This window comes from Thermogymnomonas acidicola JCM 13583 (genome assembly GCF_001316105.1).
GTDB classification, from domain to species: Archaea; Thermoplasmatota; Thermoplasmata; order Thermoplasmatales; family Thermoplasmataceae; genus Thermogymnomonas; species Thermogymnomonas acidicola.
The window spans coordinates 1-214470 of record NZ_BBCP01000001.1; the positions used below are offsets into that span (position 1 = coordinate 1).

Annotated in this window: 254 protein-coding genes, 9 tRNA genes, 1 rRNA gene, 85 pseudogenes and 1 riboswitch (1 of these 350 only partly in view); of the genes and pseudogenes, 229 read left to right on the top strand and 120 right to left on the bottom strand. The window is 56.7% G+C overall.

The annotated features are described in order from the left end of the window. Positions 1 to 191 (top strand): NUDIX domain-containing protein (locus JCM13583_RS00005; RefSeq protein ID WP_162509074.1); only part of this gene is annotated, 191 nt, incomplete at its 5' end. Between the two features lies 1 nt (position 192). Beyond that, positions 193 to 363, top strand: coding sequence for a hypothetical protein (locus tag JCM13583_RS13425; protein WP_171823295.1), 171 nt, complete (start codon positions 193 to 195; stop codon positions 361 to 363). A 31-nt stretch (positions 364 to 394) separates the two neighbouring features. Here the strand turns inward: JCM13583_RS13425 and JCM13583_RS00010 are convergent. Then, a pseudogene (locus JCM13583_RS00010) lies at positions 395 to 1402 on the bottom strand (kinase). Positions 1403 to 1511: 109 nt separating this feature from the next. Between JCM13583_RS00010 and JCM13583_RS00015 the strand changes: the two are divergent. The 5 genes and pseudogenes from JCM13583_RS00015 to JCM13583_RS00035 all read left to right on the top strand — a co-directional run bounded on the left by JCM13583_RS00015 (position 1512) and on the right by JCM13583_RS00035 (position 3779). Beyond that, positions 1512 to 1679: pseudogene (locus tag JCM13583_RS00015) on the top strand (preprotein translocase subunit Sec61beta). Positions 1680 to 1727: 48 nt separating this feature from the next. Then, positions 1728 to 1802 (top strand) — tRNA-Glu (locus JCM13583_RS00020). 843 nt (positions 1803 to 2645) lie between these two features. Continuing rightward, on the top strand, positions 2646 to 3353 hold the full coding sequence (locus JCM13583_RS00025) for a DEAD/DEAH box helicase (RefSeq protein WP_075056239.1): 708 nt from the start codon (positions 2646 to 2648) through the stop codon (positions 3351 to 3353). 86 nt (positions 3354 to 3439) lie between these two features. Next, entirely contained in the window at positions 3440 to 3610 is a 171-nt protein-coding gene (locus tag JCM13583_RS13430) for a hypothetical protein (protein ID WP_171823293.1), read from the top strand. Beyond that, positions 3597 to 3779, top strand: a complete 183-nt coding sequence (locus JCM13583_RS00035; protein ID WP_075056241.1) for a DEAD/DEAH box helicase — start codon at positions 3597 to 3599, stop codon at positions 3777 to 3779. The genes JCM13583_RS13430 and JCM13583_RS00035 overlap by 14 nt, the downstream gene beginning before the upstream one ends. Before the next feature lie 3 nt (positions 3780 to 3782). Here the strand turns inward: JCM13583_RS00035 and JCM13583_RS00040 are convergent, their stop codons facing one another. From JCM13583_RS00040 to JCM13583_RS00050, 3 genes and pseudogenes are all read right to left on the bottom strand, one after another. Then, positions 3783 to 4052 (bottom strand): hypothetical protein, encoded by a 270-nt coding sequence (locus tag JCM13583_RS00040; RefSeq protein ID WP_162509075.1) that lies wholly within the window; start codon positions 4050 to 4052, stop codon positions 3783 to 3785. Beyond that, positions 4036 to 5522, bottom strand: a pseudogene (locus tag JCM13583_RS00045) (APC family permease). Before JCM13583_RS00045 ends, JCM13583_RS00040 begins: the two are co-directional and overlap by 17 nt. A 259-nt stretch (positions 5523 to 5781) precedes the next feature. Next, a tRNA-Ser gene (locus JCM13583_RS00050) sits at positions 5782 to 5864 on the bottom strand. Positions 5865 to 5998: 134 nt separating this feature from the next. Between JCM13583_RS00050 and JCM13583_RS00055 the strand changes: the two genes are divergently transcribed. Further along, positions 5999 to 6214 (top strand): 4Fe-4S binding protein, encoded by a 216-nt coding sequence (locus JCM13583_RS00055; protein ID WP_075056457.1) that lies wholly within the window; start codon positions 5999 to 6001, stop codon positions 6212 to 6214. A gap of 75 nt (positions 6215 to 6289) precedes the next feature. Next, positions 6290 to 7415: pseudogene (locus JCM13583_RS00060) on the top strand (NAD(P)/FAD-dependent oxidoreductase). Here JCM13583_RS00060 and ffh read toward each other — a convergent pair. Both ffh and JCM13583_RS00070 read right to left on the bottom strand, forming a co-directional pair. After that, positions 7410 to 8809, bottom strand: a pseudogene (gene ffh / locus JCM13583_RS00065) (signal recognition particle protein). The pseudogenes JCM13583_RS00060 and ffh sit on opposite strands and share 6 nt — an antisense overlap. 186 nt (positions 8810 to 8995) lie before the next feature. Next, positions 8996 to 9316, bottom strand: coding sequence for a transcription factor S (locus JCM13583_RS00070; RefSeq protein ID WP_075056243.1), 321 nt, complete (start codon positions 9314 to 9316; stop codon positions 8996 to 8998). A 374-nt stretch (positions 9317 to 9690) separates the two neighbouring features. Here JCM13583_RS00070 and JCM13583_RS00075 point away from each other — a divergent pair, with 374 nt between their 5' ends. The 6 genes from JCM13583_RS00075 (at position 9691) to JCM13583_RS11480 (ending at position 12276) form a co-directional block, all read left to right on the top strand. Further along, positions 9691 to 10119 (top strand): CoA-binding protein, encoded by a 429-nt coding sequence (locus tag JCM13583_RS00075; RefSeq protein WP_075056244.1) that lies wholly within the window; start codon positions 9691 to 9693, stop codon positions 10117 to 10119. Positions 10120 to 10151: 32 nt separating this feature from the next. Further along, positions 10152 to 10232, top strand: a tRNA-Ser gene (locus JCM13583_RS00080). A gap of 91 nt (positions 10233 to 10323) precedes the next feature. After that, positions 10324 to 10752, top strand: a complete 429-nt coding sequence (locus JCM13583_RS00085) for an Lrp/AsnC family transcriptional regulator (protein ID WP_075056245.1) — start codon at positions 10324 to 10326, stop codon at positions 10750 to 10752. A gap of 24 nt (positions 10753 to 10776) precedes the next feature. Continuing rightward, a complete protein-coding gene (locus tag JCM13583_RS11470) occupies positions 10777 to 11391 on the top strand; it encodes an FAD-binding protein (protein ID WP_171823296.1) in 615 nt (204 codons plus the stop codon). Further along, the gene (locus JCM13583_RS11475; protein WP_162509077.1) at positions 11360 to 11794 is read left to right on the top strand and encodes a hypothetical protein; all 435 of its coding nucleotides are present in this window, start codon (positions 11360 to 11362) and stop codon (positions 11792 to 11794) included. Before JCM13583_RS11470 ends, JCM13583_RS11475 begins: the two co-directional genes overlap by 32 nt. After that, entirely contained in the window at positions 11770 to 12276 is a 507-nt protein-coding gene (locus JCM13583_RS11480; protein ID WP_162509078.1) for a hypothetical protein, read from the top strand. Before JCM13583_RS11475 ends, JCM13583_RS11480 begins: the two co-directional genes overlap by 25 nt. Here the strand turns inward: JCM13583_RS11480 and JCM13583_RS00095 are convergent. The 7 genes and pseudogenes from JCM13583_RS00095 to JCM13583_RS11485 form a co-directional block, all read right to left on the bottom strand. Further along, positions 12257 to 12914 (bottom strand): annotated as a pseudogene (locus tag JCM13583_RS00095) (endonuclease III). The gene JCM13583_RS11480 and the pseudogene JCM13583_RS00095 sit on opposite strands and share 20 nt — an antisense overlap. After that, positions 12881 to 16120 (bottom strand): annotated as a pseudogene (gene carB / locus JCM13583_RS00100) (carbamoyl-phosphate synthase (glutamine-hydrolyzing) large subunit). Before carB ends, JCM13583_RS00095 begins: the two co-directional pseudogenes overlap by 34 nt. Position 16121: 1 nt before the next feature. Continuing rightward, positions 16122 to 17183: pseudogene (gene carA / locus JCM13583_RS00105) on the bottom strand (glutamine-hydrolyzing carbamoyl-phosphate synthase small subunit). A 148-nt stretch (positions 17184 to 17331) separates the two neighbouring features. Then, positions 17332 to 17682: a divalent-cation tolerance protein CutA gene (locus tag JCM13583_RS00110; RefSeq protein WP_075056246.1), complete on the bottom strand. Its 351-nt coding sequence runs from the start codon at positions 17680 to 17682 to the stop codon at positions 17332 to 17334. Then, positions 17676 to 17846 carry a DNA/RNA nuclease SfsA gene (locus JCM13583_RS00115; RefSeq protein WP_162509079.1) on the bottom strand — a complete coding sequence of 57 codons (171 nt, stop codon included), beginning with the start codon at positions 17844 to 17846 and terminating at the stop codon, positions 17676 to 17678. Before JCM13583_RS00115 ends, JCM13583_RS00110 begins: the two co-directional genes overlap by 7 nt. Positions 17847 to 17889: 43 nt before the next feature. Beyond that, the gene (locus JCM13583_RS00120) at positions 17890 to 18132 is read right to left on the bottom strand and encodes a DNA/RNA nuclease SfsA (protein WP_162509080.1); all 243 of its coding nucleotides are present in this window, start codon (positions 18130 to 18132) and stop codon (positions 17890 to 17892) included. After that, on the bottom strand, positions 18095 to 18262 hold the full coding sequence (locus tag JCM13583_RS11485; RefSeq protein WP_171823297.1) for a hypothetical protein: 168 nt from the start codon (positions 18260 to 18262) through the stop codon (positions 18095 to 18097). Before JCM13583_RS11485 ends, JCM13583_RS00120 begins: the two co-directional genes overlap by 38 nt. Before the next feature lie 316 nt (positions 18263 to 18578). Here JCM13583_RS11485 and JCM13583_RS13435 point away from each other — a divergent pair, with 316 nt between their 5' ends. Both JCM13583_RS13435 and JCM13583_RS00125 read left to right on the top strand, forming a co-directional pair. Further along, positions 18579 to 18722, top strand: a complete 144-nt coding sequence (locus JCM13583_RS13435) for a hypothetical protein (RefSeq protein WP_171823298.1) — start codon at positions 18579 to 18581, stop codon at positions 18720 to 18722. Then, on the top strand, positions 18710 to 19159 hold the full coding sequence (locus JCM13583_RS00125) for a hypothetical protein (protein WP_171823299.1): 450 nt from the start codon (positions 18710 to 18712) through the stop codon (positions 19157 to 19159). The genes JCM13583_RS13435 and JCM13583_RS00125 overlap by 13 nt, the downstream gene beginning before the upstream one ends. A gap of 12 nt (positions 19160 to 19171) precedes the next feature. On the opposite strand, the pseudogene JCM13583_RS00130 reads toward JCM13583_RS00125, so the two are convergent. The 4 genes and pseudogenes from JCM13583_RS00130 to JCM13583_RS13440 all read right to left on the bottom strand — a co-directional run bounded on the left by JCM13583_RS00130 (position 19172) and on the right by JCM13583_RS13440 (position 22124). Next, a pseudogene (locus tag JCM13583_RS00130) lies at positions 19172 to 20409 on the bottom strand (MBL fold metallo-hydrolase). 6 nt (positions 20410 to 20415) lie between these two features. After that, a pseudogene (locus JCM13583_RS00135) lies at positions 20416 to 21200 on the bottom strand (S-methyl-5'-thioadenosine phosphorylase). A 271-nt stretch (positions 21201 to 21471) separates the two neighbouring features. Further along, on the bottom strand, positions 21472 to 21921 hold the full coding sequence (locus JCM13583_RS11490) for a hypothetical protein (RefSeq protein ID WP_171823300.1): 450 nt from the start codon (positions 21919 to 21921) through the stop codon (positions 21472 to 21474). Positions 21922 to 21965: 44 nt separating this feature from the next. Beyond that, positions 21966 to 22124 (bottom strand): hypothetical protein, encoded by a 159-nt coding sequence (locus tag JCM13583_RS13440; protein WP_171823301.1) that lies wholly within the window; start codon positions 22122 to 22124, stop codon positions 21966 to 21968. Positions 22125 to 22233: 109 nt separating this feature from the next. Between JCM13583_RS13440 and JCM13583_RS00145 the strand changes: the two are divergent. From JCM13583_RS00145 to JCM13583_RS00155, 3 genes and pseudogenes are all read left to right on the top strand, one after another. Continuing rightward, positions 22234 to 24051 (top strand): annotated as a pseudogene (locus JCM13583_RS00145) (ATPase). Positions 24052 to 24062: 11 nt separating this feature from the next. Next, positions 24063 to 25015: pseudogene (locus JCM13583_RS00150) on the top strand (TIGR00269 family protein). A gap of 79 nt (positions 25016 to 25094) precedes the next feature. After that, positions 25095 to 25173 (top strand) — tRNA-Ile (locus JCM13583_RS00155). Positions 25174 to 25425: 252 nt separating this feature from the next. On the opposite strand, the gene JCM13583_RS00160 is transcribed toward JCM13583_RS00155, so the two are convergent. The 5 genes and pseudogenes from JCM13583_RS00160 to JCM13583_RS00170 form a co-directional block, all read right to left on the bottom strand. Further along, positions 25426 to 25499: transfer RNA gene (locus JCM13583_RS00160), tRNA-Lys, on the bottom strand. A 36-nt stretch (positions 25500 to 25535) separates the two neighbouring features. Then, positions 25536 to 25712, bottom strand: coding sequence for a hypothetical protein (locus tag JCM13583_RS13445; RefSeq protein ID WP_171823302.1), 177 nt, complete (start codon positions 25710 to 25712; stop codon positions 25536 to 25538). Continuing rightward, positions 25709 to 26092 (bottom strand): FAD-binding protein, encoded by a 384-nt coding sequence (locus JCM13583_RS11495; RefSeq protein ID WP_162509083.1) that lies wholly within the window; start codon positions 26090 to 26092, stop codon positions 25709 to 25711. Before JCM13583_RS11495 ends, JCM13583_RS13445 begins: the two co-directional genes overlap by 4 nt. Continuing rightward, on the bottom strand, positions 26044 to 26496 hold the full coding sequence (locus tag JCM13583_RS11500) for a hypothetical protein (protein WP_162509084.1): 453 nt from the start codon (positions 26494 to 26496) through the stop codon (positions 26044 to 26046). The genes JCM13583_RS11495 and JCM13583_RS11500 overlap by 49 nt, the downstream gene beginning before the upstream one ends. Before the next feature lie 110 nt (positions 26497 to 26606). Beyond that, positions 26607 to 27402, bottom strand: a pseudogene (locus tag JCM13583_RS00170) (electron transfer flavoprotein subunit beta/FixA family protein). 369 nt (positions 27403 to 27771) lie between these two features. Here JCM13583_RS00170 and rpl3p point away from each other — a divergent pair. From rpl3p to JCM13583_RS00320, 30 genes and pseudogenes are all read left to right on the top strand, one after another. Continuing rightward, positions 27772 to 28776, top strand: a pseudogene (gene rpl3p, locus JCM13583_RS00175) (50S ribosomal protein L3). 1 nt (position 28777) lies between these two features. Continuing rightward, a pseudogene (locus JCM13583_RS00180) lies at positions 28778 to 29549 on the top strand (50S ribosomal protein L4). Then, positions 29550 to 29807 carry a 50S ribosomal protein L23 gene (locus tag JCM13583_RS00185; protein ID WP_075056249.1) on the top strand — a complete coding sequence of 86 codons (258 nt, stop codon included), beginning with the start codon at positions 29550 to 29552 and terminating at the stop codon, positions 29805 to 29807. 9 nt (positions 29808 to 29816) lie between these two features. Then, on the top strand, positions 29817 to 30521 hold the full coding sequence (locus JCM13583_RS00190) for a 50S ribosomal protein L2 (RefSeq protein ID WP_075056250.1): 705 nt from the start codon (positions 29817 to 29819) through the stop codon (positions 30519 to 30521). 2 nt (positions 30522 to 30523) lie between these two features. Further along, a pseudogene (locus JCM13583_RS00195) lies at positions 30524 to 30980 on the top strand (30S ribosomal protein S19). A 5-nt stretch (positions 30981 to 30985) separates the two neighbouring features. After that, positions 30986 to 31436 (top strand): annotated as a pseudogene (locus JCM13583_RS00200) (50S ribosomal protein L22). After that, positions 31433 to 32086: pseudogene (locus JCM13583_RS00205) on the top strand (30S ribosomal protein S3). The pseudogenes JCM13583_RS00200 and JCM13583_RS00205 overlap by 4 nt, the downstream one beginning before the upstream one ends. Further along, a complete protein-coding gene (gene rpmC, locus JCM13583_RS00210; protein ID WP_075056251.1) occupies positions 32067 to 32267 on the top strand; it encodes a 50S ribosomal protein L29 in 201 nt (66 codons plus the stop codon). The pseudogene JCM13583_RS00205 and the gene rpmC overlap by 20 nt, the downstream one beginning before the upstream one ends. Then, on the top strand, positions 32264 to 32566 hold the full coding sequence (locus tag JCM13583_RS00215; RefSeq protein WP_075056252.1) for a translation initiation factor: 303 nt from the start codon (positions 32264 to 32266) through the stop codon (positions 32564 to 32566). The genes rpmC and JCM13583_RS00215 overlap by 4 nt, the downstream gene beginning before the upstream one ends. Beyond that, positions 32563 to 32871 carry a ribonuclease P protein subunit gene (locus JCM13583_RS00220; protein WP_075056253.1) on the top strand — a complete coding sequence of 103 codons (309 nt, stop codon included), beginning with the start codon at positions 32563 to 32565 and terminating at the stop codon, positions 32869 to 32871. Before JCM13583_RS00215 ends, JCM13583_RS00220 begins: the two co-directional genes overlap by 4 nt. Beyond that, positions 32861 to 33193 carry a 30S ribosomal protein S17 gene (locus tag JCM13583_RS00225; protein ID WP_075056254.1) on the top strand — a complete coding sequence of 111 codons (333 nt, stop codon included), beginning with the start codon at positions 32861 to 32863 and terminating at the stop codon, positions 33191 to 33193. The genes JCM13583_RS00220 and JCM13583_RS00225 overlap by 11 nt, the downstream gene beginning before the upstream one ends. Continuing rightward, positions 33190 to 33595, top strand: a pseudogene (locus tag JCM13583_RS00230) (50S ribosomal protein L14). Before JCM13583_RS00225 ends, JCM13583_RS00230 begins: the two are co-directional and overlap by 4 nt. A 9-nt stretch (positions 33596 to 33604) precedes the next feature. Beyond that, a complete protein-coding gene (locus JCM13583_RS00235) occupies positions 33605 to 34096 on the top strand; it encodes a 50S ribosomal protein L24 (protein WP_075056255.1) in 492 nt (163 codons plus the stop codon). Then, positions 34080 to 34809: pseudogene (locus JCM13583_RS00240) on the top strand (30S ribosomal protein S4e). Before JCM13583_RS00235 ends, JCM13583_RS00240 begins: the two are co-directional and overlap by 17 nt. 8 nt (positions 34810 to 34817) lie before the next feature. Further along, a pseudogene (locus JCM13583_RS00245) lies at positions 34818 to 35323 on the top strand (50S ribosomal protein L5). Next, positions 35323 to 35485 (top strand): annotated as a pseudogene (locus JCM13583_RS00250) (30S ribosomal protein S14). The pseudogenes JCM13583_RS00245 and JCM13583_RS00250 overlap by 1 nt, the downstream one beginning before the upstream one ends. A 9-nt stretch (positions 35486 to 35494) precedes the next feature. Further along, positions 35495 to 35887 (top strand): 30S ribosomal protein S8, encoded by a 393-nt coding sequence (locus JCM13583_RS00255; RefSeq protein ID WP_075056256.1) that lies wholly within the window; start codon positions 35495 to 35497, stop codon positions 35885 to 35887. 31 nt (positions 35888 to 35918) lie between these two features. Continuing rightward, positions 35919 to 36452, top strand: a complete 534-nt coding sequence (locus tag JCM13583_RS00260) for a 50S ribosomal protein L6 (protein WP_162509200.1) — start codon at positions 35919 to 35921, stop codon at positions 36450 to 36452. 1 nt (position 36453) lies between these two features. Beyond that, the gene (locus JCM13583_RS00265; RefSeq protein WP_075056459.1) at positions 36454 to 36870 is read left to right on the top strand and encodes a 50S ribosomal protein L32e; all 417 of its coding nucleotides are present in this window, start codon (positions 36454 to 36456) and stop codon (positions 36868 to 36870) included. A gap of 2 nt (positions 36871 to 36872) precedes the next feature. After that, positions 36873 to 37334 (top strand): 50S ribosomal protein L19e, encoded by a 462-nt coding sequence (locus JCM13583_RS00270; protein ID WP_075056460.1) that lies wholly within the window; start codon positions 36873 to 36875, stop codon positions 37332 to 37334. Position 37335: 1 nt separating this feature from the next. Beyond that, positions 37336 to 37838 (top strand): annotated as a pseudogene (locus tag JCM13583_RS00275) (50S ribosomal protein L18). 65 nt (positions 37839 to 37903) lie between these two features. Next, positions 37904 to 38504, top strand: a pseudogene (locus tag JCM13583_RS00280) (30S ribosomal protein S5). Further along, positions 38482 to 38980, top strand: a pseudogene (locus JCM13583_RS00285) (50S ribosomal protein L30). Before JCM13583_RS00280 ends, JCM13583_RS00285 begins: the two co-directional pseudogenes overlap by 23 nt. Next, the gene (locus JCM13583_RS00290) at positions 38961 to 39422 is read left to right on the top strand and encodes an uL15 family ribosomal protein (protein ID WP_075056257.1); all 462 of its coding nucleotides are present in this window, start codon (positions 38961 to 38963) and stop codon (positions 39420 to 39422) included. The pseudogene JCM13583_RS00285 and the gene JCM13583_RS00290 overlap by 20 nt, the downstream one beginning before the upstream one ends. After that, positions 39400 to 41176, top strand: a pseudogene (gene secY / locus JCM13583_RS00295) (preprotein translocase subunit SecY). The gene JCM13583_RS00290 and the pseudogene secY overlap by 23 nt, the downstream one beginning before the upstream one ends. Further along, positions 41177 to 41721: pseudogene (locus tag JCM13583_RS00300) on the top strand (adenylate kinase). A 2-nt stretch (positions 41722 to 41723) separates the two neighbouring features. After that, positions 41724 to 42428 carry an EMC3/TMCO1 family protein gene (locus JCM13583_RS00305; protein ID WP_075056258.1) on the top strand — a complete coding sequence of 235 codons (705 nt, stop codon included), beginning with the start codon at positions 41724 to 41726 and terminating at the stop codon, positions 42426 to 42428. Continuing rightward, complete coding sequence (locus JCM13583_RS00310; RefSeq protein WP_075056259.1) at positions 42429 to 42968, top strand: AAA family ATPase; 540 nt, start codon at positions 42429 to 42431, stop codon at positions 42966 to 42968. Next, positions 42928 to 44020 (top strand): annotated as a pseudogene (locus JCM13583_RS00315) (RNA-guided pseudouridylation complex pseudouridine synthase subunit Cbf5). Before JCM13583_RS00310 ends, JCM13583_RS00315 begins: the two are co-directional and overlap by 41 nt. Further along, positions 43956 to 44495 carry a hypothetical protein gene (locus JCM13583_RS00320; protein WP_162509085.1) on the top strand — a complete coding sequence of 180 codons (540 nt, stop codon included), beginning with the start codon at positions 43956 to 43958 and terminating at the stop codon, positions 44493 to 44495. Before JCM13583_RS00315 ends, JCM13583_RS00320 begins: the two are co-directional and overlap by 65 nt. A gap of 153 nt (positions 44496 to 44648) precedes the next feature. Here JCM13583_RS00320 and purF read toward each other — a convergent pair. From purF to JCM13583_RS00340, 3 genes and pseudogenes are all read right to left on the bottom strand, one after another. Further along, a pseudogene (purF, locus tag JCM13583_RS00330) lies at positions 44649 to 46104 on the bottom strand (amidophosphoribosyltransferase). Further along, positions 46052 to 46216, bottom strand: a complete 165-nt coding sequence (locus tag JCM13583_RS00335) for a 50S ribosomal protein L37e (protein ID WP_075056261.1) — start codon at positions 46214 to 46216, stop codon at positions 46052 to 46054. Before JCM13583_RS00335 ends, purF begins: the two are co-directional and overlap by 53 nt. A gap of 2 nt (positions 46217 to 46218) precedes the next feature. Further along, positions 46219 to 46470: a small nuclear ribonucleoprotein gene (locus JCM13583_RS00340; protein ID WP_075056461.1), complete on the bottom strand. Its 252-nt coding sequence runs from the start codon at positions 46468 to 46470 to the stop codon at positions 46219 to 46221. A 162-nt stretch (positions 46471 to 46632) separates the two neighbouring features. Between JCM13583_RS00340 and JCM13583_RS00345 the strand changes: the two are divergent. The 11 genes and pseudogenes from JCM13583_RS00345 to JCM13583_RS00400 form a co-directional block, all read left to right on the top strand. Next, a pseudogene (locus tag JCM13583_RS00345) lies at positions 46633 to 46918 on the top strand (50S ribosomal protein L44e). Then, positions 46919 to 47116 carry a 30S ribosomal protein S27e gene (locus JCM13583_RS00350; RefSeq protein WP_075056262.1) on the top strand — a complete coding sequence of 66 codons (198 nt, stop codon included), beginning with the start codon at positions 46919 to 46921 and terminating at the stop codon, positions 47114 to 47116. Position 47117: 1 nt separating this feature from the next. Then, positions 47118 to 47884 (top strand): annotated as a pseudogene (locus tag JCM13583_RS00355) (translation initiation factor IF-2 subunit alpha). After that, positions 47881 to 48066 carry a hypothetical protein gene (locus JCM13583_RS00360; protein ID WP_075056462.1) on the top strand — a complete coding sequence of 62 codons (186 nt, stop codon included), beginning with the start codon at positions 47881 to 47883 and terminating at the stop codon, positions 48064 to 48066. The pseudogene JCM13583_RS00355 and the gene JCM13583_RS00360 overlap by 4 nt, the downstream one beginning before the upstream one ends. Then, positions 48041 to 48813 (top strand): annotated as a pseudogene (locus JCM13583_RS00365) (proteasome assembly chaperone family protein). The gene JCM13583_RS00360 and the pseudogene JCM13583_RS00365 overlap by 26 nt, the downstream one beginning before the upstream one ends. A gap of 15 nt (positions 48814 to 48828) precedes the next feature. Then, positions 48829 to 49416: an ATP-binding protein gene (locus JCM13583_RS00370; protein WP_075056263.1), complete on the top strand. Its 588-nt coding sequence runs from the start codon at positions 48829 to 48831 to the stop codon at positions 49414 to 49416. A 314-nt stretch (positions 49417 to 49730) separates the two neighbouring features. After that, complete coding sequence (locus JCM13583_RS11510; RefSeq protein ID WP_162509086.1) at positions 49731 to 50189, top strand: hypothetical protein; 459 nt, start codon at positions 49731 to 49733, stop codon at positions 50187 to 50189. Positions 50190 to 50219: 30 nt separating this feature from the next. Beyond that, complete coding sequence (locus JCM13583_RS00385) at positions 50220 to 50483, top strand: hypothetical protein (RefSeq protein WP_075056265.1); 264 nt, start codon at positions 50220 to 50222, stop codon at positions 50481 to 50483. Next, on the top strand, positions 50480 to 50677 hold the full coding sequence (locus JCM13583_RS00390; protein ID WP_075056266.1) for a hypothetical protein: 198 nt from the start codon (positions 50480 to 50482) through the stop codon (positions 50675 to 50677). The genes JCM13583_RS00385 and JCM13583_RS00390 overlap by 4 nt, the downstream gene beginning before the upstream one ends. Next, positions 50674 to 51774 (top strand): annotated as a pseudogene (locus JCM13583_RS00395) (DNA topoisomerase IV subunit A). Before JCM13583_RS00390 ends, JCM13583_RS00395 begins: the two are co-directional and overlap by 4 nt. 33 nt (positions 51775 to 51807) lie before the next feature. After that, positions 51808 to 52584 (top strand): annotated as a pseudogene (locus JCM13583_RS00400) (hypothetical protein); the annotation flags it as partial. Between the two features lie 5 nt (positions 52585 to 52589). Here JCM13583_RS00400 and JCM13583_RS00405 read toward each other — a convergent pair. The 4 genes from JCM13583_RS00405 to JCM13583_RS00420 all read right to left on the bottom strand — a co-directional run bounded on the left by JCM13583_RS00405 (position 52590) and on the right by JCM13583_RS00420 (position 54697). Then, the gene (locus JCM13583_RS00405; RefSeq protein ID WP_075056268.1) at positions 52590 to 53024 is read right to left on the bottom strand and encodes a hypothetical protein; all 435 of its coding nucleotides are present in this window, start codon (positions 53022 to 53024) and stop codon (positions 52590 to 52592) included. Positions 53025 to 53099: 75 nt separating this feature from the next. Continuing rightward, positions 53100 to 53621, bottom strand: coding sequence for a trehalose-6-phosphate synthase (locus JCM13583_RS00410; RefSeq protein ID WP_075056269.1), 522 nt, complete (start codon positions 53619 to 53621; stop codon positions 53100 to 53102). Positions 53622 to 53663: 42 nt separating this feature from the next. Next, a complete protein-coding gene (locus JCM13583_RS00415) occupies positions 53664 to 53846 on the bottom strand; it encodes a trehalose-6-phosphate synthase (RefSeq protein ID WP_075056270.1) in 183 nt (60 codons plus the stop codon). Then, positions 53837 to 54697, bottom strand: coding sequence for a trehalose-6-phosphate synthase (locus JCM13583_RS00420; RefSeq protein ID WP_075056271.1), 861 nt, complete (start codon positions 54695 to 54697; stop codon positions 53837 to 53839). The genes JCM13583_RS00415 and JCM13583_RS00420 overlap by 10 nt, the downstream gene beginning before the upstream one ends. A gap of 166 nt (positions 54698 to 54863) precedes the next feature. Here JCM13583_RS00420 and rrf point away from each other — a divergent pair. Further along, a 5S ribosomal RNA gene (gene rrf / locus JCM13583_RS00425) occupies positions 54864 to 54987 on the top strand. Positions 54988 to 55086: 99 nt separating this feature from the next. Here the strand turns inward: rrf and JCM13583_RS11515 are convergent. The 6 genes and pseudogenes from JCM13583_RS11515 to JCM13583_RS00445 all read right to left on the bottom strand — a co-directional run bounded on the left by JCM13583_RS11515 (position 55087) and on the right by JCM13583_RS00445 (position 58356). Continuing rightward, positions 55087 to 55773, bottom strand: a complete 687-nt coding sequence (locus JCM13583_RS11515) for a hypothetical protein (RefSeq protein WP_162509087.1) — start codon at positions 55771 to 55773, stop codon at positions 55087 to 55089. A gap of 2 nt (positions 55774 to 55775) precedes the next feature. Beyond that, a complete protein-coding gene (locus JCM13583_RS11520) occupies positions 55776 to 55973 on the bottom strand; it encodes a hypothetical protein (RefSeq protein ID WP_162509088.1) in 198 nt (65 codons plus the stop codon). Next, the gene (locus JCM13583_RS11525) at positions 55955 to 56278 is read right to left on the bottom strand and encodes a hypothetical protein (protein WP_162509089.1); all 324 of its coding nucleotides are present in this window, start codon (positions 56276 to 56278) and stop codon (positions 55955 to 55957) included. Before JCM13583_RS11525 ends, JCM13583_RS11520 begins: the two co-directional genes overlap by 19 nt. Before the next feature lie 166 nt (positions 56279 to 56444). Continuing rightward, positions 56445 to 57473 (bottom strand): annotated as a pseudogene (locus tag JCM13583_RS00435) (S-methyl-5-thioribose-1-phosphate isomerase). Further along, on the bottom strand, positions 57470 to 57673 hold the full coding sequence (locus tag JCM13583_RS00440) for a hypothetical protein (protein WP_075056272.1): 204 nt from the start codon (positions 57671 to 57673) through the stop codon (positions 57470 to 57472). Before JCM13583_RS00440 ends, JCM13583_RS00435 begins: the two are co-directional and overlap by 4 nt. A 44-nt stretch (positions 57674 to 57717) precedes the next feature. Then, positions 57718 to 58356 carry a dihydrodipicolinate synthase family protein gene (locus JCM13583_RS00445; protein ID WP_075056273.1) on the bottom strand — a complete coding sequence of 213 codons (639 nt, stop codon included), beginning with the start codon at positions 58354 to 58356 and terminating at the stop codon, positions 57718 to 57720. A 107-nt stretch (positions 58357 to 58463) separates the two neighbouring features. Here JCM13583_RS00445 and JCM13583_RS00450 point away from each other — a divergent pair. The 15 genes and pseudogenes from JCM13583_RS00450 to JCM13583_RS00495 all read left to right on the top strand — a co-directional run bounded on the left by JCM13583_RS00450 (position 58464) and on the right by JCM13583_RS00495 (position 69173). Further along, positions 58464 to 58538, top strand: a tRNA-Lys gene (locus JCM13583_RS00450). 20 nt (positions 58539 to 58558) lie between these two features. Further along, positions 58559 to 58822 carry a DNA-directed RNA polymerase subunit H gene (locus JCM13583_RS00455; RefSeq protein WP_075056274.1) on the top strand — a complete coding sequence of 88 codons (264 nt, stop codon included), beginning with the start codon at positions 58559 to 58561 and terminating at the stop codon, positions 58820 to 58822. Then, the gene (locus JCM13583_RS11530) at positions 58819 to 59223 is read left to right on the top strand and encodes a hypothetical protein (protein WP_162509090.1); all 405 of its coding nucleotides are present in this window, start codon (positions 58819 to 58821) and stop codon (positions 59221 to 59223) included. Before JCM13583_RS00455 ends, JCM13583_RS11530 begins: the two co-directional genes overlap by 4 nt. Further along, complete coding sequence (locus JCM13583_RS11535) at positions 59207 to 60016, top strand: hypothetical protein (RefSeq protein ID WP_171823303.1); 810 nt, start codon at positions 59207 to 59209, stop codon at positions 60014 to 60016. Before JCM13583_RS11530 ends, JCM13583_RS11535 begins: the two co-directional genes overlap by 17 nt. After that, the gene (locus JCM13583_RS11540; RefSeq protein ID WP_162509092.1) at positions 60016 to 60360 is read left to right on the top strand and encodes a hypothetical protein; all 345 of its coding nucleotides are present in this window, start codon (positions 60016 to 60018) and stop codon (positions 60358 to 60360) included. The genes JCM13583_RS11535 and JCM13583_RS11540 overlap by 1 nt, the downstream gene beginning before the upstream one ends. Further along, positions 60275 to 60817 (top strand): annotated as a pseudogene (locus JCM13583_RS11545) (DNA-directed RNA polymerase subunit B); the annotation flags it as partial. The gene JCM13583_RS11540 and the pseudogene JCM13583_RS11545, both read left to right, overlap by 86 nt. Continuing rightward, the gene (locus tag JCM13583_RS11550) at positions 60781 to 60930 is read left to right on the top strand and encodes a hypothetical protein (protein ID WP_162509094.1); all 150 of its coding nucleotides are present in this window, start codon (positions 60781 to 60783) and stop codon (positions 60928 to 60930) included. The pseudogene JCM13583_RS11545 and the gene JCM13583_RS11550, both read left to right, overlap by 37 nt. Before the next feature lie 11 nt (positions 60931 to 60941). Beyond that, positions 60942 to 62465 (top strand): annotated as a pseudogene (gene rpoB, locus JCM13583_RS11555) (DNA-directed RNA polymerase subunit B). Then, positions 62465 to 65165, top strand: a pseudogene (gene rpoA1 / locus JCM13583_RS00465) (DNA-directed RNA polymerase subunit A'). The pseudogenes rpoB and rpoA1 overlap by 1 nt, the downstream one beginning before the upstream one ends. 112 nt (positions 65166 to 65277) lie before the next feature. After that, a pseudogene (gene rpoA2 / locus JCM13583_RS00470) lies at positions 65278 to 66717 on the top strand (DNA-directed RNA polymerase subunit A''). A gap of 8 nt (positions 66718 to 66725) precedes the next feature. Beyond that, positions 66726 to 67160 (top strand): antitermination protein NusA, encoded by a 435-nt coding sequence (locus JCM13583_RS00475; RefSeq protein WP_075056463.1) that lies wholly within the window; start codon positions 66726 to 66728, stop codon positions 67158 to 67160. Between the two features lie 155 nt (positions 67161 to 67315). Then, positions 67316 to 67642 (top strand): translation initiation factor eIF-1A, encoded by a 327-nt coding sequence (gene eif1A / locus JCM13583_RS00480; protein ID WP_075056275.1) that lies wholly within the window; start codon positions 67316 to 67318, stop codon positions 67640 to 67642. Continuing rightward, positions 67639 to 68403, top strand: coding sequence for a serine protein kinase RIO (locus JCM13583_RS00485; RefSeq protein WP_075056276.1), 765 nt, complete (start codon positions 67639 to 67641; stop codon positions 68401 to 68403). Before eif1A ends, JCM13583_RS00485 begins: the two co-directional genes overlap by 4 nt. Before the next feature lie 96 nt (positions 68404 to 68499). Further along, positions 68500 to 69050, top strand: a pseudogene (locus JCM13583_RS00490) (RNA-processing protein). Between the two features lie 40 nt (positions 69051 to 69090). Beyond that, positions 69091 to 69173, top strand: a tRNA-Met gene (locus JCM13583_RS00495). Here the strand turns inward: JCM13583_RS00495 and JCM13583_RS00500 are convergent. Genes JCM13583_RS00500 through JCM13583_RS11560 form a run of 4 tightly spaced genes read right to left on the bottom strand, consistent with a single transcriptional unit; the run spans position 69171 to position 70766 of the window. Next, positions 69171 to 69362, bottom strand: a complete 192-nt coding sequence (locus JCM13583_RS00500) for a hypothetical protein (protein WP_162509095.1) — start codon at positions 69360 to 69362, stop codon at positions 69171 to 69173. The genes JCM13583_RS00495 and JCM13583_RS00500 overlap by 3 nt on opposite strands. Continuing rightward, positions 69359 to 69559, bottom strand: coding sequence for a hypothetical protein (locus tag JCM13583_RS00505; RefSeq protein ID WP_075056278.1), 201 nt, complete (start codon positions 69557 to 69559; stop codon positions 69359 to 69361). The genes JCM13583_RS00500 and JCM13583_RS00505 overlap by 4 nt, the downstream gene beginning before the upstream one ends. Beyond that, positions 69541 to 70110, bottom strand: coding sequence for a uroporphyrinogen-III synthase (locus tag JCM13583_RS00510; RefSeq protein ID WP_075056279.1), 570 nt, complete (start codon positions 70108 to 70110; stop codon positions 69541 to 69543). The genes JCM13583_RS00505 and JCM13583_RS00510 overlap by 19 nt, the downstream gene beginning before the upstream one ends. Next, positions 70032 to 70766 carry a hypothetical protein gene (locus JCM13583_RS11560; RefSeq protein ID WP_162509096.1) on the bottom strand — a complete coding sequence of 245 codons (735 nt, stop codon included), beginning with the start codon at positions 70764 to 70766 and terminating at the stop codon, positions 70032 to 70034. The genes JCM13583_RS00510 and JCM13583_RS11560 overlap by 79 nt, the downstream gene beginning before the upstream one ends. A gap of 339 nt (positions 70767 to 71105) precedes the next feature. On the opposite strand from JCM13583_RS11560, the gene JCM13583_RS00525 reads away from it, so the two are divergent. After that, positions 71106 to 71870, top strand: coding sequence for a methyltransferase domain-containing protein (locus JCM13583_RS00525; RefSeq protein ID WP_171823304.1), 765 nt, complete (start codon positions 71106 to 71108; stop codon positions 71868 to 71870). On the opposite strand, the gene JCM13583_RS13450 is transcribed toward JCM13583_RS00525, so the two are convergent. From JCM13583_RS13450 to JCM13583_RS00540, 3 genes are read right to left on the bottom strand one after another with little or no spacing between them, the layout of a single operon-like run. After that, positions 71836 to 72174 carry a hypothetical protein gene (locus tag JCM13583_RS13450; protein ID WP_171823305.1) on the bottom strand — a complete coding sequence of 113 codons (339 nt, stop codon included), beginning with the start codon at positions 72172 to 72174 and terminating at the stop codon, positions 71836 to 71838. The two genes, JCM13583_RS00525 and JCM13583_RS13450, sit on opposite strands and share 35 nt — an antisense overlap. Beyond that, complete coding sequence (locus JCM13583_RS00535) at positions 72093 to 72284, bottom strand: hypothetical protein (RefSeq protein WP_075056283.1); 192 nt, start codon at positions 72282 to 72284, stop codon at positions 72093 to 72095. Before JCM13583_RS00535 ends, JCM13583_RS13450 begins: the two co-directional genes overlap by 82 nt. Further along, positions 72250 to 72585, bottom strand: coding sequence for a glycerophosphodiester phosphodiesterase (locus JCM13583_RS00540; protein WP_075056284.1), 336 nt, complete (start codon positions 72583 to 72585; stop codon positions 72250 to 72252). Before JCM13583_RS00540 ends, JCM13583_RS00535 begins: the two co-directional genes overlap by 35 nt. Before the next feature lie 137 nt (positions 72586 to 72722). On the opposite strand from JCM13583_RS00540, the pseudogene JCM13583_RS00545 reads away from it, so the two are divergent. The 10 genes and pseudogenes from JCM13583_RS00545 to JCM13583_RS00590 all read left to right on the top strand — a co-directional run bounded on the left by JCM13583_RS00545 (position 72723) and on the right by JCM13583_RS00590 (position 77765). Then, positions 72723 to 73057: pseudogene (locus JCM13583_RS00545) on the top strand (hypothetical protein). Beyond that, a pseudogene (locus JCM13583_RS00550) lies at positions 73054 to 73340 on the top strand (DUF357 domain-containing protein). The pseudogenes JCM13583_RS00545 and JCM13583_RS00550 overlap by 4 nt, the downstream one beginning before the upstream one ends. A 61-nt stretch (positions 73341 to 73401) precedes the next feature. Beyond that, positions 73402 to 73913: pseudogene (locus tag JCM13583_RS00555) on the top strand (30S ribosomal protein S13). A gap of 9 nt (positions 73914 to 73922) precedes the next feature. Further along, positions 73923 to 74480, top strand: coding sequence for a 30S ribosomal protein S4 (locus JCM13583_RS00560; protein ID WP_162509098.1), 558 nt, complete (start codon positions 73923 to 73925; stop codon positions 74478 to 74480). 6 nt (positions 74481 to 74486) lie between these two features. Then, on the top strand, positions 74487 to 74993 hold the full coding sequence (locus JCM13583_RS00565; protein WP_162509099.1) for a 30S ribosomal protein S11: 507 nt from the start codon (positions 74487 to 74489) through the stop codon (positions 74991 to 74993). Further along, positions 74881 to 75709, top strand: a pseudogene (locus tag JCM13583_RS00570) (DNA-directed RNA polymerase subunit D). The gene JCM13583_RS00565 and the pseudogene JCM13583_RS00570 overlap by 113 nt, the downstream one beginning before the upstream one ends. A gap of 87 nt (positions 75710 to 75796) precedes the next feature. Continuing rightward, positions 75797 to 76042: a hypothetical protein gene (locus JCM13583_RS00575; RefSeq protein WP_075056285.1), complete on the top strand. Its 246-nt coding sequence runs from the start codon at positions 75797 to 75799 to the stop codon at positions 76040 to 76042. 41 nt (positions 76043 to 76083) lie between these two features. Then, complete coding sequence (locus JCM13583_RS00580; RefSeq protein ID WP_162509100.1) at positions 76084 to 76578, top strand: hypothetical protein; 495 nt, start codon at positions 76084 to 76086, stop codon at positions 76576 to 76578. After that, positions 76575 to 77413, top strand: a pseudogene (locus JCM13583_RS00585) (NAD(+) kinase). Before JCM13583_RS00580 ends, JCM13583_RS00585 begins: the two are co-directional and overlap by 4 nt. Further along, entirely contained in the window at positions 77400 to 77765 is a 366-nt protein-coding gene (locus tag JCM13583_RS00590) for a Mov34/MPN/PAD-1 family protein (protein ID WP_075056287.1), read from the top strand. Before JCM13583_RS00585 ends, JCM13583_RS00590 begins: the two are co-directional and overlap by 14 nt. Here the strand turns inward: JCM13583_RS00590 and prpB are convergent. Both prpB and JCM13583_RS00600 read right to left on the bottom strand, forming a co-directional pair. Next, on the bottom strand, positions 77758 to 78642 hold the full coding sequence (prpB, locus tag JCM13583_RS00595) for a methylisocitrate lyase (RefSeq protein ID WP_075056464.1): 885 nt from the start codon (positions 78640 to 78642) through the stop codon (positions 77758 to 77760). The two genes, JCM13583_RS00590 and prpB, sit on opposite strands and share 8 nt — an antisense overlap. Before the next feature lie 40 nt (positions 78643 to 78682). Continuing rightward, positions 78683 to 80019: pseudogene (locus JCM13583_RS00600) on the bottom strand (MmgE/PrpD family protein). Between the two features lie 143 nt (positions 80020 to 80162). Between JCM13583_RS00600 and JCM13583_RS00605 the strand changes: the two are divergent. Beyond that, a pseudogene (locus JCM13583_RS00605) lies at positions 80163 to 81166 on the top strand (ParM/StbA family protein). Positions 81167 to 81201: 35 nt separating this feature from the next. Further along, on the top strand, positions 81202 to 81555 hold the full coding sequence (locus JCM13583_RS00610) for a hypothetical protein (protein WP_075056288.1): 354 nt from the start codon (positions 81202 to 81204) through the stop codon (positions 81553 to 81555). Here JCM13583_RS00610 and JCM13583_RS00615 read toward each other — a convergent pair whose 3' ends face one another. Beyond that, positions 81556 to 81861: a 4a-hydroxytetrahydrobiopterin dehydratase gene (locus tag JCM13583_RS00615; protein WP_162509202.1), complete on the bottom strand. Its 306-nt coding sequence runs from the start codon at positions 81859 to 81861 to the stop codon at positions 81556 to 81558. It abuts the gene before it with no gap. A 162-nt stretch (positions 81862 to 82023) separates the two neighbouring features. Between JCM13583_RS00615 and JCM13583_RS00620 the strand changes: the two genes are divergently transcribed. The 3 genes from JCM13583_RS00620 to JCM13583_RS00630 all read left to right on the top strand — a co-directional run bounded on the left by JCM13583_RS00620 (position 82024) and on the right by JCM13583_RS00630 (position 83501). Next, positions 82024 to 82611 carry a hypothetical protein gene (locus JCM13583_RS00620; protein WP_162509101.1) on the top strand — a complete coding sequence of 196 codons (588 nt, stop codon included), beginning with the start codon at positions 82024 to 82026 and terminating at the stop codon, positions 82609 to 82611. A 72-nt stretch (positions 82612 to 82683) separates the two neighbouring features. After that, positions 82684 to 83163 carry a glycosyltransferase gene (locus JCM13583_RS00625; RefSeq protein WP_162509102.1) on the top strand — a complete coding sequence of 160 codons (480 nt, stop codon included), beginning with the start codon at positions 82684 to 82686 and terminating at the stop codon, positions 83161 to 83163. Between the two features lie 14 nt (positions 83164 to 83177). Next, positions 83178 to 83501, top strand: a complete 324-nt coding sequence (locus tag JCM13583_RS00630; protein ID WP_075056291.1) for a hypothetical protein — start codon at positions 83178 to 83180, stop codon at positions 83499 to 83501. Here JCM13583_RS00630 and JCM13583_RS00635 read toward each other — a convergent pair. Continuing rightward, positions 83477 to 83686, bottom strand: a complete 210-nt coding sequence (locus tag JCM13583_RS00635; protein ID WP_075056292.1) for a hypothetical protein — start codon at positions 83684 to 83686, stop codon at positions 83477 to 83479. The genes JCM13583_RS00630 and JCM13583_RS00635 overlap by 25 nt on opposite strands. 44 nt (positions 83687 to 83730) lie before the next feature. Between JCM13583_RS00635 and JCM13583_RS00640 the strand changes: the two genes are divergently transcribed. Both JCM13583_RS00640 and JCM13583_RS11565 read left to right on the top strand, forming a co-directional pair. Next, entirely contained in the window at positions 83731 to 83892 is a 162-nt protein-coding gene (locus tag JCM13583_RS00640) for a glycosyltransferase (protein WP_162509103.1), read from the top strand. Further along, the gene (locus JCM13583_RS11565) at positions 83889 to 84302 is read left to right on the top strand and encodes a hypothetical protein (RefSeq protein ID WP_162509104.1); all 414 of its coding nucleotides are present in this window, start codon (positions 83889 to 83891) and stop codon (positions 84300 to 84302) included. The genes JCM13583_RS00640 and JCM13583_RS11565 overlap by 4 nt, the downstream gene beginning before the upstream one ends. A 165-nt stretch (positions 84303 to 84467) precedes the next feature. On the opposite strand, the gene JCM13583_RS00645 is transcribed toward JCM13583_RS11565, so the two are convergent. Genes JCM13583_RS00645 through JCM13583_RS00655 form a run of 3 tightly spaced genes read right to left on the bottom strand, consistent with a single transcriptional unit; the run spans position 84468 to position 85589 of the window. Then, a complete protein-coding gene (locus JCM13583_RS00645; RefSeq protein WP_075056293.1) occupies positions 84468 to 84764 on the bottom strand; it encodes a hypothetical protein in 297 nt (98 codons plus the stop codon). Further along, the gene (locus JCM13583_RS00650; RefSeq protein WP_075056294.1) at positions 84733 to 85215 is read right to left on the bottom strand and encodes a class I SAM-dependent methyltransferase; all 483 of its coding nucleotides are present in this window, start codon (positions 85213 to 85215) and stop codon (positions 84733 to 84735) included. Before JCM13583_RS00650 ends, JCM13583_RS00645 begins: the two co-directional genes overlap by 32 nt. Beyond that, a complete protein-coding gene (locus tag JCM13583_RS00655) occupies positions 85212 to 85589 on the bottom strand; it encodes a hypothetical protein (protein WP_162509106.1) in 378 nt (125 codons plus the stop codon). Before JCM13583_RS00655 ends, JCM13583_RS00650 begins: the two co-directional genes overlap by 4 nt. Between JCM13583_RS00655 and JCM13583_RS11570 the strand changes: the two genes are divergently transcribed. From JCM13583_RS11570 to JCM13583_RS00675, 7 genes and pseudogenes are all read left to right on the top strand, one after another. After that, positions 85590 to 85805: a hypothetical protein gene (locus tag JCM13583_RS11570; protein ID WP_162509107.1), complete on the top strand. Its 216-nt coding sequence runs from the start codon at positions 85590 to 85592 to the stop codon at positions 85803 to 85805. Between the two features lie 106 nt (positions 85806 to 85911). Beyond that, positions 85912 to 86355, top strand: coding sequence for a hypothetical protein (locus tag JCM13583_RS00660; protein ID WP_075056296.1), 444 nt, complete (start codon positions 85912 to 85914; stop codon positions 86353 to 86355). A 107-nt stretch (positions 86356 to 86462) separates the two neighbouring features. Beyond that, positions 86463 to 86886: pseudogene (locus tag JCM13583_RS00665) on the top strand (peroxiredoxin); the annotation flags it as partial. A gap of 3 nt (positions 86887 to 86889) precedes the next feature. Further along, positions 86890 to 87546 carry an MFS transporter gene (locus JCM13583_RS11575; protein ID WP_162509108.1) on the top strand — a complete coding sequence of 219 codons (657 nt, stop codon included), beginning with the start codon at positions 86890 to 86892 and terminating at the stop codon, positions 87544 to 87546. Further along, positions 87540 to 87728 (top strand): hypothetical protein, encoded by a 189-nt coding sequence (locus JCM13583_RS11580; protein ID WP_162509109.1) that lies wholly within the window; start codon positions 87540 to 87542, stop codon positions 87726 to 87728. Before JCM13583_RS11575 ends, JCM13583_RS11580 begins: the two co-directional genes overlap by 7 nt. Further along, entirely contained in the window at positions 87728 to 88111 is a 384-nt protein-coding gene (locus JCM13583_RS11585; RefSeq protein WP_162509110.1) for a hypothetical protein, read from the top strand. Before JCM13583_RS11580 ends, JCM13583_RS11585 begins: the two co-directional genes overlap by 1 nt. Next, positions 88108 to 88323: a hypothetical protein gene (locus JCM13583_RS00675; protein ID WP_075056297.1), complete on the top strand. Its 216-nt coding sequence runs from the start codon at positions 88108 to 88110 to the stop codon at positions 88321 to 88323. Before JCM13583_RS11585 ends, JCM13583_RS00675 begins: the two co-directional genes overlap by 4 nt. A gap of 251 nt (positions 88324 to 88574) precedes the next feature. Here JCM13583_RS00675 and JCM13583_RS00680 read toward each other — a convergent pair whose 3' ends face one another. After that, positions 88575 to 89126, bottom strand: coding sequence for a phosphosulfolactate synthase (locus JCM13583_RS00680; RefSeq protein WP_171823306.1), 552 nt, complete (start codon positions 89124 to 89126; stop codon positions 88575 to 88577). Between the two features lie 229 nt (positions 89127 to 89355). Here JCM13583_RS00680 and JCM13583_RS11590 point away from each other — a divergent pair, with 229 nt between their 5' ends. The 14 genes and pseudogenes from JCM13583_RS11590 to JCM13583_RS11620 all read left to right on the top strand — a co-directional run bounded on the left by JCM13583_RS11590 (position 89356) and on the right by JCM13583_RS11620 (position 97114). Then, positions 89356 to 89658, top strand: a complete 303-nt coding sequence (locus JCM13583_RS11590; protein WP_162509111.1) for a phosphoadenosine phosphosulfate reductase family protein — start codon at positions 89356 to 89358, stop codon at positions 89656 to 89658. 105 nt (positions 89659 to 89763) lie between these two features. After that, positions 89764 to 89976, top strand: a complete 213-nt coding sequence (locus tag JCM13583_RS11595) for a phosphoadenosine phosphosulfate reductase family protein (protein ID WP_162509112.1) — start codon at positions 89764 to 89766, stop codon at positions 89974 to 89976. Positions 89977 to 89994: 18 nt separating this feature from the next. Beyond that, positions 89995 to 90153 (top strand): hypothetical protein, encoded by a 159-nt coding sequence (locus JCM13583_RS13455; protein ID WP_171823307.1) that lies wholly within the window; start codon positions 89995 to 89997, stop codon positions 90151 to 90153. Further along, a complete protein-coding gene (locus JCM13583_RS00690) occupies positions 90126 to 90893 on the top strand; it encodes a hypothetical protein (protein WP_162509113.1) in 768 nt (255 codons plus the stop codon). Before JCM13583_RS13455 ends, JCM13583_RS00690 begins: the two co-directional genes overlap by 28 nt. Beyond that, positions 90880 to 91131: a hypothetical protein gene (locus JCM13583_RS11600; protein WP_162509114.1), complete on the top strand. Its 252-nt coding sequence runs from the start codon at positions 90880 to 90882 to the stop codon at positions 91129 to 91131. The genes JCM13583_RS00690 and JCM13583_RS11600 overlap by 14 nt, the downstream gene beginning before the upstream one ends. Positions 91132 to 91235: 104 nt before the next feature. Then, positions 91236 to 93093, top strand: a pseudogene (locus tag JCM13583_RS00695) (nitrite/sulfite reductase). Between the two features lie 4 nt (positions 93094 to 93097). Continuing rightward, entirely contained in the window at positions 93098 to 93820 is a 723-nt protein-coding gene (locus JCM13583_RS00700) for a uroporphyrinogen-III C-methyltransferase (RefSeq protein ID WP_075056299.1), read from the top strand. Continuing rightward, positions 93795 to 94034 (top strand): hypothetical protein, encoded by a 240-nt coding sequence (locus JCM13583_RS00705; protein ID WP_162509115.1) that lies wholly within the window; start codon positions 93795 to 93797, stop codon positions 94032 to 94034. Before JCM13583_RS00700 ends, JCM13583_RS00705 begins: the two co-directional genes overlap by 26 nt. Then, entirely contained in the window at positions 93998 to 94492 is a 495-nt protein-coding gene (locus JCM13583_RS11605) for a hypothetical protein (RefSeq protein WP_162509116.1), read from the top strand. The genes JCM13583_RS00705 and JCM13583_RS11605 overlap by 37 nt, the downstream gene beginning before the upstream one ends. Continuing rightward, a riboswitch (TPP riboswitch) is annotated at positions 94460 to 94565 on the top strand. Its footprint overlaps the gene before it by 33 nt. Before the next feature lie 20 nt (positions 94566 to 94585). Beyond that, positions 94586 to 95394: pseudogene (locus JCM13583_RS00710) on the top strand (thiazole biosynthesis protein). Between the two features lies 1 nt (position 95395). Further along, positions 95396 to 95584 carry a hypothetical protein gene (locus tag JCM13583_RS00715; protein ID WP_075056301.1) on the top strand — a complete coding sequence of 63 codons (189 nt, stop codon included), beginning with the start codon at positions 95396 to 95398 and terminating at the stop codon, positions 95582 to 95584. Positions 95585 to 95722: 138 nt separating this feature from the next. Continuing rightward, positions 95723 to 96193, top strand: a complete 471-nt coding sequence (locus JCM13583_RS11610; protein WP_162509118.1) for an aldehyde dehydrogenase family protein — start codon at positions 95723 to 95725, stop codon at positions 96191 to 96193. Next, a complete protein-coding gene (locus JCM13583_RS11615; protein WP_162509203.1) occupies positions 96160 to 96639 on the top strand; it encodes an aldehyde dehydrogenase family protein in 480 nt (159 codons plus the stop codon). Before JCM13583_RS11610 ends, JCM13583_RS11615 begins: the two co-directional genes overlap by 34 nt. After that, positions 96620 to 97114, top strand: coding sequence for an aldehyde dehydrogenase family protein (locus tag JCM13583_RS11620; protein WP_162509119.1), 495 nt, complete (start codon positions 96620 to 96622; stop codon positions 97112 to 97114). The genes JCM13583_RS11615 and JCM13583_RS11620 overlap by 20 nt, the downstream gene beginning before the upstream one ends. Before the next feature lie 4 nt (positions 97115 to 97118). Here the strand turns inward: JCM13583_RS11620 and JCM13583_RS00725 are convergent. Continuing rightward, positions 97119 to 98102, bottom strand: a pseudogene (locus tag JCM13583_RS00725) (homoserine dehydrogenase). Positions 98103 to 98263: 161 nt separating this feature from the next. Continuing rightward, positions 98264 to 100493: pseudogene (katG, locus tag JCM13583_RS00730) on the bottom strand (catalase/peroxidase HPI). A 413-nt stretch (positions 100494 to 100906) separates the two neighbouring features. Between katG and JCM13583_RS00735 the strand changes: the two are divergent. From JCM13583_RS00735 to JCM13583_RS00750, 4 genes are read left to right on the top strand one after another with little or no spacing between them, the layout of a single operon-like run. Continuing rightward, positions 100907 to 102088: an APC family permease gene (locus JCM13583_RS00735; protein ID WP_075056302.1), complete on the top strand. Its 1182-nt coding sequence runs from the start codon at positions 100907 to 100909 to the stop codon at positions 102086 to 102088. After that, complete coding sequence (locus JCM13583_RS00740) at positions 102033 to 102341, top strand: hypothetical protein (RefSeq protein ID WP_171823308.1); 309 nt, start codon at positions 102033 to 102035, stop codon at positions 102339 to 102341. The genes JCM13583_RS00735 and JCM13583_RS00740 overlap by 56 nt, the downstream gene beginning before the upstream one ends. A gap of 19 nt (positions 102342 to 102360) precedes the next feature. Further along, positions 102361 to 102972, top strand: coding sequence for an aminotransferase class III-fold pyridoxal phosphate-dependent enzyme (locus JCM13583_RS00745; protein WP_171823309.1), 612 nt, complete (start codon positions 102361 to 102363; stop codon positions 102970 to 102972). Between the two features lie 5 nt (positions 102973 to 102977). Beyond that, positions 102978 to 103277, top strand: a complete 300-nt coding sequence (locus JCM13583_RS00750) for an aminotransferase class III-fold pyridoxal phosphate-dependent enzyme (protein ID WP_171823310.1) — start codon at positions 102978 to 102980, stop codon at positions 103275 to 103277. Between the two features lie 591 nt (positions 103278 to 103868). On the opposite strand, the pseudogene JCM13583_RS00755 reads toward JCM13583_RS00750, so the two are convergent. After that, positions 103869 to 105154 (bottom strand): annotated as a pseudogene (locus tag JCM13583_RS00755) (MFS transporter). A gap of 467 nt (positions 105155 to 105621) precedes the next feature. Between JCM13583_RS00755 and JCM13583_RS00760 the strand changes: the two are divergent. From JCM13583_RS00760 to JCM13583_RS00790, 7 genes are all read left to right on the top strand, one after another. Further along, positions 105622 to 106092: a helix-turn-helix domain-containing protein gene (locus JCM13583_RS00760; RefSeq protein WP_075056306.1), complete on the top strand. Its 471-nt coding sequence runs from the start codon at positions 105622 to 105624 to the stop codon at positions 106090 to 106092. Then, complete coding sequence (locus JCM13583_RS00765) at positions 106089 to 107090, top strand: hypothetical protein (RefSeq protein WP_075056307.1); 1002 nt, start codon at positions 106089 to 106091, stop codon at positions 107088 to 107090. Before JCM13583_RS00760 ends, JCM13583_RS00765 begins: the two co-directional genes overlap by 4 nt. A 232-nt stretch (positions 107091 to 107322) precedes the next feature. After that, positions 107323 to 108363: an NAD(P)-binding domain-containing protein gene (locus JCM13583_RS00770; protein ID WP_162509123.1), complete on the top strand. Its 1041-nt coding sequence runs from the start codon at positions 107323 to 107325 to the stop codon at positions 108361 to 108363. Next, positions 108360 to 108599: a cyclase family protein gene (locus JCM13583_RS00775; RefSeq protein ID WP_075056308.1), complete on the top strand. Its 240-nt coding sequence runs from the start codon at positions 108360 to 108362 to the stop codon at positions 108597 to 108599. Before JCM13583_RS00770 ends, JCM13583_RS00775 begins: the two co-directional genes overlap by 4 nt. Beyond that, positions 108568 to 109095, top strand: a complete 528-nt coding sequence (locus tag JCM13583_RS00780) for a cyclase family protein (protein ID WP_075056309.1) — start codon at positions 108568 to 108570, stop codon at positions 109093 to 109095. Before JCM13583_RS00775 ends, JCM13583_RS00780 begins: the two co-directional genes overlap by 32 nt. After that, positions 109096 to 110463 (top strand): MFS transporter, encoded by a 1368-nt coding sequence (locus tag JCM13583_RS00785; protein ID WP_075056310.1) that lies wholly within the window; start codon positions 109096 to 109098, stop codon positions 110461 to 110463. Positions 110464 to 110834: 371 nt separating this feature from the next. Further along, a complete protein-coding gene (locus JCM13583_RS00790; RefSeq protein ID WP_075056311.1) occupies positions 110835 to 111089 on the top strand; it encodes a hypothetical protein in 255 nt (84 codons plus the stop codon). 180 nt (positions 111090 to 111269) lie between these two features. Here JCM13583_RS00790 and JCM13583_RS00795 read toward each other — a convergent pair whose 3' ends face one another. Then, positions 111270 to 111884 carry a hypothetical protein gene (locus JCM13583_RS00795; RefSeq protein ID WP_075056312.1) on the bottom strand — a complete coding sequence of 205 codons (615 nt, stop codon included), beginning with the start codon at positions 111882 to 111884 and terminating at the stop codon, positions 111270 to 111272. Between the two features lie 417 nt (positions 111885 to 112301). On the opposite strand from JCM13583_RS00795, the gene JCM13583_RS11630 reads away from it, so the two are divergent. The 8 genes from JCM13583_RS11630 (at position 112302) to JCM13583_RS00835 (ending at position 117027) form a co-directional block, all read left to right on the top strand. Then, complete coding sequence (locus tag JCM13583_RS11630; protein WP_171823311.1) at positions 112302 to 113681, top strand: hypothetical protein; 1380 nt, start codon at positions 112302 to 112304, stop codon at positions 113679 to 113681. Beyond that, complete coding sequence (locus JCM13583_RS00810) at positions 113638 to 113865, top strand: hypothetical protein (RefSeq protein ID WP_075056314.1); 228 nt, start codon at positions 113638 to 113640, stop codon at positions 113863 to 113865. Before JCM13583_RS11630 ends, JCM13583_RS00810 begins: the two co-directional genes overlap by 44 nt. Beyond that, positions 113847 to 114029 carry an N-6 DNA methylase gene (locus JCM13583_RS11635; protein WP_162509125.1) on the top strand — a complete coding sequence of 61 codons (183 nt, stop codon included), beginning with the start codon at positions 113847 to 113849 and terminating at the stop codon, positions 114027 to 114029. Before JCM13583_RS00810 ends, JCM13583_RS11635 begins: the two co-directional genes overlap by 19 nt. Positions 114030 to 114079: 50 nt before the next feature. Continuing rightward, positions 114080 to 114829, top strand: coding sequence for a hypothetical protein (locus tag JCM13583_RS00820; protein ID WP_075056315.1), 750 nt, complete (start codon positions 114080 to 114082; stop codon positions 114827 to 114829). Between the two features lie 50 nt (positions 114830 to 114879). Continuing rightward, positions 114880 to 115020, top strand: coding sequence for a hypothetical protein (locus JCM13583_RS13460; RefSeq protein WP_171823312.1), 141 nt, complete (start codon positions 114880 to 114882; stop codon positions 115018 to 115020). A gap of 32 nt (positions 115021 to 115052) precedes the next feature. After that, positions 115053 to 115910 (top strand): hypothetical protein, encoded by an 858-nt coding sequence (locus JCM13583_RS00825; RefSeq protein WP_075056316.1) that lies wholly within the window; start codon positions 115053 to 115055, stop codon positions 115908 to 115910. Positions 115911 to 115927: 17 nt separating this feature from the next. Beyond that, on the top strand, positions 115928 to 116254 hold the full coding sequence (locus tag JCM13583_RS00830; protein WP_075056317.1) for a hypothetical protein: 327 nt from the start codon (positions 115928 to 115930) through the stop codon (positions 116252 to 116254). Between the two features lie 236 nt (positions 116255 to 116490). After that, the gene (locus tag JCM13583_RS00835) at positions 116491 to 117027 is read left to right on the top strand and encodes a hypothetical protein (protein ID WP_075056318.1); all 537 of its coding nucleotides are present in this window, start codon (positions 116491 to 116493) and stop codon (positions 117025 to 117027) included. Here the strand turns inward: JCM13583_RS00835 and JCM13583_RS00840 are convergent. From JCM13583_RS00840 to JCM13583_RS00860, 4 genes are all read right to left on the bottom strand, one after another. Continuing rightward, positions 117021 to 118043, bottom strand: a complete 1023-nt coding sequence (locus JCM13583_RS00840; protein WP_162509126.1) for a hypothetical protein — start codon at positions 118041 to 118043, stop codon at positions 117021 to 117023. The two genes, JCM13583_RS00835 and JCM13583_RS00840, sit on opposite strands and share 7 nt — an antisense overlap. A gap of 288 nt (positions 118044 to 118331) precedes the next feature. Beyond that, a complete protein-coding gene (locus JCM13583_RS00850) occupies positions 118332 to 118739 on the bottom strand; it encodes a hypothetical protein (RefSeq protein ID WP_162509127.1) in 408 nt (135 codons plus the stop codon). Next, positions 118718 to 118987: a zinc-ribbon domain-containing protein gene (locus JCM13583_RS00855; protein ID WP_075056322.1), complete on the bottom strand. Its 270-nt coding sequence runs from the start codon at positions 118985 to 118987 to the stop codon at positions 118718 to 118720. Before JCM13583_RS00855 ends, JCM13583_RS00850 begins: the two co-directional genes overlap by 22 nt. 92 nt (positions 118988 to 119079) lie before the next feature. Next, positions 119080 to 119376: a MarR family winged helix-turn-helix transcriptional regulator gene (locus tag JCM13583_RS00860; protein ID WP_162509128.1), complete on the bottom strand. Its 297-nt coding sequence runs from the start codon at positions 119374 to 119376 to the stop codon at positions 119080 to 119082. A gap of 272 nt (positions 119377 to 119648) precedes the next feature. On the opposite strand from JCM13583_RS00860, the gene JCM13583_RS00865 reads away from it, so the two are divergent. From JCM13583_RS00865 to JCM13583_RS00880, 4 genes and pseudogenes are all read left to right on the top strand, one after another. Further along, a complete protein-coding gene (locus JCM13583_RS00865) occupies positions 119649 to 119882 on the top strand; it encodes a hypothetical protein (RefSeq protein WP_075056324.1) in 234 nt (77 codons plus the stop codon). A gap of 69 nt (positions 119883 to 119951) precedes the next feature. Beyond that, positions 119952 to 120146, top strand: a complete 195-nt coding sequence (locus JCM13583_RS00870; protein WP_075056325.1) for a hypothetical protein — start codon at positions 119952 to 119954, stop codon at positions 120144 to 120146. Positions 120147 to 120211: 65 nt separating this feature from the next. Continuing rightward, entirely contained in the window at positions 120212 to 120394 is a 183-nt protein-coding gene (locus JCM13583_RS00875) for a hypothetical protein (RefSeq protein WP_162509129.1), read from the top strand. 231 nt (positions 120395 to 120625) lie between these two features. Beyond that, a pseudogene (locus JCM13583_RS00880) lies at positions 120626 to 121165 on the top strand (site-specific integrase); the annotation flags it as partial. Between the two features lie 73 nt (positions 121166 to 121238). Here the strand turns inward: JCM13583_RS00880 and JCM13583_RS00885 are convergent. Next, positions 121239 to 121313: transfer RNA gene (locus JCM13583_RS00885), tRNA-Ala, on the bottom strand. Positions 121314 to 121420: 107 nt separating this feature from the next. On the opposite strand from JCM13583_RS00885, the gene JCM13583_RS00890 reads away from it, so the two are divergent. The 8 genes from JCM13583_RS00890 (at position 121421) to JCM13583_RS13465 (ending at position 125742) form a co-directional block, all read left to right on the top strand. Further along, positions 121421 to 122479: a type II/IV secretion system ATPase subunit gene (locus JCM13583_RS00890; protein WP_075056327.1), complete on the top strand. Its 1059-nt coding sequence runs from the start codon at positions 121421 to 121423 to the stop codon at positions 122477 to 122479. Beyond that, positions 122448 to 122825: a hypothetical protein gene (locus JCM13583_RS00895; RefSeq protein WP_162509130.1), complete on the top strand. Its 378-nt coding sequence runs from the start codon at positions 122448 to 122450 to the stop codon at positions 122823 to 122825. Before JCM13583_RS00890 ends, JCM13583_RS00895 begins: the two co-directional genes overlap by 32 nt. Further along, positions 122809 to 123177 (top strand): hypothetical protein, encoded by a 369-nt coding sequence (locus JCM13583_RS11640; RefSeq protein WP_171823313.1) that lies wholly within the window; start codon positions 122809 to 122811, stop codon positions 123175 to 123177. Before JCM13583_RS00895 ends, JCM13583_RS11640 begins: the two co-directional genes overlap by 17 nt. A gap of 118 nt (positions 123178 to 123295) precedes the next feature. Beyond that, a complete protein-coding gene (locus JCM13583_RS00900; RefSeq protein ID WP_075056329.1) occupies positions 123296 to 123679 on the top strand; it encodes a type II secretion system F family protein in 384 nt (127 codons plus the stop codon). After that, positions 123676 to 124422, top strand: coding sequence for a type II secretion system F family protein (locus tag JCM13583_RS00905; protein WP_075056330.1), 747 nt, complete (start codon positions 123676 to 123678; stop codon positions 124420 to 124422). Before JCM13583_RS00900 ends, JCM13583_RS00905 begins: the two co-directional genes overlap by 4 nt. 35 nt (positions 124423 to 124457) lie before the next feature. After that, positions 124458 to 124949, top strand: a complete 492-nt coding sequence (locus JCM13583_RS00910; RefSeq protein ID WP_162509133.1) for a type II/IV secretion system ATPase subunit — start codon at positions 124458 to 124460, stop codon at positions 124947 to 124949. Continuing rightward, positions 124946 to 125392, top strand: coding sequence for a Flp pilus assembly complex ATPase component TadA (gene tadA / locus JCM13583_RS00915; protein WP_075056332.1), 447 nt, complete (start codon positions 124946 to 124948; stop codon positions 125390 to 125392). Before JCM13583_RS00910 ends, tadA begins: the two co-directional genes overlap by 4 nt. 77 nt (positions 125393 to 125469) lie before the next feature. After that, positions 125470 to 125742, top strand: coding sequence for a hypothetical protein (locus tag JCM13583_RS13465; RefSeq protein ID WP_171823294.1), 273 nt, complete (start codon positions 125470 to 125472; stop codon positions 125740 to 125742). Here JCM13583_RS13465 and JCM13583_RS00925 read toward each other — a convergent pair. From JCM13583_RS00925 to JCM13583_RS00950, 7 genes and pseudogenes are all read right to left on the bottom strand, one after another. Then, positions 125731 to 127053 (bottom strand): annotated as a pseudogene (locus tag JCM13583_RS00925) (sodium:proton antiporter). The gene JCM13583_RS13465 and the pseudogene JCM13583_RS00925 sit on opposite strands and share 12 nt — an antisense overlap. 61 nt (positions 127054 to 127114) lie before the next feature. Continuing rightward, positions 127115 to 127507: an NAD(+) synthase gene (nadE, locus tag JCM13583_RS11645; protein ID WP_162509135.1), complete on the bottom strand. Its 393-nt coding sequence runs from the start codon at positions 127505 to 127507 to the stop codon at positions 127115 to 127117. After that, positions 127389 to 127847, bottom strand: a complete 459-nt coding sequence (locus JCM13583_RS11650) for a hypothetical protein (RefSeq protein ID WP_162509136.1) — start codon at positions 127845 to 127847, stop codon at positions 127389 to 127391. Before JCM13583_RS11650 ends, nadE begins: the two co-directional genes overlap by 119 nt. A 140-nt stretch (positions 127848 to 127987) precedes the next feature. Continuing rightward, the gene (locus tag JCM13583_RS00935) at positions 127988 to 128722 is read right to left on the bottom strand and encodes a bifunctional 5,10-methylenetetrahydrofolate dehydrogenase/5,10-methenyltetrahydrofolate cyclohydrolase (protein WP_171823314.1); all 735 of its coding nucleotides are present in this window, start codon (positions 128720 to 128722) and stop codon (positions 127988 to 127990) included. A 2-nt stretch (positions 128723 to 128724) separates the two neighbouring features. Then, positions 128725 to 129818 (bottom strand): annotated as a pseudogene (locus JCM13583_RS00940) (glucose 1-dehydrogenase). A gap of 38 nt (positions 129819 to 129856) precedes the next feature. After that, positions 129857 to 130442, bottom strand: a pseudogene (gene ribA / locus JCM13583_RS00945) (GTP cyclohydrolase II). Between the two features lie 92 nt (positions 130443 to 130534). Beyond that, a complete protein-coding gene (locus JCM13583_RS00950; RefSeq protein ID WP_075056334.1) occupies positions 130535 to 131737 on the bottom strand; it encodes a class I SAM-dependent methyltransferase in 1203 nt (400 codons plus the stop codon). A 59-nt stretch (positions 131738 to 131796) separates the two neighbouring features. Here JCM13583_RS00950 and JCM13583_RS00955 point away from each other — a divergent pair, with 59 nt between their 5' ends. The 18 genes and pseudogenes from JCM13583_RS00955 to pyk all read left to right on the top strand — a co-directional run bounded on the left by JCM13583_RS00955 (position 131797) and on the right by pyk (position 142089). Continuing rightward, the gene (locus JCM13583_RS00955; RefSeq protein ID WP_075056335.1) at positions 131797 to 132729 is read left to right on the top strand and encodes a hypothetical protein; all 933 of its coding nucleotides are present in this window, start codon (positions 131797 to 131799) and stop codon (positions 132727 to 132729) included. A 172-nt stretch (positions 132730 to 132901) separates the two neighbouring features. Further along, positions 132902 to 133452, top strand: a pseudogene (locus tag JCM13583_RS00960) (DUF998 domain-containing protein). Between the two features lie 170 nt (positions 133453 to 133622). Next, a pseudogene (locus JCM13583_RS00965) lies at positions 133623 to 134782 on the top strand (TrpB-like pyridoxal phosphate-dependent enzyme). Next, positions 134779 to 135237, top strand: a complete 459-nt coding sequence (locus tag JCM13583_RS00970; RefSeq protein WP_075056336.1) for a tryptophan synthase subunit alpha — start codon at positions 134779 to 134781, stop codon at positions 135235 to 135237. Before JCM13583_RS00965 ends, JCM13583_RS00970 begins: the two are co-directional and overlap by 4 nt. Positions 135238 to 135291: 54 nt before the next feature. Further along, complete coding sequence (locus tag JCM13583_RS00975; RefSeq protein ID WP_075056337.1) at positions 135292 to 135522, top strand: hypothetical protein; 231 nt, start codon at positions 135292 to 135294, stop codon at positions 135520 to 135522. A 211-nt stretch (positions 135523 to 135733) separates the two neighbouring features. After that, positions 135734 to 136048 carry a hypothetical protein gene (locus JCM13583_RS13470; protein ID WP_171823345.1) on the top strand — a complete coding sequence of 105 codons (315 nt, stop codon included), beginning with the start codon at positions 135734 to 135736 and terminating at the stop codon, positions 136046 to 136048. Between the two features lie 26 nt (positions 136049 to 136074). After that, positions 136075 to 136311, top strand: a complete 237-nt coding sequence (locus JCM13583_RS13475; RefSeq protein WP_171823315.1) for a hypothetical protein — start codon at positions 136075 to 136077, stop codon at positions 136309 to 136311. Next, positions 136241 to 136534, top strand: a complete 294-nt coding sequence (locus tag JCM13583_RS00985; protein ID WP_075056339.1) for a hypothetical protein — start codon at positions 136241 to 136243, stop codon at positions 136532 to 136534. Before JCM13583_RS13475 ends, JCM13583_RS00985 begins: the two co-directional genes overlap by 71 nt. Beyond that, positions 136503 to 136895 carry a hypothetical protein gene (locus tag JCM13583_RS00990; protein WP_075056340.1) on the top strand — a complete coding sequence of 131 codons (393 nt, stop codon included), beginning with the start codon at positions 136503 to 136505 and terminating at the stop codon, positions 136893 to 136895. The genes JCM13583_RS00985 and JCM13583_RS00990 overlap by 32 nt, the downstream gene beginning before the upstream one ends. A 220-nt stretch (positions 136896 to 137115) precedes the next feature. Beyond that, complete coding sequence (locus JCM13583_RS11660) at positions 137116 to 137568, top strand: hypothetical protein (RefSeq protein ID WP_162509140.1); 453 nt, start codon at positions 137116 to 137118, stop codon at positions 137566 to 137568. Then, positions 137498 to 137668, top strand: coding sequence for a chorismate-binding protein (locus JCM13583_RS00995; RefSeq protein ID WP_171823316.1), 171 nt, complete (start codon positions 137498 to 137500; stop codon positions 137666 to 137668). Before JCM13583_RS11660 ends, JCM13583_RS00995 begins: the two co-directional genes overlap by 71 nt. Further along, positions 137631 to 137867: a chorismate-binding protein gene (locus tag JCM13583_RS01000; protein ID WP_075056342.1), complete on the top strand. Its 237-nt coding sequence runs from the start codon at positions 137631 to 137633 to the stop codon at positions 137865 to 137867. The genes JCM13583_RS00995 and JCM13583_RS01000 overlap by 38 nt, the downstream gene beginning before the upstream one ends. Further along, positions 137864 to 138259 carry a chorismate-binding protein gene (locus JCM13583_RS01005; RefSeq protein WP_075056343.1) on the top strand — a complete coding sequence of 132 codons (396 nt, stop codon included), beginning with the start codon at positions 137864 to 137866 and terminating at the stop codon, positions 138257 to 138259. Before JCM13583_RS01000 ends, JCM13583_RS01005 begins: the two co-directional genes overlap by 4 nt. Before the next feature lie 15 nt (positions 138260 to 138274). After that, the gene (locus JCM13583_RS11665) at positions 138275 to 138544 is read left to right on the top strand and encodes a hypothetical protein (protein WP_162509142.1); all 270 of its coding nucleotides are present in this window, start codon (positions 138275 to 138277) and stop codon (positions 138542 to 138544) included. 89 nt (positions 138545 to 138633) lie between these two features. Continuing rightward, positions 138634 to 138828 carry a gamma-glutamyl-gamma-aminobutyrate hydrolase family protein gene (locus tag JCM13583_RS11670; RefSeq protein WP_162509143.1) on the top strand — a complete coding sequence of 65 codons (195 nt, stop codon included), beginning with the start codon at positions 138634 to 138636 and terminating at the stop codon, positions 138826 to 138828. Continuing rightward, positions 138821 to 139576 (top strand): hypothetical protein, encoded by a 756-nt coding sequence (locus JCM13583_RS01015; protein WP_162509144.1) that lies wholly within the window; start codon positions 138821 to 138823, stop codon positions 139574 to 139576. Before JCM13583_RS11670 ends, JCM13583_RS01015 begins: the two co-directional genes overlap by 8 nt. Further along, positions 139573 to 140343, top strand: a pseudogene (gene aroF, locus JCM13583_RS01020) (3-deoxy-7-phosphoheptulonate synthase). The gene JCM13583_RS01015 and the pseudogene aroF overlap by 4 nt, the downstream one beginning before the upstream one ends. A 49-nt stretch (positions 140344 to 140392) precedes the next feature. Further along, positions 140393 to 142089 (top strand): annotated as a pseudogene (gene pyk / locus JCM13583_RS01025) (pyruvate kinase). An 8-nt stretch (positions 142090 to 142097) separates the two neighbouring features. Here pyk and JCM13583_RS01030 read toward each other — a convergent pair. Both JCM13583_RS01030 and pheA read right to left on the bottom strand, forming a co-directional pair. Further along, positions 142098 to 143583, bottom strand: a pseudogene (locus JCM13583_RS01030) (aldehyde dehydrogenase family protein). A gap of 38 nt (positions 143584 to 143621) precedes the next feature. After that, complete coding sequence (gene pheA, locus JCM13583_RS01035) at positions 143622 to 144473, bottom strand: prephenate dehydratase (protein ID WP_075056346.1); 852 nt, start codon at positions 144471 to 144473, stop codon at positions 143622 to 143624. 82 nt (positions 144474 to 144555) lie between these two features. On the opposite strand from pheA, the gene JCM13583_RS01040 reads away from it, so the two are divergent. From JCM13583_RS01040 to JCM13583_RS01080, 9 genes and pseudogenes are all read left to right on the top strand, one after another. Continuing rightward, a complete protein-coding gene (locus tag JCM13583_RS01040; protein WP_075056347.1) occupies positions 144556 to 145314 on the top strand; it encodes a peptidylprolyl isomerase in 759 nt (252 codons plus the stop codon). Continuing rightward, on the top strand, positions 145298 to 146044 hold the full coding sequence (locus JCM13583_RS01045; protein ID WP_075056348.1) for an RNA methyltransferase: 747 nt from the start codon (positions 145298 to 145300) through the stop codon (positions 146042 to 146044). The genes JCM13583_RS01040 and JCM13583_RS01045 overlap by 17 nt, the downstream gene beginning before the upstream one ends. 48 nt (positions 146045 to 146092) lie before the next feature. Further along, a pseudogene (locus tag JCM13583_RS01050) lies at positions 146093 to 146460 on the top strand (50S ribosomal protein L18e). A 6-nt stretch (positions 146461 to 146466) separates the two neighbouring features. Continuing rightward, the gene (locus tag JCM13583_RS01055; protein ID WP_075056349.1) at positions 146467 to 146883 is read left to right on the top strand and encodes a 50S ribosomal protein L13; all 417 of its coding nucleotides are present in this window, start codon (positions 146467 to 146469) and stop codon (positions 146881 to 146883) included. A 2-nt stretch (positions 146884 to 146885) separates the two neighbouring features. Next, the gene (locus tag JCM13583_RS01060) at positions 146886 to 147290 is read left to right on the top strand and encodes a 30S ribosomal protein S9 (RefSeq protein ID WP_075056467.1); all 405 of its coding nucleotides are present in this window, start codon (positions 146886 to 146888) and stop codon (positions 147288 to 147290) included. Positions 147291 to 147294: 4 nt separating this feature from the next. After that, positions 147295 to 147512: pseudogene (locus JCM13583_RS01065) on the top strand (DNA-directed RNA polymerase subunit N). Between the two features lie 2 nt (positions 147513 to 147514). Further along, positions 147515 to 147587: transfer RNA gene (locus JCM13583_RS01070), tRNA-Pro, on the top strand. A gap of 1152 nt (positions 147588 to 148739) precedes the next feature. Then, complete coding sequence (locus JCM13583_RS01075) at positions 148740 to 149270, top strand: hypothetical protein (protein WP_075056350.1); 531 nt, start codon at positions 148740 to 148742, stop codon at positions 149268 to 149270. Positions 149271 to 149399: 129 nt separating this feature from the next. Further along, the gene (locus tag JCM13583_RS01080) at positions 149400 to 149969 is read left to right on the top strand and encodes a DUF929 family protein (protein WP_075056351.1); all 570 of its coding nucleotides are present in this window, start codon (positions 149400 to 149402) and stop codon (positions 149967 to 149969) included. 432 nt (positions 149970 to 150401) lie between these two features. Here JCM13583_RS01080 and JCM13583_RS01085 read toward each other — a convergent pair. Then, positions 150402 to 151315: pseudogene (locus JCM13583_RS01085) on the bottom strand (proline iminopeptidase-family hydrolase). A 175-nt stretch (positions 151316 to 151490) separates the two neighbouring features. Between JCM13583_RS01085 and JCM13583_RS01090 the strand changes: the two are divergent. Continuing rightward, a complete protein-coding gene (locus JCM13583_RS01090) occupies positions 151491 to 152252 on the top strand; it encodes a hypothetical protein (RefSeq protein ID WP_075056352.1) in 762 nt (253 codons plus the stop codon). 70 nt (positions 152253 to 152322) lie between these two features. Here JCM13583_RS01090 and JCM13583_RS01095 read toward each other — a convergent pair whose 3' ends face one another. Continuing rightward, positions 152323 to 152784, bottom strand: a complete 462-nt coding sequence (locus tag JCM13583_RS01095; protein ID WP_075056353.1) for a hypothetical protein — start codon at positions 152782 to 152784, stop codon at positions 152323 to 152325. 113 nt (positions 152785 to 152897) lie between these two features. Between JCM13583_RS01095 and JCM13583_RS01100 the strand changes: the two are divergent. After that, a pseudogene (locus JCM13583_RS01100) lies at positions 152898 to 153385 on the top strand (AAA-associated domain-containing protein). Positions 153386 to 153387: 2 nt separating this feature from the next. On the opposite strand, the pseudogene JCM13583_RS01105 reads toward JCM13583_RS01100, so the two are convergent. Then, a pseudogene (locus JCM13583_RS01105) lies at positions 153388 to 155021 on the bottom strand (ABC transporter permease subunit). Further along, positions 155018 to 155807 (bottom strand): annotated as a pseudogene (locus JCM13583_RS01110) (ABC transporter ATP-binding protein). Before JCM13583_RS01110 ends, JCM13583_RS01105 begins: the two co-directional pseudogenes overlap by 4 nt. Positions 155808 to 156117: 310 nt before the next feature. Here JCM13583_RS01110 and JCM13583_RS01115 point away from each other — a divergent pair. Together JCM13583_RS01115 and JCM13583_RS13480 are read left to right on the top strand one after the other, a co-directional pair. Continuing rightward, positions 156118 to 156840, top strand: a complete 723-nt coding sequence (locus tag JCM13583_RS01115) for a hypothetical protein (protein WP_075056354.1) — start codon at positions 156118 to 156120, stop codon at positions 156838 to 156840. A 50-nt stretch (positions 156841 to 156890) separates the two neighbouring features. After that, positions 156891 to 157040 (top strand): hypothetical protein, encoded by a 150-nt coding sequence (locus tag JCM13583_RS13480; protein ID WP_171823317.1) that lies wholly within the window; start codon positions 156891 to 156893, stop codon positions 157038 to 157040. On the opposite strand, the gene JCM13583_RS11675 is transcribed toward JCM13583_RS13480, so the two are convergent. Together JCM13583_RS11675 and JCM13583_RS11680 are read right to left on the bottom strand one after the other, a co-directional pair. Beyond that, positions 157011 to 157319, bottom strand: coding sequence for an alpha/beta hydrolase fold domain-containing protein (locus JCM13583_RS11675; RefSeq protein ID WP_162509146.1), 309 nt, complete (start codon positions 157317 to 157319; stop codon positions 157011 to 157013). The genes JCM13583_RS13480 and JCM13583_RS11675 overlap by 30 nt on opposite strands. A gap of 22 nt (positions 157320 to 157341) precedes the next feature. After that, entirely contained in the window at positions 157342 to 157953 is a 612-nt protein-coding gene (locus tag JCM13583_RS11680) for an alpha/beta hydrolase (RefSeq protein WP_162509147.1), read from the bottom strand. A 257-nt stretch (positions 157954 to 158210) separates the two neighbouring features. Here JCM13583_RS11680 and JCM13583_RS01125 point away from each other — a divergent pair, with 257 nt between their 5' ends. The 5 genes and pseudogenes from JCM13583_RS01125 to JCM13583_RS01140 all read left to right on the top strand — a co-directional run bounded on the left by JCM13583_RS01125 (position 158211) and on the right by JCM13583_RS01140 (position 162206). Then, entirely contained in the window at positions 158211 to 159344 is a 1134-nt protein-coding gene (locus JCM13583_RS01125; RefSeq protein ID WP_075056468.1) for a hypothetical protein, read from the top strand. Between the two features lie 5 nt (positions 159345 to 159349). After that, a pseudogene (locus JCM13583_RS01130) lies at positions 159350 to 160627 on the top strand (3-isopropylmalate dehydratase large subunit). Continuing rightward, positions 160624 to 161116 (top strand): annotated as a pseudogene (locus JCM13583_RS01135) (3-isopropylmalate dehydratase small subunit). Before JCM13583_RS01130 ends, JCM13583_RS01135 begins: the two co-directional pseudogenes overlap by 4 nt. A gap of 41 nt (positions 161117 to 161157) precedes the next feature. Continuing rightward, on the top strand, positions 161158 to 161355 hold the full coding sequence (locus JCM13583_RS11685) for a hypothetical protein (RefSeq protein ID WP_162509148.1): 198 nt from the start codon (positions 161158 to 161160) through the stop codon (positions 161353 to 161355). Then, the gene (locus JCM13583_RS01140; protein WP_075056355.1) at positions 161352 to 162206 is read left to right on the top strand and encodes a hypothetical protein; all 855 of its coding nucleotides are present in this window, start codon (positions 161352 to 161354) and stop codon (positions 162204 to 162206) included. The genes JCM13583_RS11685 and JCM13583_RS01140 overlap by 4 nt, the downstream gene beginning before the upstream one ends. On the opposite strand, the gene ilvC is transcribed toward JCM13583_RS01140, so the two are convergent. The 7 genes from ilvC to JCM13583_RS11715 form a co-directional block, all read right to left on the bottom strand. Continuing rightward, positions 162169 to 163197 (bottom strand): ketol-acid reductoisomerase, encoded by a 1029-nt coding sequence (gene ilvC / locus JCM13583_RS01145; RefSeq protein ID WP_075056356.1) that lies wholly within the window; start codon positions 163195 to 163197, stop codon positions 162169 to 162171. The two genes, JCM13583_RS01140 and ilvC, sit on opposite strands and share 38 nt — an antisense overlap. After that, positions 163191 to 163442 (bottom strand): hypothetical protein, encoded by a 252-nt coding sequence (locus tag JCM13583_RS01150; RefSeq protein WP_075056357.1) that lies wholly within the window; start codon positions 163440 to 163442, stop codon positions 163191 to 163193. The genes ilvC and JCM13583_RS01150 overlap by 7 nt, the downstream gene beginning before the upstream one ends. Continuing rightward, a complete protein-coding gene (locus JCM13583_RS11690; RefSeq protein ID WP_171823318.1) occupies positions 163414 to 163845 on the bottom strand; it encodes a hypothetical protein in 432 nt (143 codons plus the stop codon). Before JCM13583_RS11690 ends, JCM13583_RS01150 begins: the two co-directional genes overlap by 29 nt. Next, positions 163781 to 164284, bottom strand: a complete 504-nt coding sequence (locus tag JCM13583_RS11695) for a hypothetical protein (protein ID WP_162509150.1) — start codon at positions 164282 to 164284, stop codon at positions 163781 to 163783. Before JCM13583_RS11695 ends, JCM13583_RS11690 begins: the two co-directional genes overlap by 65 nt. Next, the gene (locus JCM13583_RS11700) at positions 164224 to 164418 is read right to left on the bottom strand and encodes a hypothetical protein (protein WP_162509151.1); all 195 of its coding nucleotides are present in this window, start codon (positions 164416 to 164418) and stop codon (positions 164224 to 164226) included. The genes JCM13583_RS11695 and JCM13583_RS11700 overlap by 61 nt, the downstream gene beginning before the upstream one ends. Next, on the bottom strand, positions 164385 to 164639 hold the full coding sequence (locus JCM13583_RS11705) for a hypothetical protein (protein WP_162509152.1): 255 nt from the start codon (positions 164637 to 164639) through the stop codon (positions 164385 to 164387). The genes JCM13583_RS11700 and JCM13583_RS11705 overlap by 34 nt, the downstream gene beginning before the upstream one ends. Positions 164640 to 164775: 136 nt before the next feature. Beyond that, a complete protein-coding gene (locus tag JCM13583_RS11715) occupies positions 164776 to 165102 on the bottom strand; it encodes a hypothetical protein (RefSeq protein WP_171823319.1) in 327 nt (108 codons plus the stop codon). A gap of 250 nt (positions 165103 to 165352) precedes the next feature. Between JCM13583_RS11715 and JCM13583_RS01160 the strand changes: the two genes are divergently transcribed. Further along, positions 165353 to 165736, top strand: a complete 384-nt coding sequence (locus JCM13583_RS01160) for a hypothetical protein (protein ID WP_075056358.1) — start codon at positions 165353 to 165355, stop codon at positions 165734 to 165736. Here the strand turns inward: JCM13583_RS01160 and JCM13583_RS11720 are convergent. Together JCM13583_RS11720 and JCM13583_RS01165 are read right to left on the bottom strand one after the other, a co-directional pair. Continuing rightward, on the bottom strand, positions 165693 to 165818 hold the full coding sequence (locus JCM13583_RS11720; protein WP_162509155.1) for a cob(I)yrinic acid a,c-diamide adenosyltransferase: 126 nt from the start codon (positions 165816 to 165818) through the stop codon (positions 165693 to 165695). The genes JCM13583_RS01160 and JCM13583_RS11720 overlap by 44 nt on opposite strands. A 55-nt stretch (positions 165819 to 165873) precedes the next feature. Then, positions 165874 to 166275, bottom strand: coding sequence for a cob(I)yrinic acid a,c-diamide adenosyltransferase (locus tag JCM13583_RS01165; RefSeq protein WP_162509205.1), 402 nt, complete (start codon positions 166273 to 166275; stop codon positions 165874 to 165876). A 101-nt stretch (positions 166276 to 166376) separates the two neighbouring features. On the opposite strand from JCM13583_RS01165, the gene JCM13583_RS01170 reads away from it, so the two are divergent. The 6 genes from JCM13583_RS01170 to JCM13583_RS01190 all read left to right on the top strand — a co-directional run bounded on the left by JCM13583_RS01170 (position 166377) and on the right by JCM13583_RS01190 (position 169946). Next, positions 166377 to 167048, top strand: a complete 672-nt coding sequence (locus JCM13583_RS01170; RefSeq protein ID WP_075056469.1) for a hypothetical protein — start codon at positions 166377 to 166379, stop codon at positions 167046 to 167048. A gap of 99 nt (positions 167049 to 167147) precedes the next feature. Further along, the gene (locus tag JCM13583_RS01175) at positions 167148 to 167330 is read left to right on the top strand and encodes a hypothetical protein (protein WP_075056359.1); all 183 of its coding nucleotides are present in this window, start codon (positions 167148 to 167150) and stop codon (positions 167328 to 167330) included. Positions 167331 to 167366: 36 nt separating this feature from the next. Further along, positions 167367 to 167807: a 30S ribosomal protein S15 gene (locus JCM13583_RS01180; protein WP_075056360.1), complete on the top strand. Its 441-nt coding sequence runs from the start codon at positions 167367 to 167369 to the stop codon at positions 167805 to 167807. Continuing rightward, the gene (locus JCM13583_RS11725; protein WP_162509156.1) at positions 167783 to 167977 is read left to right on the top strand and encodes a hypothetical protein; all 195 of its coding nucleotides are present in this window, start codon (positions 167783 to 167785) and stop codon (positions 167975 to 167977) included. The genes JCM13583_RS01180 and JCM13583_RS11725 overlap by 25 nt, the downstream gene beginning before the upstream one ends. A gap of 88 nt (positions 167978 to 168065) precedes the next feature. Then, the gene (locus JCM13583_RS01185) at positions 168066 to 169160 is read left to right on the top strand and encodes a DHH family phosphoesterase (protein WP_075056361.1); all 1095 of its coding nucleotides are present in this window, start codon (positions 168066 to 168068) and stop codon (positions 169158 to 169160) included. Positions 169161 to 169298: 138 nt separating this feature from the next. Then, entirely contained in the window at positions 169299 to 169946 is a 648-nt protein-coding gene (locus JCM13583_RS01190) for a hypothetical protein (protein ID WP_075056362.1), read from the top strand. Positions 169947 to 170138: 192 nt separating this feature from the next. Here JCM13583_RS01190 and JCM13583_RS13485 read toward each other — a convergent pair whose 3' ends face one another. The 8 genes from JCM13583_RS13485 to JCM13583_RS11735 all read right to left on the bottom strand — a co-directional run bounded on the left by JCM13583_RS13485 (position 170139) and on the right by JCM13583_RS11735 (position 177223). After that, positions 170139 to 170315: a hypothetical protein gene (locus JCM13583_RS13485; protein WP_171823320.1), complete on the bottom strand. Its 177-nt coding sequence runs from the start codon at positions 170313 to 170315 to the stop codon at positions 170139 to 170141. Next, positions 170305 to 170931 (bottom strand): hypothetical protein, encoded by a 627-nt coding sequence (locus JCM13583_RS01195; protein ID WP_075056363.1) that lies wholly within the window; start codon positions 170929 to 170931, stop codon positions 170305 to 170307. Before JCM13583_RS01195 ends, JCM13583_RS13485 begins: the two co-directional genes overlap by 11 nt. Then, positions 170928 to 171215 (bottom strand): hypothetical protein, encoded by a 288-nt coding sequence (locus tag JCM13583_RS01200; RefSeq protein WP_075056364.1) that lies wholly within the window; start codon positions 171213 to 171215, stop codon positions 170928 to 170930. The genes JCM13583_RS01195 and JCM13583_RS01200 overlap by 4 nt, the downstream gene beginning before the upstream one ends. Next, entirely contained in the window at positions 171212 to 172762 is a 1551-nt protein-coding gene (locus JCM13583_RS13490; RefSeq protein WP_171823321.1) for a hypothetical protein, read from the bottom strand. Before JCM13583_RS13490 ends, JCM13583_RS01200 begins: the two co-directional genes overlap by 4 nt. Then, complete coding sequence (locus JCM13583_RS01210; protein WP_171823322.1) at positions 172644 to 174668, bottom strand: carboxypeptidase-like regulatory domain-containing protein; 2025 nt, start codon at positions 174666 to 174668, stop codon at positions 172644 to 172646. The genes JCM13583_RS13490 and JCM13583_RS01210 overlap by 119 nt, the downstream gene beginning before the upstream one ends. 395 nt (positions 174669 to 175063) lie before the next feature. Beyond that, entirely contained in the window at positions 175064 to 176497 is a 1434-nt protein-coding gene (locus JCM13583_RS01215) for a hypothetical protein (protein WP_075056367.1), read from the bottom strand. Positions 176498 to 176505: 8 nt separating this feature from the next. Then, complete coding sequence (locus JCM13583_RS01220; RefSeq protein WP_162509159.1) at positions 176506 to 176883, bottom strand: glycosyltransferase family 39 protein; 378 nt, start codon at positions 176881 to 176883, stop codon at positions 176506 to 176508. After that, positions 176855 to 177223 (bottom strand): hypothetical protein, encoded by a 369-nt coding sequence (locus JCM13583_RS11735; RefSeq protein ID WP_162509160.1) that lies wholly within the window; start codon positions 177221 to 177223, stop codon positions 176855 to 176857. The genes JCM13583_RS01220 and JCM13583_RS11735 overlap by 29 nt, the downstream gene beginning before the upstream one ends. Positions 177224 to 177331: 108 nt before the next feature. On the opposite strand from JCM13583_RS11735, the gene JCM13583_RS01230 reads away from it, so the two are divergent. From JCM13583_RS01230 to JCM13583_RS01240, 3 genes are all read left to right on the top strand, one after another. Then, complete coding sequence (locus JCM13583_RS01230) at positions 177332 to 177562, top strand: winged helix-turn-helix transcriptional regulator (protein WP_075056370.1); 231 nt, start codon at positions 177332 to 177334, stop codon at positions 177560 to 177562. 89 nt (positions 177563 to 177651) lie between these two features. Beyond that, positions 177652 to 178026: a hypothetical protein gene (locus JCM13583_RS01235; protein ID WP_075056371.1), complete on the top strand. Its 375-nt coding sequence runs from the start codon at positions 177652 to 177654 to the stop codon at positions 178024 to 178026. After that, positions 177984 to 178361: a hypothetical protein gene (locus JCM13583_RS01240; RefSeq protein WP_162509161.1), complete on the top strand. Its 378-nt coding sequence runs from the start codon at positions 177984 to 177986 to the stop codon at positions 178359 to 178361. Before JCM13583_RS01235 ends, JCM13583_RS01240 begins: the two co-directional genes overlap by 43 nt. Here the strand turns inward: JCM13583_RS01240 and JCM13583_RS01245 are convergent. Genes JCM13583_RS01245 through JCM13583_RS01265 form a run of 5 tightly spaced genes read right to left on the bottom strand, consistent with a single transcriptional unit; the run spans position 178351 to position 180301 of the window. Further along, entirely contained in the window at positions 178351 to 178596 is a 246-nt protein-coding gene (locus JCM13583_RS01245) for a hypothetical protein (protein ID WP_162509162.1), read from the bottom strand. The two genes, JCM13583_RS01240 and JCM13583_RS01245, sit on opposite strands and share 11 nt — an antisense overlap. Then, complete coding sequence (locus JCM13583_RS01250; RefSeq protein WP_075056374.1) at positions 178557 to 178757, bottom strand: hypothetical protein; 201 nt, start codon at positions 178755 to 178757, stop codon at positions 178557 to 178559. Before JCM13583_RS01250 ends, JCM13583_RS01245 begins: the two co-directional genes overlap by 40 nt. Before the next feature lie 4 nt (positions 178758 to 178761). Further along, entirely contained in the window at positions 178762 to 179562 is an 801-nt protein-coding gene (locus tag JCM13583_RS01255; protein ID WP_075056375.1) for a hypothetical protein, read from the bottom strand. A gap of 44 nt (positions 179563 to 179606) precedes the next feature. Continuing rightward, positions 179607 to 179951 (bottom strand): hypothetical protein, encoded by a 345-nt coding sequence (locus JCM13583_RS01260; RefSeq protein ID WP_075056376.1) that lies wholly within the window; start codon positions 179949 to 179951, stop codon positions 179607 to 179609. A 20-nt stretch (positions 179952 to 179971) separates the two neighbouring features. Then, positions 179972 to 180301 (bottom strand): ribbon-helix-helix protein, CopG family, encoded by a 330-nt coding sequence (locus JCM13583_RS01265; RefSeq protein WP_075056470.1) that lies wholly within the window; start codon positions 180299 to 180301, stop codon positions 179972 to 179974. 238 nt (positions 180302 to 180539) lie between these two features. Here JCM13583_RS01265 and JCM13583_RS01270 point away from each other — a divergent pair. From JCM13583_RS01270 to JCM13583_RS01335, 20 genes and pseudogenes are all read left to right on the top strand, one after another. Further along, a pseudogene (locus JCM13583_RS01270) lies at positions 180540 to 181061 on the top strand (gamma carbonic anhydrase family protein). Positions 181062 to 181153: 92 nt separating this feature from the next. Continuing rightward, a pseudogene (locus JCM13583_RS01275) lies at positions 181154 to 181917 on the top strand (flagellin). A gap of 179 nt (positions 181918 to 182096) precedes the next feature. Next, positions 182097 to 182432 (top strand): hypothetical protein, encoded by a 336-nt coding sequence (locus JCM13583_RS01280; RefSeq protein WP_075056377.1) that lies wholly within the window; start codon positions 182097 to 182099, stop codon positions 182430 to 182432. Continuing rightward, positions 182422 to 183114, top strand: a complete 693-nt coding sequence (locus JCM13583_RS01285; RefSeq protein WP_075056378.1) for a flagellar protein E — start codon at positions 182422 to 182424, stop codon at positions 183112 to 183114. The genes JCM13583_RS01280 and JCM13583_RS01285 overlap by 11 nt, the downstream gene beginning before the upstream one ends. A gap of 51 nt (positions 183115 to 183165) precedes the next feature. Further along, complete coding sequence (locus JCM13583_RS01290; RefSeq protein WP_075056379.1) at positions 183166 to 183522, top strand: hypothetical protein; 357 nt, start codon at positions 183166 to 183168, stop codon at positions 183520 to 183522. A 1-nt stretch (position 183523) separates the two neighbouring features. Further along, positions 183524 to 183973: a hypothetical protein gene (locus JCM13583_RS01295; protein WP_075056380.1), complete on the top strand. Its 450-nt coding sequence runs from the start codon at positions 183524 to 183526 to the stop codon at positions 183971 to 183973. A 50-nt stretch (positions 183974 to 184023) separates the two neighbouring features. After that, positions 184024 to 184655: pseudogene (locus JCM13583_RS01300) on the top strand (flagellar accessory protein FlaH). Between the two features lie 9 nt (positions 184656 to 184664). Then, positions 184665 to 186304, top strand: a pseudogene (locus tag JCM13583_RS01305) (type II/IV secretion system ATPase subunit). Between the two features lie 6 nt (positions 186305 to 186310). Beyond that, on the top strand, positions 186311 to 187279 hold the full coding sequence (locus tag JCM13583_RS11740) for a type II secretion system F family protein (RefSeq protein WP_162509163.1): 969 nt from the start codon (positions 186311 to 186313) through the stop codon (positions 187277 to 187279). Between the two features lie 70 nt (positions 187280 to 187349). Continuing rightward, entirely contained in the window at positions 187350 to 187754 is a 405-nt protein-coding gene (locus JCM13583_RS11745; RefSeq protein ID WP_162509164.1) for a type II secretion system F family protein, read from the top strand. Between the two features lie 58 nt (positions 187755 to 187812). Beyond that, complete coding sequence (locus tag JCM13583_RS13495) at positions 187813 to 187983, top strand: hypothetical protein (protein ID WP_171823323.1); 171 nt, start codon at positions 187813 to 187815, stop codon at positions 187981 to 187983. 143 nt (positions 187984 to 188126) lie between these two features. Continuing rightward, positions 188127 to 188573: a hypothetical protein gene (locus JCM13583_RS01315; RefSeq protein WP_162509165.1), complete on the top strand. Its 447-nt coding sequence runs from the start codon at positions 188127 to 188129 to the stop codon at positions 188571 to 188573. Then, complete coding sequence (locus JCM13583_RS13500; protein WP_171823324.1) at positions 188555 to 188725, top strand: hypothetical protein; 171 nt, start codon at positions 188555 to 188557, stop codon at positions 188723 to 188725. The genes JCM13583_RS01315 and JCM13583_RS13500 overlap by 19 nt, the downstream gene beginning before the upstream one ends. Next, on the top strand, positions 188722 to 189072 hold the full coding sequence (locus tag JCM13583_RS01320) for a tetratricopeptide repeat protein (RefSeq protein WP_075056382.1): 351 nt from the start codon (positions 188722 to 188724) through the stop codon (positions 189070 to 189072). Before JCM13583_RS13500 ends, JCM13583_RS01320 begins: the two co-directional genes overlap by 4 nt. A gap of 153 nt (positions 189073 to 189225) precedes the next feature. Further along, the gene (locus JCM13583_RS01325) at positions 189226 to 189450 is read left to right on the top strand and encodes a hypothetical protein (RefSeq protein ID WP_075056383.1); all 225 of its coding nucleotides are present in this window, start codon (positions 189226 to 189228) and stop codon (positions 189448 to 189450) included. Between the two features lie 17 nt (positions 189451 to 189467). Beyond that, a complete protein-coding gene (locus JCM13583_RS13505) occupies positions 189468 to 189605 on the top strand; it encodes a hypothetical protein (protein ID WP_171823325.1) in 138 nt (45 codons plus the stop codon). Further along, positions 189596 to 189964, top strand: coding sequence for a hypothetical protein (locus tag JCM13583_RS11750; protein ID WP_162509166.1), 369 nt, complete (start codon positions 189596 to 189598; stop codon positions 189962 to 189964). The genes JCM13583_RS13505 and JCM13583_RS11750 overlap by 10 nt, the downstream gene beginning before the upstream one ends. Then, positions 189946 to 190086, top strand: coding sequence for a hypothetical protein (locus JCM13583_RS13510; RefSeq protein WP_171823326.1), 141 nt, complete (start codon positions 189946 to 189948; stop codon positions 190084 to 190086). The genes JCM13583_RS11750 and JCM13583_RS13510 overlap by 19 nt, the downstream gene beginning before the upstream one ends. A gap of 32 nt (positions 190087 to 190118) precedes the next feature. Continuing rightward, positions 190119 to 190592 carry a hypothetical protein gene (locus JCM13583_RS01330; RefSeq protein ID WP_075056384.1) on the top strand — a complete coding sequence of 158 codons (474 nt, stop codon included), beginning with the start codon at positions 190119 to 190121 and terminating at the stop codon, positions 190590 to 190592. Positions 190593 to 190701: 109 nt separating this feature from the next. Next, positions 190702 to 191082, top strand: a complete 381-nt coding sequence (locus JCM13583_RS01335) for a hypothetical protein (RefSeq protein ID WP_162509167.1) — start codon at positions 190702 to 190704, stop codon at positions 191080 to 191082. A gap of 298 nt (positions 191083 to 191380) precedes the next feature. Here JCM13583_RS01335 and JCM13583_RS13515 read toward each other — a convergent pair whose 3' ends face one another. Then, complete coding sequence (locus JCM13583_RS13515) at positions 191381 to 191533, bottom strand: hypothetical protein (protein ID WP_171823327.1); 153 nt, start codon at positions 191531 to 191533, stop codon at positions 191381 to 191383. A gap of 173 nt (positions 191534 to 191706) precedes the next feature. Here JCM13583_RS13515 and JCM13583_RS01340 point away from each other — a divergent pair, with 173 nt between their 5' ends. Beyond that, a complete protein-coding gene (locus JCM13583_RS01340) occupies positions 191707 to 192309 on the top strand; it encodes a metalloprotease (protein WP_075056386.1) in 603 nt (200 codons plus the stop codon). Between the two features lie 72 nt (positions 192310 to 192381). Here the strand turns inward: JCM13583_RS01340 and JCM13583_RS01345 are convergent, their stop codons facing one another. Beyond that, positions 192382 to 192588, bottom strand: a complete 207-nt coding sequence (locus tag JCM13583_RS01345; protein ID WP_075056387.1) for a hypothetical protein — start codon at positions 192586 to 192588, stop codon at positions 192382 to 192384. A 64-nt stretch (positions 192589 to 192652) separates the two neighbouring features. Between JCM13583_RS01345 and JCM13583_RS01350 the strand changes: the two genes are divergently transcribed. The 7 genes and pseudogenes from JCM13583_RS01350 (at position 192653) to JCM13583_RS11765 (ending at position 195624) form a co-directional block, all read left to right on the top strand. Next, the gene (locus JCM13583_RS01350; protein WP_075056388.1) at positions 192653 to 192820 is read left to right on the top strand and encodes a zinc finger domain-containing protein; all 168 of its coding nucleotides are present in this window, start codon (positions 192653 to 192655) and stop codon (positions 192818 to 192820) included. A gap of 10 nt (positions 192821 to 192830) precedes the next feature. Then, positions 192831 to 193096, top strand: a pseudogene (locus tag JCM13583_RS01355) (elongation factor 1-beta). 1 nt (position 193097) lies between these two features. Next, positions 193098 to 193760 carry a glycosyltransferase family 2 protein gene (locus tag JCM13583_RS01360; protein WP_075056389.1) on the top strand — a complete coding sequence of 221 codons (663 nt, stop codon included), beginning with the start codon at positions 193098 to 193100 and terminating at the stop codon, positions 193758 to 193760. Between the two features lie 35 nt (positions 193761 to 193795). Next, positions 193796 to 194200: a hypothetical protein gene (locus JCM13583_RS01365; RefSeq protein ID WP_075056390.1), complete on the top strand. Its 405-nt coding sequence runs from the start codon at positions 193796 to 193798 to the stop codon at positions 194198 to 194200. A 40-nt stretch (positions 194201 to 194240) separates the two neighbouring features. Beyond that, positions 194241 to 194864 (top strand): hypothetical protein, encoded by a 624-nt coding sequence (locus JCM13583_RS11755; RefSeq protein ID WP_162509168.1) that lies wholly within the window; start codon positions 194241 to 194243, stop codon positions 194862 to 194864. Further along, entirely contained in the window at positions 194777 to 195160 is a 384-nt protein-coding gene (locus tag JCM13583_RS11760) for a hypothetical protein (protein ID WP_171823328.1), read from the top strand. Before JCM13583_RS11755 ends, JCM13583_RS11760 begins: the two co-directional genes overlap by 88 nt. Continuing rightward, positions 195157 to 195624 (top strand): hypothetical protein, encoded by a 468-nt coding sequence (locus tag JCM13583_RS11765; protein WP_171823329.1) that lies wholly within the window; start codon positions 195157 to 195159, stop codon positions 195622 to 195624. Before JCM13583_RS11760 ends, JCM13583_RS11765 begins: the two co-directional genes overlap by 4 nt. On the opposite strand, the pseudogene JCM13583_RS01375 reads toward JCM13583_RS11765, so the two are convergent. From JCM13583_RS01375 to JCM13583_RS01420, 12 genes and pseudogenes are all read right to left on the bottom strand, one after another. Beyond that, positions 195621 to 196226 (bottom strand): annotated as a pseudogene (locus JCM13583_RS01375) (CDP-alcohol phosphatidyltransferase family protein). The gene JCM13583_RS11765 and the pseudogene JCM13583_RS01375 overlap by 4 nt on opposite strands. Positions 196227 to 196250: 24 nt before the next feature. After that, on the bottom strand, positions 196251 to 196637 hold the full coding sequence (locus JCM13583_RS01380; protein ID WP_162509171.1) for an adenylate kinase: 387 nt from the start codon (positions 196635 to 196637) through the stop codon (positions 196251 to 196253). Between the two features lie 172 nt (positions 196638 to 196809). Beyond that, a complete protein-coding gene (locus JCM13583_RS01385) occupies positions 196810 to 197115 on the bottom strand; it encodes a hypothetical protein (protein WP_075056392.1) in 306 nt (101 codons plus the stop codon). A 54-nt stretch (positions 197116 to 197169) separates the two neighbouring features. Beyond that, positions 197170 to 197364, bottom strand: a complete 195-nt coding sequence (locus tag JCM13583_RS01390; protein WP_075056393.1) for a hypothetical protein — start codon at positions 197362 to 197364, stop codon at positions 197170 to 197172. After that, entirely contained in the window at positions 197340 to 197873 is a 534-nt protein-coding gene (locus tag JCM13583_RS01395) for a DUF1743 domain-containing protein (RefSeq protein WP_075056394.1), read from the bottom strand. The genes JCM13583_RS01390 and JCM13583_RS01395 overlap by 25 nt, the downstream gene beginning before the upstream one ends. A gap of 21 nt (positions 197874 to 197894) precedes the next feature. Further along, positions 197895 to 198131 (bottom strand): hypothetical protein, encoded by a 237-nt coding sequence (locus JCM13583_RS01400; RefSeq protein WP_075056395.1) that lies wholly within the window; start codon positions 198129 to 198131, stop codon positions 197895 to 197897. A gap of 1 nt (position 198132) precedes the next feature. Beyond that, positions 198133 to 198913, bottom strand: a pseudogene (gene uppS / locus JCM13583_RS01405) (di-trans,poly-cis-decaprenylcistransferase). 59 nt (positions 198914 to 198972) lie between these two features. Next, complete coding sequence (locus JCM13583_RS01410; protein ID WP_075056396.1) at positions 198973 to 199194, bottom strand: hypothetical protein; 222 nt, start codon at positions 199192 to 199194, stop codon at positions 198973 to 198975. A 103-nt stretch (positions 199195 to 199297) separates the two neighbouring features. Next, positions 199298 to 199762 carry a hypothetical protein gene (locus tag JCM13583_RS01415; protein ID WP_075056397.1) on the bottom strand — a complete coding sequence of 155 codons (465 nt, stop codon included), beginning with the start codon at positions 199760 to 199762 and terminating at the stop codon, positions 199298 to 199300. Beyond that, complete coding sequence (locus JCM13583_RS13520) at positions 199693 to 199893, bottom strand: hypothetical protein (RefSeq protein WP_171823330.1); 201 nt, start codon at positions 199891 to 199893, stop codon at positions 199693 to 199695. Before JCM13583_RS13520 ends, JCM13583_RS01415 begins: the two co-directional genes overlap by 70 nt. 23 nt (positions 199894 to 199916) lie before the next feature. Further along, positions 199917 to 200429, bottom strand: a complete 513-nt coding sequence (locus JCM13583_RS11770) for a hypothetical protein (protein ID WP_162509172.1) — start codon at positions 200427 to 200429, stop codon at positions 199917 to 199919. Beyond that, positions 200336 to 201988: a DEAD/DEAH box helicase gene (locus JCM13583_RS01420; RefSeq protein ID WP_162509173.1), complete on the bottom strand. Its 1653-nt coding sequence runs from the start codon at positions 201986 to 201988 to the stop codon at positions 200336 to 200338. The genes JCM13583_RS11770 and JCM13583_RS01420 overlap by 94 nt, the downstream gene beginning before the upstream one ends. 67 nt (positions 201989 to 202055) lie before the next feature. Between JCM13583_RS01420 and JCM13583_RS13525 the strand changes: the two genes are divergently transcribed. The 6 genes and pseudogenes from JCM13583_RS13525 to serS all read left to right on the top strand — a co-directional run bounded on the left by JCM13583_RS13525 (position 202056) and on the right by serS (position 207328). After that, positions 202056 to 202202, top strand: a complete 147-nt coding sequence (locus JCM13583_RS13525; protein ID WP_171823331.1) for a hypothetical protein — start codon at positions 202056 to 202058, stop codon at positions 202200 to 202202. A 2-nt stretch (positions 202203 to 202204) separates the two neighbouring features. Beyond that, complete coding sequence (locus tag JCM13583_RS01425) at positions 202205 to 202699, top strand: dihydrofolate reductase family protein (protein WP_075056398.1); 495 nt, start codon at positions 202205 to 202207, stop codon at positions 202697 to 202699. Between the two features lie 144 nt (positions 202700 to 202843). Then, positions 202844 to 204044: pseudogene (locus JCM13583_RS01430) on the top strand (adenosylhomocysteinase). After that, positions 204041 to 205282: pseudogene (locus JCM13583_RS01435) on the top strand (2,3-bisphosphoglycerate-independent phosphoglycerate mutase). The pseudogenes JCM13583_RS01430 and JCM13583_RS01435 overlap by 4 nt, the downstream one beginning before the upstream one ends. Positions 205283 to 205545: 263 nt before the next feature. Continuing rightward, a complete protein-coding gene (locus JCM13583_RS01440) occupies positions 205546 to 205950 on the top strand; it encodes a hypothetical protein (protein ID WP_075056399.1) in 405 nt (134 codons plus the stop codon). Between the two features lie 39 nt (positions 205951 to 205989). Beyond that, a pseudogene (gene serS, locus JCM13583_RS01445) lies at positions 205990 to 207328 on the top strand (serine--tRNA ligase). Between the two features lie 88 nt (positions 207329 to 207416). Here the strand turns inward: serS and JCM13583_RS01450 are convergent. The 3 pseudogenes from JCM13583_RS01450 to JCM13583_RS01460 all read right to left on the bottom strand — a co-directional run. Continuing rightward, a pseudogene (locus tag JCM13583_RS01450) lies at positions 207417 to 208873 on the bottom strand (FAD-dependent oxidoreductase). Between the two features lie 47 nt (positions 208874 to 208920). Continuing rightward, a pseudogene (locus tag JCM13583_RS01455) lies at positions 208921 to 209305 on the bottom strand (DUF1634 domain-containing protein). A 42-nt stretch (positions 209306 to 209347) separates the two neighbouring features. Further along, positions 209348 to 210297, bottom strand: a pseudogene (locus JCM13583_RS01460) (sulfite exporter TauE/SafE family protein); the annotation flags it as partial. Positions 210298 to 210603: 306 nt separating this feature from the next. Here JCM13583_RS01460 and pdxS point away from each other — a divergent pair. Both pdxS and JCM13583_RS01470 read left to right on the top strand, forming a co-directional pair. Next, a pseudogene (gene pdxS / locus JCM13583_RS11775) lies at positions 210604 to 211562 on the top strand (pyridoxal 5'-phosphate synthase lyase subunit PdxS). A gap of 12 nt (positions 211563 to 211574) precedes the next feature. Beyond that, positions 211575 to 212289, top strand: a pseudogene (locus JCM13583_RS01470) (DUF92 domain-containing protein). A 2-nt stretch (positions 212290 to 212291) separates the two neighbouring features. Here JCM13583_RS01470 and JCM13583_RS01475 read toward each other — a convergent pair. The 7 genes from JCM13583_RS01475 to JCM13583_RS01500 form a co-directional block, all read right to left on the bottom strand. Beyond that, a complete protein-coding gene (locus JCM13583_RS01475) occupies positions 212292 to 212690 on the bottom strand; it encodes a hypothetical protein (protein WP_075056400.1) in 399 nt (132 codons plus the stop codon). Further along, positions 212641 to 212916, bottom strand: a complete 276-nt coding sequence (locus JCM13583_RS13530) for a hypothetical protein (RefSeq protein ID WP_171823332.1) — start codon at positions 212914 to 212916, stop codon at positions 212641 to 212643. Before JCM13583_RS13530 ends, JCM13583_RS01475 begins: the two co-directional genes overlap by 50 nt. Beyond that, on the bottom strand, positions 212909 to 213211 hold the full coding sequence (locus JCM13583_RS01480; RefSeq protein WP_075056401.1) for a hypothetical protein: 303 nt from the start codon (positions 213209 to 213211) through the stop codon (positions 212909 to 212911). Before JCM13583_RS01480 ends, JCM13583_RS13530 begins: the two co-directional genes overlap by 8 nt. Positions 213212 to 213240: 29 nt before the next feature. Next, positions 213241 to 213426: a hypothetical protein gene (locus JCM13583_RS11785; protein WP_171823333.1), complete on the bottom strand. Its 186-nt coding sequence runs from the start codon at positions 213424 to 213426 to the stop codon at positions 213241 to 213243. After that, a complete protein-coding gene (locus tag JCM13583_RS01485; RefSeq protein WP_162509178.1) occupies positions 213408 to 213707 on the bottom strand; it encodes a hypothetical protein in 300 nt (99 codons plus the stop codon). Before JCM13583_RS01485 ends, JCM13583_RS11785 begins: the two co-directional genes overlap by 19 nt. Positions 213708 to 213906: 199 nt before the next feature. Continuing rightward, positions 213907 to 214308 carry a cytochrome b N-terminal domain-containing protein gene (locus JCM13583_RS01495; RefSeq protein WP_162509179.1) on the bottom strand — a complete coding sequence of 134 codons (402 nt, stop codon included), beginning with the start codon at positions 214306 to 214308 and terminating at the stop codon, positions 213907 to 213909. After that, positions 214298 to 214470 carry the 3' portion of a hypothetical protein gene (locus JCM13583_RS01500; RefSeq protein ID WP_075056405.1) on the bottom strand. 118 nt of this gene lie beyond the right edge of the window, so 173 of the gene's 291 nt are visible here — the last part of the coding sequence; its start codon lies beyond the right edge, outside the window; its stop codon occupies positions 214298 to 214300. The genes JCM13583_RS01495 and JCM13583_RS01500 overlap by 11 nt, the downstream gene beginning before the upstream one ends.

The following is a 214470-nucleotide window of genomic DNA, read 5'->3' on the forward strand; positions in this document are numbered from 1 at the left end:
CAAAGCCTGGGGGGGAGAGCAATGTGGAGTGCGCAGTCAGGGAGACGCGGGAGGAGGTCGGGATCTTGCTGGGCATGGGTAGCCTTGTGGGTGAAATGGGGCCATTTCACCCATTTCGCTTTCCGCACATCAGCGTCTTCCCTGTGCTCTTCAGGATAAGTGAGGAGGTTGAGCTGAGGCCGGGGGCCTGAGGTGGCTGAGGCTAGGTTTGTGCCTCTCCATGACCTCCGGCCAGATTACCTTGGAGAGCACCCTGCATTCAGGTACAGGGACTGGTACATCTGGGGGGGGCTCACCTTCAGGATCCTCCAGGAACTCCTCGGCGACAGCGACCTGCTCTGCAGGCTGTACTCTGGCCAGTGAGAACGCACCCAGAGTGGTGCATCCCTGTGGCCTACCTGAGTATCCTCGTTCCCTGGGGGGGGTCAAGCGAGACCCTGAAAACGAATTCCGATTCCGACATCAGCCTGGACTGTATCCTGTCCACATCACCAGGCCTGCATAGGACAAGGACGAAACCATCACGCCCTCCGCCCATGAGCCTGGCAGCCCTGGCGCCCGAGGACAAGGCTGTGCCTATTATCCTCTCAACCCTCTCGCTTGTTACCCTGGATCCAAGCCTCTTCTTGATTTCCCATGCGGCGTTCACGAGGGAGTAGAAGCCGTCGAGGTCTCCGGAGAGGGCCGAATGGAGCATCTTCTCTGCAACATCCTTCATCCTCTCCAGGTTCCCTATGGTTTCCATGTCCCCCCCGCTCCTTGAGGCCTGGACCTGATCCTTCAGGGCCTCAGTGCTTTCCCTTGTTTTTCCTGTGTAGACAAGGATTGTGCCACCGTCTATTTCGCTGAAAATCCTGCTGCCTACCTGGATCGGGTGCACAGTGAACTCCTTCCCTCTGAACGCCATCCCCCCCTTGAAACCCCCCTATTGCTATTGCGTAGGGGGTCCTGGCGCCCGAGAGTGACACCGAACCGGTTCATCTCGATGTCGTAGGCCTCCTCTGCCATCTTGCCCGGGGGATCGACCGCGCCCCCCCTGAGTTCGCCTATGAGCCTGAGTGTGGCAGTTATCAGGGCGCTGGAAGAACCGAGGCCAGAGCCGGGCGGTACGTCTCCGTTGAGGAGTATCCGCCCCCCCCTCTTCACTCCGTTCACCTCAAGGAGCTCAACCATCCTGTCGAGCACCTCTGTGTGCTCATTGGCCCCCCCAACTATGTAGCTCCTGAGAAGGTCCCTGGAAGATATCTCGAGGCTGTGCCCATCATCCTTGTAGGATACCCTAACGCCCCCCCTGTCTATGGTCGCGTTGACCACAAAGCCGCCGTGGGTGGAGATGAAGGGTTCTATGTCTGTCCCTCCCCCCACCAAAGGTTATCCGGAAGGGGGGGCTGTAGGAAGTGATGGTGCTGCTCAAGCGCCTTAAAAACACTAAAGGTGTTAATAAAAATATTGGGCAGACTCTCCCTGGCCTGGGCTAAGGTTATATCCATGGTTTGAGTTTCACTGGTGTCATGGCTGATAAGAGGAGTACAGAGGGATTCCAGTCAGGGGCTGGACTCATAAGGTACTTTGAGGAAGAGGAGATTAAGGGGGCCCGCCATGGATCCGCGCCTCATAATTTACATAGGCATAGCATGGCGGTCATAGTGGAGCTTGCTAAGATCTTCTGGCCGGTCTGAGGTTGTGTGTCAGAAAAAAATAAATGATCAATCGCTATTTCGCACAGAGCTCCCGTGGTGTAGTCCGGCCAAGCATAAGGGACTCTCAATCCCTCGACTCGGGTCCAAATCCCGACGGGAGCATCCACAAAAGGTCAAAGGCATACGCCCTTCCTTGAAAGGTTGCAGATGGCCTGTTTTCCTTGTCCAGTTATTACCTTCACCTTCCACACCAGCGATTATGAGGCAATCCTGACAACAGGGAGCCAGAATGGAACCCGGGTATAGGTAAATGGCCTGGTACGGGAGTGTTGCTGGGCCTTAGTGCACGACGCAAACCTCAGCATTACAGACTTCCCGCGGTTGTTCAGCTACCTCGAGGGAACACCGATAACATTCGCTGTTGCGGTGGCCATCTTCTACCCGCCCGGTGTCTTCTCCGGCTTCAGGAGGCAGTTCTGGCACAGGGGGGTGGACTCAGCAGTACATAGAGGGGGGGAGGAACTAAACGGGCCGAAACCGACACTTCCAGGCCAGTGGCGCTGTCCCATGGGGGGGGTGGGCCATGCATTGAACGCACGTGGATGGGCTCACCATGGTGCCCTCCCTCCCTGCCACCCAACGTGTGCAGACCCACTCCATCTTGTCTCTGTCCCAGGCTGGAGGCTGTTGCGCCATTACGCAGTGTTCGCAAGCCCCATGGAATCTGTGGCGAGAATGGGGGGGAGGAGCTGGTGGTGTGGGGGGGCAGACTGCAGGGCTGCAGGAGGTAGGCACTCCTTACAGTGTGAAGTGTGGAACCTTAGCCGTGGTGAACGGGCTGCACGGGCTCTGGCTCGACCGTGCAGACTCTAGGGAGGGCCTGACTGTAGGGCAACCTCAACCACGCTTGAGGCCTCATGACCGTGATGAGGGTGCCAAAGTTAAATACATGCACCCAATACGTTAAGATGCACAGGCATGTCCTGTGATGGGACAAGATGATAGATGGGAAGTTTTGAAACACTTGGCATTCCAGACCAGGTTCTGAGGAACATAAGGCTTGCAGGGTACAGGGTGCCCACCGATATACAGGCCCAGGCGATCCCGGTCCTGCTTCAGGGGGGGATGGATGCTGTCATCAGTTCGGAGACAGGTTCCGGCAAGACAGCGGCTTTCCTGATACCGGGCATAGTGAGGTATGTGGAGGGCAGAAGGAGGCTACTGGTGCTTTCCCCCCCAACAAGGGAGCTTGCGATACAGACAGACAGGCAGGCCGGCACGCTTGGTCGTGGCCTCCTCAGGCACGCCCTGGTATACGGTGGTGCACCCATGGGCAGGCAGGTCTCCGATCTTTCCATGGGCCCGGGGATAGTCACGGGCACACCAGGTAGGGTCCTCGACCTGCACAGGCGCGGAGCCATTGACCTCGGAGCATTCGACTCTGTGGTGCTGGACGAGTGCGACACAATGCTCGACATGGGCTTTGTGGAAGACGTGACGGAGATCCTGTCGCACGCCAGTGGAAGGTCGCAGACCTCCTTTGTGTCCGCCACGGTTACCGCCCCGATCCTCTCCCTGATTTCCGAACTCGGCACAGACCCCGTTTACATAGGCTTAGGCCGGGTGAGCGGCACGGGGGGGGTCCCGCAATCGAGCACACCTATGCGGTTGTCAGGCCCGGCGGAAAGTTCCAGGCCCTGCTGGAGTATATAAGGCATGCCAGGCCTTCCAGGGCCATAGTCTTCACGGGCACACGGAGGTACGCGGGCATACTTGCCCAGAGGCTGAACAGGCACGGGGTGAGCGCGCTGGCAATCCACGGTGACATGACTCAGAGGGCCAGGGAGAGCGCCATGGAGGAGTTCAGAAGGAGGCCAGGAGTGCTCGTGGCAACGGACGTCGCATCCAGGGGGGGCATAGACATAAAGGGGGGGATCGACGCCGTGGTAAACTTCGATGTCCCCCCGTGATCCCAGGCTCTACGTGCACAGGACTGGCAGGACAGCCAGGATGGGTGCAGTGGGTCTGGCCCTGACCATAGTGGAGAGCGGGGGGGAGGTCGGTGCACTCGAGGAGATAGAGAGGGAGGCCGGGGGGGTCAGGATGATGAAGGTCGACCTTGGCGCAGCGGCAGAGTGAGGCCTAGGCCCGGGCTGGGGGGGCCCTGGCCATGCCCTTCAGCTCCCTGATCTTGGCCGCCCACAGGTGTGCCCTGCACACCGTGATCTCTATGTCGTTCACGTACAGGGTTGATGTCACGAACTCCGTCTTTTTGAAGGAAACGCGCTCTATTCTCTCAAGAGGTATCGAGAACTGTTCCCTCTTCCCCCCCCTGAACTCCAATCCTCTCTCGCTCAGCTTCAGGGTGCCCTTCGAACCCTTGTAGAGGGCAAGGTCAATCAATCCCACCACTCTCCTCCTCGACCATGTTGACGAGGCGGCCAGCTCTCTTCACTGTCTCTGGCCTTTTCTTGGACAGGACCACCACATATAACACCGCGAGCACCAGGTACACTGAGCTGATGAGCACTGCTGGGTGACCGGAAAGATCGGTGGCACGATGCTCTCGTAGAGCACGAAGATGAATATGGCTGTGGCAACGGCTGGCATTATGTAGTGCTCTATGGGGTGCAGGATCTTCTGGCCCAGGGTTATGTGCCTCTCCCTCAGCCTCCTGAACATTGTCATGACGGATGTGTTCAGGAGCGTGTGGGTCAGTATGAGCCCGACCAGTGCCACAGTGGTGAGGAGCTGGAAGGTGTTGGACAGTGCGCTGGAGATGGCTGCGGAATTCGCAGACCCGCTGAGCAGTTCCACCGGTGAGAGGCCCATGGCGGCAGAGATGGTAAACGTGGCCCCCCCAACTGCAACAGCAGACGAGACCGTGCCTATGAAGGCCAGGGACTTCCAGGGAGTGGCGAACCTCTCGCTGACCTCGGAGAAGAACTTCGGTATTATGCCGTCCCTGGCCATGGCGAAGTATACCCTTCCCGCGTTGCTCTGCATCGCCACTGAGTCCGAGAAGGCAGAGTTGAAAGCAACAAGGGCCAGCATGAAGCCACCGGCAATGCCTGTGTAGAGGGTTGCCACTATGATGCCGGGTATGTTGCTCTGGGCGAAGCTCTGCATCATGCTGGTGCCCCCCCAGCCCACCGTGAGGGCGTATGCCACCTCTGTGAGTATTATGCCCACCAGCACCAGGCCGTAGATGAGGGCCTTGGTCACGCTCCTCGGGTGGTCAACCTCCTCACCGAGGGGTGCGGAGCCACCGTAGCCTATGAAGCTCGTCAGGCCGAATATCATGCCAAGGCCGAGGCCTGCCACTGGCCCGCCCTCATTGGCGAAGAGGCTGCTGTACTGCTTCCATGCAAATGGGTTGAAAACAGCCGCGGTGTTGTCCGGGGGGGCGCGGAGTATTATAATGAGCGATAGCACCCCAAGGAACGCTATCTCGAAGAATGCGGCGACCCTGACATACTTCATCTGTGGCCTTATGCCGACGATGGCCAGCACTATCGGGACAACAATGAAGACCAGGATGAACGGGATCCATATCCAGGCTGGCAGGGCCACGTGGAAGAAGTAGTAGATCACCCCCCCTGGCAGCACAACGCCGGCCACATAGACCGGTATGGCAGCAGTGCTGGCGATCTGGTAGAGCACGTAGAGCAGCCCAGATACTATGGCAGGCCTGGGGCCGAACGCTGTGGATATGTATCCATAGTACCCGCCGGCACTTGCATGCCTCTTTGATAAGTGGTACAGGGTGTTGACCTCAAGGAACATTGTGAGCATCGCTATGAGGAAGGCCAGGGGCGTGAGCATGAATGCAAAGGCCGCTGCGCTGGTGACGAAGGCGACTGTGTCGCATGCCGGTGCCATGGCAGCGATCTCCTCTGCAACTGCGCCCCCCCAGAACCCAACCTGCCCCCCCCTCTTCAGTCTGTGGTAGTTCTCACCTGAGTACGTTTCGGCGTTGTCTGCCATGTATTTGCACCGTCCTAACTGAATTAGGGTTATACTAAAACAATATTTAAAACTTAATGCCCTGCAGAGCACCTTAAAACTGTAGCATATACGGAGGGAGTTAAGCAGGCCTGAAAACCAGGCGTAAAATGCAGGGACCATGCAGGCATGTCAGCGCTGGGAGGAGATTTGAACTCCCGAGCTACTACGAGCACAGGTTTTCCAGACCTGCGCCTTACCAGGCTAGGCTATCCCAGCAGAAGCACCGATCGGTCATGGGAGAATGGTTTATTAGAATTTCTAATCCTGGTGGGGGGCAGCATGCCCTGCCATGGAGCACCCGTGCATCCAGGTGCGCATCGCTTTTAAGTGCCGTTCGCATGATCGGTGCAATGAGGCTTAGCACGGACTCCTGGCACTACAGGACTGAACTACTTGATATCGATAGGTCGCTCTGCAACTACTGCGGGGCCTGCGTGGGCATGTGCCCGACTGATGCCATATGGATGGACGATACGATCATAGAGGTCAACGATTCTAGGTGCATAAGGTGTTCGTTCTGCGTGAGGGGTTGCCCGACCGGGGGGGCGATAGCCGGGAGGTGGTAGGGTGCGCTATGACTGTGTCGTGGTGGGCGCAGGGCCGCCGGGAGCACAGCAGCCAGGTACCTGGCGAGGGGCGGCATGAGCGTACTCATGCTTGAGAAGAGGCCGGACATAGGCTCCCCCCCGGTGAGGTGCGGTGAAGGGATATCCAGGGACTGGCTGGGCGAGCTCGGTATAACGCCGAGCGACAGGTGGGTGGACAACGAGGTGAAGGGGGGGCCAGGATATTCGGGCCAAGCGGAAACAACTACATATCTGTGTCCGCGTCCATGGCCGGGAACGAGGTGGGCTACGTCATAGAGAGGGACAAGTTCGACAAGTACCTGGCTTCAATGGCCGCCGACGCAGGTGCGGACATTATGGTTAAGACGCCTGCTGTGGATGCAATCGTTGATGCCGGTGGCGTGGTCGGGGGGGTGAAGGCGAGGGTGGGAGGCAGGCTCGAGGATATACGTTGCGACTTTGTCCTTGCCTGTGACGGGTTTGAGAGCGAGTTTGCCAGGTGGGCTGGCATGAAGGATTTCCTCCTGCCCCCCCCGTCTGACATGGTGTCGGCCCTGCAGTACAGGCTGCGTGGCATTTCATGCGATAGGGACTACGTGGACTTCCACTTCGGGAGCATAGCGCCAGGTGGTTACATATGGGTCTTCCCAAAGTCCGAAGGGGGAGGCCAACGTTGGCATAGGCGTTAACCTCTCCAGGGCAGGCAAGGGCATGGCCAAGGAACTCCTCGACTCTTTCATAAAGCGGAACCCCCCCGCGCTGTCCAGGGGAAAGCCAATCCAGGTTGTATCAGGGGGGCGTCTCTGTGTCGAAGGTGAGGAAGCGCCTCCACATGCCAGGCCTCCTGGTGGTGGGTGACGCTGCCAGGCTCATCGACCCCCTCACCGGGGGGGGCGGGATATCAAACGCCTGCATATCGGGCAAAATGGCGGCCGAGAGCATCCTCCTGTCCAGGGACAGGCAGGAGGCAGGACAAATATACGAAGACAGGGTCAGGGAGCGCTTCGAGGTCCCCCACATGAGGGGGGGCTGGTTCATGAAGGAGAAGCTGATGGAGGTAAGTGACGAACTCATAGAGGCGGTGGTGGACGCCCTCCACTCTGTTGACCTTGGCACATTCTCACCCCAGGAACTCATAAACGCCGTTGCCTCCACGAGGCCATCCCTCATGGAGGAGATAAGGCGCTTTGCGGGCCTATGATGATTCAGTGCCCTTGATTATGTCGTCCAGCGAGAAGTTACCGTTCCTAAACTGGGCACGCATCAGCTTCCTTATGCCCCCCCTGTTGCCCTTGAGCATCTTCAGGTTGTTCTTCATGGCCTTGTATTCCCTCAGGAGTTCCCTCACCTCGGATTCCGGCCTGCCGGACCCCCCCTCGCAACCCTCTGTATCCTCTTGGAGTTCAGTATATCCGGGTTCTCAAGTTCCTCAAAGGTCATCGAATCAAGGATGACACGGTACCTCTGCAGCTTCTGCGTGGCACCCTCTATGTCCGCCTGACCCACCCTTGAGGCCAGGGGGGGCGACCTGGCCAGTGGCATGTTGTCCAGGATCCTCCTGAGCAGGCCTGGCTGTGCGAACTTCTCCCACACATCGTACATGTCCTTGAGGTTGAACTTACCGGACATCAGCTTGTTGAACGATTCCTCGGCTTCCTCCTCTGTTATGTTCGCCTCCTGCACTGCCTCCATCAAAGACTCAAGGTCCCCCAAGGCCCAGGAGCCTGGAGAGGAAACGCGTCGGGTTGAATATCTCGAAGTCGTCCAGGTGCTCCCCCCCTGTGCCTATGAAGAACACGGGCGCCTGATCTCGGCCACAGCGCTCAGCGCTCCACCTCCCTTGCCCGTGCCATCCATCTTTGTGATTATCACGCCTGTGATGCCAACTGCATCGTTCATGGCCTTCGCCTGCGGCCCAGCCTGCTGGCCCACCGTAGCGTCCATGACCAGGAGGACTTCGTCCGGCTCAACAGCCTTCTTCACCCTCTTGATCTCCTCGATGAGATCCATGTCGAGCGAATCCCTGCCGCTCGTATCCACTATCTTCACCTTGAAGTCCTCAAGCCTGCGGAGCCCCCCCTCCTGCACGATCTTCACAGGGTCCTTCTCTCCCTTGATGCCGAAGAACCCGCAGGAGAGCTGCTTCGATATCTGCTCGAGCTGCTCATAGGCCGCCGGCCTGTGCACGTCTGCCGCTATGAGGCCCACGTTGAGCCCCCCCTTCTTGCTGAAGAACCTTGCCAGTTTCCCTGCAGACGTGGTCTTTCCCTGCCCGTAGAGGCCCACGAGCATGATCTTCTGGGGGGGCCTTATCTTGATCGTGGAAGGCTCTCCGAGTATTGAGAGCAGCTCCTCATAGATGATCTTTATCATGAAGTCCTGTGGCGCCATTCCTGCAGGCGGCTTCTCCTCCATCGCCCTCTTCTCAAGCTTCTTGGTGAGTTCCAGGGCAAGCCTCACATTGACATCTGCCTTGAGGAGCGCCCTCTGGACATCCCTGACTACCTCTCTCACGGTCTCCCTGTCGATGTAAGAGGAGTTCGATATCTTCCTTATGGTCTCCCTGAGTGATGTGGCCAGGTTGTCCAGCACCATATTACTTCGAAACAACACCGTTTATTAAACCTTATCGGGCGCGCTCAATGCTTCGCTAGGCAAATCTGGAGGCACTCCATGCCACCGACTGAATTTCACGCCTACCTGTCAGCCTTTAAGGCGGAGAAGCGCATAGGTGTGGGCCCAGGATAGGGTCATTTCCCAGTGGCCCCACTAGGAATGGTGTCAGTACTCCCTCCACCTGTAGCCGCATGATGCGCAGGTGTAAAACTTGGTCTCTGGCTCATCTGCGGACCTTGTCTGCTTGAGGAGGTAGTAGGCACCCCCCCTGTGCTTGCACTTCGGGCAGACAGCTTCCGAGTCCAGGGGGGGCTCAGCCGTGACCTCGCTCTCGATCATGATGACTTCCTTGGAGCTGCTCTTGTTAACTATCCTTCCAGTGCCATCTCTGCTGTTGCTCTTCTTCACCTCGTAACCGCAGCTTGAACACTTGTAAGTCCCACCGTTGGGGGGGGACATGAGGGAACCGCATTTCGGACAGAACATAGGGCATGCATATCTGTTAATGATATTTAACGTAATGGGGGGGTCATGGAGTTCGACCTGCGCCAGCGAGGTATGGGATTGCGGGCTCACTCCCAAGGGATCTCCTTGAGGTTGCTGGAAGACGAATGTAACTGGACCGTGCAACCTCCTCAGGTACCGCATTGGCCCACTCTCCCGTGCCAGTGGGCGGGAGACATCTCATTGGCATTCGATTCTCCGGGGGGGCAGTGCGTATCGACTACGATGAGGAAGGAGGAAATCCGATCGTAGGGCCGAAATGGTCAGCCCGCTTGGCCTGCGCAGAACAAGTTGACCGGAACTATACATCCTTACGGCCATCGCCATGTTTAACTAAGCGGAAAAAATGTTACTGCATGCCTCTGCTGAATGGCGATGAAGAGATATCGGGAGTTCTCAGGAAATACAGGAACATTGCTGTAGTGGGCATCTCTGACAAGCCGGACCGGGACAGCTACAGGGTTGCATCTTACCTGAGGGAGCACGGTTACAGCATAATACCAGTCAACCCCCCCACGTTGAAGGAGTGGAACGGCATCAGGGCTTACCCAAGCCTCTCCTCGATACCAGGTGACCTGAAGGTGGAGGTTGTCGATATATTCAGGAAGCCAGAGGCAGTAACGGAAGTCGTCAGGGAGGGCCTGCAGCTGAAGCCCAGGGTCTTCTGGATGCAGGAGGGCGTTGTAAACAGGGAGGCCGCGGACCTTGCTGTGCAGAACGGCGTGGACGTCGTCATGGACAGGTGCATGATGAAGGAACACAGGCGGCTCCTCGGTGGTAAGTAATATTAGCCAGTGATCAATCGGGTCTCTGTGTCGGGGGGGTAGCCTAGCCCGGTAAGGCGGTAGACTCGAGATCTACTGCTCTCTGTAGCTCGGGAGTTCGAATCTCCCCCCCGACGTCCCTGCAAAAATTTTCCCTTTCCCGGCATGCTGGACAGTTTTGAGCTTTATTTAAATACTGGTTAACAGATTTCGTAGGGTGAGCGGCTGGATAAAAAGGACATTCTCATAATCCGCTACCTCTCCGAACATGGGAGGGACAAGATATCGAACATATCTTCAAGCCTCGGGATACCCAGGGCAACGGTGTTCGAGAGGATCCAGAAGCTGGTCGCTTCCGGATACATCAAGAAGTTCACGATTGAGGTGGACTTCGAAAAGCTGGGGTTGCCGATCCTCTCCTACATCCTCCTGCACCACGGCTTGGGAAGCGTTGAGGACACTCTCCGGAGGCTTTCCTCCCTTGACTGCGTGGTGAGCGCTGCTCTCACCACGGGGTGCTGGGACATCATCATGCTCACTGCCCACCGCTCCATGAAGGACCTGTCTGACTTCGTGGTGAACGAGCTGCAGAGGCTCACTGGCTCCGGCAACTTCCAGATACTCCCCCCCGTCATGAGGCTTGAGAAGCAGTGACCAGGGATGTGAAATAGATTTATATTGCTAGGATCATACTCGTCACAGCTTGCGATCGGTATGACAGCGGATGGAAAGTATGATGTGATTGTGGCAGGGGCAGGCCTGGCAGGTTGCCTCGCCGCCACTACTGCTGCGAAGGCTGGGGCAAATGTGCTGTTACTTGACAGGAACCCGGAGAGCGAGGTGGGAAAGAAAACAGTATGGGGATGGACGTGCGGAGATGCGGTTGCCAAGTCCCACCTGGACTTCGTGAACAGGAAGACGGGCATCACCTTCTCCAGGCCAGAGCTTGACAACCCTGTCACGGGCGTTCTCGCCATCTCACCGGACATGCAGACGAAGTTCATGTTCGATGGCGAGGGCTTCATCCTGGACAGACCGGAGTTTGAGGCAAAGCTCCTGAGGGCGGCCCTTTCTGCCGGAGCGCATTACGAGAGCAGCTTTGAGGTCGAGGCCCCGGTACTCGAGGACAGCAGGGTCGTCGGGGGGGTGGAGGGAAAGGACAGGAACGGGCAGAAGCGCGAATACAGAGCAAAGGTCGTTGTGGACGCCCTGGGGGGGATATCCACTGTCCTCAGGAGGAAACTGCCAGAGAACCCCCTACGTGGAGAGGCAGATAGATATCGACGACATTGAGAGCACGGGCCGCTACATATATGAGTTCGACCTAGACCATGAGGATCTGAACTATTACGACCCGAAGAACGCGCTGATCCACCTTAACCCTGTGCTGGCACCAGGCGGTTACGGCTGGGTGTTTCCGAAGAGCGGGAACAAGGTCAACATAGGCCTCGGCGTCCAGAAGAAGAGCCTTGAGATAAGGAACAAGAAGCTCGGGAAGAACGACAACCTGCAGTCCCTCATAGACCAGTACGTGAAGTGGAACCCCACACTGAAGAACCTGAGGCTGTTCAACAAGAACAACAACGGCAAGGGCATGTGGTCCGTGGCCGTGAGGAGGCAGATGGAGAGCCTCGTCTTCAATGGCTACATGGGGGGGCTGGGGGGGACAGCATGGCCATGCCGAACCCCCCCATAAGTGCCGGTGGCATAGGCCCGGCGCTCATATCCGGTTGCCTCGTTGGGGAACACGCGGCCAGGGCAGCGCTTGAGAACGACACGAGCATAAGTAACCTCTGGCAGTACAACCTTGACTTCAACCAGGCCTATGGGAAGAGGATGGCGGGCCTGGAGGTGTTCAGGATATACCTGCAGTCTCTCAACACGGATATACTGAACTACGGCATGAAGACGTTCCTGACGGTCAAGGAAGCCACCGAGATAACCTACGGTCGCATACCGAAGCTGAGCCTGGCCTCGAAGTTCAAGATGGTGCTCAAGGGTGCAGCGAACATAAACGCCTTCTCCAGCATGCTTTTTGCAATCAACAGGATGAAGGAACTAAACGAGATCTACGAGCAGTACCCGGAGAAGCCGGAGGGGGGGTTCCTGCCCTGGAAGAAGAAGGTGCAGGCCATAATAGAGGATGCAAAGGAGAGGTTCAAGCCGAACCCGATCTGACCTTTTTCTTATAGTACTCACAGTACTGTGAGACCTTACACTCCCCCCCACATTTGGGGCCTACCGGCCTGCACACGTGCTTCCCGAACTCCACAAGTGTGGGGTTGAAACCGAGCCAGAGGTCCTCCGGGACTATCCTTCTCAGGTCTTCCTCAGTCTCCTCTGGCTTCTTTGTGCTTACCCAGCCTATCCTGTTGGCTATCCTGTGGACGTGGGTGTCCACAGCGATCGCGGGAATGCCGAACGCATCTGCAAGCACTACGTTTGCGGTTTTCCTCCCAACTCCGGGTATTGTCACGAGCTCCTCCAGCGTGCTCGGCACCCTGCCACCAAAGCGTCCCACCACTGTCTTTGCAACCTCAATGACCCTCCCTGCCTTGACCCTGCTGAACCCGACCCTCCTTATGATCTGCCTGACCTCCTCCGGGTCCGCCCTGGCCAGGGCCTCAGCTGTCCGGTAGCGTTCGAAGAGGGCCCTGGCAGAGGCATCCGTGACCTCGTCCTTTGTCCTGTGCGAGAGCACCGTTGTTATGAGGACAGAATGGGTCGGAGAACTCGAAGTGGTGCGGCGGGCTCTGCGACTTTATCAGCCCGTAGATCTCCCTCACTTTCCCTGCTGCCTGGTCTCCAGCTGGCATACCCAGTACTCTGATATCTCCCTTGCATCGGTAGGCGTATTATAAAGCAAGCTGTCGACCAAGGCCTCAGCCAGGCGCACGTTTGTGACCAGGGGTGTACCCTTCATGATCGATACCCTCCTTATCTCGAAGCCGTCCCTGATGGAGCCACTCATATCGGTTGGCGTGTTTATCACGAATGACACCAGGCCGAGGGCTATGGCCTCGTCCACCCTGGGCCTCCTGACGTCATCTATGCGGTAGACCACATCGGCCTCTATGCCATGCCTGGAGAGGAACTCCTTGGTGCCAGGGGGGGTGGAATATATCTTGAAACCCTTCTCCCTCAGCTTCCTGGCTACCCTGAGCACGTCTGGCTTGTCCCTGTCACTGACCGTTATCAGGACGGAGTTCCCAAGACTGGACTTTCCGAACATCACCTGTGATGCCTTGTATATGGCCTCATTCAGTGTCATCCCGGCACCGAAGCCTTCGCCTGTGGACTTCATCTCCGGGCCCAGTACCGTGTCCAGGTCCCTGAACCTCTTGAACGGGAACACCGGCACCTTCACGAAGTAGGCCCTGGGCTCCACGTGCTCCACAGACAGCCTGCCTCCGAGCATGCACAGCACCCCCCCTCCCTCACCCAGTCGACACCAGTTGCCTTGGCAACGAAGGGGAGGCTCCTGCTTGAGCGTGCGTTCAGCTCGATTATGTAGACATCGCCTGACTTCACAGCGACCTGAAGGTTGGAAAGCCCGCACAGGCCGAACTCAAGGGTCAGCCTGTCCACTATGCCCACTATCTTCGAGTAGATGTCCTGGGGGCACCATGCCGGCCCGAGGACCATGGTGGCATCTCCGGAGTGTGTCCCGGCCTCCTCTATGTGCACGGAGATCCCGGCTATCACGCTCCTCATGCCATCAGAGACGAAGTCCACGTCCATCTCAGTGGCGCTCTCTATGTACCTGCTCACAACGACAGGGTATCCCGGGCGGTCCTTGAATATCTCTGCGACCCTCTCCCTGACGGCCTGGATGTCGTAGAGTATGTCCATGGCACGGCCACCGATGATGAAACTCGACCTGACTATGACCGGCAGGCCAACCTTTTCTGTCTTCCTGATCGCCTCCTCATCGTTTGAAACGATGGCGAACTCTGGCTGCAGCAGCCCCCCCAGGCGGTTGAGTGCGTTGGCGAAGAGGCCCCCCCTGTCCTCGATCCTGTTTATCGATGATGGCTTCGTGCCCAGTATCATGCCCTCTCCGAAGAGTTTCCCCCCCAGGTCTCCTGCCATGTTCTGCCCCGTCTGGCCAGAGAACTGTATTATTATGCCGTCTGCCCTCTCCCTGGCCACGATGTTCGACACATGCTCCAGGGTGAGGGGGGGCTCGAAGTAGAGGGCATCGGACACGTCAAAATCTGTGGACACCGTCTCAGGGTTGCTGTTCACCATTATTGTCCTTATGCCCAGCGCCCTAAGCGCCATAACTGCCTTAACGGAGCCGTAGTCGAACTCCAGGCCCTGGGATATCCTGTTCGGGCCGGATCCCATCACGATTATGCTCTTCCCACTCTTCTCCGGCAGGAACTCGCTCTCACTCTCGTAGGTGGAGTAGAGGTATGGCGTGTCCGCCTGGAACTCCCCCCCTGAACAGGTGTCTATGGACTTGTATGCAGGCAGGATGCCCCCCCTTTCGAGCCTCCACCTGACCACGTCCGCTTCCGAAATGCCGGTGAACCTCGCTATGAGGTAGTCAGGAATGCCCATCCTCTTGAACTCGTAGAGGTTGTCAGGTATCTTCCCCCCCCACTCCAGCTCCTTGAGCTTGTCCACTATGTTCTTCATCTTGTGCACAAAGTAATCCGGGTAACCGCACATCTCCGCTATGTCCTCAGGCCTCCACCCCCTGAAGAGTGCCTCGAAAACGGCGAAGAGCCTCCTGTCATTAGGTACGGTGAGGAGCCTGCGCAGCTCGCTGTCCGATGCGTCAAGCCTGAGCCTCCTGCTGTCCTCGGTCTCCAGGGAAGCGACCGCCTTCATCAGGGCCTCCTCGAACGTCCTGCCGATGCCCATGACCTCGCCGATGGACTTCATCTGGACACCAATCGTCCTGTCGACGTGGAACTTGTCAAAGGGCCACCTCGGTATCTTCACTGTTATGTAGTCCAGTGACGGCTCGTATGCGGCATAGGTGTTGCCCGTTATGGGGTTCCTTATCTCAGGAAGGAGGTAGCCAAGGGCGATCTTCGCTGATACCCTGGCTATGGGGTATCCGCTGGCCTTGGACGCCAGTGCCGATGACCTCGATGTCCTCGGGTTTACCTCAACCACATAGTACCTGTGTTCCCTGCTGTCAAGGGCGAACTGTATGTTGCACGCCCCCTTTATGTCCAGCGCACTTATCACATGGATGGCAGCATCCCTCAGCATGTGGTACTCCTCATCACTGAGCGTCTGCGACGGCGTCACCACTATGCTTTCGCCTGTGTGCACTCCCATGGGGTCGAGGTTCTCCATGTTGCACACCGTGATGCAGTTCCCAGCGCTGTCCCTGATCACCTCATACTCGAGCTCCTTGAGGCCAGCAATGGACCTCTCCACCTCAATGGTCTCCTCAGGGTTGAGCCTGAAGTACTCATCGCAGATCTCTCTGAGCTTCTGGAGGTTCGGCACAATGGTGCCCCCCCCGGAACCGCCCAGGGTGAATGAGGTGCGCACTATGTACGCAGATTCCTCCATTCCCTGCAGTGTGTCCATGTAGTTTTCAGCGCTTAGCTCGTATGATTCAGGTATCGGCTCCCCCCCTATCTGCTCCATGAGCCTGTGGAACAGCGTCCTGTTCTCCGCCAGCCTGATCGATTCCACGCCTGTTCCCAGGATCCGCACGTTCAGTTCCCTGAGTATTCCCCTCCTGTCTAGCTCCACCGCCATGTTGAGGCCTGTCTGGCCCCCCCATGGTCGCTATGATCGAATCAACGTTCTCAGCCTTTATGATCTTCACTATGTTCTCCACAGTTATGGGTTCCAGGTAAACACGGTCCGCCACGGCGTGGTCTGTCTGTATGGTGGCGGGGTTTGAGTTTATCAGGACCACCCTCACACCCTCCTCCCTCAGGGAGAGGCATGCCTGCGAGCCCGCGTAGTCAAACTCAGCCGCCTGCCCGATAACAACCGGGCCGGAACCTATAACGAGGACGCACTTCACGTCAGGTATCTTTGGCACCTCAATCACCTACCCTTTCAATGAGGGAATCGAAGAAGGCACTGGCATCGTGGGGCCCAGGCGAGGCCTCGGGGGGGTGGTACTGCACCGAGTAAACATTCCTGGCCCTGTCCTCCATGGCCTCCACAGTACCGTCGTTCACATCCCACTGGAGAACCTTGAGCCTGTGCCCTTCAGCGTGTCCGGGTCAACCGCATAGCCGTGGTTGTGGGTTGTCACTATGCTCCTCCTGCCGTCCGTGACCGCATGGTTAGAGCCCCCCCTGTGCCCGAACTTCATCTTCCTCGTGGACGCGCCGTACGCCTGGGCTATTATCTGGTGCCCCAGGCAGACGCCGAAGGTAGGTACCCTTCCTATGCAGGACTGCACGAAGTTGACAACGGGCCTAAGAGACTGGTGGGCCGGGTCACCGGGCCCGTTTGATATGAAGAGGAGGTCGTAATCATCAATATCGATGGCAGAGAAGTCGTGGTCATAGTTCACGGTGTGCAGCGTGAACCTCCTAGCCATCTGCTCCCTGAGGCTGAACTTCGACCCAACGTCTATGTAGAGGCATTTGAGCCTACCGGAGCCCATGGTGGCCTCTTCCCTGTCCCTGCAGACGCGCCCCCCCACAAGGTCCAGGGACATTGTGTCGACCCACTGGCCGTGGAACTCCTTGCTGTCAGAGATGACTGCCTTCATGGCACCCTTCTCCCTTATGTGCCTCACCAGGGCCCTGGTGTCCACAAGGTCAACGCCCGGCACGCCGTTCCTCTCCAGGAACTCCTCAAATTCATCCCCCTGGCTTCCCTGCACCCAGCACCGAATGGGCGTCCCTGGTGATTACGCCGGACACCCTCGCCCTCTCCGACTCCATCTTTCCTGCCGAAAGGCTGTAGTTGGCAATCGTGGGAGACGCAAAGACCAGCATCTGGCCCTCGTACGAAGGGTCAGTGATCGCTTCCAGGTAGCCAGTCATGGCTGTGGTGAACACGATCTCGGACTGGGCCTCTCTGTCTGCACCGTATGGCACGCCGTCAAACACAGTGCCATCCTCCAGTATAACATACCTCCTTTCCATCAGAACCACCAATCAGGAAAAAGCAGATCCCCCCCCGGTTGAGCTCACAATCCCAGATGCTTCCCAGGGGGTTCACCTTGCTGACCTCTAGGGGATTCCTTATCTCTCTTGTAATAAATTGTTTTCTGTTATAAAATTTCAAACGGTGTTAAAAATTTTGACCATTGTCGGTAATCTTAGCTTTACTATTAACAGTTCTGTCAATCCAGTCAAGGTACTCGCCACTTCCCGCATCTACTGGCATGAATATTATTTCAGGCAGCTGGTATGAATGTTCTCTCTTCACAAGATCGATTATCCCTGGCACCTCGGTTTCTGTTGTCTTCACCACGGCCAGGTACTCCCGGTCATCCGCGATCTTCCCTTCCCACCAGTACATGGAGTTCACTGGCACTATGTTAACGCACGCTGCCAGCTTCCCCTCGAGGATCTTGAGCGAGATCTTCCTTGCCTCCTCCTCACTGCCAAAGGTCAGGAGGCCTATGAGGTGCTTCACCATAGTACCTGGATCTCCTCCCTGTAGATTACACTGCGCCCATCGAACCTGAAGCCCAGTGCACGCACCTCCACCCCTCCATCGTATGCCTGCCTGAGGGCCTCACTGAACGCCGGGTCGCGTTCCCTGTTGGCCATGAAGAACCTCGCCCCCCCTGACCTCAGCACAAGGAATAGGACAGCGGCCCTGCTCCCTGCTCAGAGATCCTCCTCAGCCCCCCCTCAGGTGCCTCACGCCCCCCCTCTCCGTGGGTGCGTCCGGGAAGAGGGCAATGTCACCCTGGATGAGAGAGCAGCCCTTGACCTCCACAACCGTACCGTCAACAAGGAAGTCGAACCTCGAATCGCCGACCTTCACCTCAGGCCTCGCCTCTCTGCCAAGCAGCGATTCAGCGATCTTCCTGTGAACGCTGCTGTCAGTGAGGGCCCACTCCCCACCTTGCTGGAAGGCAATGAGCCAGAGGCCGGTCTTTCCCCCCCGTGGGGGGGCCTGAGCAGCACCGGCGTACCGGGATGGTGAACTCCTGCAGCCGTCCGGGGTCGTGCAGGTGTGCGGTCACCTTCCTCCCCTCAACCTCCACCACAGTGAGGAACCTGTTTGGCCTCTCAATGAACCTCCCCTGGAACAGCGGCCCGCTGTAGGTGAAGCAGGGACTCGGGCCTCAGGATGCGCACCACGCCTACGGCATGGGTTCGGTGCATAACAATGTGTTCTTCCACCGGCACAGGCAGTCCGGATGTGCTTTAACGGCATTTTCCCGGGGGCAACATGTAATCTGGGCCGATCTCCATGACAGGCGCGCTCCGGGGGGCGGATAACATTGCATGGATGTCCACTGCCATCCCCCCCTTCGGATTGTGGACCGCAACTGAAATTAACGGTGCACCGCATTATCATCCATGCTCGTTGAAAGTGGTCACAGGATCAAGGGTGGCAGGTACAGCGGTTCTGCGTCGCTCTACATATCGGTTCCAGGGCCGGTGGCCGGTGGCGGGGGCGCCGGGGGCAGCTGGCCCAGGACAGGGAGACGTTGGCCGGTATGAGGAGCGATGGCAGTGTGAGTTATGCTGTGATCGGTGGGGCAGACCCCCCCCTGGTGTACCAGGCCTCTGATTCGCTTGTCCAGATGGTCAGGGCGCTGCACGAGCTCAAGTATTCTGTGATCCTGGAGGTCAGGGGCAACATCAGGCCACAGGAGTGGGTGAAAAAAGAGGCGGATCTGTTCCTAGTGCGCCTTGAGCCTGAAATGAAAAGCGTATTCTATGAGGACTCGGTGTTGCTCACATATCCACGCGAGAAAACTGACTACACCGTCGTGTGCGATGGTGTTGACGATGCCCTGCTGGCCCACTTCTGCCTCACATTCCTGAGGGGGGGTGTTGAGGCCGTATACCTCATCCACAGCGCAGGCCGCGATATATCTGCCCTGTCGGAAAAGGTAAAGAAAATCGGGATCAATCCGGTGGATTGCCCGTCCTGACCCGGGAAGGCATCAGACCTCTATTTCCCTTCCGTTGAACGGGAGGACAACGTTGTAGCCTTCTAGGGCCTCCTGAAGCTTCTCCCTCTGGTCACCGTGGCACAGTACCACAGTCTCGGGATCGACCTGCTTCACGAAGGACACAAGGTCATCGTGCCCTGCGTGCGCTGACAGGTCGAAGAATTCCACCTTCATCTCAGGCTTCACGGCGGCACCCGCTATGTTCATGGTGCCGCTCTCCAGGAGAAGCCTCCCGTTGGTGCCCTCAACCTGGTAACCGGTGAGGAAGATCGCGCTCTTCCTGTCATTGAGCATGTTCTGTATGTAAAACAGGGCTGGGCCCCCGTCCAGCATGCCACTTGTCGTAATTATTATGTCGCTCTTCAGGGCACGCTGCCTCATCCTGTTGCCCCCCCTCACCTCTATGACCTTCTCCAGTGCCCTCTGGAACTCCTTCTTCGATCGCAGGAACCCGTTCGTGTTCAGGTATATGCTCGTGATGGAATTCCCCATGCCGTCGACGTATATCTCGTAGCCCGTGTCTGCCAGGTTCATTATCAGCTCCTGCGTCCTTCCGACTGCGAAAGTGGGCAGTATCACCCTGCCGCCGTCGTCTATGACCTCCTTTATCCTGGCCTTGAGCCTGGCCATCACCTGCTCTCTGTCCTCGTGGTTCCTGCCTGCATACGTGCTCTCCATGATCAGGATGTCAGATTTCACAGGCTTCGCTCCCACAAGGAGCTTCGTGTCCCTTGTGTACAGGTCGCCAGTAACCAGGATGCTCCTGGAGTCCTCCATCATCCACATCGTGGAGCCTGGTATGTGGCCCGCGGAATACGGGGGGGTCACCTGGAACCTCCCCCCCACCTCCTGCGTCTCCCCCCATACCTGGCAACGTCGAGGTACGCGAACAGGGATGAGACATCGTCCTTGTTGAACCTCACCGGGTAGCCCTCCAGGTTCATGATCTTGACGGAGTCGTCCAGCAGCGGCTTCATGCTGTTTGCTGTCATCAGGGTGGCATGTATGGTCGGCGACGCACCCTGGTAGTACAGTGGCAGGGCACCTATGTGGTCAAGGTGCGCGTGTGTTACGAATATGTCACTGACAGGCTCCGGTGGCATCGGGTACTCCGGAGGTTTGTCAGGTATCACGCCGTAGTCCACGAGCACTTTTGTGTCTCCGTCCGTTATCTTTATTGCCAGCCTGCCTACCTCTTCCGCTCCTCCCAAAAACTTCAGTTTCGTCATGTCATCTCACGCCTTTGCATTTTCTAACCTTGATGAACAGTTGCACTTCCTCTCCCCAGATATCCTCGGCACCGTCTCCCTCACCACTTCCCTCACTACATCCTCGTTCTCCTTCATCACCCTAAGCACCTCTGACGTATCTACCGGCTTTTCGGACCACACATCGTAGTCTGTGACGGTGGCGAGGACGGAGTAACACATGGCCATCTCGTCCGCAAGGACAACCTCAGGCACCAGCGTCATGCCTATTATGTCCCCCCCGAACTGCCTGAACATCTTCGATTCTGCCCTTGTGGAAAACCTTGGCCCCCCCTCTATGACGACATACGTCCCGCTGTCATGGACCCTCTTCCCCCCCATGGCCCTGGCCTGTGAGGCCAGTGCTGAATTCACATCCGGGCAGAACGGGTCTGCGGTTGAAATGTGGTACACCGAGGGCCCATCATAGAAGGTGCTATCCCTCCTTTTTGTGAAGTCTATGAACTGGTCAGGGATCACGACATCCCCCCCTGGCCTCATCTCCTCCTTCAGGGAGCCCACGGCGTTTATGCCTATTATCCTCTTCACGCCAACGCTGTTAAGGCCCATATGTTGGCCCTGTAGTTAACCCGGTGTGGAGGTATGCTGTGCTTCTTGCCGTGCCTGGCTATGAAGGCGACCTCCACACCGTTTATCGTCCCGATATCAATGCTTGAAGATGGCCTTCCAAAGGGCGTATCGACATCGATGCTCCTCGGGCTGTCCATCAGCTGGTAAAGGCCACTTCCTCCGATTATGCCTATGTACGTCATTGGACCACTGTAAGCTTAACTACTATATGTTTGAGACCATATCCGTACACAGTATTTAACCATGATATCATGCTCCGTGTAATAAATGGGAACCCCCCCTCGCCTGCAAACTTGGCGGAATGCACAGTCACCGGTGCATACAAGAGTTAAGGGTTGACCTTCCTGAGAATTTTCTGCACCCCGGAACCGTACTGTGCAGCCTTCTTTCCCCTTAGCGCTATCTCCATTGGTAGGCCGCTCCTAATTGCAGTGTACCTGAGGAATGCCTTCTCTACCCTGCGTAGAGGTGTATCCATTTGGGTATGGAATTCGCTATTTCAACGACCTCCGTGTTGAGGTACGGTGTCACCAGTTCCTTGCCGAACATCCTGGCCATCTTCACCTCCCTTGGCAGCACTGAGTCCTGCAGTTTCCTCAGGCTATCCCTGTTGTCAGGCTCCCTGACCCTGAACTTGTGATAGCCGTAGAATAGCTCGTCTGATCCCTGCCCGCACACAACCGTATCGCCCTCACACCTCTGGACTACAAGGAGGAGCACTATCTCGAACCCCCCCATGTCTTCCCTCGGTATCTGCGGTCGATGGACCTCAGGGCCTCCCTGGCCCTCCTGACATCTTCCTCGGATACCTCTATGTGACGGAGCCCCCCCGTAATTCAGTGCCCTGGCCGAAGCCAGAGAGGCCACCCTGTCGTGCGTGTTCGGGGGGGCAGACACATTCACGGGGGGACAGCGACCCACCGGATAGGAAGAGCAGAAACGAACTGTCAACCCCCGCCAGAGAAAGCGAGTTCCGCAGCACCTATACCCCTCACAGTATCCCTCAGGATCCCGTGTAGCCTGTCGGCCAGTTCGGGGGGGACGCTGCTTCCATCCAACGTTTCCTTCTCGATCCTCTCGTACCACTCCATCCCGACGCAGGTCATGAAGGCACTGCACCGATATTAAACATTCCAGGGGCAACCACCATTATAGCATGCGCCCGGGATAGGTTGGTGCTGGAAACCATTTTTACCGTATTGTGCATAGCCATGTGTGGATTACGTCCCCCCCGACACTTCGGTCATAGTGGATGGCAGGTTCACCTCCTTCCTTTCTAGGAAGAGGGATGTACGTGTGATTCTGCCGGAGGCGATGATAGCGGAAGTCGAGCACCAGGCCAACGAGGGGGGGAGGGCCATCGGTCTCGCTGCCCTGGAGGAGCTCAAGGCCCTGAGAAAGATGGCGGATGAGGGGGGGAAGATATACCTGGAGATCCAGGGGGGGGCAGGCCAACCAGGTCGGAGATAAGGAACGCCAGGTTGGGGGATATCGATAACATAATCAGGGAGGTGGCTCTCGAGAACGACGCCACACTTGTCACGGGTGATGCCATCCAGAGGGACATAGCATTCGTGAAGGGCATAAAGGTGGAGTACATAGAACACCCTTCCAAGTCCTTCAGGAAGATAGAGGAGTTCTTTGATGAGGAGACGACTTCTGTGCACCTCAAGGCAGGCCTGAAGCCCATCCTGAAGAAGGGGGGGAGGCCTGGGGGGGAGACAAGGTACGTGGAGAGCGGGAACACCATAAGCCACAGGGAGCTGGAGAGCATAGCCAACAACATTGTGAAGAGGTGCAGGACAGAGCCAGAATCGTTCATCGAGCTCGACCTGAACGGGGGGGCAACAGTGGCGCAGCTGGGCCCAATGAGGATAGTGATAACCCGGCCCCCCCATTCTCTGACGAGATGGAGATAACGGCAGTGAGGCCGATAACCAAGCTGAGCCTGGAAGACTACAACCTCGATGCTGAACTGGTGAACAGGCTGAAGGACCAGGCCAGTGGCATACTCATAGCCGGTGCCCCCCCTGGAGCCGGGAAGAGCACCTTCGTGCAGGCCCTTGCTGAGTTCCTCAGCGACCAGGGGAAGATGGTGAAGACCATGGAAAGGCCAAGGGACCTCCAGGTCAAGAAGCAGATCACGCAGTACACATCACTTGAGGGCTCCATGGAGCGCACCGGAGACATCCTGCTCCTGGTCAGGGAGGACTACACCGTGTTCGATGAGATGAGGGTCACATCGGACTTCAAGGTATTCTCGGACCTCAGGCTTGCGGGCGTCGGCATGATCGGTGTCGTCCACGCTACAAGGCCAATAGACGCGCTACAGAGGTTCATCGGGAGGATCGAGCTTGGCCTGATACCACAGGTGTCGATACGATCCTGTTCATCAGGAACGGAGGTGTCAGTTCAGTTCTCACAACAGAGCAGGTGGTGAAGATACCTGAGGGCATGACGCAGGAAGATCTGGCCAGGCCTGTCATAGTGGTCAGGGACTTCAAGACCTCCAGGCCCCCCCTGTACGAGATCTATTCATATGGAGAGCAGGTCGTTGTCGTGCCGGTTAACAGGTCCGAAGCAACAGGCGTCAACTCACTTGCGGCCCAGAAGATCGAGGAAGATCTGAGGCGCTTCCTAGGTACGCAGGAGGTGAAGGCCGAGCTCCTGTCAGGCAGCAGGGCCAGAGTCTTCGTTCCTGAGGAATACATACCGAAGCTCATAGGGAAGAAGGGTTCCACTATATCGGAGGTGGAGAAGAGGCTGAACATAAAGCTCGAGGTGGAGCCCCCTGCAGGTGAAGCCCGCGGGCAGGAGGCCGGTTGGCGTGGAGATAAAGAACAAGATAATTTACCTTGATGTGGGGGGGAGAAGGACAGGTTCGTGAAGGTCTACGTCGACGACATACTGATCCTACAGGCCAAGAGCTCGTCAAAGGGCATAATAAGGATAAAGATCAACAGTGAAACCGGCGCTGCCCTGTACAAGTACATAAAGGAGGGCAAGAGGATAGAATGCTCCTTTGTTGATTGAGGCGCCAGGCCATGAGATGCTCTTTCTGCCGCGGGGAGGCGGTGTACGAGGCCAGGTACAGCGGTGCCAGGATGTGCAGGTACCACTTTACCGAGAGTGTGGAAAGGAGGGTGAAGAGGGAGATCAGGGCACAGATGGATCTCAAGGGAAACACAAAGAGGATAGCCGTGGCAGTATCGGGGGGGGAAAGGACAGCTCCACCCTGCTCTTCCTGCTGCACAAGATCCTGGGCAACAGGAAGAACGTTGAGATATTCTCGTTCACCATAGATGAGGGCATAGAGGGCTACAGGCCACCTGGAGTGGAGTCGGCAAGGCGCCTCTCAGAGAGGCTGGGCGTTGAGCACCGCGTCCTCTCATACAGGGAGGCCTTCGGGGCAACGCTTGATGATATGGTCAAAATGGACAGTGGCCGCACCATACCATGTTCCATATGCGGCCCCCATGAGGAGGAGGCTCATCAACGAGGCCTCATTGAGGATAGGCGCGGACTACGTGGCCCTGGGCACGAACCTGGACGACTACGCGCAGTCCATACTCATGAACGTGTTCAGGGGGGGGACGTCGCGAGGATGGCAAGGCTCGGGCCCCACAGCACCGTGAAGGAGGGCCTCGTACCGAGGGTCTTCCCGCTCAGGCTGGTGCCCGAAAAGGAGGTCATGCTCTATGCAATACTCAACGGCATTGAGTTCGACGCCGGGTGGTGCCCTTACTATTCCAGGGCCCAGAGGAACGAATTCAGGGACATACTGAACAGCGTGGAAGAAAGGTCGCCGGGCACAAAGTTCTCCATAGTGAGGTTCTATGACGGAATAAGGGATATTCTGGCCGATGCATACCAGGCGGAGGGCCTGGGGGGGCACTGCAGGGTCTGCGGATCCCCCTCCTCATCCGATGTCTGTCCGGTCTGCTCATTCTTGGAGAGGGTTAAGGGCAGCGGGGGGGTGCCGGAACAGAAGGGATGAGATATGTATGCCCGTTGGATAACTGCAGAGCATTCCGTAAAATCCATAAACTCAGAAACATTCAGGTCAAACGGCTGGGGGGGTTGTAGCTTAGCATGGTTTGAGCACCCGGCTGATAACCGGGGAGGTCATCGGTTCAAATCCGGTCAACCCCCCCACTCTGTAAATGTGTAGGGTTTCTCTTATTTCCGGAACGTCTCGACGAGTACCCGAGGCCATCAGGCAGGGCCGATCGGAACCCCAACACTACAGAGCCTTATTATGGGGACTGTGTGCAGCCTGATCTTAATAGAGAGCATCAATCACATGGGGGGGAGCACTTAGGGAACCAAGATCGACATTCGATAAAACATGAGACACACAATTATCTCATCTTACAACATCTGGAGCATGTTGGACAAATGGAGAAGCGGGTCCGAGGGGATTTGAACCCCTGGCCTATGGATTAAGAGTCCATCGCTCTACCTAGCTAAGCTACGGACCCAGCGGGAGGAGATTGTTTGGATAGATTTATAACTTATTATGATCCTTTCTGTTCCGCCGCCTCCTCGACCTGGCCCTGCTTCAGTCTCCTTATCTCCTCGATCATCTTAGGTATCACTGTGTAGAGGTCGTCTACTATTATGTAGTCTGCAAACTTGTGGATGTCAGCCTTCTCGTCAGTGTTGATGGAAATCACGGTGCCGCTGTCCATCATGCCCACAATGTGCTGAGCTTTCCGGAAATGCCAGCTGCTATGTAGAGCCTGGGCCTGACTATCTTGCCGGTCTGCCCGACCTGGTATTCCCTCGGTACCCAGCCAAGATCTGCCACTGGCCTCGTTACACCTATGTTGCCACCGAGTTCCTTCGCCAGCTCTCTGAGGAGCTCTATGCCCTTGGGGCTGCCCAGGCCCAGTCCTCCTGCGACGATGACCTTTGAAGCGGTTATGTCATCACCGCCGCGCGGTGTGAAGCCCAGGATCTCCTCCCTGAGCTGCTCCTTCTTGAACTCGAAATCTACCTTCTCCACACTGTACCTGTGGTCCTTCAGCTTCGGGGGGGGTATCTCGAACGTCCCGGGCCTGGAGGTGGCCATCTGGGGGGCCTGTGCTTCTCGCACCTGATCTCTGACATCGTGCTGTCGCCGTAGTCAGGCCTCCTGGCCAGGAGTATACCGGTATCTGTCTCTATGTCTATGTCCATGCAGTCCGCTGTCAGGCCGCTCTGCACCTTGACCGCAACCCTTGCGGCCAGGTCCCTCCCGTTCTTGGTCCCGGGCACTATGAGCACGTTGGGCTTTGCCCTGAACACGAAGTCCGCCACCACCTCAGAGTAAGGTGTGGAACGGTAGAGCTTCAGCTCAGGGTTGTCTGCAACCATCACCACATCGCAACCGTATTCGCCAGCTTCCCTTGCCATGCTTTCTGTCTGGTACCCCGCAAGCGCACATATGAGCCTGCTCTTAGTCTTGTCAGCAAGCTTGCGCCCGACGCCGATCATCTCCAGGGAAGCGTTCTTAAGCTTCCCCCTGCCAGTGATCGAGGTATACCATCACATCCCTGTATTCCTCCGGGTGCTGAGGCGGCTCAGCCCTCGCAAACTTCGCCAGCTCACTCACCTCCCAGCTCTATGATGCCTTCCTTAACCAGCTCCTCGAGCATCTGCCCGATCTCCTCGGTCTTGACCCTCTTGGCCTTCCTGTCCTTCCTTGGGAACGGCAGCATCTTCTTCACGACAGTTGGTGAGTTCCTGAGGCCCACCCAGTCCGGTGGTATGCCAAGGTCCTTCATTGTCCACACGGTCACTCCCTTCCTCATGGCGTCTATCTTCCTCCTCAGTGACGCTATCCTGGGCGTGTTTGAGTTTGTGACTATAGTGACCACAGCTGGTGTCGGTATCCTGACCACCTCAACACCCTCTTCGAGTTCCCTCTCGGCCACCACATAGCCATCCTCGTAGGTGCAGTCCCTCACATAGGAGGCCAGTTCAGCCTCCAGGAACTCTGCAACACCCGGACCAACATGGCCTGTGCTTGAGTCTGACGTCTTCTCGCCGGCAAATATTATGTCGTACTTTCCCAGCTTCTTTATCGCCGCGGCCAGTGTGAGGCTCGTGGGTAGGTATCGGAGCCTGCTATCGCCCTGTCGTTGACCAGTATGGCATTGTCGGCCCCCCCCTTGCCATGCACTCTATAAGTGCCGCCTCCGCGAATGAGGGTGCCATGCTGATAACTGTGACAGTGCCACCGAACTTGTCCTTGATCCTGAGCGCGGCTTCCAGGGCATTCTCGTCAGCCTGGTTGATCACGTTGGTCGCCTGCGACCTGTTGAGTGTGAACGTGACCGGGTCAACGAAGACCTCGTTGCTGTCAGGCACAACCTTGATGAGGACCACCATATCGGGCATTGTAAATCATGACTGTATCATGTGAAGATAGATAAACGGAACGATCGGGCATTCGGTTTGGGGTGTCTCCACCTGTGCTGTACCGTGCACTGCACTGAACAGTAGGCCCGGTGCTGGAACCCAAGGCCAGGAGAACGGTGGGAAGGCGGGAAAATGCCGTATGGGTGTCTGGTTTCGAGCAACCGCAGCATTGTCGCACCCCGCACGTTCTAGGCTCGGGCCACCGGGTATAAAGGTTTAAATAACTTCTTCCACTAACCTACAACCATACCATACACTAATGGGCAATGCCTCCTGTGGCATCCCAGTGTCGCCTGGAGCGTTCTTCCGGGCGAATGTGAGTGTAACGGTTATGGACGGTGGTACGTAATGGCGACTCCGCATCACCCCCCCAGACGGGGGGGTCTATGGGTTACTATCCGAGAGTGAGAGCGAAGAGCATATTCGGCACCATAAGGTCATGGCCTGAAATACAGGGCCGGTGAAGGTTCAGGCCTTCGCGGGGGGGTACAAGGTGGGCATGACCCATGTGCTCATGGTCGACTACAGGAAGAACAGCCTCACCGCTGGCCAGGAAGTGATGGCAGCGGTCACAGTTGTGGAGGTCCCGCCGCTCACGGTTGCAGGCCTTAGATTCTATGATGAAAACGAGAACGGCTTGTTCGTCAGCTACGAGAAGTGGGCGGACAACCTTGATAAGAGCATATTCAGGAGGATACCGGAGAGGAAGAAGAGCAACGAGAAGCCCATGGTGACCAAGGTGGCGGATGTAAGGCTCATTGTCCACACGAACCCGCAGCTGGTTAAATCAATACCCTCGAAGACGCCGGAGATATTTGAGGTGAGGGTTGGGGGGCGGGACAATTGAGGAGAGGATAAAGTACGCCCAGGAGAAGCTGGGCAAGCAGATCACTTTCGATGAGTTCTCCAAGCCCGGTAAGTTTGTGGATGTCATAGGGGTGACCAAGGGAAAGGGCTTCACGGGCCATGTGGAGAGGTTCGGAATAAAGCTGCTGCACCACAAGAACAGGAAGCACAGGAGGATGATAGGCACCCTGCCCGTGGCACCCTGACTGGGTCAGGAACACTGTGCCCCCCCAGGCCGGTCAGATGGGGGGGTTCCAGCAGAGGACGGTTCACAACATCAGGGTAATAAAGTATATCAGCGACCCGACCAAGGAGAACGTGAATGTCAAGGGTGGCTTCCCCGGGTACGGGGGGGTGGTGACGAACCCGTGCGTGCTTCTCCATGGTTCAATACCGGGCCATATGAAGAGGCTAATCAAGATGAGGGATCCGGCTAGGCAGACGTCGCCAGACGTAACGGATCTCGTGATACGCTACGTCTCAACCGAATCCAAGCAGGGTGATTGATTTGAAGTCAAACGTTTACTCGAAGGATGGCAATGCCGTTGCTGAGATCGAGCTCCCGAGGGTGTTCGAGACCGTGCCGAGGGAGGACATCATAAGGAGGGCCTTCAGGGCTGTGACCCTTTCCATGCGCCACCCCCCCTACGGTACATCGCCGACGGCCGGTCTCAGAAGGGTGGGTCATAACTACGGGCCAGGCCACGGGATAGCGAGGCTGCCCAGGGTGGCAGGCTCCACCAGGGGTGTTATACTCGCAAACATGGTCGGTGGGAGAAGCGCGCATGCACCGACAACGCAGAAGGTGCTCGTCAAGCGCTTCAACAGGAAGGAACTCCGCATGGCAAAGTTCAGCGCCATAGCGCTTACAGCAGTCCCGGAAAAGGTCAGGGCGAGGGGGGGTCACAGGGTACCAGAAGGGCTTTCCCTGCCCGTGGTTGTCAAGGACGATGTTGTGGAGGTATCAAAGGCAAAGGATGCGATGAGTGTCCTCTCCAGCCTTGGCCTCGATGAGGATGTTATGAGGGCCAAGGAGGGAACCAAGATCAGGGCAGGTAGGGGGGGAAAGATGAGGGGGCAGGACGTACAGGGAGCCGAAGAGCATACTGATCGTGTGCACTGACACCAGGAAGGCGAGGGGGGGGTTCAAGTCACTCCCGGGTGTGGATGTTGCGAACGTCTCCTCACTCGGCATACGCCATCTAGCCCCTGGAGGAGTTGCAGGCAGGCTCACCCTCTTCACGGAATCAGCAATAAGGAAGCTGTCGGAGGTGGAGTGAGTGGACACCCAGAGCGTTATACTGACTCCTGTGGCAACCGAAAAGACGATGCTCATGATGGAGAAGGAGAACAAGCTCACGTTCATAGTCCACAGGGCTGCCAGGAAGGCGGACATAAAGAAGGCCGTGGAGGAGTCCTTCAACGTCAAGGTAGTGAAGGTCAACGTGGTTATAGGCAAGGAGGGAAAGAAGGCCATTGTGAAGCTGGCGCCTGAGTTCTCGGCGGAGGAGATCGCCGGGAGGATAGGCATATTCTGAGGTGAAGGTATGGGTAAGCACATTGTTGCTCAGAGGAGGGGGGGCCGCGGGGGGGGTCTTGTCTACAGGAGTCCGAGCCACAGGCACGTGGCACCAATAAGGCACCCTTCCCCCCCCGGAGAGTACACGGTCAAGGACATTATACATGCCCCTGGCAGGAATGCACCCCCCCTGCTGGTGCTGGAGGACGGGACTGGAAAGCACCAGTTCCAGATCGCGTTCAACGGTGCATACGTCGGCCAGAAGTTATCTGTAGGCTCAGGCTCACCTGCACCGGGCTGCACGCTACCTCTTGGCTCAATACCGGATGGGAGCCTCGTCTACAACATTGAGAGCATGCCAGGCGACGGCGGCAAGTTCTGCAGGACCGCCGGTACGGCTGCACTCGTGGTCAGCCACGGGGAGCGTGTGACACTGAAGTTCCCCTCCGGAAAGATGAGGCAGTTCCACCCGTTGTGCATGGCCACTGTGGGCATAGTATCCGGCAGCGGTGCGAAGGACATACCCATACTGAAGGCCGGTACACACATACACTACCTGAGGAGCAAGGCCAAGTGGCCGTTCACCGTGCGCGGTGTGGCAATGAACGCGGTGAACCACCCGCACGGGGGGGGAGGCAACCACCAGCATGTGGGCAGGCCAAGCACGGTTGGAAGGGGGGGAACGCCACCTGGTAGGAAGGTCGGTAGGCTGTCTCCTAAGAGGAGGAGGTGAACATGCCGGTAAAGAAGCAGGCATCTGTAAAGTCGATCAAGAGGAAGGCCAGGAAGTCACAGAAAGTGGTCCTGGGCAGGGCGAAGGAATTCACATACAGGGGGGGGTACACACTCGAGCAACTCCAGAAAATGGACCTGCAGGAAGTCATGAAGCTCCTGACCGCCAGGGCCAGGAGGTCCCTGACCAGGGAGATGAACTACGAGCAGAAGGTGCTCTTTGAAAAGCTGAACTCAGATGAGCAGAACATAAAGACCCACGTGAGGGACATGATAATACTCCCGAGGTTCGTTGGCAAGATTGTTGAGGTCTACAACGCAACTCATTCGTAAAGTTCGAGATAAAGCCCGAGATGATAGGCCATTACCTGGCGAGTTTGCCATGACAAGGAAGGAGGTGAAGCACTCCGGCCCAGGCGTTGGTGCTACCAGGTCATCGAAGTTCATGCCGCTGAAGTGATGCATATGAAGGGTTACTCTATCCAGAATGTGGGTGAGAGGAGCGCCAGGGCAAGGGGGGAAGGAACTGGACATATCCCTCAAGGACTCCGTGAACATAGCACACTTCCTGAGGGGGGAAGAGGCTCCAGTGGGCCATAGATGCGCTTGAGAAGGTCACCCAGAAGAAGCTGGCTGTGCCTTACTTCAGGTACCTTGACTCCGTGTCACACAGGAAGGGCATGTCTTCCGGGCGCTACCCAGTAAAGGCCGCCAGGGCATTCCTAGAGGTGCTCAGGAACGCCGAAGCAAACGCAGAGTTCAAGAGCCTTGACACGGAGAACCTCGTGATCCGCCACATAGCAGCCACCAAGGCAGGATGATCAAGAAATACCTGCCGAAGGCCTACGGCAGGGCCGGCGCATGGTTCAAGGACCTCGTCAATGTGGAGGTAGTCGTTGAGGAGGTGGAGTCATGAAGGAGAGGAAGTTCGTGAAGGAGGCCGTGAACAAGCTCCTCGTGGCCGAGTTCATCAGGAAGGCAACCGACAACGCTGGCTTCGGCGGCATAGAGATGAAGAGGACCCCCCCCTTCGGCACGAACATAACCCTCTACGTTAACAAGCCCGGCCTGGTCATAGGCAGGCACGGTGCCAAGGTGCAGGAGATCACGGACGAGCTGGAGAGGAGGTTCAAGGTGGAATCTCCGCAGATAGAGGTCAAGGAAATACCGAACCCCCGACCTGAACCCCCAGGTTGTCTCGAAGAAGATCGCACTGTCCCTTGAGAAGGGCTGGAACTACAGGAAGGCAGGGAACACGTCTCTAAGGAGGGTCATTGAGGCAGGCTCCAAGGGCGTCATGATCAGGATAGGGGGGGCAAGATATCCGGCGAAAGGGCCAGGGCACAGAAGTTCATGTACGGGTCGATAAAGTACTCCGGCGAACCCGGCAGGAGCGGCATGGAGACGGGCTTCTCCATAGCAAAGCTCAAGCAAGGCGTGATCGGCGTCACGGTCCGCATGCTGAAGAACGATTACAAGCTGCCCGATGTGATAAGCGTCGGGGGGGAGCTCCCAAAGCAGGAAGTAAAGGAGGTAGTGTCACAAGATGGAGCTAAGGGCGAGTAGGATTAGGGAGATGAGCAGGCAGGAGAGGGAGGAGACCCTGAAGAACCTCAGGGAATCCCTGCTCAGGGAGAGGGCAAGCCATGCCATGGGAGGTGCACCCTCCAACCCGGGCAAGATAAAGTCCATAAAGAGGCAGATAGCCAGGGTCCTGACAGTGATGACGGAGGAAAACAAAGAATGAAGGACAAGAATTTCACGGGCATCCCGAAGGAGTTGCAGCCCTGGGAGGGCTTCAGCAGGGACACCCAGACTGTGAAGATAAGCGTGGACAAGAGGAGGTACGGCAAGAGCGTCACGATCATAGAGGGCATAGACCCAAAGGCGGAGAACATACAGGAGATTGCGAAGACGCTGAAGAAGAAAGTGGCCTCTGGGGGGGGCACCGTTAAGGACGGGAGGATAATAGAGCTCCAGGGTGATCACAGGGAAACCGTGAAAAAGCATCTGGAGGAGATGGGCTTCAGGACTGAGGTCGTATGAGGAACCTTAGGGACTACCTTGATGACCTGATTGGCTACCACTGTGAGGTCGTGAGGTCCAGCAACAGTGCCCTGGTGGGCATAGGCGGAAAAATAGTGGACGAGACCAGGAACATGGTCTATATAGGGTCTGGCAGGAGGGTCAGGGCAGTCCCAAAGGGCGTGGTAACACTCAAGATCTCAAAGCCAGGCAGGGAAGTCTACCTGAAAGGGCCCTTGCTCTGTTACAGGCCTGAGGATAGGCTCAAGGAATCAAGGAGGATTGAGAGGAACCTGAGAAGGGGGGGTGGTGTTAATGGCAACTAGGAACATCGGTATAGATGTGAAACCGCCAGCCACTGAGTGCAAGGACAAAAAGTGTCCTTTCCACGGCAGCCTGGTCGTGAGGGGGGGCCAGGTGATGACTGGCGTCGTCAAGTCTGCATCCATGATAAGGAGTGCAGTAGTGACCAGGGAGTACAAGAAGTACATAAAGAAGTACGAGAGGAGGACCAGCGTCCTGAAGAAATACCATGTGCATGTGCCCGGATGCATATCCGTCAAGCCGGGCGACGTGGTCAAGATCGCTGAGTGCAGGAAGCTGGCCAAGACCATATCATATGTTGTGGTGGAGAAGGTGACCACATGAAGGGAGTAGCGGGCAGACAGCACAGGGGGGGACTACCGCTCGGCGCAACCATGATATGCGCGGACAACAGCGGTGCCAAGATGATCAGCCTCATAGACGTCAAGGCGTACCACGCGTTGCCAGGCGCATACCGGCCGCTGGCGTAGGCGATATGTTCGTTGCGAGCGTGAAGAAGGGTACGCCTGAGATGAGGAGCAAGGTGGTCTACGCCGTCGTGATAAGGCAGCGCAGGCCGTACAGGCGCCTGATGGCACGATGGTCGAGTTCGAGGAGAACGCAGCGGTGCTTGTAACGCCTGACGGAGAGGTGAGGGGGGGATCCGAGATAAAGGGGGGGCCCGTGGCCAGGGAGGCGGCCGAGAGGTGGCCAAGGATAGCGGCAATTGCCTCCACAATAGTATAGGGTGATATCATGATCAAGAGGCTGAATGTGCACCTCTCAAGGGACCTCCAGAAGAAGTTCGGCATACGCACCTTTCCCATAGTCTCCGGCGACGTGGTCAGGATTGTCAAGGGATCGAGGAAGGGAGAAGGCGGAAAGGTCGTTGAAGTCGACCACGTCGCGGGAAGGGTCTCGGTGGAGGGAATAACCATAGCGAAGGCGGACGGCAAGCAGAAGCCATTCTTCCTGAGGCCGGAGGAACTGGTCATCACAAGGCTCGACCTCTCCAGGCAGGAGCGGCAGGACAGGCTCAGGCAGCTGGCCGCACTCAGGAACGTCACGGTGTCTGAAGAGGTCATAAAGGAAGAACAGCAGGCGGCTGTGGCAGAGGAGAAGAAGGAGGTCAGCGAGCAGCCGGCGCAGGCAGTGGAGGGCACAACCACGGATGAGGCCGGATCAGTGGCCGCATCTGGTTCAGAGGATGAAGTGAAGGAGGCCGAGGGAAATGATAACGAAAACTAAGAGGCTTGTCCTTCCCAGGACAATCAAGATCGCGAGAAAGACCCACTTCTGGGGGGGAGCGAGTGCATCCCCCCGGCAAGCATGACAGGGAGCACTCAATACCCCCTCCTGATCCTGTTAAGGGACTACCTCCACCTTGGCGACAAGGAGAGGGAGATAGCCAGGATGCTTGCCAACAGGCAGGTTGCCGTGGATGGCAAGGTAGTCAGGGAGAAGCGCTTCGGTGTAGGCTTCATGGATGTGGTCTCAATACTACCGACAGGGGGGGAACACTTCAGGATAACCTACGATACCCTGGGAAGGCTCGTCCCTGTGAGGATCGAAGAGGGGGGGAGGCACAGATAAAGCCCCTCAGGATAAAGGGAAAGAGGAGCATAGACAACAGCCGCTTCCAGATAACCTTCCATGACGGGAGGAACATGATCACACAGGACAAGGACCTGAGGCCCGGTGACGTAGTGATATTTGACCTGAAGTCTAGGTCGGTTGTGGAGAAGCTGAAGTTCCAGCCTGGGAACAGGGCCTTCCTAACAGGCGGCTCGCACGTGGGGGGGGAAATCGGCACGATCAAGAAGATCGAGGTCAAGGAGTCATCGCACGCCAACCTGGTGCACTTTGAGGAGGGCTTCAGCACCGTTCAGGACTATGCGTTCGTCATATCGTCACCGAAGTACTCATTCAACATCAAGGTACAGGGAGGTGCGCAGTCTTGAGCAATCCGATGCAGGAAATTGTCATAGACAAGGTCGTGGTCAACATAGGCGTTGGCCAGGCGGGCGACAGGCTTAACAAGGCGGCCAGGGTCGTGGAGATGTTGACTAACAGGAAGCCGGTGTTCACGACCGCGAAGAGGACCGTCAGGGACTTCAACGTGAGGAAGGGCCTGCAGATAGGAGTCAAGGTTACCCTCAGGAAGAATGATGCTGTGGAGTTCCTCAAAAAGGCGCTCTACGCAAAAGGATATAAGATCCCGCACTACTCCTTCGACAGGCAGGGAAATGCCTACTTCGGCATAGCGGACTACACGGACTTCAAGGGCATGAAGTACGATCCGGAGATCGGCATATTCGGCATGGACATAGCCGTGGTGCTCAAGAGGAGGGGGGGCGGGTACAGGCTGGAGAGGAGGAGGGTAAACAGGAAGCACCTGCCTCTAAGATCAGGGTCACCAGGGAGGAGAGCATGGAGTTCCTTGAAAAGAATTTCAACGTGCAGGTGGTGAGGTAATGGCACAGGTCAAGCTGCAGCCCAAGAAGAAATTTGGCCACAAAGAGGGTTGCCTGAGGTGCGGGAGGAAGAGAGGGATAGTGAGGAGGTACGGCCTGCACCTCTGCAGGCAGTGCTTCAGGGAGACGGCCCCCCCAGCTTGGCTTCAGGAAGTACAGTTAAGGTGATGTTATGAGACATGACCCGCTCAATGATATAATAAACAGCATCAAGAACGCTTCCAGGATAGGGAGGAAGGAGATCGTAGCTGAACCTGCAGGCAGGCTCATAGGCAGGGTCCTGAAGGTCATGCAGGAGTACAACTACCTGAAGAGCTTCGAGGTCATAGACGAGGCCAGGGGGGGAGGGAAGTTCAGGATCGTGCTCAGCGACACCATTAACAACTGTGGTGTGATCAAGCCAAGGCTCCCTGTCAAGATATCAAACATGGACAGGTACGAGGCCAGGTACCTCCCCGCCCAGGACTTCGGAATCCTGATACTCACAACAACAAAGGGCGTGATGAGCCACATAGAGGCCAGGAAGCTGGGAATAGGCGGTAAGCTGCTTGCCTACGTCTACTGAGGTGGCGCGCATGGAGATAAAGTGGAAGGAAATGTTCTCATTAAGCCCTCCGCAGGGCGTCACGTTCACGGTGAGCGACCACACGGTGGAGGTGAAGGGTAAGCTGGGCACGGTTGTCCGTGTCTTCAAGGACAACTATGTCCGCGTGGTGCCTGACGGGAACTCCATAAAGATAATGGTGAGCAAGGAGAACCGCAGGAACAGGGGGGGGATAGCGGGCACCTGGTACTCCGAGATCAGGAACGCCTTCAGGGGGGGAGTGACAGAGGGGGGGTTCAGGTACGAGATGAAGATCGATTACACGCACTTTCCCATGAGGGTCTCTGTCAGGGGGGGCAACAGGGTAGTGATTGAGAACTTCCTGGGGGGGGAGAGGTCACCCAGGTATGCAGACATAGTGGGCAACACAAAGGTGAGCGTCAAGGGTGATAGGGTTACGCTTGAGGGCATAGACAGGCGCCAGCTAGGCGAGACCGCCGCAAACATAGAGAGGGCCACGAAGATAAAGGGCTTCGACCTCAGGGTCTTCCAGGACGGCGTCTACCTGATTTCAAAGGGTGAGTGAGATGAACACTCTGAAACCTTCGCTGTCGGAATACGAGAAGAGGTTACTGAAGATCAAGGTCGAGCAGGCAAGGAAGCGTCCAGCCTTCAGGAGGCAGGAGTGGTTCAGGTACAAGAAGCTCGGGGGGGATGCATGGAGGAAGCCCAGGGGGGGAAAACACTCCAAGATGCGTGAGCACCTTGCCAGGAGGCCTCCTGTAGTCGATTCGGGTTTCAGGTCTCCAAGAATCGTGAGGGGGGGCCTGCACCCGTCCGGCTTCAGGGAGGTGCTGGTGAACAACGTTTCTGAGCTGGAGAGGCTGGACAGGAACAGGGAGGCGGCCAGGATTGCCTCCAAGGTGGGGGCCAAGAAGAGGGAGGCGATCCTGAAGAGGGCAGATGAACTTGGCATCAGGGTCATCAACAGGGGGAGTGAGTGAGCATGAAGATGGAAACAGCGAAGAGGCTGGCTGCAGAGGAGTTCAAGTCCGGCGTCTCCAGAGTCTGGATCGACACGAACAGCACCGAGGAGGTGCTCGAGGCCGCATCGAGGGAGGACATAAGGCAGCTCATAGAGAGGAACGTCATACAGCTCAAGCAGAAGAAGGGCAACTCCAAGGGGGGGAGGTTCAAGAAGAGACTCAAGCAGCTTTCCAAGGGCCGCAGGCGCGGGGAAGGTTCCATAAGGGGGGGTACCAAGTATGCTAGGTTCCCGAGAAAGGAGCGCTGGATCAAGACGATCAGGCCACTCAGGGAGGAGCTCAGGAACCTCCGGGACAGAGGTAGCATAGACAGGAAGACTTACAGGCGCTTTTACAGGATCATAAAGGGGGGGCTCGATAAAGTCCAGGGCCAGCTGGTGGCCCAGATAAAGTCGCAGGGCCTCCTAAAGGGCGGTGAATGATATGCACGTTAGAGTGTTCAAGAGGAAGAGGGAGGGCATTACCGACTACAGGAAGAGGCTTGCCCTCGTCAAGTCAGGCCTACCGAGGCTCGTGGTGAGGCCTTCGGGAAAGGGGGGGATACAGGCCCAGATAGTGAAGTTCAGCCCGAGGGGGGGTGACATAGTGGTCGCCACGGTCAACGAGAGGAGCCTCAGGAAGAGGGGGGGCTCCAGGTTGATGGCAACAGCACCCCCCGTCTGCTACCTGGTGGGCTACATGCTGGGAAAGCTTGCGCTTTCCAGGGAGGTGGAGGAGGCTGTCCTTGACATAGGCCGCAGGAAACTGACACGGGGGGCGGAAGGATAACGGCTGTCCTCAAGGGTGCCGTCGATGCTGGCCTTTACGTTCCGCACGACGAGAGCATCCTCCCCTCGGAAGACAGGATAAAGGGAAAGCACCTGAAGGACAGCAAGAGGTTCAGCGGTATCGATGAGATGAAGAGGGCCCTGGAGGTGGTTCAGTGACTGATGAAGACTGGGTCCCAAAGACGCAGCTCGGGAAGCTGGTGGCCGAGGGCAAGATAAAGACGATGTCAGAGGCCATCAGGTCAAGGCTGCCACTGAAGGAGTACCAGATAGTTGACATCCTCTTACCAAACCTGATGGATGAGGCAATATACATAGAGAGGGCACAGAGGATGACAGACTCCGGAAGGAGGATGAACTACTCTGTGACCGCGGTGGTTGGCAACGGCGATGGCTTTGTCGGTGTGGGAAGGGGGCAAGGCCAAGGAGGCTGCACCTGCCATAAGGAAGGCAGTGAACAACGCGAAGCTCAACATACTGGAGATCAGGAGAGGCTGTGGCTCCTGGGAGTGCGGCTGTGGCAGGGCCCACACGCTGCCGTTCCTGGTCGTCGGGAAGTCGGGCTCCGTTGAAGTGGTGCTCAAGCCTGCGCCACAGGGCCTGGGCAGGGCAGTCGGAGATGTGGCCAAGATCATACTCAGGATGGCAGGCATCGAGGACGCCTGGGGCTTCGCCAAGGGCCACACGAAGACCACTGTGAACTACGCTCTGGCCACATTTGATGCCCTGAGGCAGACCTCCATAATGAAGATAAACCCTGCGCTCAAACTGTCAACGCCAATATATGCGGGGAGTGTTGCTAATGCTGGCAGTGTTAAGAGTTAGGGGGAAGGACCGGCATCAGGCCGGACGCGGAGAAGACCGCGGCACTCATGAGGTTGCACAGGATCAACCACCTGGTCCTGGTGCCCGAGGACGATGTGCACAGGGGCATGCTGCAGGTGGTGAAGGATTACGTCACGTGGGGTGAGATAGACCGGGAGACACTGGTCATGCTTCTCAAGTACAGGGCACAGCTGAAGGGCCACAGGCCTCTCGACAGGGAGGCACTGTCATCCCTCGGCTACTCCTCTTACGAGGAACTGGCGGACGCAATACTGGCCGGAAAGAAGCTCACAGACCTGGAGCACTGGTGCCGGTGTTCAGGCTGAACCCGCCTGTGAAGGGCTACGAGTACATAAGGAAGCCCGTGACACAGGGGGGGGCACACTGGCTACAGGGGGGGTAAGGCCATAAACCAGCTGATCAAGAGGATGCTGATCTCAGGGGGGGTTGATCTCAATGGTAAGGGAGAAAACTAAGAAGCTGAGGGGGGGCGGTCACTACGGCCGTGGCTGGAAGGCAGGAAGGGGGGGCAAGGGAAAGCGTGGAGGCTCAGGGAACGCAGGAATGGGGGGGAAGCACAGGTGGATATGGATGCTCAAGTACGACAGGCTCCACCTGGGCGGAAAGGGGGGGTTCGTGAGCCACCACAGGAAGGCGCCAGAGAACCCGATAAACATATCGAAGCTCAACCAGCTGCTGCAGCAGCTCGAGAGGGATGGCTACGCGACCAGGGATGGGGGGGATGCTGTGACAGTTGACCTCAGGGCCGCTGGCTACACCAGGCTCCTCGGGGGGGCCGGTGTGCCTGAGTTCAGGGGGGGCCACATAAAAGTGGCCAGGGCGACGCAAAAAGCAATAAATAAGCTTTCCAATCATGGTGTCACGGTTGAAGTAGATGGCGGAGATTCAGAGGAATAGAGCGGCCGCTATCCCGGTCGTAATTTTCTACGCACTGGTAATCGTCGGCTTCTGGTACTTCGGGCACTACGGGGCAGCGAAGCTGGTGGTCGCGGCGGTCCTCACCTCACCCGTATTTTACCTCATTTACCTGGTGGCCAGCTACAAGGGCCCGAAGAAGAGCAGGCTCTACGGGCTTGAGAACCTCACGTCCAAGCTCCCGGCCATCAAGAAGCCCAAGGGGCACGTCCAGTTCAAGTACAAGCTGATGTGGACTGCCCTTGTGGTGATCCTCTACTTTGCTCTCACAAACGTCTACGTCTACGGCCTGAACAGGACCGATACAATCGACGTATTCGCTGCGTTCAGGGCAATATTTGCAGGCGCATCTGGCTCGCTCATGGACCTCGGTATCGGCCCCATAGTCACTGCGAGCATAGTGATGCAGCTCTTCGCAGGCGCGAAGATATTCAACCTTGACCTACAGGACACATCAGACAGGGCCATTTACCAGGGCGTCCAGAAGCTCATGGTAATAATAATGATATTTGTGGAGGCCATACCGCAGGCATTCGGGTACCTTGTACCGGACGCATCCCTCGTTTCCAGGCTGAACGCCCTTGCGCCAGGATTCGGGCACTTCCTTGCGGAGACAGTGATAGTCCTCCAGCTATTCTTCGGCTCATACCTCGTCTTCCTGATGGATGAGGTCGTTTCGAAGTACGGGATAGGCTCTGGAATATCTCTCTTCATCGCAGCAGGTGTCTCACAGCAGCTCATTACGGGCACGTTCAACTGGCTCCCCACAACCCCGACATCGCCGCTCTCCCTCTCGAACCCGCCTGCGGGCGCACTGCCGAAGATGTTCTACATCCTCACGCACTCGTCCGCATCATACCTTAGCAACACAGGGATGCTTTCAATACTCTTCCAGCAGCCAAACCCGATGATAGCCCTCATTGGAACGCTCTTCATATTCTTCCTCGTTGCCTACTTCCAGAGCAGCAAGATTGAGCTGCCTATAGCACACGAGAGGGTGAGGGGGGGTGCCAGGGGGGGCAGGTACCCGCTCCAGCTGCTCTACGCATCCAACATACCTGTTATCCTGGCAACTGCACTCCTGGCCAATGTATCCATGTGGACACTCCTCTTCTGGTCCAGCCCAGTCCTGAGCAAGGTGCCCATCCTGGGCCATGACAGGTACCTGGGGGGGGCTTACCCGACCGCTTCCCAGATCTCGCAGTACGGCATATCCAGCACCACCCTGTGGGCGGGCTGGCGTACTACCTCGCTGCACCCAATGGCCTGTCTGACTGGCTGTTTCCGATACTGCAGCCCTCAACGGGACAGTCAGTCCTGCTCGGGCACACGCCCTGGGAGGAGGCTATACACGTCATTGTGTTCGTCCTCTTCATGGTGGGGGGGCCAGCGTGCTCTTTGCCAAGTTCTGGATCGAGACTACGAACATGGGCCCGTCTGCTGTGGCCAGGCAGATAATGTCCTCAGGCATGCAGATACCCGGGTTCAGGAGGGACCCGAAGGTGATGGAGAGGGTGCTCCAGAAGTACATCCCTGCAATCACCGTCTTCAGCGGCGCTGTGGTGGGCCTTCTGGCTGCAGGGGGGGCAAACCTCATAGGCACAGTGGGGGGGGACACCAGCGGTACGGGTCTCCTGCTCGCTGTTGGCATAGTGATCCAGTTCTACGAGGCAATGGGCAGGGAACAGCTCATGGAGATGCACCCTGTGATAAGGCAGTTCTTCGTCGGTGGTTAAATGCGCGTTGTCATTGCAGGTGTTGCTGGAGTTGGCAAGTCTACAGTCCTGGAGATAGTGGCGAAGAGGTCGAAGTACGAGATCGTGAACTTTGGCACCCTCATGTTTGAGATGGCAAAGGACATAGGACTTGTGAGCAACAGGGACGAGATCAGGAAACTCCCCGTGGACACGCAGATAAACCTGCAGAAAAAGGCCTCATCTGCGATAGGCAGGATGGATGATGTGATAGTCGATACCCACATGTCCATAAAGTCCAAGAACGGCTACCTCCCGGGCCTTCCAGAGTGGGTGCTCAGGGAGCTCAAGATCGCTTCATACTTCCTGATCGAGGCAGACCCTGTGCTGATAAAGAGAAGGAGGGAGATGGACCCACACGCTCGAGGGATGACGACACCGTGGAGGAGATACGGACGCACCAGGAAGTCAACAGGTACTTCGCAGTGGCCTATTCCATATACACAGGAGCGACAGTTAACTTCATAGAGAACCCAGAGGGAAAACCTAACATAGCTGCTGAAAATATATTATCGAAGCTGGTGTGACCATGGCAGAGCAGAACACTCAGGTGAGTCAGCAGCAGGCTCAGCAGGAAGCGATGAGGAAGATGCTGAGCTTCCAGATGATATATATGATGGTGAGCCTGGTCATGCTGTTCATCGTTGCATCCCCCCCATCACTCAGGACATACATAGGGATGGGGATGAACAGGGTCTTCGTTCCCCCCCTCCTCGGCTTCAATTACATGTACCCTCTCATATCCCTCATATTCACAGGCCTGATACTCGGCATAATAACTTCCGTGCCCAGGTACTTCTTCACCGACTGGGTCAAGATGGGCCAGATCCAGGAGAGGTCCAGGGCACTGTCAAAGGCAATCACAGAGGCGTACAGGAACAACCAGAGGGACAGGCTTCAGAAGCTCCAGAAGATAAGGATGGACATGGCTCTGGACCAGCAGGTCATATCCATGAACACGCTCAAGCCCTTCATGGTCCTGACAGTCTTCACCTTCCTGATATTCGCATGGCTCTACGTCTTCGTGGGTGAGATACCTTACAGGGTCGTGGCTTTCCCATGGGACTTCAACGTGAACATACAGCTAGCCCACGCTTGGATCTTCCCGTACTGGATAATCATGTATGCCCTGGTGAGCCTCGTTGTCGGGTACTTCATAACAATGGTCATGAAACTGGTTGACTTCACGTACAAGATAAGGGAACTGGAGAAGAAGACGCAGACAGTGGACTGAATGAGGATCGCCATCAGTGGTGGAATCGGGAGCGGAAAGTCCACAGTGGCAAGGCTACTGGCGGAGAGGACTGGTTACGAGTACGTATCAGGCGGCGTCTTCTTCAGGCAGAAGGCGAGGGAGCTGGGAATGACAATAGAGGAGTTCAACGAATACGCCGAGTCCCATCCTGAGATCGACATGGAGCTGGACAGCGACCTCCTGTCCTTCCTGAGAAGGAGCGACGATTTCGTGATAGAGAGCCGCCTTGTGGGCTGGCTCTGTTACCGGAACGGCATAGATGCGCTCAAGATATTCCTGGAGGCGAGCCGGGAGACGAGGGCCAGGAGGCTGGCCTCCAGGGAGAGGCAGAGCTACCAGGAGGCCTTCAGCGACCTCGTGAGGAGAGAGGAGAGCGAGCTGAGGAGGTACAGGCACCTGTACGGCATAGACTACATGGACAGCTCCTTCTATGACCTTGTGATAGATACGGAGAATCTCTCTCCGGAGGAAGTTGTGAATGAGGTCTTCTCAAGGCTCAGCAAGGGCTACCGGTGCTGAACTGAACGGCTTCATAGTGATAGATAAGCCGAAGGGCCCCCCCACGAGCCACCAGGTGGACTACTGGATCAGGACTATAACCGGCACGGAGCGTGTTGGGCACGTCGGCACGCTGGACCCTCAGGTAACCGGGGTACTTGTTGTGGCCCTGGGGGGATGCAACGAAGCTCATAGAGGTCGCGCACGAGCAGAGCAAGGAGTACGTATGCGTGATGCTGTTGCACAGGGATGTGCCCACTGAGAGGCTCCAGCAGGTGTTCCAGGAATTCACAGGCGACATATACCAGCTGCCGCCGGTGAAGTCCGCTGTCTCCAGGAGCATCAGGGTGAGGCGCATCCACTCCCTGAGCCTGGTCGAGAGGGATGGAAGGTACGTGATGTTCAGGGTTGTCTGCGAGTCCGGGACATACATCAGGACGCTGTGCGTGGACATGGGCTACGCCCTAGGCACGGGGGGGCGCAGATGGTAGAGTTGAGGAGGGTCAGGACCGGCCCGTTCACAGAAAAGGAGGCGGTGACACTGCAGCAGGTCAGCGACGCCTTCGCCCTCCTGAAGGCCGGCGATGCCAGGCTGGTCAAATCCGTGGTAAAGCCCATGGTCTCCCTGTTCTCCGACGTACCGAAAGTGGTTGTTAAGAAGAGTGCTGTGGAGAACATCGCCCACGGTTCGGACCTTTACGCTGGCGGGATTAAGCACATAATCGGCCATCCCGGGCCAGGGGGGGACAGGGTATGCGTGATCACGGACGATAACCAGGTGGTCGGCACGGGCAAGATGCTCGTGCCACACGACAGCATGGACTCCCTGAAGGTCGTGGATTTCGACCGGGTGCTTGTGAAGCCCAGGGAGCGCCGGGAGGAAGAAGCCTGATGTCAGGAAGGAGCGTAAGGTGGTACGGGGTCAGGCGAGGAGAGGCCACTGAATTCTTCAGGGATTTAGACAGGGATTTCATAGGGGGGGTCTTTGACAGCCTCAGGTCAGGGTCGGTGCCAGAGACCGGTGGGACGAGGCCGGGAATAGACCTCAGGCAGGCGATGATAGAATATGCTAAAAAGAGGCTCAGGGAGGAGTTCACAGAGGACCAGGTACTCATAAGGGGGGGTTACCTGCTGAAGAAGGAATTGGACACAGCCCTGAACAGCCTGGTCTCCAGGGTATCTTACATTGAGGAGGCGGAGGGCAAGGAGTACTCCTCCGGGGGGGACATCTGCTCCTACCTGAGGGCCCTGAGGCCTGGATCGATTGATGAGAGTGTGATATCTGGCATAAGGTCTCTGTGCGATGCCAGGGAGACCCTCCTCTCAGACCTGGAGGGCAAGGCACTCAAAGTCGCACCGAACACCCTGCGGCTGGTGGGACTGGAGGCAACCCTGGAGCTGCTTTACAGGACAGGTGGCCTGAGGCGCCTGGCATCATTGCCAGCAAGCAGGATCCAGTTAGTGGGGGGGCCGAGAGAGCGCTGTTCAGGCACCTCACCTCTGGGTCGCCACCGCCCAAGCACGGCTGCATATTCAAGGCCCCACTGATCTCCTCTCTAAGGGCAGAGGACAGGGGGGGCCGGGCTGCGAGGGTGCTTGCCTGCAAGATAGCCATAGCCTCAAGGGCCGACCTGCTGGGAAGGGACCTGGGGGGGGAAGAGGCTATAGCTAGGTTCGTTGCTGATGTGAAGAGGGCAGGGTTCAAAAGTTCTCGAGTTCGCTCTGGGCGGCATGCCTCTCGCCGGGTATCGTGACAGGGTACTTACCTGTCAGGCACCCCAGGCACAGGGATTCTGCGGGGGGGAAGCCTATTGCATCCACGAGGCCCTCTATTGACACGTATCCAAGCGAATCTGCACCGATCTCCTTCCTTATCTCCTCGGTTGTCCTTCCAGCCGCAATGAACTGGTCCTTTGTCTTCATATCTACGCCGAAGTAGCAGGGCGCGATTATCTCTGGAGAACCTATCCTGACGTGTATCTCCCTGGCCCCGGCCCTGCGCAGTATATCGACGATATGCTTCATCGTGTTGCCCCTGACTATGCTGTCGTCCACGAGCACTACCCTCTTGTCCTTCACCGTCGACTTTATTGCATTCAGCTTGACCTTGACAGCGTTCCGCCTCTGTTCCTGCGTGGGCATTATGAACGTCCTCTCCGAGAACCTATTCTTTATCAGGCCCTCGTTGTATGGAATCCCAGATTCCATGGAGTAACCCAGTGCCTGAGACCTGCCGGAGTCTGGTACCGGTATGACCAGATCCGCATCTACGGGGGTGCTCCCTGGCGAGCCTGCGTCCGAGTTCGATCCTTGTATCGAAGACCTCCCTCCCGTCTATGATGCTGTCAGGCCTCGCGAAGTAGACATACTCGAACATGCAGTGAGATATGCTCTTGCTTGCCTGAACGAAGAGTGTATGCAGGCCGTCCTCCCTTATCTCAACGACTTCGCCCGGCATGACGTCCCTGAGGAGCTCACCACCTAGGACATCGATAGCGCAGGATTCGGAGGCCACCAGGTACCCATCTGGCAGCCTTCCTATGACAAGGGGCCTGAAGCCGTGAGGGTCCCTGATGGCGAAAAGCCTGTCGTTTATCAGGAGGGTTGCTGAGTATGCCCCCCCCTTGAGCCTGTTCATGGCCTGCTTTATCCCGTTGACGATCCCGAACTCGTTTACGTCTCGGGATATCTCCATTAACATGACTTCAGTGTCGGACGTGGTCTGGAAGGTTGCACCCCCCTCCTCTTCATGCTCTCCTTCAGCTGCTCTGCGTTCGTTATCTCGCCGTTGTGGGATATCGCTATGTAACCCACGGAGCTCGAGACCACAAATGGCCCCCGCATTCTCAACCGTCTTCCTGCCGGCGGTGGAGTACCTGGTGTGCCCTATTCCTACCCTTGAGCCGTCCAGGAAAGAGAAGTCCGAGTACTTTGGGTTGAAGACCTCCGATACCAGGCCCATGCCCTTGTGAACCTGTACAGACCCTGACTTGAAAACTGCAATGCCAGCGCTCTCCTGGCCACGGTGCTGCAGGGTCTTGAGGGAGGTCAGGAGGCTATCGAGTGCTTCCCCACCGCCCTTGTAACCTACGACAGCACAGTATTCACTTGGCTTTTGCCCATCTGTATGATCTGATCCTAGGGGCAGGGAATCCACAGTGGGAGCACCTCTTCTTCCTCACGTGGTAGGTGTGATGCCCACACCTGCGACATGTCACGTGCACCTTCCTATTGTTCATCTTGCCCAGAGCGGCAGTTCCATTGCTCATCTTCAATCACCCTTTGATGGTGAGACAAAGATCACGTTATCCCCTCTCACCAGCACCCTCTCATAAACTCCCTTGTTCTCTCCGCCTATAATCTCACCGGCATTCCTGATCACTAGGTTCATGTAGATGTCGTATCCTTCCAGTATGCCAGAGTACCCCCCCCTGTTTCCCTTAACGTCCACCAGGACGTTCTTGTCTATGGAGTTCCTCAGAACATCCATGGGCTTCACTATGTTTCCGGTGTTCTTCGCCATGAACTTCACGTGGTAATACCGGTTCCGTATATAATTATGTTGAATTCGCAGGCTTACAGGTAACAGAGAAGGCCTGGCCCCCCCTGAAAGGAGACTCCGAAAACTTATATTGAGAGCAGACATAACCCTGAGGCACACTCAAGATCAGGAGATGTGGTCTGTTTGAAAATGCCAAAGAGCATCAAGATGTACTGTCCTTACTGCAAGAAGCACACGATGCACGAGGTGGAAAGGGTAAGGAAAAAGAAGGCAAGTGAATTTAAGGCAGGACAGAGGAGGTTCAGGAGGGTCACCTCAGGTTACGGAGGTTTCCCCCAGGCCAAGGTTCGAGGGCAGGGAAAAGCCAACCAAGAGGCTGTCCCTGAGGTTCAGGTGTGAGGAGTGCGGTAAGGCCATAACCAGGCCCACACAGAGGGCAAAGAAGTTCGAGCTGCTGGAGGCGCAGTAAATGGCCGATGCTAAGTTCAAAAAGATTAAGTTCGCCGGCAATAAGTTCATAAAGGTTAAGTGCAAGGACTGCGGTAACGAGCAGATCACGTATTCCAAGGTCTCTTCCAAGGTGGTGTGCTCCATATGCGGCTCAACGCTGGCGGTTCCCACGGGGGGGGATCCACAGCGGTTGCCTCAGATGTTGTTGAGGAGGTAAAATGAGGAAGGACCTGCCTGAGGTCGGTGACCTCGTCGTTGTTACGATAAAGGAGGTCAAGAACTTCGGCGCAAAGGTGGAGCTCGACGAGTACAAGGGCAAGGAGGGCTTCATCCACATAGCTGAGGTGGCCACAGGGTGGGTAAGGCACATCAAGGACTACCTGAGGGAGGGTCAGAGGACCGTATGCAAGGTGCTTAACGTTGACCAGACCAGGGGGGGCTATGTGGACCTCTCCCTCAAGAGGGTCAACGAGCACCAGAAACGTGAGAAGATCCAGGAATGGAAGAACGAGCAGAAGGCTGAAAAGCTCCTCGAAATTGTGGCCCAGCAGTTGGGAAAGAGTGTTGAGCAGTGCTACACTGAGTTCGCAGACGACCTGGTTGAGAGGTATGGAAACCTCCATGCTGCCTTTGAGGACGCTGCGGCATCGGAGGAATGGCTTCCAGACGTGGATGGGGACTGGAAGGAAGTATTTCTGAAGGTGGCAAAGGAAAACATAACTGTACCTTACGTAAAGATAGGCGGCTATGTGGAGGCATACTCCCTGTCGTCCAGGGGAGTTGAGGACATCAAGAAAGTGCTTGTGCCGTGCTCAGCCAGAAGGTGAACATACAGTATGCCGGGGGGGCCAGGTACAGGCTCACAGTGATTGAGAAAGATTATAAGTCAGCTGAGGATGTATTGAAAAACACGGTGCAGATTCTGCAGGAAAATGCAAGGAAATACAACGTATCCCTTGAGTTCACAAGGTTCCAGTCGAAATGAAGTCCCTGATACGCAAGTGCCCCCCCAGGTGCGGTGCATACACGATGCGCGAGAACTGCCCGCAGTGTGGTGGCCTGACCATGATGGCCCTGCCCCCCCCGAGGTACTCGGAGAAGGACAGGTTCCAGAGGTACAGGTTGAGGGAGTTGGTGTCCGATGGTGCTGAACAGGATAGAAATTAAATATTACAAGAAACCAAAGATCTCAAAGTCAATCCTCGTGAGTGGCCTCCCAGGTATCGGCAACGTGGGCAAGATAGCGGCCGATTACCTGGTGGAGACACTGGGGGGGATGGAGAAGATAATAGACATATTCTCGCAGTACTTCCCGCCTCAGGTGTTCATAGGCGATGACAGCGTTGTGAGGCTTGTGAGGAACTCCATCTACCACAAGAAGATCCCAAGGAAGTTCGACCTCCTGGTGCTTGTGGGCGACTTCCAGGGCACGACTCAGGAGGGGGCAGTACGAGCTCTCCGGCGCCATACTTGACATTGCGAAGGAGCTGCGCGTCAACATGATCTATACCCTGGGCGGCTACAGCACTGGCAAGATAGTCGAGGCCCCCCCGAGGGTGCTAGGTGCTGTCACGGATGAGGACATAGTGGAACCCCTGAAGAAGGGGGGGTGTTGTCTTTCCTAAGGGCGAGCCCGGTGGTGGCATAGTTGGGTCAGCTGGCGTTATACTCGGCCTGGCCAAGGAAGTGTACTCGATAAGAGGAGCATGCCTCATGGGCGAGACCTCCGGCTACTTTGCGGACCCGAAGGGGGCCAGGGAGGTACTGAGGGCGCTGTGCAGGATACTCAACATAGACGTCGACATGTCAGAGATAGAGGAGAGGAGCAGGGAGATAGAGCAGATAACGGAGAAGATGCAGGAAGACATACAGAATAAGGTCCAGCAGAAGGAGGACCTGGGCTACTTCGGATGAGGCAGGGTGGTTCCTTTGCCCCCCCAGGCCCCGAGGGACGAGGGCAGGTACAGGGAGGCATCGATAAGCGAGTTCTTTGAGAAGAACAGGCACATCCTGGGGGGGTTCGATTCTCCCCCCCAGAAGGCCCTCTTCATGGCAGTCAAGGAGGCGCTGGACAACTCCCTGGACGCGTGCGAGGAGTTTTCCATCCTCCCTGAAATATCCATTTCCATTGATAGGCAGGGCGGGGATGTCTTCACGGTGACTGTTGCAGACAACGGGCCCGGGATAAAGAGGCGCTTCATTCCTGAGGTTTTCGGCCGCCTTCTCTACGGTTCGAGGTTCCACTCGTTCAGGCAGTCCAGGGGGGGTCAGCAGGGTATCGGGATAACCGCCGCAGTGCTGTACGGGCAGATAAGCACAGGGCAGCCTTCACGGATAGTGTCGAAGACGGAGGACGAAGACGTTGGCTATGAGGTCGTGATGGGCATCGACGTGGCCAGGAACAGGGCGGACATACACTCTGAGAAACCGGTAATAGTGGGTTTTGAGCACGGCACAGTGGTGAGCATGCCCCCTGAGGGGGGGAAGGTACCAGACCGGCAGACAGTCTGTCCTTGAGTACGTGAGGCAGACCGCGGTAGCTAACCCACACATGGAAATGAGGTTCAGGGACCCAGATGGAAAGGTGTACGTCTTCCACAGGTCAACAGGAGTGGCCCCCTGCCCCCGCCGAAGCAGAGCAAGCCATACCTGAGGGGGGGCCTGGAGGCAGGCGAGATAAGGCAGCTCGCGCAGGCCTCACCCTCGAATGACATGCTGCACTTCCTCACAGACACTTTCGGGAGGATGAGCGAGGACGTGGCTCAATCGGTACTGTCGAGAGCAGGCATAGATCCAAGAGGGAGCCGCAGTCCATCACGCCCGCCGAGGCGATGAAGATCAGGGAAGTGGCAGAGGGGGGGCCGACCTCCCCCCCGCCAAGGACTGACGTGCTCTCACCACTGGGCGGGGGGGAATTCATAAAGCTGGGCCTCAGGGCAGTGTACGGCGACCTGGAGCCCTCGTTCTACGCGGAGCCCATCGTCAGAAAGCCATCCGTCTACAACGGCATGCCGTTCCAGGTGGAGGTGGGCATGGTATACGGCGGTGCCCTGAACCCCCATGGAACAGGTGCAGGTGGTGAGGTACGCCAACAAGGTACCGCTGCTTTACCAGCCGGGCTCGTGCGCCATAACGCAGGCCGTGCAGTCTGTGGACTGGAGGCCATACGGCCTCGAGCAGAGGAACGGACAGGGCATCCCGTTCGGGCCAGCAATAATCCTGGTCCACGTGTGTGGTATAAGGCTGCCTTACTCGTCGGAGTCGAAGGAAGCAATAGCCCCCCCCGTTGACCCGATAGTCCAGGAGATAAGGAGTGCCTCATGTCTGCGGGCAGGCAGCTGAAGCTCCACCTGCAGAGGAGGAAGAGGAGGGAGAAGAACAAGGAGAGGTTCCAGCTTGTTAGCGAGCTGATCCCGGAAATAGCCAGGAAGGCGGCCAAGATAGCAGGGAGGGATGAGCCAGACATAAGGCCCCTCCTTGTAAGGGTCGCCAGGGTCGTCCTCTTCAGCCTTGGAAGGAACGGGACACTCAGGGTCATCAACTCTCCGGCAAGGAGAGGGAGTTCGACGTTTTCGCAAGGGTGAGGGGGGGAGCGGCGAGAGAGGACAGGCACCTCGGGCACCTGAGCCTTGCCCCCGGAGAGGAGGCGGAGTTCCACCTCGGCACCGAGGCACAGAACATCTCGGTATTCTACAGGGGGGGGCTCAGCGAGGAGCAGGTACTGGGGTGCCGACCCGCTGCCCGGAGACTGGGGGGGCCTGGTGGTGGGCGAGCATGAAGGATGAGGTCAGCGCCAGGATAAGGAGCCTCGCGGAATCCATATACCAGCAGGTAGTCAGCGGTGAAGTGCCATACCTGGAAGTTCCGGCCAGGACTAAGGATAACATTGTCTTCGACCCACTTGCCTCCGTGTGGAAATACGGCACATCAAAGGTGGTGAGGGGGGGGCCCAGACAACGGACGGCGCAGGGTACCTGGTCAAGGCCCTTTACGTCATGGACTTCATCGAGGAGATGCTCTCGGCCAACAAGTCTTCAACGCTCAGGGAAATGTACTACATTTCCGAGGGCTGGGGGGGCACGGGGAAGTTCGCCACCCAGGACGAGTCGAACATGATGGCAGAGGACCTGGAGATCCTCCTTGGCCTGCTGCGCGAGGACATGAAGCTGAGGCCTGAGGAGAACGGAGCCAGCGTCATAGGGAACCTTACTGTGCTCGAGAGGAACAGGAAGGGGGGGCAGATGAAGAAGATAAACTGCAAGGACGATGTGGGTGAGGGCGGGTACGCGATACCATATAACGTGGAGAGGGACAACCTGGTCCTGAAGGACGCTGATGCAGACCTAGTGCTTGCCGTGGAGACCGGTGGTATGTTCGACAGGCTCGTTGAAAATGGCTTCGATGAGAAGTTCAGGGCGATAATAGTGCACCTCAAGGGGCAGCCGGCAAGGAGCACAAGGAGGCTACTCAAGAGGCTGAATGAGGAGATGCACCTGCCTATCTACGTATTCACGGACGGGGGACCCGTGGTCGTTTAGAATATATGCATCCATAGCATACGGTGCAATAAAGACCGCCCACATCTCGGAGTACCTTGCTGTTCCCACTGCGGAGTTCGTCGGCGTAACAGCGTCTGACATACTTAACTACGACCTGCCCACCGACAAGCTGAACGAGAAAGACATTGCGGCACTGCACGCGGAACTCTCCGATCCCAGGTTCCAGACAGAGTTCTGGAGGCAGGAGATCGAGACAATGCTGTCCATCAACAGGAAGGCGGAACAGCAGGCACTTGCGAAGTACGGGCTTGACTACGTGACGGACACATACCTGCCCGAGAAGCTCGGCTCCAGTGGTGGTGACCTGCATGCATAGGTTCAGCGTGGAGATTGTCCAGATGTCCCCCCCTCAGCCTCGAAGGAGGAGAACCTTGAGAAGTGCCTCAGGGCATTCGATACTGTCAGGCCTGGTTCCACGGACCTTGTGGTCTTCCCTGAATACCAGATGCTCATGCCAGACTTCGAAAACCCGGAAAGGGTGAACAGAGAGGCCGAGGCCATCTCCGGCCCGTTCATGGAGAGGATGGTCGAATCTGCCAGGAAGTACTCAACGAACCTGGTGGTCAGCATTGTGGAATCGAACTTCGGGTCGCTGAGGCCCTTCAACACCTCAACAGTAGTCACGGAGCTGGGGGGGCTGGTGGAGAGGAAGTACCAGAAGGTGCACCTGAACGCCAGGAGTGGCCCGCAGGAAAGGCGGGTGTTCGAGAAGGGGGGGTACGCACCCATAGAGCCCTTCTACGTGGGCGAGCTGAACATAGGGATACTGAAGGGCGAGGACATCCTGTACCCTGAGCAGGCCAGGTACCTCACTCTCCTGGGCTCCGAGGTACTCGTTGTCCAGGCCGCGTGGTCATCTGTCACGGACATCTCGGAGATGTGGTTCCCGATACTCCGCACCAGGGCCGTGGAAAACTCCTGCTTCGTGATAGCATCAGACAACGCTGGGGGGGGCCAATTTTACGGCCACTCGTGCGTCATATCGCCCCCCCTGGGCCAGGTCATATCCGACGCAGGCCAGGACGAGTGCGTAATACATGTGGACATAGACCTCGACCTGCTGAGGGTTGCCAGGGGGGAGAGGGTGACCCGTTCGAGGACAGGAGGCGTGACCTATACAACATAAATGGGCTATGACCTCCTTATGAGCTCCCTGAGCAGCGACCTCATCTCCATGTAATCCGAGACCCTGTACCTTGCGGAAGTCTCCCCCCCCGGCCCGACCTTGACTGTCAGGGCGTCAGAGTTCTTGATGAACGCCTCCTCGTCGGTGATGTCGTCACCGGCGATCAGGGCCTTCCTGCCATGTTTCCTGAACTTCCTTATGGCGTCTCCCTTGTTCACTCCAGGGATACGGAGCTCAACCACCTGTTTGCCCAAGTAGAGTTCCATGCCGCTCTCCTCGGCAAGCGAGCGCATGAAATCCTCCAGCCGTCCCCCCCTGGTAGCCGTGTCCATGAGCCATGTGTTCACAGTTATGCCGCCCACCTTGTTGTAGAGCCTGGCGCCATGGAACATCTCCCTTATCTCGTTCTTCCTGAGGGCGATGGAGTTGCAGATCTCCACGTACCTGCTGTAATCTGGTATGAGGGGGGGACATCCCCCCTCACTGGTGAGGAGAAGTGCCCCCGTGGAGCGCTATCACCCTGTACCTGGGGGGGGCAGGAACCTCCTCATGTCCTCGGCACTCCTGCCCGTCACAATGTACATGTCATATTCCTCGCCTAGGCCGTCGAGGATGGACAGCAGTTCTCTGTCTGCAAAGCACGATGTTGGGTCGCTGGATATCGGAACCAGGGTGCCATCGTAGTCAAGGAACACCTGGTCGCCTGGCCCCCCCATCTGTTCCAGTATCTCAGCTGTACCTGATCTCCCCCCCTGGTTGCGCTCTGCACTCCTCTCACCCATGATGTGCTCTGCCACCCTGCTTATCTGTGCCGTCCACCAGAAGAGGTTGTGCTCACTGACCTCTCTCTTCATGTTCTCGAGTCTTCTCATTATCTCCTCCTTAGTCATCCTGAAGGCTGCCACTATGGAATCCGCGACCTGGTCTATGTCGTTCGGGTTCACTATCAGTGCGTCTTTGAGGTCGTAGGCCGAACCAGCGAACTTCGATATTATCAGGACGCCACTGTGAGACGCAGCGACGAACTCCTTGCTCACCAGGTTGAGGCCATCGATGAGTGGGGGGTAATGAGGGCAACGTCAGCACTCCTGTAATAGGAAACAAGCCCTGTCGCTTATCTTCCTGTACATGTATATTATCGGGAACCAGGAGATCGAGCCGAACTCACCGTTGACCCTACCTATGGTCATCTCCAGCTCCCTTTTCATCATGGCATATTCCGGCACAGTGATCCTGCTCGGCGTCACGATCATCACGTACACGAACCTGCGACGTACTCCGGGTAGCGCTTGAGCAGGTTCTCTATGGCCAGGACCCTGTTGGTGAGGCCCTTCGTGTAGTCCAGGCGGTCTATGGAGAATATGATCTTCTTTCCCTCCAGCAGCTCCCTCTTCATCTTCTTCCCGCGCCTCATCCTGTAATACGCGTCGTCAATGCCCAGGGGGGGAAGGGCCATGAGCTTCTTCTCGAGTTCACTGCTGTCGCCCACCAGCATCCTGTAGGAGTTGAGGAAGTTCTTCAGGTAGACCTCAGTGTGGAAGGTTACCAGGTCGCTGGAGGCGATGCTCCTTATCATCTGGGCGCTCTCTGGCAGTATGGCGAAGAACTCACCAGCCACCCATGGTATGTGCCAGGTGAACACAATCACGTTCTCTATGCCCTTTTCCCTGAGCATGCCGGGGACCAGGGTAAGCTGGTAGTCGTGTATCCACACGATCATATCGTTTTCGATGTACTTGCTTATCTTCTCGGCGAACTTCTCATTGACTGCCCTGTAAGCCTTGAACGCGCTGTGGGACATCTTTATCCTGTCCCTGAAGTAGTGGAAGAGTGGCCAGAGTGTGCCGTTCGAGTACTCGTCGTAGAAGCCCTCCTTCTCCGTTCTGTTGAGTATGACCCTCACTATCTTGTACTTGCCGAGGTCCTCGACCTCATAGTTGCTGTCCAGGTTGCCGTCTCCCCCCCAGCAGACCCAGACGCCACCCTCCCTCTGCATGAGCTTCCTGAGGGCCGTGGCCACTCCCCCCCCAACGTTCTCTTTCACAGTCTCCTTTCCCTTTGACTGTTCATGTGTGATGGGGGGGCAGCGGCTTGTGACTATAAGGTAGCTCACATGTCATTATGCTTATTCAATATAAAATAGTGATAGATGCGGCAAGGACGCAAGCCACACTTTCCCGGAGGCCTCTTGTTGCCCTGGAGGCCATGGGAAACCGCCAGTTCGAACTGCCTGCAGGTCGAGTGCGAAACAATTTTATACAGATTCCATATTCAGTGGTCGTGACGGCCATAACAGCGGTGTCACACCCGGTCTCATTCCGAACCCGAAGGTAAAGGCCGCTGTGTGCCGCGTTGTACTGTCTTCCGCGAGGGGGGGACGGGAAGCGCGGCTCGCTGTCATGCTTCTGAAAGTTTCTCGATGTGCCGGTGTCTCCTAGCAACAGGACATTGCCGTGGATGACTATTAAAGAGTGAGGTTGAAGGCAGGTTTATTGCCTTCTGTCAGCGCATTACCTTGTCAATTGAAAACCTGTAAGCGTCCACCTCACTCCTGACCTCTTCCCTCCTGGCCCTGAGCTCCTCGAGGAACTCGTTTATCTTGTCCGTCGCTATCTGCTTCATCTCTCCGCTGAGCAGTGCCCCCCCTCTCCTGTACTCCTCGTAGACTTTCCTCACCTTCCCCCCCTGGTCCGGCTCAAGCAGTTTATATATGTTGTAGGCGAAGTCTATTTCCGGCACCGCACCGAACTTCCTCTGCTCTTCTGCCGTGGCCCTGCCCCCCCAGAGAATGCGTATTTCATCATCTTCTTCCTCACGGTCTTGGGGGTCGTCGTCCAGGTAGATGCCCGAGTTCGGATCCGAGGAGGACATCTTGCCGGAGCCCTTGAGTGCAGGCATGAACTTTGAGATGATTGAGGATGGCTTCCTGTAGCCTATCTTCGGCAGCACGTCCCTGGCCACAAGGAAGTGGGGGTCCTGGTCGATGGCGTATGGTATGAGGCACCTCTCGTCCCTCCCTGTGAGTGCCGGGATCAGGAAGGCCGGGACCGCCTGCATGGATGTGAAGAAGAACTTGCCAACGTTGTCGCTGTCAGAAAAGCCGAAGACATCCCTGGCCAGAGAGACGTTTATGTGCCTGGCGACCCGGATGGCCTGGTTGTACAGTATCCCTGCCTGCTCACTGTCCACTATTATGTGCGTGTTCTCGGGCCTGAAGCGAGGGAAAGGATGTCCAGTATGTTCTCCTCAGTGTACTTCCTTATGTCCTCCATCTCCAGGTCTCTGAAGAGGAACTTCTCGTCATCAGTTATCTGGATGAGGAGGTCAGCTCCGAACCTGTCCTGCAGCCACTTTGTGAATATGAACGGTATTAGGTGGCCAAGGTGCATCTTGCCTGATGGCCCCCCCTGCCGGTGTAGAGGTAGAAGCGCTTTCCACTCCGGTAGTCGCTGAGCAGCATGTCGAGGTCCCTATGTGCGAAGAAGGTCCCGTTTGTGATGTAGGGATGTACCTCGCCAGCGGCGCTCCTTATCATCTCCGTCAGTTCTGGATCGATGATCTTCGCGCCGAACTCCCTTGCGACCTTCTGGTAATCAGTGTCCGTGAGCTCCCCCCCCTGGACCTCCCACGGTGTTATCTGTTTCTCCTGAGCCACGTCAGCGTATCCCAACGTCTCTATAAACTTTGATTGCACCCCCCCTACCCCCCCCATGCCTCGGGAGCGCAACCGGGGCCGCCACACGGGCTTTCAGCACACCGTGCGGGAGTATAGGGGATTCAGGCTTAAGGCCCTTGGAAAAGCAGGTTTTTACGTTCTTGGCCCGTGAAGCAGGGGGGGAAACTTGTGGAGGCCCAGGGCCTCACACCCTCATGAACAGGTCCCTCTCTATCTTGGCCTTCATCTGTGATAGTTCGCTGGGCTTGTATATGCCGTATTCTGTTATGAAGCCGGTGACGTACTTCGCAGGTGTCACGTCGAAGGCCGGGTTCTTTGCCCTGCTCTCCTCTGGGCCTAGCCTCTTACCGTTAACGAAGAGGACCTCGTTCTCGTCCCTCTCCTCTATGGGTATCTCATCCCCCCCGCTTTTCAGGGAGAAGTCAAACGTGCTCCCGGGGGCTGCCACGTAGAATGGTATCCCGTTCTCCTTTGCCAGCACAGCCTTCTCATATGTGCCGATCTTGTTTGCGAAGTCCCCCCCGTTGGAGGCTATCCTGTCAGCACCCACTATTACAAGGTCCACCTCGCCCCCCCTCCTCATGTAAAAACCGGCGGCGTTATCCGCTATTATTGCGTGGTCTATGCCCTCCTGGGCCAGCTCCCACGCGGTCAGTCTGGCACCCTGAAGCCTCGGCCTCGTCTCATCCACGAACACGAACGGGTTCTTGCCCTCCATCTTTGCAAACCTGATCGGGGCAAGCGCAGTCCCCCCAGTCAAGGACGGCCAGGGCCCCTGCATTGCAGTGTGTCAGTATCTTCCCGTTCTCCGGTATGAGCTCGTTCCCGTACTCGCCTATCTTCCTGCACCTGCCGGATATCTCGTTCGCGTACCTCCTGGCAGCGTTCATGTCGTAGTTGTTCTCCTTCATGTAGCGTATGGCCTTGAAGAGGTCGTAGGCTGTTGGCCTGGTTGAGCCTATCTTCCTTACCGCGCTCTCCATGTCCTCTCCGTTCATCTTTGCCAGGCGAGGCCATATGCCGCGGTCACTCCTATGGCCGGTGCCCCCCTTACAACCATGTCCTTTATTGCGAAGGCTATGTCGTCGGAATTCCTTGCCTTGAAGACCTCAACGCTCTCCGGTATCTTCCTCTGGTCGATGATCTTGACAACGTTGTCCTCAAACCACACTGCAACGAGAGTCCTGACCTCGCCCTCTATTGCTACCTTCATACCTCTGCATACCTCCTTCTCTTAAAAAATGATCTGCACTCCCTCTCCACCTCCTCCAGCTCCGGGGAGGGGTGGATCTCCTGGAATGGCTCAACCGTGTAGCTGGAAGGTTCGGCCTCTCCAAGCACGATCCTTCTGAAGAGGTAGTTGTGGATCACAGGCACCTCATACTTCGATATGACCTCCACGACCCTCTTCACCCTCTCCTGGGCCTCCCTTGCCTCTTCTTTCTCCCCCCCGTGTACTATGACTGCTGTGAGGTTGGTGAAGTTCGCCGTGGAGCATATGCCCCCCCCTCTGCACCAGCCTCTATGGATTCGAGGAGCACGCTGTCCTTGCCCTGGAAGACGCTGATGCCAAGGCCTGCAAGTTCAGCGATCCTTTTTACGCTCCCCCCCGAACTGTCCTTGATGCCCACCACGTTGCTGCACTCCTCATGGAGCCTTCTCACGGTCTCCAGGGAAAGTGATGTCCCTGTAAGGGCGGGGGGGTTGTCGTAGAGGTAAACATCGAGATCCAGCGAGGAGGATATGAGTGAGAAGTAGCGGAACATGGAGGCCTGGCTGTACCTATGGTAGTATGGCGTGACCAGGACCGCCCTTCTGATGCCCAGGTCAGAAACGAACCTACCCATCTCCAGGGTCTCATCCACGTTGTTCCTGGAAATGCCTGCAAGGACCTCTACACCGCCCTGGCTGGCAGCGAATTCCATGAGCTCCATGTGCTGCTTCCTGCTCAGGGCCGCAGACCAGCCGGTGGAGGAGCCGAAGAAGAGGCCGTCAAAGCCCATGGCCCTGGCAAACTCAACGAGCCTAGATGCCGCCTCCCTGTCCAGGCTGCCGTTCCTGAACGGGGTCACGGCGGCGACCATAGCCTTTGCCATGCGTCTCAATCCCCCCCTGGCTGCTATTTACGGTTTGCGTGCGGACGCAGAAGATCTCGGAACGTTTATATTGGGTCTAATAATCAACGTCACCGCAGCTCAAGGGGGGGCCCGTAGCTCAGCTAGGTAGAGCATCTGGCTTTTAACCAGGTGGTCGGGGGTTCAAACCCCCCCCGGGCCCGCAGGAGGGGGGGATGAGGAAATGGCGAAGTTCAACGTGCTCAAACACGAGCTGGTGCCAGAGCACCACCTGCTCAGCCCGGAGGAAGAGGATAAGGTTTTAAAGGAGTTAGGGATATCAAAAGAACTCTTGCCAAAGATAAGCAGGAGTGATCCAGCGGTGCTGGCTTTGGAGGAGATAAATGGCCCTATTGAGGAAGGTAGGGTCATTAAGATAATCAGGAAGAGCCCAACCACTGGATATGCTGTATATTACAGGGTTGTAACGAGTGAGGTTTTCAGATGAGGGAGCTAGTGGATGTTTTCTTCAAAAGGGAGAGTGTAGTCAACCATCAGATCGAATCGATGAACCACTTCTACGCCGAGAGGGGAGACCCGGACAACGGCATGCAGGCCATTGTGGACGAGACAAAGGTTACCGATGAGGATGAGCCAGGCGTGATCGTCCTCGACCCCCCCAGCAAGACCGGCGGAAGGGACATAAGGATCTACTTCGGCAGGATCAGGGAGAACGGCAGGCCCGTTGGGGAACAGACAATATGGGTTGAGAAGCCAGAGATCAAGGAGGCCTCCGGTGCCTCGAACCAGATAACGCCGAATGAAGCGAGGCTCAGGGGCCTGAACTACGTGGCCCCCCGTCATACTGAAGCTCAGGATCGTCGAGGACGGCGTGGAGAAGGAGCCTGAGACGCTCAAGATTGGGGGGGACATACCTGTGATGGTCAGGTCAAAGATATGCACGCTCTACGGCACCAACCTCGACCAGTATATAGAGAAGAACAACGGGCCGGTGAACGCCACAAGGACGGAGAAACTACAGTATGTTGGCGAGGACCCGGATGACCCGGGCGGTTACTTCATAATCGGCGGTTCAGAGAGGGTCATAGTGTCGCTGGAGGACCTTGCGCCAAACAAGATAATGGTGGAGTACGAGGAGAAGTACGACACCAAGGTCGAGGTGGCAAAGGTATTCTCACAGCAGGGCGGGTACAGGGCACTGACATCCATGGAGAGGGGGGGCAGTGACGGCATTATCAACGTCACGATTCCCAGCGTGGCAGGTACGATCCCCCTCGTGATCCTGATGAAGGCCCTTGGCCTGGAGAGGGATGTGGACGTGCACAACGCCATTGCGTCAGTGCCGGAGATGGAGCCCATAATATACGCGAACCTTGAGGAGGCCAGGAACCCGAAGAACCTGCCCCCCCCAAACGGCGTGAACAACCAGGAGGACGCCATAAACTACCTGGAGAAGAGGTTCGCGGCCGGCCAGGCCAAGGAGTTCAGGGAGAAGAGGGTTGCGCAGATGCTGGACAAGAACCTCCTCCCGCACCTGGGCGACTCGCCGGAGGACAGGCTCAAGAAGGCGATATACCTGGGCAGGATGGCGAGGTCCCTGCTCGAGCTGCACCTGGGCATAAGGAAGGAGGATGACAAGGACCACCTGTCGAATAAGAGGGTCAAGCTGGCCGGAGACTGATGGATGAGCTGTTCAGGAATGCCTTCCAGGCTGTCATGAAGGACCTCAAGTACCAGCTGGAGAGGACATACAACAGGAAGAAGTCGCAGATAAGGCTAAAGCCTTCCGTGAGGCAGGATCTGCTAACGCAAAAGCTCCAGCACGCCATGGCCACGGGGGGGAACTGGATCGGCGGCAGGACAGGGGGGGTTTCACAGCTTCTGGACAGGGTCTCCAACGTGAGCACCATAAGCCACCTGAGGAGGATAATATCGCCCCCTCACGCGTTCGCAGCCGCACTTCGAGGCCAGGGACCTCCACCCGACACAGTGGGGGGGCAGGATATGCCCCAACGAGACGCCTGAGGGCCAGAACTGCGGCCTGGTCAAGAACGCTGCCCTCATAATCAACGTGACCGAGGGCGTCGACCCCCAGTCTGTCCTCGAGTTCCTGCGCTCCCTCGATGTGAAGGAGGTCATGGAGGAGAACCCGAACGCAGGCAGGGTGTACCTGAACGGTGACCTCGTTGGCTACCACGATGACCCAGAGGGTCTCACCAACAGGATAAGGGAGGAGAGGAGGAAGGGCAGGATCTCCGATGAGGTCAACGTGAGGTGGGACCCTGGCACGAGGGAGGTCATAGTGAACTGCGACAGGGGCAGGATCAGGAGGCCCCCCCTGCTCGTCCTCAGGAACGGAAACACAGTCATCGATTCGACCATGCTGAAGCGCCTTGAGACAGGCGAGTACTCGATAAAGGACATAACGAGGAAGGGCGCCCTGGAATGGTCGATGCGGAGGAGGAAGAGAACCTATACATAGCGGTCTATGCTTATGACGTGCCTGAGAAGTGCCCGTCATGCGGTGAGTACCTGTACCGTGGCAAGGTGGACTGGTGGATCCAGGCGAGCCCAGCAGCAGCGGCGACAAGGTAACGCTTGAGTGCCTGTACTGCCACGGCAGGTTCCAGTCCAGGAAGCTGATAACGGAGGAGCACACGCACCTTGAGATCGACCCTTCGTTCATACTGGGCGTTGTTGCATCTGTAATACCGTATCCGGAGCACAACTCCTCGCCGAGGATCACGATGGCAGCTGCAATGACGAAGCAGTCCATAGGCCTCTCAGCCACGAACTACAGGATAAGGACGGACACGAGGGGGCCATGTGCTCCACTACCCGCAGGTCCCGCTGGTGAAGACCAGGATCATGGACTTCATAAGGTACGAGAAGAAGCCAGCCGGGCAGAACTTCGTCGTTGCGATCCTCTCCTACCAGGGCTACAACATACAGGACGCCATCATACTCAACAAGGCGTCTGTGGAGAGGGGGGGTCTGGGTAGGAGTTCGTTCTTCAGGACTTACGAGGCGGAGGAGCGCAGGTACCGGGAGGCCAGGAGGACAGGTTCGAGATACCTACCCACGACGTCCTGGGCGCCAGGGACGAAAAGTACTACAAAAACCTGGACGATAACGGGATAATAAGCCCAGAGATGGAGGTTGAGGGCTCCGATGTGCTGGTAGGAAAGACCTCCCCGCCGAGGTTCCTGGAGGAGGGCGCTGAGAAGCTGGGGGGGCCACAGAGGAGAAGGGAATCGTCAGTGACCATGAGGCCCAACGAGACCGGCATTGTGGACAACGTCTTCCTCACCGTCTCAGAGAGCAACAGCAGGATAGTGAAGATCAAGGTGAGGAGCCTCAGGATCCCGGAGCTTGGCGATAAGTTCGCCTCCAGGCACGGCCAGAAGGGTGTCATAGGCGCAGTCATACCGCAGGAGGACATGCCTTTCACCGAGGACGGCATAATACCTGACCTCATATTCAACCCCCCCCACGCCGTGCCTTCGAGGATGACTGTGGGGGGGCACATACTGGAGATGATAGGCGGCAAGGTTGCCTCCAGGCGCGGTGACTTCGTCGACGGGACTATATTCAGCGGGGGGGAGCCAGAGCAGAGCCTGAGGGCTGCACTGGAGAGGCTAGGGTTCAGGAGATCCTCCAACGAGGTCATGTACGATGGCGTGACTGGAAGGAAGTATGTGGTCGACATCTTCACAGGCGTCATATATTACCAGAAGCTGCACCACATGGTTGCCGGGAAGTTCCACGCGAGGTCGAGGGGGCCGGTGCAGATACTCACCAGGCAGCCAACGGAGGGCCGTTCCAGGCAGGGAGGCCTCAGGTTCGGGGAGATGGAGCGCGATACCCTGATAGCGCACGGTGCGGCAATGGTGATAAAGGACCGCCTCCTGGACCAGAGCGACGGCACGATACTCTACGTGTGCGGGAACCCGAAGTGTGGCCACATAGCCATACTGGACAGGAGGAAGGGCACCCTGAAGTGCCCGGTTTGCGAGAATACAGGCAACATACACCCCCCCATAGAGACGAGCTATGCCTTCAAGCTGATGAGGGACGAGCTCGCTTCCATGGGTGTCATGATGAGGTTATCCCTGGGTGATCTCAAATGATGAGTGGTATTTCGAAGAGGATAAACAAGATACAGTTTGCCCTGCTCTCACCTGAGGAGATCAGGAAGATGTCCCAGGTGAAGGTCATCACAGCCGACACATACGATGACGACGGCTACCCCCCCATTGAGAGGGGCCTGATGGACCTCCACATGGGTGTCATAGAGCCGGGACTGAAGTGTGCCACCTGCTACGGACGCGTTGATGAATGCCCTGGGCACTTTGGCCACATCGAACTGGCCATGCCAGTGATACACGTGGGCTTCGTGAAGGAGATAAAGACGATCCTGGAGAGCACGTGCAAGGTGTGCGGCAGGATAAAGCTCACGGACGACGAGATCAAGATCTACAGGGAGGAGATGAGCAACCTGAACTTTGCCCAGGGTGACCCCCCCGAGGTAATAGCAATCAAGTCGAAGAAGATCACGGACCTGGCATCTTCCAGGATGGTCTGCCCACACTGCGGCGCACAGCAGAGCAAGCTCATCCTGGACAAGCCAACAACGTTCAGGGAAGAGAAGGTGGGCATAAAGGTCACCCCAAAGGAGATAAGGGAGAGGCTGGAGAGGGTGCCGGACGAGGACCTCATATTCTTCGGCCTCAACCCGGAGGTGGCAAGGCCCGAGTGGATGGTCCTCACAGTGCTGCCCGTGCCGCCCATAAACGTCAGGCCCTCCATAACGCTAGAGACGGGAGAGAGGAGCGAGGACGACCTCACCCACAAACTCGTTGACATAATAAGGATAAGCCAGAGGCTCAGGGAGAGCAGGGACAACGGGTCGCCGCAGCTCATAATAGAGGACCTCTGGGACCTTCTCCAGTTCCACGTCACGACCTATTTCGACAACCAGACAGCAGGCATACCTCCGGCGAGGCACAGGTCAGGCAGGCCACTGAAGACGCTGGTCCAGAGGCTCAAGGGGGGGAAGGAGGGCAGGTTCAGGTCAAACCTCTCGGGCAAGAGGGTAAACTTCTCCGCACGCACGGTCATTTCCCCCCCGGAACCATTCCTCTCAATAAACGAAGTGGGTGTGCCAGAGAGGGCTGCCAGGGAGCTCACTGTGCCGCTTGTGGTGAACGCCTTCAACATTGACTATGTGCGCGAACTGGTGAAGAGGGGGCCCGAGCCCGTGGATGAGCAGGGAAGGTACGTCACCGGCGTCAACTACATCATCAGCCAGACGGCAGGAGGATAAAGATAACTGCGCAGAACGCCGAGGAGAACAGCAAGAGGATAGACATCGGCTGGGTCGTTGAGCGCCAGCTCACTGAAGGCGACATAGTGCTGTTCAACAGGCAGCCGTCACTCCACAGGATGTCCATGATGGGCCACACCGTCAGGATACTGCCCGGCCACACCTTCAGGTTCAACCTGCCTGTATGCACCCCCCCGTACAACGCTGACTTTGACGGGGACGAGATGAACCTGCACATAATTCAGAAGGAGGAGGCCAGGGCCGAGGCCAGGATCATAATGAAGGTGCAGGAGCAGATAATGTCACCCCCCCGTTTCGGCGGCCCCCCCATCATAGGCGGCATACACGACCACATAACAGCACTGTTCCTCCTCACCCACGGCAACCCCCCCAGGTTCACTGCCGAAGAGACCATGCACATGCTCTCCTACGTGGACGTCCCGGGCATGCCACAGGCAGAGATCGTGGACGGCAAGAAGTACTACAGGGGGGGTAGGGACATATTCTCGCTCATCCTGCCCAAGGACCTCAACCTGAGGTTCACGAGCAAGCTCTGCTCCTCCGCCAGGGAGAGGTGCGAGTACGAGGACGACCCTGCTGACAAGGAAGTTGTCATAGAGAACGGCAGGATGGTCCACGGCACGATAGATGAGGCTGCCATAGGCCCGTTCTCCGGCATAATCATAGACAAGATGTTCAGGAAGTACGGGCCCGAAGAGACTGCGAAGTTCATAGACAGGATGACCAGGCTCGCTGTTGGCTTCATAAGCCTGAGGGGGGGGTTCACCACTGGCATAAGCGACTACGACATACCGGAGAGCGCAGTGGCCAGGATAGATGAGATCTCGCAGGAGGCCATAGAGAGGATAGACAGGCTGATCGATACCTACAGGCAGGGCCAGCTGCAGCCTATGCCCGGAAGGTCTGTGGAGGAGACCCTGGAACTGGAGATACTGAGCGAGACAGGCAAGGTCAGGGACGAATCGGGAAAGATAGCATCACAGTACCTTGGCCTGAGCAACCCATCTGTCATCATGGCTAGGAGCGGTGCGAGGGCCAAGATGCTCAACATATCTGAGGTGGCCGGAATGGTGGGCCAGCAGTCGGTCAGGGGGGGTGGCAGGCTCAACCGCGGCTACTACGGCAGGACACTGCCACACTTCAGGATAGGTGATATGGGAGCCATGGCACACGGCTTCGTAAAGTCGTCATACAAGCAGGGCCTGAACCCGCTCGAGTACTTCATGCACAGCATAGGGGGGGAAGGGAGGGCCTTGTGGATACCGCTGTGAGGACGTCAAGGAGCGGCTACATGCAGAGGAGGCTGATCAACGCCTTCGAGGACCTCAAGGTGGACGAGGCAAGGAGGGTGCAGGACACCGTGGGCGCAATGATACAGTTCAGGTACGGTGAGGACGGCGTCGATCCCACGAGAAGCGACAGGGGGGGTTCCACCCTGGACCTAGACTACATAATCTACGACGAGGTGGAGGCGGGACAGTGAAGGCCCTTCTATGGAGAGAGCTGAAGCAGAGGCTCAACGAACTAGCGTCGAGGATCCCCCCCGTGAGGTACGCGGTTGAGTTCAAGGTTGAGGGCGAGGTCAGGGAAGCTACATATCCGTAGACGGGAAGACGCTGAAGTGGAGGGTGAGCATATCGTCCATCGAGCCGTATGAGAGCGGGAAGGAGGACCTGGCGAAGAGGAAGAACCAGCTCCACTCGATCCTGGTGATCGATAGGATAGAGGAGATAGAGCATATCGATCTCGGAGTTCTACCAGGACGGAAAGAGCCTCCGTGAGCTGAAGGGATACGCTGTGGCTGAGAGAAGGCCAGCCACAATAGAGGAGAAGAACGAGTACGAGAGAGCCATATCCGATGGCGCAAGGCAGGTAATGGAGGACTTCAGGCAGATGGGCGTGGAGATCCAGGTGTCCCTGGCGGAACAGCTGGCGGAGAGGAGGAAGGGGGGGCTCACAGAGGAACAGTACAGGAGGGTCATCAGGAGGGTTGCCGCGGAGCTGGAGAAGAGGTACATCGACCCGCACGAGGCGGTGGGTATCATCGCTGCGCAGAGCATAGGAGAACCTGGTACGCAGATGACCATGAGGACCTTCCACTTCGCAGGCGTCAGGGAGATGAACGTGACCCTGGGCCTACCGAGGCTCATAGAGATAGTGGATGCCAGGCGCATACCCAGCACTCCTTCGATGACCGTTTACCTTAAGCCTGAGTTCGAGCAGAACGAGGAGGTCGTAATGTCGGTGGTCAAGAGCCTGGAGAACACGACACTCCTGGACGTTGCGGACATAGTAACGGATGTCACGGAGATGACGCTCTACATAAGGCCCGACACAGACAAGATGCGTGAGAGGATAGTGGACAGGCAGGATATACTTAGCGCACTCGAGAAGGTAAAGAACGTAACGGTGGTGGAGAACCCCGACACAGATGAGATCATAGTGAAGCCACAGCAGGAGTCATTCAAGAGGCTCTACCAGCTCCAGGAATCCCTGAAGGAGCTGACCATAAAGGGGGGGATACCGAAGATAAGGAGGGCCATAGCCAGGAAGGAGAGTAACAGGTGGGTCATATACACGCAGGGCTCGAACCTCAAGGAAGTGCTTCAGATAGACGAGGTCGATGCCACAAGGACTTACACGAACGACATAATAGAGATATCCGAGGTACTGGGCATAGAGGCCGCGAGGAACGCAATATTCCTGGAATCGCAGAGGACACTGCAGGAACAGGGCCTGGAGGTCGACATAAGGCACCTGATGCTCGTTGCGGACACCATGACGTTCAGCGGCGCAGTGAGGGCTGTGGGGGGGAGGCAGGGCATATCGGGCAGGAAGAGCAGCGTCCTGGCCAGGGCTGCATTCGAGATCACGACAAAGCACCTTTTGAGGGCTGGTCTCCTGGGCGAGGTTGACACGCTGTCAGGCGTGGCGGAGAACATCATCGTGGGGGGCAGCCGATCACTCTGGGGGGGACGGGTGCGGTTAACCTTGTCTACAAGGGGGGGATCAGGCGTAAGAACAAGGGAGAATGATGCTTCACATGAAAGAGGTAACTATAGATAACAGGATAATGGGTTACATTGCTCTTTTCGAAAAGCTCGGGAAAGTGGAGACAAGGGAGTGCCTGGAGAACGAGGACATGATCCTGTTCATTGTGGGTGAAAGGAGGCTCTCCGACCTGTTCAAGAAGAACCCTAACATAATATCGGAGCTGAGGGAGAAGACGAACAAGCACATCCTGGTCGTGGAATACTCCAGGGACCTCCTCACCTACGTGAGGAACATATTCTTCAGGTTCGGGGGGGTGAAGGAGGTTGAGGTGGTCTGGCGCTCTGGCCAGATCGACATATCGGTCTCCGTTGACCAGGGCGAGATAGGCCGGGCCATAGGGAAGGAGGGCAGGAACATAAAGCTCTTCAGGGAAGCGGTACAGAGACACTTCAGCAACGTCCGGAGCCTGAACATAAAACAGTGAGGCAGGCAGCAGCAAGGGTCAAAAGGTATATGAATGACAACGCGATGCCAAAGCCTGGGTGGGACCGCACTCCACGGTCCGGTGGGGGGGTGCCAGGGCCAGCCGGATAATCCTATCTTCTCACAGGGAGGATCGGATGAGGGGGAGACGATGATGTGAGCAACGAGGAGCCTGAAGAGGCAATCACAAGGGTGATACTGCCCAACAAGAAGAAGGGTGAGATGTTCGGAGTAGTGGAGAAGCTGTCAGGTGCTTCGCACCTATCCGTCATGTGCGAGGACGGCTTCACCAGGACGGCAAGGATACCTGGAAAGATGAAGAAGAGGATGTGGATCAAGGAGGGTGACCTGGTCATAGTGAAGCCCTGGCAGTTCCAGAACGAGAAAGCGGACGTCGTTTACCGCTACACCCAGACCCAGGCCAACTACCTGAGCAGGAACAACATGCTCCCCGAGGTCATCAACATATTCAAGCAGGCATGACCGACGAGGAACTTTCAGCCCTTGAGAGGCTCATAAGGGACCGGGAGTTCTGGAGAAAGTACGACCTTGACTACAAGACGGAATCGCTTGTCTTTGACAGGAGGACCCTGCAGGCCCTCTACGACCTGATGCACAGGAACTCCGTGCCATACATCGATTTTCCAATATCCTCTGGGAAGGAGAGCGTTGTCTTCAAGGCCTACATGTCCGGGAAGCCCGTTGCCATAAAGGTCTTCAAGATGACAACGCTCAAGTTCCACAGGATATGGGAGTACATTGAGGGGGGGGATCAGAGGTTCGCCAAGGAGAGGATCGACAGGTCTAGGTACGTTTACATATGGTGCAGGAAGGAGTACACAAACCTTTCTGAGATGCAGAGGGCTGGGGGGGTAAGGGCGCCCAGGCCCATTGACTTCGAGAGGAACGTCATGATGATGTCATACCTGGGCACCAAGCAGAGGCCTGCGCCGCAGATCAGGAACTACGAAGGCGCCCGCGACCTATTCGGTGAGGTAGTGGAGCAGCTGGTCGCAATGTACAAGAAGGCGAAGCTGGTGCATGCGGACCTGTCGGAGTACAACATACTCGTCCACAGGAGGAAGCCCTACTTCATAGACGTGGCGCAGGCGGTGAGGGCCACGCACCCATCCGCCGAGGACTTCCTGAGGAGGGATGTGCACAACGTGTGCACATTCTTCAGGAAGCAGGGTGTCGACGCCGATCCGGCCGAGGTTCTCTCACAGCTCGGCATCTCTTCCTAGGTGGTCAAAATATTAATAGCATCGTTGATTGTGGATCGTTCCCAGATCACGTTTCCCTGATGCGTTAGGGGGGGTGGTCGAAATAGGGGGGGGCAGCTGATCGTTGTGAAGATACCGAGGGACAGGGTGGCTGTGCTGATAGGACGGGACGGTGCGACCAAGGAGGCCATAGAGAGGGCGGGAGATGTCAGGATACACGTTGATTCAAGGGAGGGTGAGGTGACCATTGAAGGAGGTAGCGACCCCCCCCTGAAGGCGGTGATAAGCGAGAGCGTGGTGCAGGCCATAGGGCGGGGGGGCTTCAACCCAGCAAGGCCATGTACCTGTTCAACGAGAACTGGCAGCTCATCATAATCTCCCTCAGGGAGTTCGCCAGGCCTGGCTCCAGGCGGATAGAGGAGCTCAGGGGGGGCAGGATCATAGGTAGGGAAGGGAAGACCAGGAGGATCATAGAGGAGCTGACATCCACGTTCATCTCAGTCTACGGTGACACGGTATCGATAATCGGTGACTACATTTCCGTTCAGTACTCAAAGGAGGCTGTGGAGATGCTCATAAACGGCAGGAGGCACAGGACCGTCTACCGCTTCCTGGAGCAGAAGGTTGGCGAGCTGAAGGCCAGGAGAATAGAGGAAACTTTTGGCTGAACTCTAAAATATTATATTGTGAGAAAGCATATGGGCCTGAAGCGGGGGGGGTGGGGGGGGTAGTCAGGAAATCCCGACGGGCTCATAACCCGTAGATCGATGGTTCAAATCCATCCCCCGCTATTCTCCGTAGAGTTCCTCGATCTCCTTTATGAGTCCACCTATGTCGGATTTGCCGATGGGCTCAGACGGTTCGATACCCATGGACCGGAGGGTGGCAGCGGTTGGAGGGCCTATTGCGAACACCATGGGTGTTGCACCGCACTCCCTCATGCATTCTGAGAGGGCCTGGGCCTCAAACGACGAGGTCACAAGCACACCCCCCCAGGAATTACGGATCTTCGTGCAGTCGCATGGCAGCCTTTCGACCTGTAGATGGGGATATCAAGTACCTGGAACTCGTCAGAGAGGTCGCCAACATCCCTGCCATGGTCGCTCCTGAGGAAGCATATCCTTGAACCGGAAGGTATCTTCTCCCTTATCTCCCTCTTTAACCCGTCGGTGTCCATCTGCCCGGTACCAAGGGGGGGCTGAGGCCAGCCTCCCTCAGGACGCTGGCAGTGGCGTTGCCTATGGCCATGGAGAGCCTCTCCCTGAGCCACCTGGCCGGCAGGTGCCTGAGTGCCAGCCTTGCACCGTACTCGCTGGTCAGCACAACCACATGCGGCCTGAAGCTCATCGCTCTCTCCATGGCAGCCTGTATGTCACCGATCGGAGAGATCCGTGTCAGCGGCACCATCACGAGGTCGAAGCGGTTGCTCGTGTACCTGAACGGCTTCTCTGCAGGCCTGGTAATGGCCAGGACCTCACGCCCATCACCCGACCCTGTACCGTAGCCGGGAGGTATGGAGGCAGCAATCGCACCGGATATCTCCTCAAGCTCCCCCCCGGAATCGGAAAACTTCTCCAGGAAGTGCACACTTTCGCTGGAGTGCATGGAAAAGAACCTTGCCTCCACGGTGTAGCGCCTGCCATCAGGCCTTACGAGTATACCAGCGGGGACAGAGCAGCCGAGCCTGAGCCTGCCGGAGACCTGCCGCTCGAACCTGAAGCACTCCATGGTCTCGCTATGGGAGAGCGGGGGCCAGCTCCCCCCCGGATATCTGGGAACCGGCCCTGGCCACAACCGCTATGATCCCCCCCTGGTTCGGCTGTGGGACGAATATGCTGTCGGGTAGCCTGTGCCTGACCGCATCTATCCCTAGCCTCTGCAGGCCCGCCTCCGCCAGGATGAGGCCAGAGACCTCGCCAGAGCGCATCCTGGATATCCTGGTGTCCACATTGCCCCCTCAGGTCCTGTGCGACCAGGTCTGGCCTCCAGAGCGACAGGGCCTTCTGCCTCCTTATGCTTGAGGTGCCTATCCTGGAGCCTGGCCCAAGGCCATCGATACCGCTGTCGGTGACCATGACGTCCCACCATGGCCCCCCCCTGGGCGGCGTGTGGCAGACCACAAGGCCGGGCTCCAGGGAAGAGGGCATGTCCTTAGCGCTGTGCACTGCAATGTCCGCCTCGCCTGAGGCGACCAGGTGGTTCAGGAGCTCAACGAATATCCCGGTCCTGGACATCTTGTGCAGCGGGGTCTTCCTGTCCACGTCTCCGTGGCTGTCAAGGCCCACTATCTCCCACTGGTGCCCCAGCTCCTCCAGGACAGAGAGCACCTCCCTGGTCTGCTCCATGGCCAGGTTGCTCCTCCTCGTGGCCACCCTGACCCTCACGCCCCCCCTGGTATCTGTTCCACTCTAATTAACTGTGCCCAGAGGTCAAACTGCATTAATCTGCACGCCATCATGTGGCGATGCCCAGGTCCCTTGCGGTAGCGGTCAACAGGGAAAAGGCCGAGGAAACGATCAGGCTACTCGGAGGCCTGGTGGACAGGGAACTCAAAACCGTGCAGTCTGGCGAAGTGGTATACATACCAGTGAGGCGGGTCCCGGATCAATCCCTGGGCCTCAGGGTGGAGGCCGTGGACTTCCCCCGCCAGGGCCACCGCAGCCTCCCCATACATGAGGGTGGTGGAGATGCTCGGCACCGCTTCGGGCGTGCCAAGGAAGTATGTGAGGTACGGCGATGCGCTGGTCTTCAGGGAGGAGATCGGGGGGGGAGGATGTGGCGAGGGCCTACATGCAGGCAACGGGCTGCAGGAACGTGTACGTCATGGAGGGGGGGAAGGTCAGGGGGGGGAAGAGAGGATACCGTCCGTCAGGCGCATCCTCGGTCCGGGAGGGGGGGAAACGGTGCACAGGGAGAACGGCATAAGGTTCGTCTTCGATCCTGAGAGGGTCATGTTCTCCCCCCCTGGCAATGTGAACATAAGGGTCTGGGCATCCAGGCTCGATGCCTGGGGGGGCTGCACCGTCCTGGACATGTTCAGCGGCATAGGCTACTTCACCCTGCCAGTTGCAAAGTACGGGGATCCGGAGAGGGTGATCGCTGTGGACATAAACCCAATGGCCCTGGATTACCTGAGAAAATCCGCAGCGGCCAGCGGCATTCGCACCGGCATTGAAACGGTGGCAAGGGACTGCAGGGAGCTGCAGGGCATAAAGGCAGACCTCATCCTGATGGGCAACTTCAAGTCTGTGGCGTACCTGCCTGCAGCACTCAGGAACATGGGTGGTGTGGCAAGGATCTTCATGCACTACCTGGTGGACACATCCAGCCTGGGTTCGCACGCCACCATGGTGATGGGGAGGCTGAGGTCGTACGGCTTCGTGGGGGGGGAGGAACTGCACTCCGAGGTGGTCAAGTCGTTCGCGCCACACCTCTGGCACGTGGCCGCACTCTTCAGGGTGAGACGCACAACAGGCCCATTGCCCTGATGAGGGAGGGCGCCACATCGCTTATTATGCCCATGTAGCCGCTGTCCATGAACTCCATTGCCTCCCCCCCTATGCTGTTGACAGTCCAGGGTATGCACCTCTCCCTCTCCTTCCCGAGTTCCCTTGCCAGGCCGCTCTCCGGGACTAGCAGGTCGCACTCCCTCATCTCTTCCCTTACCATGTCGCCCAGGGGGGGGCTCTGGAGCGTCTGTACATCGATGTCTATTCCCGTAACGAACCGGGGGGGTACCTCTCCCTCACTTCCCTCGTCTTCCTGGGGGGGTCGAAGGATATGATCCTGCACTCCTTCACTGCCCCCCCTTCCTTCTCCACCATGGAGCACACGGCATCCACTATTCCCGGGTTCCTGTCCACGCCGTCAGGCCACAGGGTCTTGAGCTCGATGAACTTCACTATTCCCTTCAGGCCCTTCAGGGCATCCTGGAGGGACGGGATCCTGTAGGAGCCCTGGAGCTCGATGCCCCCTCACCTGAGACGAGTGCATCTCCACAATGTAGCGGTCAATGCCTGCAAGCCTCTCCGTTGAGAAGTCATGGAAGAGGAATGGAACCCCGTCCCTGGACAGCTGGACGTCAAACTCAACCGCTCCCACACCCATGCGCCTTGCTGCCTGGAAAGATTCAAGGGTGTTCTCAAGGGCCTCATGGGGGGGTGCTCCCCTGTGGCCCACAATGCAGAAACCGTCAGAAGACACATGGGGGGGGTATGTTTCCAGGTATTAACTTTTTCCCGATTTCGGTGCACAGTGCGGAAGGCCCCCTCCTACCATGTTGTGGGGGGGGTGCGCAGTAAAAAGGTATAAATACGTTATAAAGTTATGAAACCCTGCAAATGAGTGGTTACAGGAATAGTAATTACAGGAACGGAAACTACAGGGGCCAGGGCTGGAGTGACAGGGGGGGCCCCCAGCAGAGGAGGGTCAAGAAGCTCGACATGTCAAGGAGCGAGGAGTTCAGCTACCTTCTCGGGAGGATAGTGGAACCCCCCCTACCTGAGAGCGTGAGGGGGGGGCCATAATGGGCGGCATATACTCCATTGCCTCCAAGAAGGGGGGGGCAAATGAGGCAAAGGAGTTCATAGTCAGGAAGAGGCAGGAGGGTGTCATAGACAGCGAGATGGGAAAGAAGCTGATCGACCTGATATTCGACTACTCCAAGTACAGATGAGCGATCTCTCGGAGCGTGTGGAGAGGTACCTGAGGCTCAAGGAGGAGGCGCTCTCCGTTCTCAGCATAGGTGTGCCTCGGGATTCGTTCCTTTACGCATTCGCTTCTGATTGCCTGGACATGGCAAGGCGCTATTTTTCCGATGCGGAACACTTCCACTCGGTCGGTGACGACATAAACGCCTTTCCGCCATAAACTACGCCTATGGGTGGATCGATGCAGGCGTTAGGCTTGGCGTCCTAGACGGAAAGGGCGACCACAGGCTCTTCACCCACTACCGCTAGCGAGTGAAAGTATATTATTTCAGGTCGTAATATCGGTTAACTTACGTTCAGGGCTGATCAGATGGCTGGAAAGAACAATCCTAAGGGTAACCAACCGGCGCAGGCCGATAAGAAAAAGGCAGAGGAGAAGGAGAACTTCCAGTATATTGTGAGGATAGCTAACCGGGACCTCGATGGCGAGAAGAAGGTCTACTTGGCACTGGCTGACCTGAAGGGTATAGGCCAGAGGCTCGGGATAATGATATGCAGGCACCTCGGCATAGACGAGGATGCAAGATCGGTGAGCTGCCGGAGGAGACCGTGGACAGGCTCAGGGAGTATGTGGAATCAAAGGAATACGAGGGCATGCCTGTGTGGGCACTGAACCACAGGAAGGAAATCGTAACGGGCCTGGACCTTAACCTGGTATCGAACGACCTGGAGGTGCAGGTCAACGATGACATCAACCTGATGAAGAAGATGCGTTCATACAAGGGCATAAGGCATGAACAGGGCAAGAAGGTCAGGGGACAGAGGACAAGGTCCAATGGCAGGAAGGGCCTTGCAATCGGTGTCATAAGGAAGAAGGACTGAGGTGGTTCAATGGGCGACCCTAAGTTCCCAAGGAAGAAGTATTCAACTCCGAGGCATCCATGGGAAAAGGAGAGGATAGAGGAAGAGAGAGGCCTGCTGATAAAGTACGGCCTGAAGAACAAGAAGGAGCTGTGGAGGGCACAGTCCCTGCTTGAGAACTTCAGGAGCCAGGCTAGGGACCTGCAGGCGAGGCTCAGGAGGGACGACCCGTACGCCAGGAAGCAGTTCGAGGCCCTCGTGGGCAGGCTCAACCGCTACAGCATCCTGGGCCCAGACGCCACCCTGGACGACGTCCTATCACTGGGCATTGAGGACATACTCCAGAGGAGGCTGCAGAGCCTGGTGCTAAGGAAGAACCTGGCCAGGACGCCGAAGCAGGCCAGGCAGCTCATCACTCATGGCCACATATCCTTGAACGGGCGCAGGGTCACCATCCCGGGAGTTCTCGTTGAGGGCTCGGTGGAGGACACCATAACCTATTATGAGTTCTCGCCCCCTCAGCGACGAGCTCCACAAGCTCAGGCAGGAGATAGCGGGCGAGGCCAAGGAGGAGAAGCAGGAGGGTGAGGCCCAGTGAACAAGACGGGCATAGCGCACATATTCGCTTCACAGAACAACACGATCATCCTAGTTACGGACGTTACCGGGGGGGCCGAGACGCTTGCCAAGGCAAGCGGCGGCATGGTCGTGAAGAACGACAGGGACGAGTCGAGCCCGTACGCGGCAATGAGGGCAGCGGACATAGTGGCAGAGAAGTTGAAGGAGAAGGAGATCACGGACCTGATCATCAAGGTCAGGGCGCCGGGTGGTAACAAGTCCAAGATACCTGGCCCGGGTGCGCAGTCGGCCATCAGGGCGCTCTCCAGGGCGGGGGGGTTCAGGATCGTTAGGATAGAGGAGGTCACCCCCGATCCCCACGACGGGACCAAAAAGAAGGGGGGGAAAGAGGGGGGGAAGGAGAGTCTGAATGACCCTCAAGATCATCGAGCTTTCCGACAGGTACATGAAGTTCTACGTGGACGGCATAACGCCTGCCATAGCCAACGCCCTGAGGAGGACGCTCATAAACGACATACCTAAGCTAGCAATAGAGAAGGTCACGTTCAGGCACGGCGAGATCAGGGACACCGAGGGCAACGTCTACGATTCCTCGCTGCCCCCCTCTTCGACGAGGTGGTGGCCCACAGGCTGGCAATGATACCCCTCATCACAGACCTGAAGATGAACTTCAGGGACCAGTGCAGCTGTGGGGGGGGAAGGGCTGCCCACTCTGCACCGTTACGTACTCAATCAACAAGGTGGGCCCGGCAATAGTGACGTCCGCGGACCTGCAGCCCGTGGATAACCCTTACCTGGTCCCAGCCGACAAGGAGATACCCATAGTCAAGCTGGGGGGGCCGAAGCAGGGCCTATTGCTCACCGCGCAGGCCATCATGGGCAGGGGAAAGGACCATGCGAAGTGGCAGGTGACCTCAGGTGTTGCGTACAAGTACCACAGGGAGTTCATAGTGGACAAGTCGCAGTACCCTGACTGGGTGAAGGCAAAGGAATCCTGCCCTTCATGCGTTCTGAGGGAGGACGAGAAGGAGATAGTGTTCACGGATGACTACGGCTTCCCGTGGGCCAACAGGCTCTTCGAGAACAGGGCTGTGAGGATAGTTGAGGACGACACGCGCTTCATATTCCAGTTCGAGACAGACGGCTCCCTCAAGGCCATAGATGTCCTGGACTATGCGCTGCGCAGGCTGCAGGAGAGGCTGAACACGCTGGCGGAGAGCATGTCCGCCCCGGACTGACCCCCCCGGACCCGGGGTCGCCTTACAGGTGGCCACGCCCGTTCTTTCAGATCCTATTATTAGGCAGAAAGCTCTGTCCATGAAAAGATGGACAGCCTGCTTGCCTCACTCCGGGAAATAGGGCGTGAGATACGTGAAACCCTTCTAAGGGTTATAGGCGACCCTGACATGTCTGCCATCACAGGCATGGGTGCCGACGGCACGTACACACACAGGATCGACAGGGTCTGCGAGGACATAATCATAAGGAATGTCAAGGATCTCGATCTCCCGGTGAACGTCGTGAGTGAGGAGGCAGGGATCGTGGACAGGGGGGCTACGACCAGAACCTAGTTACGGATCCTCTTGACGGCACATTCAATGCGGAACACAGGATACCTTTCTTCGCCTCCTCCATGGCGGTCATGGGCAGTGATACAGATTCCCTGAGGCTCGGTTACGTGATCAACCTTGGCAACGGTGATGAGTACTGGACGGAGAGGGGGGGTGGTGGCGTCTTCTTCAACGGGAACAGGGTCACGAGGAAGAGGAGGGCGAACGTTGTATCGTTCAACATAGGCGATGGGGGGGTGGAGGAGTACATCGGAAGGTTACTGTCCCTCAGGGGGGGCAAGAAGCGCGCCCTCGGCTGCGCATCCCTGGAACTGTGCTTGGTCGCCACAGGCTCCCTGGACATGATGGCCTACCTGGGTAACGGGAACAGGATACGGAACGTCGACGTGGCCGCTGGCGTCCTGGCTGTGAGGGAGTCCGGCGGTGCGGTTGTGGATGAAAGGGGGGGCGCAGAGTTCAGGGCCGGGCTGGACGTTTCGAAGAGAATGAACATCGTGGCCGTCTCAGACAGGAATTTCCTGGTTGATATACTATGAGGGTCGCCTTTGTGATAAGGAAGGGCTGTGAGAGGTGTGCCAGGATCGTCCGCAGGATAGTAGAGATCCTGCCAGAGGACTGGGAAGTCATCTATGACAGGGAGTGCGCGAGGTTCCTCGGGGGGGGCAAGGGCCAGGAACTGGAGAGGATCGAAGCGGACATAATAGTTACAGTGGGCGGTGACGGAACGGCGCTGAGGGCTCTGCAGAACTCAAAGGGGGGCCCGTGCTGGGCATCAACATGGGTGGCCTTGGCTTCCTGACAGAGGTGGAGATAGGGGGGGAGGTCGAGAAGTCAATATACAGGATAATAAGGGGGGGCGATTACAGGATAGAGAGGGCAATGAAGCTCAAGGTCACCGTGAACGGCATCCGCACCAAGGACTGCACCAACGAAGTGGTTGTGCACACGAGGAAGGTGTCGAAGATAAGGAAGTTCAACATATACGTGTCAGGCCACTTCCTGGACTCCGTGAGCGCAGACGGGGGGGTAATAGTGGCCACGCCCATAGGGTCAACCTCATACTCGTACAGTGCGGGCGGGCCCATACTCCTACCTTCACTGAGGGCCATGGTCATATCTTACCTGGCCCCCCCGTTCGGATCCAGGATAAGGCCGGTGGTGGTGCCGACGGAGAGGAGCATAAGGATAAGGCTGGTGGGCAGAGACCAGGACAGCCTGGTGATACTGGATGGCCAGGAGGAGATCCCCCCCGTGCACGCGGGGGACGACATAGAGATATCTGTATCGGAGAACTACGCGGAGTTCGTCACTCTGGAGCGGTCATTCTACCAGAGGATGAGGGAAAAGCTGATCAAGTATGTGGTCAATTAAGAGAAGGACACTCCTCATGATCATGGAGGCATCAAAGTCCTCATATCCCAAGGAGTTCGGTGCCTTCCTGAGGGCCTACAAGGATGTTATCTATGAGATCGCGGTCCTCCCGGGCACCATCCAGGGAGACCACCACACAATATTCCTCATGTACACGAAGCCCATCGACTTCTCCATTGTGGGCACGGTGCACTCCCACCCCCCCTCAGGCGTGAGGATACCGAGCGATGAGGACCTTCACATGTTCTCCAACACGGGCCCGGTGCACATAATCGTCGGCTACCCATTCGGCGAAGGTGATTTCACTGCGTTCAGGAGGGACGGCAGGGAGGTGGAGGTCAGGGTCATATGAGGCCCCCCCTGCCCCCCCTCCTGGCCTGCATCCCCCCCTGTACCTCTCTGAAGATGCCGCTGTCATCTTCGGCATACTGGTCGTAGCCTATGACGCTGTAGAACTCCTTCCGCGTCATCAGGCTGTCCACGAAGCCCCTCTGCGTGCCCGCCCTGAAGAGGTCCCTGTACACCGAGTCCATCGCCTTCAGGGCAGCCCTGAAGGCGGTGAGCGGGAATATCACCGCCCTGTACCCGAGGCTCTTTAGCTCCTGCGCCGAGAGGAGCGGGCTCTTCCCGAACTCCGTCATGTTGGCGAGGAGCGGGCCGTCAACCTCCCTGGCGAACTGCCTGAACTCCTCCTCGCTCTCCAGCGCCTCTATGAATATCATGTCGGCACCGCAGTCCAGGTAGAACTTGGCCCTTTCAACGGCGTCCTGGAAGCCGTTCACTGCCCTGGCATCCGTCCTGGCTATTATCACAAAGTCCTCGTCCTTCCTGGCTTCCACAGCCGCCCTCACCTTCATCCCCATCTCCTCGGCGCCTATCACCTTCTTCCCCCCCTCAAGGTGGCCGCACCTCTTGGGCATCACCTGGTCCTCGATGTGTATTGCGGACGCGCCGGCCGCCTCCAGGAGCCTTACGGTCCTTATGACGTTGATGGCCTCACCGAAGCCGGTGTCAGCATCCACTATGAGCGGCGACCTCGCCACAGAGGTGATCCTTCTGCACTCCTCCGCCAGTTCCGTGAGGGTCGTCACGGAGAGGTCGGGGGGGAGGCCCATGGCCCCCCCCGCAACGCCTGAGCCGGAGAGGTAGAGTGCCCTGAAGCCGCCCCTCTCCGCAAGCTGGGCGCTTATGCCGTTGAATACTCCGGCTGCCGTAACGAAGTCAGCCATCTGCCTCCTGAGTTCTGCCGGACCCAGGTTCACGTTGTCCCTAAGGACCGACACTCTTCACCACCTCCATCAGCTCCCTGATGCTCCTCCTCTCCAGGTCCCTGCAGACGCCTATGACCTCCCTGGCCCTGTCCTCGCCCATGACGCGCCTGCCCTTCTCCTGAAGGTCATCCCAGGTGTATGGCCTCCTGAAGTGGCCCTTGGGTGCATCCACCTCCTTTGACCACGTGCCCCCCCTGTCTGTCCTCACCTCGATCCTTACAGGCAGGTACTCCGGTACATACTGTTGTACTTCTCCGTCACATTGAACTTCATCCTGTCGATGAGGTCAAGTATTGCCTGGTCCCTGAGGTACCGGTCGTCGTAGGCATCCAGGCCGGGGGGCACCGTGGAGAAGCGTGTACGCTATTATGTAGGGCATGCTGTGGTCTGCGGTTTCCTTCGTCCTTGGCCTCAGCTTCTCCGGGTCCTTTATGATTATGGTGTGCGCCACCCTGAAGGTGTCCACACTCACGCTCTCTATGTCTCCTCTTATCTCTTTCCGCAGTTCATCCGCAGCCTCCGCCGCGCTCATCGCATGGTATTCCACGGGGTAGTTCTTTATCATTGTCCTCGGGACTCTGTCCACAGAGAGGTCCAGGTCGAACTCACCGGACACCTGCTTGAAGAAGCCCATCTCCCCCCCAGTGAATATGTGAGATGGGCCGGTGAAGCCCTTCTGGGCCAGCAGTGCTGCGAACACGCTGTTCCTGCAGGCATTGGCTGCCGTGAAGCCCTTCCACATGCTGAGCTCGCCGGCCCTGGTCTGCCGCATGCTTATGTTGTTGTTGATGCCCAGGCTCAGGGCGTTCTCAAACCTCTCTTCAGTGAGGCCCATGAGGTTCGCTATACCGGCGGCGGAAGATACCGATATGTAAGTCACATGGTCCCAACCGCGATCCCTAATGGAGACCGCATCGGACAGCGCTCCAACCACCTGGTAGGACACGTAGGAGGCCCTGAGGAGTTCCTCACCACCCAGTGACATGGCGTAGCCCACCGCTATGAGGGGGGGCGGTATGTTGTCCGATGGGTGCAGGGCCTCCTTCGAAAGGTAGGTGTCGTTGAAGTCCAGGTACCTGGTCATGCCGCCGTTTATGAAGCCGCAGCCTCCACGGACACCATTGAGCCGGAAAAGTAAATGGGCGCCTCCATGCCGGATCTGTGGTGCCCGAGGGCTTCAACGGCGATCCTGACCGGCACCGAATTCCTGGCACCATAAGAAACGATTATGGAATCCGCAACCCTCTTCTTCAGCTCCTCCCTGTCTCCTCCCTCTATGCCCTTCTCAGACACTTCCACTGAGAGTTCATGTATCTTCTGGACTATCCTGTCCATGCTGGAATATGGATGCTGCTTATGTAAAACTTGGCTGTCTGACAGTTGCGAAATTTCATGCAATGTGCTAAAATTTATATGTGCACTCCTGAGGTCTTCCACACTGCGGATTCCCGGAATAACCGGGAACGGAGGTACAGCAGATGATATGCATAGGGGGGGTCGACCTTGGTTATGGCGACACGAAGGTTGTGGGCCCTGACGGGCAGAGGGTGAAGTTCCCGTCAAGGTGGGCGAAGTATGACCTTAAGTCATGGGGGGGTATAGGAGGAAACACGCTGGCTCTGAGGATAGACGATGGGGGGGACCCGTTCCTCTTCGGCGACAACGCAACTGGCCCATCGGTGAGGGAACCCCAGGGAGATGGGAGGCTTGCAGACCCGGATTCGCTGCCGCTGCTCGCAGCGGCCTGTGGATGAGCGGGGGGGCAGGTGCTGACGGGAACCAGACGCCGGTCATCATCGGGAGCGGTACGCCACTGGGCAGGTTCGAGCAGGAAGTTACGGCTGCAAGGGAAGCGCTGCAGGGCAAGGAGCTGACCATATCCTCGGCCACAGGGGGGGAGAAGAGACAGTTCATAATAACGAAACTCGTGGCCAGGCCACAGGGAGTCGGTGCAGCCTCTACCTGCTGGAGAAGGGGCAGATCAAGCAGCAGATGGGGTACGGAGTGGTTGTGGATATCGGCTCAAGGACAACGGATGTCCTGACGATAAACCTGCAGAACATGGAGCCCGTTGTTGACCTGTGCTTCAGCATACAGGTCGGAATAGGCGATGCGGTCAGTGAGGTGGGCAAGGCCATAGCTAGGGAGACCGGGTTCATAGTGCCCACAGAGGTAGCGCACAAGGCCCTCACCAGCACGGTTATGTTCAAGCAGCGCGAGGTCGGAGGCCCCCAAGGTGAGCGGACCAATACTGGAGAGCCTCAGCAACAGGATCATCGACAGGCTCAGGGAGTACCTGAGGGGGGGCGAGTTGGACATGATCACCGCACTCATACCGGTGGGCGGAGGAGCAAGCCTCATAGGCGACAGGCTGGAGGTGCTGGCGCCGGGCGTCATGGTGAAGATATCGCCAGAGGACGCACCTTTCGCCAACGCCCTGGGTTACAAGGACGCAGCCGAGAGGGTGAGCGCGAAGGCATAGTGCGGAAGGGGGGGCTGTGAGATGGAGAGATCGGTGTGACCGAGGGTGAGAGGGGGGGAGAGGGCGACACCGCAGGCGACGAGCTGGAGGGTGTCGTGATTCGGCTCACCAAGGAAGACGTCATGCTGATCGAGCTCCTGAGGAGGGAGGAGGAGAGCGTCCTTGACGTTGTGAGGCGTGCGCTCTCCGAATCCCTGGAATACAGCATCCTGCGAAAGGCATTCTCCTCTCTGGACGGCGGCAGGGCACAGGGCGAGAGGGCGGAGAAGTACGTGCCCAAACTCGAGCCTGGAAAGCCAAGGAACACCCTGCGTGACGTGGTGATGGAGGAGAGGAAGAACCTGAAGGAGGCCCTGGAAAGCAAGTGGGCAGAGGTCGGCGACGGCTGATCACTGCTGCATGTTCCTGAAGAGTTCCTCTATCTTCCTCGCCATGCCGGTGTCCTTCTCTGTCACAGACATCTCGTCGTGTGTTGTTAGTTCAACGGTGACACGGCCGTATGAGAGCGTTATGTCCGGGTGGTGGCCCTCTTTCTGTGCAAGTTCCGCGATTCTGGTTGCGAACTCCCTGGCCTTTTCATAGCTCGAGAACCTGAACTCCCTCCTGATGCGCTCCGGCACCAGGACCCAGTCCCTGCCCGGCAGGTCTACATTTCTCAACTCCCGCACCTCCGAGTTGTTGGAAATCCAATACATCATGAGGTCATTGCGGATTAACCTTCGCAGCCCGGATGGGTACAGTTCATGAGAAGGGGCAGAGCGGCAACTTCTGTCAGGACCGTGGAAATGAAGTTGAATATAATCCATCCACGGGCATATGGGAACCATCAAGGTTTATATCACCGCATTCGCATGATAATGTATGGCATCACCCTCAGGGATGCCATGCTCAGCAGGGCCGCGGACTTCTCCAGGGCTACGTCATCAGTTCCGATTGTATACCTTGGGGGGGTATCCGGTTCGGTTTCCTACGAGCCGTCCGAGGGCGATGACATAGACCTGTTCACTGTGACTGAAAGGGATGCGCTGTGGTTCACCCTGCTTGTGCTCCTGGTCAAGAGGAGGCTCATCGGCGACCGGGACCTGTGCATCTCGTTCGTCATGGATCGTGCTTTCGCATCTTCCTACCTCTCCGGTGACCTTGGGCCACTTGAGAGGCGAGACCTCGAGCACCTGGTGCGCCTGAGGGGGGGTACCGACCCATCCAGGATCGGTTCAGGGAGAGGTGGTGTAGCATCACCTGCCATGGTTTTCCTCAGCGCACTCACCTACCCCCCCTGGCTGGCCGCTTTCCTCTTCATAAAAGGGTGCGCTGTCGATAAGTCTGTGAGGAGGAGGTTCGGCGAGGAGAGGGGCTTCAGGGTCAGGCTCTCCTGGAGGTACTACATCCTTGACACAGTGAAGTACCAGAGGATGAGAGAACGAGCATGGGAAGGTCAGCACTGATATTCGCATACGACGAGCCCGATGGCCTGCGGCAGGTCATGGAGAGTGTGAGGGGGGAGCAGCGTCAGCCATATCGTTGTTGCGGCGGGCGGCGGTGCAGACACCGTTGAGGTACTGCGTTCCCTGGCCTCCCAGGGCATATCTGTCCTTTTCGAGAGGGAGAGGCTCGGCAAGGCTGCCGCGTACAACCGGGCCATAGGAAGCGTCAGGGGGGGAGATGCCGTCGTCATTGTGAACAGCGATGTGGTGGTGGAGCCTGAGACCATAGACCTTTTGCTCTCTTCGGTGGAGGGTGGCTGTGATATATCCTTCCCCAGGATCGTGCCGGACCGTTCAAGGGGGGGCTTCTGGTCAAGGGTCTCATCGGTGCTCTGGGACCTGCAGGACGTACGCATAAGGACGCTCATGGGGGGGAAGGGAATGGTACCGAGCAGCGGGGGGGAGGTCTTCGCGATCAGGTCAGGGCACCTGAGGCCCATACCTGAGGTCATCAACGACGACGCTTACATCTTCGCCAGAGTCGCCAGGGAGGGAGGGACCTGTGCTACCTGAGGGAGGCGGAGGTTGTGAACTTCCCTCCCTCAAGCCCGCGAGACATCGTAATGCAGAGGAGGCGTGTGATCCTGGGCCACATGCAGCTCCTCTCCCTCGGGACGTATTCTGATACGAGCGTGACCATGCTCCTCTCAGGTAAGGGGGTATTGCTCACCGTGATGCTGGAGGCAATCAGGGAGTGCCGCTGGCGTTCCCTTTACCTCTTTCCCCCCCTCCTCCTGCTCGAGGCCATATCCTTCGCCCTGGCCCTTGGCGACCTGAGGAGGGGCAGGTCCATGCTCAGGTGGCCCATCGTGAGGAGCACAAAGATTCACTTCGAGAGGAGGAACCTGTAGATGGAGGGGGCATCGTAGCCCAGCTCCTCCACAACCCTGTCACCTGGCGGCCTCACCCTGAAGGCCACACCCTGCTTGCACACCAGGAAGAGGAGTGAGAACCTCTTGGTGTCGAAGCCAAGGCATATGCCCCCCCTGTCTGAAATGAGGTATTTGAGTGGCAGTCTCTCGGAGTATATTTTCACATGTATTATATGGGAACTTCCCCCCCTATAACCATTGCCCTCAAATGTACGATGTTGTGGTCAGGACTTACAACTCATCCAGGACACTGGAACGCTGCCTGGAATCGGTCGCTACCTACCTGAGACCGCACAGGGTCATTGTTGTGGACCACAGGAGCACGGACGGGACGGTGGAGATCGCGAGGTCCCGTGGGGGGCTGAGGTGATCAGTGAAGAAGGGGGCCTGTGCTATGCCTCATACATTGGATCTGCTTCCGCAGACTGCCCTACGGTCGTCTATGTGGACAGCGATGTGGAGATAGTCAGCCCGGTATTCAAGAGAGTGGTCGAGGGCAACGGGGGCAGTGTCGTTGTGGGGGTGCAGCACTTCCAACGCCTTCCTCTACGGTATTCCACTGTGTGCCACCGCTGTGCCGAGGCAGGTCGCAATATCCTCATTTCTGGGAACCTCATGCTTCGGCAGGGAGACATACTACCTCATGCGGGCCGTGAGGCGGGAACGCCTCAGGGTTATACATGTGCCCGGCGTTTACGTGCACAGGGCCTACCACAGGTCGAACAGGGACTGGCCGGTGTGGCAGGGTGCCATGGCCGCGATGGTGTCAGGGGGGGGTAGTCTCATGCAGGCGGCGAGCTCGGTCTTCACCTCGTTCCTCATGCTAGCCGGCTCCAGGAGCATGAAAAACGGCCTCTACTTTCCGGTATTTTCTGCCAGGCTGCTGTGGGGCTTTGCGAACTACAGGAGATACCCTGCGGGGCCGAGGCCCTCAGAGCCTCCTCATCAGGACAGCGGTATGATCCCCCCCAGGGCCCTGATGAGGGGCAGCCCTGATACTGCAGCATCTATTTTCTTCAGCCTCCCCTTGTCCACCATTCCATCCAGGGATGCCGCAAAGTCAGATGGCGGTATCAGGGCAGGCACGGCGAACACCCTCTCGACCCTGAAGTGTTCCCGGAAGCACGATAGGACCTCGGCAAGTGAATAGGAGAATATGTCCACGCAGAATCTGGAATGGCCAAGGGGGGGTATGTACCTCCTGCTCCTGTCAACAACCCTCGATACCTTCATCCTGAGCACCGATGCTATGGCCTCGGAGAGGCAGAACCTGTTGTAGACAGAGATGAAGCACATCCCACCCTCCTTCAGGCAGTCCCTGATGTTGAGCGCAACCGACCGGAGGTCTGGCTCGCAGTTCAGTGCTCCGTACGTGGAATACACGAGGTCGAAGGTCTCTCCCTTGCCCGCAAGGTCGGAGAGGACATAGCCTGCAGGGCCATTTAAGCACCTCAGCCTTGAGGCCAGGCCCCCTGGACTCAGCCTTGCTCCTGAGGACTGTGAGCATGCCCGCAGATATGTCCACAGCGGTGACCTCTGCACCCATTTCAAGCACCGGTATCGTTTCCGTGCCCGTTCCGGGGGGGCCTATGTCGAGCACCCTCATCCCCGGCCTCACGATACCTGAGAGCACCCCCGAGCGACCTCTCACGGAGGTAAGAGTTGATCCAGTTTCCGTATATGTGGCGGTCATAGTCCCAGGCTATGGCATCGAACTCGTCCCTGACCCAGGGAGGTAACCACCCTCACCCTGGCGCCTTCACTCATCGCCACCCACTTTGTCCTCTCGCTGAACCACATGCTGAACCTGTCAGGGAAGCATGCCCTGAACAGGCCCTCCACCACTCTCCTCTCATCTGGGTCAGACACAAGTGTTGCCCTCATTCTGACCCTTTTTCCATTCAGATCCAGAAGGGCGCTCCCAGAGAGCATGACCTGCCTGAACCACTCCTCGTTGCCCCCCCTGGAAGCCCCCCCTATGAACACAGACCCACCTTCCCTCACGTAAACGAGAGGTATGGCCTTTCCGGCCACAAGGGTGGCAACACCGTGCTCGGGGGGGATCACATGGTTCTCAGCGGGCCCCCCCTGGGATATAAACTTTGCCGGGCCAGGGCACATGGTGGCCCTGGCACCCGGTACGCATTCCTGACGCTCTCCTTCCGGGTGTCGGAGTCCAGGTGGTTCATGAGTGAAGGGGGGTCGTCCCCTTCAGTTTTCGATAAGGCCCACCATGGGCCCGGCTCCGACCACCACCATGGCATTCTACAGTTCATGCACTGAAGCCCCGCTGTCCCGTATCTAGCCCCCCCCGGCCGGCAAGTGAGTATTTATTGTGATCTATTTAAAGATATAAAATTATAAATACAGTTTATCACTATGATCGCACATGGAAAGGAACGGTTACCTCCTCGGCGTCTCGATAGTCTACCTGGTGGCGTTCATAGTCACGCTCGTGATACTCTTCACGGACCACAACCTGCAGACGGACTTCGGCACAGTGAAGCCCTACTTCATACACTGGTACGGCCTCCTCATAACAGGCATAGTGAGCCTGATAGGCTTCGGCATACTACTGGCCATGGGCTCAAAGGTCTGGAGGGCAGTGTCTGTTGCCTGGTCCCTCTTCATGGTTCTCTTCATGATAGCGGACATAGCCACATACTCCATGGTGGGCTTCTCCTCGCCCCTCCAGTTCGCCAGGTACCTCTTCGGAGTTACGAAGTACCCGGGAACGCTCTCCTACATACCAGGCCTGTACGACCTCCTCTTTGCAATCTACGTGGTCTCTCTGGGGGGGCTGGCGGTGGTGGCGTACAGGAGCAAGTCGTGAGGCCGCTGAAGGGTGGCAGGGACTATTAAGGTTAAATACAGGCTATCGATGTTTAGCCATGGTTCTTAAGGTGGGCACCAAGGCCCCCAGACTTCACCCTCAAGGATGAGAACAACCAGGATGTAACGCTTACCTCGCTCCTTTCAAAGGGCCCTGTCGTCCTCTACTTCTACCCCCAAGGACGAGACGCCTGGATGCACTGCGGAGGCCTGCGAGTTCAGGGACAACTGGGACGAGATAACGAAGCTTGGTGCTGTGGTGGCGGGCGTCAGTTCAGATTCCGTGGAATCACATAGGAAGTTCAAGGAGCACCACAACCTGAAGCACATCCTCCTCTCTGACCCAGAGAAGAAGGTGAGGAAGGCCTACGACGCGGGCGGTCTCCTGTTGCCTGGAAGGGTAACCTATGTGATAGCGCAGGACGGCACCATAGTCCATGCGTATGAATCGCAGATGAACGCCAGGCAGCACGTGAAGGAGGCCATAGAGGGCCTGAAGAGGATAGATGCAGGGGCAAAGAGCCCAGCCTGACAGATGGACGAGATGGCCGGCACGAACAGGACACTGACATTCTGGTACCTGCTATCCATAATAGTCCCGGTGACGCTGGCTGTCAGGGCCAGCAACAACATGTTCCAGACTGAGGTACCGCTGCTCGCCAGGGACTACCTTGGCATGAGCGAGCTTGAGATCGGGTCCCTCGCTGCGGTCGCCTCCCTGACCACATTCGTGATGAGCGCCTTCATCAACGCACGCCTCCCCCCCTCTGCGGGAAGGCGCACTCTCTTCGTGGCCTCATCCTTCCTCTATGCCATCACCTTCCCCCCCTTCTTCTTCCTTGTGGACAGGTACACCATATGGCTGGTCCTGTCCCTGGCGGGCTTCTCCCTGGGCTCTGTCATGCCGAACATAATCACCTCTGCTTCCCTCCTCCCTGACAGGCTGCAGAGGGAGAGGCTCCTGTCCCTCTACACACTGACGCTGAGCATATCCCTCGTCGCCGGCCCTGCCCTGGAAGGCTACCTCCTGAGGTCCATGAGCATTAGGGAATCGTTCCTCTACTTCGAGGTATTCCCTGTGGTCGCTGCAGCCCTCTCTTTCCTGATCGCCTTCCCCCCCAAAGAGACGGGGGAAAAGGCCGGATACGAGGGGGAGTTTGGAGGAACCCGGGATTCAGGGTCTCAGTGCTGAACATCATGACATACAACATACCGTTTGCCTTCATCCTGACGTTCGGAGGGATCTATGCTGAGGAGTACTTCCACTATACCGTCTCGGCCGCCACGCTCCTCTTCTCCGCCTTCTTCGCCACCTCCATGCTCGGTCGCCTCGCCCTCTCACTGAGGCCCCCCCATCGAGGCTTGCCAGGATAATGGCATCATCTGTCGCCCTCACTCTCCTGGGCCTCCTCATGATGTTCATATCCAGGGACTCTTACATGCTCGTCTCATCTTTCCTCATCCTCGGTGTCCCCCCCCACGGCCTGACGTACCCTGTATCTGTGGTCCAGCTCTCAAGGACCTTCGATGAGAGCGGGAGGGCCGCCGCAAACAGCCTCTTCTTCTCAGTGATGATGATCCTGTCCTCTGCGCTGCCATTCCTCCTGGGCCTCCTCGTCTCGTACATAGGCATAAGGCTCTCTTTCGCCGCACTGATGCCCGTGGTGGCCGCCATTGCAGTTGCACTCGCGGCGTCCATAAGGTCACTGCAGGGCATGCCGGAGAGGGGGGGCGCCGCAGGTACACAGGGGGGGTGACCCCCAGCGATCCTGGTGGGGGGGGCCTGCGGCCCGGATCAGGCACCTTGGGCCTGTATACCCTCTTCCTCATGTCGTCACTTACCCTGTGCTCCGTGATGAGGCCATCAGCAATGAGTGCCCTCAGTGACTTCTGCACGGTCCTCCTCCCGAGGCCGGTGGCGCTCACTATGGCAGCCTGGTCCGGCGAAGGGAGGGTGCAGACCACGTAATAGACGAACTTGTCCGCCGGCGAACCCCTGACTCTGGCGGACGAGATGTCAAGCCTGTAGGTATCGCCCCCCCTCATGCCGAGCCTCTGGGTCACCATGGCAGGGAGGGATGCAGGGGGGGCGATGTTGCCCAGGTTGACGCCAGGGCCGAGCCTGGATATGAGCTCGACCTGCTGCCTCTCCTGGGGGGGCCTCATACATGAGAGGGCACTTTCCTGAGCCCTCCTCTATGGCGTCCACCCAGTCCCACTTTATGTTCCCCCCCTCTCGTCAAATATGCCCACGCCAAGGCCGGTCTCCCTGCCCTCCAGGACCACCATGTCAGGCTCCAGGTCCGCTGCCCTGTTGAGCGCTTCCAGGGTCTCGTTCAGGGACAGCTGCTCCCTCTCCCTCTTCTTGCCAACCTCCACGGAGAGGTAGAGGCCATTTGACCTGGCAAACTCCGCTATCCTCTTCCTGTCGTACGAGCTCATCTCCGTTATGCCAGAACTGATCTCCACGGCCCTGAAGCCGAGCTGGAGGACCACCTCGAACCCGGCGTCCAGCCTGCCCTTCTGTGCCAGGATCTCAAGTGCCGTCCCTCCCATGCCAGGCCTCAGGCCCGCACCGGTCATTGCACTCACTCTTGCACCCATGAACTTCCTGTCTGCAACCAGGGGCAGTGTCCAGCCTATCTTGACCACATTTATGTATTCCCTGAACGCACCAAGCACACCGATATCGATGGGACCGAGCCTATCAATGACCATGCTCAGCCCCCCCACACCTCTGGGCCCCCCCACATCATACACACTGCTGTTCATGCCCGGTAAAGGTGTATCCAGGCTGGCAATAACCATCTCGGTATGTGTATATCCTGCACATTTCTGATCTGGGATACGCACATGGAAACGCTGTAGTGGCGGCCAGGGATGCCTGTGGCATGCAGGTCGAAGACATGGAAGGCCTGGAACCACCCACACTGGTCAGGGAGGTGTGGGAGAGGTTCGGTGATGCCTCCGTATTCACAACCTCCCTGGGGGGGCTGAGGACATGGTGATACTGCACATGATGTCCGCCATGGAGGTGGGCATGGAGGTGGTCACCATAGACACGGGGGGGAGGCTCCCGGAGGAAACCTATGCCCTGATTGGCGAGGTGGAGAGGTTCCTGGGAATAAGGGTGAAGGTCTACTTCCCCGACACGGGGGGGGAGGTGGAGGAGATGGTCAGGCGCCATGGGGGGGTGAACCTCTTTTACGACTCTGCGGAGAAGAGGCACCTCTGCTGCTACGTCAGGAAGGTCAGGGTCCTCGAGAGAGCCTTAAGGGCAGGTCTGCCTGGGTCTCGGGCATAAGGAGGGGGGGCCAGACGGAGGCCAGGGCCAACACCTCCAGGGTGGAGTGGGACAGCGTGCACGGCCTGTGGAAGTTCAACCCCCCTTGCCGACTGGTCATACCAGATGGTCTGGGCATACATAAGGGAAAACCATGTGCCGTACAACGCACTCCACGACAGGGGGGGGTACAGGAGCATAGGCTGCGCCCCCTGTACGCGGGCAGTCCGGGAGGGAGAGGACGAGAGGGCAGGGAGGTGGTGGTGGGAGAGCGGTGTGAAGGAGTGTGGCCTGCACACTGGCTGGGTGCCTGCGGACTTCAGGCTGGGAGGGCGCTAGCATGGACCGCTGCCTGCAGTGGAGCCAGTTGATCCCAGACATCAGGGGGGGGATGATGGGGGGGCAGAGACCATCCCTGTGGACAGGGCCACGGCAGTGCTGGTCACGAACATGAAGCATGGGGGGGCCCTCAGGCCCTGGCCGGTTTCATGGACAGCCAGACAGTGTGTTCGGTGATCAGGGACTGGCGCCTGCCAGACGGGCAGGCATGGGGGGGCATGCCTGTGGTCTTCCAGACCAGCATGGAGCACTGGTCGAAGGTGCGCGAGGGCGACGAGATCAACCTTTCCATGGACGGGCGCCCGGTGGCACTGGCCAGGGTGGTGGAGAGGTTCACACTGGACCTGAAGGCCTACTGCTCCGGAGTGTTCAGGACAGACTCACCTGATCACCCGGGCGTCAGGAGGGTCGTGCGCTCAGGGCCGTATGCCCTAGCCCTCTCTCTAATTTCTGCATCAGACCCTGGGCTCCCCCCCTTTAGGGACATAACCATGTTCCCCCCCGAGGACACGTTGCGGTATTTCAGGTCAATGGGGTGGAAGACGGTGGCTGGGTTCCAGACGCGCAATGTCCCCCCACAGGGGGGGCACGAGGAGCTGCAGAGGATGGCACTGCGCATGTGCGACGGCCTCTTCATAAACCCTGTCGTTGGCACAAAGAAGCCTGGGGACTACAGGGACGAGGTCATAATCGAATCTTACAGGCGGCTCATCCGTTCCTATTACCCCCCCCGGGGACAGGGTGGTGATGAGCCCGCTGCACTACGAGATGATGTACGCAGGGCCCAGGGAGGCCACGCTGCATGCGATTATCAGGAGGAACTTCGGCTGCACGCACTTCATCGTCGGCAGGGACCATGCCGGTGTCGGAAACTACTACGGACCTTACGAGGCAATCGAGGCCATGGAGGCGCTTGACCTGGGGGGGATAGAGATAATCAGGGCCAGCGAGGTCTTCTACTGCAGGGCATGTGGCTCCCTTGTTACGGAGATGGACTGCGGCCACGGGGGGGAGGACAAGAGGCAGAGGTTCAGCGGCACCATGATACGGAACAGTATCGAGCGCGGATCTGTGCCTGATGAGAACATCATGAGGCGGGAGGTGTACGAAGCAGTTGCCTCGTACGGCAACCCGTTCAGGGGCGGTGATGTCTGATTCTATGCCACCGATCCAGGTTACATTAATTTAGATTTTTAGACTTGTGCAATTAATGCGCATACCCAGATGCTTGTTACCGCTTACCACATACGGGGGGGCCGATGGTATTCAGCCCGCATTTCCAGACGCCGGAAGAGGAGTACTCCAGTGTTGAGAGGGCCAAGATCAGGACATCCGGACTCACGGAGGACCTCATGGGTCTCTCCTACGCCATGTCGTCCCCCCCTGACGACCTTGAGGCGAGGTCTCCGACGTGGCGAAGTCATTCGGCATATACACCCAGTTCCACAGGGACATGAGGCCGGGCGAGAGGAAACACATGTACATGGTGCGCATCCCGGTCCCCCCCGGCGGTGGCCCCCCCATAGACCTGGAGGCATGGCTGAAACTGGACGCCATATCCAACAGGTACACTGTCTCTGATGCCTACACCGGTACCCCCCCTGAGCCATCACTGCGCCTGACCACCAGGCAGGACATACAGCTCCACTGGGTGAGGAAAGCGGACCTGGTGGAATGCATAAGGGAGATCTGCTCTTCAGGCTTCCTGACGCTCAACGGCTGCGGTGACAACGTGAGGAACACCAAGGCCTGCCCCCCCTGGTATTGTCTGGCGATGCCATCGATCACAACTCACTGGCCAGGAGGATAGCGGAACACTTCAGGCTCCCATCCCGCCTTTACCTGGAGGTCTTTGAGATACCACTGGAGGGCCAGGGGGGGCAGGAGGGCCACTCCTACCCCGATAACCTTATGCCCAGGAAGTTCAAGATCGCCGTGGCCACCGCGCGGCGCGTCAACGGCATGCTTGTATATGACAACTGCGTTGACGTGAGGACGAACGACATAGGGATCGTGCCTGTAATCGGGAGGCCAGGCACCTTCCAGGTCTTCGTGGGTGGCGGCATGGGCGAGAACCAGGGCAGGGCCACCTTCTCCGCCCTGGCCCTGCCTCTGGGCACTATTGAAGAGGACGGCCTCATCCCCTGCCTTGACGCCCTTGCCTCCATATTCGAGGCCTACGGAGACAGGAAGAACAGGCACTGGGCCAGGTTCAAGTACCTTGTGTACTCAATGGGCCTCCAGTGGCTTCGGGAAAGGCTCTCCGAGAGAGGTGTGGAGCTGGGGGGGCCAAGCACCATCTCCAACTTGGACGGCCTGGAGAGGCATATAGGGCCAGTCACTGACGGTGACAGGGTGCACTACGGCCTCTTCATCGAGAACGGCCGCATCATCGACGGCCCTAACGGTAGGCTCAAGACCATGATGAAACACATAGCACAAACGTACACGGGGACCGGAGTGCGCTTGTACATCACGCCCGGGCAGGGATAATCGTATCTAATATCCCTGTGGACCGCCTGGGGGGGGAATTCGAGGCCATAATCGGTTCCCATGGCTATGGAAAGAGGAACGGCAGGCCGGTGAGCAGGATGCGTGAGAGTTCGATTGCATGCGTGGGCCTTCCAACCTGCAGGATATCCTTCACGGATTCGGAGAGGCTGGAGCCACGCCTCATAGACATGCTCGAAGCAAAGTACGGAAACACCGGCATCGGGATCGGCATATCTGGCTGCCTGGCCCAGTGCTCCATGCCTGCCAGGAAGGCCATAGGCTGGATAGGCACGGGCAGGGACCGGTACATGCTCAAGCTGGGCGGAACCTCTGACGGCTCCGGCCTAGGCATGCCCCCTCATCGATGGAGAGGGAAAGTTCTATCTCCAGATGGTCCCAGTGCATAGGCTCGCGGACTGCACCGCGGCGCTGATAGACCTTTACCTGGGCAACTCAGACGGGAAAGAGGACCCTGGCAGGTTCTTCAGCAGGGTTGGAAGCCAGTTCATAATCGACGCGCTGCGCAGGGACCCGAGGACTTCTGACCTGATGGTGCCGGTGGAGATGCCGGAGAGGCTGGAGGGTTACCTGTTCTACAGGGAAGCGCTCAGGAGGGAGGCATGAGGGTATGGGCCGTGTGTACATTGTTGGCGCTGGGCCAGGTGACCCTGGACTCCTGACCATCAGGGCGGCCAGGGCGATAGCTTCCTCCAGTTACATTGTCTACGACAGGCTGATCAGCAGGGAGATAAGGGAAACTTTTCCGGCAGCCGCTAAATGTGTCTGCGTGGATGAACTGGGGGGGTTCATGGAATCCCTAGCATCGATGGTGGATTGGTCACGCTCCGGCACGGTGTGCAGGGTCAAGGCCGGTGACCCATTCATGTTCGGCAGGGGGGGTTGGGAGGAGGTCGAGTACCTGCACAGGAGTGGCGTGGAGTACGAGGTCATACCCGGCGTCTCATCTGTGAACGGTGCTGCGTGCTCCTCCATGATACCGCTGACCTACAGGGGGCTCTCCTCTTCGTTCGCTGTGACCACAGCCGTAACCTCCGGGGGCAGGGGTGCTGACCTGAGGCGCTTTGGCAGTTTCGATGGCACCCTGGTGGTCCTGATGTCAGGCAAGTCAGTGGCCAGGGTCTCCAGGGATCTCATGGATGGCGGCATGGACCCAGGCATGCCTGCGGCTGTGATCACGAGGGGCACTGAACCAGGCCAGGAGGTGCACCGTGGAACCCTGCGCACATTTGCCTCTACCGACCGCGAATATCCCTCGCCTTCAATGTTGGTTGTGGGCCCAACGGTATCTCTCTGGGGGTCACTGAATGGCGTACCTGCCACTGATGCTTGATGTCGGAGGTAGAAGGGCCGTCGTGTTCGGCCTCAACGCACTGACTGCACAGAGGATCAGGCAGCTGCTTGATGCCGGTGCAGTGGTGGACCTCTATGTGCCCGGAGTGGAAGGCGTGGGCTCTGTGGTTGAGGACGTAAGGGGGGGGCTGTTAGGGGGGGCGCGGCCATCGTCGTTGTGCACACCGGCAGGGCTGACCTGGACAGGGCCATAGCAGTGGTGTGCAGGGAGAAGGGGGGGATACCGTGCAACACCGTGGACAGCCTGGACGGCAGTGTGGTATTCCCGGCGGTGTCCAGGCACGGAAACCTCACCGTTTCGGTATCGACTGATGGCCTTGTTCCATCCCTATCCGTCCACATCAGGGACAGGATCGACAGTGAGGTGCAGGTGGCATCGAGGGCCCTGCCTGTCCTCGCCTTCACAAGGGAAAGGATCAGGGAGATGGGCCTCAATACCAGGCCTCTGATGCGTGACATCCTCTCGGACAGCCGGTTCTGGGCCATGGTCGAGGCGGGGGGGCGCTGGAAGATGCCAGGGAGTTCTGCATGGAGAGGGTCAGGCAGGTGCTACATGAACGTGGGAAAGGGAGCGCCCCTTGCCATGTTGGGCAAAGTTAATATGCCGTCTGGAAAATCAGCATGTGACCGGGGGCGCTTCGAAAGAGGCTGAGAGGCCGCATGCGGCCGACCCTTTGAACCTGATCCGGGTAATACCGGCGGAGGGAGTGTCTTTTGGAGCTGTTCCAGGTCAGGAGACTGTGGAATGGTGGAAAGAGAGGACATAGTGGAAGTGGATGAGGCACTGATAAGCCAGTGCATCCTTGAGGAGAGTTTGGAGTTCCTGAGGGACATAATAACTACCGACCTTGTAATCGTAGGTGCTGGGCCCTCAGGGCTCACGGCGTCCATCTATGCCTCCAGGGCAGGCCTGAAGACGGTGCTCATAGAGAGGAGGCTGAGTTTCGGCGGGGGGGGCATGGGTGGCGGAGCCATGCACCTGCCAACACTGGTCATAGAAGAGCCGGCCACGGAGATACTGGACGATATAGGCTGCAGGTACAAAAGGCGAGGGGGGGAGGGCGTGGCCACAGTAGACTCGTCTGAACTTATGATCAGGCTGGCCAACGCGGCCATAGACGCTGGCGTGCGGTTCCTTCACGGTGTCACAGTCGATGACATAGTGTTCAGGGAGGACGGTCCCAGGGTTGCGGGCGTTGCAATAGAGTGGACAGCATCGCAGATGCCTCGCTGCACACCGATCCCCTGTTCCTGAAAACATCAGCGGTTCTGGACGCAACGGGCCATGATGCAGAGATAGTGTCTGTGGCCTCAAGGAAGGTGCCGGAGCTCAACATACTGCCAGTGGGTGAGAAGTCTGCAAGTTCTTCGTCATCCGAGAGGCAGGTGGTGGAGAAGACTGGCAGGGTGGCACCGGGCCTATACTGTGCTGGCATGGCAGTGTCTGAGGTCCATGGCCTCCCTAGAATGGGGGGGCCCATATTCGGTGCGATGCTCCTCTCCGGCCGCAAGGCCGCCAGGATAATAATCAGGGACCTGAGGGGGGGTGAGTGAGTTGCCCTTCCGCATTGATGTACAGAGGAACGGCGTTGTCAGGTGCGAGAAGTGCGGCCGCACGGTGCCGAACGACAGGGCGATCTTCATAAGGACCTGCTGCAACAACAAGCCCAAGGCCTTCTGCAGCATGCAGTGCTACAGGGTCTGGGCCTCTGCGTGGCTCAGGAGGCAGGAGCAGATAGCCTGAACCCGTGGTTCCCTCATTTTTTAAGGCAAGCAGCGGGGGGGCGCCGGTGCCTGCAAGGGTTTACCGCTTCCCCGGCACCCGTGAGGAATATGTATACACAAAAGTAGATAGGCTTAAACACCGATAATCCCCACAGACATGGTCACTGTTAGAAACAAGTACACCGGTGAGGAGATAGCAGAAATAGAGGACACTGACCTGGCCGGGGGGGCGGAGGAGGCCCTGAGGGTAGCGGTGAGAGCCTTCAGGGAAGTCTCATCGATGCCAGCGTACAGGAGGAGGGACTGCCTCTACTCCGTGTCAGAATACCTGAGGTCCAGGGAGGTGGAGTTCGCCAGGACAATATCAATGGAGGCAGGGAAGCCCATCAGGTACGCCAGGAAGGAGGTCAGGAGGGCTGAGTTCACAATACGCTCATCGGGCGACGAGGCCATGAGGATACACGGCGAGACCGTGCCATTCGACGTGGAGCCGAGGGGGGGCGAGGGCAGGTTCGCCTACTTCGTCAGGGTGCCCATCGGCCCTGTCCTATCCATCACACCTTTCAACGACCCGCTGAACTTGTTGCGCACAAGGTGGGCCCCGCCCTGGCAGCCGGCAACTCCATAATAAACAAGCCAACTACCCTGGCACCCCTATCCTCCATCAGGCTGCAGGAGGCCTTCGGGCAGTCCGGGTTTCCGGATGGGGGCCTTCCAGAACGTCATAGCCGGTGGCTCATCCAATGCGGTGAAGTTCCTGCTCGGGAGCAGCGAGATCAAGAAGGTCACTTTCACCGGTGGGATCGAGGCAGCGAGGTCGCTCGTGAGGGCCGGGGGGGGATCAAGAAGTACTCCATGGAGCTGGGGAGCAACTCCCCCCCCGTCATAGTGTTCGATGGGTCGGCATGGAGGGAGCACCTGGACGACATAGTGGACGCAGCCTTCGAGTCCCAGGGCCAGAACTGCATCCACGCACAGAGGCTCCTCGTTGAGGAGAGCATAGCGGACGAATTCACCGACGCTCTGGTCGAGAGGGCCATGGGGGGGCTGAGGGTTGGAGATCCCCCTCGATGAGGACACGGACATAGGGCCCATGATAACCGAGGGCGAGGCAAGGAGGGTTGAGGAGTGGGTCATGGAGGCGGAGAAGATGGGCGCGCAGGCCCTCACCGGCGGGAGAAGGGAAGGGGGGGCCATATACATGCCGACAGTGCTTGTTGACGTCCCGAGGGAGGCCAGGGTGTGGAGAGACGAGGTATTCGGGCCTGTCACCGTTGTGGAGAGGTTCAGGGACGCTGATGAAGCGGTGGGCCTTGCCAATTCAGTACCGTACGGCCTCCAGGCTGGAGTTTTCACCTCTGACCTGGGCACGGCCATGAGGTTGGTCGAGAGGCTCGAATACGGCGCAGTGCTGATAAACGACACGTCAGACTTCAGGGTCGACACGATGCCATTCGGGGGCATGAAGATGAGTGGCATAGGCAGGGAGGGCGTGAGGTTCGCTGTTGAGGAGATGACCGAGATAAAGCTTGCAATATTCAGGAAGTGAACAATCACTCTGACCTGGATATGCTGACAAGGTCGGTGAGTGCTGCCTGAGCAGTCTCGATCTTGCCGGCCCCCCCAGGCCCCCCCATGCTGTATATCTTCCCGAGCGTGTCGGTCTCGATCTCAATGGCGTTCATCACGCCCTTCACGTGCCTGAGGACGTCTCCATCATCCAGCACCTGCGGCCTGACCCAGGCCTCGTCCCTGTCAGCGTACACGAGGAGCTTCGTCCCGGATGCCGCTTCCTCCGCTGTGATGTTCCTTATGCCCTCCACTCTGATCCTGTCCATGGGGGTGGTCCCAGCCGAAGACGCTGGATATTATGGCAGCCTTCGCCGCAGCGTCGAAGCCGTCCACATCGTTGGTGGGATCGGCCTCCGCGTAGCCCCCCCTGGACTGGGCCTCCTTCAGGGCATCACTGTAGCTCAGTCCCTCGGACATCCTGGTGAGTATGTAGTTCGTGGTGCCGTTCAGTATGCCCCCCTTACCCTCACTGGCCTGGCGCCGGGCAGGAGGTCGAGGATGTTGAATGACGGCGTTCCTGCCATTACGGTCCCCCCCTTGAACCTCACCTTCCTCCCGTTCTCGCTTGCAATGTGCATGAGCTCCCTGTACCTCAGGGCTATTGGGCCCTTGTTCGTTGTTATGACGTGCTTCCCGCTCTCCAGTGCAGCCTTCATGTAAGAGAAGGCCGGTTCAGCGTCCCTGTAGTTAACCCATGTGAACTCGCACACTATGTCCGCATCGGACGCCTTGATCCTTTCAACCACGTCCGATGAGGATATTGTCCTGTCAACGTTCCCCAGGTATTCCCTCACATGGCTTTCGTCCGTCATGTTAGTGTACCCGAACCTCATGTCCACGATCTCTGTGATCCTCGAGCCCTCCAGGCCCAGGGCCCTCCTCTTCGCGTTGAAGAGCTCGTAGAACCCCCCCTGACCGACGGTGCCGAAGCCTATGACCATTATCCTGTGTGTCCTGTGGGCCATCATGAAAACATGGATGATGGGCTATTCAAACTTGCGAACCGTACTGCCCTCACGGTCGCAGGGAATGGAAAGTGTGATGCATCATGCCCCCCCGCGGTGGAGAGGCCATATGAAGAGATGGGTGCCTGTGAATGCCCCATGCTGCCATGGCAGCATGGCACTCAAGCATTCCCCAAGCCTTTACCTCCCACAGGGGCCCTCCTCGCCAGGTCGAAGCGGTCAAGCATCATGACCCTGTTCCAGGCCGCGGCGAAGTCCCTCACGAACTTCTCCCTCCGTCCTTGCTCGCGTAGACCTCCGATACTGCCCTGAGCTCTGAGTGCGATCCGAAGACCAGGTCGACGCGCGAGGCCCTGTAGAGCAATTTTCCCGATCCGCACTCAATGCCCTCGAACTCAGTCCTGAGTTCGCTGGTTGGCCTCCATTCAATGCCCATGTCCAGGAGGTTCACGAAGAAGTCGTTGGTGAGCACTCCTGGCCTTGAGGTGAACACGCCCAGGCCCGAGTTCGCATGGACGGCGCCCAGCACCCTGATGCCACCAACGAGCACTGCCATCTCTGGCACCGAGAGTGTCAGGAGGTTCGCACGGTCAACCAGGAGGAACTCGTCGGGCACACCCTCCATGTACGAAGGGTCCCTGTAGTTCCTGAAGCCGTCAGCCCTGGGTTCCAGGACAGCAATGTTGTTCACGTCTGTCTGCTCCTGCCTGGCATCTGTCCTGCCCGGTACGAATGGAATGGATATGTTATACCCTGCAGCCCTGGCGGCTTCCTCCACAGCGACGTTCCCTGCCAGCACTATGAGGTCTGCCATGGATATCCTGATACCATTTTTCATCTGGCCGTTGAACTCATTCCTGACGCTTTCCAGGACACCGAGCACCCTGCAAGGTTCCCGGGCTCGTTCACCTCCCAGCTCCTCATGGGTTCCAGGCGTATCCTGGCCCCGTTGGCGCCTCCCCCCCTGTAGTCGCTGCCCCCTGAACGTGGCCGCTGAGGACCAGGCCGTGTACACCATGTCCCTGGTGCTGAGCCCGGAGTCAAGGATCTTCCTCCTGAGCTCCCTGACCTCCTCACTGCCAACAAGCCCATGGTCCACTTCCGGAACAGGGTCCTGCCATATCAGGTCCTCACGTGGCACCCAGGCCCCCCCAGGTACCTGGTCTTAGGCCCCATGTCCCTGTGGGTGAGCTTGAACCAGGCCCTGGCAAATGCCTCCTCGAACCTGTCCGGGTGCTCAAGGTAATACCTTGCGATCCTCTCGTAGTCCGGGTCGTACCTAATGGCGAGGTCTGTGACGAGCATCCTGGGCTTCCTCTTCCTGGACCGGTCATGGGCATACGGTATGCTCTCTTCCGCATCCTTCGCCACGAACTGCCAGGCCCCCCCTGCCGGGCTCTTTTCCAGTTCCCACTCGTATCTGAAGAGGTTCTGCAGGAAGCCCATGCTCCAGCTCGTCGGCGTCTCCGTCCACGTCACTTCAGGCCCGCCTGCAATCGTATCGTCCCCCCCTTGCCGCTGCCGTAGGAACTGACCCAGCCTATGCCCTGGTTCTCTATAGGTGCCGCCTCCGGTTCCGGGCCCAGGTGGCTAAGGGGCCCCCCCGCACCGTGTGTCTTTCCAAAGGAGTGCCCGCCGGCAATTAACGCGACCGTTTCCTCATCATCCATGGCCATCCTTGCGAACGTCTGCCTTATGTACTTCGCCGCCTCCCTCGGATCCGGCTTCCCGCCAGGCCCTTCCGGGTTAACGTATATGAGGCCCATGTGGTCCGCTGCCAGTGGCTCCATGAGGTCGCCCTCGCCAGTGTGCCTCTCATCTGAGAGCCACTTCCCCTCAGGCCCCCCAGTAAACGGAAAGATCCGGCTCGTACACATCAGTCCTGCCTCCGCCGAAGCCGAAGGTCTTGAACCCCCCCATGTCCTCCAGCGCAGTGTTGCCAGCAAGGACCATGAGGTCTCCCCCCCAGGACAGCTTCCTCCCGTACTTCTGCTTCACCGGCCACAGTATCCTCCTGGCACGGTCGAGGAGGACATTGTCGGGCCAGCTGTTCACCGGTGGGAACCTCTGCTGGGCATGGCCTGCGCCACCCCCCCTGCCGTCAGTCACCCTGTAGGTGCCCGCAGCATGCCATGCCATCCTTATGAAGAGCGGCCCGTAACTGCCGAAGTCGGCCGGCCACCATTCAACCGAGTGGTGCATGACCTTCACTATGTCCCTCCTGACCTCCTCCAGGTCGAGGCCCAGGAACTCCCTGGCGTAGTCCAGCTGGCCCCTGAACGGATCAGATTCAGTGGAGTTCTGCCTCAGGACCCTGAGGTCGAGCCTCTCCGGCCACCAGTCCTCCAGCCCCCCCCTCCCCCCCCTGTACTTACCCACTCCTCCTTCCATTGTAAATCAACTCTTAATAGATATAAGATAGTAGTTAATAATGATTACTAATTTGTATTGGATAAACTAAAAATTGGGTTAACTAAAAATGGCATGTGAGGGAAATAGCGGGGGGGACACCCGGGAGAACGTTTGGCATGCCCGGGCCCATGCAGCATTTCACTCCGGGCCCACTGCCTGGATCTCTACCCACACATGAGTTTGCTGGCCAGGCCAGTATGGTGGAGCACACAGGGGGCATTCCGCCTGGCATGCTGGAGCACTGGGGGCCTGCCGGTAGGTTCACCGCGAAAAATTCCGGAGGCGATAAGGGATGTAATCGCGGGATAACGAGTTGCCATGGAAACCACATGTAGTTCATGGGGGGGAGCGGCCAGGCAATATTTAAATACTGCCAGTTGCTAGCAGTGTGCATGGCAACGGAGAGCCTGCCAAGGGGGGGCGTCCTTGGCTTCTGGTCAATAGTCTTCCTTTCGGTTGTGGCCATCTTTCCTGGCAGCATTTACATAATCTCTTCCACAACCGCACTCACATTTGCCGGTGAGGCTGCCCCGCTCACCTTTGTCCTGGGGGGGACTGCACTCATGTTCTTCAACGTCATAGCGGTCTACATATTCTCCACAAAGGTCGTGAACGCGGGCGGCTTCTACAAATTCGTGCAGAAGGGCACGGGAAGTGCGGTGGCATCCCGGGCGGTTGCGTGGGACCAGTTCATAGCCCAGATGTGCCCTGTCATAATCTCGTCCACGGTCTTCGGGTGGCTCATACCCGTAACAGCCAGCACACTCTTCAACGTGACACTGCCTGCGTTCTTGCCCTTCCTTGCCAGCATCGCGGTCATAGTGTACGTGTTCCTGCTGAGCTACTTCGGCATCAGGCTCTCCGCACTGATAGCAATGGCTGTGGGTGCCGCCCAGTTCATCTTCATAACCGCAGCAGGGATAATAATAGTGGCACACACGCACTACAATACCCTCGGTGCATTCAACATATCCAACTCCAGCGGTGGGCTCAGCGGTTTCTTCATAGGCATGGTGACAGGGCCGCTCACCGCTTACATCGGCTATTCCGCAGTGGTGCACTTCAGTGAAGAGGCGAAGTTCTCAAAGGGCACTATGAAAAAGGCAATAGTTACGTCCATACTCATCGCGGGCGTCTTCGAAACATTCATGATGTACGCAATAACCGTGGGCGTTCCCAGGTCAGACCTCTCTTCTCTTGCTGGCACATACGCCCCCCCGGCCCTTATTGTGACCGACAGGTTTGCCGGCCTCGTGTTTGCGCTGGTGGTGCTGGTCATAGCCCTGCTGGGCCAGATCACATCGCCGCTGACATTCGGGAACGCTGCTGAGAGGATCCTCTACTCGCTCAGTAGGGACGGAATCCTGCCCGAATTCCTCTCTGAGATACACCCCAGGTACAGGAGCCCACACAAAGCGTCAATCGTAGTTCTCGCCTTCGCACTGGCTGCAATACTCCTGACACAGGTCCCCCCCCGTACTCCACTATGGAGTCCTGACCGGCTTTTTCTACGCAGTCGTGATATGGGCCACAGTCCTCACAGTCACGAACCTGATATACCACGTGGCAGTTAACCAGTCCCTTGCCTTCCTGACGCGCAGGCTCAGGGAGCTCAGCGTGGTGAAGCATATCGTTGGGCCAACCATCGGGTCTGCTTTCATAGTCATAATACTCTACTACACCTTCCTCGGGATAGCTTACCCGTTTGTGCTAGCCGCGCCGATAGTGGCCGTTTGGGACGCCATTGGCATTTATTTCGCGTACAGGAAACGCAAGGTGCCCCTGGGAGAGAGCGATGTGGAAACAGCAGCTGAACAGGCGGCATAGGGAGGGCAAAATTCAATCAGTGTTGCCAGGGGGGGCAATCTGTAACCTGGAAGGGAGTGAGAACCTGATAGTTGCAGGGGGGGCAGAGGGTGATTTCCTATACGATGAGGCCGGGAGGCGCTACATCAACTTCTCGGAGTCCACAAACATACTCGGGCACAGGAACCCGGAGGTAATGAGAATAATATCCGAATGCATGAAGCAGGGCTTCATACACTATCCTCTCACCGTCTCGTTTCCGAAGGTCGCTGAAGAGGTCGCTGGTGGCATTGAGGGGGGGCTGTCCGGGATGCCCGGGGGGGCTTCCTGCGTTTTCACTTCTTCCGGGTCGGAGGCATGCGACGCTGCCCTGTCTGTTATGTCAGGACTGGGCCCTGTGGTCACCGTGGAAGGAGGGTACCACGGGAACACCGGCCAGTTCATGAGGAAGAAGGAGACTGACAGGCTGAAATACGGGTCTGAATTTGAGATACCTTTCCCGCACGACGAATCTGTGCTGGGCGAAATGGAGGCCCTTGTAAGGAAAGGCGCGCGCTCGATCATTGTGGAACCGGTCCAGGCTGAGGGAGGCTTCAGGAAGGTCTACGATTCCTTCCTGAGGGACTCCGGAGGGACTTTTCCGATCTGGTGATCTGCGTGGATGAGTGCTACACCGGCTTCGGCAAGACTGGCCGCCCGTTCTCTTACCAGTGGTTCGGCATCAGGCCGGATATCCTCGTCATAGGTAAGGCCTTGGGTGGGGGGCCTGCCTGTCGGAATGGCTATATTCGATGGGCACATGAGAGAATCACCTGTACTGGGTGCATTCAGGAACGGGGCTTTCGGCTCTTCAGCCGGAAATGTCATGGCACTGCATGTTGCGCGGTATATCATATCAGTTGTTTCGGAACCCAGATTTCTGAGGGGGGGTGTAGAGAGCAGGTCACGTATCATTGACAGTTCAGGGGAGGCCCTGAAGAGGAGGCTGAGGGGGATGGGCCTGGTGAGGGGCTTAGGTCTCAGCAGCAGAAACGAGGCATCCCTCTTCCACGGTATGCTCATGGAAAGGGGGGGGTGTTTGCGACTCCCATGAGTGACGCTGTAAGGATATGCCCACCACTCACCGTAGGTGTGGAAAACCTGAGGGCCGGAATCGGGGGAGATGGAAGAGGCGCTGCAGGAGCTCGAACATTGAACGGTGCAACACTGTGGGCTACCCTGCAGAGGGCTTTGAGATTCTTTTCTAAAATGAAACGAGAACACGTGGGATTTCTGAATAGATGAAGATAAATTTGAACCTGTATGAGAGAAAAAATGTAGATCGGCCAAAACACTCTCAATCAGCGTAAGCACCCTAGTGTACAAATCCACTTTATCCTGGACGCTCTGCTAGGAGTAGCACACTTCATGAACGGTGAAACAAGTGTTCGGCCATGCTCAGCAGAGCACTTATTGCTTTGAGCCTCCCTTTAAAGCAAATCTCTAAACTGGAAGGCTGGATAAAAATATGGATACGGTGGTATGACATTTATATATAAATTATCTGAACTATCTCGCCTTTCTAACTGCAAGTACAGTGAGACCTGCTAGCAAAGCAAATATGGACATTGCGTACACCCCAGAGACGAATGAGCCTGTCAAAGTATCGAGGCCACCAACAACTATTGGCCCAACTATGCCTCCTAGGTTTCCCAGTGCGTTAATAAGTCCTATCGAAGCGGAAGCACTCTCCTGACAAGCGCTTCCTGCGGGATTGTCCAGAATGCAGGCAGGAAGGTAAATATTCCTATTGCCGAGATGGTGAACATTATAAATGATAGTGCCGGTATTCTTATGGTGAAGGCGCTGAGCGCAAGTCCAGCAAAGGCAACGAAGAATATGGTCGCGGTTAGCCTCTTCCTTATGCCCTTTCTATCCGAGTAGCGGGATATGAATATTAGGGCAATGGCCGCAACAACGTATGGTATGTCGGATAGAAAGCTTGATTCTGCCGCGGAGACGTGGGAGAAGGAGCTTATTATGGTAGGAAGCCAGATCGTGTAGCCGTAGAGTGCCGTCACCCCGAAGAAGTATACCAACACAAGTATGATCACATCTCTATCAACCAGGGCCTTCCTCCACGGTACCTTTGTGGGCTTTTCTTCCTGCTCTTCCTGCAGCCTTTTTATGAGTGCATCCCTATCTTCCTCGCTCATCCATCTTGCCTGTTCTGGAAAATCCGTGAGCACAAAGTAGAATATTGGTATGGAGACAAGTGCGAGTGCGCCCTCTATTATGAAGAGGTACCTCCAGCCAAGATAATTTCCATAGGCAGTGAACACGGATCCCGCTATGAGGCCTCCGAATATGCCTGCCACCGGTATTCCAGCGTTGAAGAAGCTGTTGGCAAGGCCTCTCTCCTCCTTGGTGAACCAGAGGGCAAGGAACAGCATTGTACCTGCATAGAAAGGCGCTTCTGCCAGGCCCAGAAGAAACCTTAGCAGGTAAACTTCAGGTACGTTCCTTACAAAGGATGTGGCTATGGTTATAACTCCCCATGCACCAAAGGCTATGGCGAATATTTTCCTAACGCCCATTCTGTTAACCTGTAGGTTGGTGAACACTTGTGGTATTGCGTATGCGACAAAGAAGAGTGCAGAGGCAACTCCCGCTATAAATGAAGCAGTTGATGGTGGGGGGGCGCCTATGTCCTGAAACATGCCTGCATCTATGGCATATGAAAGGTTTACTCTGTCGAGGAAGTTGACCACGTAAAGGTAGAAGAGCATGGGTGTGAGCCTCATGAGCCTCGTCCTGTAAGACCTTAGAGTCCCAGTGCTCCTCAAAGCCTCCATAATAATTACATGTCCTTAACTATATTTAAGTTTATAGCTTGATTTGAATAGAATATTTATGCCGAACTGTTTAAAATATATAAAGTTTCAAAATTAACCAGATTAGAAAATATTATCTGAGAGAACGAATTACATACTACCATGCAACGTGATATACAATAGTTTATTGGTGAACATGTTCTGACTTCTCAATTTATATAACGCAATCCATTGTATACATGTGATATTGAGAGTTACGCTACGACACATAGATTGCTGGAGCACGGTACTGTCCAGTTACGATGGGGGGGTCGTCGGTGAACTCCTGAATCAGAATATCGGTAATGATAGCCTGGTAGCAAGTGTTGTTTTCCACTCCTTAGTCTCAGGATCCAGCAGCACATGGGCATCTCTGGTCGGTGATCTGAAGTCGCATCCATCCATATACAAGATCAGACATGTTGAAACGATAGAGAGGGGGTAGGTCATTGCTGGTTCAGTTCGTTGCAACTAGAAACAAGGCAATGTCAGATCTTGTGGGGAGATTTGAGTGTCCAGCCTTCAGGGAGTACTTTCATAATGGGCTTGAAACGTGGGTCATACTCTCATGGGCAGATAACTGGAAAGCCCTGTTGGGAGAGATATCATCACTGGGAGAAGTGGCCAGAGTAGATACTTTTGACCAGAGGTTGCACTCACAATTCTTCTTTTCATCTTATACGGAACTTACTGGTGAGGAGAGGAAAATCATTGAATCAGCATTTCTGGCTGGATTTTACAGATATCCGAGAACCATAAAGTTAGAAGATCTGGCAATATCAACGGGTAAGTGCAAATCCGATCTCTCGAGAAGGCTCAGGAGAATAACCGGAAAGCTCATCGCACGTTATCTCCTCACAGAGAACATGCTGGGTGGCCTGAACCGTGAGGAGCAGGAAGAGAAGAGTGTGGCCAGATGATAGTGGTATCCGATGATCTCACGGGCGCTTCACTAATGGCGTCCATGTGCAGGGGGGGAAGGTATATTGTCTACCCGCTGGAAAATGTGGACGAATCTCATCTTAGGGAATCGTTCATCTCTGTGGATCTTGGCACGAGGGCCCTGGAGGCTGCAGAGGTAGAAGAGAAACTCGACATTTTTGAGCGTCTTCTGGGAGACTCTCCATGGACTTACAGGATGGACAGCAGCGGTAGGGATAACCTCACTGCATACCTGCGCAGGCTTGTCAAGAAGAGCAGAATAATGATAACATCAACGATACCAGAACTCGGAAGGTTCACACTGAACGGCGTCTCAGTGAGTGAAGATGGCAACATCGATCTAAGGGAAAGGGTGTTTCACCAAGCATGCAGGTTCCTGAGGGAGAGGGTTAAGATTGTGGATTCTAGGACTTGGGAAGATATAGATCGAATATCACAGTTGTGCAGGGAACTATCCTGCATTCCTGTGGATCCAGGACCTTTGATTTCAAGGTACCTGGGCAAATCTGGAACCGAACTGCCCATATCAGCAGACGTGGAGAGAGTCTGCTTGGTCATAGGAACTTACAGGCCTAAGACTGTGAAGCAGATTATTGCACTAAGATCTTCAATTTCAGATGGTTTCCTTAGGATCGGCGGGCATTCAGTGAAGGTGGACATAACATTCGAACCTCTTGAGAGGATGAAATCAAAAATTGATAGGGACTTCGTAGATCGTCTGGCTAACTATGACCTCATTGTTATCAGTGGTGGCTTAACCGCTGAGACTGTATTGGAAAAATCTGGTTATCACCACATCCTCTCCAGGCCAGCCGACGTAATCATGACTGGAGCGGGTACAGTGGTTGGTGGGAGACTCGATGGAAAGGAAGTTATACTCAAGGGAGGGATGGTGGGAGGCGAAGGAATTTATGTGGATCTTATCATGGGAGCAGTGTGTGGTTCACACGCCGTACGGCGTCTCTCCGATCCGTAATTCGTTATCTTGAACATGAAAGTGACTTTTCTGCAATCATCTATTGAGTTCGAATCGGGATCTGTTTGAAAGAGGAAACCTTTAAAGTGTAACAATTGACCGGAGGGCAATGGTTTATGGGGATATTTTCGTAAGTTCAAGCGGTCTTCGGAACTCAGGTCTTGATATATATAATATATTTCAGGAATATGTTCATACCAAAATGTATCTACTATTGTAGATATAATTGCGTATGCCTGGAAACGAAGGTGGCAACTCTGACAGGATACTGACATCTCTCGGCAACTACAGGGATTTCTATGAGCAGGTAAAAGCTTCAAGAATATGCATCGTGGGGGGGTACGGGAATCAGGGTAGATCCCAGGCTCTCAATCTGAGGGATTCTGGCTTCAATGTTGTGGTGGGCAACATTGATGACTCTTATGCAGAGATCGCTAGAAAGGATGGGTTCAGAGTTATGGGAATACAGGATGCTGTGAAGTTATCCGACATCATATTCTTCTTGATACCAGACGAGGTACAAGCATCTGTTTTTGAGAGCGATATCAGGCCGTCCCTCTCGAAGGGCAAGACCATAGTTTTCGCATCAGGATACAATTACTTTTACGGCTTTGTTAGCCCACCACCTGATGTTAACGTTATAATGATCGCGCCTAGGATGATCGGTTGGGGGGGTGTTAGAGATGTATATGTCAGGGGAATGGGATTTCCTGCCCTAGTGGCGGTGGGCCAAGATGCTGATGGAAGAGCCGAGGGAATAATGCTCTCGCTCTGTGAGGGCCTAGGAATTTTCAGATCTGGTGGATGTGCCGTCAGATCGTCGTTCAGGGAAGAGACCCTCGTTGACCTTCTGACAGAACACTCCTGGGCCGGAGCAATGCTCTTCCTCTTCCGAGCATACTACGATGTTGCTACTTCTCTAGGAGCATCACCTGAGGCGGTTATACTCGAGCTGTACGGATCTGGTGAGTTGGCGGAAATTGCAGAGTCCATGAGGAACATGGGTCTCTTCAAGCAGCTAAGGACGCACTCCACCACAAGTCAGTATGGTCAGCTGACAAGGGGACCACTCTACGTGACTGATGATGTCAGGAAAACGCTATACAACGAGGCTATCAAAATACTAAATGGGGAATTCGCAAGGGAGTGGCACCAGGAGCAGGTTTCGGGTGGAACTGTTCTTAGGATGTCTCTTCGCCTATCATCTGAACACCCGATGGAGAGGGAGGAAGAAAGGCTTTACAGGATCCTGGGGGGGAGGGAAGGAAATTGAGCATATCCGTTTTTGGTTCCGAAGAGTTCGATGTCATCGACCTCACTAACACGATTTACAGCGGGATGCCTGTGTGGCCTGGCCACTCACAGCTTGTCGTTGAGGATCTCAAACTACTCACTGTGGACGGTTATGCTGTCAAGAAGATATCCATGAACACGCACATAGGCACTCACATAGACACCGAGGCCCACATGGTTGAGAATGGCCGGACGCTGGACAGGTACCCCCATTGAAACATATTTCGGGCGAACACTGGTAGTTGATGTGAGCTCAACTCCAGCAGGGAAACCAATACCTCTTGATACTGTAAGAAAGCATTTGGAACAGAAGAAGGGATCGGAGATACTTCTGCTTCACACGGGGGGGCACTCTCTCAGAAGGGGGGGAAACAACTCCAGGTACCTTTTTGAGTGGCCCTATGTGGACTTGGATCTGGCACAGTACCTGTCCACTAAAGGTCTGAAGGCAGTTGGAACCGATGGACTGAGCATAGCCGGCTGGGGGGGAGGCTCCGTTCCTGGACACGGACCGATAACGTCCACTGCCAGGGAGGTTCATCAGACACTCCTGAGGATGGGCACAATCATAATTGAGGAACTCACAAACCTTGACAAACTCCTCCAGGGGGGGAAAGAGTTCGCCGATGTTTACACCATCTTCCTGCCTCTTAGGATCGATGGCTCTGACGGAAGTCCTGTAAGGGCCGTTGCTTTGAAAAGGAGGGATTAGATGGCCGAGGTTCAGTACAGGGGGGGAGAATACGAGGAGAAGGTTAATGCTGAGAAGGCAGTTTGGGGGGGAACCAGAGGAAAAAAATATGGAGTGTACCTTTTCGCAATAGCGCTCCTCGGGTGGGCACTGGCATCGTACAACTACAACCTTCTAACCGTGGCCTATCCTGTTGTGGAAAAGGCTCTTCACCTAACCGCAGCTGAGGTTGGGGAAACTGGCACGGTGATCAGTCTGGTCTCGATCTTCGTGCCCATAGCAGTTGGTTACTGGATGGATGCCAGGGGAAGAAGGATCATGTGGATGACCGTGCTCGCTATATCAGCAGTTTTCACGGCGCTGACTGCAATTGCATCTAACTTTGCTGAACTTGTATTCTTCAGGTCAGTGGCATCAGCGTTCGGCCTCTCCGAGCTCGGTGTTTCTGTCACAATAGTTAACGAATCCCTTGGCCCCAAGAGCAGAGGCTGGCTCTATTCATGGGTTCAAGGCGGATGGCCACTGGGTGTTTTCATAGCATCCGGAATATATCTCGCAACGATCTCCTTCGGCTTCAGGGTAGTCTTTGCCATAGGTGCCATACCTCTCATAGCCGTTTTCATTGGAAGATACTGGATCAAGGATCCAGAGAGGTACGAGAACCTGAAAAAGATAAGGGAACTCCTGAAGAAGGGAGTTCCGAAAAGTCAGATTGCAGGAATAGAGGAGTTTGAGGCGGATCTGGACGAATCACAGAAGGTGACATTCAGGCAAATATTCGCAACGCCTGGCTATGTCAGGCGCCAGCTGATCAAGGTCATGGTCACATGGTTTTTCTACGCATCGTCCTGGATGCTTCCTAACGTTTTCATTTCAGCCTTCCTCGTAAACTTCTACGGTTGGTCATCAAGCTATGTTGCCCTCCTGCTGCTTATTTCTGGTGGCCTCGGCTTTTTCTTTTATCCCCCCCTGGGAGGATACCTTGGAGAAAAGTTTGGTCGGAAATATGTGCTTATAGGCTCTGCAGCTTTCACACCACTGCTGGCAGGCTTGTTTATCCTGAATGTCCACAACGTACTGGTTGCATCGATACTCTATTTCTTCATATACCAGGTTACTAATGGTACATGGTCCGGTGTGGGCTACACTTACTGGGCCGAAAGCTTTCCCACTAGGGTGAGGGGCACCGTCATGGGCTTCCTCACCGGATGGTTCAACTTTTCCAACTTTGCAGGTAGCCTGATATACACGGCCCTAGTTATAGTATTCGTGCATTCGCCCATACTCATCTGGGTGATTCTCGGTGTAATACTGTCCGCTGGTGAACTGAGCTCCATAGCGCTTAGAAACATAAAACCTGGAAGTACGCTGGAGGAGATCGCTGTGTAAACTGTAATTCAATAGGCTGGTGAAATTGAATGAAGACCCTGTCAGGCGGGCGGTAATGTTCATTTACCTTGACATGGATTGCTTCAACGGGCTGTGGCGCACAAGCAGCGCGGGAAAGTTCAATGTAACTTACGGAGGCTAAATAAAGTACCGGCTGCCTTTCCAGTAGGACATATTGTTTTTTCCTCCTTGACAACACCGAGATATGGGTAGGTAACTACAAGCTCTTACTTAAGAGGGTAATCAGAGGGTATTTCGCTTACCTTGACCAGCCCTATGCGTGGACGAAGGGGAAACAGTTCGTTAACTGCTTTTCGGTCCTGAAGGTCCCCGGCGAAAACCTGAATGCACTGCACACGCTTATACACGAGGTGTCGCATGCGAGGCTCGATCACCTGTATAGAAAGGATCTCCCAAGGGGGGGCATCGCAGAGGCGGAGGCCGAACTTTCGACTTACCTTGTCGGCGCACACTTCGGCTTCGATTTCAGGGAGGATTCCGCAGCGTACATAAGGGGATGGCTCGAACATGCCAGGGCCGATGGCAAAGGCCTAGGTAAGGAAAACATCGACCGGGTTATGAACAACGCGAGGTGGCTGATAAACGAGATATCTGCAAGGCTGTGAGGTTTTAGCAATTCCGGAATATATTATAACCTAGTCTTTTTAAGACTTTACACTGACATCCTCAAATTTTTGGATTAAATGAGGTCACTAATCTACTGATGCCGGATCACTGTCAAACAAGACTGCAACATGAGGTTCTTTTTCTAGTCTATCAATTATCAGGCTTAAATAAAATTTCATTTATTCTCTATTTTTATTAGCTTTTTGCTTTGTTGCCCTTAAGTGATTTCTAACATTCATTGTTAAAAATAAAATGGAAAATACTAAAAGTATGACACCTAATTCAATTTGATTATTGCCGTTAATTGCAATTTCTGGATAGTTTTCGGCCACTCCTACTAATATGTCAGCGATACTGCCAGGGAATATAATAACAAAGGCAAATTCAGAAAGCTCGGTAAATACTGATTTGATAGATTTTTTAATATTTTTCTCGTATATAGGCTTGTATGCATCTATAACAGCTAATTCGCGGTCATCATACCTAGATTTTCTCCACACTTCAACACCGATGATTCTCCGCATTTTCGAGATAAATCTTGAAGTCAAATAAAGAAAAAGCCCAAGCGCGAAGGCTACCACAGAAAAAAACGAACTATAATAAAGCAAAGGACTGAAGCCTACCCAAAAGGAGGAAGAAATTGAAGAATATATTGTAAATAGGCTTGATAAAAGAGCGGGAGCTAATTTCTTTAAGATAACGGTAAATATTTGAATCCTGTTGTTATGAGTGTCATATCCCAAAATAGAAGCAGCCGATTTGTTGATTGAATCTTCTGGATACAATTCTTCCATAGGTATTTATAAGCAACGCTTTTATTTTTATGTCCACACTATTTAAGATATAAGCCCAAGTTGAAGCGGTATAGAACGCTATAGAATGAGAGGAGAATAATTGATTTTCGGTAGGGTTCAAAAATTGATTCTCTTTAAATACCATTATCGTTCGATCTTAACGTCCTTAACTCTCCTTCAGAGAGGAGCTGAGTGTTCAACTCTATCATTAGGACTTGAACATCAATACGCGTACGTTTCATTAACTCGAGTAAATAAAAATATCAAAACAAGGCGGAATGGACAAGTTTAAATTAGACCTGAACATCATATTCCATCATAGATCCGATACTCATAGAATTCGGTGAACCGAAGCACAGGAGGAAGATCGGAAAGACGATCATAGAGGAAGATCCGACGAGGCCCAACGTCGTGCAGATGAGGACGCGAATACTGCGCCCATCGGAATACGAAGCCCTTCGATCCGCAGCGTCGCCCAAATACCGCGTGGTCTTCGATGCTGCTCTATTGACGGGCATGCGTGTTGTTGAGCTTAGATTGTTTCTCAAGAATCCTGCATGGTTCGACGGTACCTTCATTCACCTGCCAAGGGTCGCAATCAAGAAAAGGAAGGCCACCATAAACCAGAGGTGGGTACACCTGTCCGCACGGGGGGGGCGGGCGCTGATAGAAAACATACACCAGATACTGGGGGGGACCTGGGAACTACCCTCCGAATCTGCGCTGCGCAGGTACCTGATTCGGTGTGCACGGCGGGCAGGGGTGGATCCTAGGGGGATTGAACATGAAGATGTTCCGGAAGACCTGGGAGTCCTGGCTTATCGCATCCTATCCGGACAGGAAGGAGGAGGTATTCCTGAGCCAGGGGCACACCTCCCTGACGGCCCTCCAACACTATGTGAACTTACCGTTTACCGACGAGGATCGCATGAAAATGAAAGAATGGGTGGAGGGGGGGTGGAGATGAGCATCGACGAGCGTACCATAGTCGCTGACGTGAAGAGTTATATCGATAGCCTCGACGGCTTCAGGGCCGAAGTGGAGGAGCACGCAGAGAAAATTAAAAGGATGGATCTTACCATATATTATGGAAGGAGGCTCATCTGCACTGCAGAATTTAAAAGGCCTACAACCATAGAAGGCAAGACACCGAGAAACTTCGATGTGGTCATGGACGCTTTCCTAAAGGCTAGCAACAAGAACCCGCCGCCTAGGTTCTTCGTCACATCGAACTTCAACGAGACAATATTGTGGGATAACAGCGATACGACGAAGCCGGTGATGGCCAGGGATGTATATACGATATACCTTGAGAGGAAGATAAACAACGATGAGGACTTTGAGGACGATGAAGTCAGGGAAGAGATAAAGAGGAAGATGCAGGGCCTTGTTTCTTACATAAAGGAGCTGTACGAAGGTACGAAGAAGGCCCATTACAAGCCGCTTGGCGAGAGCTTCATCCTTGGCCTTAACGCTCACCTTGAAAGCGCAGCATCCGTGATAAAGAGGCACGTCCCGGATAAGGTATTGCAGAAGTGGTGGAAGGACCAGGGATACGTACCGAAGGTCACCTTTGACGATTCGGATCGTGAGAAGATAGCGAAGTACAGCCTGTATGTGCTTGCGAACAAGGTCGTTTTCTATTATGTCCTGAGGCGTATGTTCCCGGCCATCCGGAAGATCGATGCCAATAAGGAGGGCATAGACGATCTAAAGGCGGAGCTGGGATTTATGCTTCAGCGCCGCGAAGAAGGTGTCAGGAGACTACGAAACCGTATTCGAGGAAAGCGAGGCTGACCTCATTCCGTTCCAGAACCAGGAGAACCTCGATTCAGTAAGGGCCCTCATAAGATTCCTGGAAGACTATGACTTTAGTGGCCTCACGCAGGATCTCCTCGGAAACATCTATGACAGGCTCATAAGCCTGAGGAGAGGCATGCAAACGGCCAGTACTACACACCGATACCAGTGGTGGATCTGATCAACGCCCTCGCTATAAAGAGGAAGGATGCAAGGGTCATGGACCCGGCATGCGGTTCCGGGACCTTCCTGTCCAGGGCCTTCGATCTGAAGCTGAAACTGTACGGTAAGGACGACGAGGCCACAAGAGAAGCGATCATGGGGACATTTTCGGGTGCGACATAGCAGCCTATCCAGCACACCTGGCAACTATCGCCCTGGCATCGAAGCTGCTGATGTACAACCCGTCCGTGTACCCGAATATACTGAGAAAGGACTTCCTGGATGTCAGGGCAACGAACGTAATACCGAAACTGCGGACGGAGTACGAAGGGAACGTGAAAAATCATACGATATCGCTTAATGGCGAAGAGAAGGTCGTATCGTTCAAGCCCATAGACGCCTTTGTCGGAAATTTACCGTACATAAGGCAGGAGGACATACCTAACAAGGATGAGGAGAGGAAGAAGGTAGCGGACTTCCTCAGCCAGAACGGCTATGCCGGTGCAGGCGAAGAATATCTTTACGCACCAGACAGGGGGGGTGCCGATTTTCATGTCTATTTCTGGTACTACCTGCTTCCCTTTCTGAAAGAAGGTTCGATGGTCGGCTTCCTCACTTCCGATACGTGGATGAACGTTGAATACGGCGAGGGCTTCAAGAAGTTCCTGAACAGGTACTTCAAAATACGGTATATCATCGATTCCTCCGTAGAAAGGTGGTTCGAGGACGCTCTCGTAAATACGATCATAACTGTAATCGAGAGGACTGATAACAAGGAAGAGAGGGAAAACAATGAGATCAAATTCGTCAGGATAAACAGGCGGATATCGGAGATCATAAGGAATCTGGATGACGCTTTGCGCATAGCGGATGCGCTGGAAAAGGGAAAGGATGCGGACGGCGTAACGATAGTGAGAAAAGTCAGGCAGGGCGATATAGACTTCGACGATACGCTGAAAGGCAAACTTTTCCCCCCTATCTGAGAGGACCTGATGAGTTCTTCGAGATAGTGAACAATAGAAATATGGTGCCGATGGATAAGATAATAGATGTTAGATCCGGTATTAAAACTGGGGCAAATGAATTCTTCTACGTAACGGACGTTACTGATGAATACGGCGATGAAGATCTCAAGGAGCTCTTCGGCCTCCACAGGGAGAGACAAAGAAGATAAGGGTCATAAAGGACGGCCTGGGCGCAGTCCATTTGATAGAAGCGGAATACCTGAGGCCGATACTGAAAAGCCCCCCCAAGGAGTTCACACAACCAGGCAAACTTATATTCAATGATTCCACAAAGAAGTATGTAGTCCTCATAGAGGAAGAGGACAGGATGAAGATCAAGAAACATGCCCTCGAGTACATAGAGTACGGAGAAAGGAATCCCGCAGGAGAACCGTATTCGGAGAGGTCAACATGCAGGGCCAGAAAGCCCTGGTGGAAGCTCTCGCCGGTGGTTCAGCCGGATATTGCCATAACAGAGTATTTTTCCTCCAATTTTATATTTCCCAAGACTTCTTTTCTGTTGGATACCGCGCTTAATTTCGGAAAAATCCGAAACGAATATTTTGATGACCTTCTGAGCGTTTACTCGTTCCTAAACTCATCCCTGAGCTACCTATATGCGGATCTGTATGGAAGGAACTATGGGGGAGGCCCGGCAGGATTCGTGGTTTACGAGGTACAGAAACTTCCAGTACCGAGACCGGAGGCAATGAGACCATATTACCATGATTTGGAAGGCATAATGCACAGGATGGAGGAGAGGAAGATCGGGTCCGTTTTTGAAGAGATATGGGATATGAAGGGAGAATTCAGCCTTGATTCGGTAAAAAAGGACCGATTGGAACTTGATCGAACCATTCTGAAAGCTTTAGGTTTCGAAGACCCGGATAGATTCCTGAGATCTTATTATCCCAGTGTTGTCAGGATCGTAAAGGAAAGGCTGGAAAAGGCGAAGAGCGTTAAGACTTCTAATAGAAAGGAAAAGATCTCACTGTCTAAGGTTGCTGACGATATCATTGCGCGCATCAATGTCAAGAACTTCCCCCCCAGGACTATGTAAAAGATGTAGCGGACACATTGACCCTGAGGAAAGGGACGAAGATATCGCAGGGAAGGGATCTTGAAGGCAACTACGTGTCAATAGACGGAAAGAAGGAGTACTACGATACACCGGTCATGGCCAGGTACGTTTATTACTGCGCCCTGCGCGGCATGGATCGCATACAGGTGCCTGCGGATCTTGAGGCTGTGCTCAAGGAGTTCGAGGAGGATCTCGAATCCTGGAGGAAAAGCATTGAAACTGAGATAGAGAGCATAACGGACGACGAGAAATACAGGGCGAAACTGTTCGAGTTATGCGTAAAGAAGTTGAACTACCCCCCCATGCTTGATAAACCCTCATGATGCGCAAGAGTTCAATTCAGGACTAGCTCTTGAATCAATAACAAAGCGAGCCATTACGGAATTATGCCATTAAGATCAGTATGCTTCACGATTCCCTAAAAGGGCATCCAGATGGATATCTTTACATATATGTAGGTCATAGGTAGGGCAGGCGATGGACACAAACAGAAAGGCTCCTCTTGAGATATGCGAAAAGATCCCGTTCTACCTATAAAATAATAAAAGGTGAGGGTAAAATGAAGGGCTATGAGACGGGGCTTGTTTTCATTGGAAACTTTTCCCCTGTCTTTTTAATTGCTTACATAGCATATTTGGGCTATACTGCAACATGGTGGCTTCTTCCTTTGGCATTCTCATTCATCTCTAATATCATTTGGATAAAGATCCTTAACGAGAAGATTGCCAGGGAAACCTTTCAAATTTTAGATGTGAGGGATATTGGCCTAGACGTGATTGCATACTTTCTTTCGTATTCGATCGCATTGCCAGCAATTTTGGTACTTCCTGCATCGAAGGGGGGGCTAGCAATACTGGCAGTGATACTTTTAATCGTGTACGTAGTTTCAAATGGCAACAAGGTCATGCTCTTTAACCCATTCCTTTCTGCCTTTGGCTATCACGAGTATGAAGCAAAAACCAAGGCAGGCTCAACTATATACGTCATTTCGAAGGAACGCTTAGAAGAGAACAATTCGATAACCGTTTTGAAAATCAACCCATTTATTTACTATCATGAAAGGGTGCCAGACACCTCGGGAAAAGATGACTATTGACCCTTCATTTTAAAGTTCTGATACTCTTTAACGATGATTTTTTCTGATTTTCCGTCTGTCCTGAAGTGCGATCCGTATTTTCCTAGCAGTATTAGGTATATATCCCTTCCATTCAGGTTTTCACATATTAATCGCTCGTTTTCGTCGACGGCAAGCCTATTATCCGCAAAATATTCCTTGTTAAGCTCCTCTATGTAATTGGGCTCGATCTTAAAGCCACTCCTGTTGGCGGCAAAATAAAGGACATGGATAGCAGAAGGTGCCTTCCTCAGGTATTCATACAGCTTTTCCGGTTTATTCAGGATCTTGTTTATCGGATTATCCTGTGATTTTAGCCTTTCTATCATTTCTTTATTGGACATGCAGACGTGTGCGAAGTTAGCGGAATTGTATATGAAAACAGTGTCTTTTCCCCCCCCTTGGTTTACGATTATGAAATCAGGCTCAGATATTGTAAGCACAATTATGTCTTCCTTGAATTTTTGCAATTTATTGCTCTTTGAGCCTACTAGGAGCGATTGTTTGAACTTTTTCCCTGTTGCGAGCTCTATAGTATGGATTCTCTTCACCATTTTTATTCCTTTAAATATTATGGCGTATCCGACTATGCTCTGCCTAACTTTCCTTGCCGACTCCCTGCTTCCGTCCGTAGCATAGTCTACTGCCTTCGAAAATTCAGGTATCAGCTTCTTCAGTTCAGCAGGAAAGTCTTCATCGTTCAAGATGCCTACGCTCCCGTCCGTGATCTGCTGTTCGAATCTATAATTGCGAATCACTTCGTCATTTCTATCCGCTACATCCTTTAATGTATTTTCCACCCTAGTGATCAGGTAGCTTTTTGCGCTATCATCTATGACAAGCTCCTTTGTGCTGTAAGAAACATGGGCTTGGCCGTTTTCATCTTGCTCCTTGTTCCGATAAATATAGCGGATTTTAAAATCAGCCGCCTCTGCCTTGTTAGCAATGTCTGCAATTTCCTGGATCTTTCTTTTATATTCCTCGCCATTCTCAGTCATTCTTCCCACCTTTGATGCGGACGCCAAGATATCCATCTATCCTTCTGATCGCCTGCGGCACCTCCTTCTCCTTTGCCGCATTACATCCCACTTATCTTCCTCTTTTCATTTCGTTGCTTTTAGTGATATAAATGCTCTCCATCACGCGGAATAGGCCCGGCGTTTCATCGCAAGAACTCGTTCTCTCTATATCCACGGTACCGTCGTAAAGGAAGGCTGGGGGGGCCTTATATTCCTTTACAAGCTCATGCTGATCGTAGTTAATATGTATCGTGATTCCGGACAGTATCAATATATACCCTCTCTGGATGATAAACAGGGGGGCTTTGTGTCGCATGCCTCAATTACTGGTCTTTCACTGCCAATCCCACTCATCAAGATTATGTTGCCCGGTTCGAGCTTAAGGATCTCTATTCTTCCATCACCCTTTTTCCCGAGCTTATCCTTGATGTCCTGCTCTTCTCTTTTTTCATATGTTCTATTTTTTAAGAAGTCTATGAATCTCTTGACGCCATCAATAGTAGCAATGCCACCTCCAGCATAAGATAGGTATTTCAGAAATTCACTTATCAGATATGGGTCAAATGAGGTATATTTCCCTATATCCGAGAACTGGTTGTCATAATGTTCAAATAAATATCGAGCAAACTCGTCATTTATATCATTTGGTTTCATCATTCCAGCCTCGCCCCGCATTCCATGCAGAACTTCGCATTTTCAGGGTTCTCGTACCCGCACACGAGACACACCTTCGTCTTCCCTTTGTAATGGAGGATCATGTGCTGCACTTCCGGATAGGTCCAGGCCACTTCGACGTGCACGCAATCGAACGAATCGTCCTGTTCGCACCATAAACGGAAGTCTCCGAGGCCATTCCTCTTTATGTACACGTCGAATATCCTCGGCCTTCCCCCCCCATTCCTGGGGATCTCCTCTATGCTCACATGGTCGTCGTATACGTTGACGTGATAGAGGAGCCGGAGCTCTTTTACTCTGTCTGCGGCCTCTTCCGTTACCTCTATCCTTGGCGGGTTCCCTAAGCCTCTTGATCTTCCATCTTTGATTCTGCTATCTCCTGCGCCTTCTTGAGCTGTTGTGCAATTGCCTTACCCTTCTCTGTCAGCGAAATATAATATGTGTTTCTGCCAACAAATTCCTTTTTGACTGAAATAAGATCCTCGTTCTTCAGCTCATTGATTAATTTATCTATTAGAGTATTGGAATGGGTAACGGCCGTCAGATCGGTCTTGTGAACTGTCCCATGGTCCAATAAGAAAATCAGAATGCCGGGTACATATTTCTGGGAAAGAACCGGGACTTTGCTATCTACCATAATCACTATTGTAAGTTAAGATTATATATTACTTAATTGATTATCCCAACTTTCAATATAGTAAATAGAAATATTTATATTATCATTTGAACTTACACTATTGAAAGTTGGTAAAATGATGACCATACAAAAGGTTTATTTGGACCCAAAAGGGGGAGGTCGGATCTATATTCCAGAAGAAATAATGGATAAGCTTGGATGGCAACATCATGAGCGGTTAGTTTTTCTACAGGAAAAGGACCAGCTTCGCATATTGCCGGAAGAACGCTAGCTTGAGGAGGCGAAGGCATGATCGAAATAGGCAGAGGCATCGAGGAAAGATCAGGTTCATACTTTCAACATCGAAGTACCCGAAGACAGTGCGTGACATCAGGTACAGGCTCAACAGGATCATGGGTTTGCCTCCCAGGGAAGAAGCGGTCAGCGGCCGCGTCCTGTCGGAATGGCTCCGTTCGCAGGAAGACATCGTAATAATCGAAAGGAACTCTAACGGGCTCGCAAGGTAAGCAACGAAGGCGCTCGCGGAAAAGATATTCGCTTCGCAGAACCAGAAGGCTTTCTTCGATTCCAACGGAATGCTCATCATTCCGGAAGGGGCAAGGCGGGAATTCGATTCGGTAAGGAGGAGGAAGGTGCATACTGGCGTCTTCGTGACCTGCCCCAGGTGCGGTTATACCTGGGAGAGGACGGTTCTTTTCTCGCGGTATGCAAGGTGCCCTGAATGCAGGAAGCACATCACGGTGGACCCGGTCATGGAGGTGAGGGCATGACAAAAAGGTGGGCTCCGGCGTTTGCTCCGTCGAGGGAAGACTTCGATCAATGGAAAAATGGGAAGATGAAGACGCTGACAGTGCATATCGATGCTTGGGGGGGCAAGGCATACTGCGATCCTTCGATGTCCCTGTCCGCGTACCGCTTCATAGGCGAGCCCTTGCGCCCGGACGTCATTGTATGCTCGGCATGCAGGGAAAAGCTCGCAATTACGCTGAATACAGATAAGGTGGAGGTGAAAGAATGAGCGAGATGGACGACTTCGAGAGATGGCTCATCGACGACCAGAGATTTTCCCCCTTCCACCGTGAAGGCAACCCTCCGCAAGCTGGAATACGTCGCCAATAATGCCGGACTCTCCGAAGATGCCATCAAATCCTTCGTCCGATCCGTATGGCAGAACAAGGGGGGGAATAAAACGGCGAACGAGTACATCAAGGTCATCAACAGGTGGCTGAAGTTCCGCGGCCTTCGTCAGATGAAGTACTTCCGAGAGTACGGAACGGAGTTCAGGATCCGCATCTGCTCTCCGGACGAGAAGAGGCGCTTGCTCGATGCTGCTTCACGATCCGGCCCTAGGGAAAAGGCCATGTTCTACCTCCTCTTCGGCACAGGCATCCGGCTGGGCGAGGCCTGTTCGCTGAAGGTCCAGGACATCCATGAGGACACGATCACGGTCACGGGCAAGGGCCGGAAGACCAGGGAAGTTTACCTACCGCCGGAAGCAAGGGAAGCACTCCTGGACTATATCGAGAAGGCCAGGGCCCAGCCGTCCGACCGTGGGGGGGACCTGAACTACGTCTTCACGACCAAGGCGGGGGGGCGCCGGATGTCGTACGACTATTTCCGGAAGATCTGCTCGGACGTGGCCAGGGCAGCGGGCGTGAAGTTCCACCCGCACATGGCCAGGCACACATACGCTACGGAACTCATTCGCGCTGGGATATCCGTCGTTTATGTGTCCCAGCTCCTCGGCCATGAGGATCTTGAATCAACCTCTATATACCTTCATCCCAGTCAATACGACGCCATAGAGCAGGCCAGATCCGTGGATCTGTTCAGGGTTCAAAAAGACCAGGGTCTGCACGGTATGGACCGGAGGGGGGGATTTGAACCCCTGGCCTCTTCCATGCCAAGGAAGCGATCTACCTCTGATCTACCGGCCCTGTAGACCTGATTTCATTCGCACCTATAAATCTTCCCACCTTTCGGCAACCCTGCAGCAACCAGCGTGGGAAAACTTTAATCCTGGCGCCCGCTGGACTCAGGGCAGATGGAGCTCCAGGAGAGCGGACTTCTCACCACTTACACAGTTTACGACAACTACAGGGTCGACATAGTGAGGGAAGGCAACGGCATATTCTATGTCCTGAACGGCCCGGAATACAGCGCTGAGGAGAGGAGGTGCATATCGGAAGTCAGGAAGCGTTACACGGCCTTCCTGCGCTCCTCAAGCGGCATGGAGGACGGGAGGAAGGTAATAGATGACCTGATAATGGGAGTTGCAGCGAATGGGCGCATCAGGCCGCAGCTGGTGAGGCAGAGGCTCCTTATGGAGTTTTTCGAGTACGGCGACATAACGCCTATCTTCCATGACCCTAATGTTGAGGACATCTCCTGCAATGGTCCAGGGAGGCACGTGTACGTTTACCACAGCTCCTATGGTTCCCTGAAGACGAACTTGGTACTCTCCCAGGAACAGGTAGACTCGCTTGTAATCAGGTTCGCCACCCTCTCCGGCTCAGATGTCTCCATGAGGAGGCCCATCCTCGACGGTGTGACACATGGCGGTCACAGGGTGCAGGCCATATACGGGAGGGAGATCTCACCGCTGGGCTCCTGCTTCACTGTTCGTGTTTTCAGGGAGAGGCCACTCACCCCCCCTGTAGACCTGATGCAGAGAGGTACTGTGAGCGAGGACATCCTGGTATACCTCTGGTACATGGTGCAGATGGGCAGGTCGGCCGTGATAGCAGGTCCACCCGCTTCCGGAAAGACAACGCTCCTCAACTCCATCCTCATGTTCGTGCCGGAGAACACCAAGGTCTTCTCCATCGAGGAATCCAGAGAGATAAGGATAGAGCACCCGGACTGGGTGCCTTCGGTCGTCAGGCGCACCGGCCTCGTGTCTGATGCAGGCGTGAGACAGTACGAGCTCTTCGACCTGGTGAAGATAGCCATGAGGCAGAGGCCCACCTACATAGTGCTGGGGGGGGAGATAAGGGGGCCGGGAGAGCTATGCAATATTCCAGGCCATGAGTACCGGCCACACCTCTTACACAACTATACACGCGGAGAGCATGGAGAACCTTGTCCACAGGCTCGAGGGTGAGCCGCACAGGATACCCAGGGCGATGATGCTCTCCATGGACACCGTGGTCTTCGTTAACTTCTCCGGGAACAGGAGGGTAGTGACCTCAATATATGAGACCGTGGACATAGACCCATCAGATTCTTCGCTGATAGTTAACAGGGTCTTCTCGCTCGACAAGCAAAGCGGTAGACACGTCTTTCACGGGAGGAGCGTGCTCTACAGGGTTGTGGAGGAGAAACTGGGCAGGGAAAGGTTTGCGGGCGACATGGAGAGGAAGAGGCAGGTGTTAAGGGAAGCCTTCTCTTCAGGCGTCAGCGACTACAGGCGCTTCATGGAGATGGTCAGGAATGCCAGCACCAGCTGAGAGGTTGCAGCCTGCGTCCAGCGTCCTCAAGCCCTTCCTGTCCAGGCTCGTAAACATGGATGCCTACCAGAGGAAGCTGGACAGCGCGAGGATCAGGATGAGCGCCACGGACTACCTGTCCCTGGCGTTCATCGCGGTCTCATCGGTCACCGCAGTGGCCTTCGCCTTGGCGTTCCTCATATCGTCGAGGGTGCCAAGGCTGTCGTTCCTTTCGTATTCCATAGCATTCCTGGCGTTCGCTGTGACTCTCGCCTCATCTCCGAGTATCCGGAGAGCGCCAGGAGGTCTTACGGTAGGGCCCTTGACGCCGAGCTCGTCTATGCCTCGAGCTATGCGCAGGCACTTTCGATAGCAGGCACGCCCATCATGGGCATAGTGGAGAGGCTTGCCTCCGAGGAGACGGTCAGGCACGTGGCCAGGGAGTGCTCCCTCATCCTCTCCATGGCGAGGCTGGGGGGGGCAGGGACATAGTGTCTGCCATAAGGGCAGTGGCCAGGGATACGCCCGGCAAAAGGTTCGGGGACTTCCTCCAGGGCATAGTGAACACGGTGGTCTCTGGAGGCTCACTGGGCGATTACTTCAACTACAGGGCCAGGGAGTACCAGGAGGAGCTGGGCACAAGGAACAGGGTCAATATCGAATCTCTCGGTGTCCTCACCGAGAGCTACATAACCGTGGGCATAGCGTTCCCGATAATACTGCTCATAATGGTCGGGATAGTCGCCGCACTATCGCCGTCGCCAAGCCCTCTGCTCATAAGGGGCCTCTACGCCACATCCGCCATAATAATACCTGCGGTCAGTGCAGTCTTCGCCTACCTGATATACCAGACGTCCAGGGAGGTGTCCTCTTGAGCACTGGCATGCCTGTGCCATATGTGTCCTCAATTATTATCTCCACGGCTCTGGTGGCATACGGCTACACGATGATGGTGCGCAACAGGAGGAGAAGGGAGGCAGAGCGTATGTTGCCTGACTTCCTGAGGGACCTCTCCGACTACCTGTCATTCGGGTTGCCGATGGCAGATGCCCTGAGAAACCTGTCGGAGAGCAACTACGGGCCACTAAGCGGGAACCTCGCCACTGTGAACCGCTTGGTAGCAGGTGGCACGCCAGTGTCCAGGGCCATCCTCTCACTCTCCAGGGGCCTGGGGGGGTCCGTGCAGGTCGAGAGGGTATCGTCCCTGATCTCCGTTGCGGCCGATGCGGGTGGCAGCTCCCCCCCGCAGGTCATAAGGTCTGTGGCAGATTTCGCGCAGAGGCTACAGGCGGTGGCGAACAACCGCTCTGCGGAGATGAAGAACTACCTCCTGATAATGGCAGTTGCAACAGCGGTGTTCATCTTCGTGATCGTGATCATGGAGGTGCGTTTCCTGGACGCCATAAGCGCGTTCTCCCTGTCCAGCGGTACGCTCCTCCATGGCTTCGGGTACCATGCCATATCATCTGCCTTCAACCTGGGCCTCCTCGTCAGCTCAGCATTTTCAGGCTTCATATCTGGCCTCATAGTGGAGGACAGGCCGGGCGCCGCACTCTTCTACTCCGGCCTCTTCCTCCTCGCCTCCTCCCTTGTGCTCCTGGCGGTGGTGCTCGCATGACATGCACTCTGGACAGGGAAGGAAACCGGTACATAATGAGGTGCGCAAGGAAGCGTTACAGCGAGGAAGTGAGGCGCAGGGCTGAGGAGGTCATCTCTTCGCTGGACATAACGGCGTCCAACGATACCAAGATCCTGGAAGCCGCCAGGAAGGTCGCAGCCGGTATGGAGAAAGAAATCCTCGAATACATAAGAGACAACGTCCTGGGCCTGGGACCACTGGCACCCCCCCTAATGTCTGTGCCGGAGGTGGAGGACATCTCCGTGGTCTCCTTCAGGGAGCCTGTATTCGTTTACCACAGGGACCTCGGTTACATACCCACGGACATTACCTTCCAGTCCGAGGTGGAGCTGGCGGAGTTCATCAAGAGCATAGTGGAGCGCTCGGGTAAGCAGATATCCATATCTGACCCTGTTGTCGATGTATCTCTCCCCCCCGACGGCTCCAGGCTCCAGGCAACCCTGGGAACATCAGTGACCTCTGAGGGGCCGAGCCTGGCCATAAGGAAGTTCAGGAAGGACCTGTGACCCCACTGGACATAATAAGGCAGGAAGGGGGGGCCAGCAGCGACCTCATGGCCTACCTCTGGCTCCTCGTCTCAAGGGGGGGTGCGAACATCCTGGTCTGCGGTGGGACTGGCACCGGCAAGACCACGTTCCTGAACGCCCTCATGTCGTTCATACCGGAGAACCTTAGGGTCATCACGATAGAGGAGACCAGGGAGATCGAGTACCCGGGGGGAGAACGTGCTCCCCCCCCTCGTTACAAGGCAGGGCATAGGCAGGGACACAGAGGTGGACGCATACAGTCTCCTCTCCATAGCGCTGAGGCACAGGCCCAACTACATAGTCCTGGGCGAGGTGAGAGGGGGGGAGGAGGCGTTCTCGCTCTTCCAGGCCATGTCGGCCGGGCGTTATGTAATGGCCACATTCCATGCGGGCTCCATCAGCACAGTGGTGCACAGGCTTGAGGCCAGGCCTCTCTCGATACCCAGGAACATGCTCACAGCGCTGCACTGCATCGTCCTCCTCTCCTCGGAGCTGGGCCATGGGGGGCACCAGGAGGTTCGTCTCATCCGTTTACGAGGTCATGGGCCTGGACAGGGACACAGGCGAGCTCCTGGTCAACAGGGCTTTCTCCAGGGAAAATGGCACTTATTCCTTCTCAAGGGCATCATACGCGCTCCGCAGGCTTGCGGATGCCACCGGTACCACTGAACCTGAACTCATGGCGGATATGAAGAGGAGGAGCCAGTTCCTCTCATCCCTGCAGGCGGGGAACATGAGGGAGTTCATGGCCAAGGTCTCCTCATTCCTCTGACTTGTCCCCCCCCGGCTTTGCCTCTGCCATGCCGAAGAGCCTGTGCGAGATCACCGGCACGTATACTGTCTGTACGACTATGGATATGAGGACAACGAAAGCAGTCATGACCGAGATCAGGGGCCCCCCCACTTCAGCAGGAGCGGGTTGGCGTCAACAAGGCCTATTGCGTAGGGCAGGGTGGAGAGGACAACGGAGACGACGCCCCTGGGGGGGCCCACCAGTGACATGAAGGTGACCACCTTCCTGTCTATCCTCCTTGGCATCCACTTGGCCCTGGTGGGGGAGCGTTGAGACATAGACTGATATGGGCCTCACCACGAGCATCACGGCCAGCGAGATCGCTATGCCGTAGGGGGATGTAGGCCCTGAGGTCCGCCCTGGTTACCACGCTGCCCAGGAGTATGAATATCACCGCCTGCGCCAGGAAGGAGAGGTTCTCCTGGAAGTTCGACTCCCTGTTCCAGAATATGCTCTTGTCAGAGAAGTTGCCAACTATGGCCCCCCCGTAGCTATTATCGCAGGGAACGGTGTTATTCCGGATGCCTCCAGCACGGTAAATTCCAGCAGGACCGTCCCGAGGAGGAGCGCAACCAGGAGGTTCTCGAAGTTGAGCAGCCTGTTAAGGTAGAGCACAGAGAAGCCGACAACGATGCCTATTATGGAGGGCACGGTTATCTGTATGAGCAGGTAGATCACGGAGGCCAGCGGTATGCCCACCCTGGAGGATATGCTGGTGAAGAAGGAGACGTAGCTGGATGTGGGTGCCACCATGGCGACCGCTATGGTGAAGAGTATTATGCTCAGCGGGTCGTTGAATATGCTCTCCCCCCCAACCAGGGTGCCGGAGACGTCCTCCTTTATCCTTATCCTCTTGAAAAGGGGGATCAGTGTGGCAGGGTCTGTGGGCGATATTATGGCACCGAACATGAAGCCTATGGAGAAAGGTGCCCTGAACATGAGGGAGAATATTGCCCCGCCGACGAGTGCCGTGACCACCAGGCCGAGCGTATCGAGGGACACTATGTTCCAGAAGTGCCTCCTTATGACCCTGAAGTTTATGTTGTGGCTCTCGTAGTATAGGATTATGACAATGCCCAGTATGCCTATTCCCACGGAGCCGAACTCGGTCATGAAGTATATGGCGAAGCTGTGGTGTATTATGCCCAGGAACGGGCCGAAGATTAGGCCCATTAATATCAGTATGGGTATGTCGGCAACCGCTATCTTCCTGGATATCGGTATAGAGAAGGCGGCCAGGATAAGCACGAGGCTTATCTGGTAGTACTGGCTGGCGAAGGAAGATAGCATTGCCCTTACCAATCACAGCCTCATTATATTTAATTTGCACAGTGCTTTCGTCCCATTTCCTTCACTGCAGCGACCTCGGCATCTCCCTCTTGTGCTTGGTCTCCTCGTACATCGCCCTTATCCTCCTGTGCTCCTCTGTCAGCGTCCCGATCCTCAGGTCAAAGAGGTCTTCCAGTATCCTGTCCAGCCTGTCGTAGGTTATGCCCAGTTCGTCCTCATCCGTCTGGCCCTCCCACAGGCCCGCTGTGGGCTTCTTCTCTATTATCCTCCTGGGCACCCCCCCGAGGTACGAGGCCATCTCCCTCACCTGGTGCTTGTAGAGGTGCATTATCGGCTCAATATCGCACGCGCCATCCCCGTACTTTGTGTAATAGCCAGTCAGGTACTCCGTCCTGTTCGTTGTGCCGACTACAATGCCGCCGTCGGTGTTCGCATAGTAATAGAGGACAACCATCCTGACCCTGGACTTTATGTTCCCTATCGCCCTCCTGTCTGTTGCCCCCCCGAGGTGTCCACGAACGCTGAGACCATGGCTCTATGGAGACCTTCCTGTATGTGCCCTTCTGCGAGTTCGCCAGTTCCATTACGTCTTCCTCATCACTGGCGGGCGTCCTGGCGTCGGGGGGGAGGAAGAGGCCAATGACCCTCTCCGGCCCCCCCAGGGCCCTGATGCAGAGCGAATACACAACGGAACTGTCTATGCCGCCGCTCAGGCCCACGATTGCCTTCCTGCTGCCAGCACTCTTCCTGATGAAGTCAACGATCCTCTGTGCCTCCTGGGAGGGCTCAGGCATAAGGCGTCAGTGAATACTGGTATAGAAAACTTCACAGCTGCCCCCCCGTGGACAGGTAGACGGCGTTCCATATGAGCATGGCGGTAGTGACCTGGCCCACCCCCCCACCGGCACTGGCGTGATGGCGGCCACGTGCCCGTTCAGCGAACTGTAGTCCGCGTCCCCCCCACGAGCTTCCCGCCCACAACAGAGGTGCCCACATCGATGACCGTGGACCCCCCCTCCCTGACGTCGTCCCTGGTGAGGAAACCCGGCCTGCCCACTGCAACGACCACGACGTCCGCAGATGCGGTGAACCGCCTCAGCTCCCTGGTCCTGCTGTGGCACACCGTCACTGTATGGTCCCTTGCGGTCAGCATCAGGGCCAGTGGCTTGCCGACCACCGTTGACCTGTTGACAATGCATATGTCCGCAGGGCCCTTGAGGTGCGCGTCGAGGAACCTGCACACCGCAGATGCGGTTGCCGGCCCTGGCCCCCCTCCCGTTGTAGAAGAGCGTGCCAAGCTCGCGGGGGGGTTCATGAAGTCCGCGTCCTTCTCCACAGGTATCAGCGATCCTGCCTCCATGCTGGTTATGCCGTGGGGGAGTGGGGTCTGCACTATGACCGCAGTGTTCGAGCTGTCAGAGGCGGCCCTTTCTATTATGCCAAGGGCCTCATCCCTTCCCTGCACGTTGCGCTTCACGTATTCCGTCTCCAGGCCAATGCCCCCCCTGGCCTTGCTCACAAGGCTCCTTGAGTACCTCTCTGCCTCTGGCGAACCGGTCACATCGATTATGCAGAGCCTTGCCCTGTGCCTGGAGTTTGCCAGCATGGCCCTTGCCTCTGCCAGCACCTGTGCTGACAGGGCCGAACCAAGGAGAAGCTCGGTGTGCAACCTCACCACTTTATCACGGACTTGATCTCCTCGGCGGGCTTTCTGCTGAATATATCGGTCTCCTCGGGGGAGTATACGCCGGTTATCATGGAAGCGAAGGCCTTGCCGTAGACGTAGCGCCACTTCCTGATGTACTCAAGGGCCTGGTAATAGTGCACCTGTGCTGCGTCCACAGAGCCCGCTATGGTGATGTTCCTCTCCACTATGTAGTCTATGTCACTCCCGTCCAGAGGTGCACCAGGCGCCTTCCCGTTGGTGCCGAATAGGATCAGGACGCCGTTGTAGTTCATCTTCCTCATGAAGCGGAATATGGTCTCCGGGTGCCCGCTTGTGTCTATCAGGAGGTCTATGCCCCCCCTGAGTGACCTGGTCGAAGTCCTTCGAGTAGTCGTGGAACTCTATGCCTGCAGCGTCGGCTAGGGAGAGCTTCCTCTCGTCTATCGGGTGCCTGTTCAGGATCACGGTCTCGAAGCCATACTCCCTGCACATGAGGGCGTACAGGAATGCCTCGGAGCCTGTCCCTATGACGAAGGCCCTCTTGTCAGTGAGAGTGGAGTGCCTGTTGTGGAATATGGCCCTCTTAGAGACGACACTGAAGACCTCAAAGGCCTTCATCACGTTCTTCGTAGGCTCAGTAAGGACTGCCACGTCCAGTATGGATGGGTCCTTAACCTTAACGAGGTAGTCGGAGTGGTCGTAGAAGTACTCACGCATGAAGCCGTGCATGCCCGTTATGCCGGCCTCGTGTTTGTTGCCGTCGGAGCAGTTGTCCTGCCTCCCGGCCAGGCAGTTCACGCAGTCCCCCGGGCCTTCTCACCACCGGCACCACATAGTCCCCTGGCCTGATGTGGTACGGGTTCTCTCCTATATCGATCACCTTGCACACGCTCTCATGGCCCAGCACAAGGCTGGAGTAGCCCTGCGGGTTGTAGGCGAACTGAAGCGAGCCAGACACAATGCCCCTATCGGTACCGCATATGCCAGTGTAAACTGGCTCCAGCTTGGCGTTCGCACCTTCCTCATCCCTTATGTCGATCTTCCCGTACCTCACGCCACCCTTCGGAGCGTCTGTGAGGATCGCGTTTACCTGCGCCATGGCCTCACCATCGCTCCGCAGGATAAAAAGGGTCGCAGTCAGAGCTGGTGTCCCAGCCTCTCCCTCTTGGTTGTCAGGTAGAACTCATCGTAGGGCGTGGGCGTGCTCTTCACAGGTATCCTGCCCGTGACCCTTATGCCGTGTTCGAGGAGGAAGTCCATCTTGGCCGGGTTGTTCGTCATGACCTTCACAGACTTTACGTTGAAGTACTTGAGGACCTCCACCGCGAAGGTGTAGTCCCTCTTGTCCACGGGCAGGCCAAGCATGAGGTTCGCCTCCACCGTATCGTAGCCCTGGTCCTGGAGGCTGTAGGCCCTTATCTTGTTCAGGAGGCCGATCCCCCCCCTGCCCTCCTGCCTGAGGTATATGAGCATCCCGTACTCCTGCTTGCCAAGGTAAACGAGAGACCTTATGAGCTGGTCGCGGCAGTCACACCTCCTTGAGCCGAAGACGTCGCCAGTGAGGCACTCCGAGTGTATCCTCAGGGGGGGCACGTCCTCCTTCCCCGTGACGTCCCCCCTTCACCAGGACTGCATGGTCCTGGTGTTCATCGTTCTCGAAGGTGTATATGTCGAACATGCCTGCCATGGTTGGCAGCTTTGCCTTTGCGTAGAGCTTGATCATCCGATCCCCCCTTGTTATTTACTTTTTGTATAGAAATGATTCCATTCCAGCGATCATGTAAAGAGAAATTTGACAAAATGGAAGCCTGCGGGTCATGGGATCTCCACGGCGGCAAACGGACCGGAGCCATCCTTGAAGATGTAGGCCGTGCCTTCGCCCCTGATCTCCCTCTCGATCCTCATCTTCTCGCTGTAGTTCTCCCCCCCGGGGCTGGAGCTGAAGCGCACGAAGACCCTGCCGATGTTGTTCTCCCTCAGCCTCTCCACCATGTCGGAGCTGCCGGATATCCTCATGTAGGCCTTCCCTGGAAATCCACTGTATTCGGTGTCGGAGGTCAGGACGAGCCTCCTGGGGGGGCCACTCTCAAGCACTCGCATGTCACTAATGCCAGGCACTGTGTGGAGGAGCCTGGCGTGAACAACAGCAGGGTCAGGGACGTAGACATACCTCCCTGCTTCCCTGATGGCTTCCAGCCCCCCCACCTCTCCGGGATCACCCCCCCTGATCACCCTTCCCTGCGGCAGCATCACTGCACTGCTCCCTGACAGGGCAAGGCTACCGGTGTAGAGGGTAAGGCGGTTCAGCTCCCCCCCGTCCACAGATATGTACTCCTTCTCCCCCCCATCTACGGGTATGTTATCCCACCTCATCTGCGGCGGCAGGTCAAAGGCATAGTCCCTCTGCCCGAAGAAGTCCATGAGGGCAAGGGGTGAGGGGAGGAGTGTGCCCATTGTCCTCACACCCTCCTCCCTTGGCCTCAGGGGGTCAGAGAACACCACGTCTGCCTCGATCCTCCCGGGGTCGAGGGAAGCGTAGTCGGAATGGACAACATCCACCTTCGCCCTGTAGGCCAGGGAGTTGAGGAGTGCCAGCGTGTACCTGAGAGGGTCTTTTTCGACCGCAGTGACCCTGCAGTGGCCCAGTGAGAAGAATATGGCCTGCATCCCTGCGCCACAGCCTATGTCCGCTATGCTCTTCCCCCCCTGCAGCCTCCTGCCCCCCCTGTACATGCCGGGCAGTTCCGGGGGGGTGGAGAAAGAAGATGAGTACTCATCCAGGTAGACCCTGTCCCACCTCGTGAACCTCTTCCTTGCCGAGATCCTTCCACGGGCCAGCTGGAAGAGCAGGCCGAAGTGCCTGTGCTTTACCTGCCTCTCTATCTGCTCCCTCTGGTGGCCCTCGTCGATCATGCGCACTATATCATTTATCAGCGCATCCGTGCTCTCCCTCTTGCCATCATCGTTCACCAGTGACATGAGGAACCTGAGCTCGGCCTGGGTTGATGCCGTTCGCATTTCGCCCTGGTAATGCGTGTGAAAATATTATTATTGAGAGCACGCTGGTACTCCGGGCAATGGACACACGGAGGGACGACAGGGCAGTATCGGAGATAATAGGCACGATACTGGTCATAGCAATCGCTGTGAGCGTTGCAACCTCCGTCCTCGCCTGGTACCTGCCAACACAGGCAGCATCGAACGACTACAGGTACCAGGGTGCCCTCGTCCAGTCGTTCCTCTCAATGGACAGCGGCGTGGCTGGGGGGGGTCTGGTGGAAGGCGAGCAGCTATCGTTCCCTGTGGCGCAGGGGATAGCTGGAATACCTCCATTCTCCGGCCCGGAACCGACCAGCATCTCCATCCTTAACAGTTCCCCGGTGGAGAGCGTCTCCCTGTCCATACTGGTCGACTTCACCTACCTCTCGAACTCCACCTCCTCGCACGCCTACCTTAACCTCTCGATAGCTGGGAGCGGGTCTCTGGCCTCAGGGTATTACACGGACGGGGCCCAGCCACTCTTCGTGTACCTGGAGGATACCTCCGTCGTCCTAGATTACATTGGCGGGTCAGTCTATTGCAGGGGTGTCTCTCCCGTATCGGCCTCTTCTTCCAACCTCTCCGTCTCGATGATATCCTATGTGGGCCGGGACACAGCATACTCCTCGGACACGGAGAGCGATGTCGTCATGACCGTGGAGAACACCACGCAGTTATCGCTTGAGAGTGGCTCCATAACCACCATTGACGGGACCGCTGTAGAGATAGGGAGGATCGATATGCTGTCGCTCAACTACACGATCACATCGCCAGCGGCTTCAGCTCTCAACAGCATGATGCAGCAGTACTTCAACAGCACAGCCTTTCAGGACTCCTCTGCTTCATGGCACCTGGGTGCCCTTGCAACAGTCACACTCTCCGGTGATACCATACACATTGAGGGAATTTCCGGCTCACTCCTAAAAGGCCTCCAGTTCAGGGCCTCAACCCTGTATGTTGTCTCCCTATGATCCATGCTGGTGCCAGTGAGCCCTCCATGCTGCTGTGCAGCCTTCCACAGGTGATACTCATGGCGGATGCTCTCCTGCCGGGTGAAGGCTGTACAGGGCACCGGGACATCCTGCTGTATGCGAAATAATATCCCTGTGCACAAATAATTAATAATGGAATGCATGCGATGCCATGGACTGGAGACAGAAGGCCGCAGGCCTCCTGATAGGCATATTCGTGGGGCAGTTCCTCCTCTTCATGATCGTTGCAGAGGCGCTCTACCCAGGTTACAGCGTGTCACATAACTACATAAGCGACCTGGGGGGGGTGGGCAGGACAGCACCGGTTTTCAACACGTCGATCATACTGCTCGGCCTGGCACTCATAGCCGCGTCTGTCCTGATGGACAGCCAGCCCCTCCCGTTCAGGGTCCTGATAGCCCTCTCCGGCATTGGCGCCGCCGGCGTGGGCATATTCCCAGAGACCACGGGCATACCGCACACCATATTTTCCCTGATAGTTTTCCTGTTCGCCTCCCTGGCACCCCTTGCGCTCCTGCGTGCCGGGAGGAGGCCGGCGGTCTTCCTTTGGACCGCCTTCGGCCTTGTTGGCTTGATAGCCTCGTGCTTTACGTGACCGGCCACTTCCTGGGCCTGGGCCATGGTGGGATGGAGAGGCTAATAGTGTACCCTAACATGGTCTGGGCCCTCTCGTTCTCGGGCCAGGTAGTGAATGATAAATAGTGAATGCTATATAAAATACATCAATGCTTAAATATTGGACATCAATGTACAGGAAGTATGATCACATCACAGACACAGGACATCATCCCCCGAGAAGTGGTACAACATAGTCCCGGACCTTCCAGAGCCACTTGCGCCCCCCAATTGACAACAGCAGCGACAGGTCTTCCATTGAGCTGCTCAACAGCCTCCTGCCCAGGGAGGTGCTGAGGCAGGAGTTCACATTTAACAGGTACGAGAGGATACCTGACGAGGTAAGGGAGATATACGCGCAGATAGGCAGGCCCACGCCCCCCCTCTTCAGGGCCCGGCGGCTGGAGGACTTCCTGGGCTACAGGGGGGCAAGATATTCGTGAAGTTTGAGGGTGCCACTGCAACAGGCTCGCACAAGATAAACACTGCGGTGGCACAGGCCTACTACGCCGGTAAAGAGGGCATAGAGGAGGTCGTCACAGAGACCGGTGCGGGCCAGTGGGGCACAGCCACTGCCCTGGCTGCAACCATGAACGGAATAAGGAGCACGGTCTTCATGGTGAAGGTGAGCTACGAGCAGAAGCCGCTCAGGAAAAAGATCATGTCCCTGTACGGTGCCAGGGTGTATGCCAGCCCGTCCACCGAGACACCTTTCGGAAGGTCGGTCCTGGAGAAGGAGCCAGGGCACCCAGGCTCGCTGGGGGGGATAGCCATAAGCGAGGCCACTGAGTACGCCCTGGAGCACGGCATAAGGTACCTGGTCGGCAGTGTCATGAACGCTGTCCTCACCCACCAGAGCGTCATAGGGCTGGAGACGCAGAAGCAGCTCGAGCTGATGGGCGAGGAGGCCAACGTCCTCATAGGCTGTGTGGGCGGTGGCAGCAACTTCGGGGGGGGCTTCACATATCCCTTCATAGGTCAGGGCAAGGAGGTGGAGGCGATTGCGTCCACGGCGGAGGAGGTGCCCAAGCTCTCCAGGGGGGAGAGTTCAGGTACGACAGGATGGACACGGCTGGCGTCCTGCCGTCGGTGAAGATGTACTCCCTTGGCGCTGATTTTGTCCCCCAAGAAGATATACGCGGGGGGGCCTCCGCTACCACGGTGCCTCACCGTCCCTCTCAGTGCTTGTTAAGAACGGGATCGTGAGGCCAGAGGAGGTCGGCGAGGCAGAGGTCATCGAGGCGCTGCAGGTCTTCGCGAGGACGCAGGGCATAGTGCTGCGCCGGAGTCCGGGCACGCCATAGCGTCGCTCATACGGTACTGCAGGGCCCACAGGGAGGAGAGAAAGAACATTGTGGTGAATGTGAGCGGCCACGGCCTCCTGGACCTCTCCATATTCGACAGGGTGGGAATATGAGGAAACTGATCCTCTACCTCACCTTCAACTACCCATCGCCAGACACCTTCACAAGGTTCCTGGATGAGGTCTCCAGGCTCCCGGTGGACTACGTGGAGCTCGGCCTGCCTACCCAGAACCCTGTCTATGATGGCCCAGCGATCAGGCAGACACACAGCGGCACCAGGAGGCCCAGTGCGGAGGAGATGTCACGGGCTGTGAAGAAGCTCCACGGTGCTGGCATAAGGACATACTTCCTGCAGTACTTCCGGGACATAGAGGGGGGGCAGAGGGACACATTCCTCACCACTGTAAACGCCTCGGGTGCTGACGGCATACTGCTCCCTGACCTGCTTATCGATTTCTTTCAGGGGGCCGAGGGCACATACACGCTGTGCACAGCCACGGCCTTGACTTCGTGCCCTTCTTCAACCCGGCGATGCCTGACAGGACGATCTCGAGGTTCTCTTCCATAACGCGCTCGTGGGCCTACTGCGGCCTGATACCATCGACCGGGATAAACGTGCCCTATGACCAGGGGGGCTGTGGTGGAGAGGATGCTGTCGCTCCTCAGGGGGGGCAGGGAGGTCAACTTCGGCTTCGGGCTCAGGAGCCTGGAAGACGTGAGGAAGCTCGTTTCAGGGAGGGATGTTGGGGGGGTGGCTATAGGCACAGCCCTCATCCCATACGTGAGGGAGGGCGACTTGGAAGGCTTCAGGAAGTTCGTCACTGAACTGAGGGGTGTTCTCTGTGATTCCTGAGATGGAGAACCTGGTATCAGGCAGCGTCCTCGGGAGGGAAGAGGCCAGGAACCTCATGCTCTACCTGGCTTCCGAGAGGTCAAGCGATGCGGAGAGGGCTGCATTCCTGGCGGCCTGAAGGTCAGGGGCGAGAGGCCGCAGGAGGTGGAGGGCTTCGTGGACGCGCTCAGGTCCTTGGCGTCCATGGGCCGTATTTCAGGGGGTCACGGACATAGTTGGTACGGGCGGTGATGGCAAGAACACCATAAACGTGAGCACCGCTGCGGCAATAGTGTGCGCTTCCATGGGTATAAGGGTTGCCAAGCACGGCAACTACGGTATAACCGGGACTCACGGGAGCGCCGACTTCGTGAGGTTCCTGGGCTTCAGGACAGATTTCAGCGCAGCCGAGGCGGAGAGCATACTCGAGGCCTCAGGGTTCCTCTACATCCTGGCACCCCTACACAACAGGAGCTTTGGCCGGTTCTCCAGGGTGAGGAAGGAACTGGGCTTCAGGAGCGTCTTCAACTACCTGGGGGGGCCCTGACAAACCCTGCCGACCCGGACAGGATCGTGGCCGGTGCGTCCACAGAGCACGCGTACGAGATGTTCGTGCAGGTGCTTTCCGCCAGGGGGGGTAAGGACGCAGCAGTGGTGATGTCCGAGGACGGCATGGACGAGGTCTCTCCCTTCGGGGGCCACGAGGATAACCTTCACGGGCCGCCTCAGGGGGGGGACCATGCACCTCGAACCCCTTTCGGTCACCGGCTTCAGGCCCAGGGAGGAGGAGTGCATAGAGAAGGACCCTGAAGCCTCTTTCTACAAGGCCCTGGGCGGCCTCCTGGGAACCAACAGGGATGCCCAGGCCTTCATAGCGCTTAACTGTGCCCCCGCCCTCATGATAAACGGCCTCTATTCGGGTTTCAGCGAGGCGTACGGTGCCGCCATGAGGCATATCTCATCCGGATCGGTCAGGAGTTACCTGGAGGGGGGGAGGCTGGGTGTCAGGCTCGCAGAGCTGCAGAGGGCGTGAGACCCTGTTCAAGGTGTGCGGCATCACCAACGTGGACGATGCTGTGATGGCAGCAGGGGGGGCCGGAGCGGACATGGTCGGCGTCATAATGGACAAGAAAGTGGTGAGGCACGGCGACAGGAGGACTGTGGAGGAGATAGCGTCCATGGGCATCCCGGTTGTCACGGTGCACACGTCCATGCCCGCCAGTGTAGGTTCGGAGAGGTACGTGCAGCTGCACTTCCCCCCCCACGGCGCCAGGGAGGTGGAGGAAGCGAGGTCGATGGGTGTCGGGGGGGTGATATCCGTGGTGAACTCAGGTACGCTGGGGGGGATATGCTCTCAAGGTACAGTGAGTGCAGGGAGGCAGGCTCTGAGATAGTGCTCGTGGAGGACAGGTCCGGCATAGCAAGGAGGACGGACATCCTGGAGGCATTTTCAGGCCTTCCAGCGTCGGTTTCGCAGGCAACGTGTCCTCTGCTGACCTGGAAACGCTCATGCGCTTCAGGCCCCGCCTGATCGACCTGAGCAGGTCACTGGAGCAGAGCCGGGAAAGAAGGACGCCAGGAAGGTGGAGGAGTTCTTCAGGGAGGTGAGGAGGCTTGCCCCCCCTCTACACTGACCTCGAATCGCTCGCCAGCGGATACCGCTCCTTCATGTATATATGCAGGTTCGATGCCGAGAGGGTCAGGGGGGGAGAGGAGAGCCTCTTCCTCTCCTCGAGGGAACCACTATCACTAGAGGGCGGGTCACTGCATGCCCTGGACGAGGTTGACGGTGAGACGCCGGTTGTGGTCAGCTATGACTTCGTGTCCGAGGCGTACCCATCGCTGAGGTTCAGGAGGAGTGGCTGGCCCCAGGTCATGCTCATGGAACCTGATGAGGTAATGCATGGAAACTTTGTGAGGGAGAGGCCCCCCCTCCAGGAGGTACCCTGCAAGGGTGGAGGTGGATACTGGCCTCATGTCCTCAATATCGGAGGCGGTGGAGAGGATCAGGGCAGGAGAGCTCCTGCAGGTTGTGCTCTCCCGCCGCATATACCTGGGCCAGGTTGACCCGTTCTCAACACTCTCAAGGTACATGGAGGGTGACCGCTCCCTCTACGTCTACATGTACAGTGATGGGAAGAGGCTCATACTGGGCAGCTCCCCCTGAGAAGGTGGTCACGAGGTCAGGCAGGGAACTCGTGATTAACCCGATAGCAGGTACGAGGCGCAGGGGGGGGAGGAACATGGAGGAAGACCTGGCGCTGGAGGAGGAGCTGAGGAGGGACGAGAAGGAGCTGCTGGAGCACAGGATGCTTGTGGACCTGGCAAGGAACGACCTCGCAAGGTCTCAATCCCGGGCTCCGTGAGGGTCACATCGTCCATGGAGGTGCATAGGTACGCCAGTGTCCAGCACCTTGTGAGCACAGTCGTAGGGAGGATGCGGGAGGGCATTGGCAACCTCGATGTCCTCAGGGCAGTGTTCCCGGCCGGAACGGTCTCTGGTGCACCCAAGGAGAGGGCCATGGAGCTCATCGACCTCTACGAGGCTTACCCGAGGGGGGGCGCCTACTCTGGGGGGGCCATAGGCACGGTCTCCAGGGACAGGATGGACCTTGCCCTGCTGATAAGGACGATCTTCAGGGACGAGACAGGCACCTATGTCCAGGCCGGCGCGGGAATAGTGAAGGACTCCAGGCCCGAGAGGGAAATGGAGGAGATGAGCGAGAAGATAGGCACGATTATGGGGGGGGTGTCATAGCTGAGGGTCTTAGTGGTGGACAACCATGATTCGTTCGTCTACAACCTCGTGCAGCTCATAGAAGAGCAGGGCGCGGACGTGAGGGTGATATACAATGACATGGTAACGCCGAAGTCCGCACTCTCCTTCGACAGGGTCGTCATATCCCTGGCCCCGGCACGCCCCCTTGTCGCCAGGGACAGGGGGGGCCACCTGCTTGAGATGCTGGAGAACGACCCGGTTAAGACCCTGGGGGGGTGTGCTTCGGACACCAGGTCATCGGGTATTTCTTGGGCTCCAGGGTGATCAGGGCAGGGAAGCTCATGCACGGACAGGTGGACGGCATACTGAACAGTGGGGGGGTGGCGTCCTGAGGGGGGCTTCCGCAGAGGTTCGTGGCCATAAGGTACCACTCACTGGCCATAGAGCCGTCTGACAGGGTCGTTGTGGATGCTGTGGCGGAGAGTGATGGCACGGTCATGGCGTTCCACTCCACTGATGGGAGGTTCATGGGGGGGGTGCAGTTCCACCCTGAGAGCTACTATTCCGAGCACGGTTCCGATATAATAAGGAACTTCCTGGGTGACTGACATGTCGGTTGTGGATGAAATATACAGGCTCAACAGGGAGAGGCGGAAGGACAGCATGGAGAGGGCTAGGGGGGGAGTGAGGAGCATGGTCTCCGAGATCTCCAGGATCAACTCGAGGGGGAAGATAGGGATCATAGTGGAGTTCAAGCGCAGGTCACCCTCAGGCTTCTCCCTGGCAAGGGACACAAAGCCATACCAGTACCTCTCGAATATGAGGAACGAGCGCGTTGTGGGCTACAGCGTGCTGACGGAGGAGAGGTACTTCGGCGGGTCCTTCCGGGACCTGCAGGAGTGCCAGGGTCTGGGAAAACCGTTGCTGGCGAAGGACTTCATAGCCACAGTGGATATGATAGACGCCGAGTACAGCGCAGGCGCGGATGTAATTCTGCTCATCGCCGACTTCCTTCCAGATGCCAGGATCAGGGAACTCGTCTCCCATGCCCACAGTGATGGCATGGAGGTGCTGCTTGAGTTCCATGAGATATCAAGGATCCCGTCTGTCAGGTCCGCAGGCGCCGACATGGTGGGCTACAACAGGAGGGACCTGCGGACAATGTCGATGGACCCGCATGAGGGGGAAGTGGTCTCAAGGCTCCTCGACATGGACTGCCCCGTAGTGCTGGAGAGCGGGATATCAAGTTCGAACCTCTCCTCCTCCATACTGGACGGGTTCAATGCAATCCTCGTCGGGACATCGCTGCTAAACGGCGACGACCTCTTCTCTGCACTGGAGGCTGTGGGCATATGAGGGACTTCATGTTCATTGCTGGGCCATGCGCTGTGGAGAGCAGGGAGCAGATCATGGAGCGGCGCACTTCCTCTCCTCACTGGGCATAAGGTACCTGAGGGGGGAGGAGCGTTCAAGCCCAGGACGGACCCGGACAGCTTCCAGGGCCTCGGGGGGGAGGCAGGCCTTAGGTACCTCAGGGAAGCTGCAGACACGTACGGGATGAAGGTCGTCTCTGAGGTCATGAGCGAGGAGCAGATACCACTGGCCGAGGAGCTCATAGATGTCCTGCAGATAGGCTCACGCAACTGCCAGAACTTCTCACTGCTCAGGAAGGTGGGCGCGGTGGGGGGGAAGCCTGTGCTCCTCAAGAGGGGGGGCTTCGGCATGACGGTGGATGAGTTCCTGAAGGCCTCAAGGTACATTGAGAAGGAGGGGGGGAACACTGAGATCATACTTGTGGAGAGAGGCATAAGGACCTTCGAGCAGTCCACCAGGTTCACCCTTGACATATCCGCAGTGCCCGTGATCAAGGAGAGGTGCAGTTACCCCGTGGTCGTCGACCCGAGCCACCCTGCAGGTCAAAGGAGGTACGTGGAGCCCCCCCTGGCCCTGGCAGGAGTGGCAGCGGGCGCAGACGGCTCATGGTGGAGGTCCACCCTGATCCCGATAGGGCGCTGAGCGATGCCAGGCAGCAGCTGGATTTCCAGTCCTTCGCACGCCTTCATTCAAGGGTCCAGGCCCTCCTCTCCTCCCTCTCCCCCCCCATCGACCAGGAGGCACGCTAGGGATCGAACGTATAAATACGGAGTGGGCTTACTTCAGAGCATGGCCTCAATGAAGATCATAGCGACCATAGGGCCTGCTTGCTCCGACCCGGAGACGCTTAAGGGCATGGTGAGGGCTGGCCTCAACAACGTGAGGATAAACACGGCGCACATAGAGAAGGGCTACATAACCAAGATAAGGAAGATGGTCGACCAGGTGAACGAGGAGACGAAGGCCAGCGTGGGCATAATGGTCGACCTCAAGGGCCCGGAGCTGAGGACGAGGGCGTACGATGGGGGGGGCAGGATGGAGATAAAGGCTGGGAACACGTACAGGTTCTCTGATGACGAGAGCGATCCAAGGAACATAGGTGTCAACTACCTGAACGTCATAGACACCCTTGAGCCTGGAGACCTGATCCTGGTGAGCGACGGCAAGATCACCCTCAGGGTGGTGCAGAAGTCTGGCAACACCGTTGAGGTGAAGGCCCTGGACTCAGGGGGGGTGATCAGGGACAGGGGGGGAAGGATAAACATACCGGGAAAGGTGCTGAACCTCGGCGTCACAACGGAGAGGGACGAGTTGTTCATAAAGGAGGGCATCGAGGCCGGGGGGGTGGAGTTCTTTGCCCTCTCATTCGTGCAGACAAGGGAGAACGTTGAAGAGCTCCAGGAGCTGGTGATGTCACAGGGCGGTGACCAGCTTATCGTTTCAAAGATCGAGACGAAGAGCGGCCTCCAGAATATATCGGACATAAGCAGGGTCTCGGACTTCATCATGGTGGCAAGGGGGGGCGACCTTGGGGGGGTGGAGATGCCGCTTGAGGAGGTCATAGTGGCGCAGAAGCAGATCATAAGGGAATCGCACAAGCACGGCGTACCGACAATAGTGGCTACCCAGGTGCTGGAGAGCATGGTGTCTAACCCTGTGCCCACCAGGGCGGAGGTATCGGACGTGACCAACGCCATACTGGACAACGCTGACGTCCTCATGCTCTCAGAGGAGACCGCGATAGGAAAGTATCCTGTGGAGTCTGTGGAGTACCTGAAAAACATAAGTGAGTACGTGGAACGCTCCTACGGCAACTTCGCAGGGCCGGAGGAGTTCCTTGGGAACAGGATCGCCTATTCCATAGCCATGGCTGCCAGGGTCGTGGCCAGCGAGATAAGGGCCGCAGGCATACTGGCGTTCACCCAGAGTGGCAACACGGCCAAGATGCTCTCCGCCGTGCGCCCGCCCTGCCCGGTGTACGCAGTGACCACGAACCGAAGATGCCGGCCCGCCTGAGCCTCTACAGGGACGTCATACCTCTCTACATACCTCAGGAGGAGGGCCAGAAACTCACACAGCTGAACGCGCTGGAGTGGCTACTGGAGAAGGGCATGTTCGAGAAGGGGGGGTCCCGGCTGGTCATAACGAGCGGTGCACCGTACTTCCTATTTGGCGGCACCAACGAGGTCAGGATCGCAACGGTTGGCAGGTTCATAGGCCGCGGCTATCCGTGCGGAAAATCAACGGACGGCGTGGTGACCAGGAACATCGATGGCACCGGCGATGTGCTCATAACAGATTCGCTCTCTGAAAGGGACATGGATAGGTACGGGAAGTTCAGGTGTGTCGTGTGCACCTCGAGCGTACCACACAGGCTCCTGAGGGAACTGACATCCAGGGGCGTTACAGTGCTGTCTAACACCAGGCTGGCTGGAGATGTGAAGGAGGGCGATCACGTGACTGTTGATGGGGACACGGGCGTGATAAATGGATAGGGGGACGGTCACTGGACGAGGTCGTCCCTGACCGTGTTTATGTGCAGCTCCCTGCCGGAATAGTCTATGTAGATGTTTTTCACTTTCACGTACTCCTCTATGCCGTATCTGCTGCCCTCTCCCGCCTGGCCCGTGAGCCTGAAGCCGGTGTGGTACCCCCCCTGTGACGCCTCCGGGCCCGGCATGTTCACATACAGCTCGCCGAACCTTACCTTCTCGAAGGCAGTGAACATGAGGTTCGGGTCCTTCGTGAAGAGGTATGATGCCAGGCCGTACTTGGAATCGTTGGCCTTCCTGATGGCGTCATCGAAATCGCTCACTGGCATTGCACCCAGGACAGGCCCGAAGACCTCCTCCTGGAATATCTCGTCGCCCTGCTTCACGTTGCTGAGTATGGTGGGCTGGAAGAAGTACCCGTTGGCCAGCTTCCCTGGCAGGTTAGGCCTGGAACCGCCGAGGAGCACCTGGGCACCATCAGACACTGCATCTTTCACGAACTTCTCCGTGGTCTGCACGGCCCCCTTGTTTATGAGCGGGCCCATGTCCGCCTCCCTGGGGGGGTCCCCGACCCTGAGCCTGGACGCGGCCTTAACGAACCTGTCCAGGAAGTTTTCGAATATGTCCTCGTGTATGTAGAGCCTCTCCGCTGCTATGCATGACTGCCCGGCGTTCCAGAACTTGGCCCATATGAGGGTCTTTATGGCGTTCTTTATGTCCGCGTCCTTCCAGACTATGAACGGCGCCTTGCCACCGAGTTCGAGGATCAGCTTCGCCATGTTCTTCGAGGCCTTCTCCATTATCCTCTGCCCCCCCGTGGCCGTGGAGCCTGTCATCGTCACCACAGAAACCTTCCTGTGCGATACTATGTAATCCCCTATCTCTGAGCCCTTTCCCGTGACCAGGTTCAGGACACCCTTCGGTACGCCAGCTTCAATGAACTTCTTCACAAGCCACTCGGCAGTGAACGGCGTGTCGCTGCTGGGCTTCAGGACAACGGTGTTTCCCGTGAGGAGGGCGGGCGCCAGCTTCCTGGCAACCATCTGCCGGGAAGTTCCAGGGTGTGAGTGCCACCACTATGCCGTAAGGCACCTTGTACTGGAATATCTTCCTGGTGCTGTTCGCTCCCTCGACGACCTCGCCATTGATCTTCCTGGCGAACTCCGCATAGTACTGTATCTGGTCTATGACACCGTCGACCTCCTCCTTGGCTTCCTTCAGTATCTTCCCGTTCTCGTTCATCAGCAGCTGCTCCAGTTCGCCCCCCCTGTCCTTCTCTATGAGTTCCCTGGCCCTGTAGAGTATCTTGGACCTCGCAACGGAGCCCATCTCGTTCCAGGCCTCAAAGGCCTCCTCCGCAGCGTCTATGGCCCTGTCCACGTCTTCCTTGGTGGCTGCGGGGAACTTGCCAAGTACCTCTCCTGTTACCGGGTTGTACTTTTCTATGGTCTCACCGCTGGAGGAGTCCACCCACTGACCGTCGATGTAGAGCTTCATGGTTTAATGATTTGTACATCGGATAAAAAGTATTGCTGTCACGCATCTGTCTGTGGCCAATCCTCCCTGGGGTAGGAGCCTATCACCTTCATCTCTGTGACCATTGAGGATATGTCCGAGAGCGCAGACCTCACAGCACTGTCATCCTCGTGGCCGTGCAGGTCAAAGAAGAACCTGTACCTCCAGGGCTTCTCCTTCTCCGGCCTCGATACAACCATGCTCAGGTTTATCAAACGCTCTGCAAATGGTGTCAGGAGCCTGTGGAGGGACCCCCCCGGGCCATCGTCCCTCAGCACAAGTGTCAGCGAGGTCTTGTCCCTACCGGTCCTCGGAGGCCTACCACGGCCCAGGCATATGAACCTGGTCAGGTTGAACCTGTAGTCCGACATGTCCTGTGCGATCACCCGGAGACCGTACTTCTGGGCCAGCCACGGTGGGCCTACCACCGCTGTGTCCTCCCTGTTCGCAGCTTCGATCGCACCCGCGGAAGTGGATGAAACAGAGATTATTTCAGCGTTCGGAAACATGGCTCTTATCCTGCCCTCGCACTGGGCAAGGGCCTGCGGGTGGGAGACCACCCTTCTTATGTCTGTGCCAACTGCGAGGAGCGCCTGCCTCACGCTAACGATCTTCTCTGCAACGATCCTCAGGCCCGTTGATGTCAGGGCATCGAGCACGGGAGTTACAGGGCCCTCTATGGAGTTCTCCACCGGAAGCACGCAGTATTCGGTGCTGCCGGCCTCTGCAAGTTCTATGGCCTCCCTGAAGCCCCCCCTGCAGAACGCGATCTCGGCCCTGCTGAACATGCTCCTCACAGCGAACTCGCTCCATGTCCCCCCCTCAGGGCCAAGGCATGACACCCTGACCCCCCCAGCTCCCTTGGTCTCCATACGGCGCAGGTGGTCAGGGTATCGATCAATATAAATACCATCTTGAATTTTCCAGTAGAGTCTTTTAGTTCGGTGGTACCTGATGAATGATGGGGACTTTATCAGAATCGACTACGAAATGAGCGTCGGAGAGGACAGGAAGCTGGTCTCAACAAACAAGGAAGACCTGGCCAAGCAGAACAACATCTACGACGAGCACATGAAGTACAAAGACGCGGTAGTTATTGTGGGCTCAGAGGGCCTTTTCAAGGAACTCAACGATTCATTCAAGAACGCGGAGGTCGGGAAGGAGGTGGAGGTGAGGATAGAGCCAGAGAACGCCTACGGCCTCCGTGACCCGAAGAATGTCAAGGTCCACAACATAAGGGAGTTCCAGAGGCTCAACATAGAGCCCGAGGTCGGCAAGGAGGTAACGATCAACAACAGGCGCGGTAGGATAATATCCGTGACGCCGGGTAGGGTCCTGGTAGACTACAACCACCAGTGGGCTGGCAAGCCCGTGTTCTACAAGTACACAGTGAAGGGCGTCATAACCGATGACACAGAGAAGGTGAAGGCAATAATTGATATGTACTACAGCATCGATTCATCGGAGTTCGGCGTCAGTGTCACGGACAGGGAGATAAGGATAAGGATACCTGAGAACTCAAAGTTCGACGCGGCCTGGATAGAGGCCAAGTTCAGGATAGTCAGCGACCTCAGGAAGTACGAGAAGGGCAAAGACATCGTGATAGAGGAGTTCTACGAGGCACAGAAGGAGGAGCCGAAGGAGGAGAAGAAGGAGGAAGCCCAGGAGAAGCCCCAGGAGGAGAGCACAGAGGCAAATGCAGCAGGGCAGTGAGGCCAGGAGGCCCCACGTCTCTGTCGTACTGGTCGAGCCACAGTACGAGGGCAACATAGGTTTCACTGCCAGGGCCATGGCCAACTTCGGCATACGCGACCTGAGGATTGTCAACCCACCTCCAATAGGCGATGAGGCGGTATCTAGGGCCATGGCGGGCAGGGAGATACTCGAGAAAGCGACATTTTTCACCGGCCTGCAGGAGGCGGTGACCGGCTTCCATGTGGTGGCAGGCACATCCAGCGACACGGGGGGGAGCAAGGCTCACCTGTTCCGCAGGATCCCTTACACCCCCCAGGAGTTCTGGGACCACTTCATGGAGGAAGGAGTGAGAATAGCACTGGTGTTCGGCCGTGAGGCAGATGGCCTCAGGAACGAGGAGCTGAACCTGTGCAACGCCTTCATAAACATACCCACAGACCCGGGGGGGCACCCAGTGATGAACCTCTCCCATGCAGTTGCAGTCATACTCTACGAGATGTACAGGCACGTGCCCAGGGCAGCCAGGAGGGGCACGGAGCCCATGAACGACATCCAGTTCAACGCCCTCATGGAGAGGACGGGATACCTCCTTGACCTTGTCGGTTACAGGGGCGGCAGGAAGGAGAACACGCTCGTCATGCTGAGGAGGATATTCGCAAGGTCAATGATCACGGATGCGGAGTTCTTCAAGATCATGGGCATACTGAGGCATATAATAAACAGGATTGAGGAAGGGGGGGAGAACTGAGAAAATTTATTAACGATTCTGCATTTTCCAGCAACGCAGCTGGTATAGATGTCTGTAAGAGCGGATAACAAGGAGAGTCCTGTATTAAGATCAACGGTAGATAAACTGCTCCAGGCCTCCAGGGAATCCGGAGGCAGGCTGTGGAGGGACATAGCCAGGAGGCTCACCGGCCCAGGAGGAACTATTCAGCCGTGAACCTGGCGAAGCTGGACAGGCTCACCAGCGAGGGTGATGTTGCCGTAGTGCCCGGCGCAGTCCTCGGCACAGGTAGGCTCACCAAGAAGATCACCGTAGCGGGCTTCAAGGCCTCAGCCTCTGCCAGGAGGAAAATAGAGGAGGCCGGTGGCAGATACGTGAGCCTTGAGGAACTGGCCAGTGAGAACCCTAAGGGCACAGGCATCAAGATAATCGGGTGAAGCATCATGATGGTGATTGACGCTGATAACGCAGTATATGGCCGCCTATCAACCTTCGTTGCGAAGAAGCTTCTTGAGGGGGGGGAGGAGGTAACGATACTGAACGCGGACAAGGTAGTGGTCACTGGTTCCAGGGACTTCATAATAAACAGGTTCAGGGAGAGGAGGGAGATCGGTAGCGTCAGGAAGGGCCCGTACTACCCGAAGACGAGCAGGGAGATCCTGAGGAGGTCCATAGGCGACATGCTCCCGAAGAAAAAGACCCGTGGCAAGGAGGCACTCCACAGGTGCAAGGTTTACAGTGGCTTCCCGGAAGCGTTCAAGGGTGCGCAGGTGGTCAGGGTGGAGAAGGCCATGAACAGGAAGGTCAACGGCTTCGTCACTCTCGGTGAGATCTCCAGGCTACTTGGTCAGAAGGTGTGACCGTGGCGGACTACGTGATTACTTCTGGAAAGAGGAAGACGGCCGTTGCGAGGGCCGTCACGAAAAAGGGAACCGGCAAGTTCACCATTAACGGGGGGGTGCCAGTTGAGCTCTATCCGGTGGAGGTGCTCAGGGAGAAGATCATGGAGCCCATAAGGCTCCTGGGCGAGAGGGCAAATGAGATCGACATAGAGGTCAACGTGAGGGGCGGCGGCCTAACAGGCCAGGCAGACGCCTCAAGGACCGCAATGGCGAAGGGAATGGTGGAGTACTTCAAAGACGATTCCCTTGAGGAGATGTTCAGGCAGTTCGACAGGACCCTCATGGTGAACGATGTCAGGAGGAAGCTCCCGAAGAAGCCCATGGGGAGGGGAGCCAGGAAGAAGAGGCAGAAGTCATACAGGTGAATAAATGATAATTCCCGTGAGGTGTTTCAGCTGCGGGCGTGTAATCGCATCGGATTACGTGAGGTTCAGGGCCAGGATGGACGAGATACGCGCCCTTGGGCGAGAACCTGCGCCGGAGGAGGTCTCAAGGCCCTAGACGAGCTTGGCCTGCACAGGTACTGCTGCAGGCGCATGATACTCTCTCACGTTGACCTGATTGACGATGTGATGCCCTTCTCATGAGTGGGACCGTGGGGTAGCTTGGTATCCTGCCAGCTTGGGGTGTTGGCAACTTGAGTTCAAATCTCAACGGTCCCATCCATCTAAGTCTTTAGCATAACTTGTCACACCCCCCCTCTGTGCGTTGCCTCCTTTAGTTACCCGGCTTGGATAGTCGGTATCACCCGTCATTTGAGCCCATGCCACTGAAGCACTTCCAATTCGATAACAGATACAGAGGCCCATATGATACGCCTGCAATAACGGGCGGATACAATGGCATAAAATTGCACCTTTAAACTGCATAGCACCGTAAATTTCCTCTGGATGCACCTTTGGTGTCCCGGGTAACCTGCACCTCCGGCCCAGGGCTGGTTCGGCGGAATGGCGGGGAGGGACGGACAGGTATTGGGACTTAGGTCACCGGGTGGTTGCCAAAGACGGTATTATTAATTAATAAGCGAAACACGAACCCGAGGCAGGGTCAGCGCCGTGTATTTCATCAATGGCAGTAGCAATATCACACCATTCCGGAAAAGCAGGTTCGGAGATGTACGCCGGGCATTGCATGAATATGTGGCATTCAATAATTTTCCATATCAACTGTATCTGGGGGGGCATTGTAATTATACATGATAAGTGTTATATTAGTTGTTTTGTAGGTTCTGACGCGTAGGTTTAAAATATAATAGAAGGGTATTGTATCCACGTGAACACGAGAAATCGTCGCGGTGGTGGTTACGTTGATTCTATCGATATATTCCCAGGCCATCCAAAATGTTCATGCTTAAACGGTGCCGTATATGTGAACAGATAGAACAGGACAACTTTTGGCTTTGAAGGGGTGCAGGCCTTCTCACCGAAAGGAGGAAATCCCATCGCCAGGGGGGGTGTATTTGAATCACCGGTGCCCGGCACGGTATACCGTAATCAGAGGACTAGTGGGGAGGTCAGAGACTTGCTTTATGCGGCTGGTGGCCAGGCTTATGGTTTACCCGCGCAGCTGATCTCCTGTCGGGCGCCTGCATATCCGCATAACTGGTGGTGAGCACCAGGTGCCATCAAGGGGGGGGATAAAACCCTGGCCTTCATCGTGTTTGTGATAGTATCCATAACCCCCCCTTCCAGCTATGAGGTCGAGCCCAGGCCACTGGCCCACACTATCCGTTCGATTATTACAGTTTTGGCTACGGGAAACGTGTCTATCTATACAATTCATTCAACAACTCCATAAACGTCACGTTCACCATTATGGGGCAGTCATTCACGTACAGCAAAACGCCTGTTAACGTTGAGGGGGGGTGGATGGTAGAGATCGCGACCAATGCCGCCGTAACAGAGCCAAGCATACCCACTGGCCCGGTGTTCGTGAACTGGGTCAAGATGGACCTTGTGAAGGGTAGTGACATCTATTTTGACCACCTCTTCCTGGAGGTGAACTATTTCTACTTCAACCTGACCGCGTGGAATGGCACGGCATCGATCCCCGTAGACATACTGGCTGAGGGCTATCCACCTTACGGGACGTTCTTCGTAGCCCACAGGGGGGGCCCAGATGTCGTGACCAGCATTGAGTTCGCTCCCTACGGGCCATGGAGGATATTTGCGATCCCAGGAATCATGAATCCTGCGCTGCCGCCACTTCCGCTCGTGTGTTCTGGAAACTTCACGCCTGAGCCACCGGGAGCAGTAACATATGCGAACTGCTCAGTGCAGTACGGTGGGCCTCTCACGTGCCAGTGTTCTGGGTATCTGACATCAACACCGATCACATTCTCGTGACGCCAGTGCTCGAAATGGGACCGTATTTCGTGAAGGGTGACCCGGTCTGGATAAACATCGAGTTGAGCTATCCCTCTGGAACGCTGAGGTACTGTGTAATGGAGGAGTGATACCGTGAATATTAAGAGGATGGTATTAGCGATTGTTGTTGCATCGATAATTGCCTATGCAGGCTTCCATTACGCCTCACTCATCCACCTGAAGGAAGGCGTGGGCATTTCCGATATCAAGTCTCCACCAGACTTCGGCCCGTTCTTTCCCGTGACGGAGCACATATCCGCCTCCAACAGGGTTACTGTGCTGTTTATCGGTGCGGAGGCATGTACCTTCTGGGATGCCGAGAGCTGGGTCATATACTATGCCCTCCTCCACTACGGCTCCTGGTCATCGGTACAGTTCGTGCACTCTTACAATGGGGACGTATTTCCAGGAACCCTGGGGGGGATAAACCTCATGAACGCTACCTATTCATCAACCACCATCGTGTTCCATGGCATCGAGATGTACAACGAGACATGGCACGCCATAACGGAACTTAACGCGAGCACCAAGGCACTCTTAAACAGGTACGACCCACAGGATTCGATCCCGTTCATTCTCATCAACGGTGAGTACCTGGAGGTTGGGTCTTCCTATTCCCCCCCATCGTATATCCCCCCCAATATGACTACGAATGAGGTCAATGAAAGACCTGGATGAGAAGAGCGGGGGCCGCGGCCACTGTGATAATCAAAGAGGCAGGGTGTGTTGACCAGGTGATCTCATACCTGATGGGCCAGTAATCCCAATCTTATTGTAGAAGACAAGAGAAATCGGCTCCCTAAAGGGTTATGATCCCTGGCTAGTGGCATCAACTTTATAGTACCTAGGCACCCACGAAGACTTCCCCCTTCAAAGTTTCTGTAACTAGGAACTGATATGGTTAGTTCATTCGGCAGGAAGGGTCCGATAGCCCAATGGTGTGGAGGGCTGTGCTAGTCGGTAGAAACTGGAAGGGTGCCCTTTCAGTCCTTCCTGAATCGTCAGTATCACCTGGCCTTGTACCTCCAGAGGGTATTGTAACTCCCTGCACCGCACTAATACTGAGTGGGCCTCTGCAGTCTGGGCCTTTCCCCCCCGCAAGGAGTTGGGTTACAGGTGTGAGAGTATGAACTTCCTTAGCGTATCGTTGTAGCCCTTCCTGTCCTCCCACATGGTGAGGTGGGAGCAGCCCTTGAAGATGACCATCTCCGAGCCACCTATGTTCCTGTGGATCACCTCCGCAACTGCAGGCGTGACCTCATCATACTCCCCCCCGACGCTGACGAGTGTTGGTACCTTTATCTCGTGCAGCCTGTCCGTAATGTCCCAGTCCTTTATCGTGCCAGTTATGGTGAACTCGTTCGGGCCATTCATGACCCTGTAGACGTTCCTCTTCTCCCCCCCGTATTCCAGGACCTCAGGACCTCCTCAGGCCAGTCCTCGGAGCGCAGCAGGTGCTGGTGGTAGAAGTAGTTCACAGCAGAGAGGTATGCTGGTTCGTTGTACAGGCCCTTCGCACCGTATTCCCTTATGGCGTCCCTGTACCTGGCTGGCAGGCCGTCTATGAGCCTCTCCATCTCCCTCACGGTTAGCGGCACGGAGGAAAGGCCCCCCCCAGACACTATGAGGCCCCCCCTTAGCCTGTCCTGGTACTTCAGGGCGTATGCAAGTGCCAGTGCCCCCCCTCCGTAGGAGGATCCCATTAGGAACACCTTCTCCTCACCGAACAACTGTTTCCTCAGTGTCTCAGCCTCCTCCACACCGTAGTCTATTGTAAAGTCCTCAACCGGAGGTTCCTCTGACCTTCCGCAACCGAACTGGTCATAGAAGAGCACGGTGATCCCGTGATCCACAAGATCCCTCAGTGACAGGAGGTAGTCATGCGACATGCCTGGCCCGCCGTGCATGGTCATCAGCTTTGCCTTCTCATCCTCTGCCCGGCACAATTTGTAGTAGATGTAGATACCCTGTACCTTTGCATACCCGTCTGTGCACCCCCCCTCACAATCGACATCCTTCTCCATGAGAGCACCCCCCCGCCATGCAGTAACGGGTCGTCCCATTCAAAACTTTCAGCATGGCTTTTTCAAGATTACCGCAGCCACCTTCATGCCTCTGTCCTGCACAGGGTGGGATCAGGAGGCAGGCCTCATTCAGTCACATGGAAAGCATTCTAAATCCAGGCGGCCTCATCCATACATGTGCAGGATGTTCGCCTCGTTCTCCCGGAGGGCAGAGCAGCAGTCCATTGTCAGTGCGCTTGTCAGGGCTGCCAGGAACGACGTGTTCCGCAATGGGGGGGAGGCACACAGGGATGGGTGGGGGGGCTGTGCGCTGGCATCAGGCGACGCAGTATTCACGTGGAGGTCAACAAGGCCCATTTACCAGGACTTACCGGCCATTCCAGACGCACTGGGCCAAACATTCCTGGCACTGTTCCATGCCAGGCTCGCTGCGGATGGTGAGCCCGTGAATGCACCTGCGTACTCGCACCCGTTCACTGTAACCGCGCAGGACGGGCACATGTACGTGTGCCACAACGGCTGGGTGGACAAGGAAAAGGTGGGCAGGGAGTACGGCGTCAGGGTAGAGGGGGGGAAGAGCGACACTCAGGTGATGTGTGAGGCCATGTCCACGCTCGGGAAGGGGGGGGCGTTCGAGGGCTTCAGGGAAGTTATGGAATTCTGCCGTGAGAATGCCATGAAGGGGGGGGCCCTGAACGTCCTGGCACTCTTCATCGGGAACGGGAGGATGGCGGAGGTATACTACCACTCATCACTGCTGAAGGAGAGCGTGTACGGCCGCCTTTACTCCAGGCAGACCGGTGGCAGCTTCGCAGTGATGTCATCCACAGTTGCCTACTACATGGGCCTCATCGACGCCTCGGGCCAACCCCCCCTTGTGCAGGACACCATGGCAGTTGAGGAGAACGCCTGTTTCAGGGAATCCTTCACCCTCTGAAGCATGCACATGATGGGCCACAGGTATCCACCCTGCCATCCGGGACAGGCCAGCACCCACCGGAATGGGTCTACACCTGGTTCACATAGACCGTAATGTCAAGGACACCGGCAAAGTTTCTGTCAGGCAGCCTGACGCCTATGGCCATGTCCACGCCCTTTCCTGGCCCTATCACCGATGTTGTGGATGAGAGAACGTAGCCAGGCACACTGAACCCTGGCGTGGCCGAAGAAACCTCTGTTACGTTGATTGGCACCGACAGGGTGTCCTCTATCACTGTCCTGATGGTAATGGTGGAGCCACCGTAGTAGGTCCTGAAGTTCCAGGGTATGTGGGCGCTGTATATCTGCTGCGATGTGTTGTTGTCCATTACGGCAACATTGACAGCCATCACATTCACAGTCCTGGAGCTGAACTGCCCTGTGGCTGCGAGGACAGCCACAACAACAGCTATTACCGCTATTACGGAAACAGCGATCCTCAGGAGGGTGCGCCTGTTGTTGGGGGGGTGGTTGTTCCTGATGGGTTCCAACGCAGTTCATGTGTGATTCTGTACCGCGTATTTCTAGATTCACATTTCCAACGGGAAACGCACGGAAGTGTTCGGGAAAAGATAAATAACAGGACTGCAATATTAAGAAGTAAATGGAAAGCATAGAACCAAACGCCCGCATCGCAGACCTGGTTGGCCTGCTGTATGTCCTCACATATGTTTTTCCAGACCGTACAGACCTGTATGAGCTGGAGAAGGAGATGGAGGTCGACCTTGACGACCTCATGCCAATAGTATACACGGCCGCAAGGCTCGGCTTCGTCCATGTGGTGGATGGCGACATCGAGATCACGGGCCTGGGGGAAGGAGTACATACTCGGCAGCATAAAGAGGAGGAAGGAGATACTGAGGCAGATACTGGACAGGCTTGAGCCGTTCGCCACCGCAATATCCATGGGAGATTTTACCGTTGATGACCTCTATGACGCCCTTGAGGCAAAGGGCATCCAGACCTACAACAGCCCCCTCGGGCAGGCGTGACCTTGAGGTCATACTGATAGAGTGGGGGGGCATATACTCCGGTCTCATCAGGAAGACGGAGGACGGCTTCGAGGCGGTGAAAAAGGCAGTGAAGAGCTGACATCACGCAGCGTATATGCCCTCCTCCGCCACATACTTCTTCCTGGCCAGGTCAAGGAGCCTCTTTGTGAAGAGCAGGGAATAGGCCACAACCACCATTCCGAAGAGCAGAGAGGCCCAGGCCGCCAGTGCTATGTTCCCGTTTGACGTGGCAACGTCTATGACCTTCATGAGGCCCACAGATACCGTCAAGTTCTTGCCCGCCGCTATGCTCGGCCAGTACTCACCGATCATGAGGCCGCCCCCAGGCACTGTTCACCGTGGAGGATATGCCACTGACAAGGTAGGGCAGGGTGGACGGTATTATCACGTACCTGAGCCTCTGGAAGTATGAGAGGTTCAGGTTCCTCATGACCTCCCCGTACTCTGCCGGCATGGCCTTCACACCCATCCAGAAGCTGTAGAAGACGTAGTAGAAGGTGCTCACGAAGCCCAGGAATAGGACAAAGGCCTCATCCGTTAGTGGGCCGAAGAAGTAAGTGACTACCGGGTATACGCCGAGGAAGAGGAAGGGGGGGAAGTACGTCGGGGGGGCCGGGTAGGCACTCAGCGTCTGTATGAGCGGGACGCCTACGGCCTCTGCCCTGCTGTGCTGGGCCAGGTAGTACCCCAAGAATATGGCTATCGCTGTGGAAACAAGAGATATGACTGCAACCCTCAAGTAGTCGTATGCCAGGCTCTCAAGCAGGAAAGGTGTCTCTCCGATAAGTGTGGACCATGTCCTCGCGCTCACCCTCACTATCTCCGAATAGGAGCCGTAAACGATGAGGGCTAGGACCACGAAGCCCGTGGAGGCCCACACGTACCTGAGGTTGTGCACCCTCTTCTCCCTGTCAAAGTCGTCATCCTCAACTGGCCTCTGCGACCTGAATATGTTGTACCTGGCCAGTTTTGTGAGGGGGGTTCACGGAGGCGATGGCGGAGAGCCTCAGTGTCTCCCGGACGTTGAGCCTGCCCCTCCTCACTATTGGCTGGTCGGTATCGAGGGTGTACTTGGCCACGGCGTACCTACTGAACTGCCTGAGCCCCAGGACTATGGCTGCTATGAAAACCGCGAGGATGCCGAGTGCCGTCCAGACGAGGCTGTATGCCCCCGGCACTTACGTAACCGTTCAGGAGAGTTCCTATGCCGAAGGTCTGGTACGTGTGCACCCCAACGGAGAAGACCTCGCTCACCGTTATGTAGAAGAAACCGTCCGACACGCTGGGGAACAGGTTCGCTGCTATCCTCGGCACAGAGAAGGTATGTAGACGTTCCTCATCCTCTCGAAGAAGGTGAGCCTGTAGTTGTCGGATACCTCGATCATCTCCCTCGGAATGGTCTTGAAGGCCTGGTACTCGCCCATCCATATGTTCCAGACAACTGCGGTGAAGACGAGGAAGTCGGCGGCCAGTTCCACTCCCAGGGGGGGGCCACCTATGCCCAGGACAAAGAGCGAGAGCACGACTGGGAAGAAGGAGATCACGGGCACAGATTCGAGCACCTCTATGAGTGGTATGTATACGTTCTCGAAGGTCTGGCTCTTCACTGCCGCATACGAGAGGAACCACCCGGTGACTATGGAGAGGAGCATCAGGCCGAGCACACGCCCCGAGGTGGCGGCCGTTGCGGCAATGATCAGGAGTATCTGGTTCATCTCCTCTCCCTCGTGAGGTAACCGTAAAGGAGGTCAAGGTACCTGTCAAACTCCGGGTTCCTGGGGCTCCTGGGCCTGGGCATCCTGACGTCCACAGTTGCCACGATCGTGGCCGGAGACCCGTTTACAACGTATATCCTGTCCGACAGCTCGAGCACCTCGGTCAGGTTGTGGGACACCATTATGACGCTGCGCAGGGGGTTGTCCTCGCTGAAGAGTATGTTGTATATATCCTGCCTGAGACCCTCCGCTGTGAGCTCGTCAAGGTGTGCGAACGGTTCGTCCATTAGCAGCACTGCCGGGTCGGCTGCAAGTGCCCTGGCCACAGCCACCCTCTGCCTCATCCCTCCGCTCATCTCCTTGGGGTAGAGGTCCTCAAACCCCCCCTGCAGGCCAACCCTCTCCAGTGCCTGCCTAGCCACCTCCCTTGCCTCCTCCTTGCTCATCCTCTTCGGCTTCAGTGCAAGCATCACATTCTCGAGGGCAGTCATCCAGGGAAAGGTGACGATGGACTGGTGGACGAGTATTACCCTGGGTGTCGGCCTCAGTATCCTCCTGCCCTCGAGGTAGACTTCTCCAGATGTCGGCTTCAGGAACCCCCCCGATGAGCCTGAGCAGAGTGGACTTGCCGACACCGGATGGGCCAACTATGGAGACGAACTGCTTCTCGCCCGCGGTGAGGTTAACGTTCGTGAAGACCCTGAAACCGTTCTCATAAACAAACTCGAGGTTCCTGACCTCAATCGTTGTTCCACTGTCCTCACCAGAGCGGTATGGGCATATCATATAAAACTGTTACACACATTGTAGTTGTGGTGTATACATAAAAGCAAAATAGATGGAATACAGGCACTCCGTCAGGGTATAAGTGTGCGGTTGGAAACATGCACTCTCCCACCGTTTTCCCCTTTACAGTGCCCGCATCTGTAGGATACCGACTGTGGCAGGCTTCACTACAATGTCCGCACAGGACATGGCTGCCCATGGGAGAATGTTTAACCCTGCAGGCGATACAAGGGCGTGGTTTTCCCTGTATTTGACACCGGCGTCTGGATAAGGGGGCCACAGGGCAAGGTTTGACCTCTCGCAGAGCGGTATGGCTGGGAGGACGGGGGGGATCGAGCGTTACCTGGCCGCAGGAACTGCAAGTGAGGAGCAGGTGAGGGAGGAGTTCTCGTCCATATACGGTGTGGACCCGTCAGGTGTTGTGGTGACGCACGGTGCCACGGAGGGCGTCTTCCTGGTGGCACTGGCCCTCAGGCTGTCCGGCAAGGAGACATTCACGGCTCCAAGGCCGGAATACGAACTGATGTTCAAGGCCCCCCCCGCCATATCGGGAATGAGGGAGGAAAACGGCGGGGGGGTCACCTTCGCAAGCAACCCCAACAACCCCCCCACGGGTGCATTCAGGCAAGCATTCAGGGGGGGCAACGCGGTCGTCGATGAGACATTCCTGATGTTCCACACTGACCCGGGGAAGGTCAGGTACGCGGGTGACGTGTTCAGGGTCACCACGCTCACAAAGTTCTTCGGCGCTGACGACGTAAGGGTGGGCTTCATAGTCTGCCCGGACACGGAGATGAGGAGGAGGATAGAGGGGGGGCTCAGGGGGCCTTGTCTGGGAAAACATGCCTTCCATGTCCCTGGGATCCGCGCTCAGGATCCTGAAGGACTACGACAACATCGCCTCCACTGTCAGGCCCATGGTCAGGAAGAACCTCTCTTACATGGTGAGCCACACTGGCAGGCTGAGGTTCTACAAAAAAATCGAACCAGTATCCGTCCCGGTCACGTTCGTGGACTATTCCAGCTACACTGACGCCGCGCCGGAGGAGGTGTGCGAGTACCTCTGGGGCAGGGGGTGTCTCTGTGGTGCCCGGGAGCATCTTCGGTGCCAGTGGCCCCCCCAACTTCAGGGTCTGCGCCACAAGGGAGGACTTCCCGGAGGCATTCGAGGCCCTGAAGGGGGGGCGCTGGAGGACTTCCCTCCTACTCCCTGAGCCTCGAGCCAATCAGTGAGGACACCATCCTGAGCGTGTCCTCGGCCGCCCTGGATATGTAGAAAGCGCTGGAGAGGAAGCCGTGGACCATGCCTGACACCCGGATGGCGGTGACGTTGACGCCATGCCTCCTCAGCCTCTCTGCATAAGTCTCACCCTGATCCCTGAGCGGGTCATACTCCGCTGTCACAATCACCGCGTCTGCCAGGCCCGACAGGTCAGGAAGCAGTATGGGCGAGAACCTGGGGGGGTCGAGGGCGTCCTGGGGGGGCCATTCAGGTACTGGTCGGAGAACCATGACATCAGGTCGTGCGTGAGTATCAGGCCATCCCCCCCGTACTCCCTGTACGATTCGGACGCGAAGTCAGGGCCCACAACCGGTAGAACAGGGCCTGGAGCCTGGGCTGCCTGAGGCCCCTCATCTTTGCCATTGCGCAGGCCACGGCTGTGAGGTTTCCGCCTGCACTGTCCCCAGCTATGCATATCCTCTCGCTACTGATGCCGAAGTCAGGGGGGGAGTGCTCCATGAGGTAGGCATAGGAATCTATGGCGTCCTCAGCCGCTGCGGGGGGGAACTTGCTCTCCGGAGCGAGCCTGTAGTCAACAGAGAACACCTTTGCACCTGAGTGCTTCGCCATGTACCTGCACATGGCATCATGCGTCTCTATACTGCCGAGCACAAACCCACCACCGTGCAGGTAGAGGATGGCACAGTCGCTCCCAGCATCATCGTAGATCCTGACCTTGAGGTCCCTGCCAGGGAGCCTGAAAACAGTGTCCCTGACGCTCCTCACACTTATCTCCGGCACCTGGGACACGGCCAGCCGCTCCATGGATCTTATCCTGTCCAGCGGCGTTGTCCTGGGATCCGGCATGGGGGGGTTGTTCTCAAGGATCTTCAGCATGTTCCTTATCTGCGGGTCCAATGTCATGACCTGAAATATGCCATTCTGGCCTTATCTACTTTTCCAGTATCGATAAAGGGCAGTGAAAGGTTTATTAACAATGGTATGCTATAGCCTACCAGTGTTGCCCACGGTAACAGAAGAGGTGTCCTGCGTTCTCTTATTACACTCTGGCAGGCACCATCCTGTACCGTAACTGAGGGCAAGAGGTGGTGTCTGTGTTTTCGGGCGGTGAAGGAAGAGAGGATAGTGTACAGAGTTACCGGATATGGAGCCCCTGGTACGTGAAGAGGGACTGCGGCCGCGTCGTGGTCTTCGATACCACGCTCAGGGACGGGGGGGAGCAGACTCCGGGCGTCGCCTTCGGTGCCAGGGACAAGGTGGAGATAGCATCGGCTCTGGAGGAAGCTGGTGTTGATATAATAGAGGCAGGCTTTCCCGCGGTATCAGAGGAAGAGATGGACGCCGTGGCACAGGTGGCCTCCACCGTGTCAAGGTCCGAGGTGGCGGCACTGGCCCGGTGCAATACAGGGGATATCGAGAGGGCCATAAATTCAGGGGCTTCCCTGGTGCATGTATTTATAGCCACATCGGATACGCATATGCATTACAAGCTGCGCATGAACAGGGATCAGGTGATATCCAGGATAAGGGATTCAGTGGAGAGGTGCTCGTCCTCTGGCATAGGCACCATGTTCTCGCCCGAGGACGCCACAAGGTCCGACAGGGAGTTCCTCTTCAGGGCAATTGCAACTGCCGTGGAAGCAGGGGGGGCCAGGTGGATTAACATACCCGACACCGTGGGCGTCATGTTCCCCCCCTCGTCCATGTTCGAGATGGTCAGGGAGGTGCACTCCGCGTTCAGCACCGATCTATCAGTGCACTGCCACAACGACTTCGGCCTCGCCACAGCGAACACGCTGTTCGGCATAGCCGCCGGGGCCAGGCAGATGCAGGTAACGGTCAATGGCATTGGCGAGAGGGCAGGCAACGCCTCGCTCGAGGAGTGTGTCCTCGGGGGGGCAGAGGCTTTCCTGGGCTGCAGGACAGGCATAAGGAAGGACAGGCTCTACGATCTCTCCCGCCTGGTGGCGGAGAAGTCCGGTGTACCGGTGCAGCCCAACAGGGCCATAGTGGGGGGGCAGAACTCCTTCTCCCACGAGGCGGGCATACACGTGCATGGCGTCATAAACGAGCCTTCGACCTACGAGGCCTTCGACCCAGCCATCGTCGGGCGGAGGAGGGAGGTGGTCTTCGGGAAGCACTCCGGCATAAACGCAGTGATATGGGCCTTCAGGAACAGGGGGGGAATGGAGATTGACGAGGAGGAGGCGAGGGCAGTCCTGCGCTCCATAAAGGCATCAGGTGGGCGGATCACGGAGGATGAGGTCGTGGAGAGGTTTGAGAGTGCGAGGTGATTGTGTTGGGAAAGACGGTTGCAGAGAAGGTTTTCTCGGCCCATTCTGGCACTGATGCCTACGCTGGCGATTTTGTGGAGGCGGAAGTAGACTACGTGATGGCCAACGACATCACAGGTGCGCCGGCCATAGAAGCCTTCAACAGCTGGGCATGGAGCCAATAAGGGAGAAGATCGTGCTGATACCTGACCACTTTGTCCCGGCCAAGGACATAGCGAGCGCCATACAGGCCAGGAAGCTCCGGGACTTCGTGTGGAAGTACGGCATAGAGAACTACTTCGAGGTGGGGGGGCGCGGAGGGGGGGTGTGCCACCAGGTGATGATGGAACAAGGGTTCGCTGCGCCTGGAAGGCTCATAGCTGGCGCGGATTCCCACACATGCACATACGGTGCCCTGGGGGCAATATCTGTGGGCATAGGCAGCACCGAAGCGGGTGTGATATTCGCCACGGGCCGCATGTGGTTTCGCGTGCCCCAGAGTATGAGGTTCCAGGTAGATGGCGAGCCGGACCCATACGTTGAGGGGGGGAAGGACATAATACTCAGGGTCATATCCGAGATCGGGGGGGTGGAGGGTGCACGCTACAGGTCGATGGAATTCTACGGCAGCACCATATCGCTCCTCGACGTTGCTGAGAGGATGACCATTGCGAACATGACCACTGAGGCCGGAGCCAAGTGCGCCTATGTGCATGTCGACAAGAAGACGCATGAGTACCTAAGGGGGGGCCGTGTGAGGGGGCACGTACAGGGAGGTATCTGCAGACTCGGACGCTGAGTATGTCAGCGACATCCACATAGATGCCACAGAGCTCGAGCCTCAGGTGGCCCTACCAGGCTCGCCGGACAACGTGAGGCCGGTGAGCGAGGTCGATGACCACATAGACCAGGCATACATCGGTTCGTGCACTAACGGCCGGCTGGAGGACATAAGGAAGGCAGCGGAGATCCTGAGGGGGGGCAGGAAGGTTCACCCTTCGGTTAGGCTCATCGTGGTGCCATCGAGCCAGAGGGTCTATGAGGACGCCATAAGGGAGGGCCTGGCAGAAATAATCGTGGAGGCGGGTGGCTTCTTCTCCGGCCCGACCTGCGGCGCGTGCCTTGGCGGCTACATGGGTGTCCTCGGGCCAGGGGGGGAGGTGTGCATATCAAGCACGAACAGGAACTTCCTGGGCAGGATGGGTGACAGGGACTCGAAGGTCTACCTGGCGAACCCGTCTGTGGTGGCTGCGAGCGCAGTTGCAGGCAGAATAGTGAAGCCAGAGGAGGTGCTGGCCAGATGATCATGGAAGGCAGGGTGTGGAAGCTCGGTGACAACATAGACACAGACCAGATAATACCTGCCAGGTACCTTGTCACATCTGACAGGAAGAAGCTGGCGGAACACATACTGGAATACACTGTCCCGGAAATGAGGGGGGGTGCTGTGAGGCCAGGAGACATCATCGTGGCGGGCAGGAACTTCGGGTCAGGGTCGAGCAGGGAGCACGCTGTGCTGGCCATCCAGGGCGCTGGCATATCCTGCGTGGTGGCGAAGAGCTTTGCGAGGATATTCTACAGGAACTCCATAAACCTGGGCCTTCCGGTGATAGAGGCTGATGTTGATGTTGAGCAGGGGGACACCATAAGGGTTGACACTGACCAAGGCACCATAGATACCCCCCCCAGGGGGCAGGTACACGTTCAGCCCGTACCCGGAGTTCATAGCCGGGATAATAAGGGCAGGCGGCCTCATAAACTACGTGAAGGGTGGCGGGCTACGCTCAAGGTAGCGGTCATCCCGGGGGACGGCATTGGCAAGGAGACGGTGCCAATGGCCGTAGAGATGATGTCAGAGATGCTGGAGAACGTGGACTTCCAGGAATTCGGGGATCTCTTCGCAAAGGTACCTGGAGAGCGGCACGGTGATGAAGGAGGAAGAGGTGGAGGAGATCAGGAAGAAGGACGCGGTGCTCTTTGGCGCCATAGGCGATCCCAGGGTGAGGCCCGGCATCATGGAGAGGGGGCGTGATCCTGAACCTGAGGGCCACCCTGGACCTCTTCGCCAACGTAAGACCTGTCCGCTCCTTTGTCACAGGCAGGGAACTGGTGGTGTTCAGGGAGAACACCCAGGAGTTCTACGTGGGCATAGGAGGGGGGGACAGGAGTGGCATCGAGCGGCCACTGGGCCTGTACGGCTGCGAGGGCACAATCGGCGTGCGCCTCTCGGTACGGGGGGGAAACATGGCTTTCGACATCGGCATCATGTCAGAGGCCCACCTGAGGAGGTTCTTCTCCAGGCTCAGCATCTACAGGGGGGGCAGGAAAATCACCGTGACAGACAAGGCGAACGCGGTGCCGAACATGTATTCCCTGTGGAGGAGCGTGGCTGCAGAGGTCCTGCAGAGGGATGGATTCGAGTTCACCTTCCAGTATGCAGATTCTGTTGCCTACGACATGGCCAGGAACCCTGAGAAGTATGAGGTCATAGTGGCGCCTAACCTGTACGGGGGGGACATACTCTCTGACCTGGCTGCTGGCCTATTCCATGGCCTCGGCTTTGCTCCAAGCGCAAACATAGGCGACAGAAGGCCAGGCCTTTTCGAACCTGTGCATGGCTCCGCACCAGACATAGCAGGGAAGGACATAGCGAACCCGTTTGCTACAATCCTCGCCGCATCCATGCTCCTGGAGTACAACGGGCATCCAGGACTGTCAAAGGCAATAAACGACTGCGTTGCAGAGTGCTACAGGTCCCGGATACTGACACCGGATGCGGGGGGGAAAAATGAGGAGTTCCGAGGTCTTCAGGGAATTCATGAAAAAACTGAGGGGCGCAGTATGACTACGTCCTGGCACTGGCCCTCTCCTTCACGGGCCTGAACATGGCCCTTATCTCCTTCCCTATGACCTCTATCTGCTCCTTTCTCGCCTTCTCCCTCATGGCATCGAGGTTCTTCTGCCCTGAGTAGTATTCGTCCATCCACTCCTTCGCAAAGGAGCCGTCCTTGATGTCCCTGAGTATCCTGTCCATGGCTGCCTCGTAGTGCTCGTCTATGACCCTTCCACCCCCCCTGGTCCTCCCGCCGTACTCCGCTGTGTTGCTGACGCCGTCCCACATGTTCTCAATGCCTCCCGCCTGTATGAGGTCAACGATGAGCTTCATCTCGTGGAGCACCTCGAAGTAGGCTATCTCCGGCTGGTAGCCCCCCCTGGAGACCAGGAAATCGAAGGCCCTCTTTATGAGCTGCGAAATGCCGCCGCAGAGCACAACTTGCTCGCCGAACAGGTCTGTCTCGGTCTCCTCAGTGAAGGTCGTCCTTATGACCCCCCCTGCCCTGGTCGCACCGATCCCCCCCTTCGCTATGGCCATGGCGGTCTGGAATGCCTTACCTGTATAGTCCTGCTCCACTGCGACCAGCGATGGTGTGCCGAACCCTTCCAGGAACGTCTTCCTCACCATGGCCCCCCCGGGCGCCTTGGGTGCCACCATGATCACGTCCACGTTCGCCGGTGGGACGATCCTCCTGAACCTTATGTTGAAGCCATGGGCGAACTCCAGGGTCTTGCCCTCTGTGAGGTGGGGCATTATGCTCTCCCTGTAGACCCTTTCCTGGGTCTCGTCAGGGATGAGCACCATGATCACGTCCCCCCCAGCATCTGCCGCCTCGCTGATCTCCATGGGCTCGAAGCCGTCGTCCCTGGCCTGCCTGTAGCTCTCGCCATTTTTCCTGACGCCAACTATCACGTCCACCCCGGAATCCCTGAGGTTCAGGGCCTGCGCCCTTCCCTGGATGCCGTAACCTATGACGGCCACAGTCTTTCCATCAAGGTATTTCATGTCCGCGTCCTTTTCCGTAAGCACGTTCACCATGCCCTTTCCTCCTCCCTTACAAGGTCGTTCACAACGCTCACGTCCACAACACCGCTGATCCTCCTGAGGTGCTTCAGCACCTTCTCTGTATCTTCCCACCTGTACGGCTCTATCTCTATCCTCACCATCCCGCCTTCCTCCTCGTACTTGAGACTCCTCATCTCTATGTTCCTCCTGGAGAACTCAAAATACGTCCTCTGGAGCACTCCATCCTCCTTATTGGCTGAAACCAGCAACTTCACCATTCTCCACCTCCTTCCACCTGCACCTTCCGTATATTATGTCCGCCTTTCCTCCCCAGGGTGGCGTCATGGGCAGGCACTCCTCCTCCCTGTCTGTCCTTACCTCGAGAACGTAGGGCCCCCCCCTGTAGGCCAGCATCTCTCTGAGGGCATCCTCCATCTCTGAGGGCCTCTCAACCGTGCTGGACTGGACGCCGAAGCCCTCCGCTATCTTTGCGAAATTGGGCGCCTTGCTGTAGTCCGCGGCGTATATGACGTTACCGTAGAAGTGGGCCTGGAACTGCCTTATCATGCCGAGGCTTGCATTGTTCATCACAACCGCTTTCACAGCCACATCTTCCTCAACAGCAGTGGCCAGTTCCGACACGGTCATCATGAAGCCGCCGTCTCCTATGAGGGCGACCACTGGCTTGTCCGGCCTCCCTATCTTTGCCCCCTATGGCTGCAGGCAGTGCGTAGCCCATGGTGCCCATGCCTCCGGACGTTATGAACTTCCGGGTTCCCCCCCTGGCCTCGAAGTAGTGCGCAGCGAACATCTGGTGCTGCCCCACATCGGCCACGAGTATCGCGTCCTCCGGGAGCACTGAGTTCATTGCGTGTATGAGTTTCTGCGGCTTCATCGGCTCACTCATGAAGTTGAAGTCACACCTGCAGAACTCCCTGACCTTCCTGACCTCCTGTACCCATGCCTCCCTCCTCTCGTTCTCTCCCACGTACTTCAGGAACTCCCTCAGGAAGTCCACTATGTCTGCCCTGATGCCTATGACGTCCTTCTTCCTCTTGCCTATCTCCGCCTCGTCATTGACCACATGCACCACGGTCCTTGAGGGTATGAACTCGTCCATCTTCGCTGTCGTCCTGTCACTGAACCTGGCCCCCCCAGGGCCATCACGAAGTCAGACCTGTTCAGCACGTACCTGGAAGAGCCTCTGCCGTGTATCCCGGTTATGCCCAGGGCCAGTTCGTAGTCCTCGGGCACCGCCCCCCCTTCCCCCCCATGACAGTCGTGACCACCGGTGCGCCGATCCTCCTGGAGAGCTCCAGGATGAGTTCCCTGCAGCCCTCAGCCTTGGCACCGCCTCCAGCAAGGATCACGGGCCTCTGGGATGACCTGAGAGCGCCCACAGCCTCCGAGACGTCTGGCACCTCCGGGAACTTTGCACCTTCGTACCTGTACGCTGTGTACTCCACCTGTGACATGGATATGTCGCTGGGTATGTCAACGGCAACCGGCCCCCCCTGCGACCTGACATGGCCGTGGCGTACGCCTTCCTCAGTGTTGGCACCAGGTCCTCTGGCCTCTTCACCTTGTAGTTGGCCTTCGTCACGGGTATCATCACGTCAAAGACGTCTGCTCCTGGAATGCGTCTGTCCCAAGCGCCTTCGTCCCCCCCACCTGCCCGGTTATTGCCACCACCGGTATGCTGTCCATGTACGCTGTGCCCAGGCCTGTTACCAGGTTCGTTGCCCCCCCGGGCCCGGATGTGGCTATGCAGAAGCCTGCCCTTCCGGTCACCCTTGCGTAACCGTCGGCCATGTGGGCGGCACCCTGTTCCGTCCTGGTCAGGTGGTGCCTGACCCTGGAACCGGCCAGCGACTGGTATATGGCAAGGTTTGCACCCCCGGGTATCCCGAAGAGGTGGCCCGCACCCACGTCCTCCATGAATCTCACAACAGCCTCAGACCCTCTCATATCAACCTCCTGAAACCAGCCACAGCTGGTTCAGTGTAAGATAATAATGACTGCAGCGACAACAACACTGTCGTCACACACCAACACAGGAGCTGCAGCCATGCTGATCAGTGGCAGGCAATGATTATATTTAATATTTTCTGCCGCTTTCCTATGAAAAAATTCCATATGTAAAGCGTTATTTGACATATTTTTTAATCAATGTGGGATATAGCAGTGTATGCGGATGTGGATGGTGAACCCAGTTTACATGTGTGACAGGCACCTGCTCGGGGGGGAACACGTGGAAATCCACATGCTCGTGTCGTCAATAGGGATGGGAAGAAACATAGGCGGCTTCCTTGAGAGGAAACTAGTTGACCCGTCTTCTGCACTGAGGCGCCATGAGGAGATCGTTGGGGGGGAAATGCTAAAGAGGGGGGGCTTCAGGCACACATCCCCCCTTGAGGGGGGGGTGGAACGGATCCAGCACCTGCTGGTCTCAAATCCGCTGGATGCCGAAGCCAACCTCACCGAACTGTTATCCAGGTGCCAACGCTGCAGGCAGAGGTACCGGGAGGTCAGAAGTCTATGCCCCCCCTCCGGGCAGGCACACCGGCCCTGAAAGGGTGCTTTACCTCCACCATCTCCGTCACCAGGTCAGCCCTCTCCATTATCCTCTCCGGCATCTTCCTCCCTGTCATCACGAGTTCCGTGTTCGGGGGGGCTTTTCGTCGATCATCTTAATGACCTGGTCCTCGTCTACCAGGCCATAATAGATGGCAACGTTGACCTCGTCCAGTATGACAACGTCCCAGCGGCACGAGAGCATCTCCTCTTCCGCTTTCCTGAACGCCTCCTGGGCCAGGTTCCTGTACTCTGGCGGGGGCTGGCCCCCCTCGGGCAGACCTTGACGTTTGCAACCCTCCCGTTGTTTCCCTTCCTGTACTCGTCTTCCCAGACGATGAAGTAGGGCATGCCCACGTATTCGAGCCTTATCAGCTCCCCGAGGTTGTTCACGCCCCCCCTGTTCTCCCCCCCGTAGGTGCCCAGCTTCATAAACTGCAGTATGTAGACGTGCATACCCCACCCGGCCGCTCTCAGGGCCAGGCCAAACGAGGCAGTGGTCTTTCCCTTCCCGTTGCCAGTGTATACTTCTACCAGCCCCTGGTTAGCCTCAAAGGAACACCTCCATGTATATCCGCAACGCAGAGTTAACGCTATCTGATCCCATGTTTTTCTACTCCCTCCCAATACACGTGGGAATGCTCAACGTAGTGATAGCTGATGCGGAGCTCGAGCTGATCCCCGGGGGGGAGATGCTGGATGACTACCAGGTGAGGAAGTACGCGAAGAAGAGGAAGAAGCCTGCAGCGGAGGTGCTCCTCGATTCTAACTTCCTGCACGGTGCCATAGAGAGGCACTTTCCCGGCGGCTCCACCAGGATGGGGAGGCCAGACATCTTCTACATACTCCTGCAGGTCCTGCAGGAATCGATCCTGAACAAGAGGGGGGGACTCCTCAGGGTTTACATCCACACGAAGCACAACAAAGTCATACACATCGCACCGCAGACAAGGGTACCGAAGTCATACAACAGGTTCGTCGGCCTCATGGAAGACCTCTTCAAGAAGCAGGAGATACAGAGCGGCCAGGAGAAACTGCTCACCTTGAAAGATGCCGATCTCTTCTCCCTCCTGGACGACCTCGGGAAAGAGGTCGTGCTCCTATCGCCGAGGGGGGGCAGGCCATCTAAGCCGGAGGACATAATCAGAGAAGACATGTCACTGGTCATAGGCGGCTTCGCTGAAGGGGACTTCCAGACGGATGTCTATTCACGTTACAGTGCGCACTCGATCTTTCCAGACGAGCTGACGATATGGTCGGTGGCATCCGAGATTGTCGTCAGGTACGAGTGCATGTTCGGCCCACTGTGACGGTTTACGACTCCCGCCTTCGCAAAGTGTTCACGCTGATTCAGAAAATGTAAGACGCACTCCGGCAACGTTTTTGCACTCCACTGCATCGTCAGGTACATGCGCGGGTACAGTGAGTGTGAGGCTGCATGCTGGGACTACGGGGGGGCTGACAGCGCCCCCCCATTCTACTCGTGCCTGGATGCCTGTGAGAGGGGTGAGCCAATTGTACGGCCAACCTTTGTGGTGGCACGGCCGGACAAGGGGAACCGCACAGGGAACAGGGAAAGGTTGGTAAAATAACAATAAATACAAGGAAAAGATAACGGAAAAGTCACTATGGCACGATTGCATACCAGAAAGAGGGGGGGTAAGTCGGGTTCAAAGAGAGTCTATACGGAAACAAGGCCATCATGGGTGCAGATGAGCGACCAGGAGGTGGTGGACACCATAAGGAACCTCAGGTCACAGGGCATGAGCTATTCTATGATTGGCATCACCCTCAGGGACCAGTACGGGATTCCGTCCACCAGGACAGTCATGCGCAAGAAGCTGGGCAAGATAATCCAGGAGCTGGGCATGGCGCCCCAGGTGCCCGAGGACCTCATGAACCTCATAGAGAGGTACAGGAACATAACCAAGCATGTGGAGATGAACAAGAACGACCTGGACAACAAGAGGAGACAGGCACTGCTCATGTCAAAGATCCTGAGGCTCGTGAAGTACTACAAGAGGGAGGGCTACCTTTCAGAGGAGTGGAACCTCAGCAAGGTTCTTTAGGGTCACCGGATGAGCGTAGGCTTCATACCCCCCCAGACCTCCTGAATGCCCTCAAGAAGGCTGCGGCTGAGGTCAGGGCGCACGATACGGTGCGTGTTCTGGGCCACTATGACGGCGACGGCACAAGCGCGGTCATAATCCTCACGCGGGCCTCGAGAGGGAGGGCATAAGGTACCAGGCGGGCTTCATAAAGGAGCTCGATGCAGAGAATTTCAGGAAGAGGATGATGGAGGCCCCCCCGACCTTTTCACCATAGTTGTGGACGCAGGCTCTGACCAGCTGCGGTTTGTTCCGGACATGGAGAACGTCCTGGTCCTTGACCACCACTTCTACAACAGGGCAACGGTTAAGGGGGGGATGAACATAAATGCAAGGGACTTCGGCATAGACGGAACCAGGGGGGGAGCCTGCGGAGCCACCATGGCCTTTGCCTTTTCCCTTGCCATGTCCGAGGAGAACTCGGACAGCTTCCCCCTTCATGCTCTCAGGTGCCATTGCGGACAAGCAGGACATAGGCGGCTTCACAGGCCTCAACAGGGCCATAATAGAAGCACTGGGCCAAACTACAGGAGTATCAGGGGCCCAAACCTTGAGGGAGAGACGCTCGCGGAGGCCATAGCGTTCTCCACGGATCCGTTCTTCAGGGACCTGTCAGGTTCCATGGAGAGGACTGAGGAGTTCCTTAGGGGGGGGATAGGCCTGGACCCTGCAAGGAGGCTTGCCGAACTCACAGAGGACGAGAAGGCACAGGCGATCAATGCCCTCGCTGCCTGGCTCATATCGCAGGGTGCCGGGAGCGAGGCTATCAGGTACACCGAGACGGATCTCTACATCTTCGACCAGTACGGCCTTTCATCCAAGGACATATCTGGCATAATAGACGGAAACGCCAAGGTGGGCAGAAACGGCGTCCCGGTGCAGTTCTTCCTGGGTGATGAGGGTGTCAGGCAGGAGATGCTGGCCAACTGGAAAACGTACAAGGGCAAGCTAATAGACTACGCCTACAGGGCCTCCAAGGAGATATTCGAGGAACAGAACGTGAGGTACTTCTACGCGCCCGAATCAGAGATGGCAGGCTCCATAGCTGGCCTCCTGACCCTCTATGTGCTCCCGCAGGACAAGCCGCTGATTGGCTTCAACGTCGGCGATGGCACCACAAAGGTGTCATCGAGGGCCTCCAGGAGGCTAGTCGAGAGGGGCCTGAACCTATCCACTGTGATGGCAGAGGCCTCCAGGGAGGTAGGGGGGGGTACAGGAGGGGGGGGCATGACATCGCAGCCGGTGCCTCGATACCCAAGGGAAGGGAGAGGCAGTTTGTGGAGATTGTGGGCAGGCTTGTGGGTATCCAGCTGAACGGCAAGGCTGGTCAGGGTGCCAGTGCGGAGTGACATACGCGTCCGGACACGACAAGAAGAACGACAGGCCTCACCCTTCCGGGAGGGGGGGTGTTGGTCAGAAAGAATATATGCAATGGTTGAATAAATGAGATGAATGAGACGGATAGGTATATACACCTCCGATTTCAGGTTTTATCACAATATAATTGTTGAGCTTAAGAAATGGGGCCTCCCTTTTGTGAGCCTTGAGAACCCCCCCAATGACATACCTCCCGATGTTGCCGTCGTTCTCACTTCTGAAACGGATGTTGAAACCTTTCCCGTGCAGGTCAGGGATTCGAGGCCGGATAGTGCTGTCAGGAAGGCCATCCCGTACCTGCTCAACAAGACACACTTCAAGAGGATAACGGTCGGCATAGACCCTGGGCCATACCCGGGCCTTGCTGTTATGGGTGAGAGCATACTCCTTGAGGCGACCGAGTGCCCGTCCATCCAGAGCCTCAGGGTGCAGCTGGAGAGTATAGTGAGCAGCTACTCTTACAGGGAAATAGTCATAAATGTCGGGAACGGAGACCTGCCAAACAGGGCCGAGATCACCTCTATGCTGGAGAGGATGGGCCTTGACTTCAGGATAGTGGACGAGAGGAAGACCAGCGTGCCGCACAAGATGCATGATAACGCCCTTTCCGCAGCCAGGATTGCGAGGATAGACGGTGACAGTTACAGCTTCCAGGAGATAAAGGGCGTGAGGAAGAGGGACCTCATAGAGGTGGAGTTCAAGACACTGAAAAAGTCGATCTAGGTGGACCAATTCAGGGCCTGAATAACTGGCCACATTTCCCCCCCAGTGGATCGCTTGGGGGCACTGAAACCGCATCATTCTCTTGCTTCCCCCCCCTGTGTGGAATTCCGTTACACCACGCTCTTCACAACCGAGCCGAAAGTGGTGTGGTACCGTCCTCATGCCCTCCTTGAGATCCCCCCTGGGTCGGACTCACCTCTTCCACTTTGGCCTGCCGCCGGGCGTCTGGGGGGGCCTCCTCCTGGATGTCGCCACCACTATCATTACCACAGCCACAACGGCAACAACGTAATATATCCAGTCATAGTTCGGCGGCTGCCCGTAATAGAAGGTGGACGTAGCGTAGTCGGTGCTGCCGTCAACCTTCACCGTGGGGGGGCTGCTCACAACGACCCTGAGTGTGTGCTCCCCCGTCTGCTGGGTGGTATGGCGGGTAAGGTATTATCCAGTCGTACCGCACGGTAGTGGTAGAGTCCGGGGAGAGGTTCACGACCTTTGAACCGACCAGGGTGTTGTCCACGTAGAAGTAGACGGTCACGTTGTCTATGGGCACGTTCTCCGGGTTATTTATCACTGCGTTCAGGACGTATGGCTGCACCACCTGTATGCTGATGGTCGTCGTGTATTTCAGAACGGAGGAGCCGTCACGGGCCCAGGTCTCTATGTACAGGTACAGCACCCCCCCTCCTGTGTCCGGTGTCTTGACTGGGATCCTGAAGTCCGAGGTGTTTGCACTGCTGTTGTAGTATGTCCCGGACGGGCTCATGCCTGTGAGGTTCTGGCCGTAGAATATCACCTGCAAGGCGTAGTCCCTGAAGCCCACGGAATCGTTCACCCACACCGTTATGGAGGTGTTGGTCGCTGAATAGGACGGGGCAGTGACAGAGGCTGTGAAGATGCTGGTTGGAGATGAGGCGTGCGCTGCAGGGATGAGCATGCCCATGGCCATTACGATGAGCAACACCGCGATTCCGATCTTCCTCATGGTCTCCTCCTGTTCCTGTAAACTGCAACACCGATGCCAACTGCCACTATCAGGACTATGGCTATGAGGCCAGCCTCGAGGTTGATGAACGGGTCACCTGTGTAGTTCGCTATTACATTCGGCCCGGTCGGGTACGGGGGGGGTACCTGGTAGCTTACTCCGGGCATGGCAGTGTACACGGTCACGCTCTTCGTTATGTTGTATGTTGTGTTTGTGAACGTCACAGGCACGCTGACCGGCGCTGTTACGTTGGAGGTGGGCGTGAGGAGGACGTATAGTGTCATGTTGACGCCGAAGCCAGGTAAACATGGTGAACCGCAGTACCGTTGGCGTAGGTGAGGGTGGCGTTCCAGTGCGTGAAGTTGAGGCCGCTCTGGTTCCCTATGGACGGCGTCAGCAGTATGCCGGTGTCACCCGTGTTGTTGATGTACACTGGCAGTTTTAGGGCCTTTCCGTCCGGTATGCCCGGCACAGAGGTTGAGAGCGATATGCCAGGCACCTGTGTTACGTTAACTGTGAGGTCAACGGTGGAGTTGCCAGACGAGTACCTCACGGATACAGGCACCTCCTCTGTGCCGCTCTGAACCGGCTTCACCATGCGGAGCTGTGCGCTCAGGTTGACCGTTGCACCGACCGGTAGGTATATGGAGCTCCTGTTGAAGGCGGCCACCCATGAGCTGCTGGCACTTGAAAGGTTAACAGTGGCGTTGAAGTTTCCTGCATTGCTCAGCTGGAACTTAACCTCAACAGAACCGAGGAGCGTCACGTTGGGTACCTGGGTCTGCTTCACTATGAATGATGCCACGGGCTCTTCCACGAGAGTCAACTGCACATACGTTGTCCCTGCTACGCTCTGCGTAACGTTTGTGCCGAACGTTATTGTCTCATTTATGCCGTTTATAACCGTGTGCTTCGATATGGATGAGGAGAACGAGTAATTGCCGTAAGGCAGCACGAAGTATGTGAAGGGCGTGACGTTCATGCTGGCGCCGTTCGAGCTCACGGTGACGTTCTGGTGGAGCAGCTGGCTTCCAAGGTTCTCCGACACGTAAACTCTGCCCGCTTTCTGGAGCGTGATGACCAGGTCTTCGCTCTTCTGGAATGGCCCAACAGTGAACGAACCGAAGTATGCATAAGAGCCGCTGGCGTCCGTCACATAGATGCCGTAGTCCCCGGAGGTCAGGTTAACGCTGAACGCCCCGGAAACGCCTGTGGATGTTGCCGCAACTTTTGAGCCGTTCTCGCCTGTTATGACCACACTGGAGAGAGCGGCCGGTGACCCACCGACGTAGGCTTTGCCTGTAACCTGGGTGTAGAAAGGCACTGCGTGCACACTCACTCTCACTGTCTCATTCGCCACCAGGCTCACGCTTGCACTGCCGCTCAGTGTGAAGGACCCGGTGGTGTTCGAGACCCTTGAATTGAACTGGATACTGTAGGACCCATATGGCAGCAGTATGCTGCTGTTCGATGTCACAATGATTGCCATGCCGTTCCTTATGGTGTAGTTGCCGCTAGCCGAGGCAGAGTTGTTGAGGCCGAGAACGTATGAGGGCTCCATAGCTGGCCTCACTGTCACGTTCCGGTCAACATACAGTACCGTTATGTTGCTCTTGGTCCCGTTCTCGGAGTACACTGTGTAGTAACCTGGCACCAGGTTGTGTCCGCTCACAACGCTCCCGTTCGAGCTGAATATCTCGTAGTGCGGCGCATCAACAGTCAGTGTGGAGAGTGGCTGCAACACCTCGCTGACCGATGCGTTCTGGTTGAAGGGAACAACGATGGTGGGAACGCTCACGCTCGCACCGTACTCCGGTGAACTTATCTCCACTGAGTAAACCCCGGGCATCACGTAAACATTTGCAGTGCCGTTCGCCAGCGTTCCCGTGAATGACCTCACACCTGACAGGGTAACGGTGCCGTTGGCCCAGCTTCCCATGGAGGTCATGACATGCATTGAGACATCCTTCATCAGGGGGCTCCGCCCCTATGTAAGTTGAGTTTGTGCCGGATGGAGCAGAGGAGACCACATAGTATGGGCTCTCATATTCGTATGATGAGGCATTTATCCCGTTCGGGAGGTAGAACGTGGCGTACCCCTGCCCACTGACCTCCTGGAACCCAATTGGCTGGCCGTCGAGCTCCGCCACAGCCATTCCGCCGCTCACTGCGGAACTGCTGCTATAGGAAGACGAAGCATTGCTGTTGTAGATGAAAACAGATTCTGAGTGCGAGCTGGCCAGGCTCATGTTGATGCTGTAGTTGTCCTGCAGCGAGATTGGCTTCAGTGATGTGTCTACCGTTCCAGAGTGCACACCCTCCGCACTGAGCATGTAGCTTCCCAGGGGGGGCAGGAGGATGCTGTAATACCTCGAGGAGGAGTTTCCAGTGGCTCCAATCACTGCCCCGTGGCCTAAGACCTCGTAGGTCCAGTTATAGCTGGAGACACCAGGGTAGTACGAGGAGAGGGTGACATAGGCAGACGGCTCCAGCACCAGGTGCTCGCTGGCCACTCCGCTGACCTTTACAGTGGTTAAGTTGGACATGTGGCCACTCGTCACATAGATCGTGTACACGCCGGGCACGACCTGCAGCGAGTATGTTCCGGAGAAGTTAGATGCCGAGCCTACAACCTGCACTCCGTCCTTCAGGACCGTAACGTTGAATACCCTAGCGTCTGTCGATACATCTATGCTTGCACTGAGCCTGGGCTCCAGCGTGACCGAGAGCTTTTTGCCCCCCCAGCCGGATACCGTCACGTTCTGCTCACTGCTGAACACTCCTGGGCTCGATATGCTGACAGTGTAGTTGCCCGGTGTTACCTCAAAGCCGGCACTCCCGTTCGCGGATGTTCTCTTGACAAGATCGTGCCCGTTTCCGGAGAGACTCACCGTCAGGCCTCCGTAATCAACGCCGTTCGATTCGGCCTTCACTGTGAGGTTGTCAAGTGCGACGTAAACGTTTGCCTGGTTGCTACCGATCGAGACAGAGATGTTCTGCACGTCGGCGTAGTTGTTTCCATCAGAGTAGACGCTTGCTGTGTAGTTGTAGGCTGGTATGTCCGAGAGGTGGTACTGGCCACCGCTCACCGTGGCATTGAACTCTGCGTTGAATGTTGAATTGTAAAGTGTCAGAGTGCCGCTCTCAATGGGCATGGTCATGTTGCCGGTGGGTGATGTCTCGTTCAGGTAGACAGAGCCCGACAGGGTGGTGGTGGGCACCTGGAAGTTCTCCACGAAGTAGTAGTCAGGCAGGCCTGTTGTGGTGTTGTAGTATTCAGGTATCCTCATGGCCTCGTTCTGCGTCACATTTATTTTAACCTTGCCCAGCTCGTGGCTCCCGACAAGCTCGATTGGGTTTTCGGGGCCTGTTGAGAACACTATGCTGTCATTCCCGGGAACTGCCACAAGTGAGTAGTAACCCTGGCTGTTGGTGTACGTCACATTGTGGGGTATTCCGTACTGGTCAAGGAGAGTGACCCTGATTCCAGCAACGGGTTGCCCGTTCGGAAGTGTCACCCTCCCTTCCACGATGGCTCCAGGGTAGTAAGCCACGATGGGGTCAGCCTGGGAGAAGAAGTTAGAACCGGAGAACTGGAAGTCAACAGTGCCTATGTTGTCGACCTCGTACTTGTAAGCCTCCTGCAATGGAATTATCTGCCATGCGTTGGGGTGTGCCTCGTAGTCCTTGTACGGGTTCCAGAGGACGCCGACATAGACGAGTTCGAAGTGGCTCATGTTCCAGGCCGGCATGGCGGGGGTAGTTGGAAATGGATGAGGAGTAGCCCGGTATTTCACCGGGGGACTCCGGTGGCGGATGAGGGGGTAACCGATCATGAAGCGGTATATTGTCGTGTTGTAGAATGCCGGGGGTGTATACAAGGTTGTAAGATATGGGTGTCACTCCGGGTGGCAGGTTACTGAGGTTGTAGGTGCCGTTTGAGGTTATGACCTGCACGTTGTAGTATTCCTCGGGCACTATCTCGCCATACGCTGTGTAGGACGGTGTATCTGTAAGGTAAGCCGGCGCATAGAAGATGCCAGGTGAAACGCCTGAGAACGGGAAGAGGTTGTGGTCTATCTGTATGTACTGTATGAAGAAGCCGGTCTCAGAGTACAGATCCTGGTAAAGGTCAACGAGGGTCGATATGGGGGTACTTGCTGGCCAGCTGCCCTTTAACATAGGCGTAGTAAGCGTTTGCACCCGTCAGAGCACTGGAGAAGTTGCCGTAAACGGACGGATCCGACAGCACCACACTTATGTAAGCGTTGGAGTCTCTGGATACATCATATATCTTCATGGCCTCCTGGGCCCCCCCGAGCAAAGAGTCCAGGGTGTGCCATACAGGGGCGCTGAAGTTCCCGCCGTTATCCTGCCAGTTGCCCTGCAGCACCCTTGATATCAGGAGCGCTATTATCTGGCTCTGGTTCTGCGCAAGCAATACCTGACCTGCGACCTGGTACCCCCCCTGCTGGAAGTCGTCTGCCACTGCTGGGTGCTGGCCCTGCTGTATCTCCTGGAACCCGTAGTCCCACCATGAGAGGTAGCCTGGCCTCTGGTCAAGCGGGACGTTGGTGTTCTGCGTTGCCAGCCAGAGCATCGATTCTGTGAGTGGCTGCGTCTTGTTCTCTATGCCGAACCCGTAGCCACCAACGAAGTAGGACGATGCCGTGCTGTTATTCACTGGCCTCAGGAACGCCGGGAGCTCGCTGTATATCTCACTGTTTATGTGAGATGCCGAGTTCGCAGGGACGGCGGCCGAAACCACGGCCATCCCGGACGGGATGATTATGCCTATAACAACGATGAACGCGAACACAGCCTGCAGCCAGCCAATGTTCCCCTTTATGGACTTCGCCACACCCTGCTCTGAAGCCGGGCGGCGGCGCTTCACATCGCTCATCCTGACTGCATCCGCGAAGTAGATCAGGATCAGGCCATCGAGGATGGCGTATGCGGGCGCGGCTGTGATGTTGAACCTTGCTGCCTCGAAACTCATGTATATTGAAACCAGGGAGAAGACGAGCAGGTAGAGGAGCGCATCAGTCCTCTCCTTTATGAACCTGTAGATCACCATCACGAGGCCAGCAAGGCCAAGTAGGAACTGTGCAACACCGAAGCCGCTTATGTACTCGCCGAGCGGTGGTGCCTGTGCCTCAGCAATCGTTTCATAAACCCTGTTCTTCACAAAGTACCCCCCCTCGCCGGTTATGAGGGCGTGGAGCACTGCAGGGTCAACAAAGCTGAGGCCTATGACGCCAAGGACGGATATTATGACAATGGACGGTATGGTGATGAGCCACGGCCTCCGGCCGAATATGTTCACCACTATGCCGAAGGCTATAACCATGAGGCCCATCACCACCTCCGGGTAGAACCATGACGGGCCCTCGCCAAGCCTTATATAGTAGTAAGCACCCATGGCGAAGGCGAGAACGTAGAAGACAACTGTGTAAAGGGTAAGGTAGCCAGTTGGCCTCCTCAGTACCATGTTTATGATGTACTGCGCACCGACGTAGATCAGGACAATGACCTCTATGTAGGCGTAGCCCTGCCACGATAGCATGAGTGCGCCTAAGGAGCACCTGCAAGGAGCGAGTAAACGAATGGCAGCCTGTTCTCCCTGACGAAGGACATTATTGAGGACCTGTAGGACCTGAAGTCCGAAAGCCTCTCTATTATGACCCTGTCCTTTGACAGCTTGACGGTCTTCAGGAAGTAGTATATCGTCATCATGGCGAATAGGAGCTCCGGCGTGTGCATCCTCCCACCGGAGGCTATCCCGGCGGACAGGTTGCTCGGCATCAGGGTATAGAGGACGGCAGCTATCATGGCAGCCTTCTTGCCGAATAGCTCCCTTGTGATCAGGTACACCGGTATTATCAGGAGCGCACCGAAGACCGCATCGAACTCCTGGAACACGTCAAAGGCCGCATGGGTAGCGCCCCCCAAGGAAGGGTGCCAGCAGTATTCCCGTAACTGCCACGAACCAGTGGAAGAACGGGTTCCTCGGGTTTATGCTGCCCACAGGGTAGTTGAGGGCCAGGTCATAGACAAGCTGCTTGTGGTAGGCAAGTATGTACTCTATTATCCTCCAGTTGTAGTAGGGGTCGCTCCCTCCCGAAGTGCTCAAGACTGGGTATGTGGAAGCGTACGGCCACGCGAAGTATGTCGCTATGAAAATGTAGAATGCGACCAGTATGGTTACAACTGTGATTTCAGTCCTGACACTCGGGCCTCCCCCCCTTTCAGCTTGTCTGACTTCAGCCCGATTACTTTGATCCATAGGCACCCGGAGAGCACTAATGCAATTGGTATATAAAAAAGTGACAGGGAGTGGCGGCAAACATTGGGAGAATCGCAGGAGAAACCATAATATCAGATCTCCTGATGCTTGCAGGTGCAGCAGGACCCCCCCAGGAAGGCAATACTCCTCATGCTCAGGCAGGCCGAGGAGAGGGGTATCGATCAGAGCGAGCTTCAGGGCAGGACAGGCTATTCTAAGTCCAGGCTATCGGAAATACTCACATCACTTGAGAGGGAGGGCCGCATCGTAAGGCAGACAACGGGGGGGGTAAAAAGAAGAGGGTATGGCTCAAAGGCTTCGAGCCCAATGCAGAGAAGCCAATAATACGTGTCGGCTATCTGAGATCCTCGGAGTACATACCGATCCTTTCCGCCATATGGGAGGTTGCGCGGGACACAGGCACGGCCTTCAGCATGAGGGTATACGATTCGCCGATAGAGATCTCCATGGACGTCTCCAGGGGGGGCGCACTGGAAATGGGCCTTGCACCCACAGTGACGCAGTTCCTGGTCGCTGTGGTCACATCACAGACAAGGATCCTCATGCCCGTGGCCACTGGGGGGGGTGCGTCAGTACTGGAGAACACCTCGTCGCCCCAGTGGAGGCTGGCCACGTCCGAGATGTCTTCAATGATGGTGCTCGCGAGGGCATATTCCGTGGCACAGAGGCTGGAGATGGTCTCCTTCTCATCACCAGTGGAGGCTCTGCAGGGCTTTACAGGTGGCAGTGCCCGTTACATAGCAATATGGGAGCCTACCGGACAGTTGCCCTCTCCAGGCCAGGCGTGAGGGAGGTGGCCAGGTTCTCTGACATACTGGACAGTTACCCCCCCTGCTGTGTCCTCTCCGTCCAGCGGGAGTTCACGAAAGGTCACATGAACGTCCTGAGAAGGATAAAGGAGATCTACAGGGACTTTCAGGCACAGGCGGGTGAGCGGTTCGCTGCAAGTGTCCTGTCGAGGATGAGGCGTGACACCGGTGTGGACGAACGGACACTCTTAAGGTCGCTGGCATCCTACAGGTTCCTGAAGGAAATCGATATGGAACAGATATTCTCTTACATGGCCTACACTGGCGTGCCCATTGGCAGGGACATGATTACGGATTCGATCATCAGAATCTGATCTCCAGCACCGCCGCGGGGGGGTACTGTATCTGGAAACCATCCAGCGTTTCAGGGTGCACCTCGCCTATCAGGCCTATCTCCAGGTCTCCGATCCTGACAGAGCCGCTCCTCCCCGGTATCATATCCTCAACTTCCCTTTCCCTTATCCTCGCTGTGCCTCCCAGGAACCGGTCCCTTATTACCTCGTAGGCCCTCATGACCTCGCTGAAAGCACCCTTTGTGTCGACCGCCACGCACGAGAGCCTGTGCTCCTGCCTACCCCTACGACCACGTCACCTATCTCGAACAGCTTCTGCGGGAACCCGTACCTCCTGTTTCTCGACACAAAGTCAAGGAGGTTGAGGTAGATCCTATCCCTGACCACAGAGAAGTCCAGGCTCTTGGGGGGGTTCACGACCTCAACACCTCCCCCTGTAACTCCTCCCGGAGTACAGTGACTGCGATGTGACCACGAAGGTCATGACCTCCTGGTAGCCCAGGGATACCATGAGCTCCCTCAACATCCTGTCGTCCATGGCCTGGGGGGGCTGCGGGTTCCCGAAGTGGCCTGTCATGATCACGGTCTCAGGCACGCTGTCGTAACCCATGGACTTCGCTACGTCCTCTATTATGTCCACGGGCCCCCCCATCACATCAACCCTCCAGGGAGGGACACCCACCTGGGCTGAATTCCCGTGCTCCTCGCACCTGTACCCGAACCTCCTGAGGAGGCCGCAGACCCCCCCATTCACCTCTGTGCCTATTATCCTCTTTACCTCCCTGCCACTCACCTCCATCTCCCTGAAGCTGCCGGCGAGGCTTGACCCGCCACTGACCTTGCATCTCTCCAGGGAGTAGCCGAGCGAGAGGAAGAAGAATGCCAGGAGGTGCATCGCGTCCTTGACGGCCTTATCCTCAGTTCCCGTGATATCAATGAAGAACTCCCTGGTCCCCCCCTCATCCACCCTGCTCTTTGATCCGTTGACCATGGGTGGCAGGGACAGGATCCCGCCCGTGCTGTCCACTATGCCCAGGTAGACTCCAGGTGGGAGCAGCCCACCGTACTGCCGGCCCTTCTCGTGCTCCCTCACCACACTCTCCGGGGTTCCTGTAACCGATCCGTCGTAGGTCGTGAAAACTGTCTCATCGGGCCGAAGCCCCCTGTACGTGAAGGGCGGGCTCACCTTGGAGAGGTCGTGAAGGCCTATGGCCGCCTTCACCCTGTCCTTGCCAATGCTCTCGTGCAGTCGCTCCTGGTAGTCTATCAGGCCCTCAGGTTTCCTCCTATTGGATTCCCTCTTGCCACGAAGCAGGCGAAGTTACCCCTGTATGGCGCCACGCTTCTGTCAACATACACCGTTACATGCCCATCCACGACCTTGTATTCAGCATCGTCCCCCCCATGGTATGTGCGTATTGCCCTGGCCAGGGTTGGCAGTGAGAAAAGGTCTGGCCTGTCGGGGGGGTTGAACTCCACCCTCAGCCCTTCCGCATCAGCCTCAACAGAGTAACCGATAACTGAGGCAAACTTCTCTATGAGCGAGGCCCCCCCCTCTTCGCCGAGGGTATTGAGAATCTCTTCCCCCCCGCTCGCCCTGATCACGACCATTGTTCAGGTTAACAGCAGAATCATTTTAAATTCTTCTGGTCGGAGAGCTGGCCAAGCTCCCTGTTTATCCTGCTGGCAGTGTAGTCCCTCAGGATCAGCCTTATGAGATCCTCTATGGATATGGCCGTGCCCTGTGACACGTCACGCTCCAGGTCCTCTAGTATTTTCCTGGGTATGAGGACGTCAACACGGCTCACTGGTCCGCTGCTGTGGTGCCTCTCAACGAACTCGTCTATGGCCCTTCTTATTATGTCCGAGATACTCTCATACTGGAAGCTTTCGACCATCTCCTCCAGCTTTTCCATGGTCTTCTCAGATATCCTGACGGTAATTCTATATGGAACTGACATGAAACTGAGTACCTCCATTCATTTTCCAGGCAAGGTTACTGGCAGTCTGAGGGTCAGCTAACATGTGTCTGACAATTTTGTATCGATTAATAAACGTTTCTATGCAGGGATTCAGATTCTTATTTTCTGCAGTGCTTTCACACGGCGTCCGCTGATTGCCTTGCCCGGAGAGAAAAATATATATTTCTGTATATTTCGCGCTGGATCATTTTATTACCGATAAAGGGGTGCAGTCACCATGGTTACCCTGGGCAGGAACACAATGGTGATGGACACCGCGGTGCTGATAGGGGATGTGCAGATCGAGGACGGGGTCGCCATATTCGACCACGTCGTGATCAGGGGGGGACCAGGCCACCATAAAGGTTGGGAAGAACTCGAACATCCAGGACAATGCGGTCATACATGCGGACGAGCACTTTCCCACGACCATCGGTCAGATGGTCTCTGTGGGGGGCACAACGCAATAGTCCACGGATCCAATGTGGGTGATGAGGTGATTGTAGGGATGGGTGCAATACTCCTCAACGGCTCAAAGATTGGGAGTGGCTCTGTTGTTGCGGCCGGTGCCGTTGTCACAGAGGGGGGGTTCGAGGCGCCGGAGAACTCGCTGGTTGCAGGCGTCCCAGCAACTGTGAAGAGGGTGGACGGGAAGTTCAGGGAGTACGCCAGGAGGAATGCCCAGACCTACATGGCCCTGCGGGACCGCTACATATCTGGCTCGATCCAGAGGGTCAGGGGGGGCCTGGACCTGAGGTGAGGTGCACTCATACCTACACAGGATCAGATATCATGTTGTGCAAAAAACCAATATAAGGATTCGGGGGGGGCTACGTGTGGCTGAGGTGTCTAATGAATAGAGCCATACGTAGAGGTGTAAAGGCCCTCCAGAGGGTTTTTAGCCTCAAGAGCGACAGCAAAGCGGAGACGGGTATCGGCACCCTGATTGTTTTTATAGCCATGGTGCTGGTAGCCGCAGTGGCCGCCACTGTGCTGATCCACACCGCTGGATCGCTGCAGCAGGCGGCACAGAGCACAGGCAGTGCGACACAGAAGCAGGTGGCCTCCGGCCTGTCAGTGCAGTCGATAGCAGGCCTGGACAGCAACGCATCGGACCTGAGGCCGGCACGGTCATGTGGATAGCCATATACATTGTACCGAACTCCGGGAGCAGCGGCATAAACCTGGCCAATGTGACCCTTGACCTAGTCTACAACGGGTACTCCGCCTCTCTCAGGTACATAGGGCCCAGCGGATTCAACGTCGCAACCGGCGGAACGCAGAACGTGTTTGACAATTCCTACTTCAGCACGATAAACGCCGGACAGTATACAAAGAACACAGCACAGTACAACGATACACTGGCGAACAGCACTGACCACTTCGCCATACTGGACCTGCTCGACCCGAACCACTCAATGACGGGCAAGTACCCGGTGCTCACCGCCGGTGGGGGGGAGGTTGCCCTGCTGGTTAACGTGACCGCTGTCTTCGGTACTGGCATATCCCAGGGTACTACCGTGACGGGAAGCGTGAACCCGACCGTTGGCTCACCTGGAGTGATAGACTTCACTGCTCCTCTGGCCTACACAACGAGAGTGGTACAGCTTCAATAAGCAGTATCACATGGTGAGGCAGTGAGAACAATGGGTCTCTTGGACAACATCGTGGGCAGGAGGAAGAAAGAGACCACAGTGAACGTAACTAACCCGCAGCCCGTTGCGCAGCAGGGGGGGTTCAGCCGCAACCCCCACAGTCATTTGACACGAAGTTCATCGACGGCGTCACGCAGAAGATGACAGCGCTGGAGAACGACATTAACAAGCTTAACATGGGACTGGAAAGCCTCAAAAGGAGCATGTCCGAGATGAAAACGGATCTTGACACGATCAGGGAGAACGTGAGGCTCGTTGTCTCACTCTACGAGATGGTGTCCAAGGAATTTAACCCCTTCATGGACACAACACCCGAGGAGATCAAGCAGATAACGGATTCCCTGAAGGAGGACATAGAGGAGCTGGGAAAGCTGGTCTCATCCGCTATATCGGACCTCAGAGAACTTTACGGCACTCCTGATATAGATTCGATAATCTCGGACGTGGAAAGGGAGGGAAGCAAGGATGATCAATGATTCACTCAAGGGTTTCCTGCAGAGCAAGATAGACTCTGCGGATAAGTCCATACCGAAGTTCGTACTGGAGGAGCTGAGGCAAAAGATCATAAACTCACCGACGAAGTTCTCCAAGTCAGACATAGAGACGCTGTTCAACAACCTGCAGCAGAGGTACGCCCAGAGCAAGGAAAACTCCCTGCTAGGCAAAGTTGACACCCTCTTCAAGGAAATATCGAACATGGAGAGAATGCTATCTGCTGGACAAGGCCAGGGACAGCAGAAGCCTGAACAGGAGGGAGATGAACAGCAGAGGAACCGGTATCCCTGGAAGCAGCACAAGAAGGCGAAGCTGGAGGCAATTGGAGATGACGTGATCTCTGTCATGGTTGCACTCCGCTGGCTCGAGTTCCTTCTTGACAACTACGGTCCTGAAAACACAATGGATGTCCTGGACTACTACGAGAGCATAGGCTGGATCTCGGCGCAGGTGAAGGAGCAGATGATGCGCTTCACCAAGATGACCGGGATGATAACGCCTGAACAGGAGTTCAAGGTGAAGCCGACGATACAGGACCACATCATCACCATGCTCTTCATAGAGAAGCTCAACGGCGGCGAGATAACAAGGGACCTCATAGAATCGCTAGAGAGGGAATTCAGGATGCTTAAGAAGGGAGTCGACGAGCTGTATGGGATTTAGTTACGTGGTGGCTGTGGCTATTTTGCTCAGCTCTTCCCTCATTTTTTTGGCATGGTCTACAACGCTAACCTGCAGGCCGAACTGCAGATAAGGGAGGCCCAGCAGAGGGAAATAGAACACATAACTGAGGAGGTGGAAACGGCGCTCAACGTCACATCCTACGAGGTCAGGCAAAACGGTTCCGCTTACCAGGTCACAATGAACCTGACCAACACAGGGAGCGTGACTGTGGCGCTTGGTGAGAGCACGCTCCTCGTTAACGGGACGGTTGTGAATTTCACGTTCAGCGCCCCCTACCTGTTCCCGCAGGGCAGGGGGCACATCACATTCGACGCGCCATCCGTGCCATTCACATACGAGTTGGTGGCGCAGGATGGGTATTCAATTTACGGGGGGGAGGTGGAATGAAATGGCATCAGCAGCGACATCGGAACTCATATTCTTCATCGCAACGCTCATAATCTCGGCATCCGTGGTCGGTGTCCTTGGGGGGGCACAGACCTTTCACATAACAAGCAGCATACAGGAATCGTCCAGGAACACAGCCGGTGCCATAGGGACAAGTTTCGAGATAATAAACCAGCCTGACATGATACCCTATGATAACGGCTATGTCTTCTACATAAAGAACACAGGCTCGACACAGTTCTACTTCACGAACACCACGGTGAGCGTTGTCCTTAACGGCACCCTTCTCACCGGAAGCGAGGTCACCTTTTCTTCGCCCCAGCGGGTACCTGGCGCCAGGCCAGGTGGGGGGGGAGATAACGGTCCACCTGAGCCTATCCCCCCGGGCTACTACACGCTATCGGTGACGCTCAGCACGGGGAACTCGCAGGAGCTTGAGTTCGAGGTGTGAGCGTTGTTCCTGAGTATCTCGATACCGGGGGGGACGAGCTGGACAGGAGGATGGGCGGAGGCCTTTACCTTGGCCAGATAGTCACGATACTGGGAGGCAACGGCGAGGGCAAGACTGTCGTATCCCTCCGCCTGGTCTACGGCCTGATAAAGAACGGCGCAACCATTGCGTATGTGTCTAGCCAGCTCCCGGTCAGGGAATTCGTCTCGGAGTGCGATTCCCTTGGCTATCCCCTGTTCAACGAGATACTCTCTGGAATAATGCACTACATACCCGCGGTCTTCATACTCAGGAAGAGCAGGAAGGCCAGCCTGGATGACCTCCTGAACAACGACACCATAAAGGACAAGAAGGTGCTGGTAATCGATTCGATGAACAGGAACATATTCCGGGACTTTGACGCCATTAATTATTATATGAAGCTGAGGAAGTTCTCGGAGGGCCGCCTCGTCATAGTGACGATGAACCCGGAGGAGCTGGGGCAGGACGAGCTTATGAAGATAAGCGAGCTCTCCACCACAGTTATACAGCTCCGTTCGAAGGAACTGGCGGGCGAGAGGAAGCACTCGATGGAGCTGAGCAAGTACCCCCCCATGGTGTCCAAGAACTTCCAGCAGAACATACCCTTCAGGATCGAGCCCGGCAGGGGGGGTTCATTGTTGAGATAACGAGCGTATCGTGAGGTGAATGCATGGCTGAGACGGTGGTATCTGACACTCTGGAGGTGGCGATCTCCAGGAACCCGCACCTCGGGGGGGAGTACCTCTCCAGGTACAGGATGGAGAGGCAGAGGACGCCCACCTTTGTGCCAGTCCCAACATCCCAGCTTAAGGAACTCACCGTTATCGATATAATCTACCCGGTGGGCGACCCGATATTCATACACGTCCACCCAGAGAACGACGCCTCATCTACACGCCGGTGGAGCCCACAATGAGGCCGGAAGAGCTTGAGATAATGGACAGGGTGCTCGAAATAATCCTTGGCTACGCAGCAGATTACCCTCCACCTGAGAACGATGAGCAGCTGGAGAAGAACCTGGAGGAAATATACAGGAGGGTCGTCACACAGGGCAGCGCCAACAGGGTGAAGGGGAGGTCTGTCACGGTAACCCCCCCTGACCTCTACAACAGGCTGCTCTACAACCTGAAGAGGGACATAATAGGCCTTGGACCATAGAGCCCCTCATAAGGGATACGCACATAGAAGACATAAGTGGCATAGGGGGGGCCAACGACGTGTTCATAGTGCACAAGATATTCGGCTCCATGAGGACAACCATTTCCTTCGGCGACAACGACCGCCTCTCAATGTACAGCAAGAGGCTCAGCGAGAGGGTGGGCAGGCCGGTAAGTGACAAGACTCCGATAGTGGACGCGACCCTCCCTGACGGCTCAAGGCTGTCGATAGTCTACAGCACGGACATATCCGCCAAGGGCCCGAGCTTCACCATCAGGAAGTTCGCGGACATACCGATAAGCATAGTTCAGCTAGTGAAGTTCAACACCTTGTCCGCGGAGGAGGCTGCTTACCTCTGGCTGGCACTTGAATACGGGCAGAGCGTGTTCGTCTGCGGCGAGACCGCCAGCGGGAAGACAACCGTGGTCAACGCCATCATACCTTTCATAAGGCCAGAGGCCAAGATATTCAGCGCGGAGGACACGCCGGAGATAAGGGCGCCTCACCCGGCGTGGCAGCAGCTCGTTACCAGGGAGAGGGGGGGTCGGAGGAGAGCAGGGTGACCCTCTACGACCTCCTCAGGACAGCACTGAGGTCCAGGCCCAACTATATCATAGTGGGCGAGATCAGGGGGGGCGCAGAGGGCGCCATGGCCTTCCAGGCCATGCAGACCGGGCACCCTGTAATTTCCACGTTCCATGCCGCCTCTGTCAGGAAGATGATCCAGAGGTTCACCGGCAACCCGATCAACATACCTGTCACTTTCATGGACAACCTGAACATAGCGCTCATACAGCAGGCAGTCTATGTCAGGGGGGGGAAGTTCCTCAGGAGGACGACCAGCATAAACGAGATAGAGGGGGGGTACTTCGAGGAACTTGGCGGCGTCTCCACCAAGGCGGTCTTCCAGTGGGACCCCACCACGGACCAGCATATCTTCAGGGGGGGATGAACAACTCCTACATCCTGGAGAAGAGGATTGCGGCCACAGCCGGAATGCCGGACCCGAAGATGATCTACGAGGAGCTCTTCAAGAGGGCCAGGATAATAAATGCCATGGCCAAGGCAGGCATAACCTCTTACTTCCAGGTTTTCGAGATGATCAAGACGTTCTACCTCAAGGGAGAGAGCGCTCTCCCGCTGTTCGGGTGATGATGCTTGATTGAGGCAAAGAGGCTCAGGCTGTTCCAGGGCATCGAGTTCGGCAGGCGTGACGTGATCCTGATTCTCTCCTCTTTCCTGGTCTTTGGGATATTCATGCCCCCCCTGTACTTTGAGACGGGCAGGTACGCCTACGTGGCGGTCGCTGGTGCTGGTGGGGGGGCCTCTGCCCTTTTCCTGATACTCAGGCCGGTCATAGCGAGGGACGAGAGGAGGACAAACATAAACTCGAACATACCCCTGTTCATCACAGCCTTCGCAACCCTCTCAACGTCCGATGCAAACAGAGTCGACCTCCTAGAGATATTGTCCAGGAAGGACAAGATAGGGTACATAAGGGAGGACCTGGCGAGGCTTGTGAACCTGGTGAAGAGGTGGAAGAGGGGGGGCCTGTCCGAGGCAGCCATGCTCCTCGCTTCCAGGACGCCAAGCGAGGTCTTCGCGGACTTCCTGGCCAGGTTCGGCCATGCCATAGACAGCGGCCAGGACTTCCAGGAATTCATTTTGAACGAATCGGACACAGTGATGAGTAACTTCGAGACAGCGTACATCTCGGCCCTCTACACCTTCGACCTCTACAAGGACATGTACGTGTCAATGCTCCTCTCCTTTGCATTCCTCGTGGCCTTCGTCATGATAATGCCCGTGCTTATCCCGATGAACGTCACTGTCGTTTTCGCCCTCAGCTTCCTGGCCATAATCCTGGGGGGGGAAGCCGTATTGATGTACGGCATAAAGATAGTGCTCCCAAATGACCCCATATGGCACGACACCGGCCTCAGGACAGAGGTACAGGATCACATGAGGAGGATCCTGATGATGGCAGGGGCAGCCTGTGTGGCCATACTGGCGGTGCTCTTTGCCACAAGGCTGGTCTACAGGATACCATTTTACTTCTCTGTAGCAATGGTCATCACCCGCTGGCCTGGCCCGGCATGGTTGGCTCGAGGTACGAGAGGGAGATAGCGAAGAAGGACGAGATGTTCGGCAGCTTCATAAGGTCGCTCTCCGGCTCTGCTGCAGCCAGGGGGGGAACATGGTCATAGATGCCCTCAAATCTATAGTGATGCACGACTTCGGCACGCTGACCAGGGACGTCAGGAACCTGTACAAGAGGCTCAGGTACAGGATAAACCCGGTGCAGGCCTGGCGCGCATTCTCCGCGGACACAGGCTCGCACCTGATAGAGGTCTTCTCGGAATCATATGTGGAGAGCGTTGAGCTGGGCGCAGACGCTGGGAAGTCGGGCAACATAGTTGCAAACAACTTCGACAGGGTTGTGAGGCTCAGGAAGAGGAGGCACTCCTCGGTCACGAGCTTTGTGGGCGTGATCTACGGGATAACCGGGGGGGGCCTGGCCTTCTCCCTTGCCATATCCTACGGTGTCCTGGAGATCATAAACCAGGTCTTCAGGACATTCCCCCCCATCGGAGATATCTGACTTCGGCATATTCATAGGCCAGCCCACAGCAGCACTGCTCACCATCCAGGTCTTCCTGATGGCAATGCTCATAGTCCACTCGTTCATAGCAGGCATAGCCCTGAAGGTGTCTGATGGTGGGAAGATGATACACGGCCTCCACCACGGGGTCTTCATGACCTGGATGATATCGTTCATAGTCTACGGCACCCTGATAATAACGAGGCTGATCCTAGGCACCGGGATTTAGGCCACTAGGCCATTGGGTGGCTCTCAGTCAGTGCTCGGAAGCCACTGCTGCTCTCTGGGGGGGACCTTAAGGCACCACTCCATGCCTAAAGGTAATATATTTACGGTGAGGTACTGGAGGGATGTCCGACCCCTCTGAGGGTAATGGCAACACGGATGCATGCTTCAGGCTCCTGGGGGGGCTCTCAGGTCAAGGGGGGGGCTTCTGGACAGCGAGGCAGAGAGGAGACTGGGGGGGAGATCTGCTCTTCCGGTGGGGATGCAGGGCGCCTGCTCCGTGAACTGAAGGCCATGAACATTTACGATGTTGAGGCCGGCAGGATCCTCGCCGATGGGGGGGACCAGGGCGGGGGGGCAGCCAGGCCATATCTCTTCATATCTGCCCTTAGGTCTGGGAACGCCGAACTCGCGTCCTCAGTTCTGAGGGAACACCCAGAGGTGCTAGAGGACCCGGATGCAGAGAAGGAGGCCGCTGAGCACGCCGGGCAGATCCCGGACCTCAGGAGGGTTCTGGTCATAGCCCTGGCCCGTGGGATGTATCCGGTCATCTTCATCGAGGGTGCCTTATGTCCATGGACAGAGAGACGGTGAACGCACTGATCTCGGAGCTCTCTGCCAGGGGGGGCCTGGACAGGCAGGCGGAGTATGTGATGCACCTAGCCGTTGGCCAGGGGAAATACTGGATCCTGGACAAATACCTGGAGAGGCTGGCGTCACAGGCCGGATCAACGACATCACCATGACACTGTCAAGGGTCGACATCAGCAGGCTCGTGGACGGCGAGATGGCACTGAGGGCTGCGGAGCTGATGCACAGGTACGGACTGAACGACAGGGCACTAAAGGCACTTGCCATGGCTGGCAGGTCTCCGGGAGAAACCGTGCTCCGGGCAAGGATACTGTCTGCCCTTGGCCAGGGCCAGGAGGCACTGCAGGTGCTGAGGGAGGTGGTGCAGTCACAGGAAACAGATGACGAGACCAGGAGGCTTTACGCATCCCTCTCTCTGACAGCCGGCAAGCCGGAGGAAGCGTACAGGTGCCTGAACACCATAATATCGGGGGGGGAAGGGCCACAGAGGAAGACTTCATAATGGCTATACAGGCGTGCAAGAGGATAGCAGACTACGGTTCATGCCTCTCCATAATAAACAGGGCCATCGAGAGGTACGGGCAGAAGGTCAGCTTCCTACGGGAGAGGCTGGAGATAGATAAGACACTGGGGGAGGACTGCAGAGGCGCTCTCTGTGGCCCAGCAGATCCTGGAGCAAGACCCCCCCTCAGACAGCGGTGCCCTGGAATTCGCGGTGAGTGTCCTGTACTCCAATGGTGAGTACAGCAAGGTGATGGAGACCATCAGGAGGTCAGGCGAAGCTGCACTTCGAAAGCTCGGGAACTACTACCTGGCCTCCCTCATCAGGTCAGGCAGGGCAACTGAGGTCTATCCGGACAGCCTGAGAAGGAGTTCATAACCGACCCCCCCCTGTGCATGGACGCCATATTCTTCTCTGTCCGGGATGAGGAGTCTGTGGGCCACCTCCTGTCGCTCCTCAAGGGAATAAGGTCTGAGAGGAGGGAACTGGTGAAGAAGGTACTCGATGCACTGAGGGGGGGGAGGTGGCGCTGAAGGGTGGCGTGGAGGCTTACTCACATTACGGCTCTGAGGCGCTCGTCTGGCTCTCCATAGAGTCCACGGATGCGTTCAGGTCAGGGAAGCTGCCAGCCGGTGCAAGGGAGCAACTGGGAAACAGGTACAGGAGGATCCAGGCACTCTTGGAGAACCTCTCATCCATACAGTCCATGGGCGAAGGCCACGACTTGGCGGACACCCGGGAGTTTATGTACCCCCGTATCCAGGTTCGCCATAAGGCAGGGCAGGTGGGACCTGGCGCTGGGCATACTGGAGAGGGAGCCAGAGAAGAACTACTCCGACCCCCTGGTACATGGCCGTGGTGGCTAGGGCGCTCATGCTCAAGGGTGACCTAGATGGATCGGATAAGGTCAACAGGAAGTCGATGGAGAGGCTGGGGGGGACCGTCTACTCGCACGAGACGCAGATAGGCATAGCGGTGGCCTGGGAAAGCCCAGGGAGGTCATCGCAGCAGTAAGGGCAGCATCAGAGCGCGGGTTCCTCGCGCACGTGGACTGGTCTGTGCTCCACAGGGCCTGCCTCAGGATGGAGGGGGGGCTCGCCGGGGGGGATGTGCTTGCGGAGGCGGAGAAGGCAGGGGGGGTGAAGAACATCTGGGTTGAGAGGATAAGGAGGGACTGCACGGACGCCGGGGGGGCGAGCGTGGTATGCAGGCTGGCACTGGGCGTTCTGAGGGATGCCGAAACAGTATCTGAGGACGTCAGGGCTGCATGCAGGGCCTGCATGAGTGCCGGTCTGAACACGGAGCTCATGGAGGCCCTCGATGACCTTGAGCAGAGGCCCCCCCACGACCCTGAGACCAGCCTTGCCCTGGGCGACGCATATTACGCCCTGGGGGGGGACTTCAGGAAGGCACTGCTCAGCTATAGGGAAGCGATAACGCTCGGTGTGCAGCCTGACAAGATACGCAATTATGCAGACACGCTCATCGAGACAGGGCACCTTGAGGAGCGGATGCCATAATCAGGAAGATGGAGGAGCCGGGAATACTGAAGATAAAGATGCTCTACAAGAAGGGGGGGACGTGCCTGGGATACTGCGCGCCCTCCACTCCCTCGGTAAGGTGAGCCCAGTGGAGCGGGAGTGGCTCCTCTACCTCATCAGGGTCCTGTGGAAGAACCAGGAGGTCAGGTCCGCCCTAATAGATATATACAGGCAGGGCGGGTACTCCTTCCTGGGCAAGGCCATCGCTCAGAAGTACCTGGAAGAGGGGGGGAACATGAGGGAGGCCATATCGATACTGGAGAACATACAGGGCAATTTCCCCCCCAGGGATGTGGACAACGCCAGGAGGCTTGCCTCGTGCTATGAGACCGCAGGTGACTCAGGTGCCGCGGTCTCACTGCTCACCAAGACGCTATCGCTCCTGGATGAGCCGGCCCAGAGGAGGCAGGTGGGGGGGACGAGCTGGCGAGGCTCCTGTACCAGTCGGGGGAGTACGACCAGCTCATAAAGATGTTCTCCAGGGACGCTGAACTGCAGGACCCGGTTGTCCTGGGCTACCTGGTGAGGTCGCACCTGAGGAGGGGTGACTTCCAGAGGGCCAGGGCTTTGATAGAGAGGAACAGGGATGCGCTGGGTCCTGAGGCCTGCAGCCTCCTTGAGAGGGAGATCAGGGCGGAGGAGTCCAGGGTGAACCTCCTCGGAGATGTGACGGAGATAATGAAGGCTGAGGCAAAGCTGGGCAGGAGGATGGGTGAGGCAGAGGCGCAGAAGAGGCTGGGCCTCAGCCAGGAGCGCGTCTCCAGGGCCTACGAGTTCCTGTACCCCAGGGACCCGCACCCCAGGTACGGCAGGGATGTGCTTGAGAGGGTCAGTGCAGACATCATCCCCAGGATACTGAAGGCGTACCGTGGGGGGGTGACCTCAAGGGACCTGGAGATATACATGGTCTTCAGGGCCATGGGCTTCAGGGAGCCAGAACTGGCCAGGGACCTTTACTATTACATAAAGCAGGTTGCGGGCTCCGCTGCAGCAGGCCAGGACCGCTCCACCTCTCGGCGCAGCTGGGAGTTGGGATCTCCGAGGCCGCGTCAGTTAGCACTCAGGTACAGAGAGGGGGGGGAAGGGGGGGCTGATGTATTACAGCTACAGGTACAGCAGGGAGCGCCAGGACATCATAGTAGCGGTGCTGGGACTCACCCTGGCCTTTTTCATCGTGATCGTGAGGTCATCACGTGTCTTCAGCGCAGCCGTTGCAGCCCTGGCCCTGGGGGAGAGCCTGCTGATCACCCTTACCGCCTTTCTCCTGCACGAGATGTCCCACAGGTACTTCGCCAGGAGCTACGGTGGCATCGCTTATTTCAGGCTCTGGCCACTTGGCCTTGTCCTGGCCCTGGTGACATCAGTCATTGGCATCATCTTCGCAGCGCCCGGAGCGGTGAACATTGGCGGCATATACAGGCGGGACCAGGTGGGCAAGGTGGCACTGGCAGGGCCAGGGGGGGCAAACATTGCCATGTCTGTGGTGTTCCTGATGGCTTACCTGCTCGCCGGACACGCTGGTATCGTATCACCTATCCTGCAGGAACTTTCGGAGCTGAATGCGTGGTTCGCACTGTTCAACATGATACCGGTACCCCCGCTCGACGGCCAGAAGGTGCTCTCATGGGACATAAGGGCCTTCGGGGGGGCCACCCTTGCGATCGCCCTCATCCTGTTCCTGATCTTGATCGTCTGACCGGAAATATCTGGTCCAGGACTGATCCGTCAACCTTAAGGAAGAGGACTTCGCTTGATCCCACGGTGAGCCTCATCTCCACTCTGGCCTCAGCAGCCTTCCTCCCCCCCACTCAAGCCTCACGGTCCTGGAGGTGTTCACCGCCCTGACATTGGATGGGGATGCGGGCAGGGAAACCATGAAATAGCCGTCCCTCCTTGAGACCGGAAATGCTGCTTCCGCACTCAGTTCAATGGCTCCCTCGTCCGAGAGCGCAACGTATTTCACCCTTGCGGACACGGGCCCGCCATTTGAGGTAGGGTTAAATATTTTTCATCAATATGAGGGGGAGAGGAAGAAGGCAATGAAGTTCAAGGAAAACTGTTCATCATGCGGTGTTGGACTCATAGAGGTCGGTTACTCCGTGTTCCCGTGTCCCAACTGCGGCGAGGAGCTCATAGGCAGGTGCAAGGAGTGCAGGGAACACTCCACGCAGTACGTTTGCCCGTCCTGTGGCTTCGTTGGTCCGTGAGGTGGTAGTTCTGGGCGAGGTCCTGGCAACCTTCAAGGTGCTCCCGGAGGACGTGTCCACAGACCTTAAGGGTATTGAGGAGAGCTCAGGTCTTCACTTAAGGGAGTGTGCGACATAAACAGGATCGAGACTGAGGACATAGGTTTCGGGCTCAGGGCCCTCCGTGTGGAGGTCATTGTGGACGATTCCGAGGGAAAGATAGACAGTGTAGAGAGGATACTCTCGTCCACAAAGGGCGTTGGGCAGGTGGACAGCGAGGGCGTATCCCTGATATGATATGTCCCTCACCTATTATGAGATCGCGGTAATCGCCTTCACATCCCTGGTATTCCTGGGCCTCCTCCTTATAAGCGTCGTCAGGGGGGGCAGGGATGACCACAGGCCAGGGAATTACAGCCCACACGTCACGGTCATAGTGCCGTGCAGGGGGGGTAAGGACCTAACGCTGGAGAGAAACCTGAGGTCGCTCGTATCCCAGGACTACGGGGGGGACTACAGGGTTATTGCCGTTGTGGACTCCCTGGATGACCCGGCTGTTGAGACGATAAGGAGGGTGGGCCTGGAACTCATGGTGTCGGATGCCAGGTGCGAGGCCTGCAGCGGGAAGGTCAGGGCAATAGCCACGGTTCTGGAGAGGGTGAGGTCAGAGGTTTATGTGTTCGCTGATTCAGATGCTGAGATGCCACCCAACTGGCTCCGGGACCTGGTGGCACCTCTGGGGGACAGTGAAACCGGCCTCTCAACCACTTTCCCCCCCATCTTCTACCCTATGGGCGGCTTCTGGTCGCATGTGAAGATGGCCTGGGGCCTTGTGGGCATGGGCCTCATGGAATCCAGGATAACGAGGTTCGGATGGGGGCGGTTCACTTGCGTTCAGGTCCGAGATAATGGGGGCAGAGGGAGCTTGAGTTCTTCAAGTCAGGTGTCTCTGACGATATAGCGATAACGAAGATATGCAAGGCAAAGGGCCTGAAGTTGGCCTACGTTAAGTCCGCGACCCCCCCCAGGGTGAACTCTGACGACGACTTCTCCACATTCATAGAGTGGTCGAACAGGGAGACGGCCCTATCGATATCTGCGAGCAGCAAGATATTCACCTACGGCATCACGTTCTACATTTCACACCTTTTCCTGATAGCCATGGCTGCGGTCCTCTCCATCTACATCTCCCCCCCTGCCTTCGTTATCCTGCTCCTGCCCATTTCGATAACGATAGCGAGGAACTGCCAGAGGGCTGGGAGGAGGGACCCACTGTTCGTACTGTGCAACCTCCTCGTACTCCCTGTCTATACCTACAACCTCGTCAAGGGCAGGCTGATGAAGGAGATCGTGTGGAGGGGGGGGAGGAAGTACAGGCTCATATCGCCGGACTTCCAGTGAACCTATCGAACCTATTTATATCGTGTGCAGATTCAAGGTTATGGAAAGAGGATCTGCACCCAGGCTCTTTGGCACAAACGGCATAAGAGGCGTACCGAACAGGGACCTCACGGTGGAGTTCGCGCAGAGCATCGGGAAGAGCATAGGCACGTTCTTCAGGGCACGGGAAGTGGCCATGGGCCGCGACACGAGGCTCTCAGGCCAAATGATCATGGGTGCAGTCCAGTCTGGCCTGAACTCAACGGGGGGGACAGACACCGTGGACCTGGGCATCCTCCCGACACCAGCCCTGCAGTACTACTGCAAGAACACTGGCATGCCCGGCGTCATGATAACGGCCTCACACAACCCGCCGCAGTACAACGGGATAAAGTGCATAGATTCCGACGGCTCTGAACTGGCCAGGGAGAAGGAGAGGGAGATAGAGGTCATACACCACTCGGGCCAGTTCCACTCCGCAGACTGGAACTCTGTGGGGGGGAGGAACAGGTGGGACAGCACGGCGGAGGAACTGTACGTGAGGGGGGGGTGGCGTCCAGGGTATCTGTGGACAGGATCAGGGCCTCTGCCTTCAGGGTGGCGCTGGACACGGGCAACGGTGCATCTTATAGGACGAGCCCTGAACTACTGTCCAGGTACGGGGGGGCATCGGTCACGACCCTGAACTCCAACCCTGATGGCCTCTTCACGGCCAGGCCCTCGGAGCCAGTGGAGGCCAACCTGAAGGCCCTCATAAGCACCGTAAGGTCAGGCGGGTATGACCTCGGTGTGGCACATGACGGTGACGCTGACAGGTGCGTCTTCGTGGACGAGAGGGGGGGGCAGTTCGTTGATGGCGACAGGTCACTTGCCCTCATCGTCAGGCACACAGCCAGGAACGGAGACGTCGTTGTGACGCCGGTCAGCACCTCTGATGCCATAGAGGAGGTCTGCTCCGAGGTGGGGGGGCCAGGGTTGTGAGGACGGTAGTTGGCGCTCCCGTGGTAATCAGGACGATGATCGAGACAGGTGCAAGGGTTGGTGGCGAGGAGAACGGTGGCGTCATATTCGGGCCGCACCAGTACTGCCGGGACGGTGCGATGACAATGTCGCTCGTCCTGGACCTGATGGCGCGCACCGGCAGGAAGCTGTCCGAGCTCCTGAAGGAGGTACCGGAGTACCACATGTTCAAGGCATCGGTCGAGAGGAAGAAGCCATGGGAGGAGGTCCTGCCACTGGTCCTGAAGTACGCAGAGGGCAGGAAGGTGGACAGGACAGACGGGGGGGTGAAGGTTTTCCACGAGAACGGCTGGGTGCTGCTGAGGCCCTCTGGCACGGAGGCCATAATAAGGATCTACGCGCAGTCCAGGGACAGGGGGGGATACGCCAGGGAGCTCGGGGGGGAAGAATACAGGGAGTTCCTGGAGGGTGCACAGCTGCGCTAGCCCAGCGACCTCCAGGCATCTGAGAACCTCTTGACCGCTGTGTAGTTCCCGAGCACGCCGAATGCCAGGAGGAGGACTGTGACGGGCGTTATCTGGAAGTACCAGGCATACCGCACCGGGTACACTATCTCAACCACCGTCACCACAATTATTAAGACGAGCCTGTCAGCCCTCCCCATTATTCCAGAGTAGTTCCTGCCGAGGCCAAGGGCCTGGGACTGGGTGCCATGTAGCTCGTCATCAGGACACCCTCCATCCCGAAGAGCCCGAGGCAACGTTGCGAGGTGCTGAAGGCCAGGCCAGCCAGTATGAATATGTCGCTGAACCTGTCTATCACGTGGTCAAGGAGATCCCCTCTCTTCGATGCCACGCCCTTCATCCTGGCCAGTTTGCCGTCGAGGGCGTCGAACAGGGAGGCCAAGGCCACGGCCACAAGCGAAGCGATGAGGTATGGCCTCAGGGATAGGTAGTAGCAGGCCCCCGGCAATTCCTGAGAGCGCCAGGGAAGAAACGGTGAGCTGCGATGGGCTGGCGCGGTAGAATGCCCTGGCTATTGGCTCGATGAACCTGTCGGCCTTCGGTCTGTACGTGTCTAGAGCCATCCGCTAAGGTATCTGTCCCTGTAATTAAGTGATTGCTAGCCTGGATGCGATGGAGAGTATCGTCCCAGCCACAGCGTCAGGGTCCTTGCCCTCGGCGTTTATCCTGAATATCCTTGTGGCCGGGAGGCGTTCCAGGGCCTCCTGGAAGTATATGTCTGCCCTCTGCGTCTCCAGGTTCTCCTCTATCTTCCCCCCCTCTGAGTAGCCCCCCCTCTCCTCCATCCTCCTCCTCAGGGTGTCTTCGCTCACCTCCAGGATGAAGACGGCGGAGCACGGCAGGAGGTGGGAGTAGTGCGACTCCACGAACCTGTAAGGCAGCCTGGCGCATGATAGGAGGTCGATGTCTACCTCGTCACCGTTCACGAACCCCCCCATTTCCCGCGCAAGCTCGTTCAGGGATGCGCAGCTCACCCCCCATAGAGAGCAGCACCCGGCATACCGTGGTCTTGCCGGCACCCGGGGGGGCCCTGTTATGCACATCATACCACTCCCTCCACCAGCGCTTTCCACCTCACCGTCTACCTTCTGGCATTGTGCCCGGCATGCACCCCATGGTTCCCGGGGGGGCCACATTAGAGGGCACTCATACGAGTCCCTCGAGCTCCAGCGGTTCCGTGAGGTGCCTCCTGGCACACACGGGCACCTGGAAGCGTGTCCCTCTGAGATCTCTCTTCACCACCGCGTATTCCGGCAGGTCTGAACGGGTACCGCACTCCTGGCACCTGTAATCGAACCTCCCCCCCTTGCTCTTCATTCTCCTCCCGCAAGATCTGCACGCAGGCGCCTCCCTCTCAAAGGTCAGTGCTGTAGCTTCTACGTATAATTTCTCAAGGTTGAGGGTGCCCCCCCTGCTGAATGAGCCTGTGACCGTCACAGAGTCCCCTGGCATGAGGCCCCCTTACAGTGTCCCTGAACTCCTTGGTGGGCTCATACGCGGCTAGGTCTATCTCCTGACCCCCCCTGTAGACCGCCCTGACGAAAACGTGCGATCCCCCCTCTCTGTCCTTGGCCTTCCGGAGATGCGCACGGTGATCCTGTAGGAGTGCATGTCCTCCAGCCTCTCCGGCCCCCCCTCTATGAGGTGGTCATCGGTACCCTGGTTGCTCATGAATGTCAGGTAGCCGTGCGCATCCAGCATCCCGGATGCCCTGCTGGCCAGCGAGGCAAGGGATTCCGGGTCCGTCCCCCCCTCACGCCCAGCACCACAGGGGGGGTGATTGGGGCCGGGAACAGGGCCACGTGACCGTTCCTCCTGTCGATGTTGTTGAACGTCCCCCCCCGGGTTCCCTCGGCCATCTCCCCCCCTATCCGCCACATCACCCCCCCCTTTGGCGTCTCTGGTGCCCTCGGCTCCCTGTACACGAGGGCCTCGAAGGTATGCCTCTCTCCCGGCCAGGCGATTGATGCAGACGCACCTATTATGCCCCCCCTCCCGTTGCCGAACTCGGCCCACCGGGCCCCCCCAAGGTGCCTGAGGTGGTTCCTGATCTCGTCGGTATCCACGACGTCCTTGACCGCCCTCCAGTACAGCTCCTCCGGGAGCCTGTCACTGGATATCACAATGCCGGGGTTTGTCCCCCCCTCGTCCCTTTCATGCAGGCGCTCCACCACCTCAGCTGCCTCCTCCAGCACGCTTTCCCTGTACACCCTCTCACCATCAGTACATGATTATGGGCTCGCCCCCTCCACGTCCCTATCAACTTGCCGCTGCCACCTGGCAGGCCGAGCTCCACCGAGAGTGCCCCCCCGTTCCCCCCCCTTGTCTTGTACGGTATCTCCGGGTTCAGCCGCACGAGCCTCGGGTACGAGAGGGGGCACCAGGTCGACCTCCCTCAGCACGCTAAGGAGGGTAAAGGTGGTGCACATGCCCTTCCTGGAGTCCGTGTCGTCTATTCCGAGGTGCATCCTACCTCCCGAACCTCCTCTTCCTGGCCTGGTAGGAGAGTATGGCCCTCAGGAAGTCCGTCTTCTTGAACTCCGGCCAGTACACGTCGGAAAAGTACAGTTCGGAATATGCAGACTGCCACAGAAGGAAGTTGGAGATCCTCTCCTCGCCGCTGGTCCTGAGGATCAGGTCCGGGTCCGGTATGGACCGTCGTAGAGGTACTGGCGGAACATCTCCTCGTTTATCTCATCCGGCTCCAGCTCGCCTTCCCTGACCTTCCTGGCTATCTTCCTTATGGCGTTTATGATCTCCTCCCTCCCACCATAGCCGATGGCAAGGTTGAACCTGAACTCATCGTACCCGTTCGTGGCCTCCTCCACCTTCCTGATGGTCTCCTGTAGGTACTCAGGCAGCCTCCTGATCTCACCTATGACCTTTACCCTGATCTTGTTCCTGTGGACGCGCTCATCCTTCATGAGGTCTATGAAGGCCCTGTTAATGAGGGAGAAGAGGAATTCCACCTCATCCGGGCTCCTGGCGAAGTTCTCAGTGGAAAAGCCGTAGACAGTCACGATCCTCACGCCCACCTCCATGCACCACTCAAGCACCTCCTCCAGCTTCTCCTTCCCCCCCCTCAGGTGGCCCTCGTTCTCGGATATCCCCCCACGCTCCTGGCGTAGCGCCTGTTGCCGTCGGTTATGATGCCTATGTGCCTGGGTACAGGGTTCTTCCTGACGTCCTCCAGCAGGATCTTCTCGTAGATCTCGCTTGTAATGGAACCTATCCTCTCGGCTATTCCCATCTCATCCACTCTAGAACTCCTGCACTACCTATGGTTGAATGCAAGCCCTCTTAATAATTTCAACCTTTCCTCGCGAGTATGTGGTACATGTCCTCCCTGGGGGGGGAGTACCCGTGCACCTTCCTCTTCTCCAGGATCTGGCAGCCGGCCTCCCTGAACCTCTCCATTGTAAGGTATAGTGTGTCCAGGTCGCATATCCTGTAATAGAACACCTTGCCACCTTCCCTGAGCACAGAGAGGCCAACGTCCAGGAACTCATCCGGGCTGTGGGGCAGGTTCATAATGACAGAGTCGAATGGCCCGCGCCCCCCGCCACAACTTCCCTTGCATCTCCCAGCACGGGCTCAACCCTTCCCAGGAGCCTGTTGGCCTCTATGTTCCTTCTCATGAGCCAATGGCATCGCTGTTTATGTCCACAGCTGTGACGCTGCACCTCCTGTACCTGGCTATCGTTATGGAGAAAGGCCCGATGCCAGCGAACATGTCCAGCACCCTCTCGCCGTCGGCGACCCTGTTGCACACCCTCATCCTCTCCGTTGCAAGCCTTGGCGAGAAGTATACTTTCTCAACATCGACGAAGAGCCTTATCCCGTTCTCCCTGTGCTCTGTCAGCGTGTGGTAGCTGCCTGCCAGGAAGCTCAGCCTCCGCCTCCTCTCTGTGCCGGATATGCCAGCATCGTGGAAGACTGCGCTCACGTGGCTGTTTGAGGCCAGTATGGAGGAGGCGATCTCCCTGGCCCTCTCAACGTCCCTGACCTTCACTATGGCTATGTCCCCCCCTACCACGTCAAACGATGACCTGAAGGGCCTGGGCCTCTCCCTGGCCTCCTCCTCCACTTCCCTCTCCACAACCTCTCCCGGGGGGGGTCATGGCCTGGCCTCAGAGGTATGAGGACAAAGTCTCCCTCGTGGGCCACCCTGTGTGTCCTGTCCATCCAACCCTGGCGCTTCCCCCCCTCGGTTATCGCCTCCTGTGCCATTTGCTTTTGCACTTTTAGGAACCTCAAGTGCCCATCCTCCTGAGGATGATGGAAGCGTTCCTGATAGTATCGGCAGCCAGCCTTGTTGAGAACCCGGGTATTGTGGCTATCTTGTCTATGCCAGCCGAGGCTACCTTCTCAACCGTGTCAAGGCCCGCCATCTTGAGCCTCCTCGCCCTGACCCTGCCCACGCCCCTTATTACCGTGAGGGCAAGGATGTCCTCCCTAACGCCTTCGCTTATCCTCCTGTAGAGGACCTGGTGCTCGTGGGCACTCTCCCTCTTTATGATGGTGGAGAGTTTCCAGAGGGAGTAGGCCATCCACTCTGCGGAGGACGCACAGCTCTGCACATCGCCAGGCCCGATGGCGTAGGTGTTGCATATCTGCCTCATGGGGACCTCCTCTATCCAGTCCCTCAGCACCAGCGCGGTCTTGGCCGCCTTCAGCGCGGTATCATCGTACGACCTGTAACTGCACTCCTCGAGGAAGGACCAGAGCGTGTCGACCTCGCTTTCAAAGTACCTGAGGGTCTGCATGTCCCTCGTGAGCGAAATGGCCAGCAGGCCCTGTCCACAGAGGTCGTGCCTGCAAGGTATTCCCTGAGCACCACAGCACTCTCCGGGTCAATGTAAAGGTCAGAGACCTCCTTTCCGAACTGGGTGGGCCTGTAGCCATCATCCCACTCCCTTATGAAGCCCTCCCTCTCTAGGAAGTCAAGGGCGGCCGGTATTATGGGCCTGACCCTTTCGATGCCGGACTGGAGTGAGTAAAGGTTGAGGAGTAATAGGCCTCTATCTTTTCCAGTGTGTTGGCTAGGCGGCTGGAAACGAGGGCCAGGCAGTTGAACCTTACCCTCTCCGGGTCGCCGAAGGACGAGACCACTGGCTCTGTTTCCCCCCCGGTCAGGTAGGCCCTGGCCCTGTCGTACCCGGCGGGAGTCGTGGCGAATATGATGGCGTATCCCTGTGTATCGTATCCTGGCCTGCCGGCCCTGCCCAGCATCTGCTGCACCTCGATCGATGGTATGTACTCCGTGTGACCATCGGTGAACCTCGTGGTATCCCTGACAATAACCGCCCTGGCCGGCAGGTTCACGCCTGCGGCGAGTGTTGGGGGTGGCCACTATCACGTCCAGCTGCCTCTCCCTGAACATCTTCTCTATGAGTGCCCTCTGCTCCAGTGAGAGGCCGGCGTGGTGGTATGCCACCCCCTTCCTCATGAGGTCGAACAGGTCCTCCTGATACATGCCATCATCGTCGTAGTCCTCGTCTATTTCGGTCTCCCTGCTGCTGGCGTCGGCCAGCACCCTCGCAGTCTCCTCAGCCCGCCTCCTGGAGTTGACGAATATGAGCACCTGGCCGCCACCGCTCACGAACTTCCACACCAGCCCCCCCCAGAGGTCGTTGCCCTTCGGCAGGTTCTCGATGGACTGGTCATCGTATATTATCCTTCCCCCCCTGTAATATATGCCCCCCCTCCTCAGCTTCACCGGACGGAAGTCACTCACAACGCTCCTGGCGCCGAGCCACTTCGCAATCTCCCCCCCGTAATTGGAAACCGTTGCTGACAGGGCCACAACCCTCAGGTCAGGGTTCACCAGCCTTGCACCCGTGAGCACGTTCTCAAGTACCGGCCCCCTCTTCCTCTCGCCTATAAGGTGCACCTCGTCGGCCACGATCAGGCCCACGTCCTGGAAGACATCAGGGTCGTGGTGCAGGAACGAGTCTGCCTTCTCACCCGTCATCACGACAACATCGTTCTCCCTTATCACTGAGGGAGGGCTGTCGTAGTCCCCCCCAACCGATATGCTCACCCTCATGCCCAGCGACCTCAAACGCTTCATCTCGTCGAACTTCTCCGAGGCCAGGGCCTTCAGAGGGACTATGTATATTGACTTCATCCCTCTGGCGAAGGTGTCGAGGATCGCTGAATAGGCCACCAGTGTCTTTCCCGCGGCGGTAGGAACGCTAAGGAGGACGTTGTGCCCACTGCGGAAATCCTCAATGGCCTCCTCCTGGTGCCCGTACAGTTCGAAGTCCCTGCCACCGAAGAGGTCTAGAAACTCACCGGGGTGGCCCAGATCGCTGACCCTCATCGAACGGTCAATGCTTGACTTTTCATAATGTTTGTGAGCCTTTTAAACAAGTTCAGCATCCACAAGCATGCCCTCCAGGCCTGCTGTGCACGTCAACATGGCGATGAGCCTCAACGGATACATATCCGGACCGGGAGGTAGGCGAGCAAACATATCAAGCGACGAGGACTGGAAGAGGGTTATGCAGCTCAGGGGGGGAGCGTTGATGCCATAATCGTGGGCGTGAACACAGTGATCTCGGACGACCCGGAGCTGGTGCCCAGGGGGGGACAGGGTGTACCGAGGCTGCCGGTCAGGGCGGTGATCGATCCGCACCTGAGGACGCCGGCAGGCTCAAGGATCACCAGGGGGGGCAGTGCCAGGACGATCATATTCTCAGAGAGGCCGGGTGAGGTGGAAGGGGGGGCGACGGTGGTGCACATGCCTCAGGGTGTCAGTGTCCGCTCTGTCCTCTCCTTCATGCACTCGCAGGGATTCAGGTCAGTGCTCCTGGAGGGCGGCAGGAAGACCGTTTCGTCATTCCTGAGGGAAGGCGTGGTCGATACCTTCACACTCTTCCTCTCCTACCTGGTGCTCCCCCCCGATGGTGGGACAAGGTTATTCTCGACGGACACTGAAATCTCCGGCCTTGTTACCTCATCACGGCTCATGGAGGGTGGCGTCCTGCTCCAGATAGACCCCGGGGGGGCCGCTGCCAGGGCCATTCTGTGACCACGGTCCTGTGAATGGCGGACGGTGTGTGCATAAAGTTAAACAGAGCCAGAGACATGCGATACCAGCATGTCAGACGGTGCTTCTGCCGGGATAGACCAGAGGGAACGCGGTTTCCTGCGCCTTGAATGGGCCAGGGAACACATGCCTGTGATGGCGAAGGTCAGGGAATCGTTCCAGAGGGAAAGGCCCTTCAGGGGGGGCATGAAGGTTGCAATGGCACTCCACGTGGAGGCCAAGACTGGAATACTTGCACTCCTCTTCAGGGAGGGGGGGGTGCGGACGTCAGGCTAGCATCCTGCAACCCACTGAGCACAGACGATTCCGTTGTGGCATCCCTGAAAGAGGACTTCGGCCTGTCAGTGTATGCCAGGAGAGGGGAGACGAACGAGGAGTACTACGATTACCTTAACAGGGTTCTCGACATAGGGCCAGACATAGTGGTGGACGACGGCGGTGACCTCGTCCGGCTGCTGCACACGGAAAGGAAGGACATTGATACCGTCATCGGAGGGAACGAGGAAACGACCACCGGAGTGGTGAGGCTCAGGGCCATGGAGAAGAACGGCGTCCTGAGGTTCCCCCCCATGTTCGATGTGAACGACGCAATGATGAAGCACTTCTTCGACAACAGGTACGGAACTGGCCAGAGCACGCTGGACGGCATAATGAACGCCACGAACCTGGTCATAGCCGGGAAAGATGTGGTGGTGGCAGGCTATGGTTTCTGTGGCAAGGGCATTGCCATGAGGATGAGGGGGGGCATGGGCGCCTCGGTGACCGTGACTGAGATAGACCCTGTCAAGGCCGTTGAGGCCATCATGGATGGGTTCAGGGTGGAGAGAATGTCACAGGCGCTGAGGCATGCTGACATTGTGGTTACCGCTACAGGTATGAAGAACGTTGTCCGCTACGACGACCTCCTCCAGGCCAAGCCAGGCCTCATACTTGCCAACTCAGGCCACTTCAACAACGAGATAGAGGTGGACGTCCTGGTGAGTAGGAGCATGGAGAGGAGGAGGGTGCGCGACCATGTTGACATGTTCAGGCTCGAGAACGGCAACAGGGTGTACCTGATATCTGAGGGCAGGCTAGTGAACCTGGCGGCGGGGGGGCAGGGGGGGCACCCCCCCGCGGAGATCATGGACATGAGCTTCGCCATACAGGCCCTCACGGCCAGGTACCTTGCAGAGAACCACCACAGGCTGGAGAGGCGTGTCTACCGGTGCCCAGGGAGATAGACATGGAGGTGGCCAGGCTCAAGCTGGAGAGCATGGGTGTTGAGATAGACAGGCTTGACAGTGAGCAGGAGAGGTACGCGGAGTCCTGGGAGGAGGGCACATGAGCACCGGCAGGTCTGTGATCCTCATAGTCTTTGACGGCCTTGGCGACAGGCCGAACCCTGCCCTGGGGGGGAACAGGACAGCTCTCCAGGCCGCGTACAGGCCCAACCTGAACAGGATGGCAAGGCTCGGCATTACGGGTCTCCTTGACACAGTCTCTCCCGGAGTTGTGGCCGGTTCCGACACATCGCACCTCTCCCTGCTTGGCTACGACCCAAGGAGGTACTACACGGGCAGGGGGGCCCCTTCGAGGCCATGGGCCTCGGCATTGAGGTCAGGCCCGGTGACATTGCCTTCAGGGCCAACTTTGCCACAAGGGAAGGCGGCACGATCACGGACAGGAGGGCAGGTAGGATATCATCCGGCACAGAAGAGCTGTCGGAGGTGCTCAACAGGGAGATCGATGGCGTTGAGTTCATATTCCGCCCCCCCGGTGTTGAGCACAGGGGGGGCGCACTGGTCATGAGGGGTGAAGGCCTCTCAGACGCGCTTTCAGATTCAGACCCTCACGACGTGGGAAAGCCACCGAGGGAGGTGGTGGCCCTGGATAAGGGGGGGCGGAGAGGACGGCATCCGTCCTGAACAGGTACCTTAAGGAGGCCAGGGAGGCGCTCGAAAGGCATCCGGTGAATGTGAGGAGGAGGTCTGAGGGAAAGGGCCCCGCAAATGAACTGCTCGTCAGGGGGGGAGCAGGGAGGGTGCCAGACCTGCCACCTTTCAGGCAGGTACACGGCTTCAGCGGGGGGGCCTGCATCGCGGGCATACCCATGATCACGGGCATATGTGCACTCCTGGGCATGGAGGTCATAAAGGTGGAGGGCGCCACGGGTTCACTGTACACAAACGTGGACGGCAAGATCGCCGCAGCGGTGGAGGCCAGCAGGAGGCACAGGTTCGTGATAGTGAACATAAAGGGCACTGACGTCGCAGGCCATGACAGGAACCCTGTGGAGAAGAAGGGTGTCATCGAGAGGGCGGACAGGGCCATGGGCAGGATCCTGGAGGTGGCAGACAGGGCTGTCATAGCGGTCACAGGCGATCACAGCACACCGTGCAGCACAGGTGAGCACTCCGGGGACCCTGTGCCCCTCCTCGTTTTTCCCCCCCGGACGGGAGGAGGGACTCCGTGATGTCATTCGACGAGGTGTCCGTGGCAAGGGGTGCGCTGAGGCTAAGGGGCACGGAACTTATCGAGTACCTGAAGCAGGCCGCCGGGCTTTCCGAGAAGTACGGGGCCTGAGCGGGATACATTTAAATATTTTCAGCTTGTTATCTGTCTGACAAACGCATGACCATGGAGGACGGGAGGAAGAGGAGTCCGTATGGCCTCGGCAGGAGCATGAGATCGGGGGGGCGCCAGTTCTCCGGCTTGAGGCCCCCCCATGGTTTACTCCCAGGCACAGGGCATTGGCCTCTGCCTGCTCTTCACAGCCCTCCTCATATGGCTCCCGGTGGCGGGCCCGGCGCTGGCAGGCTACCTTTCGGGGGCGGAAATCGGGCACAATGGGCAGGGCCCTGGTCTCTTCCCTCGTTACCACCGCGGTTTTTGAAATACTGGCCCTCTCCCTGGCGCCATTCAGGACGGGTGTCCTCCACGTTGCGGGAACATACATCGAAGGCACGCTACTCACACTCTCCACCTCGGGAGTGATCAACGCCTCATCTGTACTGTTTTCCATCCACACGGCCTATGGGCTCCTGAGGTCATTCACAATCTTCGTGCCCTCGGCCCTGATAATACTTAACACCTTCAGCCTCATCGGTGGCCACCACTCCTCGCAGATCAGGAAGGAGAGGATCTACCTCGGTGGGAGGCAGGCAACAACGGTTGCAGGGGGGGAGGCCCCCCCCAGGGAAGACACCGATGACTCCGGAGACAGCCCCCCCTCCTGGTCTTACCTGGAATAACCAAGGCACTTTTAATACTACCCAGGGATAAGGGTCTGCATGATCGACGTCAGGAGCCTGAGGGAGGACCCAAAGCCTTTCTACGATTCCTGCAGGGCCAGGGGGGGATTCGACGTCTCTGTCCTGGACAGCTTCTTCGACCTGGACAGGAGGTGGAGGGAGAACAGCAGGAGGCTTAACGAACTGAAGCACAGCAAGAACGTGATCACCGCGCAGGTGGCCCAGGCTGTGAAATCTGGTGGAGACGCGGAGGCCCTCAGGGAGAAGGTGAAGGGCATTAACGGTGAGATAGAGCAGCTTGAAAGGGAACAGGAGGCCATAGAGAGGGAGAGGGACAGGGTGCTGAGAATGATCCCGAACCTGATACACAGCTCTGTGCCCGTATGCTTCGGTGATGACAACAACGTGGTGGTGAGGAGCTGGGGGGGAGTGGCGAAGGTGTGCAGGGAGGACGAGGGCTACATGAGGGCCAACGGTGGCGGGATGGAGTACGAGATCATAGAGAAGAGGCCCAGGAGCACGTGGACATACTCCCTGAGCTCAACCTGGTCGACCTGGAGAGGGCAGCGAAGATAGCCGGCAGCCGGTTCTACTTCATAAAGAACAGGCTCCTGAAGCTTGAACTGCTCTCATAAATTACGCCATTGACTTCCTGTCTGAGAGGGGGGGCTTCAGTGTGGTGGAGCCACCATTCATGCTCAACCTCGAGAGCATGTCCGGCGCAACTGACATAGAGACATTCAGGGACACGCTGTACAAGATAGAGGGTGAAGATCTTTACCTGATATCGACGTCCGAGCATCCCATAGCCTCCATGTTCAGCGGGGGGGAGTTCCTGGAGGAGAGGGACCTGCCCATGAGGGTGGCTGGCCTGTCCGCCTGCTTCAGGCGTGAAGCCGGTTCGCATGGCAAGGACACGAAGGGCATATTCAGGGTGCACCAGTTCAACAAAGTGGAGCAGTTCGTCTTCTGCAGGGAGGACCAGAGCTGGGAGTTCCTTGAGGAGATCCTGAACAACGCCGAGACGATATACAGGAACCTTGGCATACCGTACAGGGTTGTCAACGTCTGTTCCGGGGGGGAGCTAGGAAGGCTGGCTGCAAAGAAGTACGACATAGAGGCCTGGTTCCCCGCGCAGGGCAGGTTCCGTGAGGTGGTCTCGGCCTCCAACGACACAGATTACCAGGCCAGGGCACTCTCCATAAAGTACCGCAGCAGCGAGGGAAACAAGTTCGTGCACACACTGAACAGCACGGCGGTGGCCACCACAAGGACGCTGGTTGCCATAGTCGAGAACTTCCAGCGCGATGACGGAAAGGTGATAGAAGTACCGAAGGTCCTGGTTCCATACACAGGCTTCGACCACATAGGTGAGTAGCTCAGGCTGGCCCAGTGTCTCACTGATTACGGGTAAAAATTCAACAGCATTTTCACTGAACCCAACCAGATCGGCATCCCGCTGCGTGTCACCTTGACCTCTCTGCGTACGCGTTCTTGGCAATGGTAGGTGAGTACTTCTTCCACCTGTCCACTATCGGCAGCTTCTCCTCCACCACCTGGTCCATGACGTTCAGGTACCTGAGAATGCGACGACGGAGATATCAGCGTCCCTCACCGCTGAGATGAGATCCCTGTTGGTGTTCGTTGAATCTCCGCCGGAAAAGACGCCGGGTATGGACGTCATCCCGTACATGTCGAGTATTGGCTGTCCCTGTGGCGTGAGCCTGAGCTGCCTCATGTACTTCTCACCCATGAAGGAGTAATCGGTCTCCTGGCCCGTCGCCTCTATGACGTAGTCCGCCTTTATCTCAAGCACCTTGTCCTTCTTTGGCACCGGTTTGGCCCTGCCACGGCCCTCCATGACCATCTCGTTCTGCCAGTACCTCACCTTCACGACCCTGCCGTTCTCCTTCACGTACTCGAAGGGCGTGACTTCCCAGATGTAGTGGACACCCTCCTCCAACGACTCCTCCATCTCCTCGTCTGCATTGAGGGACGGGTAACCTGGCCTGTCCACCTCCCTCCTCCTGTACATTATGTAGACGTTCTTGGCCCCCCCGAGCTCAGGGAGGTCCTTGAGGCATCATTGGCAGTGAAGCCGCCACCGATTATCACCACATTCTCGCCAACATCCGGCCTCTCGCCGAAGCTGACCCTCCTCAGGAACTCTGTGGCGTGCACCACATTGGGCGCGTCGCTCCCTGGCGTGCCGGTCATCCTCGGTTTCTGGTTGCCGACGGCAAGGAATACGGCATCGTAGGTGTTCATTATCTCCTCGAAGGATATGTCCCTGCCCACCTCAGTGTTCAGCCTCACCTCCACGCCGTGAGAGAGGATGAAGCCTATTTCCTTGTCCAGGACGTCCTGTGGCAGCCTGTACCTCGGTATCCCGGTCTTCATGAAGCCGCCCAGTGCGGGCAGCTTCTCGAACACGGTCACCTTGACGCCCTGTATGGAGAGGTAGTATGCCGCAGTGAGGCCTGCCGGGCCTCCGCCTATGACGGCCACCCTTTTGTTTATGAACTTGCGCCTGGGCACATCTATTATCTTCGAGTAGTCGTCGAACTTGTCCGCCGCGTACCTCTTCAGGTGCCTTATCGCCAGCGGGCCGCCTGTGTCGAAGAGGACGCATATGTCCTCGCACATGTGCGTGCAGACCCTGCCTATCACAGCAGGGAATGGAAGGGTCTCGAATATTATCCTCACGGTCTCGGCCGGATCGCCAACTGAAACGTTCCTAATGTAAGCCCCCTATATCCAGGCTTGCAGGGCATGCCTGCGTGCAGATGTTGCACCCGAGACACCTGGAAGCCTCGGCAACAGCCTCCTCATCTGTGTAGCCCCTGACTGGTTCAAGCGTGAAACCCTTGAGCCTCTCTGCCGGGTCTTCATGGGTGATCTTCACGCGCTCCAGGTTCAGCATAACTAATTCACCTCAGTAATTTCTCTTCCAGTATTAACATTTGCCCATCACCCAATGATCCTGGGCACCACGATCATTGCGAAGAACAGGTCGAAGAGCACCACCGCGGCTAGGCCTATGTAAAGCGAGTTCTTCTGCTCTATGAAGGTCGCCAGCGAGAACACAACCACGGTTATGGGGGGGTGAATATGAGCACCCAGAGGCCGAGGGTTATGAAGTAAACGCCGTCCAGGGAGCTATGCCGGAGAGGATGTGGTTCAGGTATATGTACTTCGAATCAAGGGTGTTGTGGTAGGCTGCCAGCTGGAGGACGGAGAAGCCGTCCGCTCCGTGCCTCGCAAATATAAGGAGCACCCCGAGCAGGATGAGCGTCACGCTCGTTATCACTCCTGCCCTGAGGACGTAGGAGACCACAGTGTCCCTCTCAACCATCAGGTCGTCACCTCCTTCCTCTGGCCCCCTCGTGTTTGATAGGTACAGGCCAAGTATCATCACAATCGCGAACACCACCGATATTATGAACTGGATTAATGTGGCTATGCTTATTATGTCCCTTATGTAAAGGCCCTTGAGTACCATCTCAACCCCGAGGAATGAAAGGACGCCGAAGAAGATCCACCTTATGTTCTTGTTCGTCATCCTCACCAGTATCTTTGCACCTATGAAGGCCCCGGTGAGGACGCCTATGGCAGTTGCAGCGGCTATGAAAACCTGTATGTAGCCCTCGTACCAGTATATTGAACTGCCTGTGGCGGCAGTTATGCCGATCATGAAGTTGCTTGTGGTTGTGGTCACCTTCATGGGCAGGTTCATGGCCCAGTCCATGCCCAGCACCTTGAGGGCCCCCCCGCTCCCGATGCCCAGGAGGCCCGATATGGTGCCCGCGAAGAACATGATTATCTCGCCGAGCCACCATCTCACTCCATTGTAATCTACCCTCTTCTTGAGCCTCGCATCGTAGTAGGATCCAGAGAGCTGGAATACCCTCGTTGTCCAGTCAGGGTCCATCTTCTGGGGGGGTATCTCGTACTTACCCTTCTTTATGGTGGGTATAAGGGAGAACAGGAGTACAATGCCAAACACTATGTATATGACCCACTGAAGCGAGTGCCTGTATATGTCAACAGCGAGTATTGAGCCGAAAATGGCGCCAAGCGTCGTTGCGACTTCAAGGCCAACACCCACCTTCACGTTTGTTATCCTGTCCCTGGTGTATGCGCTCGCTGAGCCCGCTGATGTGGCTATCGTCGACACAAGGCTTGCTCCGGTTGCAAAGATTATGGGAACGCCGTAGAAGATCGTGAGGAGAGGGACAAGCACTGTACCCCCCCTCCCAGGCCAGTGAGGGAACCGAGGAGACCAGCGAAAATACCACCTGCAACTATGCTGATGAACCTGATGATTGCGCCGATGTAAGTCAGCATCAACTGGGTATTCCCTGATTAGATAAATTACTTATTACCTGGTTCACACTTTATATGGACTACTGAAAGTTATTCAATACGCTCCCTGTGGCTGTGCACCCAGAGGTGTTTTTAATTGGATATATTGTAGTTCATTCAATCCTTGGAAGTATACCAACAAGAGAAGCGTTCCAACTTACTAAAACATTTGGGGGGCCAGGGCACGTGTGAAATATAAATAGGGACAGTGGATTAACCACATCATGCCAGTAAACATTGAGGAACTGCGCCATGGCCAGGAGCTCCTCAAGAGGGGGGTTTGCCAAGATGACCAAGGGTGGCGTCATAATGGACGTCACCAATGCGGAGCAGGCAAGGATAGCAGAGTCCGCAGGCGCTGTGGCGGTTATGGCCCTTGAAAAGGTGCCTGCCGACATAAGGGCGGCCGGCGGAGTGGCGAGGATGGCTGACCCGGAGAAGATAAAGGAGATTATGGACGCGGTTTCGATACCTGTGATGGCCAAGGTGAGAATAGGCCACCTGAGCGAGGGATACATCCTGGAGGCCCTCGGTGTGGACATGCTGGATGAGAGTGAGGTGCTGACCCCGGCTGACCCGTTCTTCCACCTGTACAAGAGGGAGCTGAAGGTGCCGGTTGTGTGTGGGGGGGCCCGGACACTCTCAGAGGCAGTGAGGAGGATATTCGAGGGTGCCGCAATGATAAGGACGAAGGGGGGGGAGGCAGGAACGGGCAACATAATTGAGGCAGTGAGGCACATACGCCTTGTCAACGAGGGAATATCCGTTCTTTCGGAGATGTCCAGTGATGAAATCTCCAGGGTGGCCGAGAACATTGCATCTTCTTACAGCAAGCTGCGCAGGGAGGTCTCGAAGGAGCTGCTGGGGGGACGAGGACAAGCTATCCCTCTCCAGGGTCTATTACGGCCTTGACTACGACAGGATCGTGAAGGAAATCCTCTCCATACTGAAGGAGATAAAGAGGCTGAGGAGGTTGCCGGTGGTCAACTTCGCGGCTGGGGGGCGTTGCAACGCCAGCGGACGGTGCCCTGATGATGAAGCTGGGCGTCGATGGCGTGTTCGTGGGGAGCGGTATATTCAAGAGCCCCCCCAACCCGGAGAAGATGGCCAGCGCAATAGTGGAGGCTGTGGAGAACTTCGAGGACTACAAGATGATAGGCGAGGTCTCGAAGGGACTCTCCGGAATGCGTGGCACGGACATCTCCACAATACCGCAGGAAATGAGGTTGCAGGAGAGAGGATGGTAAACGACCCCTGATCTGCTCACATCCCTGGTCACCGTAGCGCTGCTCGCAGCGCTGTTCATACTGTCCCTGAAACTGAGCATCTTCGACCTCAAGGGTAGCGTTGCAGCGCTCCTGGTCGGCCTCATAGTCGGTTTCCTGGGATCAATAAGGTGGCTCATACTGCTGATAGTGTTCGCAGTGTCTTCTCACTTCGCTACCAGGGCTTACATGGAATACAAGACGAAGAATAACCTGCAGGAGGGCGCACATGGGGGGAGAGGAGGGGGTCAAACGTATTCTACGCAGCCCTGGTTGGAACGGTCTTAACACTCTTCAACTTCCTGAGGCCAGCCCACCTCCCCCCCTATTTCACCCTCTTTGCCATCTCGCTGTCAGTGGTGAACGCTGATACGTTTGCAAGCGAAATAGGCGTTATAGACAGGAACGTCTACATGATAACGAACTTCAAGAGGACAGTGCCCGGCGTCAATGGCGGCGTATCCCTGACCGGGGAAATGGCAGCGCTCGGGGGTTCCCTCATTGTAGGCATAGCTACCTCATCCTGGTTCCAGGCAGGCCAAACCCAGCTTACTTTGCGGCTGTTGTCCTGATGGGCTTCCTGGGGGGGTGCCAGATAGACAGTGTCCTTGGAGCAACCCTGGAAAACCGTGAAAAGCTCACTAAGGGGGAGGTCAACCTTATATCCTCACTCCTCCCTGTCATCATATCTGCACTGATATTCTACTGAACTCAGGTCACCTGTGCCAGGTGTTCTGCATCCAGGGCTTCCCTGAAGTTGCTGAACCTGGCCCTCCTCATGAGGTGGAACTGGAAACCCTTGTTCTCCTCCATGATCGACCTGGCGTCCTCGAGGAACCTTTCCCTGGGCAGGACAATGTCGCAGTTCACGCCTGCCTCTGCCCTTGAGATCCAGAGCCTCCTGGACCTGGACATGGAGAGTGAGCCGCACATGCTGAACCTGTAGCCAGGTGAGAGCCCGAGCATGGAGCCCTCCGATGCGATCACCACGTCACCCAGCATGGCTATTTCGTAACCCTCGTTTATTGCGTCACCGTTGACAATGGTGAACACAGGTTTGTCAAGCCCTATCAGGAGAGATACGAAGGCCCTTATGGCACCCAGATCCACCGACTTCCCCCACTGTATGCCCCCTCAAAAAGATGCTGTTCATTCCTGTAAGCGCAAGGGCCCTGACGTCACTGTCGACCGAAGCGATCCCGAGGACAGATATGGCCTCTTTTATTGCATTCTCACTTGCGATGCCTGCGGTATTGCTCCTGAAAACGACTATCCCGATGCTTCCCTCTCTCCAAAAAGAGATGTCGTGGTATCCCACGACCCTAACGTCACTCATGGTAGTTCGCAGCCCTGTAGATCCTGAGGACTATGCCCGCAAGTATCAGGAGCACGCCTAGTCCTATGCCAAACTCGGACTCGTTGGGGGGGACATATGTCGGGTTCAGGCCTGATATGACGTAAGCTATGGCTATCATCGCTATCGCTATGATCGATGTGAGTGCGATGGCTGTGTTCTGGCTCATGTAGTGTACGTTCTTTGGCTTCTTTACGGTCTCCCCCCCCATTGCCATCTCAATCTTCTGCGAGACGTCAGCGCTCTTCATCGTACCGACTGCTGCAAAGACGGTCACTCCGCCGGTGAAGATCGAGCTGACCAGGTTCAGGCCATCAGAGTGTGCGAGGAAAGCGAGAAGTTCTGGGCGAACTCAAATATGCCCACAGACATGATCATTGCGAATATTATGAACGAGGCCAGCATGCTCCTGGCTCCTACCCTCAGCCTACCCTTCTTGTAGAGCCTGCCAAGGGCCAGCATTCCTCCAACGACTAGGACGAACGGAGGCACAACGACTGCGGCAGTCTCCCAGCCAGGGATCTCCACACCGGCGCAAGAGCACCCCCCCAGAGTGACAGTATCACAAGGTAGATGATACCTAGTATGCCGAAGGCTGTTACAACTGGCCTGGCAAGCGGGTGGAGGTCGTTGCTGTTGTCTATGAACGGTATTATTATGAAGTAGATGAGAGGGATCACTGCAAACGTGATCGTGGCAGCCAGGGCCTCAAGGCCACCGAATGCGTGAACATCTCGAAGTCCACTGCCTTGTAGACGAATAGCAGGAACCATGGTGGGTACGGGGGCACGAAGGATGCGAGTGAACTGCTGGGCGATACCTGCGGGAATGGTGAAAAGAGTGCAGGTACATTTGGAAGCAGTGCCACAACTGATGGTATGAGGATTATGATGCCGAACGTCATCAGAGCAAGCTGCACAGTGAACGCCAGGTTGTAAGGGCTCCAGGGCTTGTATGTGGGCTTCTCCTCGTCTATGGCAGGTGCCTGTACTTCGATTCCTTGTTGGAGGGCATCATTCCGTTTGCCTCTGCCATGAAGAAGTGGAAGCCAAACAGCAGGCCCACCAGAGCGGCCAAAATTATGTGCCATCCCAGCATCCTTATGAAGAGGCCTGTTGTGGTGCCGTTTCCAAAGAAGACGTTCTCAAGCCAGGGGGGGCCTATGACTGGCACAGAGAGTGCAATGCCCCTGCCCACGTCCGTGGCATCCACTGAGAGCACGTCCCCCGTCATGGAGTAGCCGAAGTAACCCACGCCAACGGTCAGGAGGAGGAGTATGACGCCGGTGATCCACTGCAGCTGCCTTGCTTCTTGTAGGCGCCCATGAAGTAGTTCCTGAACATGTGTATGTAGACAAGTGCTATCATCGCGTATGCACCGTAGAGGTGCGTTGTGAGGAGCAGGGACCGAATGGCACCTCGTTTATGATCGTCTCAGTGGTAGCGTATGCGTTTGCCGGGTTATAGTAGAGAAGGAGGAGCAGGCCGGTTATGACTTGGTAAATGAAGGCGATCGAGACAAGCGCGCCTGTCCAGT

What these genes read in the sequence shown, in the direction of transcription:
- JCM13583_RS00705 (WP_162509115.1), top strand. Translation starts at nt 93,795, where the DNA reads ATGGCGTACCTGCCACTGATGCTTGATGTCGGAGGTAGAAGGGCCGTC.
- JCM13583_RS13460 (WP_171823312.1), top strand. Translation starts at nt 114,880, where the DNA reads ATGGATAAGATAATAGATGTTAGATCCGGTATTAAAACTGGGGCAAAT.
- JCM13583_RS00255 (WP_075056256.1), top strand. Translation starts at nt 35,495, where the DNA reads ATGAGACATGACCCGCTCAATGATATAATAAACAGCATCAAGAACGCT.
- JCM13583_RS01190 (WP_075056362.1), top strand. Translation starts at nt 169,299, where the DNA reads ATGAGACGGATAGGTATATACACCTCCGATTTCAGGTTTTATCACAAT.
- JCM13583_RS00215 (WP_075056252.1), top strand. Translation starts at nt 32,264, where the DNA reads ATGAAGGACAAGAATTTCACGGGCATCCCGAAGGAGTTGCAGCCCTGG.
- JCM13583_RS00220 (WP_075056253.1), top strand. Translation starts at nt 32,563, where the DNA reads ATGAGGAACCTTAGGGACTACCTTGATGACCTGATTGGCTACCACTGT.
- JCM13583_RS13495 (WP_171823323.1), top strand. Translation starts at nt 187,813, where the DNA reads ATGGCAATGCTCATAGTCCACTCGTTCATAGCAGGCATAGCCCTGAAG.
- JCM13583_RS11585 (WP_162509110.1), top strand. Translation starts at nt 87,728, where the DNA reads ATGGCATCATCTGTCGCCCTCACTCTCCTGGGCCTCCTCATGATGTTC.
- JCM13583_RS00340 (WP_075056461.1), bottom strand. Translation starts at nt 46,470, where the DNA reads ATGGCGAAGAACACCGGAAACATAGTGAAGCCCATGGATGTTCTGAGG.
- JCM13583_RS11685 (WP_162509148.1), top strand. Translation starts at nt 161,158, where the DNA reads ATGGCCGTAGAGATGATGTCAGAGATGCTGGAGAACGTGGACTTCCAG.
- JCM13583_RS01350 (WP_075056388.1), top strand. Translation starts at nt 192,653, where the DNA reads ATGAAGTTCAAGGAAAACTGTTCATCATGCGGTGTTGGACTCATAGAG.
- JCM13583_RS00840 (WP_162509126.1), bottom strand. Translation starts at nt 118,043, where the DNA reads ATGACTGAGAATGGCGAGGAATATAAAAGAAAGATCCAGGAAATTGCA.
- JCM13583_RS00455 (WP_075056274.1), top strand. Translation starts at nt 58,559, where the DNA reads ATGGCGAAGTTCAACGTGCTCAAACACGAGCTGGTGCCAGAGCACCAC.
- JCM13583_RS11715 (WP_171823319.1), bottom strand. Translation starts at nt 165,102, where the DNA reads ATGGAGGACGTGGGTGCGGGCCACCTCTTCGGGATACCCGGGGGTGCA.
- JCM13583_RS11755 (WP_162509168.1), top strand. Translation starts at nt 194,241, where the DNA reads ATGGAAAGAGGATCTGCACCCAGGCTCTTTGGCACAAACGGCATAAGA.
- JCM13583_RS01055 (WP_075056349.1), top strand. Translation starts at nt 146,467, where the DNA reads ATGATGGTGATTGACGCTGATAACGCAGTATATGGCCGCCTATCAACC.
- JCM13583_RS00025 (WP_075056239.1), top strand. Translation starts at nt 2,646, where the DNA reads ATGGGAAGTTTTGAAACACTTGGCATTCCAGACCAGGTTCTGAGGAAC.
- JCM13583_RS01320 (WP_075056382.1), top strand. Translation starts at nt 188,722, where the DNA reads ATGACACTGTCAAGGGTCGACATCAGCAGGCTCGTGGACGGCGAGATG.
- JCM13583_RS00910 (WP_162509133.1), top strand. Translation starts at nt 124,458, where the DNA reads ATGAGGTGCGCAAGGAAGCGTTACAGCGAGGAAGTGAGGCGCAGGGCT.
- JCM13583_RS13530 (WP_171823332.1), bottom strand. Translation starts at nt 212,916, where the DNA reads ATGAGTGACGTTAGGGTCGTGGGATACCACGACATCTCTTTTTGGAGA.
- JCM13583_RS01340 (WP_075056386.1), top strand. Translation starts at nt 191,707, where the DNA reads ATGTATTACAGCTACAGGTACAGCAGGGAGCGCCAGGACATCATAGTA.
- rpmC (WP_075056251.1), top strand. Translation starts at nt 32,067, where the DNA reads ATGGAGCTAAGGGCGAGTAGGATTAGGGAGATGAGCAGGCAGGAGAGG.
- JCM13583_RS01215 (WP_075056367.1), bottom strand. Translation starts at nt 176,497, where the DNA reads ATGCTATCGTGGCAGGGCTACGCCTACATAGAGGTCATTGTCCTGATC.
- JCM13583_RS01090 (WP_075056352.1), top strand. Translation starts at nt 151,491, where the DNA reads ATGTGCAGGATGTTCGCCTCGTTCTCCCGGAGGGCAGAGCAGCAGTCC.
- JCM13583_RS01150 (WP_075056357.1), bottom strand. Translation starts at nt 163,442, where the DNA reads ATGGTGAAGTTGCTGGTTTCAGCCAATAAGGAGGATGGAGTGCTCCAG.
- JCM13583_RS00985 (WP_075056339.1), top strand. Translation starts at nt 136,241, where the DNA reads ATGCACCTCGAACCCCTTTCGGTCACCGGCTTCAGGCCCAGGGAGGAG.
- JCM13583_RS01080 (WP_075056351.1), top strand. Translation starts at nt 149,400, where the DNA reads ATGGTATTAGCGATTGTTGTTGCATCGATAATTGCCTATGCAGGCTTC.
- JCM13583_RS00055 (WP_075056457.1), top strand. Translation starts at nt 5,999, where the DNA reads ATGAGGCTTAGCACGGACTCCTGGCACTACAGGACTGAACTACTTGAT.
- JCM13583_RS11570 (WP_162509107.1), top strand. Translation starts at nt 85,590, where the DNA reads ATGGTTCTCAGCGGGCCCCCCCTGGGATATAAACTTTGCCGGGCCAGG.
- JCM13583_RS01385 (WP_075056392.1), bottom strand. Translation starts at nt 197,115, where the DNA reads ATGCCAGGGGACTCTGTGACGGTCACAGGCTCATTCAGCAGGGGGGGC.
- JCM13583_RS00860 (WP_162509128.1), bottom strand. Translation starts at nt 119,376, where the DNA reads ATGGTAGATAGCAAAGTCCCGGTTCTTTCCCAGAAATATGTACCCGGC.
- JCM13583_RS11640 (WP_171823313.1), top strand. Translation starts at nt 122,809, where the DNA reads ATGCCAGCACCAGCTGAGAGGTTGCAGCCTGCGTCCAGCGTCCTCAAG.
- JCM13583_RS00385 (WP_075056265.1), top strand. Translation starts at nt 50,220, where the DNA reads ATGTCTGCGGGCAGGCAGCTGAAGCTCCACCTGCAGAGGAGGAAGAGG.
- JCM13583_RS00835 (WP_075056318.1), top strand. Translation starts at nt 116,491, where the DNA reads ATGAAGGGCTATGAGACGGGGCTTGTTTTCATTGGAAACTTTTCCCCT.
- JCM13583_RS11745 (WP_162509164.1), top strand. Translation starts at nt 187,350, where the DNA reads ATGGTCATAGATGCCCTCAAATCTATAGTGATGCACGACTTCGGCACG.
- JCM13583_RS01295 (WP_075056380.1), top strand. Translation starts at nt 183,524, where the DNA reads ATGGCATCAGCAGCGACATCGGAACTCATATTCTTCATCGCAACGCTC.
- JCM13583_RS13510 (WP_171823326.1), top strand. Translation starts at nt 189,946, where the DNA reads ATGCTCAAGGGTGACCTAGATGGATCGGATAAGGTCAACAGGAAGTCG.
- JCM13583_RS00270 (WP_075056460.1), top strand. Translation starts at nt 36,873, where the DNA reads ATGAAGATGGAAACAGCGAAGAGGCTGGCTGCAGAGGAGTTCAAGTCC.
- JCM13583_RS00765 (WP_075056307.1), top strand. Translation starts at nt 106,089, where the DNA reads ATGATAGTGGTATCCGATGATCTCACGGGCGCTTCACTAATGGCGTCC.
- JCM13583_RS11595 (WP_162509112.1), top strand. Translation starts at nt 89,764, where the DNA reads ATGGTCTGGGCATACATAAGGGAAAACCATGTGCCGTACAACGCACTC.
- JCM13583_RS13465 (WP_171823294.1), top strand. Translation starts at nt 125,470, where the DNA reads ATGGGGGGCACCAGGAGGTTCGTCTCATCCGTTTACGAGGTCATGGGC.
- JCM13583_RS01285 (WP_075056378.1), top strand. Translation starts at nt 182,422, where the DNA reads ATGATCAATGATTCACTCAAGGGTTTCCTGCAGAGCAAGATAGACTCT.
- JCM13583_RS00875 (WP_162509129.1), top strand. Translation starts at nt 120,212, where the DNA reads ATGAAGACGCTGACAGTGCATATCGATGCTTGGGGGGGCAAGGCATAC.
- JCM13583_RS01180 (WP_075056360.1), top strand. Translation starts at nt 167,367, where the DNA reads ATGGCACGATTGCATACCAGAAAGAGGGGGGGTAAGTCGGGTTCAAAG.
- JCM13583_RS01265 (WP_075056470.1), bottom strand. Translation starts at nt 180,301, where the DNA reads ATGTCAGTTCCATATAGAATTACCGTCAGGATATCTGAGAAGACCATG.
- JCM13583_RS00975 (WP_075056337.1), top strand. Translation starts at nt 135,292, where the DNA reads ATGACCAGGGGGGCTGTGGTGGAGAGGATGCTGTCGCTCCTCAGGGGG.
- JCM13583_RS00955 (WP_075056335.1), top strand. Translation starts at nt 131,797, where the DNA reads ATGGACACACGGAGGGACGACAGGGCAGTATCGGAGATAATAGGCACG.
- JCM13583_RS00700 (WP_075056299.1), top strand. Translation starts at nt 93,098, where the DNA reads ATGGGCCGTGTGTACATTGTTGGCGCTGGGCCAGGTGACCCTGGACTC.
- JCM13583_RS11480 (WP_162509078.1), top strand. Translation starts at nt 11,770, where the DNA reads ATGGCCATGCCGAACCCCCCCATAAGTGCCGGTGGCATAGGCCCGGCG.
- JCM13583_RS01075 (WP_075056350.1), top strand. Translation starts at nt 148,740, where the DNA reads ATGGGGCAGTCATTCACGTACAGCAAAACGCCTGTTAACGTTGAGGGG.
- JCM13583_RS00265 (WP_075056459.1), top strand. Translation starts at nt 36,454, where the DNA reads ATGAACACTCTGAAACCTTCGCTGTCGGAATACGAGAAGAGGTTACTG.
- JCM13583_RS00870 (WP_075056325.1), top strand. Translation starts at nt 119,952, where the DNA reads ATGCTCATCATTCCGGAAGGGGCAAGGCGGGAATTCGATTCGGTAAGG.
- JCM13583_RS11510 (WP_162509086.1), top strand. Translation starts at nt 49,731, where the DNA reads ATGAAGATCAGGGAAGTGGCAGAGGGGGGGCCGACCTCCCCCCCGCCA.
- JCM13583_RS13440 (WP_171823301.1), bottom strand. Translation starts at nt 22,124, where the DNA reads ATGACCTGCGTCGGGATGGAGTGGTACGAGAGGATCGAGAAGGAAACG.
- JCM13583_RS11495 (WP_162509083.1), bottom strand. Translation starts at nt 26,092, where the DNA reads ATGGCCACCTCCAGGCCCGGGACGTTCGAGATACCCCCCCCGAAGCTG.
- JCM13583_RS13445 (WP_171823302.1), bottom strand. Translation starts at nt 25,712, where the DNA reads ATGATGGACAGCGGCACCGTGATTTCCATCAACACTGACGAGAAGGCT.
- JCM13583_RS00110 (WP_075056246.1), bottom strand. Translation starts at nt 17,682, where the DNA reads ATGGTGAAGCACCTCATAGGCCTCCTGACCTTTGGCAGTGAGGAGGAG.
- ilvC (WP_075056356.1), bottom strand. Translation starts at nt 163,197, where the DNA reads ATGGTGAACGTGCTTACGGAAAAGGACGCGGACATGAAATACCTTGAT.
- JCM13583_RS00785 (WP_075056310.1), top strand. Translation starts at nt 109,096, where the DNA reads ATGGCCGAGGTTCAGTACAGGGGGGGAGAATACGAGGAGAAGGTTAAT.
- JCM13583_RS00620 (WP_162509101.1), top strand. Translation starts at nt 82,024, where the DNA reads ATGTATGGCATCACCCTCAGGGATGCCATGCTCAGCAGGGCCGCGGAC.
- JCM13583_RS00660 (WP_075056296.1), top strand. Translation starts at nt 85,912, where the DNA reads ATGGAAAGGAACGGTTACCTCCTCGGCGTCTCGATAGTCTACCTGGTG.
- JCM13583_RS00735 (WP_075056302.1), top strand. Translation starts at nt 100,907, where the DNA reads ATGGCAACGGAGAGCCTGCCAAGGGGGGGCGTCCTTGGCTTCTGGTCA.
- JCM13583_RS11630 (WP_171823311.1), top strand. Translation starts at nt 112,302, where the DNA reads ATGAGGACGCGAATACTGCGCCCATCGGAATACGAAGCCCTTCGATCC.
- JCM13583_RS01045 (WP_075056348.1), top strand. Translation starts at nt 145,298, where the DNA reads ATGCAGCAGGGCAGTGAGGCCAGGAGGCCCCACGTCTCTGTCGTACTG.
- JCM13583_RS01280 (WP_075056377.1), top strand. Translation starts at nt 182,097, where the DNA reads ATGACAGCGCTGGAGAACGACATTAACAAGCTTAACATGGGACTGGAA.
- JCM13583_RS01390 (WP_075056393.1), bottom strand. Translation starts at nt 197,364, where the DNA reads ATGCTGGATGCGCACGGCTACCTGACATTCATGAGCAACCAGGGTACC.
- JCM13583_RS00035 (WP_075056241.1), top strand. Translation starts at nt 3,597, where the DNA reads ATGTCCCCCCGTGATCCCAGGCTCTACGTGCACAGGACTGGCAGGACA.
- JCM13583_RS00895 (WP_162509130.1), top strand. Translation starts at nt 122,448, where the DNA reads ATGGAGAACCTTGTCCACAGGCTCGAGGGTGAGCCGCACAGGATACCC.
- JCM13583_RS00505 (WP_075056278.1), bottom strand. Translation starts at nt 69,559, where the DNA reads ATGGACACCGACGGGTTAAAGAGGGAGATAAGGGAGAAGATACCTTCC.
- JCM13583_RS01200 (WP_075056364.1), bottom strand. Translation starts at nt 171,215, where the DNA reads ATGACACTATACGTCCTCCTCACGCCCACCTCCAACGTAACAGCGCCG.
- JCM13583_RS01040 (WP_075056347.1), top strand. Translation starts at nt 144,556, where the DNA reads ATGAATGATGGGGACTTTATCAGAATCGACTACGAAATGAGCGTCGGA.
- JCM13583_RS00290 (WP_075056257.1), top strand. Translation starts at nt 38,961, where the DNA reads ATGGTAAGGGAGAAAACTAAGAAGCTGAGGGGGGGCGGTCACTACGGC.
- JCM13583_RS00360 (WP_075056462.1), top strand. Translation starts at nt 47,881, where the DNA reads ATGAAGTCCCTGATACGCAAGTGCCCCCCCAGGTGCGGTGCATACACG.
- JCM13583_RS00350 (WP_075056262.1), top strand. Translation starts at nt 46,919, where the DNA reads ATGGCCGATGCTAAGTTCAAAAAGATTAAGTTCGCCGGCAATAAGTTC.
- JCM13583_RS11500 (WP_162509084.1), bottom strand. Translation starts at nt 26,496, where the DNA reads ATGATCGGCGTCGGGCGCAAGCTTGCTGACAAGACTAAGAGCAGGCTC.
- JCM13583_RS11650 (WP_162509136.1), bottom strand. Translation starts at nt 127,847, where the DNA reads ATGCCTGAGCCCTCCCAGGAGGCACAGAGGATCGTTGACTTCATCAGG.
- JCM13583_RS11540 (WP_162509092.1), top strand. Translation starts at nt 60,016, where the DNA reads ATGGATGAGCTGTTCAGGAATGCCTTCCAGGCTGTCATGAAGGACCTC.
- JCM13583_RS00235 (WP_075056255.1), top strand. Translation starts at nt 33,605, where the DNA reads ATGATCAAGAGGCTGAATGTGCACCTCTCAAGGGACCTCCAGAAGAAG.
- JCM13583_RS11575 (WP_162509108.1), top strand. Translation starts at nt 86,890, where the DNA reads ATGGACGAGATGGCCGGCACGAACAGGACACTGACATTCTGGTACCTG.
- JCM13583_RS01260 (WP_075056376.1), bottom strand. Translation starts at nt 179,951, where the DNA reads ATGGTCGTGATCAGGGCGAGCGGGGGGGAAGAGATTCTCAATACCCTC.
- JCM13583_RS01410 (WP_075056396.1), bottom strand. Translation starts at nt 199,194, where the DNA reads ATGAACCTGCCCCACAGCCCGGATGAGTTCCTGGACGTTGGCCTCTCT.
- JCM13583_RS01170 (WP_075056469.1), top strand. Translation starts at nt 166,377, where the DNA reads ATGCTCAACGTAGTGATAGCTGATGCGGAGCTCGAGCTGATCCCCGGG.
- JCM13583_RS01485 (WP_162509178.1), bottom strand. Translation starts at nt 213,707, where the DNA reads ATGGTTCCTGCTATTCGTCTACAAGGCAGTGGACTTCGAGATGTTCAC.
- JCM13583_RS00225 (WP_075056254.1), top strand. Translation starts at nt 32,861, where the DNA reads ATGGCAACTAGGAACATCGGTATAGATGTGAAACCGCCAGCCACTGAG.
- JCM13583_RS00485 (WP_075056276.1), top strand. Translation starts at nt 67,639, where the DNA reads ATGACCGACGAGGAACTTTCAGCCCTTGAGAGGCTCATAAGGGACCGG.
- JCM13583_RS13520 (WP_171823330.1), bottom strand. Translation starts at nt 199,893, where the DNA reads ATGGCACAGGAGGCGATAACCGAGGGGGGGAAGCGCCAGGGTTGGATG.
- JCM13583_RS01315 (WP_162509165.1), top strand. Translation starts at nt 188,127, where the DNA reads ATGGCAACACGGATGCATGCTTCAGGCTCCTGGGGGGGCTCTCAGGTC.
- JCM13583_RS13525 (WP_171823331.1), top strand. Translation starts at nt 202,056, where the DNA reads ATGCCCTCCAGGCCTGCTGTGCACGTCAACATGGCGATGAGCCTCAAC.
- JCM13583_RS13515 (WP_171823327.1), bottom strand. Translation starts at nt 191,533, where the DNA reads ATGGCCCTGAAGACCATGTATATCTCCAGGTCCCTTGAGGTCACCCCC.
- JCM13583_RS00970 (WP_075056336.1), top strand. Translation starts at nt 134,779, where the DNA reads ATGAGGAAACTGATCCTCTACCTCACCTTCAACTACCCATCGCCAGAC.
- JCM13583_RS11705 (WP_162509152.1), bottom strand. Translation starts at nt 164,639, where the DNA reads ATGTCACAGGTGGAGTACACAGCGTACAGGTACGAAGGTGCAAAGTTC.
- JCM13583_RS11680 (WP_162509147.1), bottom strand. Translation starts at nt 157,953, where the DNA reads ATGACATTGGACCCGCAGATAAGGAACATGCTGAAGATCCTTGAGAAC.
- JCM13583_RS00770 (WP_162509123.1), top strand. Translation starts at nt 107,323, where the DNA reads ATGCCTGGAAACGAAGGTGGCAACTCTGACAGGATACTGACATCTCTC.
- JCM13583_RS00070 (WP_075056243.1), bottom strand. Translation starts at nt 9,316, where the DNA reads ATGTTCTGTCCGAAATGCGGTTCCCTCATGTCCCCCCCCAACGGTGGG.
- prpB (WP_075056464.1), bottom strand. Translation starts at nt 78,642, where the DNA reads ATGGCTGACTTCGTTACGGCAGCCGGAGTATTCAACGGCATAAGCGCC.
- JCM13583_RS11530 (WP_162509090.1), top strand. Translation starts at nt 58,819, where the DNA reads ATGAGGGAGCTAGTGGATGTTTTCTTCAAAAGGGAGAGTGTAGTCAAC.
- JCM13583_RS11770 (WP_162509172.1), bottom strand. Translation starts at nt 200,429, where the DNA reads ATGCAGACCCTCAGGTACTTTGAAAGCGAGGTCGACACGCTCTGGTCC.
- JCM13583_RS00820 (WP_075056315.1), top strand. Translation starts at nt 114,080, where the DNA reads ATGTACAACCCGTCCGTGTACCCGAATATACTGAGAAAGGACTTCCTG.
- JCM13583_RS00590 (WP_075056287.1), top strand. Translation starts at nt 77,400, where the DNA reads ATGTGGTCAATTAAGAGAAGGACACTCCTCATGATCATGGAGGCATCA.
- JCM13583_RS00475 (WP_075056463.1), top strand. Translation starts at nt 66,726, where the DNA reads ATGAAAGAGGTAACTATAGATAACAGGATAATGGGTTACATTGCTCTT.
- JCM13583_RS00305 (WP_075056258.1), top strand. Translation starts at nt 41,724, where the DNA reads ATGGCAGAGCAGAACACTCAGGTGAGTCAGCAGCAGGCTCAGCAGGAA.
- JCM13583_RS01210 (WP_171823322.1), bottom strand. Translation starts at nt 174,668, where the DNA reads ATGAGCCACTTCGAACTCGTCTATGTCGGCGTCCTCTGGAACCCGTAC.
- JCM13583_RS01115 (WP_075056354.1), top strand. Translation starts at nt 156,118, where the DNA reads ATGGCTGGGAGGACGGGGGGGATCGAGCGTTACCTGGCCGCAGGAACT.
- JCM13583_RS01195 (WP_075056363.1), bottom strand. Translation starts at nt 170,931, where the DNA reads ATGAGGAAGATCGGAATCGCGGTGTTGCTCATCGTAATGGCCATGGGC.
- JCM13583_RS01440 (WP_075056399.1), top strand. Translation starts at nt 205,546, where the DNA reads ATGGGCAGGGCCCTGGTCTCTTCCCTCGTTACCACCGCGGTTTTTGAA.
- JCM13583_RS00650 (WP_075056294.1), bottom strand. Translation starts at nt 85,215, where the DNA reads ATGACCGCCACATATACGGAAACTGGATCAACTCTTACCTCCGTGAGA.
- JCM13583_RS11550 (WP_162509094.1), top strand. Translation starts at nt 60,781, where the DNA reads ATGGTCGATGCGGAGGAGGAAGAGAACCTATACATAGCGGTCTATGCT.
- JCM13583_RS00560 (WP_162509098.1), top strand. Translation starts at nt 73,923, where the DNA reads ATGGGCGACCCTAAGTTCCCAAGGAAGAAGTATTCAACTCCGAGGCAT.
- JCM13583_RS11610 (WP_162509118.1), top strand. Translation starts at nt 95,723, where the DNA reads ATGGTCACTGTTAGAAACAAGTACACCGGTGAGGAGATAGCAGAAATA.
- JCM13583_RS01420 (WP_162509173.1), bottom strand. Translation starts at nt 201,988, where the DNA reads ATGAGGGTCAGCGATCTGGGCCACCCCGGTGAGTTTCTAGACCTCTTC.
- JCM13583_RS13435 (WP_171823298.1), top strand. Translation starts at nt 18,579, where the DNA reads ATGCTCGTTGAAAGTGGTCACAGGATCAAGGGTGGCAGGTACAGCGGT.
- JCM13583_RS00795 (WP_075056312.1), bottom strand. Translation starts at nt 111,884, where the DNA reads ATGGAAGAATTGTATCCAGAAGATTCAATCAACAAATCGGCTGCTTCT.
- JCM13583_RS00310 (WP_075056259.1), top strand. Translation starts at nt 42,429, where the DNA reads ATGAGGATCGCCATCAGTGGTGGAATCGGGAGCGGAAAGTCCACAGTG.
- JCM13583_RS00575 (WP_075056285.1), top strand. Translation starts at nt 75,797, where the DNA reads ATGGACAGCCTGCTTGCCTCACTCCGGGAAATAGGGCGTGAGATACGT.
- JCM13583_RS11590 (WP_162509111.1), top strand. Translation starts at nt 89,356, where the DNA reads ATGGTGATACTGCACATGATGTCCGCCATGGAGGTGGGCATGGAGGTG.
- nadE (WP_162509135.1), bottom strand. Translation starts at nt 127,507, where the DNA reads ATGGTTGTCCTCTATTACTATGCGAACACCGACGGCGGCATTGTAGTC.
- JCM13583_RS00190 (WP_075056250.1), top strand. Translation starts at nt 29,817, where the DNA reads ATGGGTAAGCACATTGTTGCTCAGAGGAGGGGGGGCCGCGGGGGGGGT.
- JCM13583_RS00690 (WP_162509113.1), top strand. Translation starts at nt 90,126, where the DNA reads ATGGACAGCCAGACAGTGTGTTCGGTGATCAGGGACTGGCGCCTGCCA.
- JCM13583_RS11695 (WP_162509150.1), bottom strand. Translation starts at nt 164,284, where the DNA reads ATGGACGAGTTCATACCCTCAAGGACCGTGGTGCATGTGGTCAATGAC.
- JCM13583_RS00445 (WP_075056273.1), bottom strand. Translation starts at nt 58,356, where the DNA reads ATGGCAAAGGCTATGGTCGCCGCCGTGACCCCGTTCAGGAACGGCAGC.
- JCM13583_RS00510 (WP_075056279.1), bottom strand. Translation starts at nt 70,110, where the DNA reads ATGGAGTGCTTCAGGTTCGAGCGGCAGGTCTCCGGCAGGCTCAGGCTC.
- JCM13583_RS00615 (WP_162509202.1), bottom strand. Translation starts at nt 81,861, where the DNA reads ATGTATTGGATTTCCAACAACTCGGAGGTGCGGGAGTTGAGAAATGTA.
- JCM13583_RS00850 (WP_162509127.1), bottom strand. Translation starts at nt 118,739, where the DNA reads ATGCGGGGCGAGGCTGGAATGATGAAACCAAATGATATAAATGACGAG.
- JCM13583_RS01235 (WP_075056371.1), top strand. Translation starts at nt 177,652, where the DNA reads ATGAGGGTATACGATTCGCCGATAGAGATCTCCATGGACGTCTCCAGG.
- JCM13583_RS11675 (WP_162509146.1), bottom strand. Translation starts at nt 157,319, where the DNA reads ATGGTTCTCCGACCAGTACCTGAATGGCCCCCCCAGGACGCCCTCGAC.
- JCM13583_RS11600 (WP_162509114.1), top strand. Translation starts at nt 90,880, where the DNA reads ATGGAGGCGCTTGACCTGGGGGGGATAGAGATAATCAGGGCCAGCGAG.
- JCM13583_RS00640 (WP_162509103.1), top strand. Translation starts at nt 83,731, where the DNA reads ATGTACGATGTTGTGGTCAGGACTTACAACTCATCCAGGACACTGGAA.
- JCM13583_RS00950 (WP_075056334.1), bottom strand. Translation starts at nt 131,737, where the DNA reads ATGCGAACGGCATCAACCCAGGCCGAGCTCAGGTTCCTCATGTCACTG.
- JCM13583_RS01360 (WP_075056389.1), top strand. Translation starts at nt 193,098, where the DNA reads ATGTCCCTCACCTATTATGAGATCGCGGTAATCGCCTTCACATCCCTG.
- JCM13583_RS01175 (WP_075056359.1), top strand. Translation starts at nt 167,148, where the DNA reads ATGCGCGGGTACAGTGAGTGTGAGGCTGCATGCTGGGACTACGGGGGG.
- JCM13583_RS00680 (WP_171823306.1), bottom strand. Translation starts at nt 89,126, where the DNA reads ATGAACAGCAGTGTGTATGATGTGGGGGGGCCCAGAGGTGTGGGGGGG.
- JCM13583_RS00260 (WP_162509200.1), top strand. Translation starts at nt 35,919, where the DNA reads ATGTTCTCATTAAGCCCTCCGCAGGGCGTCACGTTCACGGTGAGCGAC.
- JCM13583_RS01400 (WP_075056395.1), bottom strand. Translation starts at nt 198,131, where the DNA reads ATGCACCTCGGAATAGACGACACGGACTCCAGGAAGGGCATGTGCACC.
- JCM13583_RS13500 (WP_171823324.1), top strand. Translation starts at nt 188,555, where the DNA reads ATGGACAGAGAGACGGTGAACGCACTGATCTCGGAGCTCTCTGCCAGG.
- JCM13583_RS00780 (WP_075056309.1), top strand. Translation starts at nt 108,568, where the DNA reads ATGGCCGGACGCTGGACAGGTACCCCCATTGAAACATATTTCGGGCGA.
- JCM13583_RS00075 (WP_075056244.1), top strand. Translation starts at nt 9,691, where the DNA reads ATGCCTCTGCTGAATGGCGATGAAGAGATATCGGGAGTTCTCAGGAAA.
- JCM13583_RS01240 (WP_162509161.1), top strand. Translation starts at nt 177,984, where the DNA reads ATGGGAGCCTACCGGACAGTTGCCCTCTCCAGGCCAGGCGTGAGGGAG.
- JCM13583_RS13505 (WP_171823325.1), top strand. Translation starts at nt 189,468, where the DNA reads ATGGACGCCATATTCTTCTCTGTCCGGGATGAGGAGTCTGTGGGCCAC.
- JCM13583_RS01290 (WP_075056379.1), top strand. Translation starts at nt 183,166, where the DNA reads ATGGTCTACAACGCTAACCTGCAGGCCGAACTGCAGATAAGGGAGGCC.
- JCM13583_RS11520 (WP_162509088.1), bottom strand. Translation starts at nt 55,973, where the DNA reads ATGCACCTTGGCCACCTAATACCGTTCATATTCACAAAGTGGCTGCAG.
- JCM13583_RS01160 (WP_075056358.1), top strand. Translation starts at nt 165,353, where the DNA reads ATGCGGATGTGGATGGTGAACCCAGTTTACATGTGTGACAGGCACCTG.
- pheA (WP_075056346.1), bottom strand. Translation starts at nt 144,473, where the DNA reads ATGGAGACCAAGGGAGCTGGGGGGGTCAGGGTGTCATGCCTTGGCCCT.
- JCM13583_RS00335 (WP_075056261.1), bottom strand. Translation starts at nt 46,216, where the DNA reads ATGAGCAATGGAACTGCCGCTCTGGGCAAGATGAACAATAGGAAGGTG.
- JCM13583_RS00890 (WP_075056327.1), top strand. Translation starts at nt 121,421, where the DNA reads ATGGAGCTCCAGGAGAGCGGACTTCTCACCACTTACACAGTTTACGAC.